This window comes from Paenibacillus sp. DCT19, from assembly GCF_003268635.1.
GTDB lineage: Bacteria > Bacillota > Bacilli > Paenibacillales > Paenibacillaceae > Paenibacillus.
Window position 1 is genome coordinate 1,163,527 of sequence record NZ_CP029639.1, and the last position, 230,686, is coordinate 1,394,212.

Consider the following 230,686-nt stretch of genomic DNA (forward strand, 5'->3'; position numbering starts at 1 on the left):
TGTTGAGTTGGAGGCGTGTGTATGTACGTTGGGTGTTCCAGCTTGCGGTATTTAGTTTATTCATGACGACTGTATTGATGGAGGGCGTTGAATTTGCATTTCGATCCGATGTGCTGACCGCAATCATAATCATGTTATTCGTTCGCTTGTTTCTCCCAGGACGAGAGATTGCACCTATGGCTCGTGAATGGTCAAGATCACTGCATCGCTGGCGTAGGAAGTATAAAAAAGGAATACCTACGGAACGGCTCGGAGAAGCAGCGGAGTCGCTAGAACGAGTGTTGCAGACCGCTCTTGTACTACGAATTGGCTCACGTTGTAGCCGAAAAACGGATTGGACTCACCTCCAGAATCAATTCGAACCGGAGATTAGACAGATGCTGCAGAAGGAGCAGAAGAAATCATCCAGGGCGGCGGTATCTAAGAACATATCGGCAACGCCTTTGCTCCTGCTGGTTCTATCTCTCCGGGGAGAATATCGTCCATTGTTGGCTGCCGAATATCCATACGAACGTCTGAACTATAAGGTTGGTTTATTCGAACATGGTACCCAAAAAAGAAATAGAAAAGCTAACTATCACAAAACGAGTGGTGCAAGCAGCAGTGGTACCTATACATCTTCATATGATAACGATAGCTCGTATAGCTCAGGGAGCGACAGCGGAGGTAGTGATTCGGGTGGAGGCGGCGATTAGTCTCTGCGCTTCGCGCATTTATGAATTCGATGAAGTGAAGAAAATGTACAGAACAACAGGTAAGATCAGGATGACCAGACCTAAGATTAAGGCGATCAAAATACTTTTTTTGTTTAGCATAATGGATTCTCCTGTAAAGTGATTTATTCCATAATAGTATAATTGTAACATATATTATAATGTGGAAATGGATATTTCATCTGTTGAAGGGGAAGATGGGGGATGAGCTTCTGAATCACTTCCATGAACCAAAGGAAATTCTTCAATATGTTGAGAATGGACAAGACAAAGAGGAAGAGAAAGAATCGATGTACCCCCAGTTAATAAGTTGATAATTCGGGAGTTTCATTGCTTTCCAAGAGAGGATATGTAATATGAAAAAATGGTTCGTACTCGTTGTAGCGCTAATGCTTCTAATTTCCGGTTGTGGTCAGAATGATAAAGAGAAGGCCATCGATTATTTGGTGAACGGTCAAACGAATGATGTCTCGGTGATCGTGTTCTCTAACCAAGATTCTGATCGTGAATTCGTCGAAGATTTGCTGAAGAAAATACAAGATGTTAATACAAGCGTAAGGGCAGACAAACCGATTCAGCATATTAACTTCTATGATGTTAGTGTGGAGCAGAAGTTTGATTATGCCAAAATATTTGATCTCAGCACCTATCCGGTCATACTTGTATTTGAGAAAAATGAAATCGTGTTGAAGGCAACGACCCCTGATGAAATTGTTCAGTACTTTGAGGGGAAATAAGAAGTTACACGAGTCACTAATCGTTCAGTAAGTATTCGTTCTGTTAGAGACAGTAAAACTAATAAGCCGTATAACCACTTGCTATGATCCATAGCTGGTGCGTTAACGGCTCTTTTTTTGCTACTATGCTTTACCTTCCTCGTGTAACTGGCGCAAAAATTTCTTGATGTTCTCGGGAGCGCGGATAATCCCGTAGATTTTCACTTTACCAAATGCAGCTTGGGCTAATTCTAGCGATACATCCTTCGAAACAATCAATCCACCAATGACTTTGATACTAAGCTTGGCACCGTTCCGCAAAACGTCTTCCAATCGTTCGCGATCAAAATCCATAATTCCCATCACGTAATAATACTCTTCTCTGAACTGCTTCAGATCAGCTGCGTGACTATCCAATTGGTTACGAATTGCTATACGAATCAGATCGGTACGATTCGTATAATACCCTTGATCTACCAGAAGGTCGATCTGCCCCAAATCAACAGGCCCGAGGTTAATGCTGACTTTCTCTAAGTCTGCCATTCTATCATCTCCATTAAGAGAACGTTCGATTCTCCAATATTTAGCGGCGCTCTTCGTTATGTGTGCATGTACATCTTATGTGTATTAATTAAGTCATCGTCCTCTTCATATTCATTGAATTTAGCTGTGTTGTCAAGGAAAGGTGAAATAATGCATATTGAAATATTTGGAATTGTATAATAATATATACTCCAATGAGAATCCCAATGGATTCCAAATGGATTCTATGCGGATTCTCGACTAGTTATAATCCAAAATGAGAAAGGTGGATCATATGAAACCAAAACACACGATTTGGCGTTTAATGCGTTATTCTCTACAGTACAAGAGTAGCTACGTTATCCTATTTTTCACGATGATTCTGGGTATAGGGCTGGATCTGGGGATGGCTTGGTATCTGAACCAAGTAACGAATGCAGCCATTGCGGAAGGTCAGGTTTTATGGAAGTCCCTTGCCTTAACTGGTGTCATTATTCTTCTGCTTAATGTGATTAACAGCTATGTCGATACATACTTCAAGACCAGAGTATCCTCCAAGATCCGTAACCGCATTCGTCTGGATACATTGAAAAAACTACTTCGTTTGCCTGAGTCACACTATAACGAGAATCATTCAGGTGAGCTGCTGAGCCGTATGACCAGTGATAACCAAGCCATTGGCCGTGCATGCACAGATACGATTATTGATCTCGTTCGCAGTCCGTTACTTGCCATCTTAGCCTTTGTCTATCTGTTAACGATCCAGTGGCAACTAGCCTTAATCTGTGTAATCATCGGTCCCATGACCGTACTAATCGGTGCATTATATGGGAAATCCCTCAGGAGAAATTCACAGGAACTCCAGACCGGTGTCGGGAAAATGACATCTCTTCTGCAGGAGATCTTCGGCTCAAGTATTGTATTCAAAACCTTCGGTTTAGAGAAAAAATTGTTCGGCAGATTCCATAAGAGCAGTGAGGACATCAGTCGCTTGGAGGTTGAAGGCGGGCGTATTCATGCTTCGCTGTCCGCTACAGCCATCGCGGTAGGACATTTTTCTTTTATCATTACATTCGTTATGGGCGCTCTCTTTGTGTCGAATGGTTCAATGACGATTGGTGGATTAATCGCATTTATCCAGCTCCTGAATCACCTGACTTGGCCGTTCACAGGCATGGCATCACTCTGGGAGATTTACAACAAGCCCTTGGGGCGGCGGATCGTATTTTCAAATTAATGGATCAGAAGCATGAGTATACAGAGTTGCCTGAGCAGACGATTAATCAGCAACCTGCGTATTTGGAGGTAGATCATCTCACATTTGCCTATAACCCGAGTCATCCCGTATTACATCAGATTTCATTTGCTGTGCAGCCAGGGCAAGTAACTGCAATTGTAGGCTCTAGTGGCGGAGGAAAGTCGACGATCTTTAAGTTGTTGTTAGGGCTATTCCAGCAAAATGAAGGTCAGATTCGAATCAATCATACGGATACGCAGTCAATGAAACTGGAGGAATTGCGAAGTTACTTTGCTCTTGTTCCTCAGGATAACATCCTATACAGTGGCACGGTTCGCGAGAATATCGCAAATGGCAATCTGAATGCCACGGAGGACGAGATCAGGTCTTCGGCACAGGATGCCAATGCGCTTGATTTTATTTTGGAACTGCCAGATGGATTCGAGACAGATATCGGTGAGGGGGGAACCTTTTTATCAGGGGGACAGAAGCAGAGGATCGCCATTGCTAGGGCACTTCTCCGGAATGCTCCAATCCTTCTATTAGATGAAGCAACGGCTGCTCTGGATCGGAAGTCGGAAAGCTTAGTGCAGGGAGCGTTGGAGAGATTAATGGTCGGGCGAACGACAATCATCATTGCTCACCGGTTATCGACAATCCAGAATGCAGACGAAATCATCGTATTAGATCAGGGAAGAATTGTGGATCGTGGCAGTCATGAGCAGCTTCTGGCGGCTGGAGGACTGTACCAGGAGTTAGTTCACAAAGGCAATCAGACAGATATCATCGTAGATCTTAATGTGGGTGGAGTGAGTAACGCATAAGATGCATAGTGACCGATACGGAAGGAAATGGTAGGATGATGCTATATGAACTTCGGATATCAGGGAGGCAATTTAGCAGATGAGTGAACTGAAACTACACGATGACACGTTGAGGGAGATAATAACGAAGGCGAAGGACTTTTTCAAAGCAGAGATTGTACCTAGTCATCAAAAGAATACGGAGAAACTTCGGAGATTAAAAGAATTCAATCTGAATCCTTTTCTGGATAAGTATAAAGCAAGCTTTCTAACAGGGAAGGATGATCCGGAGAGTATCGCCAGAGCCTTAGTATATCCTCGTGTGTTGGGGACATCCATTAATACTATTTTTGGAGATCGGCTTCAGAAGTTCTGTAGTGAAGTGTTGGAAGGGTTCGCCTCGACTACATCGGGTATTGATATTGAATTCATAGATAAAGTGGATGGACGGAAGAAATACTGCCAGATCAAAGCCGGACCCAATACGATCAATAAAGATGATATTGAGACGATCAAAGGTCATTTCAAAGCCGTAAAGAACCTTGCTCGAACCAATAAATTGAATGTAGGTACGGAGGATTTGATCGTAGGTGTATTCTACGGTACTCGGGAGGATCTAAGTAATCATTACAAAGTTATCGATGCTGAGTATCCGGTCATTATTGGGGAGGAATTCTGGTATCGGCTAACGGGTGAAGCGGATTTCTATCAGAGAATTACCGATGCTATCGGGGATGTCGCTTCTGAAGTCGATAGCTCTGAATTAATAGAAGATGTGATTCGCTCCTTGGCGAAGGAGATTGAAGAGACATTGAAACCGAAGAAAATATTGACTGAGATTTAAGAAGAGATTTAAGGTGAGTATCAACTCTAGTATAATCCTAGTAGAAGATGAAAATGCTGATTGTTACCTATACCATGTGTTAAACGAAATATGGAGTGGAACGAGTTTTCTTGCAGTAGCTAGTCGTGTTTGGATAAAAGATCGAAGTGAGGAGTCCAGTACCACCTTCGCGCATACCAAAAGGGGATGTCCCATAAGTCATGAACATGACGAGAGACATCCCCTTTATTATCTTGATGTAATGAACCTGACGCACGGCTATTTGCCCCTATTTTCCGGGATCTGAGATCTAACGAATCACAGAGGCGTTATTGCGCCGATTCAGCTGGTTTTTTAGGTTTCGGCACCGTTGTGTGACGGAATAGCGTTACTGAGGTTCGTAACATTTTGCTAAACGTAGCTAATCCGCTGTTTAAGGTGTGTTAGGTTCGTTAGCGCTAGGAGCGAAGCGGAGTTCCTTTTGAGAGGGCTCCTCATCTATTGTACTATTTTATTTATTGCATCTGATTCAATACATTAACGATGGACAAGCCTACTGCCTTCGCCATGTTCACTGGAACGGCATTACCGATCTGTTTATAGGCATTGTTCATGGAGCAATCGAACACCCAGTCATCAGGGAAGCTTTGAATTCTAGCATATTCTCTAACGTTGAATGGTCTAGTTTCGTCAGGATGACAGCGCTCCGTCTGTTTCTGAGCTGGGGAACACGTTAGTGTGAGTGAAGGCTCATCCCAGGATAATCTGCGAGCCATGCCTGTTCTGCCTCCACCAGAGTAATAACTTTTGCCCATATACTGCATCGCAATGTTGTCAGGTAAATCTCTCCAGTATCCACCAGGAGGTACGAGATCAAGGACTGTGCGTTTAGATTCAGGGTACTTTGCACCTTCGGATTCAGGAACGTTCTGCAGCACATCTTTCAAGGTCAACTGGTAACCGTAGGGTTGAGGAAGTTCATATTTCAGATCATATTGATCAACGAGATCATTCCGAATACCGATCATGACAATGCGTTCTCTTTTCTGAGCGACATCATAATCCAGCGCACGTAAGACTTTCCATGTTACGGTGTAGCCGATCTCAGAGAATACTTTGAGCATAAGTGCGAACGTTCTGCCTTCATCGTGACTAATGAGTCCACGTACATTTTCCGCTAAGAAGGTCTTCGGTAGAAGCTGCTTGAGGAGCTGCGCATAATAATAGAACATCGTGCCGCGTGCATCGGATAAGCCCATTTTCTTACCTGCATAACTGAACGCCTGACAAGGGTATCCTCCAGACAACAGATCGAGTTCTCCAATCCCAATGTCTTTTACAAAGTTCTTAATACCTTGCTCTGTAACCTCGATAATATCCTTCTCGATGACGTTCCAATCTGGTCGATTCTTTCTCAGCGTCTTACAAGCATATTTATCAAACTCCACCAGACCTTTGGATTCAAAACCCGCCTGTTCCAGCCCCAGCGCCAGCCCGCCGGCACCTGCGAACAATTCGATGGCGGAGTATTTCCTATTAGCGGTGATATTGTGAATATCAATGAAGTCTTGACCCTCAAAGTCATCCACATTCACTTCTAAATCCTCATCGTGGGATTGTTCCACTAGCGTATCCGCTTCAAAGGGGAATTCAATCTGCTCGGACATTAGAATCTCTTCGAGTTCCACATCCAAAACTTCACACAAACGCATCGCGTTCGTTTTAATCGGGTTAAAGTTCGGCGAAAGCAACATCGAAAGCTGGTTCTTACTGATGCCTAACTGATCGGCTAATTCCTTCTGCGTGCTAATGCCGTGTTTATTCATATGTTGTCTTACTTTTTCTTTACTGAGTGTATACAATCGATAACCCTCCAATAGAGTTAAAAAAATATTTAACTTTAATAGGGTTATTATATTGGAGCGAACCGGGATAGTCAATGAAATGATAGAACATTCGTTTGGTTGTTCAACTTAGAAACTAAGGTCAACAGGGAGGTTTACACGGGTCACTCCGATGACAGAATAACCTTCAGATCGCTGTTACCCCAGATTTCTTTGATTCCCTTTTACAAAGGGTGAAATCCGGGGATAAGCTTAAGCTTCCGATGTAGCTTTATTTCAGAAAGCTTTCAGGCGACCGCTCCGCTTCTTCTGGTTATTTTTGACCCCAACGTTGATGTGTAAATGTTACATGTTGAACAGATTCATAATTTGAACTGGGAGGTGGGGAGTAGATGAGGGGCATGTAAGGGAGCAACAGGGCAGTGTATCTATCAGTGTACTCTCTTACTAATCGTTGTCCGATTTTCGGATATGATTTTCTTACCTGTGGCGAACTCGAGCAGACCAATCAGCAAGAACACAATTAAGAAGTACCATGATTTAGAGAAATCTGGGATGAAAGCGAGTAAGGATTGAATCACAACAAAGAGACTATCTGCCATGAGACAGATGCCAAAAGCTACGCCTGCTTGAGCACGTTTCCTCAAAAAGGATAGAAACCCGGTTAACACTGCTGCTACTGCAAGAATGACTGAGGGAAGGTACCACAATGTGCTTAATTGCTGATTGTAGAAGGCAAAATAATCGTCCTTAATGAAGTGCATCAGGTCATTATATCCTCTACTAACCACCAAGATCATGACAATAATTTTTGCGAAGAGCCAATCATTCTTCATAGGTATGTACCTCTGCATTAGTTATAATGTTGAGCTGTCTATATTATGCAATGGACTTTAATTAGCGTAACATATGGTGTACAGAGAAACTACCGTTATCCATACATTTTGTTAAAATAATACAAATGGACTAGGGGTTTATAATTCTACTTTGTCAGTGATAAGCATTAGGATGAGTATCTGATGGAGATGCATGGATCAACCCTCAGGAACAGATTGACAACGTATACGCACCTCCGTCATCGGAATAGACATACTCAGGTTGTTCGATAGAGCGATATATTTGGGTGCCTTTGGGTAATATAGATGCCATGCCAGACTGGAAGGTTTTGTTCTGTTCATAACTGGAAGTAATACTTCCATAGGGTGCAGTTCGCACAGAGCTGAATTGTTCTTCATTAATTGTCTCGATTTTCTTATACAGGATCGACTCCATTATAAATATGTCATTGCTCTGATCCTCTTTCATAATAGTGCGAGCCATTTCTTTAGTAGCGCTAGTCTCTGTTGTGCAGCCGATCATAACTAATAGGGTAGAGGATATTATGAGAGAATAAAATACTCTGATTAGCATCTGGAGCCCTCCTTTTTAAAATTAAGTAACACATCTGTTTCGGATCTTCCGGCATAGATCGAGAGATAGACAGGATTTTTCAGTAATTTAAAGTGGAAATAAGTGGATTTATGTTAGATAATGATTTTAGGCACATTAATCTTTCTACAGTCCTCTATTTGTTTACTAGAAACACGAGTAATACTGTACATATTAATTGAATGGAGTCAAAGAAGAAATCTTTATCATTATGAGTTGTTAATTGAAATTATAGGTTGTGATGCGAATACGAAGAATGAGAGCAGAATTGAAACGAGAAGATTACTACTCACAATAGCAAAAAGACTTAGATTATTTCTAGTTAGTAGATTAGATTTACCTACAATATTTGAGAAACAGGGAGATTATTAATGAATGAAATTATTTGGTTTGTAATTGGCATTTTAGCTCTATCAGTTATTGCTGGACTACTGCAACCTTCTAAGAAGAAAAAAGGAAGAAGGTCTGGTACCCGAAAGAAACAAGTTCCAAAAAAAGCAGTGAATAGTGGGTTTAATCGAGCCTCTCCTACATGCAGAGCTGACGAAGTAATTCTAACATTGCCATTAGATAAAATGACCGGGGCAGAATTTGAGCGGTTACTTACACTCTATTTTAGGGACAATGGCTATACAGTAAAAGAAGTTGGCGTTGGTGGTAGAGACGGTGGGGTTGATCTAGTTATTACAGATAAGCGTGGTGAAAAAACAGCGGTTCAAGCAAAATGTTATGCAGATCATAACAAGGTTCAAGTGATGACTGTTCGTGAATTGGTAGGTGCTAAGAGAAATCATGACTGTATTTTGTCACTACTTATAACCACCTCAGATCTTACGGGTCCAGCTAGAAAAGAAGCAGATCAATTCAAAGTGGATTATTGGCACGGTGGTTTAGTAGACAGCAAGCTGCGAAGCTGGGGGAAATGGAATCCTTCCAATAAAAAAGCGAAGGCTGTTTCGGTGAGAAAAGAACAACCTTCATCTAAAACAGTATCTTCTATACAGTGTAGCTGTGGTGCTCCAATGATCAAACGTAAAAATAAGGCAGGAGCTGCATTTTGGGGCTGTAGTAATTTTCCGAATTGTCGTAAAACGAAAGCTATCTGAGTATGTCAAATTGACGGAAAAACAAAGGCAAAGCAACCAGTTAAACAGTTGCTTTGCCTTATTTATGATTTGTTCTGTCACTCTTTAATATCTCTTTTAGAATGTTTCTAGATAATTGAATATTATCTAAAGATGCATCTCTCAACATGTCCACTACTTCTTGAATCATAATATCCGTCTCAGTTAAATCAATTTCATCATTCACATAAGCAAAAAGTTGAGAAACATTAACGTCCAAAGCTTCTGCAATTTTGCCAAGATTAATTAAAGAAACATTTTTCTCTCCACGTTCAACTTGTCCAATGTATGTAAAATGGAATCCGCCTCTTTCTCCCAGTGCCTCCTGCGATAGTCCCTTATCTTTCCTTAAAACCTTAATTCGTGCACCGACTAATTTTAGAATTTTTCTATCTTCCACACTATGCACCCCCTATATGTAAAAGTGTAGACAAGATTTTAGGGGGTAAACACAACCATTTAAATCGTATAATTTGTAAAAATTATATCTTTGAGTATTCAATTCAATGTATAATATTGGTATTAACTCTTTGGAGGGATGACAATGGCAAGAAATTGGTTCACCACCGAAGCACATTGTAATCACCAAGTAGATTTTACTCCACGTTCTCAAGACAGTGATAGCTTCATCCTGTCGAAATCACAAGGTATCCCGGAGTATCATACAATACTTACTACCACTGTGGATTATCACCAACTTGCTCAGCATCACCTGAAGCTTGCTGTTATCATGCGTAATCACAATCAGTTCACGACCTGTCTAATCCTCTGTGATTGGGCGCTTATTTCAATGGTTAAGGCATTATATATCCATAGGTATCAAACCGTGCATCCACTTAAGGAACTTACGATGAATGAAATTTTACCTTTAGTGCATACGGACACAGAATCAGGACTAGATATCGCACTATTTATCGGTACGATGCAACATATGTCCTCATTAGAGGAGTGCCCGCAGAATCAGTCATTAAAGCCAAACAACATTGAGAAGCTTCTACAACGAACGGAAGAAATAATAGAGGAGTTAAACAACCGATTGAAGCATGTTCCACCCGATTTGCGATAAAATTGTTTTTTAAAATTTGTTTTTCTGATGTTTGGTTCATTTAATAGGGATGGGACCAGAGAATTATATGTGATGTAATAAAGTTTTTTGAAAGAACAAAAATTCAGGAACATGGGCGGATGTATACAATGTAAACTTCTGCTAACATAGTGAAATCCTATTTTTTGATGGCGGAGAATGATATGAGTACAATTAAAGTAACACCAGAACAACTACTGCATGTATCTAAACAGATTGAGCAGGGTAGGCAGCAGTTGGAAAGTATCCGCAATGACCTAACTGCACGAATTGGGTTTATTGAATCTCAATGGTCGGGAGCAACACAGGAACGATTTTTCTATGATTTTCAGCAGTCCCGTCCTGTATTGGATCGAGCACTGGAAAGTATGGTAAAGTCCTCTCAGAACCTCGGCACCATTGCCGAGAGGTTTCAACAGGCAGACCAGGAACAAGTGAGCTTGGGAGCAATTGCTGGACAGATTGCTACAAATCTAAATATGAACCAGGGTACAGGGAATCCAGAAGAGCGACGAAGGATGGTTTGGAATTCTTTGTTTGGAGCTTACATGCCTGCCAGTGAAGCGGAAGATGGAATGCCAGGACAAAAGGAATTTATTGAGTACTGGGAGAATGGTGGCTCCTATGAGGAAATGAAGGGTGGCCCGAAACAACCAGAGTCTAGTGGTGGGGATTATCTTGATGAACAGTCAAATGCATTTAAGGCAGGTTATCATCCCACAACTGGAGAGCCCATACCTGCATGGCAGGCAACGATTTCTATCGCAGGTCTGCAATTCAGCAAAATCGCGCTAGCTTTTACAGGGTTGTATAATAGAGGGTATAAGGTTCCAAAAGAGGGTTTAGGATTTCCGAAAGGTATGATCGGTGCGAGATTCACAGTGAGTAATGAAAGAATTCACCACGCTTCAGTTGGAGATTTTAATTCAAATAACAGATTGATTAACGGTGGTCATGGTCAAGATAATATTAATTACTTAATTAAAAATAAGGTTCCGTTTAACATCACTAAAGAATATCCAAATGGTGTGCGAGTTGGTAACATTCCAAACCACAAAAACAAAGCAAAGCGAAGCGGAGAGAACCAAGCTTGGTTTCCCAAGGATTGGACAGTAGAAGATATTAAAAAGTCAGGTGAGTATGTAGCAAATCTTCCAAACAACAGAGTTAAAGGTGATGGAGAATGGATGTTTGGAAATTATAAAAATGTCAGAGTAGGAGTCATAAAGAACGATGGTCAGATCGGGACGATTACTCCAGATAACTCAAGGCAACCATGAGGAGATTAAGCATGGCAGACTATAGTGAAAAGTTGATTTTATTAGTAGAAAAGAGAACAAAACTACATCCCGATGATCCTGGGATTCAGATGATTTGGCATGAGATGGTAGATATTTTGAAGGAGAATGAGCAAAGGACGATTGCATTTTTCAATCAATGTGAAGAAAAAGATTTATATTGGCTAAGCGAGATATTTGAGGATTTATCTTCTGAGTTACAAAGTCGATCATTTATAGATTGTCTCCTTCAACTGCAAGAGAAGTACCCTAACTTGGATATGGAGCAGGATATTGAATATGCTATTCAATCAATTCAGGAATGAATACTAACATTGTTGACCATGGATAACTTGGCAGATGAACGTATTGCCCGGATGCAACATGCGTCCGGGATTTAATTATGACATTCTTTATTGCAATCGGGTGTAAGGCGAGGGATTGGGTGTATCGTTAAAGACTCTTTTCTTGATTCTAAACAAGAACCATTAAATTTTGCGATTTTCAAATTTAAATTTTTTTTTGTAGTAGGAGAGATTCTCTTGGCACAAAGTGCGATTCGTTATGCTCAGCGTATACGTTATATACAGGATGCTCAGTTGGGCACGGTAATACAGAGCCTTTTCAAAATTGTAGATCAAAATACAACTAAACTTTCCACCGAAAGTGAGTGGTTATTCAAAGCAATAAGCGAATGGTGGAGTGATTTTGAAGATATGCCACCAGGGCTAAAAGATGTTGAGTTAGACAAATGGTTGACAGTTGCAAGTCGTAAAGAACTTTTTATAGGCTTGTTAAGCGAGGCCTATAAACAATGCGATGAAAATTTAAAGGGTGAAATATTTAAAGTTATTGAGCTACTACAAGATTAATCTAGCAACATGAACATAAGAAGGGATATAGACGCTGAGTTTAACTTAATGGAGTGAGATAATGAGAGTACAGCTCAAAGATACAATAACATTACAAACTAATTTATCATTAGATCGAAGATATTTTGTATATGAAATAGAGTCTACACCTTCAGGAAATACGTATTACAGGATCGAAAATGATGCTAAGCAGGTTGTTCCGTATGATTCGGCTTTATTAAATGTAGTTTCAGATAAGCTTTATGGTGACTGGACTGACTTAAAGAAACCTTATCAATCATCTGCCAAAGTACCTAGAGAGATAGCTTATATAACATTTTGGGAAGAGTTCTATAATGATGATCCTAAAGCTCTACGAGCATTTAGTAAAGTTAAAGCTAGATTGTATCTCGAAGAATTAGAGGAGTCCGAAATCAAAGATATTTTGGAAAGTAACAACGAAGATGAAATTTACTTTGTGTTAAATACTCTAATCAGTGTAAAGAGTGACACGTTTACTAACGAAATAATTCAGTTGGCTCAAACGAAACTGATAGAAAACAACTATCCTGAGGATGATGTGTTGACAGCTGCATTCCAGTATTTGAGTTTATTTCAAGAAGAACATATCAATGAATTTTTTATACACTACTTGACTAATATTGAACTTGGAAATGATAAATTAACAGAAATCGTGAACAATTACTTTGCTTCATAGCAGAAATGGAAAGTGAATATGGGTAAATATGTATCTATTAGAGGTTGGTTAGAGTGTGATGAGAGCACGATTAATGAAGTGAAAAAGATACGGGATGACTTCACGGCCAATTACAATGAAGGTTTGATGGAAAAAGATAAATTAGAATTGTACCAGTCGGGTTGGACATTCCCGGAGAAACAAATTAATTGGACAGCTTATGTATTTTACGGGGCAGATATCAGAGAGTATCATCTTGATTTTATGAAGAAACAACTTTCTGCAATGGCTGGTATTCAAGATATATCTGGGTATTTTTTGATAGATGATCATGATGGAGATTATCATTTGTGCTGGCAAATATGCGAGAATAAAATTATTGAAAGTGATCAGCAGAATATCGTGTTTAACAAATAAATATGATTATGATTGAAAGCCCATTTCTACTCCTGTACGAGTAGCCATGGGTTCTATTTTTATTTCCTCGACTTAATCCACCACTTTACAAAAATCACCCCATCCCTCTCCAGGCCAATGGTATAATGGCAAAAAGGGAGATTCTGGCGTCAGGTTCGAAGTTTCTAACAGCAGAAAGGATGTTATGCCATATGCCTACATATAACAAGTTAGTACGGGACAAGATTCCACACATCATTACATCTAGCGGGAAAGAATGCCGTACACGTATTCTTGATCCTGAGGAATATAAGCAAGAACTGAGAACGAAATTGCGCGAAGAAGCGGACGAATATGCAGAGGCTGGTAACGATCAAGATGCACTCGAAGAGTTAGCAGATATGCTGGAAGTGATCCGCGCATTGGCTGAAGTGCATGGGGCGAATGTCGCACAACTGGACAAGCTGCGGGCAGATAAGGCAGAGGCACGTGGTGGATTCCAAGAACGGGTGTATCTAATCGATGTCGACGAAGCTTAACGTTAAACTCATCACGGATAACTTGGCAGATGAACTCATTGCCCGGATGCAGCATGCGTCCGGGATTTATATTATGACATCCTTTATTATGCAGTCGGGTGTAAGGCTGCTTGCACCACATTTGAAAAGCGCAGTTGAACGTGGTGCCGAGGTGAGAATGCTAGCTGGAGACTACCTATACATCACTCAACCCGAAGGGCTACAGGCATTATGTGATGTAGATGAACGGATTGAGGTACGACTATGGCGGAGTATGGGAACGTCTTTTCACCCCAAGGCTTATTTGTTTGACTATGATAACGGGGAAGGGCTGCTGATTGTAGGCTCGTCCAACTTTTCGCTCTCTGCACTTAAGACAGGCTATGAATGGAATCTAGCAATGAATGCTGAGGCTGAACCGTATACATTTCAGATGGCACTGGATAAATTCATGCAGAGTTTCTATCATGAAACAACCTTACCTGTTAACTCGGATTCTATCTCTCTGTACGAAGGAGAGTACCGTAAATATCATCAAAAAAATCCTGAACTAATTCAGCGGATTACCGAGCTAGAGGAAGCAGAGTTTGGGAATCGACTACCAGAGGATGCGGAGGAAACGACGGCCGAATTATCTTCGGAGATCATTGAACCGAGAGCCGCACAATCAGCAGCTTTGGAAGCACTCGAAGGCATTGTGGAAGAGCAGTATGATAAGGCGATGGTTGTGATGGCGACAGGACTTGGTAAAACGTATCTGGCTGGCTTCTTTGCTCGTCGCTTTAAAAGGGTACTGTTCATTGCGCATCGGGAAGAGATTCTCTTCCAGGCGAAAAAGTCTTTTGCACGCATCATGCCAGAACGTAGCTTCGGCATCTATAACGGTCAGTATAAAGATGGAGAGGCAGATTGTGTATTTGCTTCGATCTATACGCTTAGTTTACAGAGACATCGGGATGTGTTCGCAACAGATGCATTCGATCTCATTGTCGTAGATGAGTTTCATCATGCGGCTGCAAAGTCGTATATGTCTGTCATTAATCACTTTCAGCCCCAGTTCCTACTTGGCATTACGGCTACGCCAGATCGACTGGATGGTAAGGATGTATACGCCCTGTGTGATGGGAACGTAGCGTACCAAATGCATTTTATTGATGCGATTCGGCGAGGCTGGCTTGCCCCATTCCAGTATTACGGTGTATTTGATGACACGGATTATTCGCAGATTCGCTGGATGGGCACGAAATATGATGAAGAACAGCTCATGGCAGCACAGTTACATGAGGAGCATGTGGAGAAAATTTATTCGGCATGGCTTCAGCATAAGCAGACACGTACGATTGGCTTCTGCTCCTCCATTCGTCAGGCAGATTATCTGGCTGCGTATTTTCGCAGTCAGGGAGTGAAGGTGCTGAGTCTACATTCGCGTACATCGGAGATGTCTCGTGAAGAAGCCATTCAGCGGCTTGATGAGGCAGAACTGGAGATTATTCTAACGGTGGATCTGTTCAACGAAGGTACCGATATCCCGCGTGTGGATACGTTGTTGTTCGCGCGTCCAACCGAATCTCTTACGGTGTTCACCCAACAGTTAGGACGTGGTCTTCGGTTAGCGGAAGGTAAATCTCATTGTGTCATCATTGATCTAATCGGGAATTATCGGAATGCGGATATCAAGCTGAGTTTACTGGATATGCGTGACCATGACGAAACAGGTGGGAAAAGAAACGCTCCTTCTGTGCCTGAGGTTCCCGCTAACTGTGCTATTCATCTGGATACCCAGGTAATAAACCTGCTACAGGAGTTAAGCCGAAAGAGGATGCCTCGTCGAGAGAAACTGCATCAGGATTTTCTGGATGTGAAGAGAGAATTAGGACGTATTCCGACATATCTGGAGCTACATCTGATGGGACGTTCCAAAAGCATTGGGTATCGAAGCGACTTTGGATCGTATATTGGTTTTCTATACTGGGCAGAGTTACTGTCAGCGTATGAGAGCGAAGTTTATATTCGTCAGGAAGCATGGCTGCGAGATGTGGAGAAGACCATCATGAACAAAAGCTATAAGATGGTTGTGCTACTCTACATGCTGGAACGTGGAGAGGATCACTGGATGGAGCCAGCAACACCAAGCGAGATGGCGAGCTTTTTCCATACATACCTGACGGAGAAAGCATATCGGAAACGCAAAGACTTTTCGGATAAAGGTAAGCTAAAACTTTGGGACTGGAATGAGAAGACGGCATCTGAGATTGAAAAGTTGATTATCGACATGCCGATGTCTATGTGGAGCGGAGCGAAGGGCAGTATGACTCGTTTCGTGGACGGAGTGTTTTCACTGAATGTACAAGTGCAGGATGCAGAGGAACGATCACTGTTATATCGTTGGACGAAGGAGATTGGTCTGTACAGATTGCATGCGTATTTTGAGCGGGGAATTCTAGTATAAAAGCTTAAGGATAGAAAAAAATCCTATCTAGAATGTAATTGAATATACCAACTAGAATGATCTAAACAAAAACCAGACTACTCACACGGTTCAATGACATGTAGTCTGGTTTCTATTTTTTTGATTTTCTTGAGCTCCATAGCGTGTAGACATACTGTACTTGTATCTCATTCGGAACTAACCTCTTCCTCGCTCTTTCGTTTATCAATAAAATCTCCAGGTCCGCCTTCTGACTTGATTTCCAAGGATGGAAGATAAAATGATAATGAAACCCATGTTTGAGGGTCATCTTTAACATGTCCATTTAATACAATGGTGGATGACATAGGTACTTTAATTTGATAATCAGTGATTTTAACATCTACATCATAATACTTTTCGAAGTATTCTTGTCCAATAGGAATGGCCTTTTCATATAATTCCTGTCTGTCAGCTTTAGAGAGGCTACTGCAACCAGTTATAATAACTATAACTCCGAAAGTTAACAATATTGAACGAATGCTCTTGATCATGTACTCACCTCTCTTCCATTTATCCAATAGCTATAAAAACTTGACTGCAAGGGGATATTACCTTTATTGAATCCTTTTTTTTATAAAATCCTCTGGGCCTTTAGCTGATCGTATTTCCATAGATGGAATATCTAATGATAGAGATATATTGATCGTTTGATCGTTTTTTACATAACCATAGAGGAACATAGTAGAAGAGTTAGGTAAGTTAATGTCATAGTCCGTAAATATGATTTCTACATCATAATACTTTTTGAAGTATTTTTGTCCAATAGGAACAGCTTTTTTGTAAAATGTTCTAGCTTCTTTGTCAGAAAGTCCCCCACAGCCAGTTACAATAGTGACCGTATATAAAGTCAGTAATACTAAAGAAAAATATTTAAGCAATCTAATATTTCTATTTCCTACAGGAATTTGAGTTGGATATCTCATTTGGAATTAACTTCTGCCTCTCTCTTTCGTTTTTCTATGAACTCCCCAGGTCCCCCAGCTGTTTCAATTTCTAAAGAGGGGAGATAGAACGAAAGGGAGATTTTAGTTTGTGGATCACCTTTAGGATAACCTTTCAAAACCATAGTCGAAGACATAGGGATATTGATATAAAATTCAGTGAATTCCACTTCAACATCATAATACTTCTTAAAGTATTCTTGTCCAATAGGAACAGCTCTTTGATAATAATCTTGCTCTTCTTTATCACTTAAACCTCCACAACCAGTAAGTATAGTGATTAAAATAATAAAAATTAAGCCGCTACGGATAGAGGTAATCATTTGAAATCACGTCCTTTATTGGAAAAAAATAATTACTAAGGTATACTATACTTCAAAAAGAAGGTTATATGAATGGTAAATTATATTACAGAAAAAACGTATCACTTTATATCTAATAGGGTTTACACACCAAATTTAGAATTAGGTGAGCAGTACGATGATGAAATCCCAGGCTGGAAAATTGTAAAACCTAACGCTACATTACATGATAGCAATACAGGTTTCGACGCTGAGGTTTTCCACAATGAAAATACCAATCAGATCATTATAGGGTATAGGGGTACAGAACCTGATGGTCGTCCCTTTAGGGAAAGGTACCTTGATATTGAAACAGATGTATTGGACGTTGTCTTAGGAAGAGCGAAACAACTGGAGAAGAAATATAACGAACATCTGAGTAGGACAGAAGAGCTTCCCAGCAAGTATGATAATAGTTTAATCAACGAAGGGTATAAGAATACACAATTTTATCAGGCAGAAGAACTGTATAGAACGGTGAAGAATGAATACCCTACTGCTGATATAACGACTACAGGACATTCATTGGGCGGTGGATTAGCTGAGTATGTAGCAGCAAGAAATGACCTGTCGGCGGTTACATATGATCCTGCGGATATATTACCAGTATTGTCGGATGATATTATCAAGCGAATTGATAACGGAGACTTCAAAGACAAAATCTATTCTATATCTCATCCTGGGGACGTTGTTAGCTCGGGTGTTTTGAGTTCTCGTAAAACAGTAGGAACTGGACTCTTTATTGATAGAACTTATAAAGAGGCAAATAGAAGAATCTACATACCTATTCCGAAATCGAACGAGGATAGCAAATATAATATTATTCAAAGTTTGCTGGGTTTAGAGCCAAAATATTATATACCCATAAGCATTCCATTTCTGCACCAAAATCCATTTAGTAAATTTATGAACTCATTTGGGAATGAAAAAACCCATGATCTGAACTATTTTCAATTTGACGAGCATGGCTTTATTAAGAATAAGTTGTTCTCAACTACAGATGGACAACCTGTGAATGGGAATATACGGTTTGATACTTATCTAAAATCTATGGTTGCGCAAGATAATATGAAACAAGTCTTTGAACAACTTTTTCATAAATATGGCTCCAAGATGGGAACATACGGACAGTATGCCGCAGCAACGACTGGAGTAACTATACAATTATCTGTTGAGAACCTTAAAGCGGCTGGACAGAAGATGGAGCATCATGTACAGGAATTTCAGGCGAGCTTGCCAACGGCAATCAATTCAATTCTGCGTTTAGTAGAGACGAGTCAAAGTCGATCTTTAGAGCCGATTGTGGAGCGCTTGAGACAGGATTTGCAACAATTTAGTAGATGGTATGAAGACGAAGCACGCCTTATTGCACAATATATTAATAAAAAAGCAGAAGATTTTAGGGTTGCTGACGAGGGCTAACAAGGAGGTATAGAGATGTCAGGAAGAATTTTAGTTGAATTGCATGACTTGATGCAGGCTGAGAAAGATCTGACGCACTTAATGAATCTCTTAAAGGCAAACAAAGCGCATATCCAATCTATTGGGGAAAGTGTAGGAGATTGGAGGGGAGAAGCAGCAGAAGAGCTAAAAAAGAGAATGGAGCATTTTTTGACTGTTTTGACAAGAAAAATAGCTGAATTTGAACATCAACAAATTGATCTAGCCAAATATAATTTTCGCATGGAAGAAGCAGATCGTGCTGGACGCTAATCTAAAATCATAGTTGAGGAACATTAGCAGCACTGATGACGTCTGAAAGAAGAATATATCCGATCAACTATACGAAAGGATGACGCTCCAATGAAAAAGGTGGTTATGTTCATCGCTGCGCTGTGCGTAGTCACGGTGGCGGGGGCTTTATATGCTTCGTCAGGGAAAGTAAGCGCAGCGGCTCCAGCGTATACGTTAACCGTGAATGGAAAACCGATGCAAGTAAGTAAGTCTGAGCTGATGCCTTACGAGCAAAAAGGAACCGTCTTGGTGCCATTACGCGCTACGGCAGAAGCACTGGGCTACAGAGTCCACTGGGTAGCTGCTGAGAAAGCTGTATCTGTCGAAGACAGCATACAGTCAGCCCTGGTGAAGAACGGCAGTACCCAAGTGAAGTTTACAGGCAAGCTGAAAATCATCAACTTGAGTCAGAATATGGAGCTACCGGTTCCTGCACAGACTAAGAAAGGCACGATGTATGTGCCAGCTTCGTTCTTCGAAACTTTCTTCAATGAAGTTGTGGTGAAAGAAGGCAACGTTTCGATCTCGGCTCAGATGTCGTCGATTCAATAAATTGACGTCTGTACTAGCTCTACCACAGAAAGACCTTTAATGACTTGCAGCCTCTATAGGGAGGCGAGTCGTAAAGGTCTTTTGTCGTTATATATACAAAGAATTCCTTACTTACACGTGGCTCGGTTCGTCGCCTTCTCCTTGCACATAAACCATAATAGCCTGGTACAAAAAACTCAAAAAATCCTCGTTGCCAAACTGCTCAAAGTATAGGGCATATCGACGATCTGTCGTATAAGTCTCTGCGATACAGACCAGAATCTCAGGATCACAGACCATAAAGGATTCAAGCTGCTTTTTCCATTGATCTATCAGTTGTTGCACCTCCGTAGAAGCGGGAGAGTGATCCTGATGTTTCACCAATTCATGAAATACGGTCTCCATGTTCACAGAGAACTGTTGGTAGGCTTTTTGCTGATCTTGTGCGGATAGTCTGTTCATATTGGCTTCGAATTCCTGATATTTAGAGGTGTCCCCATAGACGAACTTCGCCTCAGATTCATACTGTTCTTGAATGGTCATGATGGGAGAATCGTCAAACAGTTGAAGTTGAGAGATATCCGTTCCATTCACAACTTCGTCCAGCTGGTCGATGATCGTTTCTAGCTTTTGTTTTCGTTGAACGAGTGAACCGCGATGCTCTTTTAAAATTCCTTTTTGTTCATCTTTGGATCGTTTCATCATCGTTGCAATGTCTTTCAATGAAAAATTCATTTCTTTGAACAGAAGAATCGTTTGCAGATTCCCCAGTGCTTCCTGATCATATAACCGATAGCCATTGGCTTCGATTTTGCTCGGTTTCAACAGATCTGTTTTATCATAATAGTGCAACGCGCGCTTGGTTACGCCGGTGATCTGCATGATGTCTTTAATGGTGAAATAGGGTGTCTTCATTCCAAAAGTCCTTTGTTTCAGCAAGAATAGTACTTGCCGGAGTAATGGTGGCTTTCATAATGGATGAGCCTGTTTGGTTCAGATAATATTTGATCAAGTGGTAGCCACAGGCATAGCCAGCAGCATAGGGCATTCCTACGGGACTGAAATTTTGCAATTTCGCCAGTTCATCGCCATATAAATACGGATTAATCTGGTCGAATCCAGTCACGTTAAGTTGATCCTTCATGTTAGGTTTAATGATGGAGTTCAATGTTTCCATGCTTGTTTTGGTTACCCAGGGGCCTAATAACTCTTCTCCATACAAGAATGTAGCAAAGCTTTCAGCAAGTCCCTCACTGACAATCATTTCTCCCAGCGTAATCTGTGGGTTCCACTGGATATATTGATATCTTACGTTATGATTGCATTCATGAGCTAACACAGATTGAATTCGAGGTAGAGTATAGCTATTGGGGATGAGGTTCGCAATAATATACCCCGGAATGCCACCATCTCCGCTAATTCCTTCGTTCATCGTAAGGGAAAGACTATTCTTGTCACCTAATAAAATCGTGTACAGATATTCAGAGACAGATAACGTAATCCCGCTCTCCCTAAAGGTAGATAGACTCCTAGTAACGGCTTCATGACACTTTTGCCAAAATGCTTCAGACGAAATCGCTGCTAACGGCTCGCAGATCTCAGCGGTTATATCCTCAGGGGAGATATTCATGAAATTATTCATCATAATAACATCAAACCCATGTGGCTCACTCGCGCGAAATGGGATCTGCTGAATGTTCCATTTGTTCATAAAAGGCTCCATCATAAGTTGCCGGTACAGCTCTAACTTTTTATCAGGTGCGGCTTCCATTATCGTGTTATAAATCTGATCTGAACGCAAAGCGGTAATCTGCATTAGTCATCTCTCCTTTTGGATAAGCTAGAGCTTATTATCAAGGATAACCTTACGTTACAGTCAAGGATGGATTATTAGCTTGTTGAGATATGTTCGTGTATGGCAAAAAAACCTCTGATCTACTCACGATTCCGGAGTTCATAATCAAAGGCTTCTAACCTATTCCAGTTTACCGCGCACGGCACGATTACGGCTTGAACGCATGCTGCCCCATAATTGATACAAAAATAGTGCGGTGAGCACACTCGCTGGTAATAGAAGGGGCTGAAACAAATTACCTATCGCTAAGGCGGAGAATTGAGAGACGATATAACCGGCAACTCCAATAGTGGCGATTAGTACGGTGTTCCAAATAAGGAAAGACTTTAGCGTCGAGCCCAATCGCCGAGAGAGGTATACACTAAAAATGAATGCACAACCGAATAACGCATAGAATACCACTTCGGTTGTCGTTGACCAAGTACCTACCAGTTGAATGGGAATGATATCTTCCTGCGATAACTGACTTGAGGAGAGCCAGTACTGAGCCTGATCTAGGCGGTACTGCTCTATCCAGATATATGCACCGTAGACGAACGCCATTAGAATGAGATAAACCAGGGATAAGAAGGAAACTCCCTTTGGAGTGGTTTTGCTTGTTTTCATCATTTCGTTGAACGACCTCCTATAATGACTTCAACGTTCCTCAGACTAGAGAGTACATTGTCACCAAAAATGGATATCCTTGTAGTATAATTCATCTCGAACTGAATCGAAACCATAAATTGTATATTCAGAGATGAAGTTGTCTTATATGAGCTCGTCAAAAATAGAAGGTGGTGAGCTAACCTTATGAGTAAACGTATACTGCATTTAGTTCTTTTATCCATTGGTATGACTATACTACTCACTTTTGTCGAGGATAATAATTCTCCAGCGAATGAGCGTGGGAGGTTGAATGAAACTTCTCTATCCGAGCTACATACACAACGAAATAAGCAAACACTTTCCTCTGTTCCTGACCGTATCGAGTTGTATGAAGAGATGGAAACCCTCATGTTGCAGGTCGAAGATATTCCTATATATAAGGACTACCTAACCGAATCAGAGAATGTGGCGTTGGAGATTGAACGTACTCAGTTCGTGAAGATCCAGTCAGATTCCTCTGATTTGACCCACGCTCTGTTGCAGTATGGCTGTGGTACTAAAGCATGTTCTACCCTTTTGCTGGAGACAAATGGGATACAGAGCCGAAGCATGATCATGCCTTATGGTACATTTCAAGATTATAAACAATCTCCTGATCAAAACCGGCTGTTACTGCGTTATGCGTACGATGAGGGTGGTAGTGTAAAAAGACAGATTATTGTGGCAGTAGATCTAAATTCTATGCAAGTCATTCCTTATGCATCGGATTCTCTTGAGAATGAATACATGTTGAACCCAACTTGGCCGATATTATCGTATCAATGGCTAGATGAGAGTAGGTTTAGTTTGAAGACAGCCGAGATTAGCGCGAGTGATTGGGATGCTTTACAGCAATGGTTTTCCTCTACAGATCGTAAAGTAAAGCGGGTGGAGATCCAATTAGAAAATACTGCTTTCAAAAAACGCTTACAAAATTTCAATTCTGCCCTACCTTTTCGTCTCGGAAGCTGAGATAATGGGGAAGGCTAAATCAATGAGGACATTTAGGCTATATCAGAGATAGCGGTTACTACACCGCTTACATATGAAATGGGAGGAATAGAGATGACCACACAGGTAACAGAACTCATTCAATCAAAACAGGGACAGGCATTGCTCGCGCAAATGTACGGGCCACAGCATGTCGAAGAGCAGGGTGCTCGTTATGTGAAGCTGGATGCTTCATTCCGTGAGCACTTTGGTGAGCAGGAGCAAGTTCAATTGTTCAGCTCCCCGGGACGTAGCGAAATTGGTGGTAACCATACAGATCATAACCATGGTAAAGTTTTGGCGGGTAGCATCACGCTTGACACCATTGCGGTAGCTGTACCGACAGACGATAATGTGATTACGTTTTATTCCGAAGGATACGACAAACAGTATGTTATCGATCTCGCCAACTTGAAGCCGAACGTGGAGGATGACGGTACAACTGGACTGATCCGTGGTATCGCTGCTGGACTCGTGGAATTGGGACACAACATCGGTGGATTCAAGGCAGACATCTCTAGTAACGTATTTGCGGCTTCTGGTGTGAGTTCTTCTGCATCCTTTGAGATGCTGATCAGCGCGATCCTGAACCATTTCTACAATGATGGTAAATTGGATGTGGTGACGCTGGCGAAGATTGGACAATATGCGGAAAATCACTTCTGGAATAAACCGTCCGGTCTTCTGGATCAGATGGCTTGTGCCTACGGTGGACTGATTTCCATCGATTTTGCCAATCCGGCTGAACCTGTGATTGAGCCTGTGGAATGGAACTTCCAAGAAAACGGATACTCCTTGGTCATCGTGAACACGGGTGGTAACCATGCGGATCTCACCGAAGACTATGCTTCGGTGCCGAACGAGATGAAAGCAGTCGCACAGGCGCTTGGTAAGGAGTATGTTCGTGAAATTACGGAAGAAGATATCTATGCGAAGCTGCCAGCGATCCGCGAAGCGGCTGGAGATCGTGCGGTACTGCGTGCACTTCATTTCTTGTCCGAGAACCAGCGTGTAGATGGACAGGTGCAGGCACTGCGTGATGGACGTTTTGCTGATTTCCTGTCTCTGATTACGGCATCCGGTAACTCATCATGGAAATGGCTCCAGAACGTATATCAGAGCGGAGCTTCCCGTGCACAGGAAATTTCGGTGGCTCTCGCGCTGACAGAGAACTACCTCAGCAAGCTCGGCGATGGCGCATGTCGTGTACACGGCGGTGGATTCGCTGGCGTAATTCTGGCGATTGTACCAAACGAGAAAGCAGAAGAATACATGAACTGGATGCGTGGTATGCTGGATACACCAGTAATCGTGGTTAACGTACGTCAGCATGGCTCCATCTGCCTGAATGCGGAATTGAACAAGGCTTAAGAGAGCATTTGTCATTAATATAAAAAGCAGCGATACACCTGAACATCACTGTTCAGTGTGTACGCTGCTTTTTTGTGTAGGCCAATAAAGTGGATTTAGTCCTCATACATTGAGTTAAGAGGTTGGATATCATCTGGTACTGAGCCTGTTTTGACTTCATACGTATCATAGTCGACCATTGCAAATATTTCTTGAGATTTATTCCCTTTAACATGCCCCGTCAGTGATATCGTATGGGACAAGTCAGACGGAATGAATCGGTGGCCTGTAAACTCCACATCAATTCCATAAGTTTCTTTGAAATAGATTAGGCTGGCGATTTCAGCTTTGGGATCGTAATTGTAGTCTCTTTGTTATTTTTAACATGTCCACTCAAACTGATATTGGGACTCAGATCCTTTGGCATGAATTTATGCTCAGTAAATTCCACTTCAGTATCATAGTGATCAATAAAATATTGATACCCCACTTGAGAGGCTTCTTCAATAACCTTGTGTTGATTGGGAATTGAATTGCATCCTCCCAATATGAAGATGAAGAATAACAAAGTGATTGATATAAATTGAATATTTTTTATAAAAATATCTTCAACCTCCCATATATGTGAAATGAATACTTAATAATATACGTTAACTTTTTAACTCAGTAAACAGCAGTTCATAGGTGTGAAGCATGTCTGCATTCGAGCCATTAGTTTGCCTATGGTCGATGACTTCAGGATAATACACACAACGATACTCATGCAGGCAGCGGTTCTTTGACCAATCCAGGGTCATGACAGAACCGCTGTTTGTGATGTCCTTGATTAGATCGGTTAGATAGTCGATTGAACCTGCATGTGATATGCTCAAGGAGATATATTGCATCAGGGATTGCTGTGGATGTGCATGTTGAGAATCTCTTCAACAGTACTTGATACATAGATAATTACCCGTTGCCTGCGTGCAGGTGGCGGGTCTTTTAGATATAACTTTGGATTGCAGATCAGCGTGGAAGGAGAAGTGAAATAGAATGTTGTCTACGTTATATGAATGTCAGGAGGTTTGTAAAGTAGCTGATGCTGGAACGGTATTTCCGATTCGTCTGCATGTGTCCAATCCTACGTTGGTGATTCCCTTATCTGGAATTCGCCTTTGTGCGGATGAGCACAATTACACGCTAGGGAGTGGGAAATGTATTTTTCTTCAGTCCATGTCTGACGAACTTAAGTTAGAGACCATTGAGCTGGAAGCGATGCATTCCGTATATATCATTTCGTTTCAGCGTTATCAGCTTGTGGAGCAGACGGGAGACAATGTTCAATATCAGCTCAGTGATGAGCAATTGCCGGAGAATGGCAGGGTGATGAAGTTTGCTCGGCATCTACAGGGTAGTCTCCAGGAGCTGGTAGAGCGTGTGATGCATGCGGCCAACCCTAAGCGTAATCCTCAAGTGAATCTAATGTTAAATGAATTACTTCAACAGGTGTTTATTCATTGGGATGATGCAGAGGGGAACTATGTGCGGGAACGATCCATCAAGCAAGTGTGCACCTATATGCAGCACAATCTGGACACCAATCTGACCCGGTTACAGCTTGCACAGATGTCGGGATTTAATCCAAGTTATTTCTCGTCCTTGTTTCGTAAGGAAACAGGGTGGAGCTTCGGGGATTACCTCAATCGTCTTCGTCTGGACGAGGCCAAACGTCTCTTACTCACCACATCTGATTCACTCCAGACGATTGCGCTTAGGACAGGCTTTTCGGATAGTTCATACCTGAGCAAAACCTTCAAAAAACATGTGCATATCACGCCAGGAGCTTTTCGTAGCTTGCAGCAGACGAAGCAGATTGCAGCTTTGCAGTTTGTAGGAGCATTACTTGCAATCGGCATCACACCCATTCTGACCACAAATGAAGTATATGATTCATCCGAGCTGATTCATGATGAGCTGCAACAAACGGTCGTTACTGACAATGCCAAGTTGATTGAACAAATGAGAGAAGTGCGTCCTGAGCTTATTTTAGCGCCAACGTATTTTTATCATTTTCCAGATGTGCTGATAGCGTTAGAAGAAATTGCTCCGGTAGTTACGCTCGAATGGGGGAAGCTGGATAAGATCGAAGAGGTGGAGAAGGTTGGAGCATTGTTCGCTAGAGAACAAGCATCTCGGGAGTGGCTCTCTCAGTACCAATCCAACGTGAATGAGACACGTCGTTTATTGAGAAGTGTTATTTTGCCACAACACACAGTGGGCATCTATGAACTGAATTACGATCAGCGATGGTTGATTCCGCATACGAAGGTGCGTTCCGCCTACAATCTATATCAGGCTTTGCAATGTGCTGCCCCTGATCGGATTCAGAAGGAGGTATTGGACAAGGACAGACCGTTATTTATTCAAGAAGAAGAAATGATATCGTATGCTGCAGATTATATGTTGGTCATTATACCTACTTCCCCTCATGAGAATGGGCTTGAGAAGTTAACTTCCAGACAGGTGTGGCAGCGATTGATTACAGAGCTGGGATGTCGTGTATATCCTCTGGTGCTGAATGAATTCTGGATGGATGATGGGCTGTCACTGGATAAACAACTGGAAAAGATACGACATGCGTTACTTTCTACGAGTGAATCCAACGATTGTACAGGCATGAAACCCGACCATAACACATCGACGATCCGTTAATCTGGTCGTTATAATAATGATTGTTATAGAGAATGATAATCATTATTAATTGGAGGGTGTTATGCAGACACAGAAAAGAGGTTTACATATTTTCAAAATTGTTATACTCATGATGCTAGTCTTGATGCTCGCTGCTTGCGGTTCTACAACGAATACAGCAGCGACGGAGCAGGGAACTGAGGCGGATACAAGCACGGTGACAGCGAGTGGAGAACAGACAGATGGAGAAGCCAACAGCTCCGAAGAAGCTGGCAAGGAAACACATATCATCGATACGCCGAATGGAAAGTTGGAGTTACCTGTTCATCCGCAGCGGATTGTCGTAGATGGCTATCTGCCCAACATGCTGGCACTTGGGATCAAGCCGGTAGGTGCAACGAGATGGGAATTGGAGAACAAAGTCATCCAGGATCAGATTAAGGGCATTGCCGATATTGGTGAACGTTCGCTTGAGAGCATTCTGGAGCTGGAACCAGACCTCATTATTACTTGGGTAAATCCGGCAGCAGATGCTCAGATCATTGAGCAGTATGAGAAGATCGCGCCAACGCTTGTTATACCGTATAACCATTTTCCGGATATCCATGAGAATATGCGCTATTTCGGAAGTGTTTTTGACAAAGAAGCGGAAGCTGAAGAATGGCTTACAGGTCTAGATCAGGTTGCTGCGGATGCACGTGAACAGATTAGTCCTTATATCACGCCAGAAGATACATTTGCTTTGATGGGAGTGTTTGTTGCTGATAAAAACTTTTATGTCTACGGTAACGGTGGCTACCGGGGTGGCGAAGCGATCTACACACATCTTCAGCTGAACCCACCAGAGAAGCAGCGTAATGAGATTATCGGCAAAGAAACGAACAGACAGATCTCATACGAGGTCGTTGGCGAGTATGCTGGCGATTATATTTTCCTGGATCAAGGGGAGATGCTTCCAGAAGTATGGGGCAGTAACGAAGGTGTATGGAAGACACTAGATGCGGTTAAAAATAATCGAGTATTCCAACTCGATCCAGACTTGTTCTGGGTAATGATCCGATCTCATTAAAACTACAGATTCAAGAGATTGCGAAGATGATTGTGGAACGAGAGCAATCCAAATAAACGCTAACGAAGAGCAGCCTGGACAATATGTCCGGGCTTTTTTTGATAATAGAATGTATAAGTTTTCACCGGAGCTGAACCATTCGATAATCGCAAGAGAAACGAGTATATTTTCCAAATTTAGGTTGTGTGACCTGAGTAAAAAAGGTAAACTTTCCTTTCAAAGGATTTAGGCAATTGCAGCTTAAGATAGAAGCATATACACCGCGTTCAGCATATCGCATCCATTTTACAATCGTGATAAGGAGAGTGAGTTTCTTGTCTATTTCGACACCGATTCTGCAAAACATAAATATGATCGGAATCATTTTGTTGCTAGTGGGTAACGCGTTTTATTTGATGCATCTTCGTAAGGTCAGAAGAGAAAGAGCGTTAACAATGAGGGAGTCGTTGCTGGTTGTTGTGGCGCAAGCAGGTTATTTATTGTGGGCAGGGAGCCATTTGCTTGAGATGCTATCTACTTAAGTGGAGTTTAATATGTAGAAAAAAAGCAAACTTCCTCCACTTTAGAAGTGTTGATGAAGTAGGGTCTATGAGTAAATGTGATAGATGGCATCGTCGTGTTATAGAAAGGCTGGCTAGTTTTGTGTTTATTTTCAATACGAGGGGAGAAAACGCAGAATGAGTACAAACACCTCATGGGATCAAGAAGAGGAACGGATGTACAACGAGCTGAGGGATATGCTGGATGAGGTTGAGGGACAGGAGCAACGTAAAAAGAGGTTGAATCGTATGATCAAACACCTCATGGGATCAAGAAGAGGAACGGATGTACAACGAGCTGAGGGATATGCTGGATGAGGTTGAGGGACAGGAGCAACGTAAAAAGAGGTTGAATCGTATGATCAAACAGCTCCGGAACGCCAGATGGCGGAAGAAAGTTCTGAACATGGATAATCTTCCTTTCTCCAATCTGAGACCTGCGCAACTGGGAATTATGATTACGACTGGAGCACTTACTCCTATTGTATTGTTTTGCATTTTTATATGGGTATCGCTATGGGTTGAATGATGTCATTATTAAGAGAGCAACCGGTCGCAGGGAAAGAAACTTTCCGAGCTAACGATTGCTCTGATTAGATGATCTGCTTGGTGATTTGGAAATAGGTTAATGTGATACTTGGCTATGGTCTGTATCTTGAGACTGGATATAGTTTTGCATATATTGGTGATATTCACGGAAGCTGCCGATGTGATGCAGGGCATCTGATTTGGAAGCAGATTGAAGCTTGATCTTCCCATCACTAGGATGGTCTTTCATCTGGGCTACCACGGACTTGGAGCCTTGAATGTCAATCGACATTTCTTGAATTCGTTGTAAAAGTGCCGGATGTCCGCCATATTGAAGCATCTCAGCAAGGGGTCTCATTTCTTCCAGTTTCTGACTGGAGCGTTCAAGTGTCGTCATCACTTTATCCCCATCGGTACTTGCACTCAGGGAAACCATGCGATGAATATGGTCTTTTTCCATCCGCTCCAAGGCTTCTAGGTGAGATGCTTCCAGTCGTTTGGGATCACCGAAGCCTTGAGATTGAACGGTGTCATTAGTCTCGGCGGTATGATTATTACTTCCGTTCCCGCATCCCCATAATAGGGACGAGCATGTAAGAATTGCTCCGACGGCAACGATACTTTTTAAACGCATATTGTCACTCCTTCAACATTTTCCTGAAGGTAGTATGAGCTATAAGAATGAAAATAATCCCTTTTTATTTTAATTTTAGAAGATGTTCAAAAAGACCGCTTTTTTGAACTCATACTTTTATTAGAGACAATCAAGGAGACATCATGAACATATATACGAATCCGATTTGGAAATGGGCAATTACCATTCTGTATCCGATATTTTGGTTTAGCGTTATGACTTGGGGATCGCCAATGAATTCCTGGTTTATGACCATACTTATACTTATTCTGTTTTGCATGGCATGGGCAGGTGTGAAGGAAATGCTTATCTCGACAGGGCTGACCTGGCTCGTTGCCATTCCATGCTGGTGGTTTTGGGTCGCGCGTCCAGATCCATCTGCCACTGCTGCCAATTTTGCCGCGCATGTATGGATCATTCTTGTTATCTATCTGTGCGTCGTCTTTTTGCCTCAGTTGCTTATTCTTACAACACGAATGCGGGTGATGCTGTATTATTCCAAATGAACAGGGTAGGTCAGCCGTTACTAACTATATAGAGCACACATCTGGGGAGGACTACGATTGAAGAAACAGATCTTGAATAACAAAGAAACGAGTCATACATATATTGTTGTATTTACCTTCTTATACGGTATGACGTTGCTAGCATGGCCTTTCGTTGCATTTGCTATTGGTATGTCTCTTGGGGCACCAACGCCAGTAGAATTTCAAGTTGCATCGGATTGGATAGGTAAAATTGTAGTCTCATATCCAATAAGTGTGATCGGGGCTATCATCGGAGGATGGGCTTCATATCGATCTGAACGGTATATCTTTCCTTATTGGATGATGCAATTGCCTCTATTGTGGATTATTGCATTCTTTACTGTTCAGAGATTTGGAAAGTATCTACACTTTTTGGGTTAACGAGGGGAGACGCACATGACTCATATGAGAAAGCGTGGAATACGAATAGGTTTAGGAGTGTTCGTTGCAGCGCTAGTTAGTGCGATGTTATTGCTACTATTAAATACATACGGATTTTCCAGAGATTTGGACACCATGCTTAATGAATTTAACATCCAGCCTGAACAAGTGAAGGTCGTGGCAGATATTGATTCCAGAACCCAACTCATTTTTTATGATAACTATGCTACAGAGGGACTTTCCCTTGCCTTTGCACAGCAGAAACGATGGTCCTCTGAGTTAAGGTTAACTGGATGTTCTCTCTATGACGACCCTAGCGAAAGGGTAAATACCCGAATCTCTGCATTAAAGTGGTCGGATACGGACTATAACACCATCCTGTATGGAAAAATTCATGATCCGGACATTACACAGTTAAAAGTGAGCTATGATACAGCCTCTGCCTCAACTCTAATTGAAGCGAACATTGCCCCTTTAGCGAATGAGGACAGGCTCTGGTACGTTATCCTTACAAAACCTTTAACAGATGTGAAATTAAACATGGTTGGTTTAAACGAAAATGGAGATACAATCTATACGTATGGAGATGCCGAGATCTAGAAAGAGCATATAAGTAGATTCAAGCGAGCACCACTCTGAGCTGAATCATCAGCATGTATGTTCCAACTTTATAGCTCCATCTATATAAATGTTTATTTTTTAGTATTTTTCATAGAAAGCTGCAATCGAGATGGACGAACCCGTCTGAAAGGATTAACATGAAACGTATCACTATCCTTGAGATAGCACTAGACAGCACTAGAAGAAATAGAGATCGTTAAGGGAGGAAACCTACGATGGCAATATCTAAGGTACCAGGAGAAGTACATGTTGGCTTTATTGGAACAGGTGTGATGGGCAAAAGCATGGCAGGGCATATCCAACAAGCAGGCTATCCGTTACATGTCTATACCCGAACTGCAGCCAAAGCAGAAGCTTTGGTAAAGGAAGGTGCGGTATGGCATGATTCACCTGCCAAACTCGCGGCTGCCTGTGATGTAGTTATCACCATGGTTGGATATCCGAAAGACGTGGAAGAAATCTATCTCGGTGAGGACGGACTAGTAGCCAATGCCAAACCAGGCTCCTACTTGATCGATATGACTACATCTAGCCCATTGCTGGCTGCTCGGATCTATGAAGCGGCTGAAGCGAAAGGGCTGCATGCTCTGGATGCACCTGTATCAGGCGGCGACATTGGCGCTCGTGATGGTAAGCTCTCCATTATGGTTGGTGGATCTGCGGAGGCGTTTGAGGCTGTACGTCCTCTGTTGGAACAAATGGGTACAAATATCGTACTGCAAGGCAAAGCGGGAGCTGGTCAACATACTAAAATGTGCAACCAGATTGCGATTGCTTCTGGCATGATGGGTGTATGCGAAGCACTCGCCTACGCGAAGACTTCGGGATTGGACGCGGAGAGTGTGCTGAAGAGCATTGCCACCGGTGCAGCCGGCAGCTGGTCGCTTAGTAATCTCGGACCGCGGATGATCGCTGGCGATTTCGAGCCAGGATTCTATGTGAAACATTTTATTAAAGACATGGGAATTGCCTTAGAATCAGCGAAAGCCATGGGCATGAAGACACCAGGGTTAGCACTGGCAGAGTCGCTGTATCAAGAAATTGCCCAGAATGGATTCGACGAGAAAGGTACGCAAGTCCTCTACACATATTATCTTCAAGCATAGTTACGATGATGACAAAGGTCGTGTGTTCTTTTTTCTTCCGATTGGAGAAAGGCACACGGTCTTTTTTCATTCTCCCTTATATTTATGCGTCTAAAGTCACAGTATTGGTTAAATATCCAAGTATAATGGAAGTGAAACTTGAATTTTTGGCGTATATCCCTTTAATTCTCCTGCATTTTATCCGACATAAGTAATAGAAGTTTACATAATCAAGTTCATCATCCTCCAATGGATATTGTTCCGCTTCCCGCAAAGAACCGTAAACCTACACTAAATAGAACGGAGCTTGCCCATGTTTAAAAAAATTATGTCTCTGTTCAAGTCACAGCCAGAGCTAGCCAATTCGATTACTGCTTCAGCTCCTCCGATGTCTGCAACAATCCCAAGTCGGACACGGACGGCTCGTAGTCGTCGCAAAACGGAAGGGGACTGGCCCGTGCAACCAGTGGAACCAAGCACGGCGGAGCAGTTGTACCGTCTCCCCTCAGCGTACAAATGTTTGCATGATTTACTTGTAACTAATCCCAAATCCCGCTCAGGTTACTCACAGATTGATCATGTGGTCATCGGGCCAAGGGGATCTTCGTCATTGAGACTCGTAATTTAACCACAGGAGAGATTCGTGGGGAAGAAGAGAGGCCAATTGGACGGTTAGCAGCAGCCGAATTAAGATGTACAATCCGTTAATGCAGCATCGTGGACATGTAGAGGCGATTCAGGCACATCTTGGAGATTACAAAAGGGTTCGCCTCATCTCCATGGTGACATTCACCAATCGCTGCCGAATTAGCGTTGATCCTGCTGTACGCTATGTTCAATCGGATGAACTGATCATCTATGATCATGAACTCGTAGAGACGATTCTGCGCAAGACAGAGAGACTTGAGTCAGAGGTCCCGGAGACGGTGTACAAGGAGCAGGACATTCAAGCCATCTTCGAGATGTTGTCCTCCGCGAATTCGACAGATCCTCAGATTCGAGCAGAGCACATGGAGAAGGCGAAAGGCATCAAGTAGATTCAAGCCAGCTGTGTAAGTTGTACAAGTAACAAGTGATTGACCTTAATTCAATCGGTTTTCATGAACACCGTTATCTTCTAATAGATGACGGTGTTTTTTTATTTTTCGGCGCGATATGGGTAGGGAGTTGAAGACCCACATGGCACAGGTATATCGACGTATACACCCAAGATTTAACTTATGCTAAAATACAAACCATATGTAATTGTGAACTATGCATGTTATGTGAATCAAATTCGCGCGCTATGTAATTAATCCATACGAATGGATTATGTTCGGAAGTTCTATTCATTCCTTCATGTACAGGTTAATGAATCTCAGAGACAATCACAAGATAAGGGGAAGATCACACAATGAGTTGGAATCGTTCAATTAAAATGTTCGTTGCACTGTTTAGCTTGGCGGCTGTGTTGACCGCCTGTGGCGGAGGAGCTAAGGAAGCGAAGACGACGGAGCCGACCGAGGACTCCTCTCAAGTAACGGCGGCAACGGAAAAGCCAGCAGATCAGACAGCAGCTAGTTCGGATGCCGACACTTCATCTGATTCCAACACAAGCGAGACAGAGTCTTCGGTAAAAGAGGGACAGATCGGTCTTGATTCAACGATGGATGAACTCGTTGAGAAGTATGCGGACAACGTAGGCTATATCCGCATTCCGTTAGATGACCATCCGGTGCGCCGTGTGAGTGAGAAAGATTCCAAGAACGTGAACATTGCCAACTACAGTGATGCTGTAGTTGATGTGAATACGGGCAGACCTATTCATACAGATTCACAGCCATTAATTGATGATGCATTTCCTTTTTTCACAACCGTTCAAGCACCGAATGAATCCTATATAACATGGGAGGAAGCGACCAATCTGGAGCGTGCTATGGTTAAGACGCTGTTTATCGCTCGAGAAGGTCTGTTAATTACTGAGGAGGCGATGAATAACAAGGATTACAGCAATGCATCCTTCGTTAATACATTGCGTTTCTTCCAACAGTCCTCCGAGTTTGAGTCGATGGCACCTGTTGCACAAACGACTGATGATATCACACTGACCACGTTGTATGACAAGGCTCGTACATCATGGGCCAAGCTAGCGGAGATCGACCCAGCGCAGGATGAAGCAGCGTTTGCCGAAGTGTACAAGACAGCGAGAACGGATGCAAACAATGCGATGGGATTCCTTAATGTCCTGTTGTCCACGAACAAGGAAGAGCGAATCAAAGAAATTTACGGGGAATAATGAGAGCTCGGTCCAGAGCTAAGCTGGTTCGCGCAATTTCCACCACACTATTTTAGTATTCAACGGATTCAACGGATACAAATGCGTTCAAACTCTGATTGCCGCTTCTGTGGTTGTCAGAGTTTTTCTGTTTTTTCGCAAAGGGGTATGATATGTTTTTACAAGAAACTGGTAAGGAAGTAAGAGTGAGGTGCGTGTGTGTGAATTGGTGGGATGAAATTTGTAAACGCTTTAAATTCAGAACGAAACTCATTTTGTTTTTGTCGGCGGCCACGGTAGTCATCTCAGGAATTACGGGGTTAATCACCTATCGCATACATATCGACCTTTTTAATGAAGAAGTGAGTCGCCAGTACAGCCTTACCGCAGAGCAGATTCTTGCACGTCTAGATTCCCGGGTCAATGATATGTACAAAGTCACCGATTATATCACCCTGAATCCCTCCGTCAAAAATGCCATTAAGGCACAAGAAGCAGGCATCTCCTCCTATGATCAGATGAAGCTGGAAGATGAATTAGATGATCAGTTATACCAGGTACGATTGGATGCACCTGAGATTATGGGTCTCCGTATTTATGATTTGAAAGAAAATGTGTTTAATCTCGGAGCCTTTGCGGGTTCATTTCAACAGATGAATCCCTCCTATCTGGCAGAGATGGTTCATAGATTAGAAGGAACAGGCGGTGAATATGTTTGGAATCGTCTGGCATCGGATGCATTTATACAAGAAGAGAAGACCAATTGGATCTTAGCAGGACGATTAATGCGCTCTGTTGATCTGGAGACGTATGGTGTGATGTTAATACTGTTTAACACCTCGCTGTTTGAATCGTATCTCAAAGATCTGCGGCTAAATGATGAAGTTGCGGTGTATCTATTCGACACCAATGGTGAGCTTCTATATGCCTTTCATAATCAAGATGCTGATCCACCGCCCTTGAAGGAGTTGAGTATAGGGGCAACCGAGATTAGGGATGAACAGGGCACGACGCATTTGTATACCAAACAAACCTCAGACAAGGCTAATTTCACCTTGGTCAGCAAAGTATCACTAGCTCAGATTCAGAATAAAGGCAAGATCATCGTAAAAGTCGCCGTCTTCTCTGCGGTTGCTAGCATAGTATGCTCCTGGCTTATTATCACAATTATTAGTGGTAGGTTGTTGCGTCCGCTGGCGAGTATAGTCAATGCGATGAAAAGAGTGCGTGATGGACAGTTCAATACACGGGTACAGATTGAGACCCGGGATGAGCTAGGTTTCATCGGTGAACGATTCAATGCGATGGCTTCCCGGATTGACACACTGATCCATGAAGTGTACGAGCGGGAACTCAGTGAGAAAGAAGCGGAGCTCAAAGCCATTCAAGCACAACTGAACCCTCATTTCTTGTATAACACACTCACTATGTTTTTCTGGAAATTCTATATGCTTGGTGACGAGAAATCAGCCCGCCTGGTCACTGCCTTGTCCGAAATGCTGCAATATACGCTTGAACCTGTACAGCGATTAACGACCTTACAAGACGAGATGAACCAGATCGAACATTACTTGCAGATCCAGCAAGCACGTTACCAGGAAGCGTTGTCGATTGAAATTTCCGTTCCTTCAGAATTGCTCCGTTGCCAGGTGATTCGCTTGCTGCTTCAACCGATCGTGGAGAATGTGTTTGTTCATGCCTTTGCAGACAAGAGAGATAACCGTCATCTGCATATTCGTTGCTCACACCAAGATGGACAGGAAGCGGTACCAGACATGCTTATCATAGAAGTCTCAGATAATGGCTGCGGCATGAGCACATCGGTGATGGAACGCATTATGGAACCTATGGCACCTGCGGATGAGGAGCGTCAACATATAGGGATGCAGAGCGTTCTTCGAAGAATTGAGCTCATTCATGGCGATCCCTATGGTGTGCAGATCGAGTCGAAGGTAAATGAAGGCACTCTTGTACGGCTTCGCTTACCTTATCAGATAGGTGAAAATTCCCGTTCGGAACATTCAGATAACAGAGAGGAGTAGGTTCTGTGAATGGACGTTTGCTTGTGGTGGATGATGAAACGTTATTTCGTCAAGGACTGATCCATCTGATTCGGAATAATCCCCTTGGCTGGGAAGTTGTTGGGGAAGCGGCAGATGGAGAAGAAGCGATACAAGTCGTAGACCATTGCACACCTGATCTGATTATTACGGATATCAACATGCCTATAATGGACGGTCTGGACTTGGCTGAACGTATACACGAGAGTGGACGCGACATCATGATTATTATTTTGACAGGGTATCGTGAATTCGAATATGCGCAGCGCGCTATCCGTTACGGAGCGATTGAATTTCTACTGAAGCCGTTCTCCCTCGACGAAGCATGTCAGGTGCTACGTAAGGCACATGAACGATATCGCCAGAGACAGTCCGACAATCGAATCAGGGCACAATACAGTCAGGTTGACCGAACCGAAAGACTGAAAGAGGAACTGAACTCGCTATTGCTCCACCATCAATTCGCAGCGATCATTCAACGCATAGATGGACTCTTGGAAGAAGCGTCCCAAATGACTTTGCCACGAGCCAAAGAAGAGGTACATATGCTGATGAAGGTGATGACTGAATTGCTGGCACAGCAGCTTCAACTCCAGGAATCAGGTGGCACGGAACAATTTGGTGCAGAGCCATTGCTGTGGGTTCATAACGTACCGGAAGTCATCGCCTGGGCTCGATCTAAGAGTGAAGAGTGGTTGGATATGCTGAGAAGGTTAACTCAGGAACATCAGGATCATGTAATCACGCGAGTGATGCAGTATGTGGAGATGAATTATTCCAGAAGTTGCACGCTGCAATCAGTCTCCACGCATGTTCATGTGACACCCAACTATCTAAGTCATTTGTTCAAAAAAGAGACGGGACAAGGCTTTAGTCAATATGTTAGCAGGCGCCGAATTGAGAAAGCCAAATTGCTGCTTCACCGTACGCGGCAGAGCATGGCGGAGATCGCGGAACAAACCGGGTTCGATAATTCCAGTTATTTCACGACGGTATTCAAACAAATGACAGGTGTCTCGCCCCGGGAATACCGCAAGCAAACAGGTGAACATGTGAACAGGTAGACAGGTATATTAACGCAATTCCTCACAAGTAGCTGCCAATGTACAGTCTGTTTATTATCTAATGTATATCATTTCATACGCAGTTCGTTTTCCATAGCAACTTAATATCAGGGATGGCCCCACGATGGCATGTGGGGTTATTTTTGTGTAGAAATTTAAAAAAGAATCGTTAAATATCAAATGTTTACGCTTTCATTTTTATCTAAAATACAACTATAGTACATCAGCAGTAGCAGAAGGGAGTGATGCAAATGAAGGGGGAACTGACCGCAGGTTCACCATCTGGTTTCCAACCACCTGACAATGAAATGAAGCAGCGGATTCGCCAGCAACGGTTGCGAAGATTCAAGATGAATATTCCGTTAATCGTAATGTTTGTTCCAGTAATTTTGTTTTATCTGACCTTTCGTTATGCACCCATCGGGGGATTGGTCATGGCGTTCAAGGATTACAATTTTTACGACGGTTTATGGAACAGTCCGTGGGTCGGTTTGCAGCATTTTCAGACACTATTCAGTGATCCGCGTACGGTGGAGATTATACGTAACACGTTATTTCTCAGTTTATTAAGTATCATCATTGGATTTCCGATCCCGATTATTCTAGCTATTATGCTGAATGAAGTACGGAATATGGCTTTCAAGCGGACGGTGCAGACGGTGGTCTATATGCCGCATTTCTTCTCCTGGGTCATTATTGCGATGATGATCATGACGGTATTCTCCTTGGAGAATGGAATCGTGAACCGTTGGGTCGAAGCCTGGACGGGAGAACCTTATCCGTTTATGTATAACAAGGGTTCATGGATTGCGGTATTTGTTGGATCCGGCATCTGGAAGGACATGGGGTTCAATGCCATCATATTTCTCGCAGCGTTAACAACCATTGATCCGAGTCAGTATGAGGCTGCGCAGATGGATGGAGCCAGCAAGCTGCGTCAGATCTGGCATGTAACTCTTCCAGGGATACGTCCCACGATTATTCTGTTGCTTATATTGTCGATGGGTCGAGTTATGGAGGTTGGATTCGACCAGGTGTATATGCTCCAGAACTCTAATGTCAACGAGGTGGCGGATGTAATTAGTACATACATCTATCGTACAGGTCTTCAGGGGGCGCAGTTCAGTCTGACAACAGCCATGGGACTATTTGAATCCTTGGTCGCATTTATCCTTATATTCAGCGCGAACTCAATTGCACGTCGATTTAACGAAGGCTTGTGGTAAGGAGGGAGATCAGAACAGCATGAGGAAAACCAGAGGAGAAAAAGTATTTTATCTGATGAATTATGTCTTGTTATCATTGGTGGCGATTAGCTGTATTCTGCCCCTGCTGAATATCATCGCCCTGTCATTCAGTGATGCAAGAGCTGTTGTATCCGGTGAAGTGGGGCTGTGGCCCGTCGATTTTACCTGGTTCTCCTATCATAGTCTGATTACGGGGACGCCGATTCTGAATGCATTTTGGAACAGTGTGGAGATAACCTTAATCGGTACTGGGCTAAGCATGGCCGTAACGATTATGGCGGCTTATCCGCTGTCACGTAGACACTTTTATCACAGACGATTTTTTACGATGGCGATGGTGTTTACGATGATTTTTAACGGTGGACTCATTCCAACGTATCTAGTTGTGCAGAATCTCGGTCTCGTGAACAGTTATGGCGCACTCTGGTTACCGGGTCTTGTGAGTACGTATAACATGTTGATCATGCGATCTTATTTTGAAAATCTACCAGGGGAAGTGGACGAGGCTGCACGCATCGACGGTTGTGGAGAGCTTGGGCTCTTGTTCCGAATCGTGCTGCCGTTATCCAAACCATTGCTGGCGACGATTGCTCTCTTTTATGGCGTAGGCTATTGGAACTCATTCATGAGCGTAATGATTTATATCAATGATACGTCGAAATACAACATGACCGTACTAGTCCAAAACATGATTATGTCCAATCTGAATGTACAGGATTTTACCGATCCAACGATGATTTCGAACCTGACTCCAGAAGGCATTCGAGCAGCGGCTGTCATCGTGATGGTCATACCTATTCTGGCGGTATATCCGTTCTTGCAGAAGTACTTTGTCAAAGGGGTCATGCTTGGCTCAATTAAAGGGTAAGGCAGGCTGTCGGTCACATCGCATCAGTTCATAATATAGGGAGAAAGAGGGTCTTATCTATGGCGTTAACGATGAAGGCATGGATGAAGTCGAGTCTCGTTCTGGGGTTAATTGGCGGGTTATTGGCTGGATGTACTGGGGGAAGCTCAGGTGAACAGGCTGAAGGGGAGAACAGCAGGGGAAATATCACGTCAACGATTTATGATCGGGGAGCCGTCCCTAGCGGTATGGGTACGATTGAAGATAATATGTGGTCGAAGTGGATTAATGAGAATGGCCCGGCAAATGTAAAATATACAGCAGTTCCCCGCTGGGAATCACAATCCAAGCTGAATGTATTATTTGCTTCTGGTAGCGCGCCCGATCTTATCTTTGAATTCGGTACACCGATCCGAAATACACTGTTTAATCAGAAACAGTTGATGCCGCTAGATGACCTGATCGAGAACTCCAGTGTGGAATACAAGGCACTGATGGAGAAATATCCGCAGCTTAAGAAAGCGGGCATCAAAAGTGATGGCAAATTATACGAAGTGGGTCGTATGAATGAGGTTTTTCCACTGACGAGCTTTTTCATTCGTGAAGATTGGCTGGAGAAGCTGAATCTGGAGGTGCCGACTAATGAGGAAGAGATGCTGGCGGTTGCCAAGGCGTTTACAGAAAATGACCCTGACGGCAACGGAGTCAACGACACCTACGGTATAGGTGGATTTCAGTTCGGCGATACGGCAGGTCTGTTCCGGTATATGTATAATGCGAACTTTGTGAACATGGAGGACGGGGAGGTTGTGGTTGGCCCTAACCATTTGAAGGAAGCAACTTCATTCAAACGTGCGCTATATGAAGCAGGTGTAGTGGATAAAGATTTTCTGACCGATAAGGATGGAGCGAAGGCGAAGCAAGATTTCTTGAATGGCAAAATCGGCATGTATGCCGCTATGACTTCCGATTATACGGGGTTTGCAGCCAAGGAACTGGATACATTAATGCAGAATGTTCCAGAGGCAAAATTGAAGGTTATCCCGTTACCATCTACGTCGGTAGGACAGTATACGATGGTGTGGAACAATCCAGTTCAGATGACCGCAGCCATCAATGCTCGTACCAAAAATCCCGAAGCAGCTATGCAGTATATTGATTTTCTAACCAAAACAGAAAACGGTCGCACCTTCAAAAACGGATTTGAAGGCACACATTATACATTGAACGATCAAGGTTGTCCGCGCATCTCGGATCAGGAGAAATACAAGCAGGAGATAAGCTGGGCAGGCGATTATGCGATGCTGTACAGTCGCTTAGAGGAAGGTAAGTGCGGTTATACCGAAATGCTGTTCAGTGAAGAGATTCCATCGCAGAAGGAAGGACTACGTCTCTTCAAGGAAGCGCGGGAGGTCTATATGACGGATCTTCCTGTGGGAGAAGGTGTTACCCATTCGGAGCATATGCCGCAGTTACCGAAGGAACTTCAAGTGAAGTTTACAAATGTGAGCACAGCCATCAATGATATTTATACCCGTTCCATAATTGGTGGCAGCAAATATACGGTTGAGCAGGCTGCTATCGATGCACAGAAGCAGTGGGAACAGGGAGGCGGCTCAGAGATCGAAGCGTGGTACAAGGACTGGTGGAGCAAGGAGAAGGATAACGTATTAGTATGGGAAGATTTCTATGAAATCTATGAACAGCAACAGGCGGACTTTGAGAAATCAGAGTGAAATTATTGCTTTGAACAAAGTATATCTGGAGGGGCTAGATTACAGTGAAAAGCACTGGTCTACTTCAAATCAAAAGAACCAGGACATGATGTCCTGGTTCTTTTGATTTGAAGGTTAGCTCTAAACTAAAGGGATGGTAGGATGGAAGTATTAGGTTAGGATCATCAGATATAGACAGATGAACCTTTCAGTCTGCTGATACTCAGGGGAGATGAATGGTCTGAATATGATCGGTGTGCATAATTAAAGAAGTCCCTTCCGCTTCTACAAGTGTAAGCAAATGACCGTTTGTACTCTTCAGTAATCCTGCATGGTACGGCTTGGAATCAAGGTTGATAATTACAAGTTCACCTATCATTTTATGCAGTTGCTGATCGAATGTACGGGAGAGTGGCATGGACGAGGGCTGAATAGGGAAATGTTGCTGACTAAGAGAGTATGGTGTGCTGTTGGTAGGGGATGGAATGATATACTTCAGATGATTGATTGAAACGTATAGAGAAGAGTGATATAAGGGAGAGTAGAACATAAAATAGTCATTCATAATGTTCGTAATATAACCATGCAGTGTTCGTCCTGCGATCGATATCTCGCTGAATCGTCCACGGGCGTTCATCAGCATTTTTCGATACGAAATGTTGTCGTGGTCAATCTCGGGGTCAGGCTTCGGAATAACCGCACTTAAATCTGAGTTGTTGGCATGCATGGTTTGAACATGATGAAGTGGAATATAGATAAAACGATGGTTTTCATAGACTACAATCAGATCCTGACCTACATCAATAATCTCTCCTTGAATTGGAAGTTTACAGCCAGCCAGTTCCAATTCAATTGATTTACCCAGCCAATGCGTAACGAGTTCCACAGTATTCCTCCTCTCAATAGATTATAGATGTCCAAATAAATAATGAAATTAGGCTAACAATTAGACTGATGGGTACCACAATGATAGTAACTTTCATATACTGTTTCCAGGAGACTCGAATATGATGGGTCTTTAATATATACATCCAAATTAATGTTGCTAAGGTACCTATTGGTGTCAGCAAGGCTCCGATATCACTTCCCAGAATATTTGCAAGATACGCAAGATGCAGTTGAGATTCACTCAGTTGAAGATCAGTAACGGCAAAGGTTCCAATCATGACAGAAGGCAAATTGTTGAACAGATTGGAAAGCAGAGTGAGCATTAGCCCTGACACAGCGATAATACTGGCATTTCCTCCTTCTATCATAGGTTTCATCCACTGAATAATGGATGCTGTCATTCCTGCTCGGTGAAGACTATCCACAATAACATAAATGCTGAAGGCAAAGAGTAGAATGTGCCAAGGTGTTTGTGTTATCACATCTTTGAGTCCAGTACGGGTACGGTACCAACGCACAATGAGCATGAGAATAACACCGGTGAGTGCGACAACTTCCATGCGTATACCGACTTGCTCAGCTAGAAAGTATCCTGCTCGGATAAATACAACGATGCCTATACAGACACGGAACAGCCACCAGTCTACTTTATTCTCCGTTTCATCGGTCTGTAGTGGATGATATCCTGAACCTGATGAAGATTGCAGGGATACAGGGAAGTGATGAATGACTTTGGGAATACTCCTGCGAAAATAATAGAATAAAAGTACGGTCATCACTATGATCGCAAGCATAGAAGGCACAAACATCATCTGAGTATACGTATTCAGATTTAAGCCTACCATTTGCAGAGCAATCAGATTAGCTAGATTACTAAGGCCAATTGGCGCACTTGAAGCCGTAGCGATGAGCGCACCGGAGATCAGGTAGGGCAACTGTTGATGCATTTTCAAACGAAGGATGAAACAGATTCGAATAATAATCGGAGTTGTAATTAGAATACTGCCATCATTATTGAAGAAGATGGTCATGAGAAAACAAAGTAATAGAACTAGCCAGAACAATCGAAAGCCAGAACCTCTCGCTTTCTCAATCATATTCAAGGCGATCCAGCGAAAAAAACCGATGCTATCCAGGATAATTGACATTACAATGGTAGAGAGAATCGTTACGGCTGCACCAGATACGATTCCAAAGATTCCAACAATATGAGCATAGCTGCTCACTCCAGTTAAAATAAGAAGAAGGGCGCCAAGTGAGGTGGGGATGGATTCATTTAATCCACCAGGACGCCACATCAGGAAAATGACAGTGATGATAAATACCCCAAAGGTTAACCACATCTGGTAGTCCGACATTTACTGTGATTCACCTCCCAGGGGGAGAAGTCCGGACGAAGCTTGGAGTAGATGTTCATGGGATGGAGTGGTAGGTCTTCCGGGCGCAACGATCCAGTAAAAAGGCACACCAATTAAGACTAATGCAATGAAGATCAACATGATAATTCCCCCCTTTAAGCTAGTAGATAACTTAAGAGATTAGTTTAGTTTGTTTAATTCTTTTTACCGCCAGATTTGTTGCCACGGGATTTGTTCCCGCCTGACTTGTTGCCATGGGCGTGGTTCTCTTGAACCCGTTGTCCCTGAGAGCGATTGCCTTGATTGCTTCGCGACTTGTTGCCATTGGATTTGTTCCCGCCTGACTTGTTGCCATGGGCTTGGTTCTCTTGAACCCGCTGTCCTTGGGAGCGATTGCCTTGATTGCTCCGAGACTTGTTGCCACTGGATTTATTCCCGCCAGACTTATTACTCTGGGCTTGATTTCCTTGGGAACGATTTCCACGGGACTGGTTGCCTTGAGCCGCCTGATTACCTTGAGCGGCTTGGTTTCCTTGACTTGTATTGTTATTGTTGTTGCCGCCACCACGTATGACGGATACAGATTTCACATGTTGTATCGGAATACGAACAATCTCCTGATTTTTCAAAGTTATGATCAATTGGTTCTGGTTGGCATCAGCCAGAATACCTTCGACTTTCTCAGGTCCTCCACGGTTGATCTGGACACGGCGGAAGCGGAGTGCCTGCATAACGCCCAGAAACGTGTTGGCGGGAATAGGGTTACCCATGGCTGTACTTCTGTTCCCACCGGAACGACCTGTATCTGTTATGCTTTTGACATGTGTTTCATTAACGTAGACGATCCCTTCTTTACATTTTATTGCCATATAGTCCCAGCGTACGTCCGTCAGTGTACCTTGTACTGAATCAGGTCCTCCCCGGTTAACCTTAATTTCTCTTCCCAACAAACCTCTCATTCCTTCACCATTCATAGACATTGTGTTTTACCCCTTCCATGATATAAGTTCAGATGGACAAAAATGGTGGATGTGATCGTGATCCCTTCCATTTGTCATTCGTGTCTGTCTGTAGTTTAAGCATATGTGACATGCTTCTTGGAGGGACTAGCCGGGAATCTATTTTTATACTATTTTGGCTATAATCTATGAAATTGAATGTATACTTATAGATTAATATCACCTCTAACTTCACAGTCTTAGATGTGATGCTGGAGGTGAAGCTGGAGGTAATACATACAGGACTATGCATTCGCCCGTACGATTTTCTGTTTTTCTGCATAGGATGAGATAAAGACCTACGGGCGAATCTCACAGGTACTCGAAAGGCGGATGGAAATGGCTTTACCTGTCTACCATATCAGCTTGTCTACAACCGAATATCAACAGTTAACCTCCAATATATGGTCAGATACGTTTGTGAACAGCACGATGAAGATGGATGGCAAGCAGATTCCGATCCGGATTCGTTACCGAGGGGGCATACACGCGGTTATGCCAAAAAATCATTTGAGATTCGCACTGCTAGCCGAACGTATCACTTTAATGCAGAGTACGATGATCCTTCGCTCATTCGCAATGCGCTTTCTTTTCGCTTTTTTGAGTCGATCCGGGTGCCTGCTCCATCTACCAAGCACTGCGTTTTATACTTGAACGGACAGCTTCTGGGAGTATACCTAAGAATCGAAGGTGTAAAATCCTTCTTTTTTCGCCAACGGAAAATTCCCGTACGTAGTATCTTTTACGCGGTGAATGACCATGCTGGTTTTACATTAAATTCGGATTCCTCTTCAACAAGCACCAATCTATTATCCGGATACAGCTTAATTCGGGGCAAAGATGTGGATCGCACAAGGTTAAGTACCTTTGTTCGACAGTTGAACACAAAGTCCAGACTGGAATTGTATCGTTTTTTACAGACAAGGGTGGATACGGACAACTATTTGCGCTGGTTAAGTGGAGCTGTGCTTACTGGGAACTTTGACGGATTTCATCAAAATTACACATGGTATGAGAAAATCAAAAGCGGGAAATATGGTATCTTACCTTGGGATTATGAGGGTACTTGGGGGAGGAACTGTTATGGAACGCGAGTTGACTCCAATCTTGTTCGTATTCAAGGCTATAACAAACTTACCGGACGACTGCTGGCATTCCGCAGTTTCCGTCAACAATACAAGAAACTGATGCAGCAACACCTATCGAGTGTTTTTACAGAGCAGAAAATTATGCCCATCGTGAATCGACTACACCATGAAATTTTCGAAGAAGTCGAGCAAGATCCTTATATGAAATGGCCTATGGATGTGTTTGCTGATGAACCCGAGAGAATTCGTACCTACGTGGCAGAACGGCGGGAATATCTCCATGAGAAGCTACATCAGTTGTGAGCATACGAACCGCTTGGGAAGGGCATACCTTCCTTTTTTTGCGTTAAAAAAGAGGGGAAGACTATTTCTTGCAGAAAAGTAGGGTAATAAGAATAGAAGCAGGATTGTAAAATACGTTATAATAACCATATATGTACATAGGAAATGATTACATAGTGGGCAAAGTGGAGAAAACAACATGTCTAATGGAGGCTCTGAACTGAATAGGATAGCGGTTTAGAGCGCTCCGAGCCGGAGGAATACTTATGATCAAGCTGTTGTACTATTTGAAGAAGTACCGAGTTGCCGCCATTGCTGCCCTGGTCATGATGTTGATTGAGCTTGCAGTGGAGCTGGCTCAGCCGTATCTCATCTCGAAGATTATCGATAACGGCATACAGGAAGGGAATCTGTCCGTCGTCTGGTTTTGGGGCGGAGTGCTCGTGGCGAGTGCGGTTGTGGCTTTTGCTGCCGGGATTGCCAGTTCGTTTTTTGCATCCCATGCGAGCTTAGGATTCGGATACGATCTGCGGGAGAAGCTGTATGATAAAGTGCAAGCGTTCTCTTACGCCGTTTTCAATCGTTTCGCCACCTCATCGCTCATTACCCGCTTAACAGGGGACGTTACCCAGGTTCAGGATACCGTCTTCATGAGTCTACGCTTCATGACGCGTGTGCCTCTGGTCGTGATTGGTAGCATGATTATGGCCGTAGTTGTTAATCCGCGATTGGGTCTGCTGCTGGTCGTTATGGTGCCTGTGTTGCTTGTTGTCGTGGTCTGGATGATCAAAAAGGCAGCGCTGCTGTTCCGCAATGTGCAGCGCAGATTGGATGCCGTCAACGGAGTCATCCAGGAGAATCTGACAGGCATTCGGCTGATCCGTGTCTTCGTGCGGATGGGCCATGAGATTGAACGCTTTGCCGGCTTCAGCGGCAAGCTGATGAAAGGCACGATCTCCGCGCTACGCTTAACGGAGACGACGATGCCGTTCATGCTGCTCATGATGAACGGTTGCATTATCGCTGTGTTATGGTTCGGGCGAGCAGATATTAACTCGGGCAGTGCAACTGTGGGTGAAGTGGTTGCTGTCATTAACTACCTGCTTCGTACCATTGGGGCAATGTCTGCACTATCGTGGATTCTCGTGACATTCTCCCGAGCAAGCGCTTCAGCACAGCGGCTGAATGAAGTCTTTGAAACGGAGGACGATTCAGAGTCGGCTCAGAAGTCAGCGAATTCATTTTCTACAGAATCAGGACAGTCTGCATCAGCAGCAGAACAAGGAATATCCATGTTGACTCCAAAACAACAGTCAATACAAGGTGCGGTTGAGTTTAAGAATGTTGGCTTTCACTATCCGAACAGTGATATTACGGTACTTGAAAATATCTCGTTCTCTGCTCGCCAAGGTGAGCGCATTGCCATTATGGGAGCGACAGGCTCAGGCAAGTCTTCACTTGTACAGTTAATTCCAAGACTATACACGGAGGACACGGGTCAGATCCGGATTGATGGTACCAACGCAGAACGTTTGGATACCTCGTTGCTGCGTGGGGCAATCGGTTATGTTCCACAGGAGGTTGTCCTATTCACGGGGTCTGTCCGTGATAATATCGCTTGGGGCAGAGAGGATGCTACGCTCGCTGAGATTCAAGAAGCCGCCAAGCGTGCTCAGATTCATGAAACGATTGAGAAATTGCCGAATGGTTATGATACACAGTTAGGTCAACGCGGCGTTAACCTGTCGGGTGGACAGAAGCAACGTTTATCCATTGCAAGGGCACTAATTCGTCGTCCAAGTATTCTGATTTTGGATGACAGTACAAGTGCACTGGATGTGGCAACAGAAGCAAGGTTATTGGATGCACTGGAGGAGCTATCGTGCACAACCTTTATCATTACACAGAAGATTAGCTCCACAACCTCGGCCGATCTAATTCTGCTGCTGGATGATGGGCGTCTAATCGGGCAAGGTAAACATGAAGATCTGATGGATTCATCGGAATTGTACCGTCGCATCTATCAATCACAATATGGGGAGGGCACGCCGCATGTTCAAAGCATTCATTGAACCCTTCCGTCAACCGCCACCACCGCTTGATCCTGCAACGCTCAAAGGCGGCGGCTCTAAGCCGAAGGCAAGGGCGAAGAATTGGTCAGGTACATTGGGGCGGATCTGGACGTATCTTGCACGCCGCAAAGTGAAGCTCTCACTGGTGCTACTGATGGTATTTGCAAGCTCAGCACTTGCGTTGCTCGGGCCATATATGGTGGGCGTCGCAGTGGATAGCTTTATGGATGGAGAATCAACCAGCGCTAGTTGGACCAGGTTCCTGCTTGGACTGGTTGCGGTGTATGTACTGTTCTCCCTGACATCTTGGCTGCAAAATATATGGATGATCGAAATCGCACAGGAGACGGTATATCGTATGCGGTATGACCTGTTCTCCCACCTGCACAAATTGCCCATTCCATTCTTCGGCAAACGTCAGCAAGGTGAGATTATGAGTCGGGTTACGAATGATATCGAGAATGTTAGCGGTACATTGAACAGCTCGGCCATTCAGATTTTTTCAAGTATATTAACACTACTGGGAACGTTTGGTGTCATGCTCTGGCTGAGTCCACTGCTGACCTTGCTTACGTTTATCGTCGTGCCGCTTATGGCTCTTGGCATGCGCTGGATTACGCGTCGAACAGGGCCACTTTTCAAGGAGCGGCAGCGTAATCTGGGTGAACTGAATGGATATATTGAAGAGACGTTATCTGGTCAGCGGATCATTAAAGCATTTTCACAAGAGGAACGGGTCATTCGTGGGTTTGAGGAGCGAAATACTCGAATCCGGATTTCCGGCTTCTGGGCGCAGACCATCTCGGGTTTTATACCGAAGCTGATGAACGGACTCAACAACCTGAGCTTCGCCATTGTAGCAGGGATCGGCGGTATTCTGGCGATTCAAGGTACGGTTACTGTGGGGATCATCATCATTTTCGTCGAATATGCTCGTCAATTCACACGTCCGCTGAACGATCTAGCGAATCAGTGGAATACGTTATTGTCGGCTATAGCCGGAGCGGAGCGTGTATTTGAAGTGCTGGATGAAGATGAAGAAGCGAAGGATGAGGGTGCAGCGGTATCGCTTGAGAAGGTGGAGGGAGCGGTACGTTTTGACCGGGTTTCCTTTGGATACGATGAAGGTCGTAACATTTTGCATGAGATTAGTTTTGAGGCGAAGCCGGGAGAGATGATTGCGTTAGTAGGCCCAACTGGGGCAGGCAAAACCACGCTAATTCAGCTATTGTCCCGCTTCTATGATCCAACGGCGGGTACGCTGACAGTGGATGAACGGGATCTCACAACCATTCGCCGAGAGAATCTGCGTTCTCATATGGCATTTGTTCTTCAGGATTCATTCCTGTTTCAAGGGACGATTCGGGAAAATATTCGCTTCGGCCGTCTGGATGCATCAGACGAAGAGGTGGAGATTGCCTCCAAACTAGCCAATGCGCATTCCTTTATTACGCGAATGAAGGGTGGTTATGACAAAGTGCTCCAGGCCGATGGCAGCGGCATCAGTCAAGGACAGAAGCAACTGCTTGCCATCGCACGTGCGATTCTGGCCGACCCATCCATTCTTGTACTTGATGAGGCGACAAGTAGTATTGATACCGTTACAGAGATCAAAATTCAGGAAGGGCTGCAACGTCTGATGCAGGGGCGTACCAGCTTTGTCATTGCTCACAGGCTGAACACAATCCGCCAAGCAGACCGGATTCTAGTGCTGAAGGATGGACATCTGCTGGAACAAGGCTCGCATGACGTCTTGCTGGAGCAAGGCGGCTTCTACAGCGAGCTGTATTACAGTCAGTTACGCAAGAAAGCACAGTAATAGCTGGGTGAGTCATGGGCATTCTCGGATACGTCTCCTTGGTACCACAGGAGCTCAACGGGATGACTCATGATTACAGTAAGTGCAACCGAATGAAGGGATATACAGAAACGGACATCTATATGGGTGTCCGTTTTTCTTTATGGATCGTATGGACGTATTTGTTTAATTGATTGTTTTATTACCTAACACACGCATGCTCATATGATTAATGAATTAATACGATGCTTGACAGCAAAACGGAGTGGATGTATATTTAGCTCACGAACACTTAGATATCTAACTTTAAGATGTTATACAAAGGGGAGGAGAGTTCTCTTGCGGAAAGATACGCCATATTCGGATCTATTTCAAACGATTGGAATCAAGATCAAACGCAAAGCCGATGATCAAGTGAACGAGTTAGGGCTTAATGCTCAACAAGGTCGAATCATCGGATATATCTATGAACATCAGGATAACGGGTTGATTCAGAAAAACCTAGCTGAGACATTCAACCGGCGGGATGCAACGATTACGAGTATGCTGAAAGGCTTGGAGAAGAACGGGTATATTGAGCGGAAGATTCCTTCAGATAATGAGCGACAGAAGAACTTATACGTCTTGCCTAAGGGCGAGCAAGTCATTCAAGATGTAACCCAGATGTTTGCCAAAGTTGAGCACGAGATTGTGGCAAGTTTGACCGAGGAAGAACAGGCAACATTGATGCAGTTATTGACCAAGGTTAATCAGAACCTCTAAGAGGGCTGATGTACTGAGCAGGATTAACTGCTCATATTCAAATAGTTAGAATTCGAACAGTTTAGGTTCTATTGGTCAATGTGCCAACGTTGGTTGGTAACACTTGAGTATCTTTTTTGCTGTAAAACTTAGAAGTCTAATTGTTATAATTAAAAGAGAGGCGGAATTCCTTTGAAAGAAAAACATTCAAACTCCTATTATCTGAGCACAGCTCCTGTCCACAAGTCTATTATGCATCTGTCTATTCCTATGATGTTAGGCATGTCAGCGGGAACGCTGTACAACCTCATCAATGCCTTTTTCATTGGTCTAGTACATGATACAGGCATGTTCAGTGCGATTACCCTCGGCTTACCAATCTTCACTGTGTTGATGGCATTTGGCAATATGTTTGGAGTCGGTGGCGGCACCTTCATTACGCGTCTAACGGCTAAGGGTGAAGCGGAGAAGGCGAAGAAAGTTGCAGGTTACTCGCTTTACTTCAGCTTAGCTGCTGGTATATTCATTGCCCTTATCTCTTGGTTGTTCATCACCCCGATTGTTCATGGACTTGGCGCCAATCAGGCTGTATATGCATACACGAGTCAGTACGCCATTACGTTATTGGCAGGTGGAGCGATTGTCATTGTGAACTTTGCGCTGGAACAGTTGGTTCGGTCAGAAGGTGCATCGAAGGAATCGATGTATGGTATGTTCATTAGCATTGTTGCCAGCATTTTATTGGATGTACTATTTATTCTTATCTTCGATTGGCATGTATTTGGTGCTGCGCTGTCCATCGTACTAGCGAATGCTTGCTCAGCAGCCTATTATATCTGGTATTTATCATATCGCAGTGAGAATCTGAGAGGCTTCTTAAAGCACTGGAAGCTGAACCTGCAGGATCAGTTAGAGGTATATAAGATTGGCGTATCCGAACTGCTGCAAACGTCATTCCTGATCGTATCGACTCTGCTGTTGAACCACTATGCAATGACATTTGGTGATCATATTGTCGCTGGCTTCGGTATTGCGCTACGGATTGTGCAGTTGCCTGAGTTTCTAACGATGGGGGTTTTCATGGGGATTATTCCGCTCGTGGCGCATAATTTTGCAAGTGGAAATTTTGCTCGATTAAAAACTACGTATAAACAAGCTACGCTATATATTACGGGGATTGCGGTAATTTTTATTGGCATCGTCTATGTGTTCAAGGAACAAGTCATTCGCCTGTTCTCATCCGATGCATCGGTGCTTGAGGCTGGAACTGCTATCCTGATCGCGATGCTGATCTCTGCCTTGTTCACCGGTCTTACTGGACTGTTTACCGGTATTTTCAAAGCTGCAGGAGAGGGGATTCCAACGAATGTGATGGCAATCTGCCAAGGAACCTTGTTCATTCCAGTGATCATTATTTTCCATCAGTACTTTGGTCTTACAGGCGTGATCTGGTCTATGACCGTAACTGAAATCATCACAAGTGTGCTTGGGCTAATCCTGTTTGTATTCCACTACAGACGTATTAGTCAAAAAAACAATCAGCTTGTAGTGAATGCTTAAACTTAGCTTAGGCTGGATATTAGAGCAGGATGGAGGGAGAAATTCACTCTGATCCTGCTTTTTCTATTGTTCAATCCTCATTTGTATAGGGATTGCATGCTGTCAACATTTATTCTAAACCAACAAACATTTCACAGGGTAAATATGGAAGTCGTAACCATGACGTTATGTCACAAAGTGGATATAATAGGGCTTATTCACAAAGCTCTTATACTCGTATAGGGAAAGCTAGGTTATGGAGGTCGTCTGGAAAATTGAAAAACTCAACAATTGCAACATGGCTTTTTTTATTTAATGGCTTGTACTTATTAACACTATTAGCGTATCCCATTGTGCTGATGATGAGTGTATTTATGTTTGATGCTCCGACTTCATATGACTATGCATCGAACTATGCTGCCGTTTCTTTACTGATCTCTTATCCAATTGCTGTGCTAGGATCACTATCTTGTTGGGGATTCTACCATAAAGGGAAGTACAAGTGGGCTATCGCTATGGCTAACCTGTTGTTGGTATGGATTGCGTTGTTTATACTCGTGCTCATTGTGAACAGTATTTTACCTTTTTAGAAGTCCAGGCGAATGACTGGCCGATCATAAAATAAAATAGCCTATGAGAGATTCTTAATCGAGAACCTTTCATAGGCTATATTTATTTGGTAGAGGTTTTCTAACCTCTGTCCTAGTTCATAACCTTCCAATTATTCGCAGGCTGCACCGTCAACGGCTGATGTCTACGAATGTAATCCTCCACCAATGTCGCCATATCCGTGGCGCCTTCATGCAGCACCTTTTTACCTGGATACATGGCATAATCGCCTCCCCCAGCAGCACGGTAGCTATTCATCACCACAGAATATGTGCTATCCATGGCAATCGGTATGCCATTACGCTCTAGCTTCACCACTCGACTACCTACAGGCTGAGAGATATCAAGCTCGTATTCGATGCCTGCCCACATATCATAATTGTAATGCTGTGGTTTAGGTTCGATGTAGGCCGGGTTAACGATAACCTTTCCTGAGGAATCCAGTTCGAAGTAGCGTGCGCTTTGCTCCAACGCCTCTCGAATATCCTCACCATTCAGCTCTAATACGGTAAGCGTGTTAGGATAGATGAAATTCGATAACACATCCCGAACCGTGATCTGACTTTCGAATCCGCGAGCTTCTTCACTAAGCATGGCCGTATTCGAGAGCTGTGCTCCTGTTGCTTCCATCTGTACCTGATGCACAAAATCAATGAATGGATGAGCTTGAAGCCGGAGCGTTGTCGCATCGGAAATCGACAAGTCACCAGATACCTCACCAATCGGTTGATCTAACCAGGCTTGAGCCTGAGTCTCCAGTTCATCCGTAAGTCTCATGACCACGGCATCGGGTTCAAGCTCATGCTGTTCATCCAAGCGCAGAAGCTTAGCTTGTTTATCTGTAATTTGCCATGCTCCATCTGAATTTTGCTGTAACTGAACCGATACATGTCCTATGCCGCTTCCACTGAATCCAGGCTGAATGACGGTTACACCATGGATTTCGGTAGCGAGCTGGCGATGCTGATGTCCTGTAAGAAGTACATCAATCCCTTCAATATCTCGACAGATTGCATACCCTTGATTCTCTCCAGTTAACCGTTCAGCTGGTTCCCCGGTCTCTAGATCACTTTCGAATCCACCATGATAACTAACCACAAGAACATCTGGCTTCTCCACTTCGCGAATGTAATTAACCCATGCACGGATGGTCTCTAACGCATCAAGGAAATGCAATCCTTCAATATTTTTGGGATGCTCCCAGTTCGGGATATAGTGTGTAGTTGCACCTAATAAAGCAATTTTGGCACCCGCAGACAATGTCTTAATTAGATACGGAGGACCAAATGCAGGAATGCCAGCTTCCAATGGTGCGACGGGATGCGTCCCTTCTTCGGAGTCTGTTCCATAAGAATGAATCACAATGGAGTCGTCCCCATACGTCATGTAGCTTGGTTGATCTCCTTCAGTATCTTGCTCGCTTTCTAGTAATCTTTCATGATCTTCTTGCGGACGAGTCCGCACAATGTTAGCCGATAACCATGGGAAGGTGGAGCCTTGAACGGCTCCAGAGAGCAGCTCCTGCCCATAATTGAACTCGTGATTTCCCATGACTGCCGCATCATAGCCGAGTTCATTCAACACGGTAATGAACGGATGAATATCATGTTTGGATACGTTGGCAGCCGCGTAGGAGGCCAGGGGAGAGCCTTGCAGCAAGTCGCCATTATCCACCAGCAGCAGTTCAGGCGAGCGTTCACGTTCCTTCCGAATGAGTGTAGCTAGCATAGCAAGCCCGGCTGGGCGATAGGCATTGGTGTTGTAATAAATCGGACGGATGGCTCCGTGCAGATCACTGGTGAACAAAATATCGAAGGTTGTCGTCGGTTGAGTAGGCTTCATTTTTACAATCTCCTCTAATATATAAGTTTATATATATGGAATGACCCAAAAAAATGGAACGATAGAAAGAATGGAAGAAAGAGATGCATGCCTGATATTCGTGCCTTTTCCATGCTTTTCTTCTCCAATTCTCATCCATAATGAGCCTATTCTAACAGATGAAATCGTCCCTGACAGCATGACAAGAAACTTTACAAAACTCCAAATTTCGTTTCACATGGCGCAAATATTTGCCAATTATAGTAGATAAGTATTGAAAAATAGAAACTCTTTGGAGGGTGTTCGCTTGAAGAAGTCCGCTTTATTTTTACCATTGTTGATTTTGGTTCTGTTTCTGAGTGCTTGTGGGTCTAATGCTACGACAGGTTCGTCTAACGGGGCTGATACGAGTTCTAACGCATCTGGTGCATCTACTGATACGGCAGAAACAGAAAAAGAAGCCGAAGGTTATGTACCAACAGAACTAACGGTTCAATTCGTTCCTTCCCAGAATGCAGACACGCTTGAAGCCAAAGCAAAGCCGCTGGAAAAGCTGCTTGGTGACAAATTGGGTATTCCGGTAAAAGTCAGCGTATCCACAGACTACAACACAATTATTGAAGCAATGGCTTCCAACAAAGTAGACGTAGGTTTCCTGCCTCCAACAGCATATGTGCTGGCTAAAGAAAAAGGCGCAGCTCAAGTTATTTTGCAAGCTCAACGTTTTGGCGTAAATGATGAGACAGGTGCTCCAACAGAGGAATTGGCTGATTCTTATAAATCGATGTTTATCGTGAAGAAAGATTCACCGATCCAAACGATTGAAGATCTCAAAGGTAAGAAAATTGCTTACCAAAACGTAACGTCTTCCGCTGGTTATGTATGGCCGGCAGGTTTGTTGCTCGACAATGGCATTGACCCATTGAAAGATGTAACTCCTGTAACATTGAAAGGTCATGACCAAGGTGTTATTGCTGTACTGAACGGTGACGTTGATGCAGCAGCGATTTTCCAAGATGCTCGTAACACTGTAGCTAAAGATTACCCAACGGTATTTGAAGATACACGTGTACTGGCGTTCACTGAGCCAATTCCTAACGATACCATTGCTGTTCGTACAGATATGAATGCAGATTGGACTGCGAAGATCAAACAAGCTTTCATCGATATCGGTAAAGACACAGAGGGTCACCAAATCATTAAAGAGATCTACACACATGAAGGTTATGTAGAGTCTGATGATAGTAAGTTCGAGATCGTTCGTCAGTATGGCGAAAAAGTAAAAGGCGAGTAATTGTAGCTTAGAAGTGCTACAACTCTAGAAGTCGTTTTACAATCTTGTTGCTTCACGTATCTCTCTTGATGGGACTAGCTATATCGGTTCAGAGTGGTCAGGCCAGTTCAGCGTGCTCTACGCTGCGCTGGCTTGTGCCATTATAGCAAGGCTTCGATCGGTATGATCATTACAAATGAAAGAAGGATTATTGCGATGATTGAGCTTCATAACGTCACCAAAACGTATGCAAACGGCACAAAAGGCCTGGATAATATTAATCTGAAGTTTGAACAAGGCGAATTTATTGCGGTCGTTGGTCTGTCTGGGGCAGGTAAATCAACCCTCCTACGTTCCATTAATCGACTGCACGATATTAGTGAAGGTGAGATTAAGATCAACGGAAGTTCGATTACAAAGGCACAAGGCAAACGCCTACGTATGATCAGACGTGACATCGGCATGATCTTCCAGAGTTTTAACCTAGTTAAACGCTCCAGTGTACTCCGTAATGTGCTCTGTGGACGTGTCGGATATCATTCCACGATGCGTACCATCCTGGGTCGTTTTCCTAAAGAGGATGTTGAATTGGCGTTCACCGCATTGGAACGGGTTAACATCTCAGAGAAAGCTTACTCCCGTGCAGATCAGTTGTCTGGTGGACAACAGCAGCGTGTGGCGATTGCTCGTGTACTTGCCCAAGAAGCTAAAATCATTCTGGCCGATGAGCCGGTGGCATCACTAGATCCACTTACAACAAAGCAGGTTATGGATGATCTGAAACACATTAATCAGGAGCTAGGCATTACAACCATCGTCAATCTGCACTTTATCGACCTGGCAAGAGAGTATGCGACCCGGATCGTGGGATTGCGGGCAGGTAAAGTTGTATTCGACGGTCCGGTGGAAGAGGCAACGGATGAGCGATTTGCCGAGATTTACGGCAGACCGATTCTAGCTGATGAATTACTGGACAAGCAGGCTGTGCATGAGCAGGGAGAAGTTCTGGTATGAAGGGGCAGACCAATGTTTCACTTCAGAATTCAGGCAAGCCAGGCATAGGCAAGGAACCTGGTTCCAGCCCGAGTCAGGTCGTTAATCGTCCCAAACCACCTGGCCGAACGAAGCATCTGCTCACGCTAGTCATTATTTTGCTTCTTCTCTGGGCGAGCGCGAAGCAGACCGATGCTAGCTTCACGGAGCTGTTTGAAGGCTTGCCGAACATGTGGGATCTGCTAAAAGAAATGTTTCCACCCCGGTGGAGTTACTTTGATAATATCGTTCAAGGCATGCTGGAAACCATTCGTATGGCGTTGATTGGTACAACCATTGGTGCCATCATTGCCATTCCGGTGGCGATTATCTGTGCGGGTAACCTGATGCCTAGCCGCTGGATTTACTATCCGGCACGTTTTGTACTTAACCTGATTCGGACAGTACCCGATCTGTTGCTTGCTGCTTTGTTTGTTGCAGTGTTTGGTCTAGGGCCAATTCCGGGTATCCTGGCACTGGCTGTATTCTCTGTAGGTCTAATTGCCAAGCTCACCTATGAGACGCTGGAAACGATTGATCGAGGGCCGCTGGAAGCAATGACGGCTGTCGGTATGAACCGTATTCAGCTCATTGTGTATGGCGTTGTCCCACAACTTGCCGCTCAATTCACATCCTATGTGTTGTATGCCTTTGAGATTAATGTACGTGCTGCAGCCATTTTGGGATTGGTGGGAGCCGGAGGGATTGGACTTTATTATGAAGCTACACTGGGATTCCTGGAGTATGACAAAACCAGCGTAATCATTCTATTTACCCTTGCTATTGTCCTGATTATCGATTATGTAAGTACTAAGCTGCGGGAGAAATTGCTATGATGAAAAATGAAACAAGCCGCATCCGGCCGAAACCACGGAAGAACCCGCTTCGCTGGGTTATTGTTATCCTGCTGATTCTGGTGTATGCCTGGGCTCTTGCCGGTGTACCGTTTACCGGATTTAAGGAAACCGCTGGACAGATTATGAAGGCGATAATAGCTGGTATATTCTCACCAGATTGGGACTTTGTTTATCTGCCTGAAGGAGAAGATTTGCTGCGTGGATTGCTGGATACACTCGCCATCTCCGTACTGGGTACGGTGATCTCTGCTGTATTGTGTATTCCGTTTGCCTTCTGGTCTGCACGTAACATGAGTGGGCATCGCTCAATCTCAGGCGCAGGTAAAATGGTACTTAGCTTCATTCGTACGTTTCCTGAGATCATCATGGCATTGATGTTTATCAAGGCTGTAGGCCCTGGATCGTTCGCAGGGGTACTTGCCCTTGGTTTACACTCCATCGGTATGCTCGGCAAATTGTACGCGGATGAAGTTGAAAATATCGACTATGGCCCGTCGGAAGCGTTGCTCGCGTCTGGAGCCAACCGCATGCAGCAGTTGTGGTTTGCAATTCTGCCGCAAGTTATGCCTGGATTCTTGAACTATACCTTGTATCGCTTCGAGATCAATGTACGGTCTGCGACGATCCTGGGTGTCATTGGAGCCGGGGGGATTGGTACGCCGTTGATCTTTGCACTGAGTACCCGGAACTGGCCGCGTGTAGGTATTATCCTGCTAGGCATTATTGTGATGATTACGATCATTGACTTGATCTCGGGGTATATTCGGAAGAAGCTGGTGTAATGAGGAGAAGATTATTAAGTGCTAGTATGGATACAGCGCTTAGTGGTCTTCTTTTTTTGTTAGTATCTAGGAGTTTGTGTTCATTTTATTATGCAAATTGTGGTATGATTTCTTAATAAATACATGTTTGAAAAGGATGGTTCTGATTCACACCATTTTAGTAAGGGTTTCACTTGGAGGCCACGGAGCTTTCAATTACGAAGAGAATGTGAATATTCAAGGGAAGATGAGAGGGAATTAATGAGAATCGCAACCATTATAATCATACTTTTGCTGACATTCGTTCTAGGAGATACAGAGCAGAATCATCAGATCGATCCTGACGACTTTCTGCATCAATTCCAAACCTCGCTTGAAGAGCAGGGGCTGGAGGTTGAGGTCATGGAGCCTTCATCCAGTGTGGATATGCAAGGCTTAGTTCCTTATCAATTCAGCATTTCTCATGATGGGGAGGACAGTGATACGGTATTTGTTTTTTTCACGGATTCTATCGAACAAGCAAGGCAAGCGCTGGTGAAAGCAAACTTTACCATCTCGCTCATAACCAAGGTCGGTGACTATACCAAAGATAATGTCATTATTATTCAATTCGCACATGACGGTAACCTGGATAAGTATCGTTCTCAGATTTACACAGCGATATCTAGTGATGAAGAGTGAATAAAGAATAAAGAAGAAAGAAGGTGAAACACATGGAGACATTTACTATCGTCTGGATTGTGTTCGTAATAGCCATATTACTATATCGAATGATTTTTCAGAAGTTTAAGGAGCATAACAGAGAGAATATCGGACTTAGTGGAATCCTGATTATTTTCACGTGGAGTAACTATTCCTCAATACAGATGAACCAAATCGTATTCTTTGCTATTATTGCCATCGCTGCGTATTCTGCTGTAGTGAACGGCATGCTGTTAACCAGAAAGATCAATGAGCCGGAGCGCTTGTCATAAACAAATGAATTGACGAATTAACGAAATAATGAATACATGTAAAAAAAACCGAATCCAGGTAGCTCAACATGGGGATTGACCCCATCCAGGCTACTCTTGGTTTCGGTTTTTTGGTTTGTTTTATTAGCTTGCCAATGGCAGAGCTGCTTTGGTGACTTGAACCGTAATGGTCTCAGTGCTTGTTACACCTGCTGCGTTGATCAGTTCCGCACGGTAGGTGTACGTTCCGTTGGCACGGCCAGACAGATCGGTTACAGCACGCTGAGATGCTGGTGTTGCAGCCTTCAATTCCTGTGTATCGATAAGTACATCATTTTCATAAAGGCGGTATTCTGTAGCATTTGTACCCCACCAGAGATTCATCGTTACGCTGTAAATGCCATCGCCGTCCCAGTTATCTTGGGAAAGCGTAGCTTTACCTGGTGCCGCATTGGTTACTTGTACCGTCAGCTCGTCACTACGTGTAGTGCCTTTGCTATTGGTCAGCTCGGCTACATACGTATATGTGCCATTGGCTTTGTCAGTGATCGCTGTTTTGGTTGATTGCGCTTGTGGTGTAGCTTCAGTTAACTTTTGAGTGTCAACGAGTACGCCGTTCTCATACAATTTGTATTCCGAACCATTGTCGCCCCACCACAGATTCATCGTAACGTTATAAGAACCGCCGAACAGCCCTGTTGTATAGCCATTATCGGAAGAAAGCACCGGTTTACCCGGTGCTCCCACAGCTGGAGTGGAAGGCACTTCGCCTCCACCTTGTTCTTCGGCAGCAACAAAATCGTTCAAGCTTCTAGGCTTCAGTTGATATACATCTCTGAAAATAGCCGATACACCTGTGATATCAATCTTGTCACCCGCAGCATAAGGGAAGGAAGTTTCAGTTACACCTGTACGTGTATCCACGCGCACATGTGTAGTTGTTCCGTCAGCAGCCACTGCATCGAATTCAAATGATCCAGCAGGCGTAGCGCTAATGATATTTTGAACCGTTACATCTTTCAGCTGTACGAGTTGACCTTGGTTAGCGTCATTAATGGCAGTAACGAGAGCCGGAGCGGGAACAGAGGCAGTACCCGTCTTCTCAATAGCTACAACATCGGTAAGCTCGAACTCGCTGTTATAGATCGTTGTTGGTGCAGTAACTTTCACTTTGTCGCCAACTTGGAACCCACTAGTGTGTTGGAATACATAGATTCCAGCTGTCTCATCTTGAAGATAGAAGGCTTGTCCGCCAAATGCACCCGGCTGTGTTGTAACTACACCTTCAATGGTTACCGTTGAGCCCACTGCTTTGGTACGAGCTTCAGCAACCGTTATTGTTGCTGGGATTGGTCCTTCTTCCTCTGGAAGTGGAACGGCTGGTACATTACCTACAGTCACTGCATTTGTGATCAAGTTGCTGCCGTTCAAGCGTAGACGCAAGCTTGCATTGCCGTTTGTACCTGGTTTGATGCGAACGTTGAGGTCTTTGATTGCACGACCTTTGCTGTCAGAAGTTACGCTAAATGCAGAACTATAGCCGTACGATGTCGGCCATGTGCCGCTGTCATTTTGAATCATAGCTACTTGGGTTCCACCAGTCAGATAGATCCCTGCGCTATAGCCTGATACCGTTGTATTTGGAGGCATGTTCTCTACTACAACACGCACCTGGAAGTCTTCTGCATTAGGAAGTGTATCCTGTTTCACGAAGCTATAGGAAGCATTCGCACTGGATGCAGGTCCGCCGTAAGATCCAGCTTTGAACGTGGAACGATCATACCACTTGTACCCAGCAGCAGGTGCCGCCCAAGGTTCAGCTTGTGGCTCTGTAGAAGCCGCTGGTTCTTCGAATGGCAACAGGGCAGTAGCGTTATCCAGCTCCAGTCCAGCCACTTCTGTCAGACTAGTATAGTTTTCTTGCGTCGCGAGCCAGTTCACTGTGTTCACGAGCAATACAGCATCGTCAGCTTCTTTGAAGCCGTCATAGGTAGTTTTGCGTGTGCCTGTCTCTTCACGCAAGTATTTAGGCGATGCGTCTTCCACTGGGGAAGAGTCACCGATGAAGGCAGCTTTACCTGCACCCAGCTTGGATACAGCGACGTAAGGACCTTCTTCAATGCCACCACCGTTGTAGACACCTTGGTCAACAGCGTTGTTCCATTTAGCATTGGTTTTTGGCAGATACACGATACCCTTCGCAAGCGTTGGATCTGTGATTGCCAGCGTGGAACCCGCATGCATAGCTACGGATGATACACCTTCCGTGATGCCAAAGGCTTGGTCAGCCGGAACGATAATGTTTGCGTCAATATCGCCTAATGCGTTGTAGCGGAAACGGATACCGAAGTTTTCGGACAACCAGTCTGTGCTCGTTACATTCTGCATAGCCTCGGAGTTACGTTCCTCCGTGCTCATGCCTTTGGTTGGATCTTCGAACGCCCCACGGCGATAACCGTTAATGGCTTCTGAACCGTCCCAGCGGTTTTTGTTACGATCGGCATTGTAATGATCTCCGATGAAGAAGATGCTGCCGCCTTGCTCAACATATTGTTTCATTGCTGCTTGTTCCGAAGTTTTGAAAGGAATCTGAGGTTCTGCAATAACGAATACGTTATACTCTTTCAGATCCTCATAGGTAAATGGGGTTGTCTTGCGCAGTTCTCTTACATAATATCCATCATTCGCTAACGCATTTCCGAAGTCGGAGAAACCTCCATCAATCACCCAATCTGCAGCTCCAGCTGTCTGACCGTGTGAGTTGTCGAACAATACCTTTTTGCCAGCATTTTCGTTAACGACCTTCGCCTGAATGAATGGTGCCGGATCTGTCGGCCCTTCCGCATGTACCGAAGCATCTCCGTTCCATAATCCAATCTGAAGCGGCAAAGCCATGGACAATGCCAGGAGTGATTTTAACCAAACTCCCCGCAAACCTGTCAATTTACCCAACCAAATCCCTCCCAAATATTAGTTGATTCATAAGTTCGTCCATATTCTACCACACCAAAATCTAACATAGTCATATCAAATTGTAAAAATTAACTCGATATTTGTAAAATTGGGTATTATGACATATTCATATAGGTCTTAGGTGTGTATAATCACTTCTGCGTGTGATACAATATGTTCATTTTGCATAGTAAAAAAGCCATCTCTTAAGAGATGACTTTGGCTCGAATTCGATTGACCGCATGGAAGACAGAGGATTTAATCATGCCTTCACTGCGGTTGACCAGCTCTGCCGTTTCTTTAATGGAATATCCATGGATCAGGCGCAGCTCTAATATTTTACGATGCTCGGTATTGTTAATATGGGAGACAAGATCGTTTACACCTTCATTGATTTCAAGATTTGGTGTGTCTACATGGTGTGTGGGAACCTCTAGTCGGCTGTCACGTCGCAATGTGCGAGTACGTCTGCGGAAGCTATCCATCGCTAGATTACGAGCAATACGCTTGAGATAGTAGAGAAGTCGATCCTCAGGTATGGGATCCGTAACCTTCATGAGTCGAATGAAGCACTCCTGAGCCAGATCCTCGGCATCCTGCGGTTGTTTGACGATACGTGATAGATACCTTGTGATTTCTGATTTATAGTTGACGTAAGCGTCATTTATCTGTGTGTTGTTCATATGATGTGAATCCCCCTTGGATACAGATCAAGCTTGATTCCGGTCTGGTTCATCTTGCTTATGATGCAAGTATATCGGGCGGTTGTTTCCAAACCGTTCAGAGTTGTATCGGAGTTGTAACATTTCTTGCATTCCTCTGTTCAAGGAGCCAATTTGCGATACAAAATATAGGCAACAGAAGAAATTCATAGAGCAGGGAGATTACGAGAGGATCATGAGACAAAAAGAGATTTTGATTATTGAGGACGAAGAATCCATTCGAGATATTTTATCGTATTCATTACGCAAAGAAGGATTTGAGATAAAGGAAGCGGCTACGGGACGGGAAGGTCTGGATTTGCTTCGTCATTCGAAGCCGGATCTGATTCTGCTGGATCTGATGCTTCCGGATATGAGCGGGTTTGATGTGTGCAGACAGCTATCTGTGAATTCCAAAATTCCTGTAATCATGATTACCGCGAAGTCCGATATGTTAGATAAGGTGCTCGGCATGGAGCTTGGAGCAGATGATTATATTACCAAACCATTTGATATCCGTGAGGTTGTTGCACGCATTCGTGCTATCTTTCGCCGGATCGACCTAATTAGTGAAACACTGGAGAATCAGTCTTATGAGGTTGTACGGCTAGGTAGGCATATCGAGATCCGCAAGGATGAGCGCGAAGTGTGGAAGGACGGGGAACGTGCAGGCCTAACGAATAAAGAATACGATCTGCTATTATTTCTGGTGAACCATCACCGCAAGGTGCATACACGCTCCGAGTTGTTGGACAAGGTGTGGGGGTTTGAATTCGCTGGAGATACCCGAACGGTAGACATTCATGTACAACGAATCCGCAAGAAGCTCGATAGCGGAGCACAAGGGATATCGATGATTGAAACGGTATTTGGCGTAGGATACAAGTTGAATATTCAGGTGCAGACATGAAGTGGACGATTCAGTTCAAAATGGTCGTGTTATTTTCAGCAATTGTGTTCATCGGATTCTCTGCTCTCTTGATTCTCTCAAGCAAGGTAGCCGAGGAGAACATGTACCGAGAAGTGCATGATGATATCGTTCAGTCGAAAAAAAATCTGGATATTGCCCTGAATCAGTATTTCCTGATTCATAATAAACGAATGAGCAAAGATACGCTCGAAGCTGGAAGCCGCGAGCTTACAGAGCAGATCGGTTCAGCCGTTGGCGGGAAGATTACGGTCTACCGTCCTGATGCATCGTTATATAGCGCGGCTAACAGCGGCGTTAACGTTGCTAAACGGACTGACATTCCTGATGTTGAGCAGGCTATGCAGTCTAAGATTGCATATACGACCGAGGTGGAGCAAGGTCAAGTTACCGCAAGTTTATCTTTTCCCATTCAATCAGGTCAGCAAGTGATTGGCATTGTGCAATTGGAGAAAGATTATACCGATCTGTATAAGCGGAACCTCCGGTTCCAGAATACGATCAAGTTATTTGCAGCAGTTATTTTCGTATTTATATTTATCGCATCGATCTTTATTTCCCGGAAAATCACCCAACCGATCCGTGTACTGACGAAACGGTCTGCTGAAGTAGCGCAAGGAAGTCTCCATGCAGATATTCAGATTACAACGAAGGATGAGATTGGTGAACTGGCCTCAAGCTTTACGGTCATGATTGACCGGGTTCGAGAGCAGATCGATGTCATTGAGCGAGAACGGGACGAAGTGAAACAAGTGCAGGCACGAAGCAAAGTTTTTTTTGATAATGTAACGCATGAATTAAAAACGCCCCTAACGACGATTCTGGGATACGCCCAGATCTTACGGGATAATGGATTTACGGATCAAGCCTTTTTCGATAAAGGCATGAACTATATCATCAATGAAAGCCGCCGTCTCAATACAATGGTTGCCGATATTCTGGAGGTTTCTGTATCATCAGCAGTCATTCAAGCGTATCGGTTCGAGCGTATCGAAGTATCCGATATTATTCGCGAAGCTTGCGAGGACATGTCCATTAAGGCAGGCAAGTACAACATTGGTATCCACTATGAACTGGAGGAAGAACTTTATCTTCACGGGGATCGTGACAAGCTGAAGGAGGTATTTCTCAACGTTCTGGATAATTCGGTGAAGTACAGCGATGTGAATTCGATTATTGAGGTGCACTCCTCTCGTGTAGGCGACAGTATCGATATTGTCATTCGCGATCAAGGAGAGGGGATTGGTGCGGAAGCACTCCAGTATGTATTTGAACCCTTCTATCAGGATAAAGGCATTACTCGCACGGAGAAAGGAAGCGCCGGACTAGGATTATCGATTGTGAAAAACATCGTTGAGCGTCATGGGGGAACAGTAGAGATGAAAAGCATCATACATGAAGGCACACAAGTTCATATCCGTCTTCCGGGGGAAAGCAACGCATGAGGCCTTCAGGATTTTGGCGTAATCAGCGTGACAGATTGATGCTGTCCGGGCTGTTGATCGTATTTGCCTGTGGCATCTTCGGTATTGGCAGTCTGTTCAGTATTGGGAACCTTAAGCCCAGAACGGTAATTCTGCCGAGTGAGCAATTCAATAGCGCCTTGGCACCGCCTCCAAGCAGTACAATTCAGATTGAATCCGCTACGAAGATTCCGAATGAATTTGGGATTTATGATTTTGACGTGGTGGATCGTAATACGATGGTGGTTAATGGTCCGGAGAAGTCCTATACTGGCTTGAAATTGTCTCTCTTATCTCTGGATGATAATAAGGTGAAGGATATTGGCAGCAATACCGACTATGGCGTTTTCCTAAGTCCAGACCGGAAGAAGCTAGTCTATTCACAGTACCGTTCAGGTCAGGTTCAGCGCACTACATTTGGCTATGATCTGAGTACTGGGGAGCGTAGCAAGTTTGGACAGGATAACTCGTACTACAGAATGTTTGTGGGAAACAGCACCTATATTGGTCAGGATGAGCTTGCCTTTAGCCAGATGAATATGAGTACAGGTAAGGCTCGTGTGATATACACTCATCAGGAACTGATGTCCGTGCTCAAGGATGCGAGTGATGTGAAGAATGCAAGTGACACGTTTATCGTGATGGATGTGTTTGAAGTGAGTCCGGATTTGAAGCAAGCCTATATCCTCGTTATGCTCAAAGACAGCTTCGCCATCTATCGTATTTCTCTTGAAGATGATCATGAAGTAACCATGGTTATGAAAATGAAAGACATTCAGCAATTCAGGTTGTTGAAGAATGGGGATATGATTGTCCAAGGTGAGGACAACAACGTGCAGGGATTGTATCGGTATAGCGCGGAGCAAGGGCAATTGCACCTGTTGTTAAAGGGGACGTATTGGAACTTCGATCTGGATGCAGATGAATCTCGCCTAGCCTACGTCATTCCGATGGATAATCAGAACAATGAAGTGCACATCGCTTATCTGAATGACAATGAATTAAGCTCTGATACGGTAATCTACCGTAATATTGAGAACTTTATGAAGCTGAAGTGGAATGAAGATGAATTATTTGTTGTAGGTAGCTCGTTAGACAAAAGTGAGTTATATCGGTTTAGCTTCCGGGCTTGGTAGTGTTAAGGGGAATTTGTATGGCCTTGTTCTGCACAATGGTGGTTGTAGCCATTCTGCGGACAAGGTCTTTTTTGTGCCACATTTTACAACTTAGATACATCTATGGACGGTTAAGATACATCTCCACTCTATAATTTAGAGGAAGTTCAATAAGTCGCTGCTATATGAATTAAACGAAATATTTGCACGATAACGGAGAGGACAGAAATAACATGGAGAAGCGGAGCGTTCGCCTGAAAGCTTTCTACAAGAAAGCTACATCGGAAGCATAAGCTATCTCCGGATTTTCCCTTTGAAAAAGGGAATCAAAAAAATCTGGGGATAAGAGCGATCGGAAAGTTATTCTGTCATCGGAGTGGCAAGTGTAAATATTCTTTAGTTCAACTTATACGGTACTGAAAACCGAATTTTTGAACATTTAATTTATTTCTTAAGCTATACATAATCAGCAGCTTGAAAGGAAGACAAGAAGGAATGCTACGAGTTGAACATTTATCCCACTCGTTCCGCAACGCACAAGGAAGTGTGCCGGTGCTTCAAGATATTAATCTGACGATTGGGAAAGGCAAGATGGTTGCTCTGCTGGGCAGCTCAGGTTCAGGAAAGTCTACGCTACTTAATCTAATGGCTGGGCTGATGAAGCCCGATCAAGGGAAAATACTAATTGCTGATCAGGATATCGTTCGCTTCAGCGAGAATCGTCTGGCGGAGTTCCGTCGCAGCCATATCGGTTTTATTTTTCAATCATATGAGCTGTTGTCCAATCTTACGATTCGGGAAAATGTAGAGCTGCCGCTGGTGTTTATGGGCGTGAGTCCCTCTAAGCGTAAGGTCAAAGCGCTACAGTTGCTGGAGCAGGTGGGGTTAGGTGAGAAGGTTAATCTGTTCCCCTCCCAATTATCTGGTGGTCAACAACAACGGGTCAGTATTGCACGTTCACTCATCACCGAGCCATCGGTTATTTTCGCGGATGAACCTACAGGAAATCTGGATACGGAGACCGAGGAAGAGATTATTGCGATTTTGCAGAAGCTTAATCGGGAGATGAATACAACTTTTGTCATTGTGACGCATGAAGCAGAGGTCGCTGAGCAGATGCAGGTTGTACTTACCCTACATAAGGGTGTGCTGGTTGAAGAGACTGCACTAGAAGCTTGAGGTAGAGGAGAGAAATTGTGAGATTACTGGATGTATTACGTATGGCCTGGGGACAGATCATTCGTAGGAAAATGGTAACGCTGCTCTGCATGATCGGACTGTCCATTGGATCGGCGGCAATGATTATCGCCCTTAGTGTAGGACAATCCGTACAGACCTTTAGCGAGCAAACGTTAAATGCCAATTATAAGATGGATGAGATTACGATTTCGCCTAATGAAGGGATTCGTACCGGCAGCGGTAGTGGAGGGCAGAAGTCCAATTTTGAACGGGGAGCTCTGACCTTAGAGAAGATTGAGATTATTCAAAGACTTCCGCATGTGGTTGCTGTCGCACCGATGTTGAAGCTGGACACATTAGAAATGGTTCTGCCAGACGGACGCAGCACTTATGTTGAAGTCATTGGAACGGAGCTTGAAGCACTGCGAGGATTCGGATACACCTACTCGCAAGGACGCGGCGCAGAGGATGGACGAATCGCGGTGACGAGTTATGGGGCTGCGTTTGGATTGGTGGATCCCAAGGTAACTCAGAAGTTAATCGAACAATTGAATGCCGATCCGTATAATAACGATCTCTTGCAGCAGTTCACGGAGATGTCAGCGAAGCAAGATCAATTAGTACAGCAGCGGGTTCAGTTTCGCTATGAAGATTATACAAATCCAGGCAAAACCAAACTGAGCGGCTCTGTGACCGTGTCTGGAGAATTGACGAAGCCTTCTAATATGGATGATTTTACTGCCCAAAATGATAAAAAAGTATATTTGCCGCTGGATACCGTTCGTGCGTTACAGGATGAGCTAGGCATACAACAGGCAGATCGTTCGGCTGCAAAGCGTCTTAACTCAGCTCTAGTCAAGGTGGAGAATAAGCGCTATGTCTCTCAGGTTGAGGAACAGATCAAAAAACTGACATTAAATACACAGAGTAATCTGTTTCAAGAGGAAGCCATGTCGAGTCAGCTAGCGATGTATCAAAAGGCAGCTATGGGCATTGGTGGATTCATTATGCTGTTGGCTTCCCTATCCATTATTGTAGCTATGATCATGTCTACGCATCAACGGCGCAAACAGATCGGTGTCATGAAGGTGCTCGGTGCAAATCTATGGCAGATTCGCAACATGTTTATCACTGAAGCGGCGATGCTTGGCCTGATGGGCGGCGTGGCTGGTGTAGGCATTGCCTATGCTGCGCTGGGTGGGGTGAATAGTTTGCTGGCAAGCCAGATGGCAGATCAACAGAACGGGCCAATGACGGTCATTATTGAGCAGTCTGCTCTGCCGCTCGGCATTGTTTTTGCTGTGCTGGTTGGGGTTGTTTCCGGTATCTATCCGGCCATTAGCGCATCCCGAACGAACGCACTGAGCGTAATCAAGTCGATGTAATACAGAGCTTGCATAAGGAGAGAGAAACTCCCCAAACTTTATCAGCGAAAGGGAATATGGGCACATGAAGAAATGGATTAAAATCATCATCACAATCGTACTATTAGCAGGCGTTGGCTACTGGTTATATGAGAAGTACAAGCCTAAGCCGGAGTTACCAGTAGAGATTCCGCCGCCAATTACATTTGATGTGACACAGGAAACAATGACGCAAACCATTCAGGTAAAAGGAAAATCCGTATACACCGACCAGACGGATGTATTCTCTCCATACGCTTCGAGCATCAAGCAATGGCATGTGAAAAGTGGAGATCAGGTAAAGAAGGGAGATATTCTGTTCACATTAGATACGACAGCGCAACAAACAGAAGTTCAGCAACTGGAAAGCGATCTGGAAAAAGCTCGGTTAGATTATGAACTCAATCAGGTTAGCGTTGAGCAAGCAGGGATGACGGAAGCGCTTGGTGTAACCGAGGAAGAACGCAAGAAGGCTTTTGTTGAACGGGAGGGCAAACGACTGACCAACGAGTTGAATCAGAAAGCATTAGTTCTCAAGGAGCAGGAGATACAGAAAAAGAAAGATGTGATGAGCAAAGCCGTTGTCTACGCTTCCGCGTCTGGTATATTCCAGATGAATGACGAGGACAGCAAAACACGTGCAGTGACAGAGGGACAAGTGATCGGGTCCATTACGAACACCAGCAAACTGAAGTTTATGACGATTGTTGGAGAAGAAGAGATGTTCAGGCTCAAGGTCGGGATGCCCGTTCAGGTACGAATGACCGCACAGAAAGATCTCAAATTCACAGGTAAGGTGAGTAAGGTGTCCAAATTTGCACGAAAGAGCACGGATACGGATCTCAAACAAGCTTCCCAATTCGATGTGGTCATTGATCTGAAGCCAGACGCAAAAATGTTTGGTGGGGTAAGTCTTGAGGGAGATATTGAGACAACGCGCAAAGACAAAGCCACAGTTGTATCCAGTATAGCCATCATGCGTGATCAGACGGAGCCTTATGTGTTACTCGACAAAGGAAATGGACAGACCGAGCCACTGACGATTAAAGCCGGGATGGAGTCAGGTGATAAAACAGAGGTGCTTAGCGGTCTGAAACCGGGAGATGTTGTAGTCATCCCTTAGAAAAATTTGCTTCCTATTAGACAGAGAAGTGTTCCAATGAGAGGTTCATTGTGGCAAAATAGGCCATGATGAGCCTTTTATTGGCTCTGGGAAAGGGATTCTCGAATTCCTGCCAAATTATTGGAAAAAAAATATAAATAATTTTAGTTAATTCAATTTACAGTAATATTTACATGTCGTATAATCGAGCTATGAGGAGGTGAACACGCGATGGGAGGTTTGCAGGCGAAGAGCCTTTTTTTAAAACCTCTAGAAGTAAGCGCTTACTAAAATGAAGTAGGCACGTTCGTTCGTCTGTTCGTCACACCATTTCATCTTCGTTTCTGTTACACACATTCAATCAACATCACCCACATGATTACCGCATGGTTCGACCCCACACATCCTTAGTTACCCACAATTCCAGTCATTCCGACCTACGACAAGCTCCGGTGTTTAAGTGTATGGTTCTGTTGTCAGTATGTTCTTCGTTCCTTGGCTATTGTCTTGGTTATAGTTCAACATGAATGAATCCCGCATGGAGGTGTTATTTCCGCTCATCCGAACGTTCTCTACGTGCTATGCATCATGCTAACACAGAGGATCAGAAAATGAGTATAAACCAAATCTAACTAAAGGAAAGGTGGAACTATGAAGACTAAATTGAAAGCTAAATCGAGAGGTAAGAACGCGCTGCGCAAAGGTGTAAAACAAATGCTGGCAGCTACGCTGCTTGCGGCGGGTATATTCCCTGGGATGTCTTCGGGTATAGCTCAGGCGGCAGAGGCGCGTGTGGACAACCCGTTTGTTGGAGCGACGGCTTATCTGAATCAGGATTATTCCGCTCTTGTGGATACATCTATTGCGCTCACCAATGATGCAACGCTAAAAGCGAAGATGGAAACCGTCAAATCATATCCAACCGCTGTCTGGATCGACCGCATTGCTGCCATCTATGGTGGTACGGATAATGCGGGGCGCAAAAGCATCGAGCAGCATCTGGATGCAGTCCTTGCGCAGAAGCAACCTGGCGTACCTATAACGGCGTCTTTTGTTATCTATAACCTGCCAGGCCGGGATTGTCATGCCCTTGCATCTAACGGAGAACTTCCCCTAACACAGGCTGCACTACAGACATATAAGACGGATTACATTGATGTCATTGCAGACATCTTCGCAGATCCGAAATATCAGGATATTCGTATTGTTGCGATCATTGAACCGGATAGCCTGCCGAACCTAGTAACGAACCTGAGTACACCAGCCTGTGCTCAAGCGAGCTCAACCGGTATCTATGAAGATGGCATCAAATATGCGCTGGACAAGCTGCATGCCGTTCCAAACGTATACAATTATCTGGATATCGGGCACTCTGGCTGGCTTGGATGGGATACCAATCGTGCACCTGCCATTGCACTGTACACTAGTGTAGTGCAGGATACGGCAGCAGGTCTGCAAAGTGCCGATGGTTTTATTACGAATACAGCCAATACAACACCTCTGAATGAGCCAAATCTGCCTAATCCGGATCTGAACATTGGTGGACAACCGATTCGCTCCTCCAGTTTCTATGAATGGAACCCGTACTTTGATGAGACGGACTTCACTGCAGCGCTCTATTCTGGATTCGTTCAAGCAGGATGGCCGACCAGTACAGGCTTCCTCATTGATACCAGCCGTAACGGATGGGGCGGGGTGAACCGTCCAACATCGGCTACAGGCAGCAATATCAACGACTACGTGAATTCTGGACGGATCGATCGTCGTGATCACCGAGGCAACTGGTGTAATAACAGTGGCGCAGGTATAGGGGAAGCACCTAAAGCTGCTCCAGGTCCGGCGCATCTGGATGCGTATGTATGGGTGAAACCTCCAGGTGAATCGGATGGCTCCAGCTCCGAAATTCCGAATAATGAAGGCAAAGGCTTCGACCGGATGTGTGATCCTACCTTCATCACGCGGGATGGCGTATTAACAGGTGCATTACCTAATGCTCCAGTCTCGGGTCACTGGTTCCATGATCAATTCGTAACCTTGGTGAAAAATTCATTCCCTGTTCTGCCTGCAAGTAATGGTGGAGGCAACCCTCCGGGAGGTGGCGACACAGCTCCGGCAGCCCCATCCGCATTGACTGCTTCTGCGGGTAATGCTCAGGTGTCATTGACTTGGACTGCTTCTGCAGGTGCAACGAGTTATAGTGTGAAGCGTGCGCTAAGTCCTTCCGGACCGTTCACTACCATTGCAGCAAATGTAAGTGGAACGTCATTCAACAATACCGGTTTGATCAACGGCACAACGTATTATTATGTTGTCACCGCCAAGAATGCAGTAGGTGAAAGTGTTAATTCTACGACAGCCACAGCTACTCCGATAGCGGGTGTGACAACGCCAGCAGCACCGACAGCATTAACTGCAATGGCAGGCAACGCACAGGTTAACCTGACATGGACGGCCTCGGCAGGAGCGACAAGCTACAATGTGAAACGCGCAACAAGTGTAGCAGGTCCATTCACTACCATTGCGGCCAATGTGAGCGGAACCTCGTTCACCAACACAGGGCTGACGAATGGCACAACGTATCATTATGTAGTAACGGCTGTGAATACAGCAGGTGAAAGTGTTAACTCTGCTGCTGCTTCTGCTACACCTCAGAGTGTAGTTGTGCCAACGAGTGACCTCGTATTGCAGTATCGTGCAGGGGATACTAACGCAACAGATAGCCAGATCAAGCCATATTTTAATATCAAAAACGTGGGTACAACCGCTGTGAACTTGAGTGATCTGAAGATCCGTTATTACTTCTCAAAAGAGGGCACAGCCGCGATGGATTCCGCGATTGACTGGGCACAGGTCGGTGCGTCCAACATTCAACGCACCTTCACGGATTCCTACGTGGAGCTCAGCTTCACATCAGGAGCTGGAAGCATCCAGCCTGGCGGACAATCCGGAGAGATTCAGCTTCGGATGTATAAGACGGATTGGTCGAGCTTTGACGAGTCTAACGATTATTCCTATGATCCAACCAAAACATCGTATCAGGATTGGAGCAAGGTAACGCTCTATCAAGGTGGAAACCTGGTATGGGGAATCGAGCCATAAAAGGTTTTTCAAAAAAGAAACAAATCTTTTTGAACACGAATTGTAAGCGATAATTGAATCACAGTAACCGCAATTCTCCGAGTGGTGGAGGATTGCGGTTTTTACTATGTCATACTGGAACGGTTCATTCATATGTCGAGCTGATTGGTAACAAACACTGAATATTAATCATTTTCAACGGATAATTACCTATGGTGGAAACGGGAGGATGTCTATAATAGTACCCGATGGCAGGATCTTACTGCTCCTGACTGCTGAGATCGAAGGGGGACAGTGCTGAATTAAGTCAGATAAGGGCTAGGTTGATCCGATTTATTGTAAGCGCAATCATTTCTTTGGCGTCACTATTCTGTCTTAAGGAGAGTGAAGGTGGATGAACTCAGAAACAACAACGCAGGTGCAACAGAGATCGGCTTCTCGGCAGTATGGTAACCGTAAAAGAACGGGAATGCCACTTGCGGCAAAAGTGCTCTCTTCTGCACTTAGTGTAGCGTTACTCTTTGCTGGAACAGCTGGAATTGGTGGAGCAACCGCCGCAGCTAACGGAGAGGTAGGGCTGCAATCCAGTAAGGGAGGCGGGCATGTGAAAGACATTCAATTGGAATATCTGGATCGCGGACTTGTGGCGGCGTCGACTTCAGAAGGTGTCTTTCTCAGTTGGCGTTTGCTTGGAGATGAAGCTACTGGTTACAGTGACCAAGGACTGACCGGTACTAATTTCAACGTCTATCGGGATGGGAAGAAAATCGCTACAGTTACGGACAGCACCAATTATGTAGATAAATCAGGCAAAGCTTCCTCTCGTTATGAAGTTGCTGCAGTGAATGCGAAAGGCAAAGAAAGCAAACGCAGTTCATCGGTCAAACCTTGGGCGAATGGTTATGTTGATCTACCTTTGCAAAAACCAGCTGATGGCGTTACTCCTGCTGGAGAAAAATACACGTACTCGGCGAATGATATGAGCGTTGGCGATGTAGACGGGGACGGGCAGTATGAGTTTTTTGTGAAATGGGACCCTTCCAACTCCAAGGATGTATCCCAAAAAGGCTATACAGGTAATACTTACGTAGATTGTTACACGCTCGATGGACAGTTGTTATATCGAATCGACCTCGGGGTTAACATCCGTTCAGGTGCCCATTATACACAAATGCTGGTTTATGATTTTGATGGGGATGGCAAGGCTGAATTGATGTTCAAGACGGCACCAGGTACCAAAATCGTGAAGTATAACAAAAAAGGAAAAGTAACGTCCGAGAAATATATTACGTTACCCAAAGAGGATCGCAAAGCAGGATATTCTCATGAGGATGACTACCGCATGAGTGCAACGGACTACTACAATCATGTTGTAGATATGTTCAAGAACTGGCACAAGCACGAAGAAGTGGTCAAAGGCAACTGGCCTGCTACGCTGGAAGAAGCATTTGGTATAGAGAAAAAGTATAACTATCCGCTCTCTGAAGCCGATGCGAAGAGTCTGGCTGACTACTTCATTGATGTATATGCGCCAAGCCGTAGTGACCGCAATGAGCTGCGCAAATTTGAAGGATTCGTAGTGGATGGACCCGAGTATGTAACGGTGTTCGAAGGGAAATCGGGCAAGGAGCTGGAAACGATCCCTTATGAACCGGAACGTCACGATGATGGTCTGATGTGGGGAGATTATGCGATGAACCGCATCGAACCGGCAAACCGTGTAGACCGCTTCCTGGCAGGTGTGGCGTATCTGGATGGGAAGAAGCCATCCGCGATCTTCGCGCGTGGGTATTATACCCGCACCACAATGGTTGCTTATAACTGGGATGGCAAGAAGCTCAAACGTGAGTGGAAGGTAGATAGCGGCTGGACGCCAATGAAAAATCCATTCAATGATGGACCTCATGGCGTAGATGGTACAGATCCAACGTATGGTGAAATAACAACACAAGGTGCACACTATTTCAGTGTGGCTGATGTGGATGGAGACGGCAAACAAGAGATTGTATACGGCTCTGTTACGATAGATCATGACGGTAGCGTGCTGTATAACTCGAAGGATGTCATGCCTGCTGAAAGTGCAGCGCCAGGAACGATAGCGCGATTGGGACACGGCGATGCTCTACATGTAGCAGATATTGACCCGGATCGTCCAGGGCTTGAGATCTTCATGGTGCATGAAGGTGGGCCATGGGCTCCGTATGGATACTCTCTGCGTGATGCGAAGACTGGTGAAGTGATCTACGGTGGCTACACTGGTAAAGACACAGGACGCGGAATGATTGGAGATGTTGATCCAACTCGCCGTGGACTGGAGACGTGGGCAGTAGGATTGTGGACAGCCCAAGGTGAGAAAATAAGTGATACAGCACCAGGTACGAATATGAACATTCGCTGGGCTGGAGATATGACGACACAGATCGTGGATGGCGCTATTGATGTCACACCTACCATCAAGGATTGGAACCGGGGTACGTTGCTAACCGCAACAGGGACGCTGACCAATAACTACACCAAAGGTACACCTGGTCTCGTAGCAGATATTTTCGGGGATTGGCGAGAAGAGATGCTGGTGAGAACAGCGGACAGCTCTGCAATCCGCATCTACTTGAGCACCGAGGAGACGGATCGGAAGCTGTACACGCTCATGCATGATCCGATGTATCGTGTAGGTATTGCTGGACAGAACAGCGGGTACAACCAGCCTTCCTATCCATCCTTCTATATGGCTTCGGATATAGACTGGTCAAAAGTACCACTGCCTAAATTCCATACGGGTAAGGGCGGTAAGTAAGCTGAACCACAAGTGAATCCGGATTGATGGTAGTAGCATTGGAGAAGGCTCTGACAGAGTCCTGTGGTTAAACACATGGGACAGTCAGAGCTTTTTCTTTCTTATGATCAGGTTAAGGTTAATATGATTAGGTGAGTCAGTCATTACAAGTTTTTGTTTTACACGGAGGAAGTGACTTGATGCTAGGATGAATGACAAGATTGCTGTTCAATTCTTCTGCTCTTGCCCACGAACATCAGAATGTAAATGCTGCACAGAGGCGAGATCCTTAAGTACAACCTGTCCCTGCTCATATGCGAGTGTAGTGATGGAGCATTCGGGGATGAGTGTATGTTGTACAGCAACGAAATCAGGAACCCATGCGTGAAGCTCTTGCGTGGGCAGGGTGTGAACGAGGAAATCCGTAATTAACCCGCCATGGGTGACAAGGATATAATGGTCAGTCGTAGTCTGCTCAGATCCAGACAGCGCTAACTCAGATAGAAAATGGGATAAACGTTCCCCAGCCTGTCTGGCTGAGTCGCCAACTGGTGGGATATAGTCAGGTTCACGCGTACAACGATTCCACATCTCGACGAATTGTTCGAAGGTCTGGTCAGGGGCATCTCCCCAATTAGCACGCTCACGGAGTCGTTGATCCTTCTCTACAGGAATTGCATTAATAAGACTGATGTGACTAGCCGTATCTATTGCTCTTCGAAGAGGGCTGGAGAAGATACGGGCATTCGGCAATTTTTTGAAATATTCCGCGGTCTGTTCAGCTTGAACCGTTCCTTTCTCCGTTAGTCCGACATCTCCTATATGCTGTTCCTTGATTCCATGTCTAACAAGATAAATCATCATGCTCATGATCATAGACCTCCTGGATAATTTAAATATGGAGTTACTTTTTCTCATTGAAGAGTAGTTTTTGCACCTATCTAATTAGATTATCATCTAATTAAACAATATTATATCAGTTTTTTAATTAAGCTACATAGATTGAACTAGACATTTACACTTTACGGTGAGGACAGAAAAAACCTGAAAAAGCGGAGCGTTTGCCTGAAAGCTTTCTGAAAGAAAGCTACATCGGAAGCACAAGCTATCCCCGGATTTTCCCCTTTGGAAAAGGGAATTCGAAAAATCTGGGGATAACAGCGATTGGAAGGTTGTTCTGTCATCGGAGTGGACTGTGTAAATATTTGTAGTTCAATTTATATAGGTAGTTTAATTTACACAAAGTCTATTGGTACAATAGTAGAAGTGAGGATTACTGCAGCGAGGAAGGTGTGCAGAATGAACCAAGAGCAAGACGTACCTATGACAGGCAGTTTGTTTCAGGAGCAATTACGAAGCGAGAACTGTGAACCTCGTTTCTACGCCTATTATTACAAGCAGTGGAATAACTACCGGATGAACTATCATGATCATGATTCTACAGAAATTATGTACATTATCTCGGGAATGTGTCGTGTCGATGTGCAGATGCCAGATGGGAGCGAGGAGCAGACTTTGTTGAAAAAAGGTCAGTTCATCCTGATCGATGCCGGTGTCCCGCACCGCTTGTTAGTCGAGGATGGTGCTGCCTGCCGCATGCTGAACGTTGAATTTGGCTTTGCCATCTCCGCATCGTCGGCCTCGGTTCAACCTTCTATTCGCCACTTGGCAATGGAGGAAGAAGAGGTGCAGCAATTCCTTCAGCATGCTTGTGCCTATCTGGTACTGCCTGACCCCGAAGAGGTCTATTACATTATGAAAAGCCTCGTATTAGAGCTGGATCAGCGCGGATTATCAGAGCAAGGCCGAAGCTTCCAGCCGATCGGGGTGATTCCTCAGGAAGAACGGTGGGAGCATCGAGAGGCACGAAATTTAAAAGCCTTGGATCAAGGCATTCTGGTGCGTACCCTATTTATTCAACTGTTGATTCGTGTGGCGCGTCTGCGTGGGGAGATGAGTCGGAGTGCCTCGGATCAGACGGAGCTGTATGTGAAACGAACGGTGGAATTTATGCATCAGAACATGGATCGTAGCATTCAGATGAAGGATATTGCGGCGGCTGTGAATTTACATCCAGGGTATTTGCATCGTATTTTCCGTCAGCACACGCAGCGAACACCAACGGATTATCTGACGATGCTTCGGATGGAGAAGGCTAAGATGCTACTGCAACAGACCGATATTCCTATATCCGAAATATCCGATTATGTCGGGGTAGGGAGCCGGCAATATTTTCATATGTTATTCAAAAAGTATACATCACTTACTCCCGTAGCCTTTCGTTCTTCGAAAGACCGTCATGTCAGTCACTACCCAATACATTCAATGGAAGAATAAAGCGACATGCAGAGCTTGCGGACAATCTTCAAAGGTTAGGATTTTTGACAATCTCAACCTGAAACAAGTCATGATTTTGATAACGCTTCCTTCACCTCCGTTGTTACAATGATTTCACGAAGTACATCCATATGAGATGAGATCATGACCGAAGCACAAATTTCGGATCACGGGGAGGAATTAGCAATGTCTTTTAAAGTGGCATTTATCGGTGCGGGAAGTATTGGGTTTACGCGAGGGCTGTTGCGCGATCTGTTAACTGTTCCAGAGTTCCGCGATATTGAGATCGCGTTCTGTGATATTAATCAGCATAACCTGGATATGGTTACAGAGCTATGTCAACGGGACATTCGTGAGAATGGACTGAATATTACAATCCAGCCAACGACAGATCGCAGAGAAGCGCTCAAGGATGCAAAGTATGTGCTCTGCACCATTCGTGTAGGTGGACTGGAAGCTTTTGCAACCGATGTGGATATCCCGCTTAAATATGGCGTTGACCAATGTGTAGGCGATACGCTCTGTGCGGGTGGCATCATGTATGGGCAACGTGGGATCGCCGAAATGCTGGACATATGTAAGGATATTCGCGAGCACAGTGCACCAGATGTATTGCTCTTGAACTACTCCAACCCGATGGCGATGTTAACTTGGGCATGTAATAAGTATGGCGGCGTGCGTACAATTGGATTGTGTCATGGTGTGCAGCACGGGCATCATCAGATTGCGGAAGCATTTGGACTACAAAAGAGTGAAGTCGATATTATCTGTGCCGGAATTAATCATCAGACTTGGTACATTCAGGCCTCTCATGAGGGACGGGATCTCACGGGTGATCTGCTTGAAGCCTTCGAGAAGCATCCAGAGTTTAGCCGTACGGAGAAAGTGCGAATTGATATGTTACGCCGGTTTGGCTACTATAGCACGGAATCGAATGGTCATCTTAGCGAGTATGTGCCTTGGTATCGCAAGCGTCCTGAAGAGATCACAGACTGGATTGATCTAGGTAACTGGATTAATGGTGAGACTGGCGGATACTTACGTGTATGTACAGAGGGAAGAAACTGGTTTGAGACAGATTTCCCGAACTGGATGAAGGATGAGCCGATGCGGTTTGTTCCAGAAAAGCGTGGGGAGGAACATGGTTCCTATATTATCGAAGGACTTGAGACAGGGCGGGTGTATCGTGGACACTTTAACACCGTGAATAATGGAATTATCTCCAACTTGCCAGATGATGCGATAATCGAAGCTCCGGGGTATGTGGATCGTAATGGAATTTCAATGCCGCATGTAGGTGATCTTCCACTCGGGCCAGCAGCTGTATGTAATGTGAGCATTTCAGTCCAACGGCTTGCCGTTGAGGCGGCTGTCCATGGAGATGACACGTTGCTCCGCCAAGCCTTCATGATGGACCCGCTCGTCGGTGCGGTATGTAATCCGAAGGAAATCTGGCAAATGGTTGATGAAATGCTGGTTGCTCAGGCACAATGGCTGCCGCAGTATGGAGAAGCGATTGCTGCCGCTGAAGCGAGACTGGCTGCGGGTAATCTCATTCCAACGAAGGAATATGAAGGTGCTGCGCGTCTTAAGGTGAAGACGGTGGAAGAAATGCAGCAGGATCGGGATGCGGCGAACAAAAATGCAGGTGAGTCCGACAAAGGGAAAGATCGTGAGAAAGTACAACAATAGTGTAGGCGTCGGATAAGGGATTCAGCCGAAAAAAGTGGAGGCTTACAAAGTTTGTTTCCTTCGGAGACAATGTAGTTGCTCACGTAGGTTTGCCTACTCTCCACTACTTCATTTCAAGTTGCATCCTATCTTCTCGGTACTGAGAACCACCATTTTTTGAATAAACACTTCTAGTTTTAAATAGTGATGTGCTCCAGTTTCCGTGCTGGTGTGTATCACTATTTTTTTATTTTCGATGTTTATTATGATAGACATATTACCTTTACAGACATAGTAATATGTCTTATATTATACCCAGGTTAAGGAAAGTCGGTGAGTCGGTCAGATGCAAGAGCAAACCATTAATAGTGATTTGATTCGAGGAAATATTGATCCCATGATTCTGAGTGTGCTTCTGGCGACAGATCATTATGGGTACGGCATTATTAAGGAAATCTACCGCAAGAGTGGGGAACGGTTCGAATTGAAAGAACCAACGCTCTATTCTAGCTTGAAGCGGTTGGAGTTGAATGGATATGTAGAATCGTACTGGGGAGAACAGACGCAGGGCGGTAGACGCAAATATTATCGAGTCACTTCGGAGGGTCGGATAGCCTATGAGAGACAGCTTCAGGACTGGCAAGCAGCCAAGACGTTAATTGATAGCATGATCATTATATCTAGAGCAGAGGGAGATGAAGGAGAGACATGAATCTCGAAGAACGTATTTCAAGGCATATGGAACGACTGTTTGAACATGCGCAGGATACAACAGCGAACAGAGAGTTGAAGGAGGAGATACATAGCAACCTTACAGCCCGAGTGGAGGATTATATCGATCAGGGAATGAGTGAGAAACAAGCTTTTGAGAAGGCTATTCAGCATATTGCGGGTCTGGATCAGATTATGAGTGATCAACATCAGGTACAACGATTCCCTTATTGGACTGCGGTATTGCAGTCTGCATTGATCTACTGTTTGATCGCGTGGATCATTACTATTCCGATGAGAGTTCTGATGGAGGGTAAGATCGTCAACTTTTGGCTTATGATTGCAAGTGCACTTGTGGGAGGGGCATATCTGTTATATATGTTGGGCAATCGAGAACGTCAACGGAATGCAGAAGCGACGACTGTCATTCGATCAACAACATTAAGGAAGATGACGCGCATCGTCTGGTGGATGTGGGGTGCATTAATCTTGATTATGTGGGGCACGCAGGCTGCATTAAGATTCGGAAGTAACATCTGGTATAGTCGCCCTGTTCAGGTGGAGGGGCCTTATCAATTTGCTGTACTAGTTATTGCTTTTGTGATCCCTTTACTGACGATTATCGTGCCGTTGATTGTGCAGAAGGCAGGACGTTTAGTAAGGGAATTTGAGGTGGGTGAGATCAGAGGATGAGGAAGAATCGTTGGATCATTGTGTTAGTGCTCGTCGGACTCGTAGCTCTTACCGTGGTTGAAGGGATTATTAATCCTAGAATAGAAGCGAAGCAGCAGGCTTATGCTGCCGAGCAGCAGAACCCTTTAACCCACGATTTTACCGCCTTACAGAAATATCGGAGTGCATACATGGGAGACTTCTCTAATCTGAGCCATCTGAATCAGGGTTTACCTTTGGCTGAATATTTGAATGGTTATCAGCTATATCCCGATACATTTACGGCGGAAGTGAAGTACAGTTTACGTTCGGATGAGTTGCAGGAGGAAGAACTGAAGCGGATGCTTGTGTACAATGCAACTGCCAATTTTGTACTGATTGATAATTTGGAGCACATCGTGTACCAGTTGGAGGATACGCGGTATTCTTTAAGTCGAGAGGCTACAAAACAATGGGCTGGACTTGAATTAGATGCGCTTCAGATCACAGATGAGTGGGATTCACATGTACGTAATCAGCTCGTGTCAACTGAGCAAGTGAAGGTTGCTTTTTCACAAATTATTGACAATTAAGCGGTATGAATTGAACGGAAATGGACAACATGCTCGACTCTTCTCCCATGCTATGTTATTATAAGTCTCTGATAACGTGGTAACGAACTAAAGCGTTTGGCTTGGTTTATAGACATGGAGGGGTAAGAGAGATGAGAAAAAAAGCGATTTTACTATTATTCATCAGTATATGTATGATTATTGTGGCTGGATGCTCCAGTTCCGGAAGCAAGGACGATAACACCATTATTGTGGGAATTGATGATAAGTTTGCACCGATGGGGTTCCGGGATGAACAGAATGAAATTGTTGGCTTCGATATTGATTATGCGCGGGCAGCAGCGGAGAAAATGGGTAAAGAGGTTACTTTCCAGCCGATTGACTGGTCTTCCAAAGAGTTGGAGCTGAACAGTGGTCGGATCGATATGATCTGGAACGGATACACGATTACGGATGAGCGTAAAGAGAAAGTGCTGTTTACGAAGCCGTATCTTGAAAATAGTCAGGTTGTCATTACGCTTGCAGATTCACCTATTACCAAGCTAAATGAACTGGACGGTAAAAACGTAGGTTTGCAGGCATTGTCTTCTGCGGCAGATGCACTGGCGGCAAGTCCACTGAACGACAAAGTAAAAGCTTCCGAGTTCAAAGATAACGTACTGGCTCTGACAGATCTGAAAACGACTCGTCTTGACGCGGTCATTATCGATGAGGTTGTTGCTAGGTACTACATGGCGAAGGAAGAGGGAACTTATAAACTACTGGATGAGTCCCTTGCTCCAGAGCAATATGGTATTGGTATCAAAAAAGGAAATGAGGCCTTGCTGAACGATCTGCAAAAAGCGCTTGATGAGCTGAATGCGGATGGCACAGCAGCTGAAATCTCAACCAAATGGTTGGGTGAAGATAAGGTTTTGAAATAGACAGGCGATTGCCTGACATACCGATGTGAATGGAGCTGGCTTGTCCAGAATGTTCGCTACCATAATGACCCGTATTCCACGATGGAGCCTATGAAGCTGCCGAGGAGTGCGGGGTTAACAGATTAGAGGAGACATATTCATGAGTTGGGATTATATATTAACGGTGATGAAGCCTATGCTTGAAGGGGCTCAGACGACGATTTTGATGTTTTTATTGGCAATTGCTCTATCTGTACCGCTTGGTTTTGGTATCACTTTACTGATGCGTAGCCGGTTTAAACCACTTGCTTGGATTGCACATACTTACGTCTATGTGATGCGTGGAACACCACTATTGCTGCAAATTTTGTTCTTCTGCTTCGGTCTTCCGCTGTTGCCAGTTATCGGAGAATATCTAGTGTTTGATCGTCTCGTTGCAGCGGCGATGGCATTTGTGCTGAATTATGCAGCATACTTTGCAGAGATCTTCCGAGGTGGCTTGCTCTCCATTGACAAGGGACAACATGAGGCGGCTAAGGTACTTGGACTATCCAAGAGACAGACGATGGTGAAGGTTATTATTCCACAGATGATCCGCGTGGTGTTACCTGCAACAGCGAACGAGTCAATTACGTTGATCAAGGATACGGCGTTGTTATATGCTGTAGCTGTGCGTGAACTGCTGTATTATTCCCAAGCTGCAGTGAACAGGGATGGTCAGTTGACTCCGTTTGTTATTGCTGCAGTGATGTATCTGCTTATGACGCTTGTGCTTACCTTGCTATTTAAGGCATTGGAGAAGCGTTTCTCGTTCGAGTAATAGCTGAACTAGACGGATATTTACACCTGTTACTTCAATAACAGATCAATCTTCTGACATGGTGTCGGAATGAATTTTCAAATTATTTAATCAAAGGACTGTGTATGGATGACACATATAATAGAAGTAACTCAGTTAAAAAAATCATTTGGTGCACTGGATGTGCTCAAACAGGTGTCGTTTAACGTTGCACCAGGCGAAGTCATCGCTGTCATTGGCCCGTCTGGTTCGGGTAAAAGTACGATGCTGCGCAGCCTTATTCATCTCGAAGAGATTACGGGAGGCACAGTTCGCATTCAGGGGCAGAAGCTGGCGGAGAACGGAAGTTATGCAAATGCAGCGGAGATCCGGAAGATCACTGACCGGATGGGTATGGTATTCCAGCATTTTAACCTGTTCCCCCATCTGACTGTGCGAGCGAACCTGGAACTGGCTCCGAAGACGTTGAAAAAAGAAAGCGCAGCAGTTATTCGGCAGCGTAGCCTGGAATTGCTCGGCAAAGTAGGACTGTCTGACAAGGCGGATGCTTATCCAGCGAATCTGTCTGGAGGGCAGAAGCAGCGGGTGGCGATTGCTCGTGCCTTGATGATGCAGCCGGATATTCTGCTCTTCGATGAGCCGACATCCGCACTTGATCCAGAGCTAACAGGTGAGGTGCTCCGTGTAATTAAGCAGTTAGCACAGGAGAACATAACCATGATGATCGTGACCCATGAGATGAGCTTCGCCCGTGAGGTAGCGGATCGCGTGTTCTTCATGGACAACGGAGAAATTGCCGAGGCCGGCCCACCAGAACAGATCTTTGGCGCGCCGAAACTGGAGCGTACACGGACGTTTTTACAACGAGTAGAGGTGGAAGGGTAATTAAAAATATGAACACGTAATGAGGTATTTCAAGATACTGTCGTTACGTGTTTTTTTGTTGCTTTACACCGTGTGAAATGCATGGATTTAAATTGCAATGATATGGAGGAGGTAAATTAAACCAGTTGTCGAATGAAGTAGTATTACATCTAGGGAGAGATTAGGTATGCGATATGATTCAGATGTGTTGATTATTGATGAAGTATTTGATTTGGATCCTGAAGAGTTCCAGAGTGTAATCCGTTCAATTAAATATTCTATGAGAGTAGGAGATACTTTTTTTATCATGACTCCATATACTCATGAAACCTACTATGTAGAGGCGATCGAAGAATATGACGACCATTGGATTATTATTTACAATGGAGGAAGACGAGTACCTGAAAAGAACGTATTTCCTCTATTCTCAGTTGGTTCTTTAATTAGTATGTTGTCGTACGACCACGATTTTGATCTTCGAACTGCTGGACGTAAATGGATTGTAATATTCGATCATTGCCATGAGTACGCATCAGATGAGGATGAGCTTCTTGTTTCGTTCTTATGGTATGTACTTAAAGATTTATGTGTACGAGGTTTTATCAGCCGCGAAGAATGAAGTTAAAATCGCTAATTGCGAGACATATGAAAAAAGCCTCTTCAGCCTATTTGGTAATTAGAGGCCTTTCTATGTTTTCTCACTTAAGAAATATATCCGTCAAACAGCCATTCTCCTTCAGACGAACGGACAAAAGAAAACTCATATGCGGCATGTCCTTCTGAACCCTCTGAATAATTGTAATGGGCTACGAAGAGCATAAAATGACCTGAATCCGTCTGATCGTAACCTCTGAATTCTAACTCATCCCACGCTAATCCGCTAATGAAGTTGACCTCATAAGAATGACTTTCCTTTGCAATGATGAATTGCTTGTTATCCTGAGATATTTCCACGTTTGGTGAAGAAATGGACTTCATGTATGCAGTATCCCCTGACTCCATGGCAGCAATGAGCTTGAATGTCATATTCAACGTTTCTCTTAGATTATTTCTAATCTCCTCACTATTTACATCTACCTGAAGTTGATTGATCTGTTCCTGAAGTTGTTGGTTTTTCTCTTCAAGTTCCTTGATCGTTTGCGCCTGATCCTGGTTCTGCTCCGCTTGCTGCAACGTATCGACAGGTGCTTCAGATGAGGTACAACCCGCCATCAAACCAATTATGGATATCAATATAAGAGCAATTTTGTACATCATATACCTCCCATTCCTTAAGTTAGAATAACATATTTTTACTATTGATACAGGCTTGATTTATTGAAAAGCGGGAGAGTTTACACTAAAGAAATTCATCTATTATGCGTCGTCACTAAACGTCAATGTCGGTACGTAGTTACGTCAATTAATCTATTCCATACAGGACTTTAGATGTGTTTGTAGTCTAATACTTCATTTAACTGCCATTTAGACCGATATACACCTAGGATAAACAGTAGTTGGAATTTAAAGAAAGGATTATAAAATATGCAAACCTTAGATAAGAGAAAGATCATACGAGGAACCGTAATATCATTCCTATTGGTAACCATAGTGTTTGGTGCCTTTCTTGTAATTGGGCTCATTAACAACAAGAAACTTGCAGAAGGATTCATCAACTTGAAGGATCTAGAACCAGAAACAATATCTGCTGGAGATTACGTTGAGATCGAGTTTGAACGAATCCATCCTGTGTTTGCAGAGTTCTACATGCAAAGAGAGGGAGATAAATCCCAAATGAACAAGCATTATTTTTATCTGTACCCGTACAAAGGAAAAGGGCTTGTGGTTAAAGTGTTGTGGCCTGATACGAAAAGATATGATTCATTGGCACAGACATCGAATAATGGTGAAAACGCAATAAACTTTCCAATTGTGAGCAATGGCAAGATCGAAAGTATGGATCCTGAATTGGTCAAATATGCTAACGAATACATGGAGGAATACGCTAGCAAGTCTGTTGGGACGGCTAATATGGAGAAAGAGATTTGGCCTTACATGGTGAATCTGAACATTCCATCAGGGCTCACTGAGGATCAGTCAGAGCAGATGTATACGATGTTTGCTGGAATCTATCTAGGAATTTTGGCGCTAATTGGCCTGATTATGATTGGAAGATTGTCACAGCTGAAGCACCAACAACGCAAGCTTTAATCAAGATTTATACATATTGTTGATTTTAGAATCGTAAAATAAATACATCTAATGCTCGAAAGCCTATAAGGTTTTAAACTTAGAATTATTTAGTGCAAAGTAATCATTCACTGATATTAACTTTCTTACATAAAAACACATATTGGATTTTCGCATAATCCAGTATAATGATAATACTTCATGAATAGGGAGGATTTACCTTTGGATTACCGACAGAATGATGTGGATCAGAATTATAATCAGAATCAGAATCAACACCCGAACTATAATGATCCACTACCACCGTTTCCGCCTTATCCACCATATATGGCACCGAAGACGAACGGCAAATCAATCGCAGCACTTGTGTTGGGGATATTGTCGATTATGCTTCCATATATCGGATTTATCATCGGAATCGTAGCTATTATTTTTGCAGCACTCTCGCTTAAAGAAATCAAGGTTCGCATGGAACAGGGGAAAGGGTTAGCGATTGCTGGCCTGGTTTGTGGAATTGTAGGCACACTGATTTATGCACTGATCATTTTGTTTATTATCGTAGCAGTTGTCCTCTATGGGGATGCGTACTCATCTACGTATTCACTCACGTATCTGTTCTAAGCAGATATTTCAGGCTACGTGCATACCACCTGAAGTCGGAGCATGTAGTGTGATTTTATAGGGTTAATCATTAGACGGTCTGTAAGGTATGTAGTTACCTGAGGATCGTCTTTTCTGTTATGCATTTTGGTAGCCGCAAAAATAAAGAAGATACATAGCGCATAATCAACACCGCATCGTCCCAACAAAAAAAGCAAGGCAGATATCTGGCAACCACCTTCGCTCATAAGTCGAAGAGAATGCATCAATGATATCCGCCTTGCTAGTTATCTTTTCATTTTATATATGAAGTGCTGCTTCACCTTGAACGACTTCGCTTTTCTCAGCACGATGCACCATGAAGTAGGTGAATGAACCTGCCAATCCTACAATGGCAAAGATCAACAGAAGACCGATCTGATCCCATGCGACATCGAATTGGCCACTTGAAATTACCGCTTTATATCCAGTCACACTGTAGGTCATCGGCAACCATGGGTTGAATACTCTTAGCCAGTTCGGGATAAGTTCCAGTGGGAACGTACCTGCACTTGTCGTCAATTGGAAGATCAGCATTAGAATAGCCAGGAAGCGTCCTGGATTCTCAAGCCATGTCACGAGAGCCTGGATAATGTACATGAAGCTGAGGCTGGTGACGAAGCTGAATAAGAGAAACAGTGGAACGCTTTTCACCTCAAGCCCCAGTCCTGACAGAACGAGCCACGAGGCGAGCAAAGATTGAATAGCGCTCATTAACGTAAAAGCTAACGTTCGACTCACAAAACGATTCCAACCACTCGCATCTGTGACTGAGCTATTGCGCGTAGGTACAACTAATGTTGCAATCAAAGCTCCCACGAATAAACCTAAGGAAAGGAAATAAGGGGAGAACCCTGTTCCATAGTTAGGTACCTCGTTATGCTTCTGTTCTTCGACTTGAACAGGTTCAGCATACATGGATACAAGTTCATCCGTCTTTTGTACACTGGACGTCTCTTCCGCAGCATCAAGCAGTTTGCTCGCAAGTTCTCCTGATCCATCGGTTAACTGCGTTGTACCATCCTGCAATTGGGCTGCGCCTGCATCCAGCTGTCTGGAGCCGTCTGCGATCGTAGTGATGCCGCCTGAAAATTCATTCATGCCAGCCACTAATTTGTCTGAACCAGTATTCAGTTGATCTGCGCCTACGGCAAGTTTGGCTCCGCCCGCAGCGGCTTCAGATAATTTGGCATTGAACTGTTGTAAGCCTCCAGCTAATTGCTCCTGTCCAGCAGAGAGCTGGGAAGCACCTTGAAGCAATTGTTGTTCACCTTGTACAAGCTGTGTGCTGCCTTGATGTAATTGCTGTTGAGCTGCTTGTAGGTTCTGGCTACCCGTGACCAATTGTTGTCCACCTTGAACTAATTGTTCACTACCCGCAGCAACCGCCTGACTTGCAACAAGCAATTGCTGTACGGCCGGATTACTGGCGAGCTCTGGGCTTGCCGCTGTTAACTGAGCTAATCCTTGTGCAACAGCTTGAGCTCCTTCGCTTACTTTGCTGCTACCATCAACAGAAGCCTGAATACCTGCGGTTAACTTCGCACTGCCTTCTTCGGATGCAGCGAGACCAGCCTCCAGTTTAGTAGCACCATCATGAGCAGATTGGATACCTGCTTGTAGTTGCTGACCTCCAGCTTGAGCTTGTGTGGCTCCGTTCTCCAGCTTCTGACCAGCAGCGGCCAGTTGGGAGAGTCCACTGGATAGAGAGTTTGCGCCTTGATGAAGTGTGCCGATACCATCTGCGAGTGTACCTGTACCGTCTTGCAGGGTTGCTGCGCCAGCTTGCAGTTGATCTGTGCCGTCCACGAGTTTGGACAGGTTTTGTTTTAATTTGCCAGCTCCATCATTCAGCTTCGCTGAGCCCTCATTGAGCTTGCTCGCACCATCGCCTGCGTCAGATAGACCACTGGATATCGTTGCTACCTGATCTAGCAGTGTTTCGGTGTAGGATTCAGTGACCTTAGCAGATACCTTTGCCTTAATCTGTTTGACTGCGGTACCGCCTATCTGCCCTGCCAAGAAGTTGTAACCTTCATTAGGCTCGTATATAAGCTCTGCTGGTGTAGGATGGTCATCCATTAGCGTTGTTGCTTTTGCGGAAAAGTCCTCGGGAATCACAATCGTCATATAATACGTATTGTCATTCATGCCTTGATCCGCTTGCTCACGACTTACAAACTCCCAGCGGAAATCATCACTTTTTCTCAATTCATCGACGAGATTATTGCCGACTTCTAAGGTTTGGTCATTAAATGTAGCACCTTGGTCGTTATTGACCACAGCTACAGGAAGCTCATTCATTTTGCCATAAGGATCCCAGAATGCATTGAGGAACATGCCGCTGTACAGCACCGGAATAAACAGCACCACGAGGATTGGAATGAATACTTTGGGTTTCTTGAAGGATGATTTTATATCTTGGAAAAATACTTGTATGGATCTCATTATGCGCTCTCTCCCCATTATCACACTATCGTTATTATTTCTATATTGTTCTGTATGGCGTGGAGCCAGTCTCTAGGTTGGGGATAGTCCGCTTTGGAGAAACTGACTCACAAATGACTGTATCTGAGCCTTGTGTAAGGCTGGATTCGTTTTGTTCCAATCGGAGGTTAAGGTGACATACAATTTCAGGAGCACAAAAGAGACGATTTTGGGATTGTCTTGGCGAATCTGTTTCAGCTCCATAGCTCTCGTAACCTGACGCTCCATATATTCAAGAATGGCTGACTCTACCTTTTGTAAACCCTCCTTCGCTTGTGGTGTGCCGAACTCATTGACCTCTTGAAACAACTTGATTAACAATTCATGCTTCTGCCTGTACTCCAGTAGGGCATCCATGCTCTGGTGCACATTGTCGAGAAAAGATTGATCGTCTTGCACGGTCTCTTCCGTGATGTGTTTCATGTCTCTTATGATGGAGCGTAGAATCTCCCTGAACAGTTCTTCTTTGTTATCGAAAAAGGTGTAGATCGTGCCTTTGCCTACATTCGCAATGCGGGCGACTTGTTCCATCGTTGTGGCCTTGTAACCAAATAAGGCAAACGATCGTTCTGCCGAATTCATAATTTGCTGCCTTCGATCCATAGCAGCCATAGGTTATGCATCTCCTTTATGATGTGGGATGGTGATTATAGTAGTGAATCCTGTTCAATATGACTGATTTACTATTTTGGTCAATTGGTCGTTAACAAATGTATCACCTTCCTGGGGAGGAGAAAGTGATCTATATCATATTTTTAATAAATGTTTTGAGTTATGGAAGTGACGTGTTTGGAAAAAAGAGCTGAAATCTTGCTTATCTTAGATTTTGATTATATGGATTATTTTGTATGGTAAAATAGCTATAATCTATAAATAGTGAACAGAGCGAGATTGAGATCAATCATTTCATATATGAGGGTGAATAGAGTGAGAAAAGTAGCTAGTATTCTAGTGTTGTTGTGCCTTGCTACCGGAATGGCGGCGTGCAATGACTTGAACAGAGAGGCCAGCTCGTCAGAAGATCAAAGTAAGGAGAATGTAGAAATAGAAACAGTAGCCGCACATCAGGAGACTGAGTCGGAGGACAGTGAGACCAATTTTGAACAAGGTGTATTTATTGATTGGGAGCAGGAGCATGATCCTCTTCTTAATGATGAGATCCAAGAGGTATTGAAAGAAGCTCTAGACGCTAACGTGAGATCGGATCAGGCTGCCTTTCGGAGTTTGTTCTTAGATCCAGAAGCAGCTGATCGGCATTGGGGACAATTCGGAGGCAACGTAAGATATACGGAGATTGGGCAAGTTTCTGAGGACACAACGAAGAACCACATTCTTGTAGGTGTGCTCGGTGAAATAATGAGGGATACCAACGATATAGAGGAATATGGGATTACGTATTATTTTGCAGAAGACGAAGGTGGAAAGTGGGGCTTGGTAGCCGTTGATTGATTGTAGATTAATGCAGGGTGACGGGGTGAAAGGTATTAAAACAAACACAACACCTTCGAAGGAATTAACGCGCTACATTAGGGAATTTGAAAAAAAGGTAATATGAGTTATTTTCTCTTGTTCAAGTTTCTATTACATATTATGATGGAGTAGGTCTTTTGGATTAGAGTGTAATATGAGGTAGGTATTTAGTCTTTTGTTGAAAGGAAGGTATGAGTAGATTTAGATTTGTTTGAGTGAGAGAGTGTGTGCTCAATAAGCATGATAGATTAGATAAAACGAATTATATAGTTAGATTGCATACCTAGAATGAACATAAATACATAGAGGTGGTTACAACCATGAGATTTAGGAAGTTTATTTATATTGTCCTATCCTTTCAGCTTATCTTGGGCAATCTGTTATTTTTGGGGGAAGATGCATCGCGAGCCTATGCAACATCTGAATCTGTTGAAACAACTGAGACTACTTCTACACCAACGGCTACTGAAAGTGACGAAACGACGAAGTCATATTTGCCGAAACCTAATGTAACGGTAACCACAACGGATGACTCCATAACGGTAACATGGGATGAGATTCCTGGAGCCACCAAATATGCTGTAACTGTCGGTAGAGATGCTGTACTGGATAAAAATATAAGAACATATACAATAACAAGGGCAGTACCAGATAGAACATATAGGATCACGGTTCTTGGCTATGATGGTGAAAAGTATGGAGAAGAATCGCTATTATTTGTTAGATTGAAGGGACCTGCGCCGGTTTACGATGATGCGGGTAGAATTGATTTTACAGGGAAACTTTCAGGTGAGTTAGATCAAGTTATAAAAGATGGGTTCACTTATGTAAACTGGGGTCTTGTTGATGCTAGTAGTATTGGTTTGTTCTACAAACTAAATGGAATTGACCAGGCAGAAGTATACGTCAATGATATGAAGAATACAGAATTGACAAGTAAATTGAGTTCAAGTGCTCGCATTAGTGGTCTGAAACCAGGAGAGAAAAATGTGATCAGATTAAATTGGATAAGTATTGAAAATCCTACTCAAACGGATTCATTAGAGTTTATTATCACTCCTCCGGCTCTCAATGCATATATGTTAGGTGAGTCCAAGGCGGCGTTTGGATCAGTCGTTGATCTTAAGCAATACGGTAAATGGTACCTCGTGGATAATCAAACCTTAATCTCTCAAAATACAGTTCCAAAATATATCGATATACAAGGTGAGGCTGCTGGATGGAGAGTAGACATGTCCTCCAAGTTCGCAGATAGCGTGGGCTATGAATTAAATCAAATAAAAGAAGATAAGCAGTCTCCATTTGAGAGGCAATGGTGGATAGTAAATGCATTCGATAATGGTGAGTATGTTCAAGGTTATTCGTCATCTGTAGGACTTGTTACGAAGGAAGACCTAGAAAAGTATACAGGAATTGTTTTGAGTGACTCTAGTCATCCGAATCGGATGGTTACCAGCCTTGCTTTTTCCAATCCTAATACGTATGGTGATTCATATGGAAAATCGGGGAATACAGGTCCAGTTTTTACGGAGGATGCATCCGAGGCAGATACGTTTTTGAATAGCCACATTAAGTCTGCCGCTGCAGGAACCTTACAAAACTTCAAATTCAAAGCGACGGTAAAAAATAATGTGGAATTTAAAGGACAGGGCACCCCTGAAGATCCTTACGTTATTCCGACACTAGCTGATGGGGAACCTGTAATCACGAAACTAGATAGTCCTAGATACTCCCAGTCGAGTGCTGTGGGTAATAATGCGATCCGGTTGCAGTGGCATGCAGTGGAAGGTGCTGAACAATATATTCTCAAGCGTGGCTCTGAAATTCTATATGAGGGCCCGCTTTTAGAATATGTGCATGAAGGCGTGAATTTTAATTCAATCACCAAGTATACATTAGTAGCTCGCAAAGGCGAAATTTACAGTGAAGAATCGAAATTTACAATCGGAATTAGAAATTATATTCCATATCCACCGGATTTCCGAGCTGAAGCACTGGATTCCAGCAAAGTTAGACTGACGTGGAGTAAGGCAGACTATGCAGCTGAGTATGTGATTACCCGTAATGATCTGCCTTTGGCGGTGACCAAGTCAACCTCATACGAGGATGGGAATGTGACACCTGACACAACTTACATTTATAAAGTGATTGGCCGGGACGGAGACAACGAAGGGCCGCCTGCAGTTAAAAGTGTGAAGATTCCTAAGGTGACTGAGGACGTGGCACCGAAAGGTCAGATTAACATCAGAGTCAATCGAGTGTACGATAATAGAGTGGACCTGCAATGGAATCTGGTAGAGGGGGCAACCCAGTATGAGATCTACCAGGATCAAGTGAACAAAGTATGGTCAGGTCATTCTAATACGATGATTGCGTACACGCTCCAGCCAGGCAGAACATATACATATCGGGTTGTAGCGAGCAACAAATATGGAAAAATTGAATCGAGCACAATTGAAGTACAGACGGCAGGCATACCTCAATCGATGAATGTCGCGCCGATGAATGCGTCAAACGCAACAATTGCTTTTGAGTATCAACCTATTGAAGGAGCCGTTCATTACGTTGAACGTAATCCACAGACCAAATACACCCCTCTAGGAAACGGTCTTTATCGTAAGACTTATGTCAATACGGCTACTGGAGAAACCCGTGATGAGGGAATCGTGGCTACTGTGAATGGTAAGCTGCAATTTAGCGAAGTTGGCGTCGAGAGAAGTAAATACTATGAGTATAATATCATTGCTGTGCGCGTCAGACCTGATGGATCAGAGGAGGTTATTGGCAAACAGACAGTTGCTGTAACAACTCCTGCAGATGGCACTGGCGCTACCGTCTATGGATATAATTATCCTGTTCTTCCGTACCCCTATGTTAATTATAACCCGACCCCAAGTGTAACTACTGGCAAGAACGACAGTGTTACCATTAATACAGAGGTCATACCTTCCAATGAAGGCAACAAAGGGTTGGTTAATGTTGTATTTACGGATATAGATCGGAGTTATGCCAAGGATGCGATTAATTCCTTAGCGCAAAAAGGGATTGTAAGAGGCTATTTCGATGGTACATTTGGTGGACAGCAAAAGGTGACAAGAGCCGAATTTGCAATCTTTTTGCAAAGAGCTTTTGGATATAACTCCGTGATTCCTTATGTTAATGAGTTTACTGACGTGCATTCAGATGCTTGGTATTATTCGGAGATTGCACCAGCATTACAGCAAGGAATTCTTCAAGGCTTCCAAGATAGGACACTTAAACCCAATGCCTATATCACAAGAGAACAAGCAGCGAGTATGATTGCCAATGTGATGAAAAAGGAGGGCTATGTCCTATCATCCTTCACGCCATATGAAGATCAAAAGTCGATCTCCGAATGGGCAAGAAGCAGCATTGGTCTTGTGGCTCAGGAGTCGGTGATGAAAGGATATCCGGATCAACGGTTCTTGCCCAAAAATGAATTAACACGCCAAGAGTCAGCCATGATGATCTATAACCTGATGAAGCGTAACAATGATCTGTAATATGTAACTGTATAAATCAATAGCTATCAGCATCAAGAACTGTGTAACATGTAGCCTTGCCTACAATAACACCACGCTAAAAACCCAAAAAAACCAAGACGGGAAGAGGAATACTTGCCCATCTTGGTTTTTTTCTATTACGTACCTTAACCTATTCCAAATAAAAAACGGCTGAACAGCATTTCTGCTATTCAGCCGCATTCTTTAACTCGCTCGCACTTTGAAGAACGAGATCAACTCTTGCAATTGCTCAGATACCGCTGACAGTTCATCAGAAGCGGTAACGATGGAAGCCATGGAGGATTCTTGCTCCTCGATGGATTGCTCGATCTGTTTACTGCTGCTAGCCGCTCTGCTGACACTTGAAGATAATTCATCGGCAGTAGCAGACATTTCTTGTGTGCTTGCTGATATTTCCTCGGTAGAGCTGGAGATATCTTGGATTTGGTTCGCCACTTTATTCGTTGCTGTAAGAATGTTCTCGAAGAACACGCCTGTCTCTTGCGTTACCTCTAAGCCTTTCTTCACTTCCTGAGAGCCAAGTTGCATCGACTCGGAGGATTGAACGATATCCTGTTGAATCTCTTCGATCAGTTGACGTATTTGTTTGGCGGATTCTTGGGATTGTTCTGCCAGGTTACGAACTTCTCCAGCCACGACGGCGAAGCCTCGGCCTTCCTCGCCTGCACGAGCCGCTTCAATGGAAGCGTTGAGCGCGAGTAGATTCGTTTGTCCAGCAATTTCCGTGATCATATTGACAATGTTGCTAATCTGATTCGAGTTATTCTCCAGTGATTGAATCGACTCGGACGTATTCTCGACCGCTCCCGCGATGAGGCGCATCTGCTCAACGACCTGTTGCATCACTTCATTACCCGCACTGGAGCGTTGCTCCATACTTAATGCTTGATCCGCTGCGTCAGATGAACTGCTGGCGATCGTCTGAATAACGGTGGACATCTCCGTCATGGCACGCGCACTTTCAACTGTAGCTTGATCCTGGGAGCGAAGTCCACTGGAGATATCCTTCATATGGTTACTGATGCTTTGAATATTTTCATTATTTTTCTCAGAGATATGAAGTAGTTTCTTGGATGAATTCGACAGGTGATGCGATGTATTCTGTACCTTGTACATCGTATCGTTGATTCGTTGAATCATGGTATTAAATTTCATATTGATAACACCGAGATCGTCGCGTCCTACTTGAATCGTTACATCCAGGTTACCTGTACTCACTTCCTCAATACCGTGCATGAGGCTACGGATCGGGGCGAGTGTTCTCTTCAGCAGAATGAACTGCAGGATCATGAATAGAAGCAGGAAACCAACCAAACATATGGAACCGTACAACAGCAGTTCATTCAGACCTTTAGGCACTGCACTTGCATCTACATCGAAATAAAGAGCAGCGTACATGGAACCATCAGCGTTTTTGATTGGATAGATCAAGGTTGTCCAAGTGCCATACTCATCCGTGTAGAAATCACTGAACGCAGGCTCCCCGTCCACTTTCATTTGTTCCAGCACCACAACGTTATTTTGGGGCAGTGGGTACATATCGCCTGCCGCAAGATTGCTTTCCTCAAAAGGCTGTACCAGGTTCGTAGGGACAGCAATAATGGATGTTCCGTCTCCGCCCTCAAGTTCCGAACCGAAAATATAAGCCTGAGCGATGTTTGGATAGAATTCGTGAATGGAATCAAGATAGGCTTTCATTTCCTGCTGGGCAGGGCCTGTGTAGCTTTTCTCATTCATGGCTTCATTTACTTTGGCTGTGTCCAGATCGACATACCATTTCTCGGTAATAACAGTTGCTTGATCATGCAGTTGTTCAACGAGAATATTCTTTTGTAGCTGATACGCGGCAGTAATGAGGATGATACCAATCAACACAATACTACCGAATGAGATGACTAGATTTTTGGCAAAGAAAGGCATGGTACTCCAACGAAGCTTGTTTAACAAGGTGGTTCACTCCTTAGATGATGTTAAAAGATGTGTGGCCTGGACGTAGTGCTACGTATGTATGTTCAGGTCATTATTAAAGGAAGTTAAATTTCTAATCCAAGTTTCTTCGGTTTCTTTCATCTGTTGATTCTATTTAATTGCTACAGATCCGTTCTATTTGTGTATCACTTATCTCATGCGCAGGACCTCCATATAAGTTCTATACCTGTGATATATCGTAATATAGCCATATTTATGTTAGGTTTTGAAGTTTAATTAGTTCTTAAGAACTGGTTCTTAGGTAATATTTTGCGTTTTTTTCATCTTTTTTCTTGTACGACCATGAAAAATTCATCGGTATACATATCATTGAATGATGCATCTGTTTCACGATTTAAGATTCACTAAAGGTTCGTCCTCTACGATGGTTTCATAAGCCACAGTTGCTTAACAGAAAATCAAGAAGGAGGAATCATTATTTTGAATCATTTATTACGGAAAGTTGCAGTGACAGCCTTGTCTGTGACGATGGTTACGTCATCTTTTGCATGGGTTGGAGGGCATCAGGCATACGCCGCAGAGAATACAGCTACAACTTCAAGTGCAGGCGTGACCCAAGCATACGAGTCTCTGTTCCAAACAGATAATATTATTGATGTGAAGATTACAATTGACGATGCAGACTGGCAAAGCATGCTTGAGAGCCCGATGGATAAGGATTATAAACAGGTTAGCGTGGAAGTGGATGGGAACAAGCTGGATAACGTAGGTTTCTCGACAAAAGGCAATATGACGTTACGTTCAGTCGCTTCCATGGAGGATTCTGACCGTTACAGCTTCAGATTGAAATTCGACAAGTATGACAAAACACAAACCTTGCTCGGTCTAGATAAAATGGTTCTGAATAACAACTATACGGATCCTTCGTATATGCGTGAGATTCTCCATTACGAAGCACTACGCAGCATTGGCATGGATGTGCCGATGACAAACTATGTCAACCTCTATGTTAACGGTGAACTGGTTGGTTTCTATACAGGTGTTGAGGCTGTAGATGACAGCTATCTGGAGCGTAACTATGGGGAGGATTACGAAGACGGTGTCCTCTACGACACCGAGGAGAAGAGCTACCTTCAGTATGAGGAAGATGGCGAATACAGTACACTTTCCAAGGACTTAGGCTCTGATAAAGACAAAACAAAGCTTAAAAATTTCATTCAAACATTGAATGAGATGCCAGAAGGCGAAAAAGGCGATATCGAGAGTGTACTGGACGTTGATTCTGCACTTCAATATATTGCAGGCAATACCGTATTAGGCAACTATGACAGCTATAACGGAGACAAGGGACATAACTATATGCTTTATAGTGATGCTAATGGCAAATTTACGGTTGTGCCGTGGGATTTCAATATGTCCTTTAATGGATATTCGGCTGGTGGCGGAGGTCGCGGGACAGCGACAACTGGCTCAACCACGACGAATACGAACGCAACAAATGTATCCGTAGACGAACCTGTGCTCGGCATTAGCATGGCAAATGTACCTATGATCAATAACTTGCTTGCCGTGCCAGAGTATAAGGAAAAATATTTGACCTATGTCAACGAGCTGACAGACTATTTGGAAGGTATTCAAGATCGGATTACAGAGCTTGCAGCTGAGATTCGTCCTTATGTGGAAGCAGATCCAACAAAATTCTATACAACAGAGCAATTTGAATCCAATATTGTTTACTCGGCCAATGGTGATACAGGAAGTGGTATGGGTGGTGGAATGACACCGCCAGAAGGCTTCGAAGGCATGACTCCACCTGAAGGCATGGAAGGTATGACCCCGCCGGAAGGAATGAAGGGTATGACACCGCCAGATGGTACCACACCGCCGACACGACCTAGCGGTACAGCAGATGGTGATGGAACAACAGACTCAACAGCCAATACAGGTGACAACTCGACTGAACCAGGTGGTAACTTTGGTGGAGGTCAGGGCATGGGCTCTATGGCATCGGGATCGTTAACTACGTTTGCACTAAACCGTCTAGCGAACTTGCAGGAACAACTGGGACGCGAAGTGACACCTTTGCCAGAGACAGACGAACAACAGAATAATGCAACCTCGACCGGAACAACGGAACAAGAGGCCATCTCGGTTACCCTGGACGGACAAGCCGTGACATTCCCAGATCAAGAGCCGCTCGAAGTTAGTGGACGGGTGATGGTGCCTGTGAATGCAATCTTTGAAGCAATCGGAGCAGAGGTGGCCTGGAATCCAACAGCGAAGACAGTAACCGCGGTTTTGAATGACCAGACGTTTGTCCTGAAGATTGGCAGCAGTACAGCAACTGTTAATGGTACATCAGTGGAAATTGATGGCTCAGCCATCATTAAGAACAGTCGTACACTTGTACCTGTGCGCTTCATCTCCGAAGCTTTGGGGTTGAAGGTAGACTGGGATCAATCAACGGCAACCGTTAAGATTACGAATCAATGATGATATGGGATGCTTTACGAGTAACTTTACTTTGAATTTCATAATCCAAACATAAAAGCATGGAGGATTCGATGATTTCATCGGATCCTTTTTGTGTGCAATGAGTGGAAAAATATGTTCTTTGGAGGATTGAAAAAGGACTTATGACCTACTTTTTAGACGTCGTATTTCCCTCGTTAGAGGTTCTTTTTACACATTTAAGTAGATTGAGTAATAGATTTGATTTTATTGAGCAATTTTTGTGATAAATATCACTGAAATATTATACACATTGCTATTATTCCTGCCGATAACTCTATATGTGATCAGTCGAATTTGAACTTTTCACATTGTAATTCATAACAATTACTTAGGGAAATGGGTGGCGTACATACATGCGAAGCATGAGTATTGGTACTAAAATTAGTTTAATTGTGATCGGCATTTTTATTCTTTTTTCCTCCGCTGTGGCAGTAAGCGTAATCATGGAAATGAGGCAGGGAATTACGACATTTGCTACAGAGAAGGCAAAACGGGATTTGCAGATGGCGAATCATATCATTACATACAAGTATCCAGGCGAATGGGCGATTAAGGATGGACAACTGTTCAAGGGCGAAGTAACGATGGAAGGGAACTTTGATCTTGTAGATGAGCTTGGCGAAGCCTCTGGAGATACCGTTACCATTTTCAGAGGAGATGAACGGGTTGCCACCAACGTGATGGTGGATGGCGAGCGTGCGGTGGGTACGAAGGTATCGGAACAGGTCGCACAAGCTGTTTTACAACAAGGAGAGCGGTATTACGGGGAAGCTGTTGTTGTAGGACAAACCTATCAGACAGCGTATGAGCCGATTCGTAATCAAGCGGGAGAGATTATTGGCATACTCTATGTGGGTGCCTCACAATCCTTGATTGATGTCATTATTTCATCCTTTCTGAAGACCTTCGCCATCGTATGTATTGTTGCGATGCTAATCGCGATCACTGTCATCATCTGGTACGTCCGTCGGGTCAGAATGCGAATTGGGCGAGTATCAACCGCGATCAAGTTGGCTGGAACGGGCGATTTTACACAGTCGATTGAGGATCATGTGCAGGACGAGATTGGTCAGCTCAGCACCGGATATAACGAGATGCGAAGCAGCTTGAAGCTAATCATTCAGGGTGGGCTACAGGCGGCAGAGAAAGCCGAGCATTCGACTGGGCAATTATTGACGATTGCTGAGCGAACAACGACGGAGTCCGAGCAGATATCATCTTCTGTTGAACAGGTGGCACGCGGTGCAGAGAGCCAAATGATCAGTACGGAAGAAAATCTGCAAGCGATGGAAGAAGTGGCTGTGGGTGTTCAACGGATGGCGGATAAAGCTTCAAATGTCTCAGAGTCAGCAATCTATTCACGCAAGCAGGCCGAGACTGGTGGCGAGACTGTCCATATGACGGTAGAGCAGATGTCAGCCATTCACACTTCAGTTCAGGCAACGGATGAGATCATGCGTATGTTGGAAGCGAAGTCAGCTCAGATTAGTCAGATGGCTTCTACGATTCATGAGGTCGCTAGGCAAACGAATCTACTCGCGCTTAACGCTTCCATTGAAGCAGCTCGAGCTGGGGAACATGGCAGAGGTTTTGCTGTCGTATCTTCAGAAGTACGTAAGCTGGCAGAACAGGCCGGAGATTCTTCGGAAAAGATTGATGAATTGGTGCAAGGCATGGAACAGGATATGCTGCTCTCCATCACAGCTCTATCCAAGGTCAAGGATGAAGTGCAGGAAGGAATTCGCCTGACACGGGAGACTGAGCTCAATTTCAGTCAGATTCGAGATACGAATGAACAGATCGCCGCAGAGATTGAAGAAATGGCTGCTACAAGTGAAGAGATGTCCGCAGGTGTAGAGCAGGTTGTGGCATCCGTTCATGAGATTGCGCGTCATGCGCAGACAGCGAGCGCCAACTCACAACAGGCAGCAGGTTCTGTTCAGGAACAGCTTCAGTCCGTGGAGCAGATTAAATCCTCCGCAGCCGTCCTGTCGGATATATCAACAGAGCTCCAGACATCCTTGAGTCCGTTCAAGATCTAATGCAGGTTACTATGAAATAGATAGTAGATATTAACGAGTAGATTACAAAGACCCTGACCGCTTTGAGCGAATCAGGGTCTTTTTCTTATCAAGCCCGTTTTAGCGATTAGGTAGTTGTGTTTGGTGTACAGATGTGGAAGAAGTAGGCAGGGCGGGCGAATGTTCTTTCATTGGCTGCTGGGTAGGCTGCTTGTCAGCGTAGAAATGGAGAATATCATCTACCGTTGAAAATACAATTGAATCATCTTTCGATTTAGGTTGGTTAGTTGGGATAAAAACCTCGTTTCTTAAGGTGGGTATTACCTTATAAGTTATATACATTTCAATATATGATACGTGTTCTGCTCATGAAACTTTACGATCTGGTGAATAAACAAAAGCTGCCTTGTACAAGGCAGCTTGATTATAATTAAAGTTTAGTAACGTTCTCAGCTTGTGGTCCACGATTACCTTGAGTTACTTCGAATTGGACGCGTTGCCCTTCATCCAATGATTTGTAACCGTCAGCTTGAATTGCACTGAAATGAACGAATACGTCTGTTCCTTCTTCAGTTTCAATAAAGCCAAATCCTTTTTCCGCATTGAACCATTTAACTGTACCTGTTTGCATGTAATTCCTCCACAAAATATAATTTTAACCGATCATCGTCAAGCGTGTTCAAAACAATCGATTAACACCAGTATACCATGTTTGATAATATAATCAAATATTTGGTTGTTTTTCTAATTGTTTGTTCACCGATCAAACGAAAAGAATCTCCAATTTCCTTCCGTCTCCTTCACTATAAAAGAAAGCGGTTACATTTGCAAATTATTATTGTATATTATGATGGCAACCTTGATGTATTACGACATATACATTATTGCTTGGACATATGATCGGCTTAATAAAAGGAGGAATCGGCAGTGTATCGGGTATTGCTGGTGGATGATGAAGAGGACGTACGCGAAGGATTAGTGGTCGAAGTGGATTGGGAAGCGCTCGATCTGCGCATTGTTGGTTTGGCTGAGAATGGACGAGAAGCGCTGGAGATGGCGGAACGGGTAGAACCGGATATTGTGGTCACGGATATCAGTATGCCATTTATGGATGGGCTTGAGCTTGCACGAAGGTTGCGGGAGCGTAATCCGCTGGTGAAAGTCGTTATTTTGACCGGATACGATGAATTCGATTATGCCAGGCAGGCGGTCTCCATCAGTGTGGATGAATATTTGCTGAAGCCTTTCTCAGCTGGGCACCTTATGGAGCTGTTAACTCGGTTGCGTGCACAAATGGCTGCTGAGGTGGCTGAACGTGAGGATGTGCAGCATCTGCGGGAGCATTATTATACAAGCTTACCTTTACTACAAGCAGATCTGTTGGCAACCCTGCTTCACCGTCAGAAGTCTCCCGTCTATATTCATGGAAAAGCGAAGCAGTGCGGTTTGAACTTCGATGGACAGCGATACGGTGTGTCTGTGCTTGCACTGCATATGGACGGAGATCGCAGAGGCATGGGGCAGTCTTGGGGCGAATCGAGCGATGCGGAATTGAAGCAATTCGCTGCATTGAATATTGCGCAGGAGATATGGGGAGAGCACAGTGCAGGTCATGCATTTATTCATCAGGAAACGGTTGTACTGCTGTTCGTGGATCGCTGGGATGGAGCGGATGGGGAGAAACGACAACAGATGGCACTTCAGAGTGTGCTGCGGAGCATTAACCATTATCTGCGCATTCCTGCCACAGTTGGCTCAGGTGCATTGGTGAGCACCATTACCGAGGTGAAGCATGCCTATGAGGATGCACTGCTTGCCCTCGATTATCGGCTTGTACCCGGCACGGATTCATTGATATATATTGCCGATGTGGAACGTCAGGCGGCTGGTAAACTGCGCTTTGATGAGTTGAAACAGCAGACGTTGACACGCTGCCTCAAGGCAGGAACTGAAGCAGAACTGGTCGAGGCATTGGAGATCATTTTCCGGGAAATTACGGTGGAGCATGGGCGAAGTGACATCCAATTGTACCTGATCGAGGTGCTGACTGCGGTCTGGAAGGCCGCACAGGCATCCGGGGAGTCGATGGAGGATATCTTCGGAGCAGGCTTTCAGCTATATGCGGAACTGTTCCGACTACCGGGTTTAACTGAGGCGCAGGGCAAAGTTAAAGAAGTCTGTATGCTAGTACAGCAGCGTATTGCGAGTGGTCGGCAGCATGTGTACAAAGATATCGTCGAACAGGCACTAGCCTATACGAAGGAGCATTACGCTGATCCAGAACTGTCGATCCAAAAGGTGTGTGGGCATCTGCACATTAGCTCGGGATATTTTTGCGGTATTTTCAAAAAGGAAGTACAGCTTACATTTCTTCAATATGTGATGCAGATTCGTATGGAAGCCGCAAAGGAAATGCTGCGCGGCTCCGAACTGAAGGCGTTCCAGATTGCGGAGCGGGTTGGATTTGCTGAACCTAATTATTTCAGCTTTTGTTTTAAGAAACATACGGGGATCTCGCCGAAAGAATATCGCAAACAGACGGCACTTCAGATTCGGGAGGGATCGCCGCAATGAGGTTCTTCACCGGCTGGATTAGCGGGCTCACGGGCTGGTGTAAGAATCGGCTCCGTTCATCTAAAGTCAGCAGTATCCGGTTTATCATCACATGGTCATTTTCCGTCTTTATCGTTCTTGTACTCACCATAATGGCGATGCTCCTGCATGATAAATTCTCTCAAGCTGCGGAGCGGAGTGCAGAGCTGACAACCAGGCAAATTGTAGATCAGGTCAGCTACAGTCTGGAGGATTATGTGCGTAGTATGTCCCATCTGTATCGGGCGATTGAGGAGCATATGCTGCGGGACGGAACGTGGGAAGGAGACCAGGTGGATAAGCAGCTTGATACACTGCTGAGCAGTCGAGAGGATATCATCTCGATTACATTGCTTGACGCGGAAGGACATTTACTTAAAAATAGACCGTCTGCCCGGCTCAAACCGAGTGCGCATGTCACACAACAGGGGTGGTTTCAATCCGCATTGCGGGTGCCAGATCACCTTAGTTTCTCATTGCCTCATATTCAGAATATGTATGATGGTCCCTACAAATGGGTTGTATCTATGAGCAAAGGCATTACCGTAAGGCAGAATGGTCAAGATCGGCAAGTGATTTTGCTCGTGGACATTAATTTTAAGCAAATGGATGAGCTAAGCCGCCGTGTAAGTCTCGGTCAACGTGGATATGTCTACATCATTGACGAGAGTGCTGGCAATATCGTGTATCATCCGCAGCAACAACTCATGTACATGGGGCTCAAACGTGAAAATATTGAACAGGCCTTGGTTGCTACGGGTAGTTATGAGGATGAGTCGGAAGGACAGAAACGGCTGAATACGGTGAAGTCCGTTGCCAATATCGGTTGGAAAATCGTTGGTGTCGCTTATCTGGATGAGATGTTAACCACCCGTCAAGAAGTCAACGGTTATTTGATAAGGGTGCTTATCGTTGTACTGGTGCTGGTAATTATCGTATCCCTCATTCTGTCCTCCAGCCTGACTCGTCCCATTCGCCGAATGGAACGAAAAATGAAGGCAGTGGAACGGGGCGACTTCAGCGTAGAGCTTCCCATCGAAGGGCCGCTTGAGGTGGAGCGCTTATCGCGGCGATTCAATCTCATGGTCAACAAAATTCGGGCATTGATGAATGAAATTATTCATGAGCAGGAGCAGAAGCGACGGTATGAGCTTGAGGCATTGCAGGCGCAGATTAATCCTCATTTCCTATACAACACTTTAAATTCAGTCGTGCGTATGGTGGGTATGAGCCGTAATGAAGAAGTGGTTACGATGATCACTTCACTCTCGCGTCTGTTTCGCATTAGTCTCAGCCAGGGCAAAACGATTATCACGGTTCGCGAGGAGCTGGAGCATGCACATCATTATTTGACGATCCAACAGATGCGCTTCAAGCACAAATTCAGATTCAACATGGAAGCCGATGAGGAGACGTTGGACTGCTTGACACTGAAGCTGGTATTACAGCCTTTAATTGAGAATGCAATCGTGCACGGCATTGAGTATGACATGGATGAGGGCAGATCGAGATCCGGGTGTATCAAGAAGAAGCCAATCTCGTATTGCGTATTACGGACAACGGCGTAGGCATGACGGAAGAGCAGGTAGCCAGTTTGTTAAATGGCAATGTAATCGTAAAAAGCGGAGCAGGTTCAGGTGTGGCTGTTCGCAATGTGCATGATCGAATTCAGCTCTATTATGGGGATGCTTATGGTCTGGAATTTGCAAGTGAGCTGGAGGAGGGTACGACAGTATGGATCCGTATTCCGATTCAGTACAAGCGTGAACGAAGCGAGGGGAAGCAATAGAATGAACAAGTTAATTAAGTTCAAGTGGGCTGTCTCTATCCCGATATTCCGCAGTGTAGGGCTCTCCATCACATGCTGTACCTTACTGTTATGTATGGCTTGTAGCATTGCAGGAGAGCCTTCGGCTGGCATTTCGCATCGTATCGCATTAATTACGCCAGCAGGAACGGGTGAACTGGCTGAAGCCATTCGACTAGGTGCAGAAGCTGCCGCCAAAGAACAAGGAGCTGACCTGGTTACAGTGGAGGCTTTCGGTAATGGATCTGTTTCTCGCACACGAGATGGATCTGGTGCAGGACTCCTTTTAAGAAAAAATGAAAGAGATCGACAATGGATTAATCTTCCTCAGCGTGAGCAGGCTCAGGTGGATGCGGCTGCACAGGCATTACAACAGGGGGCGACTGCTCTATTGGTTGATCCACTTAGTGAGGAGACGCTGAGTAACATCCTGCACCTGGCTCAAACGAAAAGCCCAACAGGGAACATTGCCCCTGTCATTGTTCTGAATGATGAGTTTCCTGTGAAAGGCATCACCAGTGTCATCTCCATGGATAACCTGGAAGCTGGGCGGAAAGCGGGGCATGCCATGGCAGAATTGCTCGGAGCCAAGGGAAAGGTGGCTTTACTGGGGCCTGACCTTATGAATCCAGGTTTGGTTCACCGCGAGCAGGGCGTGAAGGAAGCACTGACCGAGTATCCTGACATGGAGATTGTCCCTTATTCAGTGTGCAGTAATCGGGAGGTCTGCTGGCAAGTGACGAAGCAGGTAATGGATCAGAGCCAGGTGGACGGCATAATAACGCTTCAGGAATCTGCGTCCCTTGGGGCAGCGGACGAATTGAATCGCCGTAAGCGCATTGGAAGCATCAAACTTGTTGGATTCGGAAGTGAGCAGCAGCAACTGGAACAACTGCAAGAAGGCGTTATCCAGCAATTGATCGTGCAGAATGGATTCAGCGCAGGCTATCTAGGTGTGAATCAGGCAGTTGCACGCCTGAATAGTAACCATGTAGAGCCAAGGGTGACATTGGAAACGAAGCTGGTGAGCACAGATAATATGTTCTGGATGGATAATCAGAAGCTGCTCTTTCCTTTTGTACAATGAGGTGGTTATCCGGGGGTTACAGCAATCGGAAGCTTGTCCTGATATCGAAGTGGCAAGTGTAAATATACTTTAGTTTTTTATCTATATAAGTTGAACTGCTTATTTACACTTTAACGGAGAGGACAGAAATAACCTAGAAAAGCGGAGCGTTCGCCTTTATCACCGGATTTTTCCCTTTGAAGAAGGGAGTTCAGAAAATCTGGGGATAACAGCGATTGGAAGGTTATTCTGTCATCGGAGTGGACTGTGTAAATAAATAGTTCTTCGAACTGAGGAAGATTTCGATAAAACAGGTGAAGATATTGTATTCGAATTTATTGTAAACCCTTTCATAATAAAGACATCGGTGAAGCCGAATGAACTTGGGGGAGGTCATTAGGATATGAAAAAAACTTGGATGACATTGCTGTTAACGGCATGTATGGTAGCTGCGGCGGGCTGTAGCAGTGGTGGAGACAGTGCGGGTGGGAGTACAGGAACGGACACGGGTGGTCAATCGACATCGGCTACGGATACCCCTAAGATCGGGGTAGCGATCTACAAATTCGATGATACATTCATGACCGGTGTACGGAATTCAATGACAGCTGCTGCTGAGGGGAAGGCGACACTGGATATTGTCGATAGCCAGAATGCACAGCCAACCCAGAACGAGAAAGTCGATCTGTTTGTATCCAAAAAGTATAATGCCATGGCGGTTAACCCGGTCGATCGAACTGCTGCGGGAGTTATTATTGACAAAGCCAAAGCGGCTAGCATCCCAGTGGTATTCCTGAACCGGGAACCCGTTGCGGAGGATATGAACAAGTGGGATAAGGTGTACTACGTAGGCGCGAAGGCTGAGGAATCCGGTACAATCTCGGGTCAACTCATCGTGGACTACTGGAAGGCTCATCCGGAGGCAGACAAGAACGGAGATGGCAAACTGCAATACGTCATGCTGAAAGGCGAGCCAGGCCATCAGGATGCGGAGCTTAGAACCAAATATTCCGTCCAAGCCATTCAAGATGCTGGAATTGAAGTGGAAGCCTTAGCAGAGGATACGGCGATGTGGGATCGGGTCAAAGGACAGGAGAAAATGCAGGCATTCCTTGCCTCCCATGGAGACAAAATCGAAGCGGTATTAGCTAATAACGATGATATGGCGCTTGGGGCGATTGAAGCGTTGAAGGCGGCTGGATATTTCAAAGACGGCAAAACGATGCCGGTGGTTGGTGTGGATGCTACAGCACCAGCGATTCAGGCGCTTCAAGATGGCACGATGCTGGGTACAGTGCTGAATGATGCCAAGAATCAGGGTGCCGCGACGGTGGCGCTGGCCACGGTTTTGGCGAAGGGAGAAACACCTACGAAGGATAACACCGGCTATGATATCACGGATGGCAAGTACGTCTGGATTGCCTACAAAAAAATTACGAAAGACAACATTGCCGACGCCCAATAAACAACAGCAGACATAGGGACGTCCGCCCGAGCGGTGAGGGCGTCCTTTTTTCTGACGGCGTAAGGAAGGGGAGATGAAGGATGGAATCACCTTACCTATTGGAGATGGAGGGAATATCTAAGGCATTTCCGGGTGTGCAGGCATTAAGTCAGGTTACTTTGAAAGTGAAGCCGGGAACAGTTCATGCGCTTATGGGGGAAAATGGGGCTGGTAAGTCCACCTTGATGAAATGTTTGTTTGGCATGTACCGTCCAGATGAAGGGCGCATCCGAATCGAGGGGAATGAGGTCGAGATTCCAAGCTCCAAGGCTGCACTGCAGCAGGGTATCTCGATGATTCATCAGGAATTGAACCCAGTTCCCCATCGACCGGTCATGGAGAATATCTGGCTAGGACGATTCCCCATGAGTGGATTATTCGTCAACGAGAAACGGATGTATAGCGAAACATTGACGTTATTCGAGGATCTGAATCTGGACATTGATCCGAAGGTGAATGCAGGAACACTATCTGTATCCAAAATTCAATCCATGGAAATTGCCAAGGCGGTTTCTTTTCATTCAAAAGTGATTGTTATGGATGAACCAACATCCTCCCTGACGGGCAAGGAAGTGGAGCAACTCTTCGCAATCATTAACGAACTGCGCAGCCGGGGTGTATCGATCATCTACATTTCACACAAAATGGAGGAGATTCTGACCATATCCGATGAAGTCACCATTATGCGTGACGGGTTCGTCGTTGGAACATGGAATGCAGAGGATCTAACGACAGACCTGATCATCACCCGGATGGTGGGGCGAGATCTAAGCGAACGCTTCCCTGAACGAACGAATGTACCTGGAGACGTTATCTTGAAGGCAGAGGCTCTAACATCCAGCCAGCCGAACTCTTTCCGAGATGTATCGTTTGAGCTGAGAAAAGGGGAAGTGCTCGGTGTTGGTGGACTTGTGGGGGCACAACGAACGGAGCTGATCGAGTCCTTATTCGGACTCCGTACACTTCGCTCAGGTACGATCTCCATTCATGGAAGTAAAGTGAAGATCAACTCACCTGCAGCAGCTAAACGTCACAATATTGCATTGCTGACCGAGGAACGAAGAGTGACTGGGATTTTCCCTGTGTTATCCGTGTATGAAAATACGATCATTGCTAGCCTTAGCCGGTACCGTAATCGGATTGGATTGCTTGATGAGGCCAAAGGACGAGAGGTGGCTCGTGAGCAAACAGAGAAGTTCAGAACTAAAACCCCTTCAGTTAACACCCTAATTAGAAACCTTTCAGGTGGAAATCAACAAAAGGTGCTACTTGCCCGCTGGCTTCTGACCGATCCCGAAATTTTGCTCTTGGATGAACCTACTCGTGGCATCGACGTAGGTGCCAAATTCGAGATATACACGATTATTACGGAACTGGCTCGTCAGGGCAAAAGCATCATTATGATCAGCTCAGAAATGCCTGAACTACTGGGGATGTCGGATCGCATTATGGTCATGAGTGAAGGACGGCTAACGGGGATCGTAGACGGAGCGGAAGCAACGGAGCAGGATATTATGCGACTGGCCGCGCAGCAGCGAATGGCCTAGTCAGGAGGGGAACACATGAACACGCAGGTCGTCAATCAGGTGAAGCAATATGTAGCGCAGCGCGCGATCTTCATCGTACTCATTCTACTGGTCATTGGCATCGCGATAGCTGATCCGAATTTCCTTGCATTCTCTACTTTGCGGGATATATTACAGCAATCCTCTACGCGAGCGATCATAGCACTTGGAGCTGCTTTTATACTAATCACTGGCGGTGTCGATCTGTCCGCGGGTCGCGTCGTAGGTCTAACGGCTGTTGTCTCGGCCTCGATGTTGCAGATAGACGAATATGCCAATCGCTTCTTTCCCGATCTTGTGCAACTGTGGGTAGCGATACCGATTTTTGTGGGCATTTTAGCTGGTTTAGCTGTTGGCTTGGTCAATGGAATCATTGTTGCCAAATTGCATGTTCCTCCATTTATTGCGACATTAGGTACGATGGTTGCTGTATATGGATTGAACTCGATCTATTTCGACACCGAGCCTAACCAATCTCAACCGATCGGTGGTCTGAGACCAGATTTCACAGTCATTGGTTCAGGCTACATTGATCTCGGCGGTGGATATTCAATTCCTTTTATCGTGTTAATTGCTATTTTTGTTGCACTCATCTGCTGGGTTGTCTTCAACAAGACACGTCTCGGGAAAAATATGTATGCGATTGGCGGCAACATTCAGGCGGCACATGTATCTGGTATTCATGTCGCGCGTAATCTAGTCGTATTATATGCCATTGCGGGAGCACTGTATGGTCTAGGCGGCGTGTTGGAAGCGGCACGTACAGGCGGGGCAACGAACAATTACGGTAATATGTATGAGCTGGATGCGATTGCTGCATGTGTTGTTGGTGGGGTGTCTACAGCCGGAGGAATCGGTACGGTGCCTGGGGTTATGGCTGGTGTATTGATCTTCGGGGTCATTAACTATGGTCTGACCTTTATTGGGGTAAGTCCATACTGGCAGTTAATTATCAAAGGTTTGATCATCGTAGCAGCCGTTGCTTTTGATATTCGTAAGTATATGGCTAAAAAATAAAATCATAATCACCGTAGAAGCCAGCTCCTAACAATAATAGGGTGCTGGCTTCTTGATTAGCTCATCTACCGAATAGGATCCATATTACCCCGTATAGGGGAAGATCAGCGCGCTGAATATGAGCATAAATGAACCGATCCTGTAGGCTAATTTTGCGCCATAGTTCATATGGAACTTTCGTGCAATAATCACTGTGGCTGCCCAGAAGACAATTGCAGCAACAAAGGTAAGGTGAATCCCCTGTTGACCGTTGCTGTAGATCGGCCAGTTAAAATAATCGAATAGGTAATGGCTGAATTGGAATTGTTCGTTACCCCATTGGAAATTAAAGGCGAAACCCATAGCTAGCACAAGCAGAGCCAGTGTACCTATACCTATTGGTTTGCGTCGTTGTTCCATATAGTACCTCCTTAATTAAGAATTAATATTCCAAATTAATCCATTAATGTATTATAACATATTACGTTCGCTACGAGTTGGGAAAATAAATAGAATCATGTTGAATTTAGAAATACCTCCATTAATCGACAACATCAGCTCACGGCAATCGATATAATATATGCAAATAGGATTGTTCACTACCCGTTCTTACGCAAATGTCTAGTTCATTCGATATGGATAAGGATATGTGTAATAGGCCAAAGGGGGCGAGGCTGTTTGCTAAGTTACACGATGAAAATGATTGTTTTTCCACTGGGAAGCCTGTTGATCATTGTATCCTCTCATCTACTGGATCGTACCTCTTATCTGATGTTAGCCATAGGCTCAGGTGTGCTATTTGTAGCGAGTGTCCTGGCCGAGAGACGTTATCCTGTTTTGAGAAAGGTACACTGGATCTTCCTCGGGGTATTTCATTATTTAACAGAGCTGAACTGGTGCAATATGCTGTATTACATGCTCATTATGTCTCTAATTCAAAATAAACAGCGTGTAACACAGACATTACCCATTTCCCTCTTTCTCATTTTGCAATACACTGTCATTCGGCTCTCGTATGTGCCAATTGATACGTATACGTTACTGGTATCTTTGTTTGACATGATTACAGCAGTTGTCATCATCTTTTTGTACCATACCTTAATCAATAGTGAAGCTGAGAAGCGCAGGCTTAGGGAGAAAAATCAATTCTTAACCCTCCATGATCCGTTAACGGGGTTACTGAATTATGAAGGCTATTTGGGAGTGATCAAACAAGTCGTGGAGGAGCGTCGTTCCTTTACGTTGATTCTTCTAAGCATTCAGAACTTCAGCGGCTTTAACCAGGAAGTCGAAGCGAACTGGTGTACAGTGATCAAAGACACAGGAGATCGCATACGGGAACGCTTTGTAGATGCCTACGGTATATCTCGTTATGCAGGTGATCGATTTGCGATTATACTTCCGGAAATAAAGGATGTGGATGAACAAATGGTGTCGCTATTGTCCGAGAAATTACAGGGTTTACAAGTGGTATACAGCGCATCAACATACCCCACAGAAGCCGCGTCACATCAGCAATTAATGACGATCGCTGAAGACCGACTACTCCGGCAACAACGTAGCAAATGGCTCAAAAATGAAGAAGAGACTTTCCGTTCCGAAAGGTTGCGATCGGTCGGTGAACTGGCTGCAGGCATGGCACATGAAATTCGTAACCCACTGACAGCTATCCGTGGCTTCTTACAGCTATCTAAAGGACAAGCATTCAATATTGCTCCATGGTATGAAGTAATCATGGGAGAAGTGACCCGGGTGACGGATCTCACCGCTGAATTTCTGCAATTTTCTAAACCGCAGGCGAATCATATGAAACCAGAACAGCTGGCTCATTGTTTGGAGCGGGTGATGTCACTAACCGAATCAGATGCTGTATCACGCGGACATCGAATCACGCTTGAGATGACGGAGCAGCCTGTGGTTGTGAACATGGATCGGGACAAAATCGTACAGGTGTTGATTAACCTGATACGTAATGCGTTTGAAGCGATGACTGATCCGGGAGAGGTACATATCGATCTTATACATGATGGAGATCGAGCGCTCATCTCGATTACGGATACAGGGAGCGGTATTTCAGCACAGACGATCTCCAAAATATTTAACCCATTCTATACGACGAAGGAAGAAGGAACAGGGCTGGGTTTAGCTCTATGTCAGAAAATTGTGCAGGATCATCAAGGGAAAATTATTGTAAAAAGCATAGAGGGAAGCGGTTCGACATTTACGTTATACTTCCCGCTCGTTGCTTGAAACTGAAATACGCCGCAGCATCCTTGGAGAAGGAATGTTACGGCGTGTTTGCTGTTGTATTTCAGAGGTAAAGTCACTATTGTCACTATTAGTGCGTGTTCAAGAAGGTCGGTTTTCAGTACCGAGAAAATGGGACTTTTTGAACAACCTCTATTAGCTGAGTTGTCCCTGATGTAACTGATAATAGAAGCCTTGTTGCCGCATCAGCTGCTCGTGATTACCTCGCTCAGTGATTTCGCCTGCGTCAATGACAAGAATCTGGTCAGCTTCACGAATCGTGCTGAGCCTGTGGGCGATGACGAAGCTCGTTCGACCTTTCATCAGCGTCCGCATCGCTTGTTGAATATGCATTTCCGTCCGTGTATCTATACTACTCGTTGCTTCATCAAGAATGAGAATGGCGGGATCGGCCAAAATCGCTCTCGCGATCGTTAATAATTGGCGTTGACCTTGGCTTAGGTTGCTGCCACCAGCAATAATTGGTGTGTCGTAGCCTTGCGGCAACTTGCGAATGAACGAGTGAGCATTGGCTAGCTCGGCCGCCTGCCGAATCTGCTCTATTGTTACATCCGGCTTACCGTAAGCAATATTGTCCCGGATGGTGCCTGAGAATAGGTAAGCATCCTGTAGCACAATGCCAAGCTCACGCCGCAGGGGATCTTTTTCCAATTCAGCAATGTCACAATCATCAATGGTGATGCGTCCTCCTGTAATATCGTAGAAGCGTGGCAGCAGATTAATAATCGTTGTTTTACCTGCACCAGTTGGGCCAACCAGAGCAATCATCTCGCCTGGCTGTGCGGTAAAGCTGACATCTTTGAGGATAGGTCTTTCGGGTGTATATCCGAAGGATACATGTTCGAATACAACTTTGCCCCGAATCTGATCCAGTTGTTTTTTCTGCTCCTCCACGTACTCGCTCGGTGTATCGATAATATGAAACACACGCTCGGCACCAGCAATCGCGGCTTGAATCAAATTGTACTGGTTCGCCAGATCATTAATCGGGCGTTCAATCTGGCGGGAATAGGCAAGGAAACTTACAATGAGACCAATGGACGTCAGATTATGATACGCCATCCAGCCTCCAACGGCAGCCAGAATAGCGAAGCCGATATTGTTCATCACGTTCATGGTAGGGCCAACTAATCCTGACACACTCTGAGCCTGCGTACTGGATACGCGTAGTTTCTCATTCAGTCCGACAAAATGTTTATGAGCCTCACCTTGACGATTATAGGCAGTAACGACCTTTTGCCCGGCAATCGTCTCTTGTGCATAACCATTCAGTTCACCGAGTAACTTCTGCTGTGCTGTGAAATGCTTTCGCGTTTTGGAAGCGATCAGCCGTGTGGCAATCGTAATTAACGGCACAGTAACTAAGCTTAGAAGGGTGAGCCGCACATCCAGGGCAAGCATGATGGATAATGAGCCAACGAGCAGAATGGCACTCGACATCAATTGGGTCACACTTTGGTTCAGTGTGGTGGATACGTTATCGATATCATTGGTGGCACGGCTCATCAGATCGCCGCTCTGATTTTTATCGAAAAAGCTGATTGGAAGCTGCTGCAGGCGAGAGAAGAGGTCTTGGCGTAGATCCTTCACCGTAAGCTGAGACACACCAATCATAACGAAGGATTGAGCCCACATCATGAGGGAGCCCAGTACATACACGGCCAGTAACAAAAGGCATTCCTTCAGCAGCCCCTCCGTTATTCTGGGGACAATATGTTCATTCACTGCTCGGCCGAGCAGGTAAGGACCAGCAAGATTTAACAACGTACCAAGGGCGGTCAAGACCAGAGCGGCAATGACGCCTGCTCGATGTTGTCCCATATAGGACCAAACCCGGAGAATGGCGTGTTTTGCATTGTTCGCGCGTACCTTGGGTACTGGCCCTCTGCCTGGTGGTCCCATTCTGCCACCGATTGGAGGCAAGGCAGTTGACTGATTGGAGGACGAGATAGATTTAGCCAAATTGAACATCCTCCTTCCGCTGTTGTGAATCATAGATTGACTGGTAGAGCGGCGAATGTGCCATGAGTTGATCATGTGTGCCGCTAGCTACAATGCGCCCTTCTTCAAGTACATAGATACAATCAGCATCCTGTACGGAAGAGATGCGTTGGGCAATCAATATCGTGGTGCTGTCTTTCATCAACGTGTGTAATGCCTTCTGTATGCTCGCTTCAGTTCGAAGATCTACAGCGCTTGTGCTGTCATCCAAGATGAGAACCTCCGGTTGCATAAGAAGTGCACGTGCAATTGAAATCCGCTGTTTCTGACCACCCGAGAGGTTGACGCCTCGTTGTCCAAGCTCGGTGTCATAACCGTCCTTCAGGTTCATAATAAATTCATGTGCAGCCGCTGCTTGCGCAGCTTGACGAATCTCTTCCTCTGTTGCATGGGGTTTGCCGTAACCGATATTGTCCCGAATGCTTCCACTAAACAGGATGGATTCCTGTAAGACGATGGAGACGCGGCTGCGAAGATCATGCAGATCCCATTGCTTGACGTTCATCCCATTGACGAGGACTTCGCCTTGTGAGGCATCATATAATCGGGGAATTAACTGTACTAGTGAGGTTTTGCCTGAGCCGGTAGAGCCGAGTAAAGCTACTTTTTCCCCTGGTTTAGCTGTAAAGGTGATTCCAGTCAATGCAGGCTCTCCGTCATACCGGAAGGAAACGTCTCTGAATTCCACCTGTCCGGAACTACGGCGATTCATATGGCTTAATGTTGTACTTTCACCAACAATAGATCTGCCAGATTGAATATCCGGCTGCGTGTGGAGCACCTCGTTGATCCGAGCAGCAGACACCTTGGCACGAGAGAAGCTCATCATCATCATGCCGATCGAGGTAAGTGATGAGAGTACAACCGTTACATAGTTAATAAAAGCAATCAGATCCCCGGCAGCGATGCTACCTCCGACCACCTGATAACCGCCAAACCATAATACCGCTACGATGGTTGCATTCAGCATGAGGCTTAGAACAGGAGCATTCAAAGTTACGATGCGCCATGCCTTCACCGCTGTTTCGGTATAATCTTGATTGGATTGCTTGAAGCGTGAACGCTCCAGGTTCGCACGGGCAAATGCTTTGACGACACGAATCCCGGCAAGATTCTCCTGCAGAACAGCATTAACCTTGTCTAATTTATCCTGAACACTTGCGAACAATGGATACGAGGCTCGGATGAGCACATATAGCAAAATAAATAGAACCGGCATCGTCAAGATCAGAATGAACGCCAGCTTAACACTAATCGTAAAAGCCATAATGACACTTCCGATGATCAGCATCGGTGAGCGGATAAACATCCGTAGAAGCATCTGTACAAAGGTCTGCATCTGTGTAATATCACTCGTAAGCCGAGTGATTAGAGAGCCCTCACGGAACGTATCCAGATTGCGGAAGGAGAAGGTCTGAATATGATCAAACAACTCCTGGCGCAGATCAGTACCATATCCAACGGCAGCTTTACTGGAAAATAACGTGCAACCCGCTCCTCCAACCCAGCCGATTAGCGCAAATAAAAGCATAAATAATCCTGTCCGTATAATGTGGGACAGGTCTCCTGCAAGCACCCCATCATCAACGATGCTTGACATTAGCTTGGGCTGAAGTAGATCCATGGCGACCTCAAGCACCATGAGCAGCGGGGCGAGGATAGCGGCTGACTTATAAGGAGTTAGAAATCGTTTTAATGACCACAATCGGAAAATCACCTCATCTCATATTGCATTTCATGCTGCATGATTTGTAGAACTAGTAACTACATTAGGTATCGCGCAAATTCTGCACCATACGCTGCGCGAGCGTGGACATCATCTGTGATTCTTCAGGGGTGAAGCCTTTCTGAGCCTGTTCCTCCAGCTCTTGAAATACCTCCCTTAAATCATGCAGTGCAGTGCGCCCCAGATCCGTGAGGTACACGCGTAGACTCCGCTGATCATTAGGATCGGGTTCCCGTCTTACATAGCCGGATGTTTCCATCCTCTTCAGCATCACGGTTACGGTAGCCGGTGTGCGCCGAAGCTGTTCAGCTAGATGTTTCTGAGTCTGTCCGTCTTCCCGTTCCAACTGAAATAGAAGGGAGGCTGACCCGGATACAGCTCAGGGTGGTTAACAAGTTTCTCATGAATTTTGTAACGCTGGAGCTTCACTAGTTCGGATAACTGTCCCATTAGACGTTCAGTACGTGCTGGATTCATACGTTTCCATCCTTTTAGAGGTCGTTCAAAAAGCCCACTTTTGAACACGAATATTTAGTTAGTTGACTAACTAAATGATAAGTTTGATTTGACATAAGGTCAAGGGATTTCCGTTTTCATTAGAGATGCTCATCATAGTGACGTCAGCATCCATCAACATTCAGTTTAGATAAAATTAGAAGAGCGATTCTGGTTATGCAATTAGGCATGGGAAATATTGACTTGAACGAGATCGATATGTTAAGTTGTTATTATCTTTTTGTTAATAACAAAATGTTAATAACAAACCGGAATGGTTTTTTCAATATAAAACATGGGGTTCTTCAGGTGGACGGTTCAAGAGATGATGACCAAAAGCATGACCAAAAGCATGATCAAATGAGTGAGCAACAGTTTCTAGCAACCTATAACGTGGGGGATTACGAGCGTCCCTCGGTCACCGTTGATATGCTTGTATTTACGATTCGTAATGAGACACAGTCCAACTATCGTAAACTTGCCGAGCCTGCACTTCAGCTTTTGATGATTCGACGAGGAGGGCATCCCTACCTAGGGCAGTGGGCACTCCCAGGAGGGTTTGTATCCATGGATGAGTCTCTGGAAGAAGCGGCGCGCAGGGAGCTATACACAGAGACCGGGGTAGACAACATTTATTTGGAACAGCTATACACATGGGGCGATGTCCACCGAGATCCGCGCACACGTGTCATCAGTTGTTCCTACATGGCGTTAGTAGATAGCAGTGAGCTAGAGCTTGCAGCTGGTGATGATGCGAGCGAAGCAGACTGGTTTCGCATGGAACAGCGGTTAGTGGAGGAGAAGCGTCATATCCACGAGCATAGGCGAGTAACCGAGCGCCGAATTGAGTTGATTTTGACGAATGGAATTGAGCAACTATCGGCCGTGATTGAAACCAAGGAGTCGATTGAATGGCGAGTGCGAAGTAATAGCATGCGGGTGATGGAAGCGCAGGGGATTGCCTTTGACCATGCCAAGATTATTTTGTATGCGCTGGAGCGTCTGCGTTCGAAGGTTGAGTATACAGACATAGCATTTAATCTCATGCCAGATACGTTTACACTGACAGCACTGCAGAAAGTATACGAAATTATCGGTGGCAAAAAGCTGCTGGCGGCTGCTTTTCGACGTAAGATCGCGGACTGGGTCGTAGAGACGGGGGAATATGCAGGCAGTGCAGGACATCGCCCATCCCGCTTATATCGATTGAATCCTGATCGACCTGCAACGTAAGGATACGGAAAATAACGCTATAGAGGTTGTTCCTTAAGTCCGTTTTGGAATACGAGATTTAGGTAGAGAAAGGAGGAGATCACATTGGAAAAGTTTACATTTTTCTGGCGCACAGCATCGCCCTTTTCGCAATGGCATCCCGCAGATTTTGCAGTGAATGGTGTATCTTATACCAGCGCGGAGCAATACATGATGCACCAGAAAGCACTATTGTTCGGAGATCAGGCTATTGCAGATAAAATACTGAAGTCAAGCTCCGCATCTGTGCAAAAAAAACTGGGCAGACAGGTTGCTAACTTCAACCAGACAGTCTGGGAAGCGGAGTGCAAGCGCATCGTTTATGAGGGTAATGAAGCGAAATTCACGCAGAATAACGATCTACTGGAAGCATTACTGGCTACTCGCGGCACGACCCTTGTTGAAGCAAGCCCGGATGACCGAATCTGGGGAGTCGGCTTAGCGGAAGAAGACCCACGAATTCGGAATCGCAGAACATGGAGAGGGACGAACTGGTTAGGCGAGATTCTTACCCAGTTGAGAGAAAACATAGAAAGTCGAAGTGATAAACATGAGTGAACATAAACAGAACCAGATCAGCAGCCCAAAGAATCTTAGTCAACAAGGTCACAACCGAACGAACAGAACGACTCCTAACAGAACGACTCATAACCAACCGACGAATCAACGCGCAAGCAGATCTCGGATTGCCCACGAAACGTTAGCTATTCTCGAACAGGGAAGCTATGTCAATTCATATGACCGGAACGTAAGGATCGATGAGGATGTGCAATATGCCATCCAGCATTCAGTGTTATACCGACCAACAGAGCTGCAAACGTTTAAGGATCAGCTGAATCAGTCGGCTCTATCAGCTAAACCATCCAGTACGATCATTGAAGTTACGGGAGAAACAACACTTGCGGCTGCTGCACGTCTAGTGACGGATGAGCAGCTGAAAGATGTCGTCTGCCTAAACTTTGCCTCTGCCAAAAATCCAGGCGGCGGATTTCTTGGGGAAGTCAGGCACAGGAGGAAAGTCTGGCGCGTGCAACAGGGCTGTACCCGTGCATTGCGCAGATGACAGAGATGTACGAACATAATCGGAAACTGCGAACCTGTCTATATTCGGATCATATGATTTATTCGCCTGAGGTTCCAGTGATTCGTGATGATCAAGATCGATTATTGGTTAAGCCGTATTGTGCAGCCTTCATTACCGCTCCAGCGGTCAATGCCGGTGTTGTGAGAGCGCGAGAAGAAGCTGACGATCAGATGATTGAGTCAGTCATGAAGCAACGAATTCGGTACATTTTGCACGTAGCAATCGCACATGGACACCGAACCATTGTACTAGGTGCATTTGGATGTGGCGTATTTCAGAATGATCCGGTGCAGGTTGCGAAGTTTTTCCATGATGTCCTGATACATGAACATTATCGAGAGGCATTCGAACGTATCGTATTTGCAGTTTTCGATCGAACCAAAGATCAGTCGACATTGAATGCATTTCAGCAGCGTTTCACTGGAGCATAACTTATTAATTGGGAGGAAGTAATCAGTATGGAGTTTAGAGAGATACAGCAGGATTTATTTTCCATGGATGAAGATTATTCGCTAGCTCACTGTATTTCGGCCGATGCCCGTATGGGTGCAGGGATTGCGGTACAGTTTAGAGAACGATTCGGACTTGAGGTACTGCAGGAGCAAGCGAAGCAAGAACCTCTTGAGATCGGGACATGTTATCCGGTAGGACGAACTTTGAATTTGGTCACCAAGGCGAAGTTCTCGAATAAGCCGACATATCAGTCTTTTACCCGTGCAGTTGAATCTATGCATGACGTATGTGTGGCTCAAGGAATTGGCAAGCTAGCTATGCCGCAGATTGGATGTGGGCTGGATCGATTGAAGTGGGAGAAGGTACGGACAATCCTTCAGGATACCTTTGCTGAGACGGATATTGAGATTGTTGTGTGTACGCTATGATCACTTTATGATCCGGAATCGGAGGCTACATCATATCGTTTTTTTGAGGGGAAATGAAAATTTTATCTGCCAGAAAAATAAAAATAAAAATAAAAATAAAAATAAAAACAAAAACAAAAAAACCTCGCTAACGCAGGCGGAGTTCCGTTCTGATTCGAACTTCTTCCGTGCGTAGCAGAGGTTTTTCAATTTACGTTATAGAGGTTGTTCAAAAAGTCCGCTTTTGATTACGATGGATGCCTGAAGGCATCTCAGCATCGAAGATGAAATTCAGCCGAAATGTCCGTTGCTCACGTAGTTTTGCCTACGCTCCGCTACTCCATTTCTATCTTCATTCCATCTTGTCGGTACTGAAAACCGACCTTTTTGAACACGCACTTATAGATATGTGTGTTCCATTAACATTATTTACTTGAGAACATTTCCTTAGCTTCATCCAGCGCCATCTGGTTCCCCAGTGCGGAGTAGTCGAGCCAAGGCTGGGCTTTGATAGGGTAGACATGATTTGCTTTTACCGCTTTTAGCCCTTGCCAGATCGGATTATTCTGCAATTCTGTATACATATTCTCCGCGTCTGCATCCGAATTAACTACGACAAATATGGCATCCGCATCGAAGTCTGGCAACACCTCACGAGAAATGACTTGATAAGGTTTAGAGGAATCAAGGTCTTTAATTCCATTGGCTGGAGTTAATCCCAGATCATCGTATAGAATTGGCCCCATCGGACGTTTGGTACTGAATACACGTAATTCTTTAGCTGTCACTCGAATAGCCATAACGGTACCATCGCCGATCTTATCATGAATTAACGATTTTACGTCTTCTGTCTCTGTCGCATAATTCTGAATGAATTGCTCTGCTTCTTTTTCCCGATTTACGAGCTTGCCAATCGCTTTGAGGTTATCGCGCCATGTCCCGTCGTCCAAGTTAAATACATGTACAGGAGCGATTTTCTCGAACTTCGCAATATCATCACCTGAGTACTCCTCATCAAGGTAAATGACGTCCGGTTTCAAAGCAAGCAACGCTTCCATGTCAGGGTCTTTGACTGGTCCGAGTGGTGTGGTGTCCTTCAGGCGGTCAGCCACGTGAGACAAGAACGCTTTGGCTTCCCCGCCAATAACAGAACCTACGGGTGTAATACCTAGAGCGAGCAGATTGTTGGTTAAGTGAATGGACATCGATGCGATTCGCTGATCGCCAGTTGCCGCATTATTATCCTGCTGTTCCGCAGACGTATCTGTAGAGGAACCAGAAGTAGAAGCAGATGAAGATGAATTGCTGGCAGTCCCACAGGCGGCAAGCACGAGTATTAGACAGACGCTAATGAGGAGCATCATATTTTTCTTTAACATGGGTAATCACATTCTCCTTGGACATCTCATAGATGCATAATAGTTTGAAGTAACAACATTGGATATAGCAACAGCAGTTATTCTTCTTGAATTGAACTAATAGGCTAATTCAACTCGGGATGTAACAGTGTAGTACCATCCAGTAGGTTATTTGGTCCGTACCAAAAGATACAGAAAGTAGGGCGCGCCAATAGCCGCGACGACAATGCCAGCGGGTATAGCATTAGGCTGAAAGATAGTCCGCCCTATCGTATCGGCAGCAACAAGAATGACCATGCCGATCAGCCCAGCAGCCGGGATCAGATGTCTGTGCATCGGGCCGACAAGTCTGCGAGCCAGGTGAGGTGCAGCAAGCCCGATGAAACCAATGCCCCCAGCCATAGACACACTGACCGAAGATAGAGCGACTGTACATAAGAGCAGCAGTATGCGCTGGGATCGAACAGCTGTACCGATACCCGTGGCTGCGGCATCTCCAAGACCGAAGGCGTCAAGTGTCTTGGATCGACTCCAGATATAAGGAATGCATAGAACAACCCATGGAAGCAGAGCCTGCACATGCACCCAGTCACGTCCCCAGACACTTCCCGCTAGCCAGCGAGCAGCAAAGGAATACGTATCCTCATCCAAGCGAAGGGAAAGGTACAACGTTAAAGCATGAAAGCCAGCCGCAACGGCGATCCCAACAAGAATGAGCTTTATGGGAGAAACACCATTATGGCGATCATAGGCTAACAGCATAATGATAAGCGCGGCTACTATGCCTCCGGCAAAAGTAAACAATGGAATGAACAGGGCGGCCGGGCTGTCCATGGAATGTGACAAGCTTACGAATACCATTAATCCCAGTGCTGCTCCCGCATGCAATCCAAGTATGCCTGGATCGGCTAAAGGATTGCGTGTAATTCCTTGTAAAGCGGCTCCTGAGATGCCAAGTCCGGCTCCAGCTAGAACGGTAACTAAGATACGCGGCAGACGATAATCAAATAACACAATGTGATCATCCGAGCTACCATTGCCTAGCAAGGTTTGCAGTACAGCCATTGGAGACATCCGAATCGTGCCTGTGTTCAAACTGATGATGATAACAGCACAGGCGATGCAGAGCAGTGTGACACTAACGACAATGGAACGGGTTCTACGCGTCCTGGCTTGTGCATTCATCTTATTCATCCTATAGGGCTCTCCTTTCTTTACGAGCCAGATAGAGGAAGAACGGTACCCCGACAAAGGCAACCATGATTCCTACCGCTAGTTCCTCGGGTGGATTTACAATCCGAGACCCAAGATCCGCTAGAACGAGCAGAATCGCGCCGAGCAACGAAGACATCGGGATAATTAGCCGATAGTCTACCCCGACAAGCTTGCGGGAAATATGAGGGATGACCAGTCCGACGAATCCAATAGAGCCAACAGCAGATACCGAAACACCGGCTAACACAACGACTACAGTTAAAGCCAGTAATCTGGTCCAGCGAATGTTAATGCCGAGTCCTTGTGCAACTTCCTCGCCTAGTGACATTAGCGAGATCCGCCGAGCAAGAGGCATCGTGAGAATGAGCGTAATGAGCAATACAGGAGCGATCATCTTCAAATGCCGCCACTCCATTCCCCCAAACCCACCCGCATACCAAAACGCCAGATCTTGGCTTAAGTCAAAATAAATCGCGATACCTGAACTAAGAGAACTAAGCATCGCGGCGACAACGGCGCCTGCAACGGTCAGACGAATGGAAGACAACCCCCAGGTGCCGCTGAACCTAGCACAAAAATAAAACATGTGCTAAGCACCGCACCCACAAAAGATAGTCCCATCAGAGAAGCGTAGGGTAAACCTGGCCATAGCGCGAAGCTGAGTGCCACCATAAACGTTGCCCCAGCATTGATTCCCAGCACACCTGTATCTGCTAACGGATTGCGAGTAATGCCTTGCATTAATGCGCCAGCAACGGCAAAAGCTGCACCCACAACAGCAGCGCCAATCACCCGGGGAAGCCGAAGCTCATGAATAATCTGATGAGAGGTTAGGGCTGGGTTATACTGAAATACTGCAGACCATACCGTCTCAAGTGATAGAAATTTGGCACCCAGCGAAATGGAGACAAATAGACTTATGAGCAGAACCGAGATGGCTGACAGAAACAATAAGCTCACTGTCACGGTTGATTTTCGTTGATTGGTGGGACGATGTGGCAGCCCAGAGTGTTGAATTCAGTTCACTTCCTTTGTTGCGTCAGCATGGTGTTGCTGATGTTATTGATTATCATTATCAATTAGAGATCATTATAAAATCTTAATTTAGCCTCGTACATGGGATAAATTAAGATTTTGGAGATGGACATTTTTTAGGGCATGTCCTAGATTACCTAAATGGAGTTTGGCTCGTCAACAGATGAACCGCTTCTTCGAGCTGGATGTTGATGGAATAGGGAGCGTATACGACCCAAGATTGCCAATCGATGACATGCACACGTCCATTTTTGACTGCGGGATATTGGTTCCATAGAGGATCACTGGCTAATTGATGAAGCAAGGCGGATCGTTCCTTCATCGATGAAACAGCTATAATCAGTATGTCTGCTTCCAAACCATCCCATTCGCCTGGTGTAATCGGCAGCCAATTGAATCCCACACCTGGAGATTTTCCAGCAAGCTCTGCTTGAATACGTTCAGGTGGAAGCAGCTGAAGACTGCGATAAAAGACATGCCCAAAATTACGGGTACTGTACATACGCGTTCCTTTTGCCGTCATGGTACATACAGCCACCGTAGCTTGTCCGATGGATTCACGAACCTTCTTACGGGCTCGTTCTACTTTGCGCTCGTGTCGTTCCAGCCAGTCGTTGGCAGCTTGTGTACGATCCACAAGTGTCGCAATTCGGTCCAGATGGCCGAAGAGATCTGTCTCATTCCAAGGAATTGTGATAATGGGAGCTATATCACCTATGTGCTCCATGGCCTTGGCGTATGCATTATCCTTGGTCAGAATGAGATCTGGATTCACATCAAGGAACGCTTCACGACCTTGTTCCCATGGTTCATAAGCATGGAACGGAAGTGTGAGAGACTTTGGCAGATGTGGTAAGTGACCTTGAATCTGAGCCGCACAAGGGGTTATCCCTAACGTCATGAGATGATCTGTATATGGATAGGAGAGGGACACGATGTTTCGGTGTACCTGCTTCGAATAGGCTGTTGGTGCATATCCAGAATGGTTTCTGAATCGACGGCTGAAGTAGAATTCATCACGATATCCAACCTGACGAGCGATATCACGAATTCTAAGGTCAGAGGTGATCAGCAATTCCTTTGCGCGATTCATCCGTAGATGAGTTATATATTCAATTGGATTTTTGTGCATCCGGGTTTTGAAAAGCTGGGAGTAATACGAGGGATGCATGTTGGCAAGTTCAGCAAGTTGTTCTAGCTTAATTTCGTACATATAGTTGCCCTGCATGTACTTCATCGTGCTCTGCAACCATGACTTTGATTCATCATCTGCTTCTGTAAGAAGTGGCTTCTCTTGCGGCCATAACATATGTAATAGTTCAGTTATAAGCATTTGCTTTTTCAAGAGGGTAAGCCCGTATTCAACCGTGAGTTGTGATGCAATGCGTTGTATGCCGTAGTAAGGCCCTTGAATCCAGCCGGTAAACGGATACTCAAGCTCACGCTCGTAAATTCGTCGCTCGTTTGTTTTCTCGGTTGCCCGAAACAGATCATACGTAATGATATATAGTTCAGCTTCTTGATCTGAATCGCTGACTAGCTCCAGGGTCATACCTGGCTTGCCAAGAAAAGCTGATTTGCGCATAACCGGGGTAGAATGCCCGTCTGCTACAAGTGTTCCCGTAAATTTATGCATATATATAAAGGTATGGTGGGGGAGCGATGAGCTGTTCCACCTCCATGCTTGATGGGTTGCAATCCGCTCAGCTTGACCCAGCTCAAGGAGCGCATCCGCAAGAAATGGTTGCAAATCGCTTTGAATGGAGCGAACGGATTCAATGGCATGATCCTGCTGGGAGGATTGCTTGCCTTGAGCCGCAGTGGACTCGCTGTATGACAGATTCATTTCGCCTGGGTTCGTACTCAATATGTAACCTCCTTCCATAACATAGTGATCGTGTTGAGCATTTACAAAAACGTAGTCGCTTATCGGTGGTGAATCATGGTCGACACGTGAACATACTTAATATGATGCTGGTAATAGCCACTGAACTTGTAAAGGCAAATACGATCAGGATGGTATGAGTCCGTCCATTTCATCCGTGATCTGTTGATAATCTTAGCAAAAATAAGGTGGAATTGAAATGTGAGCGAGCCCCTTCAGACAGATCTTATTAGATATCCTGACGTGAGAATGAAACCATGTTCTGACGTAACGGATTCTTTTTGGTAAAATAAAGGAGAGTTAACGTTTCCATTGCATGAAAAAGGTCAATGTATACCGAATAGAGTAATAGGGAGGCTTTCATATGACAGGAGTTGCTGGAACGGACAAAGTGAAGTGGGGCATTATGGGCACGGGCTGGATCGCATCGCAATTTGCGAAGGATCTGAATCATGCGGGCAATGCTGTGAAGGCGGCAGTGGGTTCCCGGACGCAGGAAAGCGCGGATTCGTTTGCGGCGGAATACGGATTCGAACGTAGCTATGGCACCTACCAAGAGATGCTGCAAGATCCGGAGCTGGATATCATTTATGTCGCTACACCGCATCCATTTCATAAGGAGAATGTGCTTGCTTGTCTGGAGGCCGGGAAAGCCGTGCTGTGCGAGAAGCCTTTTACCATGAATGGTCGTCAGCTAGAACAGCTGGTTGAGACAGCGCGTGAGAACAAGCTTTTTCTAATGGAGGGCATGTGGACACGTTTTCTCCCACCGATTGTGCAGGCTAGACAATGGATTGCGGAGGGACGAATTGGAGAAGTACGCTTGGTAAAAGCAGACTTTGGATTCCGCATTGGCTGGGAGCCAGAGGGCAGATTGCTTAATCCAGAACTTGGCGGTGGAGCACTGCTTGATGCAGGGGTGTACCCTATTTCATTCGCTTCCATGATCTTTGGCGAGCAGCCACAGCATGTGTGGAGTACCGCGAACATTGGAGAGACAGGTGTTGATGAACAATTCTCTGTATTGCTGTCTTATTCTGAGGGACGTTCAGCCTCACTGCATGGAGCTATTCGTTTGAACCTAAGCAATGAAGCAGTCATCTATGGTACAGAAGGATACATCCGGTTACCGTTCTTCCTCGCAGGGAAGGAAGCATATCTGCATGTAAATGGACAAGATGAGCCTGAGAAATTCACCGATGAACGTACAAGCATTGGCTATGCGTTTGAAGCAGAAGAAGCAGGACGTTGCATCTTGGAAGGTAAAACGGAAAGTTCAACCATTCCGCTGGATGAGTCCTTGGAAATTATGAAACTGATGGATACGATTCGTGCGCAGTGGGGACTGCGTTATAAGTTTGAGTAATGGTTGATGTTGAACGAACCGAAAACGTTTCGAACCAGATAGATAGCGTATAACGAGTAGGAGTGAAGGCATCATGCTGAAAATTTTAATTTCTGGATTTGAACCTTTTGGCGGCGATGCGGTGAATCCCACGTCTGAATTGATGGAAGCTCTTACACAGGAAAAGGTGGAGGGTGCAGTGCTGAAGACGGTGCTGCTGCCTGTACACTTCGACGAATGTGCTGATCTTCTGATCGCAGAGATGCAGGCGTATAAGCCGGATGTGGTGATTGCTTGTGGTCTGGCAAAAGGCAGAACAGCCATTACACCGGAACGCATTGCTGTAAACGTTAAGGATATTCCGCCAAGCTCTTACGCTGATAATCAGGGACAGCGTCCTGTGGATGAGCTGATTCGTGAAGGCAGCCCAGATGGGTTGTTTTCTACCCTGCCGATCCGTTCTATGGTGAATGACCTAACCGCAGCAGGCATCCCGGCAGCTGTATCCAACACGGCAGGAACTTATATTTGTAACAACACGATGTATCGTGTGCTGGATTGGATTCGTCTGGAACAGCTGCCGATTTGTGCTGGATTCGTTCATTTCCCTGCTTCAACGGAGATGGCTGTGCTGCAGCCTGCTGTTCCTTCTTTGCCGATAGGAATGATGTTGGACGGGTTAAGGGTGATGATCCGTACCGTGGTGCACACTGCAAAAGGATAATGAGTTCTGGTTTAAGATGACTCTGATTGAGGCAGCTAAAGGTATGATGGACATGGATTCGCATAAAGCATAAAAGAAAGGTTCCCAATTCCACGTTAGGACGTGAGAATTGGGAACCTTTTTTGCTAAGTGGGTACAGGATATTCTGTACACAGTCAAATAAATTTAATTCATGATGAACTTCAGCGAGCTTGGAGACATTCTCTAGATCCGCAGTAGACTTAGGTCGAATTCAGGTACAAGCCCTTCCTTCATCGCTCTTCCCAGCAATGCGGTTATTGCACCATATCCATCATCGCCAAGGTTGGCACTGAACTCATTCACATACAGATCAATATGCTGTGCAGCTACATCAGGGTCCATTTCCTGCGCATGTTCCATCACATAGGCTCTGGATTCATCCGGGTGTGCCCAAGCGTACTCCACCGAGGCGCGAGCCCATCCAGCCAGTGCTTGAGCGTCCAGATCACGACGAGCGATGATCGCTCCGAGTGGAATAGGCAGACCTGTATCCTCTTCCCACCAATTGCCGAGATCGGTCATTAGTTTAAGATCATAGTTTTGATAAGTGAAGCGCGCTTCATGAATGACCAATCCTGCATCAATGAGGCCGTCGCGTACAGCAGGCATAATCTGATCAAATGGCATCACAACGATCTCACCGACACCACCGGGAACGTTCTGTGCAGCCCAGAGTCGGAATAACATATATGCGGTTGAGCGTTCGCTAGGTACAGCAACTCGTCGTCCTGAGAGATATGCCGGATCTGTCGTACCACTTGCCGTTAACACAAGCGGGCCACAACCTCTGCCGAGTGCACCGCCTGCAGGCAGCAACGCATACTTATCCAGCACATATGGCAAAGCGGCATAAGAGATTTTCATAACATCCGGGATCTCGGGGCCAATAGGGCTCGCAGCGAGACCATTGGTAATGTCGATATCGGCGTAGCGAACATCCAGCTCAGGTGCTCCTGGAATTAGACCATGCACCCATGCGTGAAAGATAAACGTGTCATTGGGACACGGGGAAAATGCAATTTTCATGATGTAAGTACCTCCCGTAAAATGGAACTTGCCGCCTGGAGTGCAATTAGTGCATCCTTGATGCGCCAAGCGTCGCGGTCGCGTGGACCGACCGCGTTAGATATGCCACGCAGTTCGAGTGCAGGCACACCGAACTGCTGAGCAGCCGTTGCTACGCCGAAGCCTTCCATGCCTTCGGCGGCGGCATCCGGCACGCGGCGCAGTAGCTCCGCGGCCGTCTCGGCTGTTCCGGTCGCCGTGGACACGGTGACCGCAGTGCCTCCGCTGACAGCGTGCCCAGCCCGCTTCAGCGCATCGCGCAGGCGGACGGCAAACGCTGCGTCCGCCGCAACCCGGGACGAGCCGAATCCGAGCTCGTCCACAGAGAGGAAGCCGTCTGGCGCTTGCGAGCCCAGATCGGCAGCAACCATGGCGTCGGCTACCACGAGGGAGCCGACGTCCGCCACGCCGGGGAAGCCGCCGCCGATGCCGGCACTGACCACCAGCGTGTACGCTGAGGTCAGGCCGGTTCCGGCAAGCAGCCCCGGCGCTGTTGATGCGGCAGATGCCTGCGCCGCATCGGGTTGCTCTGGCGCGGTGGCACCTTGCGCCAGAGCAGGGGCTACGGCAGCCGCAGCCGGTGGCGGCGCCGTCGCAAGATCAGGCGCCGTGGCAACCGCCGGCGCCTTCAAACGGCTTGCAGCCGCGGCCGCTAAGGCGAGCGCTGCAGCCGTTCCTGCCGCTGCGGAGGCTGGGCCGACACCCGCAGCGATCACGTCAAACATATCCGCGGCCTTATCACCCAGTCCGCGAAGGACAGCTTCTTTTTCCGCATCTACGGCAGTTACAATTAATACACGCGGAGTTCGAGATGCAGCAGGAACATTCATATGTTCTGTATCGTTTAATGCTGAATTAAGCTCATTCATTCAAGTCTTCTCCCTTGTGAAGTGTTGAATATGTCATATGTCTATCTTAACGGAAGGGTGAAGGGCAGGACAAGCTTAGAGGTTCTTGATACCTCGTAACGAAGCATCCTTGAAAATAAAGTTATATGTCATTACATCCATAACATCGTATCGTGACTAGGATTATATGTCAAAAATAAATGTTGACAAGGTGTATTAACTGTATTAATAATGATAGTACAGTTGATACACCTTGTTATCGTTACATCACATTATTCTGTTAGAAAGGAGGTGCGGGATGTTCGAATTGGATGTGCGCAGCCGTAAGGCGATCTATGAACAACTAGTAGACAAAATCAAAGAAATGATCGTATACGGTGTTCTCCAACCAGATGAGCAGCTTCCTTCCGTTCGCACCCTATCCGCGCAACTGACGGTGAATCCCAACACCATTCAGAAGGCATACCGGGAACTGGAACGAGAAGGTTACATCTACTCATTACAGGGAAAAGGGAGCTTCGTATCATCTTCCGTGGAACATCCGAATGCAGCCATGAGAGATGAGATTAGAGCAGCTCTGGTGAAGCTGATTGCAGAGGCTTCGTATTCCGGTTTAACCAAAGCCGACATGATGATTTTATTTCAGGAAGCGATGGCCCGTATAGAAAAGGGGGAGCCGAATGATTGAGCTGAAGCAGGTCGTCAAAACATTTCAACAGGAAAAAGCAGTAGACGGCGTCACGATGCAGGTACATAAAGGATCAATCTACGGGTTGCTCGGTTCCAACGGAGCAGGCAAAACGTCGTTGCTCAAAATGATCGCAGGCATTTATCGTCAGGACAGTGGCACAGTTCGCATTGATGGCACTGAAATTGTAGAGAATTTAGACTTGAAGGGTCGCACCATTTTTATGGCAGATGCACCTTATTTTTTCCCGCAGTCTTCCATTCATCAAATGGCTAACTTCTATCGGTCTGTGTATCCACGCTGGAACGAGGAACGATTCGTGCAACTGGGCAACGTATTTAAGCTCGATATGAAACGTAAGCTTCATCGCATGTCCAAAGGCATGCGCCGTCAGGCGGCTGTATGGCTGGGCTTGAGCTGTATGCCTGAAGTGTTGCTGATGGATGAGCCGATTGATGGCCTCGATCCCGTTATGAGACAACAGATCAAAAACCTGCTGTTTCAGGAGGCGGCCGATCGTCAAGTCACGATTATCATTTCCTCCCATAATCTCAGAGAAATTGAAGATCTGTGTGACCACGTAGCTATTATGCATAAAGGCCGAATCATTGTAGAGAAGGATCTGGATGACCTGAAGGCAGATACACACAAAATTCAAGTCGCGTTTCGTCATCCTGATCATGCCCAAGCGATAGAGGAACATATCGACATTCTGCATGAAGAGAAGCGGGGCAGTGTATCGCTATTCATCGTCAAAGGCAATCGTGAGACGGTGACACAGCGGTTCCAGTCACAAGATCCTTATCTGCTGGACGTACTACCACTGACGCTGGAAGAGATATTTATCTATGAAATGGAGGATGCAGGGTATGACATTCAGCCGATTATACTTTAACCGAGGCATCCTGTTCCAAAATTTCAGGCAGCATGGGTGGCTAGGCATTTTGTTTCTGATTGTATTGTTATTTTCCCTCCCACTGCCAATCGGTACGGAGTATCGGGAAGTACCATACGAGATTACAAGTTTGTTCCAGACGAATGGGCAGATGCACCTCTTGCTTGCGCTCGCATTTCCAGTTGCAATAGGGCTCTTTCTATTCCGTTATATGCAATCTGGAGCATCCTCGGATGTATATCATAGTTTGCCGCTTAAACGTAAACATCTATTAACTGCTCATTTGTTCACCGGATTTATGTTAATTCTCATTCCGATCTGGCTGACAACCGCAATTACTGGTTGGGTATGGGGTGTACTGGACGAACCGGCCTACATCTTCACAGGTGATGCGATTTGGATGTGGGGACTCAGCATGAGTATCTATTCGATGTTTATGTTCATGTTGACTGTGGCTGTCGGCATGTGTATAGGTCAATCGATCCTGCAAGGGCTCACGGTGTATGCACTCATTTTGTTACCGTTGGTGTTCTGGGGAGGATATGAACTTCACTTACAACAGCATCTATTGGGATTTCCTTATAATCAAGTGGGTAGTGTTCGTACCGATATATCATTGATTACGCGAATGGACTCCATCAGTTCGGGTACAATCCTGTGGCCAGAGCTTGTGATATATGCGGCACTTACCGTAGTGTTTATCGCGTTATCATATGTTATCTATGCGATAAGAAAAGTCGAGTCGGCTACTGAGGCGGTTACGTTCAGCGTGGTCAAACCGATATTCCGATTTGGCTTCATGTTTACTATTGTGATGATCGGTGGAGTCTACTTCACCAGGATTGCTCCACGAGAGTCTCCAGAGTGGGGAATCATCGGTTATGTCGTGGGAGCGATCGTTGGTTATATTGGTGCCGAAATGTTGATTCGCAAGACGTGGTTAATATGGAATGCCAAGCTTTTACCTCAGATGGCACTGTACGGAATCGTGGCAGGGTTGATTCTGTATGTCCCTGTTTCGGACTGGAACGGTTATGCCGCAAGAGTGCCGGCGAAGGAAGACGTTGTGCAAGTTAAGCTTGGTGGAGATGAACGTGTGTATCACAACGGGATCATGGTGAAGGCGGATGACAGTAAGCTTTATTCGAATAACCCGGAATTTATTGATGCTATCCTTGCACTTCATCATAAGATCGTAGATTCCGATCTGGATCTATTAGGCAACTTGAATTATATGCAATGGGATGATAGCGAGGTTATTTTCGTGAACTATGAGCTGGCTAACGGTAAAATAATGAAACGAAGATATCAGATTCCTCAGTCGGAGTTCACCCAGGAATTGTCGGTGCTGAGGGAGATAAAGGATTACAAGGCTATCCAATACAGGACGTACAAACTGGATGAGGATGTATTGAGCATTGGCATCCGGTCGTACTTGAGTGGGGCGCGTAAAACATACATTAGCAATCCACAGCATATTCGTGATTTTCTAGACCTGTTGAAGCAGGATATTTTGGATCAGACGTATGAAGAACAGACGTCACCGTGGGAGTCATGGGCTAATGCCGAGATTAATCAGGAGTCAAATTTAGACCCTAATCTTCCACGAACGATGTGGAATTATGAAATCAAGGCTAGTTACGATCGTGTGTTGACGTGGTTGAAGCAGCAAGAGTTGTATGATCAGCTCAATGTATCAGTAGATGATATTGTGTCAGCACAGTTCGTGAAGCAAGAGTTCGATGGCATGGGTAATGGAAGAAGTATCTATGCTGAATCAGAGTACGTTGATGCGAATCTAGGTGGACATAAACAGGTGGCTACGAAAAATAAAGACATTATTAGCGATCTGCTCAAGCGTCAACGAACCGGCTTTTATGCCAAGGAAGCAGTCACTGTTTATCAGATCAAACTCAACACGGTGAGTGGCGAGAACATCTATATGATGCTAAAAGAGGAAGATTTGACTGAAGCGATGCAAGCTATACTCGTTGATCTGTAGACAGTGACGGGGATCTGAAGGGGAAGGGTTCTCCCCAAGGCTAGTGCTTTGCGTTCAATCTGACTTGACCAGACAGAAATGATGGAATATATTAGAAAAAGGGTTGGGTTCGAGAATGAATGGTATCATTCGCCCGAACCCAGAGAACGGCTGATGTGGGAAGCACCCGCAGGAATAGGCAGATTGCCTATCTTGCGGGTGCTTTTTTGTCGTTTCAGCCGTTTCATACCAGGCATATATCGGTTGAACGTCATACTTTTTCATTCAACTTATATAGCCAGATCACATAGAAAGGAGTTCATTATGTAATGATGCATAGTTTCAAGTCGGAGAGAACGAAGGGGAGAAGGCAGTGCACGAAGAAAGGCACGAACCGAGGTCAAGGCTGAAGAGGGAAGTTAGATACCAACCAAGACAAGGATCAAAGGAAGAACTAAAGGAAGAACTAAAGGAAGAACTAAAGCAAGAACTAAAGCAAGAACTAAAGCAAGAACTAAAGCAAGAACTAAAGCGCGAAGCTATGTACGCACCCAGGCAAATACCAAAGAGCAAAGCTAGGCACGGAGTAAATCATGAAGCAAGTTATGGAGTAAGTCATCGAGCGATGGACAAGGTGCCTGGTGAAACGATGGACAAGCTCCCACAGGGAGCAATCGCAGACATAAGCACTGCTGGTCGTCCGGAGACAAAGCGGATAACTTTCCTGCGTTTACTTGTCCCACTAGTAATTTTGTTTAGCTTGATCCTAAACCTCAGCTTGCCTGCAACAACCGAGGCGGCAGGGATTGAACTGGGGGTCACTGCACAGAAGGCCTGGAACGATGTATTAAACAAAGCAGATCGCCAGACAAAAGCATCCTTGCAGCGAGCCTATGAGAATGTGGGGAGCTTGGAAGGACAGGGGAAGACGTGGGAGCAAAAAACGAAAGCACTCCATACGTCCAACATGGCAGAGCTCAAACGACTGCAGGCGAGCATACGGCAGACTGATGAGAAGAAGATATCGTCGTTAACGCAGTCTTTGGAACGTACCCAAGCTCGATACGAACCGTTATTTGCCCTTTACACCGCGGTAAATAAACAGCTGGATGCAGCCCGAGCGACGAAGAACAAGGAATGGACAGCGGTTGTTCGTGCCCAAGCAGATACATTGAAGCCAGCTGTGCAACTGGCTAGGGAAGAAATCCGAATGAAGAAAAGCGAGCTTGCTGAAGCGCGTAAACGGAAAAATACAGAAATCAAACGTTTGCGCAGTATGTTATCAGGTGCTGATTCGGTAAAAAGGCAAATTCAAACAGCCAAAAAACAAGTTTCGCTAACAAAAGAACGTTACTCAAATGCACTGAAACAATTCAAGCAGAGTCTCAAGCAAACCCAACCTTCACGTGTGCTAAGTTCATTGAATCAACTTGTCTCGGCGACAGAGAAGTGGACAAGTACGAAACAGCATGTGTACACGTTAGAGGAGAAGGTAAGCAATCACTATACTAAAGTCAATCAAGAATTGGCGAAAAGGAAGTAAGCATCATCAGGTGGAGTTGAGATGAAAACCAAAATAGCCATCTTCTTCTCCGCAAGCAGAGAGAGGATGGCTATAATTAAAGTTCATTTAGATCTTCAACATTTACAAGTAGTAGCATTCATAGGATTAACAAAAGCAGTACTGCTAGCTCGACTTATTATTTCTATCGCTACGATTCTGTTATCCTAAGATGATTGACTTCAATAAATTAAAGTCCGAATTACAAACTTATAGCGACACTTGGCTAAGCGAATTGATCCAAGTCGTTAGTCTACGCATCGCTTCTTCAACCGTAACGCGTGGACATGCAACGTTCATTCGCATAAATCCAGTACCCTCTGTACCGAAGAAAATACCATCGTTAAGGGCAATCTTTGCCTCGTTCAGTAAAGCACTGTTTAGCTCTTCTTGATTAATGTCCAGTTTACTAAAGTCAAGCCATAACAGATACGTTGCGTCTGGCAGAAATACCCCGAGTTGAGGGATATGCTCTGCCGCATATTGCTGTACATATTCCATATTTCCGCGGACATATGCGAGACACTCATCCAACCAGTCTGCACCACCTCTATATGCTGCTTCGGTAGCTGTTGCGCCTAAAGTACTGATGCTGGACAGTCCCATCATTTTGACTCCCTGCATAAATGATTCTCGTAGCTTGGCATTTGGAATAATGATATTGGATGTGCAGAGCCCCGGAATGTTGAAGGTTTTGCTTGGCGCTGTACAGATGATGCTTTGCTGAGCAATCGCATCTGAGATGAGAGATAACGGTGTGTGAGTACCTGGCTGATGGACCAGATCGGCATGAATCTCATCGGAAACAATCAGTACATCATATCTAACACATAGAGCAACTAGTTCTTCCAACTCATGGCGACTCCATACCGTTCCTAATGGATTATGGGGACTGCATAGAATCAGCATTTTGACCCGACCTGTCTGGAAGCAGGATTCGAGATGTTCTAGATCCATCGTATAGTGACCATTCGTTCCTTTTAATGGATTAGTCATAAGCTCTCGGTCTTGTCCACGTACGACTTCATAGAAGGGAGCATATACGGGCGTTTGAATAACGACTGCATCACCTGGTGCGGTGAATCGTTGCACAGCAATGCTTAACGCTGGCACGATACCAGGAGTAAACACGATCCATTCCTTCTGGATGCTCCAGTGGTGTCTGCGCTCCATCCATCCTACCACGGCCTCATGATATGAATCCGTACGCACGGTATAACCGAAGACGCCATGTTCCACACGGGATTGCAGCGCCTGAATTACCGATGGCGGGGCAGCAAAATCCATGTCGGCTACCCACATCGGCAGTGCCTCGGTAACACCGAAAATTTCCTCTAGTGCGTCCCATTTTTCCGACCCTGTTTCAAGACGATGAATTGACTCAGCAAAGTTATATTTGTTCATTAACATGTTCCCCCTTTTAGTTCCGTTCAGTTCGACCACATTCGACAGATTATTATCTAATAAAATAAGTTTTTCTGCAACTTGAACTCATGCATTACATGGTGGGTCAGTATTGCACGACATGGGCGTTACTCCGCGGAGGAAAACACATAGTAATTAGGGAGTGTCTGAAAACCCCGAAGGACGCAGATTTTGCCAAATTTTCGTTCCAAGCCAGGGAGTTTTCCGCAGGCGTGCCGGGGTACGTCAAGGGAAAGTGACGCAGCAGGGGGCGAAAAGGGAGTAAAAGAAGCACTTCAGCGAGTTTTCAGACACGACCTAGTATGACCATGGTTATAGTTGCTAATTCGGGACTTTTATCATGGTACATGTTTGCCTAGCGAGGGGCTATATATTGTTAGAAAAGACTATTTTAATACTCCCGGAGACCTGTTTTAGTGATAAATGGGTTCACAAGCTGTGATCAGATGGTATTATGATTCCATTCTTTGGTTTAACAACGTATTAACATCAACCAATGCTATGTAATTGGTAATGGCATCAATATACTCATTGAGGAGGTTTCGCAGGATGAAGAGTAAAAAATGGATCGTTACAGCCGGGGTACTTGGCATGGTGCTGACTGGTTCAGCGGGAGTGTATGCAGGTACTCAATTAGAAACAATCAAAGCATACCTGAATCATGGCTTAGCTATTGAGGTGAACGGGCAGAAGTTCACGCCAACAGGAGAGCAGGGAAAGAAGCTGGCTCCGATTACTTATCAAGGCAGTACATACCTACCGGTACGCTCTATAGCAGAGGCATTGAACACAGAAGTTAAGTATGATTCACAGAGCAACAAGGTAAGCATTGGTTCAGCTAGTTCATCTGGTGCGCCAACTACAGGAAACAATGGGACTACAGCTCCGTCAACAGGAACCAATACACAGGCTCAAGGTGTGAAATCTAAATACCTGCCGGCTGATTTCCCATTGCCTAAAGATGCGAAGACCATCTCCCTTGTGGAGAACGTGATGGATGGTAAGAAAAAGGTGAGTCTGACCTATAGCACAAAAGAGACACTAACTGTCCTTGGAGCATCATATCGGGACTACTATGAGACCAAAAATCTTACGCAAAACATCCAAGACTTAGGTGCTGACGATTTCAGCATCGTGGGACGTGCGGATGGAAAATTTGCTGTAACGATCACCGGCTCACCCTCCAACATTAACGAGGGGGATAATGAGGTAACGGTAGTGTGGGGAGAAGAGTAGAGTAAGTAGAGAATCGTCGGAAGCAGTCTAGACCACGGGATGTTCCCTTTGGAGATGGGAGTCCAAAATAATGGGGACCACAGCCATTGTGTTCGTTAGTGTTAACCCGGAGTGCTTGAATACTGCCAACATCGAAAAACCACGTGGAGGTCATCACACAGATGACTTCACGTGGTTTTTTGGTGAGGGTATTTTTTACAGGTAGCATCACTCGTTGCTCGGTTCCGAACTTACGATTTAGAGGTGCTCGTTAAACCAACCCGCAATATGCTCAAGCCGGCGGACTCTCAGATGTGGATGTCCTCCTCTGGACAATTCATGATTAGCACCCGGGAAACGAACGAGACGTGTCGTCTGTCGACGTCGCTTCAAGGCAATATATAATTGTTCAGCTTGTTCGATCGGGCATCGTAAATCCTGCTCTCCATGCAGAATAAGTAGTGGGGTTGTTACATTGCCTACATAGGCTAGTGGAGAGTGCTTCCATAATTTCTCTGTATCATCCCAAGCGTTGCCGCCAATCTGATCCTCTGTGAAGAAATATCCGATGTCGCTGACGCCGTAGAAAGAGAGCCAGTTGGATATGGAGCGTTGTGTGACGGCGGCTTTGAAACGGTCGGTATGTCCAACAATCCAGTTGGTCATAAAGCCACCATAACTGCCACCGGTAACACCTAGGCGAGTCTCGTCGATAAAGTCATATTGACCAAGGGCATAATCAACAGCTTCCATCAGATCACGGTAATCACCGCCGCCATAATCTCCACGGCAGGCATTCACGAATTGTTGTCCGTAACCAAGCCCTCCACGAGGGTTAAGATACAATACAGCATACCCTTGTGCGGCAAGGATCTGGAATTCATGCATGAAGGTAAAGCCATACATCATATGTGGTCCACCATGGATTTCAAGAATCGTTGGGATTTTGACCCCATCGACCACTCCCTGTGGTTTAATAATCCATCCTTGTAGCCGGAGGCCATCCGAAGAGTCAAACCAGAATGTTTCTGGTGAACTAAGTTGGATCTGTTCGGTCAACTGTGGGTTACTATGTGTGAGCTGAATAGGCTGAGCTTCGATGGCATCCGGTTCAGGATAGAGAAAGAGATCCCCCGGACTCAACACATCAGCCACGGCTGCAACAATCTGTCCATCTGTAAGTTCAACGAATTGATAGAATTCTTTTTCGGCCGGTAAAATATAACCTGACTCGCCGCCATCTCTTGCAAATTTGGCAATCCGAACACTGCCCTCGATCGTTACGAGGCAAAGGATTGACGAACCGTCACGGCTGAATACAGGCCCCGTAGTAATTAAATGGGAGCGCATATCCCCAACGAGACTGTGGCTACACTGCACATCCCAATCTGAATTAAGACACGCTAGCTCACCGCCCGCGTGGGGGAGTGAATATAATTTGATAAGCGTAGCATTGTGATAGGAACGGTCACTGGCGAGTAGTGCAATGGATTGTCCATCCGGTGCATACGTAAGACGGTAGAATGAATATCCTTCCGGCGTCAGTTGCTCGATCGCTGTTCCGTCAGGTTTGGCGCGATATACATGGTTGGTTAGACTGTAATCGTTATGATCTTCGCCTTCTTCTGGCATCTGGGTAATCCAAGCGATGCTAGATCCATCCGGTGACCATGCATACTCTCCAACATCGTAGTGGCCTGAGGTTATCTGCGTAGCTTCTCCACCTTCAAGCGGGATATAGAATAGATGGTTGCGTCTGCCGTTCCATAATCCACCTTGATCTGATTTCATCCGAATGCGATCCACAATATGCTCTTGCAGCAATTTGTTTTCTACGGAATCTTCTATGTCCTTATCGTCCTCAGCTTGCTCATCCACGGAGGATTTAACGAGCAAGGCTTGTCCGTCTGGTGACCAGAGCATCGAACTAACCCCATGCTTTAGATGACTTAACATTCTAGCCTCTCCACCATCGGATGCAATGAGCCAAACTTGGGTCTTCCCATCCTGTTCCCGTAAAAAGGCAAGCTGTGATCCATCCGGCGACCAGGCAGGAGAATGATCCTTCTCCCCTGAAGTAAAGGGACGATCTTGGTGGCTCACGAGATCCAAAAGTCTCAGGTGGGATGAATAACCATCTCGGCTGTCATTCGTTTTTCGATTCACATACACCAGTTGTCTGCCTTGAGGAGATGGTGTTGGATCGTTGACCCAAGTGATCTGAAAGAGGTCTTCCGAAGTAATGCCACGTAAACTATTCATTCTATGTCCTCCCACCCTAATTTGAATGTATTTTCCTAACCTTTCCATTAATATTAACGGAAACGATAGAGCAGGACAACGTCCATAAGCCATTGAAGTTCACTTATTTTCGATTATTCGTCGGTATAAAGGAATTGTCAGAATTGTGACGAATTCTACTGTTGAATAGTCACGAAATTGACAAAAAAGTACTGCTTCTCCGTTTAGATAGACCTGAATACGTTTAATTAACAATGCTATTTATGCCACTTAATATAGATATATTCCTATGAGACCAACTATTTTTTTGTCGCAATGAAGGGGGAAGACCGCATTGTCCACATCCTATGAACAACAACACGTAGAATACCCTAGCCGAAAACGCCTGGCGTGGCTTACAGTAGGGTCAGCGATTTTCATTGCAGCCGGTTTATTCTTAATTCTTAGTAATTCAAAGGATTCTGGTGCTTCTACGATTTCATGTGTGGTTGGTATCGTTTCTATTTTGTTTTTTGGCTGTTGCCTCTGTTACATTCTGATGAAAATGATCAAGAAAGAGCCTTCATTTGTGGTGGATGAGGAGGGCTTTGTGGATTCATCCTCCTATACTTCAGGTGGTTCCATTGCCTGGACAGATGTAGAGAATATTTTTATGTATGAGCTTATGGGACAACCTATGATTGGCGTTAAGCTGTGGGATGAGAAGGCCTTTCTAGATCGCCAGACGGGTATCAAACGCAAACTAATGACCGTGAATACGAATATGGTGGATGCCACGATAAGCATAGCGCAGAGTAGTCTCACATTACCGTTAGATCAATTATATGTGATGATGGTGGGACGCTGGAAACGGGCCAATACGTCCGTTGCCAATCAACAACCGCCTGAACGAATTTAGATCATAATTCACAACGTAATCTGATGGGAGGTAATACGAATGATTCAGGATCAGATCGCTCGTACAGTTCAACTGCCAGATGGAACAACCTTGCCTGCAATTGGTCAAGGCACATGGTATATGGGTGAAAAGCATTCGAGCCGTACAAAGGAAGTTAGAGCCTTGCGAGATGGAATTGAACTTGGCATGACCCTGATCGATACCGCAGAGATGTACGCAGAAGGCGGGGCAGAAGAGGTGACGGGTGAAGCAATCGAGGGTTGTCGTGATGATGTGTTCCTGGTGTCGAAAGTGTATCCGCATCATGCAGATCGGCAGCAGATGATTACAGCTTGCGAGAACAGCCTCCGGCGTCTAGGTACAGATCGGATAGACCTCTATTTGCTGCATTGGCGAGGAAGGGTTCCACTTGAAGAGACCGTCGAGGCGATGGAGCAACTGAAGCAAGCTGGCAAGATTCTGCGCTGGGGTGTATCTAATCTGGATACAGACGATATGCAGGAGTTATGGAACGTACCGGGCGGTAAACATTGTGCCGTAAATCAAGTGCTGTACCATGCTGCATCACGAGGCATTGAATATGATCTCTTACCATGGTTACGAGAACGGCACGTTCCTGTGATGGCGTATTGTCCTCTTGCCCAAGGAGGCAGATTGCGTAAAGAATTACTTGAACATCCAGTCATCCAAGAGATTGCAGAAGCACGTAATGTAACAACTTCCCAGATTGCACTATCATGGGTTATCCGTGAAGGGGACGTTATTGCGATACCCAAAGCAGTCCAGCTAGAGCATGTGGCGGATAACGCCGCAGCGATGAATCTTGTATTGACACCAGAGGAAGAGGCACGGCTGAATGAGGTGTTCCCTGCACCACAACGGAAGGTTCCTTTGGACATCGTTTAATTGTTGTTACACCAAGATTGATATTTAGATATATCCGTGAATAGCTAGACGCATTAAGAAGTAGCTACGAGTACCTTAGTTACAGGAAGAGTAGATCGTTTAGATCTGCTCTTTTTTTTGTTTTTTCCCTAATCATAACAACCTAAAAAGATAGGCTTTACAATATCAGAACACTAGTGTACTATGTAACTAACACACCAACACAGAAAGGGGCGAGAGCTTTGTGAGTATGGAATTTGATAATAATTTACCAATCTATATACAGATCATGCAGTACATCAAGAAGCAGATTGTGACCGGAACACTGCAAGCTGGAGATAAGATTCCTTCGGTACGTGAACTAGCGGCTGAACTACAGATTAATCCCAACACGGTACAACGCACGTTCCAAGAGCTGGAACGAGAAGAAGTGGTGGAAACGAGACGTGGGCTTGGAAGATATGTGACAAGTGAGGAGTCGAAGATTATGACGATCAAAAAAGAAATGGCTGGAGAATTACTGGAGCGCTTCCTGACAGGTATGCAAGAACTCGGTATTGAGGAGCAGGACATTGTCTCGATTGTGGCAGATGCCGTTGCCGAAGGACAATCACAACAGAATCATCCGGCTGGGAAGGGAGGCACGCAGCATGACTAACATTTTGGAGTTGAACCAGATTAGTAAGTCCTACGGCAAGAAGAAGGCGTTGCAAGACGTTACGTTTGAGATTGCTCCGGGTCGAATTGTTGGATTACTTGGCAGCAACGGTAGTGGCAAGAGCACCTTGATGAAGCTGATTGCTGGATTGCTGCATCCGAGCAGTGGTTCCATTCAGGTCGCCGGCATATCGGTTGGGCTGGATACCAAGTCACTTGTCTCCTTTATGCCAGATCAGCCATTAACGGAGAGCTGGATGAAGGTACGGGATGCAATCGCCTATTACCGTGATTTCTATGCTGACTTTGATCAAGAAAAGGCACGAGAAATGCTTGATTTTATGAAGCTCGCAGAGGGGGAACGTGTTAAAAATCTCTCGAAAGGCATGAATGAAAGACTACAGCTAACACTGGCTCTATCACGTAAGGCGCGTCTATATCTATTAGATGAACCAATTGGGGGAGTTGACCCTGTCGCTCGCGGCAAAATTCTGGATGCCATCGTCAAATTCTATGATGAAGACAGCAGCCTTATTATTTCAACGCACTTATTAAATGATATTGAACGGATCTTTGACGAAGTCATTTTTATTCGAGAAGGCACAGTGGTACTGCGGGAAGAAGTGGAGACACTGCGTTTGCAAACTGGTAAAAGTGTGGATGAGATGTTCAAGGAGGTCTATGCCGAATGATGACATTACTGAAATATGACTTTAAAAGAAACTGGAACACCTTATTAGCTAGTCTAGTGACTCTGATTATTCTGCAGATTGCAGTAGCGCCATTTTTACCAAATGGTGGAGAAGTCATTCTCGCTATTGTCTCCTATACAGCGGTAGGTATAGCAACCTTTGTCAAAATGATCAAGACGTATTGGTCTAACATTCGTGCCTATAATCGTCGTCTCGTTCCTGTGTCAGGGTTGTCCCATGTATTATCCCCACTGCTCTTTGGGGCGATATGTGGATTGGTGTTGGCGGCGATTGGTACGATTCACCTTTTGATCTATGATTCTTTGAACTCAAAGATCGATATCATGTACTTTATCAACATGAGTGGAATGGACTTTTCAAGTATTATGGCCGTTATTCTACTTGGTCTTTGGGTGATCTTGTTTATGTCAGTCATCATTTTTCTCTGCATTTCGATTGCAGGCAGCTTCCGCTGGATATCGGGACCATGGATTGGGCTTGTTGCTTATTTCATCATTACCTCAGTCCTTAGCTGGGTTGAGAATGTTATTTTCCAAGGTGTAGTTAGCCCACTGCAAATATTTAACTTTACGGAGGAAAGCACTGGAATAACGTTCACCTCTAATGGACCTGTATGGGGAAATGTGATGTGGGGAAGTACGATTTTTGAAGTCATTGTAGCCATCGGATGTGTGGCCTTAACGGTGTATCTGAATAATAAAAAAGTTGAAGTATAGTCATAAGTAACATGTGATATGTAATAGATAATGTTCTGTCGTTGCTCCTAGAGCAGACAGAACATTTTTAATTTGAAGCCGCCTCTGCCTCTTTTATAAATTGTCCTTCGTAATCAGAAGAGGACTTTTTGAACAACCTCTATAACGTAAATAGATTAATTACGATATAATGGTAGATTAAGTATAGGTTTGTAAGGAGGAGGGGTTCTGTGGAGCTATACTTCAGGGATAATTTTTTCAACGCTGGTTATACGGAAATTATGAATCAAGACCAAGAACAGGTAGGGCATTTGGATCTGAAAAGTGCCTTTGGATCATCGATCGATGTATTTGCCCCGTCAGGCTTAATCTGTAGCGGCAAGTTCCGTATGTTAACGAACCGATGGGATGTAACTTCTGCGGATGGGAATCATTGGGGTGTACTCAGGGCAAGACTTAGCTTCTTCAGTAAAAAGTATGAATATGATGCTGGGCCTCGTGGTGTATATGAAGTGTCCGCACCGGCTTTTTCACAGGAGTATGATATCACCGGTATGGGTGGCAGAACAGTGGCCAACTTCAGACGAACAAGCGGGTGGTTCAGCTCAGGCGCCTTTGTGCTTCACAATGAGTCAGAACAGCTCGATTCGTATGAGCTGATCGCTGTGGTGATGGGTGTACATGCGATTAATAAGCGACGGAATTCGGCTGCGAGCAGTACGTAGGAAAATAAAGCTGGTATCGCATGATGTCTATTGAATAATGCGTAACACCAACTATCCAAAACTAAACATCGCATATCATGTTTCACCTATAAGCGCATGGGCGATGTATCGTACAACAAGCCTGGACGAAGTGTCCAGGCTTGTTGTTGCAGGGACGTATATATCAAGCGTTCAATCACAAAATCAGAGCATTTTCCTTATGGATTATAGCTTACGTAGGCTTCTAAAGTGAGCTTTTTGTGCTGAGAATGTCATATCATTACCTCGACTTAAGAAATGCCTGTAGTATTCCCTTCATCATACTGGGTGTGCTGAGACTCTGATTCACCCTCGGCATCAGATTCCGCATAACGCGCCAGCACCTTAGAGGCCGTCTCCGCCATACGCTTGCGGAGCGATGCATTGTCGGTGATCCGAACTCTTTTCCCCAGAAAGCGCATTTTGGATAGAACATAATCCATTTCTCCCCGTGGAATCGTGAGTATAATCCGATAGGTTTGTTCGCCTTCATCATAGTCGACCTGCTTCTCGAAGCAGGAGAATGCGTACAAGATCCGCGACAGCTCCTGATTATATTCAGGCAACACTTCAATAGTAACAGTTGTCTTTCGGTGTTCAGTTAATGCGGTAATCTTGTGTGCGTACTTGGAAGCGAGAGCTGCTTCAATGGGTTCGGCTTCTACGGCAATGATACTGTGAAGCTTGGTAGCCATGAGCTTGTGAAAGCGCGGGGCATACCAGAGCACGTACCATTCTTTTTTGACCATAGAGTATTCCAGCTTATATGGAAACCCAAATTGGTCATTGCTGATTCGTCCATTGCGGACACGTCCAGTTAAGCGAAACCCCTGATGATGTAATATCATCTGCCTTAAGGTTTGGAGAAGTGGATGGGAGACGCTATTCTCTACACTCTTGGCTTTTTCCGTCAGATCGTCCTGAAGGTTCAGGTCCTGCTCTGGTTCCAACATCTCCTGCAGTTTCTTGAGGGTCGATGGACGTAACGCCTCGAACGCCGCCGGATGCTTCAACATCAACCGCAGCCAAGCGCGCTCTTGCGATGTCCAGGTGAATAGCCCCGTTTCATTCAGTCTCGTCATGATCTGGTAGTTGAACATCTTCTCGAACAGGTTCATAGTACTGAGCAATCTCCTTCCATTCCTTAATCATCTCTTGGCGTAGCCTGCGGGGAGCAAGCACTTCACAGCTAGAGCCAAAACTCCGCAGCCATGGTTTGATCTCAGTTGTACCGTTCACACGAATCTCATAGAGGAAAGTATCATTACTTTCAGGCGTGATCGTACCCCATTGCCCTTGTAGCTTCACACGATCCAATATGAAGTTGCGCTGACCATCGGTGGGGTGGAAGAATCGTGCTTGCACAGTAACCGTATTTCCGGTATCCACCAGCCAGCTGTAACGGCTAAGATTCGCCCATTGTTTTTTCAATTGATTCATGTATGATTCATTCGCCGCGTCTTGCTCTTCGATCTGTGTAATGCCCTCCATTCGAAATTTCACAAAACCACGACGTCCTTGATATCCGACAACATACCAACGTCCATATTGATGGTCATAGACGACCTCCAGGGGAAGGATGCGGTTCAGACGCCCCTCAGCTTCTCGTTCAAATAATGGATTCGTGTTCTGTGAGCTGTAGCTGGATGGCTTCTTAGGAGAGTAATAGATAAACTGAACCCATTTCCGCTGCCGAATTGCACCAAGCAATGGGTATAAATGCGCTTCGTCCAAGATGCGTGAGTAGTAATGGTATTTATAGATGAAAGGTTCGGTAGCTTCTTCTTGCGGATAACTTAGGGCAATCGCCTTTTTGAGACTATCCCGCAGTAAATATCCTTGAACAGAAGGAACTTGAGTGTTCGCCATAATATCCACAAAATCATATAGTTCCAGTTGTTCCTCAGCCGTGAGCTTAGTCAGGACATCCTGTTGCAGAAGATATCGGTAGGGCCTGCCACCAGGTTCCTTGTGGATGACACCAACCTCCTCCAGATATTTGAGATCCGAACGAATCGTTTTCTCATCAGGCAATGCCATATCCTCAGGCAGGTCTTCACAGCAGGCATCCAGCAGTTCCATAGCGGTAAGGGGTGTTTGCTGAAGCGCGTGTAAAAGAAGGACAAGCCGCTTAACCTCCGTCTCTTTCATCGACTTGGCGCGAAACAGGAAGAGCAGCATAGGCTCTGCCGACTCACCATATTGGAAGCGAGCCAGGTCATTCATTTCTTTGCCTGGTTCTGAATCTGTGCGTTGTTCTGAGACAGTCTGCATAATCTCTTTTAATCGCCGTGTTGTCTTATCGAAGGTATGTATTGAAATGCCGAGTCGCTCGGCATATTGCTTACGATTATATGCACCACTTGTTAGGGATAACATACGAAGAAACTGAATTTCTTTGTCAAAGCTCTCTTTTGCCATGATACTCACTCCTTGTTAGCCTACCCCTTATTGTAACAGGAACATAGGTAGTTTTCATTTTAGATGTGTCTGTCGCCATACTTTCACCATGTTCCTGACGTACAGAAAGAGGCATAATCAAACCATAGGTTTGACCAGACAATGACACGATAGCAGATAGGATAACAAACCCGTGGTGAATCGGGAGCTATACATCGTATTAGCTATACAGCGTATTCGCCAAAGGAGGGAAAAGGCAATGAACGTAATTAGTGAAGAAATGCGATCTATGATTCATCAGCAATTGGAGCAGATTGAGCGGGAAGAGCAGGTTCAGATCCTTTATGCTTGCGAGTCAGGCAGTCGTGCTTGGGGTTTCCCCTCACAGGATAGTGATTATGATGTGCGCTTTATCTATGTAAGACCGCTGGAATGGTATCTCTCCATTGAAGAGGGACGAGATGTGATTGAACGACCAATCAATGATCAGCTTGACATTAACGGCTGGGACTTGCGTAAGGCGCTAAAGTTATTCCGTAAATCGAATCCCCCGCTGCTGGAGTGGTTGCAATCACCGATCCAGTACTTAGAGAAGTCTAGTATAGCAGGACAGATTCGTGCACAGTCGCCACTAACGTTCTCGCCTAAATCTTGTATGTATCACTATCTGAACATGGCAAAAGGAAATTTCCGGGATTATTTGCAGGGGCATCAGGTGAAGATTAAGAAGTATTTCTATGTCCTACGTCCGCTGCTTGCCTGTGGCTGGATTGAACGATATGGGACAATGCCGCCAATGGAATTTGAACGATTAGTTGAAGAGCTGATTCCTGCGTCAGATCCTTTATCTATAGAGATCCATGAACTGCTGCGCCGTAAAAAGGCAGGAGATGAGCTTGATATGGAGCCTCAGTTGCCTGCCATTCAAGCATTTTTGACAGAACAGATCGAGCACTACGAACAGACAGCCTCGCAGATGGCAAGAGAGGATGCTGTCCAGATTCAGGAACTGGATCGTATCTTCCGTTTGGCACTGCAAGAAGTATGGTGAATAGATTAAAGAGCCAGATAACCGACTTTATGACAACCTCTTTATGAACACCCACTTATAGAACGGATTAGTGAAGGAGGAAGCATCCATGCACCTTATTATACAAGCAAGTGGGGCAGACGCTGCGGTGGTGTCTCATTTGCTCGCGAAGAACCCGGGCAATATATACGATCGGACAGACAAAGGCGTACGCGTCAGAATGGTCTATACCCGTGCAACGTCTAGTGAGACAGAAGTGTTAATTCATGCAGAGCCTGATCCAGTAGATCTGGTGAGAGGTAGCCCTGACGGTTATGATATCACGCAATATATCAATGATCGGGAATTCGTGACAAGCAGTCTATTCTGCTCCTACATACGTTCAGCACTTGGCACAGCCTTGAATGGTAAACCGAAGGAAGAGTATGCGAAATGGGTGGATCATCCTTTTGACCTACAATTATCTTTTGGGCCGGTCGCTTCGGACTTACCTGATCGCGTGGTGGAAGAGTTATTTTCCCACTTAGGGTACGCTGTTACTTTGGAGCGAGAAGAGCTATCCTACTCCTTCGATCTGAAGAAGAAAAGCAGTGTAAGACGCATCATTCTTCGTGGTCAGGAGACCGTGCAAAATGCACTGCGCCAGTTATTTCTATTGATTCCGGTATTGGATAACTATAAGCACTATTTCATCAGCGAGGATGAGATTGATAAAATTAAACGTTACGGTGATGGCTGGCTGGAGACCCATCCGCACAAGGAACTTATCGTTAGACGTACCTTACGATTCGCCGAACTTATCAGGAAATATGAGTCGAAGGAAGGCACATTGTCTATACCAGACAACAAGCTGCTCAGCGCAGAAGAAGTGGAAGAGGGTAGAGATTCATTAGCTAAGGCATCCATAGATCGCTCAACTGAAGTGCCAAGAGGTGTACAAACCAGTGTACAAACAGATGTGATAACAGATGACCCACCCGTAAGACTAAATGAGTTACGATACCGTGCGATTACAGAGGTGGTTGCTCGTTTGCCGCACAGACAGAGAATCGTAGACATGGGTGCTGGAGAAGGGAAGCTATCGGCAAGGCTGGCCACCATTGCAGGCGTAGAGTCAATTTTGGCAGTAGAGCCCTCTGGTCAATCACGTCTTCGTGCGATGGAACGATTTGCGAAGCTGGAGGGTCGTCATGGTGTCGTTGCGATGCCAGAGCCGATCATCGGATCACTCTTTTATTTTGATGAACAGTTGCAGCATCAGGATGTCATGATTCTGTGCGAAGTCATTGAGCATATTGAGGCGTACCGCCTAGATGGAATTATGAGTACACTGCTTCAGGAATATCAGCCAGAAGTTTTGATCGTGACCACACCGAACAAGGAATACAATGAGGTCTATGCGATGGAGCAGGAGAGCTTCCGTCACCACGATCATCGTTTCGAGTGGACACGTAATGAACTGGCTGAACGATGTGCGGAATGGTCCGCAGATACGAATTACACCTATACGATCCAAGGCATTGGTGAACATGTAGAGGGTTACGGACAGCCGACACAGATGATTATTTTTGAGCGCAGAGAGGAGGGGCAACAATGAGCGAGGATAAGAAGCAGGTAACATCAAGAGCAGGGGAAGAATCTAATCAGCAGCTTCACGAAGCATCTCGCACAGATCGAAAAAAGAGGGAGATCAAGCTGCCACATGCGGGAATTGTGGTACTCGTCGGGCCGTCCAACAGTGGCAAAACGACATTGCTGGATCGTTTAGCGAGTGAAGGCGTCATAAGGCGGACAGAAGCGGTCTCGTCAGATCAGTTCCGAATGCTAGTGGGCGATGAAGAATATATGGAGTGGAAGAACCGTCCACGTAGCGAGGCGGATGTGTTATATGCCGAATATCAGCAGGTATCCGCGAAGGCGTTTGAGGCGATGGAAGCTATCGTAAGTACGCGTTGCCGTCTGAATAAGCTGACATGGATTGATGCGACGCATCTATATCCGGAGGACCGAGAGCGTCTTGTTCATTTGGCAAGAAAAGCACACGTGCCTGTGATCGCCATCGTACTTGATATTCCGGAGAAGGAGTTGTTGGAACGGGACAGCCAGCGGGAGTATCCGCGTGGACGGCAAAGGGTGAAGCAGCAGGTACAACAATTTAAGCGCTCATTACGCTCTATTCGTGAAGAAGGATTCGATGCAAATTATATCCTGAAACAGCCGGATGAGATCACGTTTGTTCGGGGAACGAACCCATTTCTGCTGGATATGGGATCAGGAGTGGACATCATCGGAGATATTCACGGCTGCTATGAAGAGATGATGGAATTAATCATCAAGTTGGGATATGTGAAAGGTGAGACCGGGCTGTACCTGCACCCAGACGGACGTAAGCTAGTTTCGGTTGGGGATGTATCGAGTCGCGGGCCTGAATCTCTCAAGTGTTTGTTATTCTGGCAACAGCATTGCGCTGCAGGGCTTGCTTATATGATTGATAGCAATCATGGTTGGAAAATTGCACGTTATCTGGATGGCCGCGATGTCACGCTTAGTCATGGAGATGAGCTTGTTGAGGCAGAGCTGATTCAACTGGAACAGGCTCAAGGTACAGATCTGGCACAGCGAGTGCGAGCAGAATTGCGAGACTTTTTGCTCGAAGCTCCGTCACATCTGGTGTTTACCCAGAACGGAGTGCGGCAGGTGGTCGTTGCCCATGCAGGGATACGGGATCATTTTATAGGGAAACAATCCAAGCGCATTCAAGATTACTGCCGATATGGTGATGTAGGAGGGACAGATGTGGAGGGTCGTCCTATCCGCAAAGATTGGTATGTTGACCATACTTCTGGCGAGTGCATCGTCTGGGGGCATGACCCTCGCCCATATCCTACGATTGTGAACGACACCGTCAACATTGACCAAGGTGTGGTATTTGGAGGTATGCTGACCGCTTGGCGAATGCCTGAGCGGGAATCAGTTAGTGTACCTGCCCGGAAGGATTATGCCGAGGATCGCAATAGCCCATTAGTACGTTGGGAAAGAAAACGTTTGTCGCCGCCGAACTTACGTAAATTCAAGGAAGGGTTCACTGTACAAACGAATTCGCGGATGGATGTAACGATACACGGCGAGGTTGCCCAAACGGCGATTGATACGTTCTCCCATTTTACCGTGCCTCTTGAAGAGCTAGTATACATTCCACCAACGATGAGTCCACCGCCCGTAGCTTCTTCGGTAGAAGGTTATCTGGAGCATCCGCAGGATGCGTTCCAGTATTATCGCTCACAAGGCGTTACCCGTATGGTTGCTGAGAAAAAACATATGGGAAGCCGCGCCATACTGCTGATTTTCCGTGATGAGCAGGTAGCGCGGCAACGAGTAGGTCGACCGATGCTCGGGAACATCGTGACTCGTACAGGCAGATCCTTTTTTGATCCATCAAAAGAGCAATTGGTATTGTCCAGACTACATGCAGACTTGAGCGCAGATGGTTATTTTGAGCGGCATCAAACTGAATTTGTATTGCTTGACGCCGAGATTGTACCATGGAACCTGAAGGCAAGGGAGCTAATCGCTTCACAGTATGCGCATGTGTCCGAGTCGTCTCTTATGGATCGTAACATCATGGTGGATAAACTTCGTGAAGCGGAGAAGGCGGGGCGTGATGTAACCGAATGGTTACAGGAGACTGAGCTTAAACTTGCAAATGCCCAGACATTTCGCGATGTATTCCAGTACTATTGCTGGGATGTAAATGATATTGGTGACATTCGGATTGCCCCGTTCCATACGTTGGCACACAGCACGGGTACATTCTGGGAGCAGACGCATGAATGGCATATGGAGCAGAATCGTGAGTTTGCCCGAATCTCCCCATTGATGATGGAAACAGAATACCGTATCATCGCTGACGAGAAAGATGAGGCAGACATTATTCGCTGGTGGGATGAAATGACCGCAGAGGGTCACGAAGGGATCGTTATCAAACCGGAGACGTTCCGCACCTGGAACGGAAACAAAATGATTCAGCCTGCCATCAAAGTTAGAGGACGCGCATATTTGCACATCATCTATGGTATGGATTACCTTGCGCCTGAGAATTTATCACGTCTTCGGAAACGAAAAACGTCCAAAAAAGAAAGACATGCCCTCATGGAAAGTGCGTTGGGAATGGAGGGGATCGAGCGCTTCGTACGCGGCGAATCGGTGGAGCGGATTCATGAATGTGTGCTCGCCACATTATCCCTCGAATCGGATCGAATTGATCCACGATTATAGAACTAGATTATTGAGTACGTGATTATAGAGTGCGATTGTAGAGCTTAGATGAATCGGATAGCCTCATACACTAGGTTGAGTATCTGGGATTATTCGTAATTTAAATCCAAATAAAGTAATGTGATTTGAATGTTTTCATTCAAGTTACATTGCTTTTTTCTTTTTTTTCAGAGGCGCAAACCGTTGGTACTGAACTCTTTTGGCTTGTTTGAGGCAGTAGTAAGTTAGAGGGCCGCCTAATTATTTCCTCTGAGAATTCCGATAATATGGAGGAATGTATTTTATTGTGAATGACTCAGAAAGGAAGCGGAGACCTTGTTCAAAAGGGTAGAGAGTGAAGTGGAACTAGCCATGTTCAACGGAATATGGACAACTGTCTGGACAGAAAAAGGATTCGAGCTTGAATTTTCAGAGGAAATTCTGGAAAGATACGTGGTGATTACGGAGGAAGGATACTATGTGGGTACAACGGAGATCAAGCCGTATTCGGAGGATAGCCCCATTAATGAAATTGGACCATTCCACACGCATCCCATGATTCAAGAGAACCTGAAAAAGGTTGCAGAGATTGATAAAATGGCGGTTTTGTCGAGCTTCCGGGGGCAATATATTGCCGAATTGTTATCAGCCATTGTTCATTACGCGGAGAAGAACGGTTTGACCTATTTTGTCATGTTGCTTGAACCTACGTTGATGCGAGCTTTGCGAATCTCATATCATCTACCGATTAATAAGGTTGCGGGAAGGGTGTTTTATAAGGGCGAAGACGTTATTCCCTCGATTGTGGATGTGAGAGATGTATATATGCATAAGGAACGGTATTCGTGGATTATTCATTCGGAATCGGATTCAGCCTTGGTCTCCAAGGGACTACAATTGTCCCGGCATACTTAATTTATAAGATCTTACATAGGTTATTCATTGTATTTTGATGGGAATACTTTACAGGGGGAAGAAACATTATGGCTAAGGGAGCTCTGACAGAGCTAGACAAACGTAACCGTCTATTCATCAAAATTTTGTGGATCATGCTTGCGTTTAGTATCGTTACCGATATTATGATTGGACTCGGCATGAACATTATTTTGATGCTTGTGGGTATAGGAGGTACGTCATGTGCAGTGGCTACATTCATGACATACAAGCGAATCTGGGTAACATCGATTAAATATTTTATCGCTTGTATTGTGACATTGATTGTTGTCATGCTAATCGTATTCGATCCGAATCCGGTAATAAGCACATATTTCTTAGTTTATGTAAACTTGGCCATTATGGCACTGTATGCAGATTATAAAACGATCATATTTACAGGAGTTCTCGGTGCTGGAGTGAGCACGTATATCTTTATGATACCGGAGTATGGAGATCAACTGTTTGCAGGGGATTCGCTCCTGTACTTGTATCTATATCTTGGGTTTGCGACAGCTGCATTAGCTTTTGGTGCGAACTTCAGTCAGCGATTACAGAAGCAGGTTAACGAGAGACAGCAGGAGACACTGGAGGCCAAGAAGGTTGCGGATCATCTCCTTGAACAGTTGAAGACATCCGTTCTAACGCTGGATCAGTTCAGTAACAATCAGCAAGAGGGTGTGCGTACAACAGGAGAGATCAGCAAGGAAGTCACACTCAGCTTCACGGAGATGACATCGTCCATTGAAGCACAGACGGGTAGTGTCATGAGAGTAAACGAGACAACGCAGACGATCAATCAGACTGTAAGTACATTGCTCGATGGCACACGCGAGCTACAGAATTATGCAGCAGAGAACACCAGACTTACAGAGCAGAGCAGCACTCAGATGGGCGTGTTATCTGCTGACGTTGAGAATGTACATCAGATGATGGGCAGTACAGTAGAGATGATGCAAAAGCTTAACAGTGATAATGAACGAATTAGTTCCATCGTAAGTGTCATTCAGGAGCTTGCGGAACAAACAAACCTACTCGCATTGAATGCAGCGATTGAAGCCGCGCGAGCAGGTGAGCATGGCAGAGGGTTTGCCGTTGTATCCGATGAGGTACGCAAGCTAGCAGATAGCTCAAGAAAAGCGGCGGCTGAGATCGATGGCATTCTATCCAATATTCGCTCGCAAATTAGTGGACTACATGGACAGGTTGTTCATGGGCAAACTGCTGTAGCCACCAGCAGGACGGTCTCACAGGAAGTGAGCGATCTTATTGAGCAGATCCATGAGAATATGGAGCGGATGAAGGAGCACACCGATCGTGTAGGCGAATCGTCGAACCATCTGCATGTGCAGCAGAATGATATGGTAGACAGTATGGCTCACATTGCGGGGATTACGCAGGAGAATATGGCTTCTGTAGAGGACATGCATCAAAATATGCGAACGCAGGATTCCAAAATGACAGACATGATTAGCGACTATGCTAAATTAGATCAGTTGATTACAAGTATGAAGAAACTGGTTGCTGCTTCATAATCAAGAGAGAGGCCTAAAGGGCCTCTCTTTTGTTGTTGGAAAAATGGGAGTTTTGGATCAATATAACTAACCTAAGCCCTATATCCATTCCTTCCAATCTGGGTAATAATTATAGATGTAGTTCAAAGTAAAGCTATTTGATTCCGAGGGATGTCTACGGCATCTTTTTGAACATGCATGATGAATTTGTAGCATTGGAATCTCACTACGTAACGATAGGGGTAACCTGTATGGCGTCAATGATTCTACTGGTGAAACAGACGGAGGACGATGAAAAGGTTATTTATCGATTCGGACCGAATGAGCGGAAGATGGGACTCATTGAGATGAACAAGGTTAAGGAAAGCGTGAAGGAACTGGAGCCTGTTCAGGTGGACGGCATAAGTTCAAGTTTTTACTTCAATCGAGCCGCTCAGCGATTGGTGCGATGTTTGTTCAGAGAAGGCGGTAAGTTCCCAGAGCGAACATCGTTTGAATCATAGTCCGTCTTGGATCTTCTAGTAAGAAGGCTGAGCAGACCATTGGCATAGCATGAAGCACCAACTGAATAGGTGTAACATAGAAGAAGTCCAAGCGCAACGGAGAATAGTTGCACTTGGACTTCTTTGTGTTGGAATTGGTTTAAGGATGGGGCACAGGAGCTGCGAAGCGATCGATCCATGCCCGTAATTGTTTACGAAAGGACGCTCTGGAATGTTGGGTAATCTCGATGCTGGCATCACTTTCGCTATTAACGTTATCATTGGAAATGCTCCAGAAGCCTTGTTCAGTATGAAGCATAAGCAGAGCTTGATCTGGCAAAGGGATCTCAGTTTGGTCGCTGGTATAACGAATAATACTAAGGTTATCTACTTGACGACCAGACGCTTCAAAGGACTCATACCAACGCGTAAGTAACTCATGCGATTCCGTGGGAATTTCCCAATCATTCATGAGGGTATCTAACGCAGTGTGGTTATCCTCGTTCGTAAGTACATTCCATTGTTCCTCGGTTAGCTTGAATGGAGTGGGCTGTTCAATGAATGGCTCCTGTTGTCCTGTGTAGAACCGGAATAGCTCTTCCTCCCATTCCTGCGGTTCTGTCCAAGTGAACAGGTGAACACGTTGATCCACGGCTAAGTGATATAAGTATGTATCGTTGTTATCTGTACCTTGGTGGATGGTTAATACCTTTTCTTGCTCAATGCTGTCGGAGTAGGCACGAATCATCCCGCGGCTTTGGGCAAAATGCATCAGCATCTTCAGAAACTCTGGCTCGATCTCAATCTCCGTTTCTTCCATACGTACGATGAGCCCTTTGGATAGTAGGCTGTGAGAGGCTGCTCTCAGAACAAGTTCCCAGTGCTGTTCAGATAATTCGCCATACATTGGTTTGAGAAGCCCGGCGGCAATGTCTTCTGCGCCAAGCGTGGCGAGTGCAAATCCGAATTCTTCGATAGATAGGGTAACTAGAGGTTTAGCCATGAGTTTAATCGCCTTCTTTCGATTAGATGAGTGTGTAGGGAATGTGTGATGAGAAACATGCGTGCGTGACTACTTTCGGTTTTTGTTTTTTGGAGAGATGCCAGTTAGTTAGTTCTCTATCTTACGATGTTTATTATGAGACCAAGCTGTACGTAATTTCTTTGCACCATCTGTAAATTGTTGATTCGTTAGAAGATGATAAGTAGACATGTCGACATGGGATCGATCTAAAAGAGTGAAGCGGTATAACCTAGGCACGGGTTGCGCTAAATTGTTAATTTTATCTCCAATAACTTCAATTCGCTTGATGTCAGACCAGGGAATAGATCTACCATTTTTAGCTGTCACGCAATACTGATCGAACGAGATAAGAGTTGTACTCGAAAAGAGAAAAAAGGTCAGTTTATAAAAAGCGGGAAAAACATACCAAATGGATGAGGCAAATATAAAAACGTAGAAGATAGGGCGAAACCAACCAAACGGTATATTTTTAAGATCCCAAATCATAATGCTTCCTAAAATCATGATGATTATAGTGCCGATAACCCTTCCTAGGACTACTGAACGACTGAATTTGATAGATTCCATGGATTGCTGATCACTCACTCCCCTTTATCAAGTTGTAAATTCAGCAGAACCATAAACCCAAACCATCTCGTGTTTATTAATTTTTCTATTTCGATTTACGTTCATTCCAGGTTTTGCGAAGCATTTTAAGAATGTCGTTCTCCTGATGTTTCAGTAGACTGTACGTATAGATTTTATGACGCTGTCCGCTGTGCATTTTCAAGTCATAGTAGGATGGGGTAGGTTGAATCCATTTGTTGATTCCCGGCGCAACCAATTGAATCGTTTGAATCTCCTTCCAAGGGAGGTGTTCTCCAGATTCGGTCTTAATACCAGACTCGTCAAAGCCAAACAATACATTGGAGCCAAATGCTCTAATGATGTTCCACACGAATAGCCGTCCAATAAACCAAAAGCTTAAGAAGGCGGCACTACTAAAATAAAAGGTTTGTAGAGGACTGTTCTCCCCAAAGATCACGTCACCAATCAAGACAAATCCAGCAATAATAAATAGAGCAGAAATTAATGCATGACGTATAGCAAATTTACGTTGGTATGTAACGTACTGCATGGATACCCCCTAAAGATTATTTGAAGAGTTTACTAACCCACCGAATTCCTTTTTCCGCCGCTGAGGCGATATGTTTACCGGCGTAACTACCAATAGCTCCGCCTACGTAAGCTCCAACTGCTGTTCCTGCTGGTCCTGCAAATGATAATAAGGTTCCACCGACGATTGCGCCAGCTCCCGCAGAGGCAGACTTAATTACAACATTTGATGCGGACACCGCAAGATCTGTTTTGGTTAGAGTACCATCCTTAAACTTGGAAACCGTTTTGACGCCTTCATCCCACACATTCAGTCCAACGTTAATAGGGAACAGCTTTTTGCTGATCATTTTAGGAATTTGAGAGGTTTTCATGCCATATTGGCCTTTAGTTACGCCAGCGATAACATTTCGGGTCCATTGACCAAAGCTGTTGGCTTTACTGAAACCGAGCCCGATATCGCCAACCTTTAGCTTGCCTGCCAATTTATCAAAACCCTTCAGTCCTTTCATGACCAGACCCGGGTTGCGGAATTGCTTATCTAGTTTACGTGCCATGTTACTTAAGAAGGAATTACCCTTACCCTTAACCCATGGAGCATTATGCACTTTAGCACGAGTAGGGTTGCGAGGATCTACCTTAAAATTAACCGATTTGGAAAGCACCATGGATGTAGCCATGGCAGAATACATAGCCGTACCAAACAGTCCCACGTTACCGTGGATCCCACTGATCTTATCCCAAGATTTACTTCCTTGATCATACAGGTCCGATAACGTTGTTTTAACATCTTTGCCAGAGGGAGATTGACCACCATTTGCCTGCACACCTGCTCCTTGGGACTGATCCGCTTGGGCGAAACGAGTGGCAATTGTATTCAGCTCTGTGCCGATGGAAGATACCGAAGTGGAGAAGTTCGCCATTTGCCGATGTGCCACTTGAAAATTCTGAAAGAAACGCTCCTGCGTAATTCCGGACCATTGACTCTGTAATGAACTAATATGTCTGCTCAGGTTGCTAATCATATTTCTGCTTTGTTCCGAAGCTTGCGCAAATTGGTTGGAGATATCCTGAAGCTTCTCAGGAGGGACAACAATTCTTGTCACGACATTCACCTCGCGAAAAAAATAATGAAGAAATTCTACATATGTATATATGAAAACAGCTCAACTCTAAGGGATAATTACCCAATAATTTTAATGGTCAAAACGTGCTTTCGCAACGGATAAGAGGCATTTGACGCGCAAAACAGTTCTATGGTCAGGCTAAATGAGGAGTCGTGCTAAGACTTTATTCCTGCAACCGGGACGAATGAAGGTGAAGAATGAAAAAAGTCCCCAACCATCTTAAAGAGGTTGGGGACTTAGAAGTTTAATATGACTACTACTTAATATTCGTTAGTTCAATTTTATATAGCTTCTCGCTTCAGAATGTTTTGGCATAAGAGATGAGAGCAGTAATGGTAATAATGTTGAGCAAGGTTGAGATGAGTACCGTTTGAGCAGCGAAATCAGGCTCATTGTCATACTCCTCGGCTAGAATTGATGCATTCACCCCGGTCGGCATACCAGAAGCAATGATAAGTGCCTGCGCGGCAATACCTTGCATACCTAATAGCAATACGATGGAGATCCCAATGGCTGGGCCAATCAGCAACCGTAGAAATGTGCTAATATACACATCAAGGCGATATAACCGAATCGGATATTTCACAATTTGAGCACCCAGTGTCAACAAAGCAACAGCGACCATACTTTGCTGCGCATAGGTTAGCGGCATAGATAAGAAGGTTGGTAGCGGCACATTCCACATATGAAGCAAGATACCGAGCAATAGCGCGTAAGGCACAGGCATTTTTAGAAAACCAATAATCACAGCGCGGTAATTCCCCTTAAGCTTGGCGCCTTGAATGGAGAGTACCCCATAAGTAAAGGTCAGCAAAGCCTGCAACGACATAACGAGCGCTTGAATCGATGAGGCAAGTGGGTCGCCACGGAACACAAGCGCATTAATCGGTAATCCGTAATTGCCTGCATTGTCGAGCATGATACTGTTATTAAAAGCAGCCTTCATACCTTTGCTCATCCGAAGCGTACGTGCCGTAACAGAACCGATAATATAGAGGATAACGACATAAATCGCATAGAATAGCGTGACCGTACCGAGTAATTCACCCGACATATCCGAATGATACATGCTCATAAAGACAGCGGCCGGGGTAATACAATAGAAATTAATTTTGGCGAGGGTGTACAAGTCTAGCTTGAACACCTTTTGCATCCAAGACCCGACGGCAATTAAGAGAAAGACGGGCAGGACGACTTCAAGTATGATGTCTGCAATCATCTGTTCAACTTCCTTTTTCATGAAAATTTCAGCCTATTTCGAAAAACCTTCAATCATTATAGCACTAAAAGGAGCGTGTACGTCCTATGATTCCAGATCATTTAGAACCAGGTTTATCCATTCTGTTTATCGGATTTAATCCAAGTATCACGTCCGGCGAGACAGGCCATCATTATGCATACAAAGGCAATCGCTTCTGGCGTATCCTCGAACGTTCCGGTTTGACGCCGCGTTTATACCAAACTGAAGAGGATGGGGAGCTACTGAAGTTAGGATATGGATTTACGAATATTGTCGCGCGACCAACAAGAGGTGTAGAAGATATTACACGTGAAGAGTATGCCGAGGGACGGGAGATTCTAAAGCAAAAATTAGAGCAATACCGCCCAGACATCGCTTGTTTCGTCGGCAAAGGGGTATATACCCAATATAGCAAACGCACCAAAGTAGAGTGGGGATTCCAAGATGATCCAGTTGTTCCGGAGATTCATGAATTTGTAGCTCCTTCGTCCAGTGGTCTGGTACGGATGTCGATGGATGAGATTGTGGGAATCTACGCGCAGCTCAGTGATTTTATATCGGAGAAGAAGTAAATACACCTTATGCAGGATTCGCTTATCCGGCTTCTACCGGAACGAGCGAATTCTTTTTTTTGGATGAAGTGAGAAGTTTCGGGAAGTCACACCGTCTATATAGTACAGAACCATGCATGGAAGCTGTAGAGAAGGGGGATTACATGGCACAGCAGCTACAGGAGGAGGAACTCATTGAACGCATTATTGGGGGAGAGAAACAACTGTTTGCCGTCCTTGTGGATCGATATAAAAATAAAGTCTTCGGCATTATGCGCGGAATGGGTGCAAGTCATCAGGATGCACAAGATCTAGCTCAGGATACGTTTATTCGCATCTATCGATATTTGCCAACAAGGCGAGCGGGGAGTAGCTTCTCTTCGTGGGTGTACACCATCGCAGTGAATCGAATGCGGGATTTTCTACGGGAAAAGAAACCGGTGATGACGGCTGTAGACAACGGTCTAGAGCGCAGTCATGACAATACACCAGAACAACAAGTGCTGCACAAGGAGATGCAGCGTGAGATATATCGTCAAATGGACGAGCTACCTGAGGCATATCGGCTTGTCCTATTGTTGAAATATACAAATGAGCTGAGCTATGAAGAAATCGCAGAGATTACTGGCATGAGCCCAGGGCAAGTGCGTAATGCCCTCCACCGAGGCAAAAAATCACTTAAGAAAAAGCTGGAACGTAGAGGAGGGTTAGCGACATATGAAGCCTATTCTAAATGAGGAAGAACGGTTGCTGGAGCAGCATTTGTTCCGGGAAGAACCAGACGCTGATTTTACGCTGGAAGTGATGCAGAAGCTGGAAGATGTATCCATGGTGAGCGGAGAAGATGAGCTACAGCCGACGAAAGCCAGCAAAAAGATATGGTTCCGTCGAACCGGGATGGCTGCCGCTGTAATTCTTCTGCTTGGGGAGCATGGTTCGCTTGGGAACAGAACGTGGTGCCTACAAAGCCAGGCGTGAGCGCAGTGAATCCGCCACTTCCGAATATCCCTGTTCCAGAAAGCTTGAGGTATTTCAATCTAACTGATGATTACAAGCGTCTACAGCCACTAGGTCTATACGTTAATCCGCAGATTGAGATTGAGAATGAGGGCTACACGCTCAAGATCCATCATATGCTGGTGGATCGTTCGCAGATTGTGATGACGATAGAACAAATAGCCCCGGACGGGACAAATGCATACCTTGTTACCCCATACTCAGGCAATATTCATATTACAGATGAAAATGGGCATCAAGTCGCCACAATTGTAAAAGAAACCAACCTTTACCGAGCCGGTTTTCAGAGATGGGTATTTCAACTGAATGATGACATCCCCGATCAAGTGGTTGTACGAGGGAACTGGGGCATTTAACTGCAGAAGAATACACTATTGGGGTGAATAAGCCATCTGAAAAGAAAACGATCGACTGGAGCTTTCAATTTAATTTGGATATGACCAAGGCCAAAGCGTTATCTATCCAAACACCACTGAAGGACACGTATACAACGCCAGAAGGTTTACAGATCGGATTAACTCAAATGATCCGAACGCCAAATGGAATTCGTCTGGATCTCGATGTGAGCCTGAGTGACGAGTTGCAAGCTAAAGTCGAGGCAGGATGGGACGAGGAGCTGGAAATTTTGTATCATCTGGAGATTCCTGATACGAAGGAATATCGTATTTTTAACGGCAGTAGGTCAGGTGCGCGGCAAGCTAAATTCCAAGTGAAAGACCTCAGCCAGCTAAGTGGTACAGAGGGGCATATCCAATTATCCGAGGTGTGGGATCCTGCATATGTAACGCTGGATGCGAAGCATATTCGCTTTGTGCTGGATGGCTACACGATACCTGTGAAACAAGAGACATTAATGGAGATTGATTTGAATCAGCTCTACAGAAAGCCTGTCAAAATTAAGCAAGAAGGTGCTGAGTACACTATTCATGGCTATAGCTTTGATCCTGTCGAAGAGGCATATGTTCTGGAGAAGGACAACAAGGACACGGAAGAAAATGAACTTGTGCTTAAAGCAAGCTCTATTCAAACGGGCAAACATACTCGGGAAGATTGGTTGATCGTGGATGATGTAGGGAATGAGCATATAATTGAAGGTGTAGGAACTGAGATTAGAGTAAATGAAAAGGGACAGAGCATAACGGACGATTGGAAGTTTATGGTTCGGGATTATGATCGAAGCAAGGGTTCAAAATTCACACTAAAACGAACAATTTACAAACAAGACTTTGACGATGTTGATTGGGCAGTGGATTTACCGTCTTACAGAAGTTTGCCTTGGCAGCAATGAGGAGGGGTCTGTAGAACTCAATGTTCTCGTGTTCTGGAACATCTCAAATTTATGAGAAATTTGAATGAAAATCTCTTGTTGATTTTCAAGAGGAGAAGCGAAGCGATCGGGAAGTTATTCTGTCATCGAAGTGCCAAGTGTAAACTATTCTTTAGTTCAATTTATATGGATTAGAGCTATCTCTATAAATACACACAGGGGATGTCCCACAAGTCATGAATATGACGAGGGACATCCCCTTTAGCATTATTATAATGTAATGAACCTGACACAAGCTATTCGCGTCCATCTAGCGTGAGATTCCATAGGTTTAGCCTACGAACAATCACTACACTAACTTCAGATGATCCCCAATCAGCACTTTCTGACCTGTGCGGGCACTTTCGAGAGATGCAAGCACCATTGCCATACTGTACTGATTATCGCTACAGTTTGTTTCGGGAAGGCGGCCAGCCTCTAGCGCAGAGAACATATCCTCAAGACAGCCATGATGCCCGGTTTTCTCCATCACAGGCAACGTTCCTTCGATTCGTTCATGGGGCTGCAAGAACGATAGTTTGCCATCAGCCTCCCGCTGTTCCGCCGCAACGACCTCCGCATAGATTGCGTCATGACCATCCCAGATGGCAGTGCCTTTCTCCCCAGTAACACGCCACGACGCTTCCCATGAAGTAGGTGAACCTTCAGCGCACCAAGAACCGCGATAGTTGAATATCGAACCATCCGACATTTCAAATATACAGATTGCCATCGCATTGCCTGTATACCAGGAGCCAGGAGGATTGAACTCATGACAATAAACGGATACGGGGTTCGCCCCCATAATTAATCTAGCTTGATCGAAGGTATGTATGGACATATCCAGTAACAGCGGACTATCCATTACGTCACGAAATCCACCGAAGTGAGGACCGAGGAAGAAATCAGCTCCTGCATACCCAACTTTACCAATATGCCCATCTTCTATCAGTTGCCGATAGGCACGAATACGTGGATCGAAGCGGCGATTCTGCATGACGGCTTGAATACGCCCCGTGCTTCGTGAAGTTTGCACGATGTCTTCACATTCAGCGAATGATTCAGCCAGTGGTTTCTCGCCAAACACATGGCAGCCCTCTTGTAACGCAGCCATAGATATACCGTAGTGGCTAGCTGGAATCGTTACATCGAATACAATCGTTGCATCGGTCGCCCGGATGGCATCACGAATATCGGTGAACGTTGGACAGGTGAGACCATGTCTAGCCGCAAGTGCTGCTGCCACAGGCTCGTATAGATCGACAAGCCCTACAATCTCTGTGTTCGGTCTAGCCAGTGCGTAATCCACCCAAGTGTTGGACATGGCACCACAGCCGGCGATAACGACCCGATGGTGTTGAGTCACCTTATCATCTCCTCTTGCTTCTCATGTGCTTCATTGATGTTTGATCTGTGCATCGGCTATCTTCTCAGACACGTCAGACACAACACTCCTGCTGCCTAGACTGGATTCGGTACAAAATCCCCGCCACGACATTGCTTCAGATAACGAAGGGCATGCACCTGTCCTGTCATCTCTAATTCGTCCTTGTAGACCGGATCATGCCAGCCTTCAATATCAATCGTGCCCTGGTATCCATGCTGCCGCAGAATGGTGATAATATCCGACCAATTGCTATCCCGAAGCCCGGTGTGCGATGCCATACAAATTCATGCGGCCCATGCACGCCATGCTCCTTCACAATATCCCAAGCGATGGTGGCGTCTTTACCATGCACATGGAACACTTTAGGTGCCCATTTACGCAGTTGAGGAATTGGATCAATCAGGCTGACCATCTGGTGGCATGGCTCCCATTCTAGTCCGATATTGTCCTCTGGTACAGCGTTGAACATCATTTCCCATGCGGTTGGATTGTGGGCAATATTCCAATCGCCAGTCTGCCAGTTTCCACCCATATCACAGTTCTCAAATGCGATGCGTACACCGCGTTCTGCCGCTCGGCGTGTTAACTCTCCAAACACCTCTTTGAATTTAGGAATCGATTGATCGATAGGTTGATCAGTCAGTCGTCCTGTGAATCCCGAGACGATATCTGCGCCGAACAGATGGGCATGATCGATAGCTCGCTCCCAGCTAGCCAGTGTATCTGCGTTATTGCCAGCCCCGGTAAGTGGATTACCGAATACGCTAAGCGCGGAAATGACAACATTATTTTCGTCTACAATCTCGCGAACACGTTTGGCTGTTTCCGTTAAATCCAAGTCTCCTGTCGTCTGCCAGAAGGTCAGATTGAATGATTCGAAGCCGTGCTGCATAATCTGTGGGATGACGCGAACAGCGTCTCCTCCACCTACCAGGGTACCTATACGCAATGGATTATTCATCGTTGTAATTCACTCCAATATTGGCTTATAGTAACTTCATGACACACTCATTATATCCGGGCATCTGCCAGATAGCTCTATACAATCTTGTGCAATATTAGTCCGATCTTGTGGGGAAGGAGCCATTGGCGATGTTAGACCTGAAAGCGCTTCACGAAAATACAAGAATTGACCATAAGTCACATCCATTTCAACTGTTTGAAAATCGTTTCAGGCAAATGAAAGCTGGCGAATGTATTTTATATTTGCATTGGCATAAGCACTTTGAACTTATTATGATGCGAAAGGGCAGTGTCCTTTTTCATATCGATAGTAAACCTTACGCTGCGGAAGCAGGCGAGCTCATTGTCATTCCAGGTGGGGCGCTACATGTTGGATATGCCGCTCAAGAAGGGGATGTGGAATACGACTCGGTTGTGGTGAATCCAGCCTTATTTCATGATTTTATGCATGATCAAGTTCATATCGAGTACGTTGCTCCCTATCTAGAGGGAGAGTGAGGTTCCCGGTAAAACCTGCTGACCAAGACGATATCTGTCTCACGTATTATGCATTGATGCATGAAGCGATTGAAGAGATGTCCTTACGGCCTCCGGCTTATCAGCTTGTGGTGAAATCTAAGTTGCATGCTCTATTCACGATGCTTGCCCGTACATTTCTGCCACAGCAACGATCAGAGCGGAGCACGAGGTCCTATTTTCCCAATCGAGAACGATTCAAGCAATTGATTGAACAGGTTGAGGCAACACCGACATCCAAAATCTCAGTGACTGAAGCGGCGAGCCAAGTTGGGCTGAATGCATATCATTTCTGCAAAATGTTCAAAAAACTAACCGGCCGTACATTCGTGGAATATGTAAATGGATGCAAAATGACAGAAGCGGAGCGGCTGCTGCGTGAGAGCAGTCTAACGATTACGGAGATTGCCGCTAGAGTGGGCTGCGAGAACGCCAATTATTTTACTAAATTATATAAAAAACATAAGGGAATGACCCCGTCACAAGGGCGGTTAGAGAAAGAACGTTAGGTGCTCTAGAGTTGATTAAAGGATGAATTGAGGTATTGAGGTGTAACTGAGGAATAGTGATGGGTATTCATTACTCTAGCCTGTGAAAAGAAAGAAAAAAACGGACGCTCGCACCAATCTGCGAATGCCCGTTGGAATCGTGTAATAAGACTACTTCATAAATCGGGAGAACAGCCGGTTGGCTTTTCTGGAGAGGTCGTCCAGCTTGATGTTGGCTTGATCCAATTGGTTGTATCCCCATTTGATCGTTTGCAGCATGCGTGGAGACAGTGGCGTTCCCTTAATCCTTGGATAGATATTGTGATATGCCCAGACAAGGTGTTCCCAGCGATGATCGTTACCGTCCTGAATGTATTCAGATACGTCCAGAACTTTGCCACGTCCATTCTGGAGCAACACATTTTTCAAATGAATGTCCCGCGGATTTAGCCCACGACTGCGGACAGCCTCGCGAGCTGCATCCACATCGAGCATCACTTGCTCGGGACGGGGATTCCCTTCTCCAGACATTCCAGCAGTGTGTCCCCAGGCTCGTAACTAATAACGAGAATATTCCTGCCGCTGCCGTAATAGGTGGGGAAATAAGGTAAACCTTTGAGCTGCTCATATACTTCTTTTTCGTTTTGTAACTTGTCCAGGGCATGATCCGAGTACATTTTGAAGGCGTATTGTGGCAGTCCCTCATACGTAAATACGGCGGCATCTGTACCTGTACCGATGCAGTGCAAGCCGTGCACTTGGCCAATGATGTCTACAAGCTCATTCCGGTCGCTTCCGATGACTTGGATCTGTTGTAACGCTTCTTCTGCCTGGAACCAATCCGGTCGATTCATGGGTGGTGCCTCCTTTAAGGATATACCTCTAATCCTCATTCAAATGAATACATCTCATCTTGTGCTCAGCATGATGATATTATATAAACGATACGGATATCATCGGAAACGGTTGCGGGTATAAGAAAAAAACGGAAAGACGCGCTAAAACGGAAATGATGTAACTAGTGCGGCAGCAGATTAAATGTTGTAGGATTAGAATGCTAGCGAGTTTAACGTTTAGGTTTCGTTATGCTCACCATTTTAGCTCTGCTGCGGCACGAGTAGCATGAAATGAGCTCGAACCTATATCTTACGAACATGAGACACGCTATTTCGCAGATATGGCACTTACCTGGTATTTAGCGAACTCAGGACACCTTATTGTAATCAGAAGGAGTAAATCAGGACACTTTATCCAGCTTTTTCGTGAAATAAGGATGCTGAGCTTCGTTACAATTTCAATATGGCTCAAATACAGGTGATAAGCTCGCCTGAGTTCGTTAGGACATGTCTGAAAACTCGCTGAAGAGTAAGTCTTATACCTGCGTTCGGCCCCTGCTACGTCACTTTCCCTTGACTCTGGCACGCCTGCGGGAAACTTCATGGCTTAGAACAAAAATCGGCAAAATAGGGGGCCTTCGGATTTTCAGACACGGGTATGATGAAATGAAATCATTTATCGTATCTATTCCCAAGTTTGCTCATAATCAAAAGTGGACTTTTTGAACAATCAAATAAAGGGGTCTTGTACAAATCGCACACTATCTACACAATGTACACAATCCTGTTATACAGAAAGGCAGAATAACTTATGGCACAATACCCTCAGTGGTCTTACTCGCAGTCGCGGGCAAGCATGTTCGATGAGTGCCTGCGCAAATATTATTATCATTATTACGGAGCGCATAACGGCTGGAAGACGGAAACAGCGGACGAGATGCAGGTGCGGTTATACCGCTTGAAGCAGTTAAGCAATCTATATTTGGTATTTGGTGATCTAGCCCACCGGATGTGTGAGTCTGCTGTACGCAGCAGAGAGGAAGGCAAGGATAAACCGCGTGAACATTTTCTGGAACAGATGATGCGCAAGTTGCTCAATCAGGCCTATGTGGAATCCATGGATCAAGATCAGTGGCGACAAGATCCGAAGAATCGTGTGATGTTATCCGAAATGTATTATGGTGACGATACGTTGGACGACCGAATTGCTACAATTAAGGAACGTGTCTCTGCTTGTGTTAGTAATCTCTATCAGACGCTGACGTGGGAGGACTTGTCACGTGCAAGTACAACGATTCTGGAAATAGAGAAATGGGATACGATGTTGCTGCACGACACCCGCGTATATGTGAAGATGGACTTGCTGTACCGCCGTCGTAATGGCAACATTGTCATTGTAGATTGGAAGACAGGCAAAGAGGATGATTTCTCCGATCAGCTGATGTTGTACGCATCCTATGTCAAGGAGCATTACCAAGTTCCATTAGAGCAGATTGAGCTAAGAGTGGAATACCTTTTGACCGGGACACACAAGCAGTACACGGCAACAGAAGAGGATATAGCAAAAGTGGAAGAGAACGTTGGTCGTTATATTGAAGAGATGCGATCTTGTGTCGCGGATGAATACTATAATCGTCCGAAGGACGTCTCGTATTTTACACCGATGCCTTCGCATCGTGCCTGCCGGGATTGCAATTTCCGAGAGGTGTGCAGTGAGCGTGCTGTTTAAGCGGAGGAACGAACCTAAGACATGTATGCGTGGAATATTGCAAAAATAAAACTAGAAGCGCCAGACTGGTCAATCCTACCCAGACTGGCGCTTCTATTACGTTCCCCAGGCTGAATGAGGGCGCCTGGGGAACGGTAATGGTGAAGATCATCTAACCGCCACGGATTCCCTCCGTGAGCTGTCATGTCTTACTGGACAGTGGCTGCATTCTCCAGCGCCTGTCCTGCAGGGACATAGGCATGCCCGAGATCCCGGGCAACAGCCTCATACGTGATATGTCCATTCAGCGCATTAACCGCGCTGCGAATGGACGAACTACCGCGAATCGCTGCGGCTGCACCGTGGCTTGCGAGTTGCAGTGCATAAGGCATGGTGGCGTTAGTGAGGGCCACCGTCGATGTACGCGGCACTGCACCAGGCATGTTGGCGACCGCGTAATGCACGACTCCATGCTTTACATAGGTTGGATTATCATGGGTTGTAATATGATCAATGGTCTCGACAATTCCGCCCTGATCAATCGCGACATCTACAATGACCGAGCCCGGTGACATCGTCGTAACCATCTGCTCGCTGACCAAGGTAGGTGCTTTGGCACCAGGGATCAGCACCGCACAGATGAGCAGATCAGCTGATGCTACCGCTGCTGCGATGTTGGATGGACTCGATACCAGCGTATGGATCTGGTTGCCGAAGATATCATCCAACTGGCGCAGTCGATTCAAGTTCAAGTCTAGGATAGTCACGTCAGCTCCAAGTCCGATGGCAATTTTGGCGGCATTGGTTCCAACCGTTCCTCCGCCTATAATGACCACTTTACCGCGACTAACGCCAGGTACACCGGATAACAGAATGCCTTTGCCGCCCTCGGTTTTTTCTAGAAGCTGGGCTCCGATCTGGGCCGACATACGCCCGGCTACTTCACTCATCGGTGTAAGCAGGGGGAGTGATCCGTTTACTTCCAGCGTTTCATATGCAATAGCGGTCACCTGACGTTCAATTAGAGCTTTGGCCAGAGCAGGCTCTGCCGCAAGATGAAGGTAGGTGAAGAGGATGAGCCCAGGTCTGAAGTAGTCGTACTCGCTTGGAAGAGGCTCCTTCACCTTCATAATCATATCGGATTCTGCCCAGATCGATGCGGCTTGCTCTCGTATTTCTCCACCAGCCACAACATATTCTTGGTCTGTGAAGCCACTTCCAAGTCCAGCACCCTGTTCAATCATCACTTGGTGACCGGCTCTGACGAAATCAGCGGTTCCAGCAGGGGTTATTGCAACACGGTTTTCATTGTTTTTGATTTCTTTGGGAATTCCGATTCTCATCACCATGCACCTCGTCCATTTATTGGTTGTTAGCTTATACTACAAGTTTATGACTTGGGTCGTCGTTTTGCACCTTGCTTAATGTCTATGTTTTTCAAGAAAACATCAACATAATGTCGAGAAAGTCTATTCAGGACATTTGTCTTTCGATTATAATGTAAGAAAAAATGACATATAGGAGAGCCGATATTGAGAAATGATCGTGTGTTTACGATAAAGGAAATGTTGGATCGTCCTGTTTTTGACAGAGCAAGGCTTGCGGCAGGTCAAGAGGGATTGTCTCGGCAGGTTGGATGGGTTCATGTGCTGGAGATTACCAATGTTTCTCCATTTGTAAGCCCTCATGATCTTATTTTATCCACTGGACTATGGCTTCAATCGGCAGAAGGTCGTGAGGAATACCTGTTGCAGTTGATTCGGAGTGAGGCGGCAGGGCTATGCGTGGAATTTGGTACATCTATCTACAGCATTCCTGAACAATTAATTGAACTGGCTGACCGACATCAGTTTCCGTTGATTGTATTTGAACAGCCAGTTCGTTTCGTCGAGATTACTCAAGACATCCATTCACTACTCATTAACCACCAACACCAATTACTCAAAAGTTTGGAATCGTACTCTCGGAAGCTTCAGCAGCTAACACTGCAAAGTACGGATATGTCCACAGTCATGAGCCTATTGCATAACTATGCGACTAAACCGGTTGTATATATTTCCTCAATGGAGCCTGGGAGCTTCGTTCCGGATCTGCCACCTGAGTCTGAACAGGCCATCTATACGTGGTATGAGCAGGAGGTGGAGCATCTGGATCTGAATGATTCTGAACCCGAATTATGGTTCCATCTGGATGAGGACAATGTGCTGCTCTGCCATCCGGTTGTCTGTTTCGGTCAAGTGTTCTCTGCAGTAGGTATGCTTGTCCATCCAACGGCACCCGTGGAGTATCTCAAGCTGTTGCTGGATTACACAGCCAAAGCTGCAGCAACGCTCACCTTGCGTTCCCAGTTCTTGGAGGAGAAGATGGTGCGGAACCAAAATGAGCTGATCCAGGATTTGATGAATGGAAACATTCATCAAGAGGAACAGGCTCAGACTCGGATGGGGTTACGTCTGCTGGTGAAGGGACAGTATTGGTTCGCGGGAGGAGTAATGGAGATTGAGCATCAAAGGAAGGGAACAGGTCGGGAACGAATGGAAGCAAACCATCAGGATATCCTCGTACTTCTTCGCTCTCTGCTCAAAAAGAATAATTTAACGAGTTTAATTATGCTTAAGAATAATCAGGTATACTTGTGCTGTGCCAAGGAAGAGAATAACGTGTCCACGCGTGACCAGCTGTTTCGAGCGCTTGAAGGCATTGTTGAGGATGTTAAACAATTTGCGAGTCGTAATCTGAAGCAAGTCGCAATCCATGTCGGTTTTGGCAAGTTAAGAAGCCGCTTGACCGAAATGCATGGTAGTCTCCAAGAAGCCTATCAGGTCATTGAAATATCGCGAACGGTGGATCAGATGGAACATGTTCATTTCTACGAACGTATGGGTATATATCAAATGTTAAAAGCTTTGCCTCAATCCTTCCTGCAACCATTCGTCAATGATCACCTAGGCGTGCTGATTGAGCATGATCGGGCATATCATCTCCGGCTTGTCGTAACGCTTGATGCGTACCTTCGTAGTTTTGGTTCTAAGCGGGATGCTGCTGCCCGATTATTTATTCATCGACAGACATTGTACAACAGGCTGGAGAAGTTAGAGGAGCTACTCGGTTCGGATTTTATGGATCAAGGGAGAAGAATCTGTCTGGAGATGGCGCTTCTCGCCCATGCAATGATAGAGGATGAACAGCTTCACCATCGCTAGAACCTAAGATATAAGCTTAGGGAGTGTTCATTCGTTTGATTCCAAGCGATGGTTTAGCATTTTTTGCTGATGCGATATGTGTGTTGCATTTCTGTAGTCAGAAAGGGCTTGTTAAGTATCATACGACGTCCGCGCTTTAATTTCGGTTGATTGGTGATAGAAGCAAGGGATAGGAAGGGGGGCGCCACTAAACGATAGGGGGATGAAGCGCGTTTGGCTTCCAAAGCCTCTGTCTTGGAGGAAAAAGTCCTCATTTGGCGAATCCATTCGTTTAATCGCTCTGGATTGATTCCGATTTGCTCGCTCAGATTATAGATATCGAGATTTTTTCTCACACAAATCCGCCTTTCCATGAATTTCGAGAAGTATAGATGATGAAAGGGAAGCATGAAATTCGAAATCAGTTGATCAGTGGAATGCATTCATCAATACGTTGTTAAACGTTTACATGTCTGTTACGAAGTCTCTTCTATAATTTGGCTTTTATCGAGATTTTATCATTTTATACTTGATTATGCGTCTCAATATAGTCTCAATTTGATTGAAAAATAAAGTATATTGAAAGTACTAGTACTAGTACGGAGGATATAGATGGGAAACAGTGGTGAATCACGATACGATAGTTATTTCGGTCAGGGCAAACGATTTGTTGGACGAATTCGAGAATTGAATATGTTGAATCATTGGTTTGCAGATTCGGTAGCGCCCCTTACTATCTTTTCGATAACAGGAATGGGGGGCATTGGCAAATCCTCCTTGCTCTCGGAGATGATGGCTGTATCTCGTAATCAGGGGGCAACCGCGATCTGGATGGATGGTCGATTCTGTGGCTCGACCCCTTCGGTTTTCCTGGATTATCTATCTTCTGCTGTAGGACTGGAGATGATGGAGAGTGGAGAGAATCATCCGCCATTAACTCATTTGCGCGCTGCCTCTGCTCGGAATCGATACGTTATTGCGGTGGATAATTATGAGGAGCTGGTTTTGCTGGAAAGCTGGTTCCTTGAGGTGTTTGTTAACAAAATCCCGGCTAACGGTGTACTTATTATTTTGGCATCAAGACCAGAGCCTGCTTCAGCTTGGCGGATACATCCTCGTTTACAACAATATTTGGTTCAGATGCCGCTGCAGCATTTCACAGATGAAGAGGTTACGAATTACATTGCAGGTGTGGGCACGTTGAACCGCCATATGGCAGGCAAGATCGCTCGTATGACGGATGGTCATCCACTTGGTCTTGCACTGGCGGTGGAAGCAGCGGATCAACATTGCAATATACAACTGACGGAATGGGCTGAACTATCACATATGGTCAGTGCCCGTCTGCTACATGAATTGACATTGCCTAGTTTGCAACCAATGGTAGAGGTATTAACCTTGCTGGAGACTGCGAATCAAGAATTGTTATCCTCTGTACTGCAAACAGAAGTGACGCTACAGGAATACCAGGTTCTGAAACGCATGTCGTTTATTCGTTCTGATCAGAGTGGTGTGGTCTTACATGATCTAGCTCGACTGCATCTGTTACGGGATTTTCGTCAACGAGAACCACAACGACTGCAAGCTATGCGTGTCCGCATTGCAGGTATTCTGAAACCGTTGCATGAAAAAGCAGAGCCGCATGAGCGCTATCAAATCACGAGAAAAATGCTGTTATTATGCCAAGAGTCTATGCTGCAGCACCGAAAATACGCAGATGTTTCTGCTGACTCCCTGTTCTCGCCAATGGAGGCGATGAGGATGGAGGATATGCCGGCACTCCAGCAGTTGTTGTGGCAATGGTGCCAATATAGCGTAGAACCGTGGCAAGCACCGCTATATCGTGATTTTCTGGACGAATTGGCACGCCGATACCCAGAAGGCATTGTGGTCATGCGGGATAAGAGCGGTGAGCCCACTGCGATGTTCATTACTGTTTTTGTACACCGGGAGAGCAGTGAGATTCTACTTAAATATTTCCCCAATGAAATGCAAGAGTGTTTTACGCCAGAGGAACTGAAGTGTGACCCGGATCAGGCAGATACGCATTATGCGGTTTTGGTTGCGGCCAGAGATGATGTACCCGGTTATAAGCGTGAGGAGCTCGTCGGTTATATGGCGTTGGATCGTTTATCGTTACTAGGGGATGGTTCTAGAGTGATGCTTGTGGCCACCAATCCGAATTTGAAGCTTTTTCTGCAAAGTATTGGTTTTCAGATGAGGAAAACACGTACACGTGTGTGTGACTTGTATGATGAGCAAGCTGATGTACTGGAATTGGATCTGCGCAAAGAAAAATTCGGGGATTGGGTCATGTCTTTGCTGAATACAGAGACTTTGGCTAACGGTACCTCCCATACAACGGCGGTAAAGGAACGAACGTCGTGGACGGAAACAGATGTCCGCAAAATGCTGTCGTTATTGCATTCTCCTGGAGAATTACAACTGTATGCGGAGCGAATGAACGGTATGGAGAATGGCATCCAGTTTCAGATGTATGTGCTGGATTTGCTTGAGGGAAGGACACATGGGATCTGTCAGCAGGATCAGATGTTGCTGTATGCTGCCTACTGGACACATGCTGGCAATCCAACTGCCGCTGCACAGGTATGTTCCATGAGTCGAGCGACCTTTTATCGCCATCTACGAGCCGCCCTGAAGCGGTTAGCGCGGGTGTTATAAGTCAGGATTCGCGTGTGTTAGTGATGGATCGATGAGTAGTTAAAAAAATGAATAGATGGATAGCTGAAGAAATGAATGCATGAAAAAAGTGGATGAATACATGCAAAAAGACACGCAGTAGAGGGTGGTTGAACCGTTACTGCGTGTTTGGTGTGGGCACTCATTTCGTTCTATCGAACTCAATGGTTCAGGATTGAACTAGCGAAATGTTGTCTAGTAATGCCATTCGCACCGCGCCGAGGGTCTATAGGCCAAGTCGCTTCATTCGATTATACAGCGTCGCTCTTGAGATGCCGAGCTGACGAGCGAGTGTGCGTTTGTTTCCCCCGGCATCTTGTAGATATTGGAGTAACAGCTGTGACTCAAATGCATCAAGCCGATCCTGATAGGAAGAGGTAGAAGGATCATCCAACAATCCCATCGTCTCCGAATGAGTTTCATCAGTAGCATGAAGCCCGCTAACTTGTGTCTCTGAGTGAACCACACCTGAACTTGCATATGAATTAAGAGACAACTGCTGCTGAGTGTTGATCTGTTCTTGGTTCATGGATACAAGTAGTGATTCGGGTAGATATTCTGCCTTTACCTCGCCATCCGTAGTGAGAATGGTCATTCGCTCAATGACATTCCTTAATTCCCTTACGTTACCCGGCCAGTCATATTCGAATAACAGCTTGAACACAGCGGGAGGTACGAGTTCGATATGCCGGCTATATAACAAAGAAAACTCCTGCAGAAAGGTCTGTGTTAATTCGTAGATGTCTTCCTTCCGTAGACGCAGTGGGGAATGATGAGATTAATGACATTCAGCCGGTAGTAGAGATCCTCTCTAAACTGGCCGCGTGCGATCATATCCATTAAATTCTGATTGGTTGCTGCAACGATCCGGCAATTTGCCTGCTTGATGCGTGTTCCACCTACGGCGAAATAGCTCTTCTCCTGCAATACACGGAGTAGCTTAACTTGTAGCTCCAAGGGCATCTCGCCGATCTCGTCAAGAAATAACGTTCCGCCTTCCGCAAGCTCGATTTTTCCCTTTTTGCCCTTCGGATCAGCCCCGGAGAAGGCTCCCTTCTCATAGCCGAACAATTCACTTTCGAACAAAGAGGCAGGAATAGCACCACAGTTTATGGCGACAAAAGGTGCAGTTTGTGGTTCGCGTAGATCATGAATGGCTTTGGCGAATAGCTCTTTACCTGTACCGCTCTCCCGAGAATGAGCACAGTAGCTGAAGTGGTACTAATTTTACGGATGGTCTCCAGACATTGTTTGATGACTGGGCTGCTGCCTTTGATTTTGGCAAAGGGATCTACATCCGGACGCAGCCTTGCGACAGCTTTTTCCAGATGTTGAACCTTAGAAGTCATATGCAGCAATTCCTGATGAAGTCGGATTTCAGTTGTTATATCCACTTCGGCTGCGACCGCTCCAACAATTTGGCCATCCAGATACACAGGACGTGCATTGATTAAAGCGAATAGATCAGGTCTCGGTTGATGCTGTTTACGATATACGGTTTCACCGGTGTAGAGTGTTTTGAGTGATTGAAGTCGGTCGAGTGGAAAAAAGTCTGCAGCAGGCTGGCCGATGATCTCCTCTCGATGGATGGAAAATACATGCTCCGCATCGGATGTCCAGTAAGCTACTTTGGCCTCTTCATTAATTAAAGTTAATGCTGTACCTGCCGTTTCCAGTGTAGTTTCGAAGTAGGCTTCCAGAAGGCGATGGGCGTGATACATCTCTTGCAGCAGATCGGCCGCGGTGATATAACCGAGAATTTGCTCTGCTTCGTCTTGAATTAATACATATGGACTGGAATAGAAGAGAGGCAGACAGGTTGCAAGCTCGGTTGATGGTAAAATGATTGGTACAGGTATTCGTTTATGGGATGGAGCCTTATCGGATTCGGACGTTTGGGGCATCCATGAATATCCTAACGTATCGCGAAAAAAGACAGGCTCCTGAGAGGTTTCACGGTGAGTTGGTTGTGAAGCTAGTCGATGAGTGTACTCCATCATGGTCTCGCCCTGAATGATAAGTTCAGTGCGTAATAAGGACATCAGATTGGGAAGTAAATGTTTCAATGCGATCACCTCAATTAGAACATTGCGTTATTTAAAAGGAAATAGGTGTAGTCCTTCTATAACAAATGGATAGGACACCCATAATGTTAAACATATTATAGCTTTCCAAATGCTGTATGTATATATTTTTTGACATCAAATGTATAGGTATGGAAGAATTCGAGCGTGAAGTATATAAAACACATAAAGTATGCGTTTACAAAATGGTGAGAATTGTGGAATTACTGATATGACGTAGTTCACGCAATTCAAAAGTTATATACAAGTTATAATATGTGACATCATATCGCTTTGGATTTAGATCATTCATGAATGTGTTTAGGTTGGATTTACATGAGGTTGTCGGGAGGTGTCTAATTATTCGTACACTTCAATTTGGGGATGTTAAATTTTTAGACATTGTTGGTGGGTCACAAGAAACAAGCCAACCTTGAGAGATACAGGCTGGCTTGAGATGGAAGTGAGCATATATTATCTGAACATATTTTTGACAACCATCCAGAGGTTAGCCGGTTTCTCCGCCAATCGACGAGTATAGTAAGGGTACCACATTGTTCCATAGGGAACGTAACAACGAATCCGATATCCCTCTTGTGCTAATCGCTCTTGCTCACTCATACGTAAGCCATACAGCATCTGAAATTCATACGCATCTGGCGAGATTCCTCGATCTTTAGCGTATTGCTTCGTCCATGAGATGATGTGATCATCATGTGATGCAACTGCGGTATAGACACCTTGGTCGAGATGATGCCGAATCATCAATTTGAACTGTTCAATGACTTCCGAAGCATTTTGATAGGCCACCGTAGCGGGTTCTTTATAAGCTCCTTTGACAAGGCGAAGTCGAATTCCTTCCCGAATCATATCCCGCGTGTCTTCTACGGTTCGATGCAAATACGCTTGCAGCACGGTACCTGTGTTCACCAGTCCTTCACCATGCAGCCGGCGAACGATATCCAGCGTCGCTTGGGTAAACGGACTATCTTCCATATCAATTCGCACAAAAAGGTCATGTAATTTCGCCTGCGCGGCCACTGCTCGAATATTTTCATACCCTTCTTCGGGGTCAAGGGCAAGCCCCATCTGTGTGGGTTTAAGCGATACATTTGAATCTGCTTGCTCGCGAGCAATACCATCGAGCAGTCGTAGATATTCATCCCGATACAATGCCGCTTCGCTCAAACGAGTAATCCCTTCTCCGAGATGATCCAGGGTTGCCATGATGCCTTTATTGTTGAGTATGCGAATCTCTTCAAGGGCTTCCTCCAGTGTATTGCCAGCAATAAATTTCCCGGCGAGTTTTTTCCCATATTTTACAGATAGGTTCTCCACAGTTTTGTTGCCTGCAACAGTTAGCAGCGTTTTGCGGTACATTTCCGTTCCAATACTCATCTTGCTTCCTCCTTATGAATCATGCTTCTGATACCAACATATCCAGCAAGAATCATGCCAATCTGTAGCGTTGGACGTATGCATCACCAATGAAATCTGTAAACCATCTAAATTTCACAAAAAACTACAAAAATATTCCTACCTTAACCGGAGTTGGCACGGATCTTGCTACATATATTTGGGTGAGACCCAGCCAGCGAATCTATATCACATCCTGAAGGAGGAATTATTTTTATGAATATCCCTTTTGTGAACGAACCCTTTACGTCCTTTGCTAACCCGGTCAACCAAGAGGCTTTTGAGAAAGCACTTCGTCAGGTGGAATCGGAGTTAGGACAACAATATTCTATGATCATAGGCGGGCAAAAGGTAACCAGCTCCCGCACATTAACCTCTGTGAATCCCGCCAATAAAGAACAGGTCATTGGCACGATCTATCAAGCCGATCAGGAGCTGGCAGAGCAAGCGATCCAAACTGCGGCAGAGACATTCCGTTCATGGAAGCATACCGACCCGAATGAACGGGCACGATTGCTGTACAAAGCAGCAGCGATTATGCGTCGCCGGAAGCATGAATTCTCTGCTTGGCTTGTATACGAGTCGGGGAAGACGTGGCCAGAAGCGGATGCAGATACAGCGGAAGCGATTGATTTTATGGAATTTTACGCTCGTGATATGCAGCGGCTGAGTCAGCCTCAGCCACTGACACGAATTGCTGGTGAGGATAATGAGTTAACCTATATTCCGCTCGGCGTAGGGATTGTCATTCCACCATGGAATTTCCCACTCGCCATTATGGCTGGCATGACATCGGCAGCGCTTGTTGCGGGCAACACCGTTGTATTGAAGCCGGCTAGCACAACGCCAGTGATTGCGGCTAAATTCATGGAACTGCTGGCTGAGGCAGGTTTGCCGGACGGAGTCGTCAATTATTTGCCAGGGCCAGGCAGTGAAGTCGGTGATTATCTGGTGGATCATGCATTGACCCGGTTCATTAGCTTCACAGGCTCCAGGGATGTCGGACTGCGGATTAATGAGCGTGCAGCCCGCACGGCACCAGGTCAGAAGTGGATTAAACGGGTAATTGCCGAGATGGGCGGTAAAGACTCCATTGTGGTGGACAATGACAGTGATCTGGAGCTTGCAGCAGAATCCATTACCGCATCGGCATTTGGTTTCTCGGGACAGAAGTGTTCTGCGTGCTCCCGTGCCATTATTCATAAGGATGTATATGATGAAGTATTGCAAAAAGTGATTGAGCGCACAAAGCAGTTGTCGATGGGAAGTCCGCTCGAAGTAGGTAGCCAGGTTGGACCTGTTATTGATGACAAGGCGTATGCCAAAATTAATGAATACATTGAAATAGGCAAGAGCGAAGGAAGATTGGTACTGGGTGGTGGAACAGGTAACGCAGAAGGTTACTTTATCGAACCAACCATTATTGCGGATGTTGATCCACAGGCTCGTATTGCGCAGGAAGAGATTTTTGGTCCTGTGCTTGCCTTTATTAAGGCGGAAGACTTCCAGGATGCTTTGGAGATTGCCAACAATACCGATTATGGTCTGACCGGTGCGGTAATTTCACGGAATCGTGAGCATTTGCAGCAAGCTAGACAGGAGTTTTTTGCAGGTAATTTGTATTTTAACCGGAAATGTACTGGCGCGTTGGTAGGTACGCATCCTTTTGGCGGATTCAATATGTCGGGTACAGATTCCAAAGCAGGCGGAAGAGACTACCTATTGCTGTTTACCCAAGCGAAGCTGGTGTCGGAGAAATATTAAACACGCGCTAAGTTTTAGCTTCATACGCTAACTAAGATTAGGGATGTCCTTAAAGTTTAATTAAGAGCACACGCCCTAGATTGTTGTGTTATGATGTGCTCAAAATATGTACTCAATGTGTGCTCAACATGTATATGTTCGTGCTTCGATACAAGTTCTCAGACTGCCGCTAAGGAGGGAGACGGATGCTTGGAATGCAGTTGGTGCAGGAGCAGCGTGTACGGCTGACCATGACACCAGAGATGAAACAATCCATTCATGTATTGACGTTGTCCAGCCAGGATTTGGCTCGTTATCTTCAGGATGCAGCAGCAGACAATCCCGTTCTAGAGATTGAAGAAACCACGGCACGAGTAGCTCGGCTCCCTGCGCGGCAGAATCATGGTAGAGGAGGCTCCTTGTACGATCCGTTTCTCCGGATCAAAGGGGCTGAACCTACGCTTGAACAGTGGCTGGCGTCACAGATTCGTGTACTTGCACTGCCTTCACAGCGGAGAGCAATTGCTATTTATTTGGCTGGCTGTGTTAGTGAAGATGGTTACCTCACAGTTGATCTCACCGAAGTGACTTCGTTAATCGGCATATCCATGAATGAGGCGATGGCAGGACTGGATGTACTGCAATCGCTCGAACCAGCGGGTGTTGGCGCACGTAGTTTATGCGAGTGCTTGCTCTTGCAGATGAAGCGTGACCCAGCGGCTGCTCCTTTTGCGGAACAGATGGTGGAAGCAGGGCTGGAAGCGTTAGTTCCTTTCCATCCAGGCCGAGCAGGTGCACGGTTAGCGATCACTTCTCAACAAGCGCAGAAGGCTTATGATTACATTTCGAGTTTGAAGCCTAAGCCTTGTCGATCTATCGGCTCCAAGGAATCCCCACACTACATCATTCCCGATGTGGCTGTAGCTGTTCGAAACGGAGTGACTTGTATTCGACTGTGCTCAGCAGGTATCCCGCGAGTATCAATTAACGAAGAATACGCTCATTGGTTCAGAGATCCTTCTACGGATGAGTCTTGGCTGGCACGTACAGCAGAAGCTAGGGCGATCATTCGAAGTGTATACTTACGGCGGGGCACATTAATGCGTGTGGTGGCAGCGGTACTGGAGGAGCAGGAGCGGTTTATGTCTGAGGGACCGTCTGGATTAAAACCCCTGAGCATGGCGGCCGTTGCTGACAAGATCGGCATGCATGAGTCAACCGTAAGTCGTGCCGTCCACGGGAAGTATGTTCAAACGCCGCATGGTGTATTGGAATTGAAGGCCTTCTTCACTTCAGGCATTGCAACAACACAGGGAGACCAGATGTCGGCATCTGCAGTAAAGTTGAGGTTAAAAGCATTGATTGCTACGGAACGTGCGGATCGCCCGTTCTCCGACAGTGCCTTAGCCACATTGCTGCAAAAGGAAGGCATCATCCTTTCGCGTAGAACGGTCGCTAAGTACAGGGAAGAGCTTCAAATCTTATCCTCGCTTGAACGCAAGCGGTGGGGATAAACAAGCAACAGACATTATTACAGTGATCTGTTGTCTCTAACTGAATTATAACGATAAACAGCCCCCATAAACCGAGTATTATCGGTCTAGAGGGGCTGTTATTTTTTTGTTTTGTTATGTGTGCTGTGTCTGGATGGTGGTTCGTTATAACGGTTATAGCGAAAAAGCGAATTATTGCTCCATATTAAGCAGGAAACGCTCGCCAGCAATACCTGGCGTCGTCATCTGTTCTGGATGCAAAATTTCCTCAAGCTCTTCTGGTGTCAACAGACCACGCTCCAGAATGATTTCCTGCAGAGAAGCACCTGTCTTCAATGCCTCTTTCACGATTGAAGCGGCCACATCATAACCGAGATGTGGATTGAGAGCTGTGATGACACTGAAGCTCTGCTTCATAATGATTTCACAACGCTCCCGGTTTGCTTCCATCTCTTCGACGGCATAGCGGGTAAATACGTCGATACCATTATTCATGATTTTCAACGATTGTAACAAGTTAAACGCAATGACAGGACCCATGACGTTCAGTTCGAATTGACCTGCTTCACAAGCCATACAGATGGTATGGTCATTACCCATGACTTGGAAGGATACCTGGTTAATGACTTCCGCCATAACAGGATTCACTTTACCCGGCATAATGGATGAGCCTGGTTGACGCGGTGGTAGGCGCAATTCATTGAAGCCTGCACGCGGACCTGAAGCCATCATACGAATGTCGTTACAGATTTTGGAGAGATTCACTGCACATACTTTTAGCGCAGCGGACAGTTCCATGTAAGCATCTGTATTCTGAGTCGCATCTACGAGATCCTCTGCCGTTTGCAGCTTCAATCCCGTAATATCTGCCAGATGCTCTGTAACCTTAACGATGTATTCGGGCTTGGCATTCAGACCCGTACCTACAGCTGTAGCACCAAGGTTGATGGTCAACAGACGGCGATTAGCAAAATCGAGACGTTCCATGTCACGACCAAGCACCCGTGCATATGCGCCGAATTCTTGTCCAAGTCGAATGGGCACCGCATCCTGAAGGTGGGTACGTCCTACTTTGACGACATCGTCGAATTCCTGCTCCTTCTTACGGAAGGCATCCTGCAGTCGTTGCATCGTTTTCAGCAAGGTTTCCGACAGGTGATATGCTGCGATACGAAGGGCTGTAGGAATGACATCGTTCGTGGATTGGGACATATTCACATGATTGTTGGGATTACAGTGGAAGTAGTCTCCTTTGTTCTGCAGCAGTAGCTCCAGCCCACGATTGGCAAGAATTTCGTTCATATTCATATTCATGGAGGTGCCTGCACCACCTTGAATGGAGTCTACAATAAAATGATCAATATGATGGCCCTTCATCATTTCTTCAGCGGCCATGATGATGACATCGCCGATTTTGCGTGGCAGCATTTTGAGTTCCATATTCGTGACTGCCGCTGCTTTCTTAACAGCAGCCAGAGCCGTGATTAGTTCGCGGTGCACGGGAACGCCGGTAATGGGGAAGTTTTCTACTGCCCGTACCGTCTGTATTCCGTAGTACGCATAGTCAGGAATTTCTTTTTCACCGATAAAGTCTTTCTCAGTCCTTGTGGACATTTCGTTCGCCTCCAGTGGCATCCAAAAATAGGTCAACTCTGGCATAGCCAAAGCGCACTCAGTATATCATTTAAGCAAAATGGATGCCAAGCTAAATCATTTGACCCTAAATTCCGATAAATAATTTAAATTAGATATATTACCCGACGTTGAAGCCACCATGAGATGATTTTATTGTTATTAAAATTCGATACGGACGGATGTAACTGTTTTGTGCACGGAGTTGAAGGGGGAATCATTCATCTTATAAATTATGCGCTATAAGGTTGAGAAGGTATTCATAATAGCGTTTTCAGTGATGAATATCACATGTATTTTGGAAAAGTATTGGTAAAATAGGAAAAAAGGACTATGAGGTGCGAAGATGAAATGGACTTTAGGCGCAAAGACAGTCGCAGGTCTGGTATTGATTTCAATTATTACATATGGAACTAGCGGCTTTTTTATATTTTTTCTCCAGGATTGGTTCTCATTTGACATCCCAAGCTGGTTATACATTTCAATCGTTCTGGTGATGGGGGTTTGCTGGAACGGGATCCTCGGTTATTTTGCATCACGGTGGCTAACCCGTCCAATCGTACGTCTGGCCAAAGCGGCTCAGCAAGTTTCATCGGGCGACCTGACTACGGAGATTCCACAGCGTCGTACCGCTGATGAGCTTACGGTTCTGTACGATGCATTTCGGGCGATGGTGACGAATCTACGTGGTATTGTGAATGATATTGCGGATAGCACACGGACAACTTCGCAGAATGCCCAGTCCCTGAGTGAAGCCATTACCCAGGCAGCTGAGCAGATTGAGATGATGTCAGATGCAGTAGATCACATTGCTGTCGGCGTAGAGGAGCAGAAAGTGACATCACAGCATTCATTAGTGACTGCCGACGAGATGCTTGGTGATTTTCAACGGATGCAGAATCAGTCCATGGGCATGGCTGAAATGTCCGGGCAGATGGAACGTTCGGTAGAGCATACGAAGCAGACTTTCTCTTCCTTGATGAAAGGGATGGACGAGCTGGCTGTATCGCATAACCGTTCTCGTGACATTATGGTTCTGCTTGAGAAGGAAGCTTCGGATATTGAAGCAATCACACAATCCGTTAAGAATATTGCAGAAGAGACGGGACTGCTTGCCCTTAATGCATCCATAGAGGCTGCACGGGCAGGGGAAGATGGCGCCGGATTCGCTGTCGTTGCACAGCAGATTCGCAAACTCGCAGACGAGAGTAAAGATTCCGTACATCGGATCAATGAGTTAATTAGCCGAGTTCAGCAGCGGATCAGAGACACGGCCCAATTGATTCATGAACAGCATGGGCTTGTCGTGAATGAATCCCAGCGGACGATTAATGTAGATCAGACGTTGCAGGAATTGACGGGATCTGTGGAAGTGTTCATGAAAGGTGCGCACGACATCGGCCTCAAAATTGCAGATCAGACGGGGCGCGTAGAACTGACACATGGTCATGTGAAGCAAATTCAAGGTAAGGCAGGCTCATTCTCGGATGAAGCCAAACGGATTATGAGTGCAGCACATGAAGAAACAGCGATTATGGAGGAGATCTCCTCTTCTGCTGAAGAGCTAAGACAACTAACGGATCGTTTGATGGACAAGACCAAAGCATTCCGGATGCAGCCTTGAGCTGTGTCTGGAGTGTTTTTTTTACTTTATTTTCTAATAATATCACTGGAATTTTGCTTATATTGGTTAAACCCGAACGTTCTTTCGCAAAATGAAAAGTTTGTAAAGATATTTTTATTAAACATTAACAAAAACGCAACGCTTGGGCGATAAATGACGGTATAATAGTCATATTCCATGAAATAAGAAGGAGCCCAGTATATTGAAAACGACTTGGACAGGTATCCTGCTGATGATTATTTTGGCGGTAGCTACAATTAGTACAACTTCCGCTGCCAAAACAACCAATGTACAACAAAAACAGCTTAACATAGATGAGCAATCCAGCCAGGCCGAAGCGGTCGTGGCTTCTGATATTGAAACAACAAAGGAACATGCAATGAGCCTGGACACATCTGCTCCAATCAACAAGGAATATGTGTCGGTAGCTCCCGAAAATGATGCCATTCGATTATACCCGATGCAAGTGGAGGGTTCTGGATATATATAAAGGCTTAGTGCTTGAAGCAAATGGTAAAACTCGCGAGTTCAGTGATTGGACAGCAGAGGGTGGAAGCAACAAACCGGAAATACATGAGATTGATCTGAACGGTGATGGGCAAAAAGAGATTGTTGTTATGTTTACGCAAGGTCATGGAACGGGAATTTATTTAGGTCAGGCATACATTATTCATCCTGAAACGTTGGAAGTCATGAAGATGCAGTCGTTAGAAGATATTGTGAAGCAGCATGTGGAATCAAACATTGATGTTACGGCAGGTCAGGTGGGCATTGACGTGTCCATTGATGGGGTTAAGGGTGATCCCATTCGATTACAGGAAGACACGGAAGGAATGCAGTACTACGATAAACTTCTGTTTGGTGATGTCATTTATTATGGTTTGGAGAACGGACAGCTGGTTGTATCCGTATCGGGCGCCTACGGTTTTGCCGTGTATGGCGGTGAATTGAAGTTCGCTTATGGCTATGAGGATGGCGAGTGGAAAGCCGTGAACGTGCATTATACGAATGAAGAATATGAAGATGGATATGAAGAGTCATTTGATTAAGTGGTGTAACAGAAGATTCGCGTGAACGGGTATATATAATATGAGCTATGCGAACAGTGGGGCTGAAAAAAAACCAGTAGGTTCAGCCTCATTTTGTGCTGTCTAAAAACAAACAAGACATAAAAAAAATACCAGATAATTGTAATAAATGAATTGACATTTTCACTTTAGTGATTTAAATGTATAAAGGACAACTCATTTCTCAGGGAGGGATTAGTAGTGAAGAAGAAGGTTGTACTTGGATTGATGGTAGGCACACTAACGTTAGGGATCGGTACAGGAGCATTGGCAGCAACAGGACTGGAGCCAATCAAAGCATATCTCAACAGTAAGATTACGCTGAAGTTAAATGGGGAAACCGTGACAGCGAAGGACGCTAACGGTAAGAACGTATTGCCAATTACCTATAACGGAACGACGTATTTGCCGGTTCGTGCGGTGGGTACACTGCTTGGAACTGAAATATCATATGACGGGGCAACTTCTTCCGTCCTGATCGGTGGAACAAATGGGTCCACGCCAGTAACGGACAATAAATTAACATTAAGCTCTTTGGGAACATCGGTGCTCGGATCTATTGCATGGCATACCAAAGATCCTGCGGAGACCTCATACAAAGGCAAGGATTACAAAGACGTGTATCTGCATAATGATCCTTCGACACAGGGAAGCGATATTCAGATTAACACGGGCAAAAAGTATACATCCCTTCATGTGGAGCTGGCAGCTCTCCAAGGCAATCAGAAGATTCAGGTTGTTGACCAAGATCGCACTGTCCTGAAAACAGTGAATATTACGCCAGAAGACGGCTTGATAAGTCTGGACGTGGATGTTAAAGGCACAGAGGCTGTCTATGTCGAGATCGTAGCTGAAGATCCGGGTTCAGCGCTGTTTGTACCGCTCACAACATCTTATCTAACGAAGTAAAATGGAACATTTGCATGGGTGTACCAACTAAGCTGACTTCATAAAAAAAACGATTATTCACGATGCATCCCCGCTTTCTATTTAGAGGATGCATCATCGTGATAATCGTTTTTTTTTGCAGAAAGCAGTATGATGTGAATGCTGTTCGTCTCTTTTAACGAATCACAGTATCCAGCGGTTTGAGTTGTGCTTCAATCTCTTTGCGGCGGCCTTCCAAGAATGGCGGCAGGGCTAGAGATTCACCGAGAAATTCAAGTTCTTCGTCTGTATCGAAACCAGGGCCGTCCGTGGCAAGCTCGAACAGAATGCCATTGGCTTCTCGGAAATACAGGGAACGGAAGTAGAAGCGATCTACAAAACCTGAGTTCGGGAATTTGAAGTTACTTACACGGTCTACCCATTGTTTCAGTTCCTCTTCGTTGTCTACGCGGAAGGCAACATGGTGAACACTTCCGCGACCAGGACGTTCGATCGGCAAGTCGTTTCGTTCTTCGACATGCACCTCAGTACCGCTTCCGCCGTCACCGGATTCAAAGACCAGAATGTCGGGCTGGCCTGCGACCAGAGCAGGGTATGAACCTTTAGAGCGGAAGCCGAGCAGATCCGTAAGAACAGGGGTTGTCAGCGACGCATCTTGAACTGTCAGATGAATTGGGCCAAGACCAATAATACCGAATTCAGCAGGCACTGGGCTTCGATCCCACGGTTTCCCACCAGGGACACCTGTATTGTGTTCATCTGAAACCAGAATCAAACGCTGGTTCTCAAAATCGGTAAAGGAAAGGGTCAAGCGGCCACCCCGCTCCGTAATTTCACCGTGAGGTACTTCATACTCATCGAAACGTTGTAGCCAGTACGTGAGTGCTGCGTCGTTAGGAACACGTAGGGATGTCGCTGAGATGCTATTCACGCCTTCGCGTGTCTCACCAGCCATCGGAATCTCGAAGAACGTAAGCTCTGTGCCAGGATTCCCTTTTTCGTCCCCATAGAACAGGTGGTATACAGATACGTCATCCTGATTGACCGTCTTTTTGATAAGGCGAAGACCCAAGACATTGGTATAGAACTGATAATTATTCGCTGCGCGTGCAGTTAAAGCAGATACGTGGTGAAGTCCTTTGATTAACATATGAATTCCTCCTAAGTAGTGTGGATGTAATACAGTGCTCGGTGTTATAGATGAAAATGGTTTGTCGTTTTATTTTATCGTGAATTAATTTAAGTTACTAACTTTTAGTTTGTTTTGTTCTTGGATTTATCTTAACATAAAGATAATGACAAAGCAACAGGTAAGTTGATGACGGGTATTCATCTTATTGTCAGCCCCTATGAACTGGAAAAGAGATAATGGACAATCGGATAGAACGATGGCAAAATGAAAAATATCCCAGGATGATCTTCGTTCATTCAGGAGTGAAAGGAGAGACGTATGGCATTTCCCTCATGGCTCGACCCGTATGATGCTGAACCCTTTATCTTTTTTTCCAAATCTCATCTGTGGGCAATGGCATATATAGCTGTTGGACTCTTACTAGTATATCTATTTCGAAATACATTCATAGCAACGTCGGATCGCACAAGGCGGAACATACGTATTTCTCTAGCTCTGTTCATGTTCGGTTGTGAGATTGCGCTGCAGGCCTGGTACATCTATGGAGGTGTGTGGAGCCTGCAAACCTCGTTACCCCTTGAATTGTGCAGTCTTTCGTTACTGCTGTCTGGCGTTGTATTATTAACTCGCAGTCGCTTGTTGCATAGTGCGCTGCTCTTTGCTGGTATTGCAGGAGCTCTTATGGCGATTGTGACACCGAATTTGGGATATGGCTATCCGCATTTTCGTTTTATTCAATTTTTTACTGCACATGCCTGTATTATTCTTGCTTTACTCTACATGACTTGGGTTGAGCAGCTTCGTCCAACCTGGCGATCTGTTGTCGCTTCGATGGTATTCGTTAATGTGGCGGCATTGGTTGTATATATAATGGATGTGATCCTTGACGCGAATTATATGTTTCTTCGACACAAGCCTGATACTGCTTCAGTGCTTGATCTGTTAGGACCGTATCCTGTCTATATTATAGGGGAAGAGATTCTTGCTCTGGTGATGTTCTCGCTGATGTATGGTTTATTCTTTGCCATTCCTGAGCGAGTAAGAAGCCGGATGAAGAGAGGTAAAGGTACGACAATCTGAGAAGCAGCATGATATATGTATAACATAATCCCGTAGCAACCTGTCACAGGTGCTAGCGGGATTATTAAGTTTGCGATTAGAACACCCTCTTTTAGCGCGTGTTCAAAAAGGGTGGTTTTCAGTACCGAGAAGATGGGATGAAGATAGAAATGGAGTAGCGGAGCGTAGGCAAACCTACGTGAGCAACGGACATTTCGGCTGAATTCCATCTTCGATGCTGAGATGCTGCTCGCGCATCCTTCGTAATCAAAAGCGAACTTTTTGAACAACCTCTTTTAGCCGCGTAGCAGGGATTCTGCTCCATCGACATAGATGCGCGTACCTGTTACATGGGAAGACTCATCCGAAGCGAGGAAGAGCACTACGTTGGCTACCTGCTTAGAAGTACCGGCTTCATCCTTTAATGGATGCTCATGCCCCTCAGGAAACTCGACAGGAATCTGAACTTCCTTGAGGTCATCGGAGGGATAGGTGTTATCGTCAATATTGGTATCAATGGCTCCCGGACAGACTGCGTTTACACGGATTTTATATTGTGCCAGTTCGAGTGCGGCCATTTTCGTAAATGCGGTTTGACCTGCTTTGCTGGAAGCGTATGCAGAAAAGCCGATATTGGAGAAGACCCGATTACCATTGATTGAACTTGTGATGATCATGCTACCGCCACGTTCCTTCATGTGAGGGATCGCATATTTAATCGTTGCAAAGGTACCACGCATATTGATCTCCATGGTCTGATCCCAGTCCTCGATTTCCATCGTTTCGATGGGTGCCATCGATCCATTAATACCTGCATTGGCAAAGACGATATCCAGTTGGCCTGCAGTTTCTGCAACCTGATTGATAGCTTGCTGCACCTGGTCTGGCTTGGATATATCACATTCGATAACGTGTGCTTCACCACCGACGCGTTCAATGGAGCTTTTTGTTTCTTCCGCATTCTCAGGTGTCCGATCGAGCATATACACTTTAGCGCCATGCTCGGCAAACCGGATGGCAGTCGCTTGGCCTATACCTGATCCACCTCCTGTAACAATGGCTACTTTACCTGCTAAACGTTGTTCAGTCATCCTGATCCCTCCGTTTATAATAGAGATGCATATTAAGTATCTTCTCTACTTCTACATACCCGACCCATAGCTGATGAATCAGAAGAGGGAAACGCTTCGGCGCCGTAGCTCGTTATACAGGAATAAGATATGCGATATGAATTTCTCCAAATTAAAAAGACCCGGAACCGCAGTGCGATTCCAAGTCTGTGCGTAGGATTGTAGACCAGTAAAGTCGTAATCGATCTGGCTTAAACGCATCAATGAAAGCAACTTACTTATTTATGCTTCTTCCAGTCGAGAGAACTGTTGTTTAACAAATATTCAAAATCATTATCCCGGCGCTTCTGCTCTGCCTTACGCGCTTCGTCTGCCTTGATGCGCTCTTGCTCTTTGCGCTCAGCTTCTGCGGCTTTGGCTTCATCTGCCTGAGCCTTTAACTTCTCAAGCACATCACTGCTGAGCAGATCCTTCAGGGTTGTTGGTTTATCCTGAGCTGCCTTGGGAGCAGGTGTGTGTTTTTTCGATTTGGCCATCATAAAATCTCCTTTCATGCGGTAAATCAGGTTCCCTGTAATAATCAGTAGTCATAGTATATCAGGTTACCAAGTCCCAATCCATGAATATGCGGAAGAAAAGCAGGAAATGAATACTCTTGTGACGAATGAAAATGGGTATCAATTCATATGATAATACCGATACTGCGACTATCCCCTGAGAAAGGAGTCGTTGTTCGTGGAAATGAATCGGAGTTTATTGAAAGGGCTTGCATGGGGCATTGCCTTTAGCTGCCCACTGTGGATTGCCATCATCGGTTGGTTGCGATTGTTAGGTGGGCTTCTTTGAATGAAGCAGCGCAAGAGATGAGTGCATTTTATGATATTATTTATGCAAGCGCTACCAATAGTTAAAGCTCTGCCTTGCGATCTTCGCATAGGGCAGAGCTTTTGTTTGTTTATGGCTGAAACACTTCCGAAGGAAACAAACTTCATAAGTATTTACTTCGTTCATCTGAATTCCCTATTGGACGCTGAGATGCTGCCCTATTCGATGGAATTAAGGCATTTTCACCGGTTCTGGAAACTCCAGCCCGTGCGTGTCCACCGTTACTTTTTTCATCACTTGGTTAGTAAGAGGTTTATCTTGGTCATCACGTTCCTGAGCTGCAATCGCGTCAACGACTTCCATACCTTCTGTCACTTTGCCAAACGAAGCGTAGGCGTTATCCAAATGCTCCGCGTCTGCCAGCATAATGAAAAATTGTGATCCCGCTGAATCCAATGCGTTGCTCCGTGCCATAGAGATGACTCCACGTGTGTGCAACAGGGTGTTTTTGTGACCGTTCGATGTAAATTCACCTTTAATGCTATAACCTGGGCCACCTCTACCATTACCGTCTGGGTCGCCACCTTGAATCATGAAGCCTGGAATGACACGGTGAAAGATCGTGCCGTCGTAGAAGCCTTTGTTCGCGAGTGAAATAAAGTTATTCACCGTATTCGGAGCGACGTCCGGGTATAGCTCAATAACGATTTTTTGCCCATCTTCCATTTCAATGGTAGCGACAGGGTTAGGGCCTTCAGGCTCTACTGGAGCCGGTGCAGCACTATTGGTAGGTCGCCCGCAACCGCTAATTACAATAAGCAGTAACGCCATAATCAGCGATGCGGCTATTGATTTTTTTCGACGATTAATCATGAACAAGTTCCCCCTTGGTTCTTCTGCTATCGTAGTATTAACTCTCTGATTACGATAAGATAATCCATCAACTATCATACCTGTTTTCTATACTCTATAGCAATCTATGACACCCTTTATTCCTTATAGAGGATGTTCAAAAAGTCCGCTTTTGATTACGCAGGATGCCTAAAGGCATCATCAACGTCGAATATGGAATTCAGCCGAAATGTCCGTTGCTCACGTAGTTTTGCCTACGCTCCGCTACTCCATTTCTATCTTCATCCCATCTTCTCGGTACTGAAAACCGACCTTTTTGAACACGCACTTATAGTGATTTTCACAAATGTACTTATAGGGATGGTCTTCAATAAAGTATGGGTGTAAAATAAGGAAAATGCTTCCTCAGACAGGGACGTACGGGTCTGTTCCGTTCGCTCCAATACACGGCAGTCCCGGCGTCATTGATGGAAAGGGCGTGCGGGGAATATGAACTTCTCGTGGAAGCGTAATCTGGCGATTTTGTGGATCGGTGTATTTTTTTGCAGTACGGCATACTCTATATCTATTCCGTTCCTCCCGCTGTTTCTGAGCAGCGATCTCGGTGTTCAGAATCATTTGGAGTTGTGGTCAGGCCTTGCATTTGGCATTACCTTTCTGGCGAGTGCGCTGGTGTCTCCGTTCTGGGGATCGCTAGCGGACAAATACGGACGAAAGCCGATGCTGATTCGGTCAGGATACAGCCTTGCGGTATTGTATTTGATTAATTATTTTGTGCAAGATCCATATTCTCTCATTGTGGTGCGTTTGTTCCAAGGGTTGCTGGCTGGCTTCGTTCCGGCAGCAATTGCTCTCGTAGGTACTAATACACCCGAAGAAAAGACAGGCTATGCCCTTGGAGTAATGTCCACGGCAGGGGCTACTGGTGGAATTATTGGACCTTTAATCGGCGGAATCGTCAGTCATTACTATGGTAACCGCAGTGCTTTCTTATTTTCCGCGATTGTTGTCCTGGTCTCGGCACTAATCGCAACGTTCTGGGTAAGGGAAGAGAATTTTAATCGGAATAAACCACGCTCCCATGTGATGGATGATATTCGAGAAGCCAGAGCAAATCGTGTGTTTATTACAGTGCTCGGCATGATGGGCATATGTACTTTCTCGGTTATGATCTTAGAGCCTTTGCTGACGGTATACGTTATGGAGATGGGCATTCAGCCAGATCGAGCCTCGTTAAGCTCAGGGATTATTTTCTCTGCGGTGGGTGTGGCTACAGTTATTATGGCACCTCGATGGGGCAAAATCGGTTCACGAATCGGATTCGGCAAAGTGTTAATCATCGGATTGGTTGGCGGTGCTGTGGGTAATTTGTTGCAATTCTTCACAACAGGTTATATCGGTTTTGGCATACTTCGGTTTGTCTATGGACTGTTCTTCGCAGCGGTCTTCCCGGCGATCAATGCCATGATTGTACAAGTGACGGATTCGAGCTTTCGGGGCAGAGCGTTCAGCCTCAATCAGTCTGCTGCTCAGATTGGCACAATGGCGGGACCGATCATTGGGGTATTCTCGGTGGCTGGCTACCGATTCGCTGGATCTTTATCATTAATGGTGTCGCGTTGTTAGTGACCGCCATCGTTGCTAAGTGGTCTGGTCTGGAACATAAGCTGGCAGGTGCGAGTCAAGCTCCAACGAAAGGTAAAACGTAATGATACTGTAAGAGACAGAATGAGTGATGACAAAGGGGCACTGCATGCGGGATGTAGTTCCCCTTTGTTTCTCATCAACAGGGCAGATCTTCCTTGCTGTACGTCAAGAAACCCCTTCCAATGAAAGAAGAGGTTTCAACTATAATAAGATACTTTTATTTGTATAACATTAGCTATCAATTAGAAGCATCCTTCGAATTTGCTCTTTCTTTAGGAATGGCATGCTCCACTGCATCACGCTGTTCTTCATCCTCAAGTGCATCTGGGAATGAGTCTTCCGTGAACAGTCCGAAGTCTGGATCAATATCTCGTTCCGTAACCAGATTATCCGGTTCTGGTTTAGGTCGAGTGTGCTCGTCCTTCATGAGTCTCAGCCTCCTTCAATTCAGATATGAAGCTCAGTTGCGCAAGAGGATCAATCATTGCTTGCAATTATCGCCCTGGAAGGATATCATCCTGAGGTTTGGCATTTGCGCCAAAACCATTCAACAAATCTGTGCCATGAAGTGCATCTGGATCAGGTGCAGCTGGGTCGACAGGGCTATCCGGCTGAACAAGGTCAGCATCTGGAACGGATTCCAGCGAAGGTTCTGCTGTTCTGGACTCCAGTTCTTGCTCCCCATCCGTCGTTGCAGCTACGGGATATGCTTCTGAATCTTCTTCTATTTCGATCCGCCTGCCGGAAACTTCATCAAATGTATCCATGTCTCCGACAGGAACCTCAGTCTCTGGCGGAATATCCCGTGACCTTTGATAACGATCGAAGTAACGGTCGCTTTCTCCATTGCTGATTGGTTTATCTGACATGCCTAGCAACTCCCTTCAGTCCTATTTATTCATTTAAGTTTGGAACGTAATCTGTGATCGTGTGTGTGAAGTCATCTTACTTCGTAGTTACCCAAAGGGTGGGTATTGTAATCTTACTCGCACACCTATATTGTCCCCCTCAGGCTCTTTGAGTATGAATGAGTAATTTAGAATTTAGGAAATACATATTTGACCAGAAAGTACAGAAAACCGAAGAAAATTAGAACATATGCTGCATATTTAATAAATGTGGCTGCAACCATACTAGAATCTGATTTTTGCTGGATATCTTTGTGCTCAACCTGAACCGTTTTATGTGGCTCATTCATTCGAATCATCTCCTCATGGATGTTTGGTTTACTTTGAGGAACCATTACACCAGGGAGGTCGGATTGAATCGCAAGTGCCGTTTTTACAGCATTTCTTGATTTGACTATGGTATGATGGAGTATGAACACATAGGAGGGATACCCCTTGGAATGGTACACACTTGGTCATATGATTACGCGTATTCGCATTGGACAAAAGGCTTCTACACCAGGATTTTCCCGTACGGTGATTCGTCGCCCGGATGGTTTGTTCTGGGTTGGCGGAATATGGGCTGGACAAGTCGTGCAGCTGAGAGATTTTTTGTTCTCGGACATTTGGACCATATACGAGGATGAGGATACGGAGCAGTGGTTAGCGTTTCGAGACTCGTATGAACGCAAGGAACGAGAGATGATAGTGAACCAGTTTGAAGATTTGCGAGACTAGAATAGCGGTTTTAATTGATTTCTTAACAGTTAATTGGAAAAAAATATAAACTTAAACTAAAATGTGATTTTTCATTTAAATTTAGAAGGTGACACGTGAAACCTTGGCGAAAATAGATGGTAGAGTTAACGGGGACAAGGTAACGGAGAAAATAAGAACTTTGAGGTGCTGTGAATGAAAAATGTGCCCAAAGCTATCATCGTCTTATGGATTGGTTTATTGTTTCTCCTGTACTGGCCTTTAGAGGTTCGTGCCGCGGCTATACAAGAGAACGAGGAACCTGTTCCGATCATGACGTGGGAAGTCAAGTGGGGGAATATACACGATCGGGGATTTATAAGTGAAGCGAAGCATCAGGATGAAGTGTGGGAACGGCAAGGGGTAGAGAAATTAGAGAATAGTATGATTAATCCGCCTGCCGGATCACTTTGGACTCGTTTGACCATTCCTTCGATACAAGAGGATTATTATGCAATTCGGTTCGAGAATATCAAAGGTCAGCATATTGTCATTTACTTGGAAGACCAGAAGATATATGAGAACTATCATTATAATTACGATAGCAATGCAGTGTTATTGCCGTTGAAGATGGAGAATTCTAATCAGCAGCTGTATGTGTGGGCCGAGAATACGGACGGTCGAATGGGTATTTATGGAACGGTAGAGGTAGGGCCATACAGCATCCTGCAGGAAGAGTTCATGCGCAGCGGCTTATTGGATGTGATATTGGGGGCAACGTTCCTATTCACAGCCCTTGCAATGTTAAGCTGCACCTTCTTTCTCGGCAAATTTTATACCGGATTATGGACTTCATTAATCATTGTCATAAGCTCTGTAGGCATCATGATTATTACGTACTCGCCATTTCTGTACACGTTCTACAAGGTACATGGGGATTTGTATTCCGTCTTATTTGATCTGTCTATGTTAGCAGGCATGCCTGCATTATGTTATTTCTTTGAACAAGTTACTGGAAGTGGGCCTTATCAAATCTTCACCAAACTACGCAAATTTCAACTCATGTACTCTATGGTTGCGATCCTGGCGTTAATTCTATATTTTGTTTCTAGCGGTGAATGGGATCTGTTCTATGTGCTGCTGGTTCAAAAGGGAAGCGGCATAATTCTCGTCATTTTATTGACTTTATTAATGATTGGTACAGTTGCCAAGGCGCTTCAGCGAAATCGGGAAGGGATATTACTTGCGGCAGGTTATGGGACATTTGCGCTGGTCAGCATTGCAGAATTAGTATTCTATTATCAACGTAATGGGATGTATCAGCTGTTCTGGTGGAAGTGGGCCATCGTTGTATTCATCGTATCGCTTATTGCGATTCTCGGTAATCGATTCGCGGAGAAACATGCAGAAGTCATTGAATATTCCAGGGAATTGGAGTTGTTTAATAACGAATTGCAGCGCTCTGAGAAGATGGAGATTATTAGTGAACTTGCTGCTTCTGTGGCTCACGAGGTTCGGAATCCACTACAGGTTACGAGAGGGTTTCTACAGCTCATGACAGAGCAGGAGGATAATAAAAACAAAGGTTATGTGCGGATTGCGCTGGAAGAGCTTGATCGGGCATCAGGGATCATAACGGACTTTCTCACATTTGCCAAACCGGAGTTTGATCATATCATCTCTCTGAATATTGCAGATGAATTCAATCATATTGAAGGCATTCTCGTGCCGATGGCTAATCTGGAGGGTGGTAAGATTACAACAGATATTCCTCCAGATTTATGGATTAGAGGCAATTCTTCTAAATTCAAACAAGCCTTTATTAATATTATTAAAAATAGCATTGAGGCTCTGCAAGGAAGCGGTCAGATTGATATTTGGGCATATGCTCAGGATGGCACCGTCAAAGTTCACGTGCGGGATAACGGGGAGGGAATGGACGAGGAAGCATTAGTTCGTCTTGGAGAACCTTACTTCTCGAATAAAATCAAAGGCACGGGGCTTGGCATGATGGTGACATTCAGAATTGTGGAAGCCATGCATGGTGAAATAATGTTTACAAGCACCAAAGGGGTAGGAACAGAAGCCGTTGTAACTTTTGCCGAGTTCGTCGAGTGACGAACCGGTAGAAGGATGCAGCGGCTCTTTTGGCTGTAGTTTTTTATCTGGTCATGCAAACATTTATCGAATGATGCAAAATCTTGGAATAAAAAAGCAAGGATTAGGTTCACACTAGAGAAAACGAACCTTGACATAGGAAAGGCGGTACAGAAATGAATTTCAGATGGAAAACATGGTTGGCTAGCGGGATCTTAGCTATATTCGTAGTAGCCTCCAATGGAAATATGGTGTCTGCTCACACGTTCTCCGAACAGAATAGCACGCCGAAGGAGGACTCATCCTCCACGTCTACCGAGAATAAACTCCCTTGCATTCAAGCAGGACATGGGCTGTTTATGATTGGCGAGACAGCAGATCTACTGGGGATTGGCCTTCGAGACCTGAAGGAGCAGATGGAGCTTGGCAAAACGTTGTCTCAGATTGCAAAGGAAAGAAAAGGTCTAAGCGAGGAGCAGTTGCTTCAGAAGTTGAAGCCTTCTCTTACGAAACGCTTGGATCAAGCAACAGCCGATGGCTGTTTGACAAAGGAACAAGCCGCTGCTGCCAAGGCAAGTATGGATGAGAAGTTGAAGAAGGTTATCAACACGCCACTGAGGGAGTTACGACGGGAATTCGCAGGTCATGGAAGAAAACATGCTGCACTGAATCAGAAGACAATTGCGAAGTTTATCGGCATTACTCCGGATCAGCTTGAAGAGCAGCTACGGCAGGGAAAGTCACTCGCCCAGATTGCCGAAGCTCATGGCATTAGTGAAACACAACTGATCAACAAGATGAAAGAGGAATTGACGGGTGATCTGAAACGTTTGGTTCATCGAAAAGGAGGAGCACATGCTGCTCCGCATAAGCATGCCCCGGGACATCCGGCTGCGACTGAACCAGAATAAGAATGATCTCAAGAGATAGATCAGGGCATCCATGTTATTCAGTGGATGCCCTGATCAATGTATAAGCAAGTTTTTATAAGACTAACATTCCATAAAGCATCTGAAATATGAACATCATTGGCGAGTCACCGAACGTCATGGTCAGCTAACGCTTGCTGCTTAGTTGATAGGGTTGTGCTGTATCCTGCTTTTTGCTTCGAAAATGATTCGTCATTGCTACGCACAGTTGAATTGGGACGTTTCCGCCGTTGCAATCCAACGGTAAACCGGGAGCCGGGCAACTTGGATAGACCCCAGCTGATCGCAAGTGAGATCGACACGGTCACCAGGAAGGAAAGCAGCGTGACAGGTAAATGCCAGCCAGTTAGCAACAATGGTCTAGTCATGTAGGCAATGCAATAGATAATTAAGGCGTGTACCAAGTATCCGCCGAACGAATAACGGCCAATCCACGTAAAGAGCCGCTGGAAGCGGGTATTTTTGTTACGTAGAAACACAAGAAATCCATATAACATAAGCATCTGCGCCATAATAATGACAAACGTTGTTGGCTTCAGATAGGTGGAAATATTCAGATTCACAACATCCCCAGAACCTCTAAGCACATCGTAACCAAGCCAGATATACATACCGATGAAGAGACATACCAACCAAGGTAACGCCCGCACCGTCCACTGCCTCCAATGTTCTATGCCCCAGGCGCATACAGCTCCAAGTAAGAAATAAAACCAATACATCACCCAGGAGAAAGAACGGTACTCCAGCAACGTTGACCAAGGCGGAGAGAGAGTCGCCGTCCAGCCTGCCATATCATAATAGGACCATTTCATCAGCCATGTGTATAATGCTGCCGCAATCAGAACAAGTGCGATAATAGATTGTGTTCCCGTCAATCTAGTCATTTTACCAATCTTCCTCTGTACGAACTGAGCACTTCGAAGGAACAGTGGGAACAATACGTAGAACTGGAACACCATAAGCACAAACCAGAGATGGTATCCCGTCTGAGGAATGAACAGCTCATGGATGAAGCTTCGCACATCAAGTGTACCTGATTGCCAGAATTCAGGCGTGAAGATACGGATGGCGAGCCAATAAATGAGGGTCCACAGCACAAAGGGCACATAAATATCCCCAAACCGTTTACGGATAAAACGTGGGTAGTCGGGCTTCTTATGACTGTGATGATAAAATAACAGCACGCCAGACAGAAATACAAATGTAGGTGTACCAAAACGAGTCAAATGATAAATCATCGTTAACATAATGGAGTCCGGCTGTGCAATATCTGCGCGATAGATATATTCCGCTATATTGTGTTGCATGACGATGGCAAGAAACGCCATACCTCGCAGCTGTGTCCATTCTTCAATACGCGGTTTGCTCATATGTCATCGCCTCCTTACCACTAAACATTCACCTCTAAGGGTACCTTTTGAACATTAAGAGGGCATTAAATGGCGAGAATTGGATAAAAAAAAGATGGCAGATCGCCACCTTAACGGAATGTGTATGCTAATTGAGTTCTTTATCTTGCTCTGGATTCGCTGCATTATCCGCTGTGGTTTCTGCATCTTGTGCGAATAGGTCTTGAATATAGGTTTGGAGCTTAGCTTCATTCACACCAAGTACCTGAGCGGAGCCTACAAGCTCATTCGTCAGTAATTTGTTTGGAGGAATCTGCTGTTTGTCAATTTCATTGGCATTGATGTCGAAGCCGAGTGCTGCCAGTTTGAGCATCTGGGTTGGACTGAGATCTGTCTCGATATAAGGAGCGACCGCTTCCAGAATGTCTGGCATCTTGAAGAGTGAAGTAGTGCTCTGCATCTTCTTGGCAAGCTCCGTCATGAAGATCCGCTGACGCTCTGTTCGAGTGAAATCGGAGGTTGCGTCATGTCTGAAACGGACATATTGGAGGGCTGTTTTCCCATCCATATGCTGTAACCCTTTTTTTAAGTCGATGTCATACATATGCTTGTCTGCTTTGCTGGTATAATACATGTCTTTCTCCACGTCGATATCCAGACCGCCGACAGCGTCTACAAGAGCCATAAAGCCAGTGAAGTCCGTGTAAACGTAATGCTGAATCGGAATGCCGAGCAAGTTGCTGACCGTCTCCTTCGTCAGTTCGGCACCGCCGTATGAGAAGGCGGCATTTAATCTGCTTTTGCCATGTCCAGGAATGCTGACGTAGGTGTCCCGCAGAACAGAGAAGAGATGCGCCTTCTTCGTGACAGGATCGATCGAAGCGATCATAACCGAGTCTGAACGCCCCGCATCATCTCCTCTGGAGTCTCCCCCGAGTAATAAGATGTTGACGCGTTCTTTGCCATCCCATTTGGGAATCGTTGTGGTTGGTGTTTCGTTCGTTTCTGTGTCGGATGAGGATTCGGATGAAGAGCCTGCTGCTGTCGAGATACTATTAGCAAAATGTACGATAGAATATCCGTAGTATACAATGACGCCTGTAACCATGAGCGCCAAGGTCAGGGCTGTCCCCATAACCATTTCTTGTGCATAATCTTCACCTTTCTTAACATTTGTATCATAACCCAACTCATTTTAACAAAAAGTAAGGCAAATGTCCTGTTTGATTTCGAAAGTTCGGTTGAATTGCAGTTTGTTTGACAAATAGTTAGTGTATATTTAATATGTAAAAAATAATCTAGGTTTATGTAATGGGGGTATTAAGCTTCGAATATGAATCAATCTATTTTTAATTGGATTAATCAGTTCGCGGATCGCATTCCGCTGCTTGACTGGTTTATGATTACCTCGGCTGAGTATGCCGTATGGGTCATGATTGCTCTGCTTGTTCTGGTATGGTTTGTTGGGGATGACCACAAGCAGCGCATCGTGTTCTATGCGTGCGTGTCTTCTATAGTGGCACTTGTGTTAGCAAAATGGGGCATTTCACCTGTCGTAGGCCATCCTAGGCCTTTTATGGAAGGTGCTGTGAACCAGCTCGTTCCGCATGTGCCTGATCCATCTTTTCCAAGTAAGCATGCATCCTTTGTATTTGCGCTTGCTGCGGCATCATTTTTCATTGCACGGCGCTTCGGATATTGGATGTTATTACTCGCTGTGCTAACAGGTGTATCACGCGTCTATGTTGGAGTGCATTACCCAGGAGATATTGTAGGTGGATTCATTCTGGGAAGTCTAGTCAGTGTTATACTGATTGTAACACGTCAATATACGAAGTCGGTTCCTGACTTTTTCATTCAGATTCATCGACGTATTTTTCGCTAATTCATCCGTTTAAGAAATTTACTTCAACTATAGTAAAAGCAATAATAATAAGAGCCTCATTTTTTGGCGTTGCCAGGAAAATGAGGTTTTTTGAGCTGTGAATTTTCAAACATATTCTGAGCATTTTCCAAAACGATTGTAAATTTTTCATTGTTAAATGAAATTTGTGAAAGTTGGATGGCATATATCTACAATTTACGACGAAATCTGTCGATATAGTATTGATATGTACAATGCTAAGGAGTGGGAACGATGAAGAACACGTGGGGAAACGTGGCGGGGAAATTCAGGTTAACGATTCGTATGAAATTATTACTTGGTTTTGCAATCGTGGTGGCATTGCTTGCCTTTGTAAGTGTCTATTCGGCGATGCAGATCAAGGATATGTCGAACAAGGCAAATGCCATTGATGAGACATGGATGCCTAGTGTAAGTCTCCTAGGTATGATGAATGGTGATGTATCCGATGTGGAGCGCCTTGCTCTGGCGGTGATTGTGGAAACGAGCCAAGAGGAGATTACCAAGCTCAATGAATCTATGCAGTTTCTCTTAAACAAGATCGAGGGTGAGCGTAAACAGCTGGTTGAGCTGATTGGTAACAATGAAGAAGCCATGAAGCTATACAATGAGAGCTTTAGTCCAAACTACGATGGCTATTTGGAAAAGATGCCTGCATTCATTGAGTTCGGCAAAGATAACAATTATGGTGAGGCAAGTAGACTTCATAGTGAAGCATATCCGCTATGGTACACAGCTAATGACACGATTGCCAAGTTAATTGATATCGGCAATACAGGATCAGACGCTGCTACGAATTCATCGGTTGAATCGGCCGAAAGAGCCTTCTTGATTATTGTGGTGCTGAGTATTACAGCAATATTGCTCGCATTGTTTATTGCATTCTTTATCTCAATTATCATCTCCAGACCAATTCAAAAAATGAATGCAGCAGCGATGCTTATTGCGAACGGAGATCTGACAGGAGAGAGAATTGTTCTTAAGAACAAGGATGAGCTGGGAACACTTGCAGAATCCTTCAACGTCATGACAGGTAATTTGCGCAATATGATTCAATCTGTATCTATGACATCACAGCAGGTAGCAGCTTCATCGGAAGAATTGCTGGCTAGTGCGGAGCAAAATACAAGTGCGTCCAAACAAATCTCGGAAACGGTGGAAGAGCTGGCGGTAGGTACATCCGATCAGGTAAGCATCGTTAAGCGTTCCTCCCAGGCGATGAGCGAGATGGCACTTGGTTCAGAACAAATTGCAGAGCTTGCTCAAAGTGTATCTGTATCGGCAGTTGATGCAGCTAATCAGTCTTCTGAAGGAAACATGATTATCAAACAGGCTGTAGAACAAATGGGTTCTGTACGTAATTCCATTGCCTCCTTATCGTCACTCGTTACAGGATTGGGAGAGCGTTCTACAGAGATTGGTAATATCACCGAGGTTATCAACAATATTGCTCGTCAAACGAACCTGCTTGCATTGAATGCAGCGATTGAAGCAGCTCGTGCAGGTGAGCATGGCAAAGGCTTCGCTGTCGTTGCTGGTGAAGTGCGTAAGCTGGCAGAAGAATCTTCGATCTCTGCACAGCGAATTACTGACCTGGTGCAATTGATTCAAAATGATACAGGACATGCGGTAGAAGCAGTAAAAGTGAACAGCAGCGAAACCGAAGCTGGAATCGAGATGGTAACTGCAGCAGGCCAAGCCTTCGAACAGATCTCAGATGCGGTGAACAAGGTAGCGGGTGAGATTCAGGAAGTATCCGCAGGCTCGGAAGAAATGTCAGCGAGTACGAATGAAGTCGTGGGATATGTAGACCAAATCTCCAACATTGCTGAGGAAGCTGCGGGTGGAGCACATAACGTATCTGCCGCAACGGAGGAGCAGTTAGCTTCCATGGAAGAGATTGCATCATCAGCGAGTTCATTGTCCCAAATGGCAGAGGAACTCCAAGAACAGATCAATAAATTCAAGGTATAGTCTACGCCAACATTTCGCTGCTTATTGGAAGGAGCATTGCGAGAATGTAGTGGGCTTACAGTAATGCTAAGTATGTTAGAAGTCGTTATCTGATGGGATATATTCCGTTAGATAACGACTTCTTTGGTATTGGTGCAAATAGAAGCTGAATATGTCACAACAATGTTATTTTAGAAGTCACCAATGCTTATATTGCAAGTTAGACAAAAGACTATAATGGAAATTAATGGTGGAATTAACAGGGAGTCACACCATAGAGAGGAGCGGGTTTGAATCGTTTTACACTAGGCATTATGCAAGAGAATTGATGAAGAGGAGATGAATGATTGGACATGAAACGAAGCTGGTGGAGGCGAATCGCGATCATTGCGTTGTCGGCAGGACTACTGGCAGGGAGTTTACCGGTGGGTACAGGATTGATAGGTAAGGCGGATGCGGCCGCTGGCACTCACAATTATGCAGAAGCTCTACAGAAAGCCATCTATTTCTATGAAACTCAGCGATCAGGTAAACTACCGGCGAATAATCGAGTGGAATGGCGGGGAGATTCGGGGCTACGTGATGGAGCTGATGTTGGTGTTGATCTGACAGGTGGATGGTACGATGCTGGAGATCATGTGAAATTTGGCTTACCGATGGCTTATTCGGCTACGATGCTGGCTTGGTCTGTAGTGGAATATCGCGACGGTTACGAGAATGCGGGACAACTGGAAGAGATTAAGGAGAATATTAAGTGGGCTACAGACTATTTTATGAAAGCGCATACGAAACCCAGTGAATTATGGGGACAAGTTGGAGCAGGGAATACGGATCATGCTTGGTGGGGGCCAGCAGAAGTGATGCAGATGAATCGCCCATCATTCAAGATTGACGCTTCTTGCCCGGGTAGTGATCTCGCAGGAGAGACGGCAGCGGCGCTTGCGGCAGCTTCCATTGTATTTGCAGACGATGATCCTGACTATTCGGCGAAGCTGCTTCGACATGCGAAGGAGCTGTATAACTTCGCAGATACGTACCGTGGTAAATACTCGGACTGTATCACGGACGCACAGACCTTTTATAATTCATGGTCAGGATATTACGATGAGCTGGCATGGGGTGGAGCGTGGCTTTATTTAGCAACAAATGATAGCGCTTACTTGTCCAAAGCAATTGCTGCTACCGACCAATGGGCTTCCGGAGGTTCTACCACTTGGCCTTATACCTGGACGCAGGGATGGGATAACAAAAACTATGGTGCACAGATTCTGCTGGCCCGCATCACTTCCAGCTTGAACATGCCAGAGGCGACAAGGTTTATTCAGTCGACGGAGCGCAATCTGGATTATTGGTCAGTCGGTACGAATGGGAACAGAGTGAGGTATACACCAGGAGGTCTCGCCTGGTTGGATCAGTGGGGTTCGCTCCGCTATGCAGCGAATGCATCCTTTATTGCTTTTGTTTATTCGGATTGGGTCAGTGATCCTGTGAAAAAAGCGAGATATCAGGATTTTGCTGTTTCACAAATGAACTACATCTTAGGGGACAATCCACGCCAGAGCAGTTATGTGGTTGGTTATGGGCAGAATGCTCCGCAGCACCCACATCATCGCACAGCTCACGGTTCATGGGCTAATAGCGAAGGTATCCCGGCGAGCCACCGTCATATTTTGTATGGCGCCATGGTTGGAGGCCCGAATGCATCGGATCAATACACGGATGATATTGGGGACTACGTTAGTAACGAGGTTGCAACGGATTATAACGCAGGATTCACCGGAGCACTTGCGAAGATGAATCTATTGTTTGGTCAGGGGCATCAGCCGCTTGCAAACTTTCCCGCACCTGAAGTAAAGGGAGATGAATTGTTCGTTGAGGCAGCCATTAAGGCATCCGGTTCAAACTATACGGAGATTAGAGCAATGCTGAACAATCGCTCAGCCTGGCCTGCCCGGATGGGGATAAACTCTCATTTAAATACTTCCTTGATCTAAGTGAGGTCTATGCGGCAGGACGTACAGTCTCGGATGTCAATGTCACTGCGTCTTATGCGGAAGGTGCAACGATCTCACAACCTGTAGTCGTAGATGCAAACCAGCATATTTATGCAATTACCGCTGACTTCAGTGGAACCAAAATCTATCCTGGTGGAGAGGGGCACTATCGAAAAGAAATACAATTCCGCATTTCCGGCCCTCAAGGGGCATGGAATCCGAGTAATGACCACTCCTTTCAGAATTTAGGTACTGGAAATGTGGCGAAGAGTGTTTATCTACCAGTCTATGATGCTGGTGTACGTGTATATGGTCAGGAGCCGGGAATAGCTCCTGTAACGGTGCCAAGTGCACCTGCTAACGTGCAGGCTGCAGCAGAAAGCGCGCAAGTAGCGCTCAACTGGACGGCAGTGCCGGGCGCCACATCCTACTCGGTGAAGCGTTCTGAGACAGCAGGTGGAACGTACACCTCTGTAGCCACCGGGATCAACGGGTTAACACATACAGATAACGGCTTAGCGAACGGAACAACCTATTATTATGTCGTTACTGCGGTGAACTCTGCAGGAGAATCAGGAAACTCAGTTCAAGTTTCGGCAACACCTCGGGCTGCTTCAGTCGTACCTGGTGCATTAACGCTAACTGGAACGGCGGGTAACGCTCAAACGATACTATCTTGGACATCATCCACTGGAGCCGCAAGTTATAAGGTACAGCGTGCGATCGTAGGAGGAGCCTACACGGATGTAGCAACAGGTGTAACTGCGCTTACCTATACCGATGCAACGGCACTGAATGGGACGACATACAGCTATCGCATTGTGGCTGTTAACGCAGCGGGACAGACGTTGTCCAATGTTGTGACGCTGACACCAAGTGCGCCGCCAGCAACGACGGGTACATTGGAAATTCAGTATCGGAGCACGGGATCTGGAGCGTCCAGTAATGCAGTGACGCCACAATTCAATGTGAAGAATACGGGAACTCAGGCGCTTGATCTGAGTACAGTGAAGCTGCGTTATTATTTTACGAAGGATGGTTCAGCGGATCTGAGCTTCTGGTGTGACTATGCACAGGTGGGCGCTGCCAATATTGAAGGTCGATTTGTAAACGTGAATCCGGCGAAGGGAACCGCAGACATCTATCTAGAGATCGGTTTTAAATCCGGTGCAGGCAGTCTAGCTCCTGGGGCGGAGACAGGTGTCATTCAGGCACGCTTCTCCAAGACCAACTGGAGCAATTTTGATCAGAGTAATGACTACTCTTATGATGCAACGAAGACAGCTTTTACCGCATGGAGTCAAGTGACTGGGTATCAGGGCAGCACACAAGTGTGGGGAATTGAACCATAGTGACCTAAGGAGCCGCCGTATATTCCAAGCGTAATGGATTGTAATCCTCACAACAGCATGGGTAGACCAACAGTGAGTTCAATTAAACTTTCTACACGAGAACGGAGAGGACAGTATATAACTTTTATTCTACTAATTTAGGGAGGTAAGTATATGTTGAAATCAGCCGCGAAGAAAAGTTTGACGGCCATGCTGGCAGGAACGATGATGTTGACCGGATATACCGGATTGTGGGCGGGGCCAGGTCAGGCACATGCTGCGGATTCAGCGATTGAGCTTCAAGCAGAGAGTATGAATGAACAGCGGTTTCTGCAATTGTATGATCAATTGAAAGACCCGGCGAATGGGTATTTTTCACCAGAGGGTATTCCTTATCATTCCATTGAAACGTTGCTGAGCGAAGCGCCTGATTATGGACATATGACAACTTCGGAAGCGTACAGCTACTGGTTATGGCTGGAGACGATGTACGGTCACTACACGGGTGATTGGTCGAAACTCGAAGCAGCTTGGGACAACATGGAGAAATACATTATCCCAGTCAATGAAGGTGATGGCAAGGAAGAGCAGCCTACGATGAGTTATTATAATCCGAATAGCCCAGCCACGTACGCTGCGGAAAAACCGTTCCCGGATCAGTATCCTTCAGCAATTAATGGACAATATGCGGCAGGCAAAGATCCGCTCGATGCCGAGCTTAAGGCTTCATATGGCAATAACCAGACTTATCTGATGCACTGGCTGCTCGATGTAGATAATTGGTATGGTTACGGGAATTTGCTGAATCCATCACACACGGCTGCTTATGTGAATACGTTCCAGCGTGGTGAACAAGAGTCTGTATGGGAGGCGATCCCACATCCATCGCAAGATAATAAAACATTTGGCAAAGCCAATGAAGGCTTCATGAGTCTGTTCACAAAAGAAAATCAGGCACCTGCAGCCCAGTGGCGCTATACCAATGCAACCGATGCTGATGCGCGTGCGGTACAAGTGCTGTATTGGGCCAAGGAGATGGGGTATACCAATACGAAGTATCTGGATAAAGCGAAGAAGATGGGGGACTATCTGCGGTATGGTATGCATGATAAGTACTTCCAGAAGATCGGTAGTGCGAAGAACGGGACACCGACTCCGGGTACAGGTAAGGATTCCAATATGTATCTGATGGCGTGGTACACCTCATGGGGAGGTGGCTTAGGGCAAGGTGGGGAATGGGCATGGCGCATTGGAGCGAGCCATACGCACCAGGCTTATCAGAATCCGGTTGCAGCCTATGCGTTGTCCGATCCGGCTGGCGGCTTGATTCCGAAATCGGCTACAGCGAAGGACGACTGGAATGCATCCTTGAAGCGTCAACTGGAGTTCTACACTTGGCTGCAATCGCATGAAGGTGCCATTGGTGGAGGGGCAACTAACAGTTTGGATGGCTCCTACAAAGCTTATCCGGCAGGGGTGAGCACATTTTACGATATGGCATATCAGGAAGCACCCGTATATCGTGACCCAGACTCCAACACATGGTTTGGATTCCAGGCTTGGTCGCTCGAACGTGTGGCGGAGATGTACTATATTCTTGCCGAAAGTGGCGATTTGAGCTCCGAGAACTTCCAAATGGCCAAAAAAGTCATTACCAAATGGATTGATTGGACGAAGGATTATGTATTTGTGGATGAACGGCCGGTAACGGATGCTCAAGGTTATTACCTGAATGCAGCCGGTCAGCGCGTACTTGGTGGAACCAATGTGCAAGTAGCGACAACACCAGCTCCAGGAGAGTTCTGGATTCCAGGTGGTCAGGAGTGGCAGGGTCAACCTGATAAATGGAATGGATTCAGCTCCTTTACAGAGAATCCGAATTTCCATGTTGTCACGAAAGATCCAGCACAGGATACAGGTGTATTGGGTAGTTATATCAAGGCGCTTACCTTCTTCGCAGCAGGTACTCAGGCAGAGGAAGGTGTGTTAAGTGCTGATGGGCAGGAAGCCAAGGATCTCGCTGAGAAGCTGCTGGACACAGCATGGGACTATAATGACGGCGTGGGAATTGTAACGGAAGAAGTGCGTAAGGATTATTTCCGCTTCTTCGCCAAAGAAATCTACATTCCTGCGAACTGGACGGGAACGTTTGGTCAAGGGAATACCATTCCTGGAACAGCAGGCATTCCTTCTGATCCAGCGAAAGGCGGAAATGGTGTGTACATCGGGTACTCCGATCTTCGCCCAGCCATCAAGCAAGACCCAGCATGGGCATACTTGGATAACTTGTACAAAACGTCATATAATCCAACAACGAAAACATGGGAAAAAGGTGCACCAACCTTCACATACCACCGTTTCTGGTCACAGGTTGATATGGCGACCGCATACGGCGAATATGATCGACTTCTTGGAGATGCTGAGACTCCAGCGGTTGAAGTGCCAGCAGCACCTGCTGGTGTAACCGCGACAGGGGATAGTGAACAAGTCGTGTTGAAATGGAACACAGCTCCAGGTGCAGCTTCATACACAGTAAAGCGTGCTGAAGTAGATGGCGGGCCGTACACTTCGGTTGCAACAGGAGTCACAGGCACAACCTTTACAGATGTGGGTCTGACCAATGGCATAACCTATTATTACACCGTCACGGCGGTCAATGCTGTAGGTGAATCTACACCATCTTTACAGGTATCCGCAACGCCACAAGCGGGCGTAGTTGTACCAGATGTACTGACGCTCACAGGCACGGCGGGCAATGCACAGACGGCATTAACATGGACCGCATCCACAGGGGCGGACAGTTATACTGTACAGCGTTCTGTTAATGGAGCACCGTACACGGACGTGGCGGCCAATATAACAGAGTTGACGTACACGGATAGCACGGTAGTCAACGGAACAACGTACAGCTACCGGATCGCAGCCGTGAATGCCAGCGGACAGACATTATCGAACGTGGTGGCATTGACGCCTACAGCGCCTCCTGCTACAACGGGAAGTATAGAGGTGCAATATCGTAACGGGAGTTCCGCAGCTTCAAGCAATGCCATTACACCACAGTTTAACGTGAAGAACACAGGCACAACCGAAGTAGATCTGAGCAAGGTGAAGCTGCGGTATTACTTCACGAAGGATAGTGCATCAGATCTGAGCTTCTGGTGTGATTATGCTCAGATTGGTAGCAGCAATGTGGAGGCACACTTTGTCACAGTAGATCCAGCGACAGGAACGGCAGACACGTATCTGGAGATTGGATTCAAAGCCGGAGCAGGAACCTTGGCAGCAGGTGCTGAGACAGGGGTCATCCAAGGTCGCTTCTCGAAGACCAACTGGAGCAATTTTGATCAGACGAATGATTACTCATTTGATGCAACGAAGACTGCGTTTGGCGCTTGGAGCAAAGTGACTGCTTATCAAGATGGTGTGAAGGTATGGGGAATTGAGCCTTAATCGAGGCGAGCCAAATGATAGTGCAATGAAAAAGCGAGGCCGGGGAGCAATCCCCGGTTTATTCGTTTTTACGTTCACGGATACCCAGATTGATATTGAATTAAACATATTTATGTATAATTGTGGGTATTTATAGCTTTTATTGGTGTAGTAATGTTTTCCACTTATGGAATAAGGTTAACTTTGAGTAGTTCTTAAGAACTACTACTTGGATGGGCTAAAGTATACACGTACTTATTAAGATAAAGTGTGTGACACCAAATGGTTACAATAATTTAACCTTTGTGGAATGCGACGTATTGAAGCCGTTTTTTGCGTTTATGGTATGTGTACCCCTGATTCTTATTGCTCAAATTGCATGATTCGAATACAGGACTTTGGTCTGATGATCGTTATGGAAAGCCCGTTTACAATGGGGCAAGCCCGGGAGAAGCAAGCCAGGTTAAAATTCTGTAACATCAGGGGGAACACGACATCATGAACTGGAAAAGCAAAATGATTACTGCAACACTAACAGCAACGATGCTGATGGGAAGTCTGACGACAGGAGCACTTACAGCACCGGTATCAGCGGCTGCGGTTCAAAATTCGAAATTAGAAGTTATCTGGGGCGTTAACATGCGTACTTCAGCATCTTCGAGTGCAAAAGTGGTTCGCATGGTACCAAAAGGTGAGCAAATCACTGTACTTGGGCAGTCTGGATCAAGCTGGTACAAAGTACAAGATGCTAACAATCGCACAGGGTACATATCTTCTTCATCTAAATATACAAAAGCTGTGAGCGGAAGTGCGAACACGTCGACTTCTGGCAACAGCGCATCGAATACCAACCAAGCGGCAGTCGAGAAAGTGATCGCTGCAGGTATGAAGTATTGGGGTACTCCGTATGAGTTCGGAGCAAGTCGTAATAGTACGGCTACCTTTGATTGCTCCAGCTTCATCCGCCAAGCTTTCATTGATGCACTTGGAATCAAGCTGCCAGCCGACTCTCGCCAGCAAGGTGCTTATGTTAAAGCAAAAGGCACTGTTCAGACCAATTGGAAAAATCTAAAACGCGGCGATCTGATGTATTTCATGTCTTATAAAGGGACTAAATCGTCCTCTTATGCGGGTGTGAACAAGTCCACAGCAAGAATTACGCACACCGGTATTTATCTAGGTGACGGTAAAGTATTGCATACGTATTCCAACGCTGGTGGCGGTGTAACAATCAGTGATATCGCAGGTAAGCATTGGGAATATCGCTTCTTGTTCGGTGGAAGTGCACTGTAAGAGAGAAGCAGCATTTCTTAGAAGGTCAATTCCAATGCTGAGATGCTTCAGATATTCATCGTAACCAGAATCGGACTTTTAAATAACATATCTTTACAAGTGAGACTAACAAATAACCTGCTATCTACGCCACAAAGGGTAGACGGTAGGTTATTTGTTGTAATTTCTATCCTAATTCACTCCTGATAATAGAGACGGAACAGGATATCCTGATTATAGTTTCCGAATCCTTCACCATACAAGGTCATACCCCCGACATGCTGCGCGTCTTCTTCAACCGATAAACGCAACGTCCACTGATTACGCTCCACTGGAATGTCCGAAAGCTTCACGTCAGACAAACGCTGTCCGTCGATAAATGTCCCTCATCGGTGATCCGCAGCACTTTTAACATGCCATATTGATTGACACTCTCGCTCCACCATTCAGGGGTGAACACACCGCGTCCGTTGCCCGAATCACCGGGACTTGTCCATTCCCCGAGTCTGATCCCATTCAGCGTAAATGTAATATCAGAGGGCCAGTTTGGATTGACGGACGGAGCTTCTGAACCGATCTCCAGAGACAGCTCAATTGCGTTAATCTGTTGCCCGGATAAAATGTAGTTTGGAATTTTATATTCCACAAATCCTCGCCCCATCCAGAGAATTAAAGCATGCATCCGCTCTGGGTCTAAAAAGTAGCGCGGATCATCGTACTGACCGATCACATGAGTAGAGGTAGCTAATCCACAGGTTGGATATACGTCAAAATGAGTGTAATGTCCAACTGGAATCGCAACCTCATGAACTTTATTGGATGAGCCGGTGTCCTGGGGCATAGAGATTCCAATCCAGTCCACCGCTAAACTGTTCATTTTATGGGTACCGCCGTCTTTGCGGACCATCTTCGATTGAATAATGCCTACGTCCTGAAGTTTGCGAACATGCATCGTTACAATAGCACTGCTGAGACCAAGCGAAGCAGCGATATCTTTGACGTTCATGGGGGTGTCCGCGACGAGGCGGATAATTTGCAGACGAACTTCACTGGCTAGCGCCTCATAGAGGGGCAGCCATTCTGCATCGGTAGTTGCTCTAATCACATGTGTTCCTCCAAGCCATAAATTATAGAATTAAGTTAAACATAAATCCAAAGGAAAGAGTAACATTTTTCGAAATTCGGGTTGAAATTATTGTTATAATCGATTTTAATATAAATATAAACGTTTATCCATACATTTTGAATTAATTTTAATATTAATCTTAAGGAGTGTTACCTCAATGGAAAAAGCGAAAATGACGGTGGACAAAGATTTTAAAATTGGTGAAGTTGATAAGCGCTTATACGGATCTTTTATTGAGCACTTAGGACGCGCTGTATACGGTGGAATTTACGAACCAGGACATTCTTCAGCGAATGAGCAAGGTTTCCGTACCGATGTACTAGAAATGGTGAAAGAGCTGCAGGTACCGATTGTACGTTATCCAGGGGGGAATTTTGTATCCGGTTACAACTGGGAAGATTCCGTTGGACCCGTGTCTGAACGCAAGCGTAGATTGGAACTGGCATGGAGAACGATCGAGACGAATGAATTTGGTTTCAACGAATTCGTAGACTGGACGAAGCAGGCGAATTCCGAAGTGATGATGGCGGTCAATCTGGGAACAAGAGGAGCAGATGCTGCGCGTAATATCGTTGAGTATAGCAACCATCCAGAAGGTTCGTATTATAGTGATCTTCGGATCAAGCATGGATACAAAGAGCCGCATGCGGTCAAAACATGGTGCCTAGGTAACGAGATGGACGGCCCGTGGCAAATTGGTCACAAAACGGCTGAGGAGTATGGACGTGCTGCTGTAGAAGCGGCAAAAGTGATGAAGTGGACGGATCCAACAATCGAGCTGGTGGCTTGCGGAAGCTCTAGCTTGAACATGGCAACGTTCCCGGATTGGGAAGCAACGGTGCTGGATCATACATATGATCACGTTGAGTACCTTTCCCTTCACCAATACTATGGCAATCAGGAGAATGATACGCCGACATTCCTTGCTCGTTCGCTTGAAATGGATCGTTTCATCGACACGGTGAAGGCAACTTGTGATTATATCAAAGCGAAGAAACGCAGCAAGAAGACGATGTATCTCTCCTTTGACGAATGGAACGTATGGTATCACTCCCATGAAAATGATTCGAAAATGGATCCATGGCAGATTGCTCCGCCACAACTGGAGGATATTTATAACCATGAGGATGCACTTCTCGTAGGCTGTATGCTGATCAGCATGCTCAAACATGCGGATCGGGTCAAAATGGCATGTTTGGCACAGCTCGTTAACGTGATCGCGCCAATTATGACAGATACAGGCGGGGGTTCATGGAGACAGACCATCTTCTATCCGTTCATGCACGCTTCCGTGTACGGGCGTGGAACAGCATTGGTGCCATTGATTCAATCTCCGAAATATGACACTAAACAAATTACGGATGTTCCTTATCTGGAAGGGATTGCGGTGCATAACGAAGAGCGCGGAGAGGTGACTGTGTTTGCAGTGAACCGTCATCTGGAAGAATCTCTTCCGCTTGAAGTGGATTTGCGTAGCTTCGGGAAGTGCACCTTGATCGAGCATATCGTGCTGGAGAATGATGATCTCAAAGCGACCAATACCCTAGCACAGCCAAACCGTGTTGTTCCGCATAACCGCGGGGGAGCAGAGGTATCGGAAACGTTGATTACAGCAAGTCTTGCCAAAGCATCTTGGAACGTGATTCGATTGAAAGTTCAGTAAGGGCAAAGGTATAAACGGGATGGCATAAAGCACAGTTAACTCTTGTGGTTAATTAAATCCTCGAGAGGGGAATAAGAGGAATATCGGCGTGTGGGTGTCTTCCTTGAATCCCCGCTTGCTCAGCCGCATGGCTGAGATCGTCAAATGCCACCTTCATTACACCGCGCACTAAGAGAAGAATATGATTCGAATCAAAAAGCTGGTTGCGATGAACTCGCATCCAGCTTTTTTTTTGTATTGTATCGTTATAGACAGCTATAGGCCGAAGAAGATCGAACGATGATGGAGAAGGTGTAGTGGGATAATCCGCAAGGTTGCATGTAAGGTAAGATGTAGGTATCAACGAAACAGGCTAGTAAGTAGTAGGCGCAGGATTCATTGAAATTTTTGATTAGCTGAGATCTGCTAGATAGCGTGTGCTGAGTTCGTTAACTCAAGCCTCAAGTCTCAAAACTCAAAACTCTCACCATCACGCGGAATGAGTACCTGACCATCCAACTGCTCAGATGCCAGGTGGCTGGCGAGATCGGCGCGGGATACTACACAATGGTTAATGGCGTCCATATGCACAGCGATCACATGAGCGGATGGCGCATGTTGCTTCACAGCAACAACGTCATGCTCGTCCATCGTAATGGGATCCCCCTCGTTGAAGCGCGCGCCCCCGGCATTCACGACAATAACGTCTGGTGTATATCGACGAATCGCCTCAGCAGGCTCCTCGCACCAGATGGTATCCCCGGCAATATACGTGACGGGTTCACCATCTGCTTCGAGGACGAAGCCGGATACGTTGCCCATACGTTTGCCAATCTCACCAGTACCATGATGACCGGAGGTACGAGCGAATCGTACTGAATGATGCTCATGTTTATCCTCCACAGCAGTGACAATGGTGAATCCGGCATTGATGAATACATGCTCATCTCCAGGCTGGCATAACAGAGGAATATCTTTGCGGAGCTGCTTGGCGGCTGCTTCATCCCAATGATCTGGATGGGTGTGGGTGACGATCAACAGATCGGGATGAAGATAATCAGTTTCGGTTTCCGGCAGGCTCACTCTCGGGTTACGTAACTCATTCGGTGTATTTGAAAATGCGGGCATGGACTCAGCATCCATCAACATCGGATCAACCAGGATGTTCAGACCTCCATATTCCAGCCACAGTGTAGCATTGCGGATCAATTGAATTTTCATTATATTTGCACTCCTTCGGGTTGTTGAATAGTATTATCCTATATGTTATACAACCCCATTAACGTCGTACATAACCTGATGAACGGAAATAGATCGAACTCATTTCAAGATGAAAGGATTGCTACAGCCAGATGAATGAAACGATAGATGACACAGACCTGCATATTTTGCAGATCCTCATTAAGGATGCCAAACGTTCTAACAAAGAAATCGGAGAAGACGTTCACCTGACTGGACAGGCCGTAGGCGCGAGAGTACGCAAGATGCAGGATCTGGGCGTGATAGAAGGATACACAATCAAATGGAACCCGGAGCGCCTTGGCCTCGGACTTCAGGCATTTGTTACGGTATTCTTGAACTCCGGCGATCGCCACACCGCTTTTCGGGCATTTATTGCTACGCGTGAAGATATCGTTGAAGTGCATCGTATTAGCGGGGAAGGTTGTTACCTGATGCGTGTTCGCACCGGAACGACAGAACAATTGAACCATTTACTTGAGGAACTTTTACCCTATGGAAACTATAGGATGAACTTGTCTCTCCATGTGGAGAAATGAAGTTGCGGCAGACTACCCTTGTCATGGAAGTGAGGCACCGCGTGGCGGGAGCTGCACACGCGATGTGTAGGTCATAACGATGACGTATACTCATCTTCCCGCGGATGCTTATCACGTAATGTTTGCTGAAGCAGGTTGATCGCTTGATCTCGATCCTTTTTGCTAAGTAAATGATCTGTTGCAACGTGGTGTCGTGTGCCATCATTTAGGAATAGTACGATCATCGGTGAAGATGACAAGATCCACTTGCTAAAGTGATACGAGGACAATTCAATTTTGCGAATCTGATCCCAACGGATATGTCGCTTGCCGCACAGGATGGCTTCATCATTCCAAGACAATAACACAGGTGGCTGCTTGATGAATCGAGCTCCGAACATCAGGCATAACGGGCCGATGAACCATATGCCCAGAACCGCTGCGACTGAGTAATATAATGTTTCCAGTTTGCTAGATAGCCCATCGTATATAAACCACAACAGTAGAATGCATAGGATGATGAACAATAGACACAGTGTTCCCTTCCAGAGAGCTGTGAATCGTCGGTACCGAATGTGCTGTATATTCGAAGTAGGTGTTGATTCCATGTTCAATTCAATCCTCCTTTATGACCATCATATAACGAAATATGCCGCTCTGCGAGGCAGGCGGCATATTTATTATTCGTTTATCCCGAGACAGCTGTAGTATCTTCTCCAGCTTCTCGAGCATGTTTATACAGATCCGCATATACGCCTTTAGCGGCGATCAGCTTCTGATGTGAGCCTTCCTCGACAATCTCGCCATTCTCCATGACGAGAATTCGATCAGCGTGCATGACCGTGGAGAGTCGATGTGCAATGACAATTGTTGTGCGTCCCTGAGATACAGTTTCCAGAGCTTGCTGTACCAGTTGCTCGGTATGGGAGTCTAGATTAGCCGTTGCTTCATCCAAGATGAGCACACGAGGTTCAAATACCACAATTCTTGCAAACGATATGAGCTGTCGCTGTCCAGCCGACAATCCGCTTCCTCGTTCAGATAGACGTGTATCATATCCTTCAGGCAAACGCTCAATCATCGCTGCTGCCCCGACAAAACGGCAGGCTTCCATTGCCTTTTCCCGAGAAATATCCTCGCGGAACATACGCACATTATCGATAATCGTTCCCGAGAACAGAAAGGGCTCCTGCTGAATCAAACCAACGATTCGATGAAGATTGGCTTGGGGATTCGCCGAATATCTGTACCATCAATCTCAATACGACCTGCCTGAACATCATAGAAGCGATTCAGTAGAGAGATCAGTGTACTTTTGCCTGCTCCCGTTGTGCCCACAATGCCAACCATTTCGCCTGGATACAAGTGCAGATTCAAATGCTCTATTAATGGACGATCTGGTCGGTATCCGAACGAAACATCATTAAAATCAACCTGACCCATTACGTGCTGTGGCTCAAGTGTGTGAGCATCTTGCAGCTTGGGATCAGCGACCTCTGGGCGGGTACTTAGAATTTTCCAGATGCGATCCATGGATACCGTAGTGGATTGGAACGTGTTCCATTGCATCGTAATCTGGTTGATCGGCTGAAAGAACTGGCGAATATAGCTGATAAAGGCATAGAGCACACCTACCTGCAATGACTCCCCAAGAACTGCGCGACCTCCCAGCCAAACCATCATGACCAGTGCGGCATTGCCCAGAATATCAAATGTACGGTTGAAGATGACATTGGAACGAGCCTGAGTAATATTGGCTTCTAGATGATCCTGGTTTTTCTCCGAAAACCGCTTCTTCTGTTCTTCTTCCTGATGAAAAGCTTGAATAAGGAACATGCCGGACAAGTTCTCTGCAGTAAAAGCGATCAGACGAGAGAGACGTGTGCGTGCGTTCTGATAAGCCTTTCGTAGTCTACTCCGAAATAACACGGCAACGATAGCGATAATTGGTAACACAAGGAGTGAATATCCTGCCAGTACCGGGTCTAGTTGGAACATGAAAAAGATAATGAGAACAAGCATCATGCCATCTCGAATCAGACTAAGCAGCACTTGGGTGAAGAAACTGCTGATCGTTTCTGTATCACTGGATACATTTGTAACCAGGCTACCGATATGAAATCGATCAAAAAATGACATCGACATTTTGGAGATATGCCGGAATAGGTCTTTGCGAATGCGAGAGACGATGTTCTGACCGACATGCTGCAACAGATTATTTTGTACATAAGTAAAAACAAAGCTAATAACGGCTAAGCCTAGATAGATGGCTGCAAGTTGAACCAGAAATGCAACACTTGTTTGGCCTATCGCAAGGTGGTCATCAATCGCGATTTTGACTAGATAAGGCTGAAGTAAATCAGCAGAAATGCCGAGCAGTGAGCACAAAAAGATTCCCAGAAAGGTAAGTCTATGCGGTTTGGCATATGCCATCATAGCTTTGAAGGAAGTGCGCTTACTCTGATCTGGCTCCGTTACTGTTTTTGTCGTTAGTGTTGCGGTATCTGCCTCAGGTTTATGGTCACTCAAGATGTAATCCCTCCTCCTGCAAACGATACGTTGCGGCATACAACCCATTCGCCGCCATCAACTGGGAGTGAGTGCCTTGTTCTGCGATACGCCCCTGGTCAAGCACAATGATGTCATCTGCATGACGAACCGCGCTAATTCGATGCGAAATAATCAATGTTGTTTTGCCCTTACCGATCTCACGCAAGCTTCGAAGAATGCCGCTTTCGGTAACAGCATCCACAGCACTCATACTGTCGTCGAGAATGAGCAACTGGGCTTTCTTAATTAATCCCCGAGCCAAGCTGGTACGTTGCCGCTGTCCACCAGATAGGGTAAGTCCGCGTTCGCCGAGTAGCGTATCAAAGCGGTCTGGAAAACGTATGATGTTATCATAAATCATCGCTTGCTTCGCGCTGTGTTCTACCGTACCGAGCGATGCATTACGGTCACTGAAGGCAATATTGTCTCGAATGGTGGTGCTAAATAAGAATCCGTCTTGTGGTACGTAGGCAATGCGGGATCGCAGGCTCTCCAGTGATATAGCTCGAATGTCCGTACCATTCATGCGAATCGTGCCCTCCGGAGGTTCGTATGTACGCAATAACAGCTTGACCAAGGTGCTCTTGCCTGAACCCGTTCTGCCTACGATGCCGACTGTACGACCTGCACGAATGTTCAGTCGAATATTACTGAGTGAAGGAGAAGAACTTCCTGGGTACGTAAAAGTCAGATGATTAATGGTGATGTCATTCACTTCATGAAGTGGCTGAGCGCCTGAACATTCTTGCACATCGGGCACCTCCAGAAGCAGATCGTTAACTCTCTCCAGGGAAGCTCCTGAGCGTTGCATGGTATTGATCACATTACCAATCTGCTGCAGCGGCCCCATAATAATACGCAAATATAATGTGAGTGCTACAAAACTGCCGAGCGTAATGGAATTCTGCATCGTTAATATGCCGCCAACGAGCAGAGACACAACGAGTGAAATGGCACCCAGTAGCGGAAGTAGCGCCTGAAACAGGGAAGAGAGGCGTACTAAGCGCAGTTGTTTGGCTTTGATTGTGTCAACGGTTGTGCCAAATCTTGTCTGTGCAACATCTTCAATCGCAAACGTTTTGGTAACACGGATACCACCTAGCTGTTCTTCTGCAGCTTCGGTCATACTCGCTAGAGCCTCCTGTACGTCGCGAGAACGCTTACGAATGCGCGGGCCAAAAAATACGACCAGAAATGGGATGGCTAACAGCGGAATCACGCTGATTAGAATTAGGCTCAAGGGAATTCCACTAAGCAGCATCATGACAACGCAGGACAACAACAGGAATGTTGCATTTGTCATCAATGTCACGCCATTCGAGATGGCTTCACGTACTGACGTGACGTCGTTCATTACATAGCTGAGCAGCTTGCCATTACCTTGCTTGGAAAAATAGTACTCGCTCAGTTCGGAAAATTTGCTAAATATTTGCTCACGTGTCATGAATTCAAACCGACGGCCAAGCTTCATAATCATGAATTGTCCTGTACCAAACAGTAAATTATAAGCGATGGCAATAGCCAGTAGGGAGAGGCTGTACTGAACGACGGTGTCCATCTGAATTTTATGTTGCATTAACTGATCCGTGAAGCTGCCCAGAATTCGGGGTAAAGATGCCTGACCTACATTGGAGGCAATGATTAGAAGGATCGCGACCAGATATACAGGCCAATTGGCAATGACATAGCCTCGTAATAATCCTGTCTTGGACATAAGATAGGTTCTCCTTTGTATCAGATAAGAATTGAATTCGGAAGCGAAGTCAGCAAAAGGGCCGACACCTGATATTAGCGCGCCGTGCCCTCTTACTGTATGCAATCCGGTTTGTAATTTATCCGTCATTCGGTCGATTTCTCTATACTTATTTTTGCTCTATTCTGTATGAATGTCAACGAAGCAAACAAGCATGGCCTCAGGAAAAAGGGGCTACATAGAGCGGATTTAAAACGAATACGGAAAGGATTGAGGGAAGTTGTGTCTCTATCATTATTCATCCTAATGTCGATTTAGTGAAACATTTTTGAAGAGTATCCCGTCTGTAGGATTGAACAGGTAAAAAATAGGGTTTACTAATCATAGGAGGTGCCAAGGCATGAAACATAAAAAAGGATTGGCGGCAACGCTTGCACTATGCGTGTCATTAACGGCAGGAGGTGCTTCGGTACTCGCTTTTTCAGATGTGAAGGATGAAGGGCAAAAAACAGTGGTGGATACGTTGAAATCGAAAGGCATCGTGAACGGTGTGACCTCAGATCTATTCCGTCCAGATCAGGCATTGTCAGAGCCACAAGGTGTGCAGTTGATTGTAAAGGCATTTGGTTTGAAAAATGAATATGCTGCTGCTTCTGCGGCTCAAAATAAAATTAGTCCAGACACATGGTATGCTGATGCTGTACAGGCTGCAACGCAGAATGGTCTGTCCATTCCGGTGGAGTTGAATCCGCAAGGGGAGATGACGCGTGAACAGTTTGTCATTTTACTCCACGAAGGTATTAACACAACGGGTAACTATCCAGTGATCATGAAGTATAATCTTGTTAATGACGAAGATAAAATTGGTAAGGACGCCAAATCTGCAGTCCAGAACCTGCTGAATATGAACATCATTGAACTGGATAAGGACGGTAACTTCCGTCCAGATCAGTCGCTTACCCGTATGGAGGCTGCAAGCATGATCTTCAATGCTCTTGAATTTGTGGATTCACATGGGGATGATGGTTCGTCTGAACCCGCTCCAACCGATCCGGGCGAGGGTCAAAAAGGGATCGTACCAAGTGTAACAACGACGAAGGTCGATGATAAAACAACTAAAGTTAAGCTGACGGCTGAAATGCCGCATCCTGGCTATGGCTTGAAGATTGATGATGTGAAGCTGGAGAAGGATGGTCGTGCGATCGTGCACTACACCATTGTTCAGCCTGATCCTGACATGATGTATCCAATGGTTATTACGAACGTAACTGCTGAAACAGATATTCCGACAGGTTATACAGCAGAAGCACAGCCATCAGGTAAATAAAAACAGAATGATTACTATTCTTTAGTTCAACTTGGTTGAATGAGGAACTAAAAATGAAGCAATTGTTGAAGCTGCTGTCTGTATTATACAGGCGGCAGCTTTTGTTTTGTTCATTTTGTGTTAATTGTACTGTGAAACTTATCTTTCCATCTATGTTATGATCTTTATATATTCAAAAGTTTGAATGAAGGGGTATAACGTATGAATCAGAGCATACAACAGTTTAAATCGGATTTTTTCAAAGCCTTGGCTCATCCTATGCGGATTCAGATTCTGGAGTTGCTGAGCGAAGGAGCGAAGAACGTCAACGAGCTGCAAAGTATCCTGGGATCAGAAGGTTCCGCCGTTTCCCAACAGCTGGCTGTATTACGTAGTAAAAATGTTGTGCAGGGTCTGAAAGAGGGGACTACGGTCATATACTCTCTTCGGGATCCTTTGATCAAAGATTTACTGGAGGTTGCCAAACAGATTTTTGACAATCATTTGGTGGATGCCATTTCGATGCTGGAAGATATCCGCAAAGAAACATAAACGTGTTAGGGGAAGTTTTCAGACACGTCTTAAACAAGAGGAACCTGAAGTTGAAGTAAGTTCGGGAACTTCTTGTTTTTCTGCATGTAATCCATGTCTCAGGTGTGAGCATTACGATTGACAGCGTGCTCGCAGCGGCGTAGTCTTCTTATTATATTCAAATATTCAAATATATAAAGAAAAGAAGGTTAAGTCAGATGAAATGGATGGGGAGATATACAGGCTATAATAGATCTTCTTTTCGCAAGGATCTGTTATCGGGACTAATTGTAGGTATTATTGCAATTCCACTTGGTATGGCATTTGCTATCGCTTCCGGAGTCAAACCGGAGTATGGCTTGTACACAACAGTGATCGCAGGGATTCTTATTTCGTTGCTGGGTGGATCTAAGTTCCAGATTGGCGGGCCAACCGGGGCATTTATCCCGATCCTCTTCGCGATTGTGATGCAGTATGGATATGAAAATTTATTGATTGCTGGAATCATGGCCGGATTAATGCTTGTACTAATGGGGTTGTTTAAACTTGGGGCGTTAATCAAGTTCATCCCACGACCCGTGACTATTGGATTTACGGCGGGTATTGCCGTCATTATTTTCAGTGGGCAGATTGCTAATTTTCTGGGACTGCGCGGGATTGAGAAACATGAAGATTTTTGGTCTAATATGAAAGAAATCGGGATGCATATTTCAACTGTTAATATATATAGTTTGCTGACAGCAGGCAGTTGTCTAGCTGTTATTCTGCTTGTGCCGAGATTTGCGCCGAAGGTGCCTGCGTCACTGGTTGGTCTGGTTCTATCGACAGTAGTTGCAGCGTTGTTTTTTGAAGGGCAGGTGACTACGATTGGATCGTCCTTTGGTGCGATACCAAGCGCCTTGCCTCAATTTCATGTGCCTGAGATGACTTGGGAGCGAATCGTAAACTTGCTGCAACCCGCTTTTGTCATCGCCATGTTGGGCGGAATCGAATCGTTGTTGTCTGCTGTTGTTGCCGATGGCATGACCGGAAGTCGACATAACAGCAATCGAGAGCTTATTGGGCAAGGGATTGCTAATATGGTGACGCCATTATTTGGTGGTATTCCTGCAACTGGCGCGATTGCACGTACGGCAACGAATATTAAGTCTGGAGCTGTGTCACCATTATCTGGGGTTATTCATGGCGTAGTAGTCCTACTGGTAATTGTTATGTTCGCACCCTATGCTTCCCATATTCCACTTGCCAGTATGGCTCCAGTCCTGATGATGGTTGCCTGGAATATGAGTGAACGGAGATCGTTCATGCATGTCATGAAAACCAAAACGAGTGATTCGCTCGTTCTGCTCATTACCTTTTTATTGACCGTATTTACAAGTTTAACGACGGCTGTAGAGGTTGGGTTGATTATGGCTGTCCTTTTATTTGTTAAACGGATGAGTGAGATGTTGAAGGTTGCCAAAGTGCTACCTGATCCCAATCATAAACATGAGAAAGTCATGGACTACATGGTTCGCGAAGGGCATGATTGTCCACAGATAAACCTGTATACGATTGAAGGGCCATTATTCTTTGGTGCAGCAGATCGATTTGAGAAGTCGGTCATGGATTCGATTCATCGGCGACCAGGTATTTTGCTGTTGCGCATGGGCAAGGTGCCCTTTATGGATACGACAGGTGAATCCAATCTGGCTCATGTTGTTAAACATATGGAGAGATCTAGGGGAATGGTTTTACTTTCCGGTATTCAGGCGCAACCATTGGAGATGCTGAAGAAAACAGGCTTGATAGAACGGATTAATCCTGATCATATGTTTGAGCACACGGGTGAAGCCATTAATTATGCATTAGCGCATTTGGATATTCAGAAATGTAAGGGATGCAAACATTTTGCCTTTCGTGAATGTGCTGCATTATCAGGCGCTGGAACCGATTCAGAACGTATAAGTATGCTGAAATCAGGAAAGCGAGTCAGCGCCAATAGCCCCGTGTAATCCACTGAAGCTAGAGGGAGCTATGGCATGTTGAAGCTGCTGTCTGTATTGTACAGACGGCAGCTTTTTTGAAATGAAATTGTGCACTTGAGTAACAAATCTAACGGATATTATACTTCCTCCAATGGCTCATAATCGAACCAATCAAACTGTGCAGGTGAACCATTTCCTGATGGACTAGTAGCATACATCGCAGCGATAACTCCTGTGAAACCGCCTGCTATTTCGGTGGAGAGCAGATGTGTCTCACCTGAGCCAACCTCCAGTTCTGGAGATGAATTTTGCTGAATGGAGAAAAGGAATTGGTCTGACTGTGTGTGAATCTTTAAGATTACTGGGCCAGCTTCACAAGCTACCCATTGCTCGGTTTTTAGGGAGCCAACGGTGCGTCGAAGTAGGATCTTTTTCTGTCCGTTCACCTGTTTGATCGCCAGATCGTAATGATATTTGGGATTCATATACAGGGTTAAGCCGGCTTCTTCACCGTCCTCCTGTGGTTCAAATGTTAGTTCAGTTGCGATACGGGATGTAAAATGTGTCAACCTTCGACCAACAAAAGCCGGATTACTTACATCATCCAGGGAAACGGAGGTTCCACGCAGCACGAGCTGACCCGGCTGTTCTTCTAACGACCAGCTTGCCGGTGTAGGGTTACGCAAGAACATCCATTCCAAACCAAGTGTCGGTTCGTCAAAATGGTCCCGCACGCTTGGTGTTGTCCATTGGACTTGAGGTAGCTCGGGCGCATCCATAACTGGCTTGATATTTCCGTTGTCTCCAATGATTGGCCAGCCTTCATCCGTCCAAGTCACAGGTGCGAGAAATGTTTCTCGTCCCAGGTGATGGCGCATCGGATAAGAAGGAGGACGAATGCCAAGACAGACAGCCCACCATGAACCATCTTGAGCTTGAACCAGATCTGCGTGTCCAGCGGCATGGATGCTGCTCTTCATACTGCGATTCGATAGAATTGGGTTGTGAGGACATGCATCAAACGGTCCGTATGGGTTCGTGCTCCGTGCGATAGTTTCCATATGACCGTATTCGGTGCCACCTTCGGCAATCATGAGATAATACAGATCGTTAATTTTGTACAAATGGGGCGCCTCTGGGGCAGCTCCGCCTGTTCCGCGCCAGATGAGTCGGCTATCTGTAAGCTGCTTCCCGGTAGTGATATCGATCTCGCATTGATATATTCCTTCACCTTCATCACCATTTTGAGCGGACTGGAAATAGACACGACCATCATCATCAAAGAGTAGAGAAGGATCTATGCCCCCTGTGCGACAAAAATCGGATCAGACCATGAACCTGCTGGATCTTGGGTGCGCACAATCAAGTTTCCGCCCGCGCCGATATTGGTCGTTGTCATGTAGAACCAGCCCTCATGGTAACGGATGGTCGGTGCATATATACCGCCGGAAACCCACGCTTTACTTAGCGGGAGCTGTGTTAACGAGGTTAGACAATGTCCAATTTGTTGCCAGTGCACGAGATCCTTGCTATGGAAAATAGGCACACCCGGAGAGTATTCAAACGTACTTGTTACCAGATAATAATCTTCGTTTACACGGCAGATACTCGGATCGGGGTAAAAACCTGAAATCACCGGGTTCGTATATTTCGTCATGTTAGGCTCCTATTCATATGAGAGTTAGAGATAAATTGCGGCACATTGGCGAATCTGAGCTACCGTCTGGCTTGAATGTCTCATTCGCATGCCTTGTTATATAGGGAGAGTATAGCGGTTACAACTGCCCTTTACCTTGATTTTTCGGACGTGGAATAGCATGATATAGACATACGAGCCTAACATTGTTCGGAGGGAATGCTTTTGAGTAATGCATATCTGAGATGGTTTACGTCAGATAAGGAGTTCCCGTTTTTCATTCAATATGGTGGGCATGAGACAGATATGGAGCTTCACAATCATATGGATTTCACGGAGCTTGTAATTGTCTTGAATGGTCATGCGACCCATGTTGTGAATAACGAGGAGTTTTTTATCAAAAAGGGAAATGTATTTGTCATCAATGGCGAGACACATCATGCGTATATCGACCCTCATGATTTTAAAATATGTAATATTATGTTCAGACCTGACATGCTCTCATCAACCGGACCTGATCTGAGGAGATCGAATGGATTTCAAGCGTTGTTTGTGTTGGAACCGTTTTATCGTCATATCCACTCGTTTCCGAGTGTGCTCTCCTTGCCTATTTCTAGTCTGGAATATATTGAAGCTCTGATTTCGTTCATGGTTGAGGAATATGAGACGAAGCAGCAAGGATACCAAACGATGCTGATTGCACGTCTCACGGAGATGGCGGTATATCTGTCGAGGCAGTATGATACGCAGGAGAAGGGCGGTAGGGGCAATAATCTGATGCACCTGGCCAATGCCATTTCCTATATTGAAGATCAGTATTTGAAGCCATTATCGCTGGAGGATATTGCGGGGAAATCAAACATATCGATTAGGCATCTCAATCGGATCTTTCGCTCCTATTATCAGATGACGCCTATCTCATATGTGCATAAGCTGCGTCTGGAAAAGGCATGTCATCTACTGAAAAATAGCAATCTATCCATTACCCAAATCTCGTATGATTGTGGATTTAATGATAGCAATTATTTTACTCGTCAGTTTAAGAAAGCCTATGGCATGTCGCCCAAGAATTACAGGCTGAATCTGAACTGATTAATTAAGAGGATCTCCCATATCGTGCGTGTTCAAAAGCGAATTTCTGAACAACCTCGTATCGGAGATCCTCTTTTTATATTTTCGTTATATTGGTGGAGTGTTCATCGTTATAATCTAAGAGTCGTCCATGATCATGCCACTGACCGTACATCTGATTTGCCTCTGTGTGAGTTATCAATTTGTCCAATCTGTGCTGGAATAATGCTGGTTGATGCTTCACGCTTTGGATCGTGTCGATGCGAACCCGCTGGTAGAGAGCCGGAAATGCCAGGAAATTAGCATAGATCATCGGATTATCTTTGAGTCTTCGTTCAATCACATCATCAATGATGAAAGCATTGGGATCCATCACTGGTAGAACCTTTCTACCTTCGTCATGCATGAGTCCCAGCGTTTCAAGGCGGCGAACCCGTTCTTTGTTTAGTTCAGTCCACGAGCTTTGTTTGCTCCGAGGGATAAGCGTTGCATTAGCTGGTTCTCGGATATCTTTTTCTTTATTCCATCAATCCAGCCATAACATAGGGACTCTTCTACGGCATCTAAGTATAACAATGTATCGGGGCTTGGTCTGAGACTAATGGTTACCCAGCAACACTTTTGAGTTCTTCCATGCACATGTAACCAAGCTCTTAATTCTTCTCTTGATGTAACAGCCAAATAATTATTGATTTCCATAGTTTATTCTATCATCTAAGCTGTAGCAGGCTTCGTATACCAGAAGAGGCTGTAGTCATTCATAATAGAGGCATGACCTAACTGACGCAGCATTGTAGAAATATTCCCTCGGTGGTACGTTCCGTGATTAATCAGGTGAAAGATGATCTCCGCAAGGCTGGTATTTCGAATTCCCGCGAATGGATTATCCAGCAGAATCGTGTGTTCCAGATCGATGTGATCTTGAAACCACGCTGTATATTGTTGTGATAATTCTGCAAATCGCTTGCTATAGTCCTCTATAGAATCGTATATCTCTTCATTGCGTGGCATGCACATTTGTAGAGCTTCGGGCATACTGACACCTGTTAGTACCAGATACCACATTTGATCAACAGCATACATATGACTTAGTGCATGAGCGAGGGTGGGAAATGAACTATTCACCTCCTGATGTAATACGCTGTCTGGTAATTCTTGAATTCTCCCCAGAATGGTGTGTGTAGCCCAAGTGTGATACTGATACATTTCTTGCGGATGGTTCATGCGATCATCTCCTTAGAATTAGCGGTAAGGTGCAACTAACTTACTGAGATGATTATAAAAAAAGAAGTATGACAACAGCGTGTCATACTTCTTCAATGTGTTTTTTTGTATGGCTTCAGTGCGTTCTGAAGCTCTTCCTTCAGGATATCTCGCAGTTCGGCGGGTTCAAGTACTTCAGCGCCACTACCTAAACTTAACAGGAACGAGCATAACCAACGGGCTTTCAATGGCTGATGAACTGCGATTCGCATCGTCATGCTTCCATCATCATGAAATTGTTTATCCGCTTGTTGAAAGTGATCCATGGCTTCCGCGAGGGCTTCCGGATTAACCTTGAACACCACTTCTGTGGTCTGGTTTTGCGGGGAGTCATCCCGCTTAATCGTTGGTTCAATACTGTCCGAATGCGGTTGGAAAGTGTCAGAGCTTAAGCTCACGTTCATCATCCGAGAGAGTCGGAACTCCCGATAATCTTGACGTGTCAGGCAGAATCCATATACGTACCAATTGCGATATTTGAAGTGCAGTTTTACGGGTTCCATTCGACGGGTTGTTCGTTCATTCTTGGTATTAATGTAATCGAACTGGATAATCCGATATTCGGTGATTCCTGCTCGGAGATATGGCAGGGCATCAGGTTCCGTTCGACGTGTCTCCAGATCGATGGATAAATTGGAGATTTGATGCTCCGAACCAATCGTTTGCAGTCGCTCAATCGTTCCCTGTACTCGTCCATCATCAAAGACAGTGGAGAGACTGCTGAGTACTGTAATGAGGGAATTTACATCGTATGAGCCGAGTAAGCTTTTGTCCATTTTATATCCATCAATAATGCCATACCCGCCTTTAAGTCCTTGATGAGAGACGACGGGGAAGCCGGCTGCACAGATGACATCAATGTCTCGATAGATGGTTCTTGGAGAAACGTGAAACTCTTCCGCTAGTGTAGAAGCCGACAACACTTCATGGTTCAAGAGCTTGAATATGATCGAGATTAAACGTTCCAATTTCATCATGTATCCCCGCCCAGTATCCCATTTTGTTATTGCAGGCCATATTATATCACAGTGTTATGAACGAGAAGAGATCTGTCTTCTCATGACTTCAAGGTAAGTCACTAATTGCTGATGCGCATGCTTAACTTAGCTACAACGTGAGATGAAAATAACAAAAAAAGAGTGCAGATACGCACTCTTTATAAACCGCAAAATGTTTATGCTTAGCAGGATAAGCAGTGAAGCTAAGTCATGATGTTAAGTAGTAAATTCAGGCTGTAAAGCCCAGCACTGATATGAAGAAATTTTGGTAATCTTCTTATCAATGTAAGGTAAGATTGTACTAATCTTCTTGTACATTGTAGAGCACACGGGCGAGTAGACCTTGACCATAGTTGCCGAAATGTTTGCCAAAGATCGTGAGTCCCCGTTTGTTGACAGGCTCTTCTGTTACCGCAATCCGGAAGAGGATATCGCTTTTGTAGTCCAGACTAATATCATCCAGCGTAACATCCGAAATGCGACAGCCGTCGATATAGCTACCTTCCTGCGTGATGCGGATCAGCTTCAGCATACCGTACTGATTAAGGTGAGGAGGCCACCAGTCTGGATTGAACGTTCCGCGTGTATTGCCGAAGTCACCTGGACTCGTCCAGCAGCCAATCTCGATACCGTTGATGTAAAAGTAAATATCCGAAGGGTAGTTATCGCAATAGCCAGGTGATTCCGAACCAAGCTCCATAGAGAGTTGAATCTCACTAAACGACTGATTCGGTTTCAGATAATTAGGAATGCGATACTCCAAATAACCTTCCGCAAGCCAAATCATCTCCGCATCAATGCGTAATGGATCTGCGAAATAACGTGGGTCATCGAATTCCCCAACGATACTGTCCCGCGTCGCAAGTCCACAAGTAGGAGCAGCTTGATAATCACTGTAATGTCCCACTTGAATCTCTACCTCATAACGGTTGCTAATCTCCTGCGAACGCAGATCCACCATCAGCTTCTCCTCATTGAGATAGCAAATTTTCTGGATTCCGTGCTTGCCGACAGCGGTGTTTATTTCGATTAAACCGCTCTCCTCCAGCTTTTTGATATGCATCGTAATTGCTCCATTGCTAAGTCCCAGCTTGGTTGCAAGATCATTGAGATTAAGGCTCTGGTTCTTCGCCAGTAGTTCAATGATCTGTATCCGAATCTCCGAACTGAGGGCTTTGAAGATGTTCACACCCGACTTCAGATCCTTAATATAAATCATATGTGTTGGTCCTTTCCCCGTTCACTGTTAGATAGGTTATTCAAAAAGTCAGCTTTTGATTACGAAGGATGTCTGAGGACATCTCAGCGTCGAATATGGAATTCAGCCGAAATATCCGTTGCTCACGTAGCTTGTTCTACGCTCCGCTACTCTATTTCTATCTTCATCCCATCTTCTAGGTACTGAAAATCATCCTTTTTGAACACGTACTGTTAGATAGGTTAGTGCACATTTCTATATTTTATTTTAGATAAGTATAAATGATTATAAGATAGATGGGAAGGGCAGAGACAGGAAGCCTTTCTTCTTTATTATCGTACGATTCATTATCAAAATGAAGGCGTGTTTCTCAAATTA

General features: G+C 45.2%; 200 protein-coding genes and 9 pseudogenes (1 of these 209 cut by a window edge). 134 read left to right on the plus strand and 75 right to left on the minus strand.

Features of this window, described 5'->3' with window-relative positions; translation table 11 throughout:
• Together DMB88_RS05075 and DMB88_RS05080 are read left to right on the plus strand one after the other, a co-directional pair.
• On the plus strand, positions 1–695 hold the final stretch of the coding sequence (locus DMB88_RS05075) for a hypothetical protein (RefSeq protein WP_128100463.1). 697 nt of this gene lie to the left of the window's left edge; the window shows 695 of its 1,392 coding nt (coding positions 698–1,392); its start codon lies off the left edge, out of view; its stop codon occupies positions 693–695.
• A 374-nt stretch (positions 696–1,069) separates the two neighbouring features.
• Positions 1,070–1,450, plus strand: a complete 381-nt coding sequence (locus tag DMB88_RS05080) for a hypothetical protein (protein WP_128100464.1) — start codon at positions 1,070–1,072, stop codon at positions 1,448–1,450.
• Between the two features lie 123 nt (positions 1,451–1,573).
• Here the strand turns inward: DMB88_RS05080 and DMB88_RS05085 are convergent, their stop codons facing one another.
• Positions 1,574–1,972 (minus strand): CopG family transcriptional regulator, encoded by a 399-nt coding sequence (locus DMB88_RS05085; protein ID WP_128100465.1) that lies wholly within the window; start codon positions 1,970–1,972, stop codon positions 1,574–1,576.
• A gap of 274 nt (positions 1,973–2,246) precedes the next feature.
• On the opposite strand from DMB88_RS05085, the gene DMB88_RS05090 reads away from it, so the two are divergent.
• The 3 genes from DMB88_RS05090 (at position 2,247) to DMB88_RS05100 (ending at position 4,835) form a co-directional block, all read left to right on the plus strand.
• Positions 2,247–3,188, plus strand: coding sequence for an ABC transporter transmembrane domain-containing protein (locus tag DMB88_RS05090; RefSeq protein ID WP_164848612.1), 942 nt, complete (start codon positions 2,247–2,249; stop codon positions 3,186–3,188).
• Entirely contained in the window at positions 3,188–4,012 is an 825-nt protein-coding gene (locus DMB88_RS05095) for an ABC transporter ATP-binding protein (RefSeq protein ID WP_128100467.1), read from the plus strand. Before DMB88_RS05090 ends, DMB88_RS05095 begins: the two co-directional genes overlap by 1 nt.
• A 79-nt stretch (positions 4,013–4,091) precedes the next feature.
• The gene (locus tag DMB88_RS05100) at positions 4,092–4,835 is read left to right on the plus strand and encodes a PmeII family type II restriction endonuclease (protein ID WP_128100468.1); all 744 of its coding nucleotides are present in this window, start codon (positions 4,092–4,094) and stop codon (positions 4,833–4,835) included.
• A gap of 494 nt (positions 4,836–5,329) precedes the next feature.
• Here the strand turns inward: DMB88_RS05100 and dcm are convergent, their stop codons facing one another.
• From dcm to DMB88_RS05115, 3 genes are all read right to left on the minus strand, one after another.
• Positions 5,330–6,676 (minus strand): DNA cytosine methyltransferase, encoded by a 1,347-nt coding sequence (gene dcm, locus DMB88_RS05105; RefSeq protein ID WP_254438464.1) that lies wholly within the window; start codon positions 6,674–6,676, stop codon positions 5,330–5,332.
• 413 nt (positions 6,677–7,089) lie between these two features.
• A complete protein-coding gene (locus tag DMB88_RS05110; RefSeq protein WP_128100469.1) occupies positions 7,090–7,494 on the minus strand; it encodes a hypothetical protein in 405 nt (134 codons plus the stop codon).
• A gap of 205 nt (positions 7,495–7,699) precedes the next feature.
• A complete protein-coding gene (locus DMB88_RS05115) occupies positions 7,700–8,068 on the minus strand; it encodes a hypothetical protein (RefSeq protein ID WP_128100470.1) in 369 nt (122 codons plus the stop codon).
• 389 nt (positions 8,069–8,457) lie between these two features.
• Here DMB88_RS05115 and DMB88_RS05120 point away from each other — a divergent pair, with 389 nt between their 5' ends.
• Positions 8,458–9,192: a restriction endonuclease gene (locus tag DMB88_RS05120; RefSeq protein ID WP_128100471.1), complete on the plus strand. Its 735-nt coding sequence runs from the start codon at positions 8,458–8,460 to the stop codon at positions 9,190–9,192.
• 58 nt (positions 9,193–9,250) lie between these two features.
• On the opposite strand, the gene DMB88_RS05125 is transcribed toward DMB88_RS05120, so the two are convergent.
• Entirely contained in the window at positions 9,251–9,610 is a 360-nt protein-coding gene (locus DMB88_RS05125) for a helix-turn-helix domain-containing protein (RefSeq protein WP_128100472.1), read from the minus strand.
• A 144-nt stretch (positions 9,611–9,754) separates the two neighbouring features.
• Here DMB88_RS05125 and DMB88_RS05130 point away from each other — a divergent pair, with 144 nt between their 5' ends.
• From DMB88_RS05130 to DMB88_RS05165, 8 genes are all read left to right on the plus strand, one after another.
• Positions 9,755–10,276 carry a hypothetical protein gene (locus tag DMB88_RS05130; protein ID WP_128100473.1) on the plus strand — a complete coding sequence of 174 codons (522 nt, stop codon included), beginning with the start codon at positions 9,755–9,757 and terminating at the stop codon, positions 10,274–10,276.
• 182 nt (positions 10,277–10,458) lie between these two features.
• Positions 10,459–11,574, plus strand: coding sequence for a WXG100 family type VII secretion target (locus tag DMB88_RS05135; protein ID WP_164848613.1), 1,116 nt, complete (start codon positions 10,459–10,461; stop codon positions 11,572–11,574).
• 11 nt (positions 11,575–11,585) lie between these two features.
• A complete protein-coding gene (locus DMB88_RS05140; protein ID WP_128100475.1) occupies positions 11,586–11,897 on the plus strand; it encodes a hypothetical protein in 312 nt (103 codons plus the stop codon).
• 216 nt (positions 11,898–12,113) lie between these two features.
• Positions 12,114–12,443 (plus strand): hypothetical protein, encoded by a 330-nt coding sequence (locus DMB88_RS05145; protein WP_128100476.1) that lies wholly within the window; start codon positions 12,114–12,116, stop codon positions 12,441–12,443.
• A gap of 61 nt (positions 12,444–12,504) precedes the next feature.
• Positions 12,505–13,140: a hypothetical protein gene (locus tag DMB88_RS05150; RefSeq protein WP_128100477.1), complete on the plus strand. Its 636-nt coding sequence runs from the start codon at positions 12,505–12,507 to the stop codon at positions 13,138–13,140.
• 12 nt (positions 13,141–13,152) lie between these two features.
• On the plus strand, positions 13,153–13,536 hold the full coding sequence (locus tag DMB88_RS05155) for a hypothetical protein (protein ID WP_128100478.1): 384 nt from the start codon (positions 13,153–13,155) through the stop codon (positions 13,534–13,536).
• 191 nt (positions 13,537–13,727) lie between these two features.
• On the plus strand, positions 13,728–14,054 hold the full coding sequence (locus DMB88_RS05160) for a nucleoside triphosphate pyrophosphohydrolase (protein ID WP_128100479.1): 327 nt from the start codon (positions 13,728–13,730) through the stop codon (positions 14,052–14,054).
• The gene (locus DMB88_RS05165) at positions 14,038–16,482 is read left to right on the plus strand and encodes a DEAD/DEAH box helicase family protein (RefSeq protein ID WP_128100480.1); all 2,445 of its coding nucleotides are present in this window, start codon (positions 14,038–14,040) and stop codon (positions 16,480–16,482) included. The genes DMB88_RS05160 and DMB88_RS05165 overlap by 17 nt, the downstream gene beginning before the upstream one ends.
• A gap of 167 nt (positions 16,483–16,649) precedes the next feature.
• Here the strand turns inward: DMB88_RS05165 and DMB88_RS05170 are convergent, their stop codons facing one another.
• From DMB88_RS05170 to DMB88_RS05180, 3 genes are all read right to left on the minus strand, one after another.
• The gene (locus DMB88_RS05170; protein ID WP_128100481.1) at positions 16,650–16,994 is read right to left on the minus strand and encodes a hypothetical protein; all 345 of its coding nucleotides are present in this window, start codon (positions 16,992–16,994) and stop codon (positions 16,650–16,652) included.
• Positions 16,995–17,057: 63 nt separating this feature from the next.
• Positions 17,058–17,426, minus strand: coding sequence for a hypothetical protein (locus DMB88_RS05175; RefSeq protein ID WP_128100482.1), 369 nt, complete (start codon positions 17,424–17,426; stop codon positions 17,058–17,060).
• Entirely contained in the window at positions 17,423–17,767 is a 345-nt protein-coding gene (locus DMB88_RS05180) for a hypothetical protein (protein WP_128100483.1), read from the minus strand. Before DMB88_RS05180 ends, DMB88_RS05175 begins: the two co-directional genes overlap by 4 nt.
• A gap of 72 nt (positions 17,768–17,839) precedes the next feature.
• On the opposite strand from DMB88_RS05180, the gene DMB88_RS05185 reads away from it, so the two are divergent.
• From DMB88_RS05185 to DMB88_RS05195, 3 genes are all read left to right on the plus strand, one after another.
• Positions 17,840–19,207: a lipase family protein gene (locus tag DMB88_RS05185; protein ID WP_128100484.1), complete on the plus strand. Its 1,368-nt coding sequence runs from the start codon at positions 17,840–17,842 to the stop codon at positions 19,205–19,207.
• Positions 19,208–19,222: 15 nt separating this feature from the next.
• Entirely contained in the window at positions 19,223–19,498 is a 276-nt protein-coding gene (locus DMB88_RS05190; protein WP_128100485.1) for a hypothetical protein, read from the plus strand.
• A 90-nt stretch (positions 19,499–19,588) separates the two neighbouring features.
• Positions 19,589–20,071 carry a copper amine oxidase N-terminal domain-containing protein gene (locus tag DMB88_RS05195; protein WP_128100486.1) on the plus strand — a complete coding sequence of 161 codons (483 nt, stop codon included), beginning with the start codon at positions 19,589–19,591 and terminating at the stop codon, positions 20,069–20,071.
• Positions 20,072–20,182: 111 nt separating this feature from the next.
• Here the strand turns inward: DMB88_RS05195 and DMB88_RS05200 are convergent, their stop codons facing one another.
• The 3 genes from DMB88_RS05200 to DMB88_RS05210 form a co-directional block, all read right to left on the minus strand.
• Complete coding sequence (locus DMB88_RS05200; protein ID WP_128100487.1) at positions 20,183–20,965, minus strand: MerR family transcriptional regulator; 783 nt, start codon at positions 20,963–20,965, stop codon at positions 20,183–20,185.
• On the minus strand, positions 20,940–21,866 hold the full coding sequence (locus DMB88_RS05205; RefSeq protein ID WP_128100488.1) for a DUF2268 domain-containing putative Zn-dependent protease: 927 nt from the start codon (positions 21,864–21,866) through the stop codon (positions 20,940–20,942). The genes DMB88_RS05200 and DMB88_RS05205 overlap by 26 nt, the downstream gene beginning before the upstream one ends.
• Before the next feature lie 159 nt (positions 21,867–22,025).
• Positions 22,026–22,514, minus strand: a complete 489-nt coding sequence (locus tag DMB88_RS05210) for a hypothetical protein (protein ID WP_128100489.1) — start codon at positions 22,512–22,514, stop codon at positions 22,026–22,028.
• 183 nt (positions 22,515–22,697) lie between these two features.
• Between DMB88_RS05210 and DMB88_RS05215 the strand changes: the two genes are divergently transcribed.
• Positions 22,698–23,504, plus strand: coding sequence for a hypothetical protein (locus DMB88_RS05215; protein ID WP_128100490.1), 807 nt, complete (start codon positions 22,698–22,700; stop codon positions 23,502–23,504).
• A gap of 93 nt (positions 23,505–23,597) precedes the next feature.
• On the plus strand, positions 23,598–24,893 hold the full coding sequence (locus tag DMB88_RS05220; RefSeq protein ID WP_128100491.1) for a galactokinase: 1,296 nt from the start codon (positions 23,598–23,600) through the stop codon (positions 24,891–24,893).
• Between the two features lie 629 nt (positions 24,894–25,522).
• On the opposite strand, the gene DMB88_RS05225 is transcribed toward DMB88_RS05220, so the two are convergent.
• Positions 25,523–25,744 (minus strand): hypothetical protein, encoded by a 222-nt coding sequence (locus tag DMB88_RS05225; protein WP_128100492.1) that lies wholly within the window; start codon positions 25,742–25,744, stop codon positions 25,523–25,525.
• A gap of 160 nt (positions 25,745–25,904) precedes the next feature.
• Here DMB88_RS05225 and DMB88_RS05230 point away from each other — a divergent pair, with 160 nt between their 5' ends.
• From DMB88_RS05230 to DMB88_RS05250, 5 genes are all read left to right on the plus strand, one after another.
• The gene (locus DMB88_RS05230; protein WP_128100493.1) at positions 25,905–27,563 is read left to right on the plus strand and encodes a helix-turn-helix domain-containing protein; all 1,659 of its coding nucleotides are present in this window, start codon (positions 25,905–25,907) and stop codon (positions 27,561–27,563) included.
• Between the two features lie 61 nt (positions 27,564–27,624).
• A complete protein-coding gene (locus DMB88_RS05235; protein WP_128100494.1) occupies positions 27,625–28,611 on the plus strand; it encodes an ABC transporter substrate-binding protein in 987 nt (328 codons plus the stop codon).
• A 314-nt stretch (positions 28,612–28,925) separates the two neighbouring features.
• Positions 28,926–29,132, plus strand: a complete 207-nt coding sequence (locus DMB88_RS05240; RefSeq protein ID WP_254438465.1) for a hypothetical protein — start codon at positions 28,926–28,928, stop codon at positions 29,130–29,132.
• A gap of 156 nt (positions 29,133–29,288) precedes the next feature.
• Positions 29,289–29,468 (plus strand): hypothetical protein, encoded by a 180-nt coding sequence (locus DMB88_RS05245; protein ID WP_128100495.1) that lies wholly within the window; start codon positions 29,289–29,291, stop codon positions 29,466–29,468.
• Positions 29,437–29,679, plus strand: a complete 243-nt coding sequence (locus DMB88_RS05250; RefSeq protein ID WP_128100496.1) for a hypothetical protein — start codon at positions 29,437–29,439, stop codon at positions 29,677–29,679. The genes DMB88_RS05245 and DMB88_RS05250 overlap by 32 nt, the downstream gene beginning before the upstream one ends.
• Before the next feature lie 96 nt (positions 29,680–29,775).
• On the opposite strand, the gene DMB88_RS05255 is transcribed toward DMB88_RS05250, so the two are convergent.
• Complete coding sequence (locus DMB88_RS05255; protein ID WP_128100497.1) at positions 29,776–30,312, minus strand: hypothetical protein; 537 nt, start codon at positions 30,310–30,312, stop codon at positions 29,776–29,778.
• A gap of 143 nt (positions 30,313–30,455) precedes the next feature.
• Between DMB88_RS05255 and DMB88_RS05260 the strand changes: the two genes are divergently transcribed.
• From DMB88_RS05260 to DMB88_RS05310, 12 genes are all read left to right on the plus strand, one after another.
• Entirely contained in the window at positions 30,456–30,818 is a 363-nt protein-coding gene (locus DMB88_RS05260; RefSeq protein ID WP_128100498.1) for a hypothetical protein, read from the plus strand.
• Positions 30,819–30,875: 57 nt separating this feature from the next.
• Entirely contained in the window at positions 30,876–31,220 is a 345-nt protein-coding gene (locus tag DMB88_RS05265; protein WP_128100499.1) for a hypothetical protein, read from the plus strand.
• A 15-nt stretch (positions 31,221–31,235) separates the two neighbouring features.
• Positions 31,236–31,820: a hypothetical protein gene (locus DMB88_RS05270; protein ID WP_128100500.1), complete on the plus strand. Its 585-nt coding sequence runs from the start codon at positions 31,236–31,238 to the stop codon at positions 31,818–31,820.
• 236 nt (positions 31,821–32,056) lie between these two features.
• Complete coding sequence (locus DMB88_RS05275; RefSeq protein ID WP_128100501.1) at positions 32,057–32,947, plus strand: NAD(P)-dependent oxidoreductase; 891 nt, start codon at positions 32,057–32,059, stop codon at positions 32,945–32,947.
• Between the two features lie 292 nt (positions 32,948–33,239).
• Positions 33,240–33,554: a nuclease-related domain-containing protein gene (locus DMB88_RS30840; RefSeq protein ID WP_254438466.1), complete on the plus strand. Its 315-nt coding sequence runs from the start codon at positions 33,240–33,242 to the stop codon at positions 33,552–33,554.
• A gap of 64 nt (positions 33,555–33,618) precedes the next feature.
• Positions 33,619–33,963, plus strand: a complete 345-nt coding sequence (locus DMB88_RS30845; protein ID WP_254438467.1) for a hypothetical protein — start codon at positions 33,619–33,621, stop codon at positions 33,961–33,963.
• Positions 33,964–34,319: 356 nt separating this feature from the next.
• Positions 34,320–35,201, plus strand: a complete 882-nt coding sequence (locus tag DMB88_RS05285; RefSeq protein WP_128100502.1) for a hypothetical protein — start codon at positions 34,320–34,322, stop codon at positions 35,199–35,201.
• A 200-nt stretch (positions 35,202–35,401) separates the two neighbouring features.
• Positions 35,402–37,222: a cache domain-containing sensor histidine kinase gene (locus DMB88_RS05290; protein WP_164848614.1), complete on the plus strand. Its 1,821-nt coding sequence runs from the start codon at positions 35,402–35,404 to the stop codon at positions 37,220–37,222.
• Positions 37,223–37,227: 5 nt separating this feature from the next.
• Positions 37,228–38,304, plus strand: a complete 1,077-nt coding sequence (locus DMB88_RS05295; protein ID WP_128100504.1) for a response regulator — start codon at positions 37,228–37,230, stop codon at positions 38,302–38,304.
• Positions 38,305–38,612: 308 nt separating this feature from the next.
• On the plus strand, positions 38,613–39,530 hold the full coding sequence (locus DMB88_RS05300) for an ABC transporter permease (protein ID WP_251383754.1): 918 nt from the start codon (positions 38,613–38,615) through the stop codon (positions 39,528–39,530).
• Positions 39,531–39,549: 19 nt separating this feature from the next.
• Positions 39,550–40,419 carry a carbohydrate ABC transporter permease gene (locus DMB88_RS05305; RefSeq protein WP_128100506.1) on the plus strand — a complete coding sequence of 290 codons (870 nt, stop codon included), beginning with the start codon at positions 39,550–39,552 and terminating at the stop codon, positions 40,417–40,419.
• Positions 40,420–40,478: 59 nt separating this feature from the next.
• On the plus strand, positions 40,479–42,134 hold the full coding sequence (locus DMB88_RS05310) for an extracellular solute-binding protein (protein WP_128100507.1): 1,656 nt from the start codon (positions 40,479–40,481) through the stop codon (positions 42,132–42,134).
• Between the two features lie 202 nt (positions 42,135–42,336).
• Here DMB88_RS05310 and DMB88_RS05315 read toward each other — a convergent pair whose 3' ends face one another.
• The 4 genes from DMB88_RS05315 to DMB88_RS05325 are packed head-to-tail and all read right to left on the minus strand — an operon-like array spanning position 42,337 to position 45,339.
• Positions 42,337–42,999: a DUF2642 domain-containing protein gene (locus tag DMB88_RS05315; RefSeq protein WP_128100508.1), complete on the minus strand. Its 663-nt coding sequence runs from the start codon at positions 42,997–42,999 to the stop codon at positions 42,337–42,339.
• A 13-nt stretch (positions 43,000–43,012) separates the two neighbouring features.
• On the minus strand, positions 43,013–44,359 hold the full coding sequence (locus DMB88_RS05320; RefSeq protein WP_128100509.1) for an arsenic transporter: 1,347 nt from the start codon (positions 44,357–44,359) through the stop codon (positions 43,013–43,015).
• Complete coding sequence (locus tag DMB88_RS30140) at positions 44,360–44,500, minus strand: hypothetical protein (RefSeq protein ID WP_164848615.1); 141 nt, start codon at positions 44,498–44,500, stop codon at positions 44,360–44,362. It abuts the gene before it with no gap.
• A 53-nt stretch (positions 44,501–44,553) separates the two neighbouring features.
• On the minus strand, positions 44,554–45,339 hold the full coding sequence (locus DMB88_RS05325; RefSeq protein WP_128100510.1) for a hypothetical protein: 786 nt from the start codon (positions 45,337–45,339) through the stop codon (positions 44,554–44,556).
• A 422-nt stretch (positions 45,340–45,761) separates the two neighbouring features.
• On the opposite strand from DMB88_RS05325, the gene DMB88_RS05330 reads away from it, so the two are divergent.
• From DMB88_RS05330 to DMB88_RS05355, 6 genes are all read left to right on the plus strand, one after another.
• Positions 45,762–46,748 carry a CotH kinase family protein gene (locus DMB88_RS05330; protein ID WP_254438468.1) on the plus strand — a complete coding sequence of 329 codons (987 nt, stop codon included), beginning with the start codon at positions 45,762–45,764 and terminating at the stop codon, positions 46,746–46,748.
• A gap of 245 nt (positions 46,749–46,993) precedes the next feature.
• Entirely contained in the window at positions 46,994–48,799 is a 1,806-nt protein-coding gene (locus DMB88_RS05335) for an ABC transporter ATP-binding protein (protein WP_128100511.1), read from the plus strand.
• Positions 48,780–50,618 (plus strand): ABC transporter ATP-binding protein, encoded by a 1,839-nt coding sequence (locus DMB88_RS05340; RefSeq protein WP_128100512.1) that lies wholly within the window; start codon positions 48,780–48,782, stop codon positions 50,616–50,618. The genes DMB88_RS05335 and DMB88_RS05340 overlap by 20 nt, the downstream gene beginning before the upstream one ends.
• Positions 50,619–50,936: 318 nt before the next feature.
• On the plus strand, positions 50,937–51,359 hold the full coding sequence (locus tag DMB88_RS05345) for a MarR family winged helix-turn-helix transcriptional regulator (RefSeq protein WP_251383589.1): 423 nt from the start codon (positions 50,937–50,939) through the stop codon (positions 51,357–51,359).
• 231 nt (positions 51,360–51,590) lie between these two features.
• Positions 51,591–52,898, plus strand: coding sequence for an MATE family efflux transporter (locus tag DMB88_RS05350; RefSeq protein WP_174715330.1), 1,308 nt, complete (start codon positions 51,591–51,593; stop codon positions 52,896–52,898).
• A 254-nt stretch (positions 52,899–53,152) separates the two neighbouring features.
• Positions 53,153–53,467, plus strand: coding sequence for a hypothetical protein (locus tag DMB88_RS05355; RefSeq protein ID WP_128100515.1), 315 nt, complete (start codon positions 53,153–53,155; stop codon positions 53,465–53,467).
• Positions 53,468–53,579: 112 nt separating this feature from the next.
• On the opposite strand, the gene DMB88_RS05360 is transcribed toward DMB88_RS05355, so the two are convergent.
• Positions 53,580–55,328, minus strand: coding sequence for a bifunctional metallophosphatase/5'-nucleotidase (locus DMB88_RS05360; protein ID WP_128100516.1), 1,749 nt, complete (start codon positions 55,326–55,328; stop codon positions 53,580–53,582).
• A 286-nt stretch (positions 55,329–55,614) separates the two neighbouring features.
• On the opposite strand from DMB88_RS05360, the gene DMB88_RS05365 reads away from it, so the two are divergent.
• The 6 genes from DMB88_RS05365 (at position 55,615) to DMB88_RS05390 (ending at position 60,204) form a co-directional block, all read left to right on the plus strand.
• Positions 55,615–56,601 (plus strand): phosphate/phosphite/phosphonate ABC transporter substrate-binding protein, encoded by a 987-nt coding sequence (locus tag DMB88_RS05365; RefSeq protein ID WP_128100517.1) that lies wholly within the window; start codon positions 55,615–55,617, stop codon positions 56,599–56,601.
• Between the two features lie 195 nt (positions 56,602–56,796).
• On the plus strand, positions 56,797–57,594 hold the full coding sequence (gene phnC, locus DMB88_RS05370; protein ID WP_128100518.1) for a phosphonate ABC transporter ATP-binding protein: 798 nt from the start codon (positions 56,797–56,799) through the stop codon (positions 57,592–57,594).
• Complete coding sequence (gene phnE / locus DMB88_RS05375) at positions 57,591–58,448, plus strand: phosphonate ABC transporter, permease protein PhnE (protein ID WP_128100519.1); 858 nt, start codon at positions 57,591–57,593, stop codon at positions 58,446–58,448. Before phnC ends, phnE (DMB88_RS05375) begins: the two co-directional genes overlap by 4 nt.
• The gene (gene phnE / locus DMB88_RS05380; RefSeq protein WP_128100520.1) at positions 58,445–59,251 is read left to right on the plus strand and encodes a phosphonate ABC transporter, permease protein PhnE; all 807 of its coding nucleotides are present in this window, start codon (positions 58,445–58,447) and stop codon (positions 59,249–59,251) included. The genes phnE (DMB88_RS05375) and phnE (DMB88_RS05380) overlap by 4 nt, the downstream gene beginning before the upstream one ends.
• A 240-nt stretch (positions 59,252–59,491) precedes the next feature.
• The gene (locus DMB88_RS05385; protein ID WP_128100521.1) at positions 59,492–59,911 is read left to right on the plus strand and encodes a hypothetical protein; all 420 of its coding nucleotides are present in this window, start codon (positions 59,492–59,494) and stop codon (positions 59,909–59,911) included.
• Positions 59,912–59,943: 32 nt separating this feature from the next.
• A complete protein-coding gene (locus DMB88_RS05390) occupies positions 59,944–60,204 on the plus strand; it encodes a hypothetical protein (protein ID WP_128100522.1) in 261 nt (86 codons plus the stop codon).
• Positions 60,205–60,327: 123 nt separating this feature from the next.
• Here the strand turns inward: DMB88_RS05390 and DMB88_RS05395 are convergent, their stop codons facing one another.
• Positions 60,328–63,078 (minus strand): chitinase N-terminal domain-containing protein, encoded by a 2,751-nt coding sequence (locus DMB88_RS05395; RefSeq protein WP_254438615.1) that lies wholly within the window; start codon positions 63,076–63,078, stop codon positions 60,328–60,330.
• Between the two features lie 263 nt (positions 63,079–63,341).
• Positions 63,342–63,818, minus strand: coding sequence for an RNA polymerase sigma factor (locus tag DMB88_RS05400; RefSeq protein WP_128100524.1), 477 nt, complete (start codon positions 63,816–63,818; stop codon positions 63,342–63,344).
• Between the two features lie 214 nt (positions 63,819–64,032).
• Here DMB88_RS05400 and DMB88_RS05405 point away from each other — a divergent pair, with 214 nt between their 5' ends.
• The 8 genes from DMB88_RS05405 to DMB88_RS05440 all read left to right on the plus strand — a co-directional run bounded on the left by DMB88_RS05405 (position 64,033) and on the right by DMB88_RS05440 (position 76,898).
• A complete protein-coding gene (locus DMB88_RS05405) occupies positions 64,033–64,746 on the plus strand; it encodes a response regulator transcription factor (protein ID WP_128100525.1) in 714 nt (237 codons plus the stop codon).
• Complete coding sequence (locus tag DMB88_RS05410) at positions 64,743–66,209, plus strand: sensor histidine kinase (protein ID WP_128100526.1); 1,467 nt, start codon at positions 64,743–64,745, stop codon at positions 66,207–66,209. Before DMB88_RS05405 ends, DMB88_RS05410 begins: the two co-directional genes overlap by 4 nt.
• Positions 66,206–67,363 carry a hypothetical protein gene (locus tag DMB88_RS05415; protein ID WP_128100527.1) on the plus strand — a complete coding sequence of 386 codons (1,158 nt, stop codon included), beginning with the start codon at positions 66,206–66,208 and terminating at the stop codon, positions 67,361–67,363. Before DMB88_RS05410 ends, DMB88_RS05415 begins: the two co-directional genes overlap by 4 nt.
• A 474-nt stretch (positions 67,364–67,837) precedes the next feature.
• Positions 67,838–68,521 carry an ABC transporter ATP-binding protein gene (locus tag DMB88_RS05420; RefSeq protein WP_128100528.1) on the plus strand — a complete coding sequence of 228 codons (684 nt, stop codon included), beginning with the start codon at positions 67,838–67,840 and terminating at the stop codon, positions 68,519–68,521.
• A gap of 17 nt (positions 68,522–68,538) precedes the next feature.
• Positions 68,539–69,906 carry an ABC transporter permease gene (locus DMB88_RS05425; protein ID WP_128100529.1) on the plus strand — a complete coding sequence of 456 codons (1,368 nt, stop codon included), beginning with the start codon at positions 68,539–68,541 and terminating at the stop codon, positions 69,904–69,906.
• A gap of 64 nt (positions 69,907–69,970) precedes the next feature.
• Positions 69,971–71,047: an efflux RND transporter periplasmic adaptor subunit gene (locus tag DMB88_RS05430; RefSeq protein WP_128100530.1), complete on the plus strand. Its 1,077-nt coding sequence runs from the start codon at positions 69,971–69,973 to the stop codon at positions 71,045–71,047.
• A gap of 630 nt (positions 71,048–71,677) precedes the next feature.
• Positions 71,678–74,125, plus strand: a complete 2,448-nt coding sequence (locus DMB88_RS05435; RefSeq protein WP_128100531.1) for a glycoside hydrolase family 6 protein — start codon at positions 71,678–71,680, stop codon at positions 74,123–74,125.
• A 448-nt stretch (positions 74,126–74,573) separates the two neighbouring features.
• Entirely contained in the window at positions 74,574–76,898 is a 2,325-nt protein-coding gene (locus DMB88_RS05440; RefSeq protein ID WP_128104324.1) for a rhamnogalacturonan lyase, read from the plus strand.
• A gap of 207 nt (positions 76,899–77,105) precedes the next feature.
• On the opposite strand, the gene DMB88_RS05445 is transcribed toward DMB88_RS05440, so the two are convergent.
• A complete protein-coding gene (locus DMB88_RS05445) occupies positions 77,106–77,747 on the minus strand; it encodes a histidine phosphatase family protein (protein ID WP_128100532.1) in 642 nt (213 codons plus the stop codon).
• 453 nt (positions 77,748–78,200) lie between these two features.
• On the opposite strand from DMB88_RS05445, the gene DMB88_RS05450 reads away from it, so the two are divergent.
• From DMB88_RS05450 to DMB88_RS05490, 9 genes are all read left to right on the plus strand, one after another.
• A complete protein-coding gene (locus DMB88_RS05450; protein WP_128104325.1) occupies positions 78,201–79,214 on the plus strand; it encodes an AraC family transcriptional regulator in 1,014 nt (337 codons plus the stop codon).
• Positions 79,215–79,400: 186 nt separating this feature from the next.
• Positions 79,401–80,906: an alpha-glucosidase/alpha-galactosidase gene (locus tag DMB88_RS05455; protein ID WP_128100533.1), complete on the plus strand. Its 1,506-nt coding sequence runs from the start codon at positions 79,401–79,403 to the stop codon at positions 80,904–80,906.
• 325 nt (positions 80,907–81,231) lie between these two features.
• On the plus strand, positions 81,232–81,597 hold the full coding sequence (locus DMB88_RS05460) for a PadR family transcriptional regulator (protein WP_128100534.1): 366 nt from the start codon (positions 81,232–81,234) through the stop codon (positions 81,595–81,597).
• Positions 81,594–82,289, plus strand: a complete 696-nt coding sequence (locus tag DMB88_RS05465; protein WP_128100535.1) for a permease prefix domain 1-containing protein — start codon at positions 81,594–81,596, stop codon at positions 82,287–82,289. The genes DMB88_RS05460 and DMB88_RS05465 overlap by 4 nt, the downstream gene beginning before the upstream one ends.
• A complete protein-coding gene (locus DMB88_RS05470; RefSeq protein WP_128100536.1) occupies positions 82,286–82,840 on the plus strand; it encodes a DUF4825 domain-containing protein in 555 nt (184 codons plus the stop codon). The genes DMB88_RS05465 and DMB88_RS05470 overlap by 4 nt, the downstream gene beginning before the upstream one ends.
• A 131-nt stretch (positions 82,841–82,971) precedes the next feature.
• Positions 82,972–83,742, plus strand: a complete 771-nt coding sequence (locus DMB88_RS05475; RefSeq protein WP_128100537.1) for an amino acid ABC transporter substrate-binding protein — start codon at positions 82,972–82,974, stop codon at positions 83,740–83,742.
• Between the two features lie 139 nt (positions 83,743–83,881).
• Positions 83,882–84,541: an amino acid ABC transporter permease gene (locus DMB88_RS05480; RefSeq protein WP_128100538.1), complete on the plus strand. Its 660-nt coding sequence runs from the start codon at positions 83,882–83,884 to the stop codon at positions 84,539–84,541.
• 108 nt (positions 84,542–84,649) lie between these two features.
• Entirely contained in the window at positions 84,650–85,405 is a 756-nt protein-coding gene (locus DMB88_RS05485; protein ID WP_128100539.1) for an amino acid ABC transporter ATP-binding protein, read from the plus strand.
• Positions 85,406–85,571: 166 nt separating this feature from the next.
• Positions 85,572–86,003, plus strand: a complete 432-nt coding sequence (locus DMB88_RS05490) for a P-loop NTPase family protein (protein ID WP_128100540.1) — start codon at positions 85,572–85,574, stop codon at positions 86,001–86,003.
• Positions 86,004–86,086: 83 nt separating this feature from the next.
• Here DMB88_RS05490 and DMB88_RS05495 read toward each other — a convergent pair whose 3' ends face one another.
• Positions 86,087–86,641, minus strand: coding sequence for a hypothetical protein (locus tag DMB88_RS05495; protein WP_128100541.1), 555 nt, complete (start codon positions 86,639–86,641; stop codon positions 86,087–86,089).
• Between the two features lie 267 nt (positions 86,642–86,908).
• On the opposite strand from DMB88_RS05495, the gene DMB88_RS05500 reads away from it, so the two are divergent.
• Together DMB88_RS05500 and DMB88_RS05505 are read left to right on the plus strand one after the other, a co-directional pair.
• Positions 86,909–87,574, plus strand: coding sequence for a DUF6709 family protein (locus DMB88_RS05500; RefSeq protein WP_353056301.1), 666 nt, complete (start codon positions 86,909–86,911; stop codon positions 87,572–87,574).
• A gap of 306 nt (positions 87,575–87,880) precedes the next feature.
• On the plus strand, positions 87,881–88,174 hold the full coding sequence (locus tag DMB88_RS05505) for a DUF4190 domain-containing protein (protein WP_128104326.1): 294 nt from the start codon (positions 87,881–87,883) through the stop codon (positions 88,172–88,174).
• Between the two features lie 279 nt (positions 88,175–88,453).
• On the opposite strand, the gene DMB88_RS05510 is transcribed toward DMB88_RS05505, so the two are convergent.
• Both DMB88_RS05510 and DMB88_RS05515 read right to left on the minus strand, forming a co-directional pair.
• Complete coding sequence (locus tag DMB88_RS05510) at positions 88,454–90,640, minus strand: YhgE/Pip domain-containing protein (RefSeq protein ID WP_128100543.1); 2,187 nt, start codon at positions 90,638–90,640, stop codon at positions 88,454–88,456.
• 72 nt (positions 90,641–90,712) lie between these two features.
• Entirely contained in the window at positions 90,713–91,291 is a 579-nt protein-coding gene (locus DMB88_RS05515) for a TetR/AcrR family transcriptional regulator (RefSeq protein WP_128100544.1), read from the minus strand.
• Positions 91,292–91,606: 315 nt separating this feature from the next.
• Here DMB88_RS05515 and DMB88_RS05520 point away from each other — a divergent pair, with 315 nt between their 5' ends.
• The gene (locus DMB88_RS05520) at positions 91,607–92,128 is read left to right on the plus strand and encodes a hypothetical protein (protein WP_128100545.1); all 522 of its coding nucleotides are present in this window, start codon (positions 91,607–91,609) and stop codon (positions 92,126–92,128) included.
• A 341-nt stretch (positions 92,129–92,469) separates the two neighbouring features.
• The gene (locus DMB88_RS05525) at positions 92,470–95,673 is read left to right on the plus strand and encodes an S-layer homology domain-containing protein (RefSeq protein WP_128100546.1); all 3,204 of its coding nucleotides are present in this window, start codon (positions 92,470–92,472) and stop codon (positions 95,671–95,673) included.
• Between the two features lie 204 nt (positions 95,674–95,877).
• Here DMB88_RS05525 and DMB88_RS05530 read toward each other — a convergent pair whose 3' ends face one another.
• The gene (locus DMB88_RS05530; protein WP_128104327.1) at positions 95,878–97,614 is read right to left on the minus strand and encodes a methyl-accepting chemotaxis protein; all 1,737 of its coding nucleotides are present in this window, start codon (positions 97,612–97,614) and stop codon (positions 95,878–95,880) included.
• Between the two features lie 489 nt (positions 97,615–98,103).
• Here DMB88_RS05530 and DMB88_RS05535 point away from each other — a divergent pair, with 489 nt between their 5' ends.
• Positions 98,104–100,116 carry a CotH kinase family protein gene (locus tag DMB88_RS05535; protein WP_128100547.1) on the plus strand — a complete coding sequence of 671 codons (2,013 nt, stop codon included), beginning with the start codon at positions 98,104–98,106 and terminating at the stop codon, positions 100,114–100,116.
• A gap of 374 nt (positions 100,117–100,490) precedes the next feature.
• Positions 100,491–102,179: a methyl-accepting chemotaxis protein gene (locus DMB88_RS05540; RefSeq protein ID WP_128100548.1), complete on the plus strand. Its 1,689-nt coding sequence runs from the start codon at positions 100,491–100,493 to the stop codon at positions 102,177–102,179.
• A gap of 409 nt (positions 102,180–102,588) precedes the next feature.
• On the opposite strand, the gene DMB88_RS05545 is transcribed toward DMB88_RS05540, so the two are convergent.
• Complete coding sequence (locus DMB88_RS05545; RefSeq protein WP_128100549.1) at positions 102,589–102,789, minus strand: cold-shock protein; 201 nt, start codon at positions 102,787–102,789, stop codon at positions 102,589–102,591.
• A gap of 296 nt (positions 102,790–103,085) precedes the next feature.
• Between DMB88_RS05545 and DMB88_RS05550 the strand changes: the two genes are divergently transcribed.
• The 7 genes from DMB88_RS05550 to mglC all read left to right on the plus strand — a co-directional run bounded on the left by DMB88_RS05550 (position 103,086) and on the right by mglC (position 111,709).
• Complete coding sequence (locus tag DMB88_RS05550; protein WP_128100550.1) at positions 103,086–104,732, plus strand: response regulator transcription factor; 1,647 nt, start codon at positions 103,086–103,088, stop codon at positions 104,730–104,732.
• On the plus strand, positions 104,729–106,318 hold the full coding sequence (locus tag DMB88_RS05555; protein ID WP_254438469.1) for a cache domain-containing sensor histidine kinase: 1,590 nt from the start codon (positions 104,729–104,731) through the stop codon (positions 106,316–106,318). Before DMB88_RS05550 ends, DMB88_RS05555 begins: the two co-directional genes overlap by 4 nt.
• Positions 106,294–106,539 carry a sensor histidine kinase gene (locus tag DMB88_RS30850; protein ID WP_254438470.1) on the plus strand — a complete coding sequence of 82 codons (246 nt, stop codon included), beginning with the start codon at positions 106,294–106,296 and terminating at the stop codon, positions 106,537–106,539. The genes DMB88_RS05555 and DMB88_RS30850 overlap by 25 nt, the downstream gene beginning before the upstream one ends.
• A 1-nt stretch (position 106,540) precedes the next feature.
• Positions 106,541–107,644, plus strand: a complete 1,104-nt coding sequence (locus DMB88_RS05560; RefSeq protein WP_164848616.1) for a substrate-binding domain-containing protein — start codon at positions 106,541–106,543, stop codon at positions 107,642–107,644.
• Positions 107,645–108,026: 382 nt separating this feature from the next.
• Positions 108,027–109,088 carry a galactose ABC transporter substrate-binding protein gene (locus DMB88_RS05565; protein ID WP_128100552.1) on the plus strand — a complete coding sequence of 354 codons (1,062 nt, stop codon included), beginning with the start codon at positions 108,027–108,029 and terminating at the stop codon, positions 109,086–109,088.
• A gap of 80 nt (positions 109,089–109,168) precedes the next feature.
• Positions 109,169–110,674 (plus strand): sugar ABC transporter ATP-binding protein, encoded by a 1,506-nt coding sequence (locus tag DMB88_RS05570; protein WP_128100553.1) that lies wholly within the window; start codon positions 109,169–109,171, stop codon positions 110,672–110,674.
• Between the two features lie 15 nt (positions 110,675–110,689).
• On the plus strand, positions 110,690–111,709 hold the full coding sequence (gene mglC / locus DMB88_RS05575; protein WP_128100554.1) for a galactose/methyl galactoside ABC transporter permease MglC: 1,020 nt from the start codon (positions 110,690–110,692) through the stop codon (positions 111,707–111,709).
• An 84-nt stretch (positions 111,710–111,793) separates the two neighbouring features.
• On the opposite strand, the gene DMB88_RS05580 is transcribed toward mglC, so the two are convergent.
• Positions 111,794–112,108: a hypothetical protein gene (locus DMB88_RS05580; RefSeq protein ID WP_128100555.1), complete on the minus strand. Its 315-nt coding sequence runs from the start codon at positions 112,106–112,108 to the stop codon at positions 111,794–111,796.
• A 258-nt stretch (positions 112,109–112,366) separates the two neighbouring features.
• Between DMB88_RS05580 and DMB88_RS05585 the strand changes: the two genes are divergently transcribed.
• Positions 112,367–113,938, plus strand: coding sequence for an ATP-binding protein (locus DMB88_RS05585; protein WP_254438471.1), 1,572 nt, complete (start codon positions 112,367–112,369; stop codon positions 113,936–113,938).
• Between the two features lie 153 nt (positions 113,939–114,091).
• Here DMB88_RS05585 and DMB88_RS05590 read toward each other — a convergent pair whose 3' ends face one another.
• The 4 genes from DMB88_RS05590 to DMB88_RS30145 form a co-directional block, all read right to left on the minus strand.
• Positions 114,092–115,858 carry an ABC transporter ATP-binding protein gene (locus DMB88_RS05590; RefSeq protein WP_174715332.1) on the minus strand — a complete coding sequence of 589 codons (1,767 nt, stop codon included), beginning with the start codon at positions 115,856–115,858 and terminating at the stop codon, positions 114,092–114,094.
• A gap of 52 nt (positions 115,859–115,910) precedes the next feature.
• A complete protein-coding gene (locus tag DMB88_RS05595) occupies positions 115,911–117,662 on the minus strand; it encodes an ABC transporter ATP-binding protein (RefSeq protein ID WP_128100557.1) in 1,752 nt (583 codons plus the stop codon).
• A 64-nt stretch (positions 117,663–117,726) separates the two neighbouring features.
• Positions 117,727–118,029, minus strand: coding sequence for a MarR family winged helix-turn-helix transcriptional regulator (locus DMB88_RS05600; RefSeq protein WP_128100558.1), 303 nt, complete (start codon positions 118,027–118,029; stop codon positions 117,727–117,729).
• A complete protein-coding gene (locus tag DMB88_RS30145) occupies positions 117,993–118,160 on the minus strand; it encodes a hypothetical protein (RefSeq protein ID WP_164848617.1) in 168 nt (55 codons plus the stop codon). The genes DMB88_RS05600 and DMB88_RS30145 overlap by 37 nt, the downstream gene beginning before the upstream one ends.
• A 378-nt stretch (positions 118,161–118,538) precedes the next feature.
• Between DMB88_RS30145 and DMB88_RS05605 the strand changes: the two genes are divergently transcribed.
• The 4 genes and pseudogenes from DMB88_RS05605 to DMB88_RS05620 all read left to right on the plus strand — a co-directional run bounded on the left by DMB88_RS05605 (position 118,539) and on the right by DMB88_RS05620 (position 121,394).
• The gene (locus DMB88_RS05605) at positions 118,539–119,411 is read left to right on the plus strand and encodes an NUDIX hydrolase (RefSeq protein WP_128104329.1); all 873 of its coding nucleotides are present in this window, start codon (positions 118,539–118,541) and stop codon (positions 119,409–119,411) included.
• 84 nt (positions 119,412–119,495) lie between these two features.
• Positions 119,496–119,987 carry a riboflavin biosynthesis intermediates N-glycosidase gene (locus DMB88_RS05610; RefSeq protein WP_128100559.1) on the plus strand — a complete coding sequence of 164 codons (492 nt, stop codon included), beginning with the start codon at positions 119,496–119,498 and terminating at the stop codon, positions 119,985–119,987.
• Positions 119,980–120,944, plus strand: a pseudogene (locus DMB88_RS05615) (TIGR02452 family protein). The gene DMB88_RS05610 and the pseudogene DMB88_RS05615 overlap by 8 nt, the downstream one beginning before the upstream one ends.
• 27 nt (positions 120,945–120,971) lie before the next feature.
• Positions 120,972–121,394: a macro domain-containing protein gene (locus DMB88_RS05620; protein ID WP_128100560.1), complete on the plus strand. Its 423-nt coding sequence runs from the start codon at positions 120,972–120,974 to the stop codon at positions 121,392–121,394.
• A 404-nt stretch (positions 121,395–121,798) separates the two neighbouring features.
• Here DMB88_RS05620 and DMB88_RS05625 read toward each other — a convergent pair whose 3' ends face one another.
• The 4 genes and pseudogenes from DMB88_RS05625 to DMB88_RS05640 form a co-directional block, all read right to left on the minus strand.
• Entirely contained in the window at positions 121,799–122,752 is a 954-nt protein-coding gene (locus DMB88_RS05625; RefSeq protein ID WP_128100561.1) for an iron-hydroxamate ABC transporter substrate-binding protein, read from the minus strand.
• Positions 122,753–122,899: 147 nt separating this feature from the next.
• The gene (locus tag DMB88_RS05630) at positions 122,900–123,916 is read right to left on the minus strand and encodes a FecCD family ABC transporter permease (RefSeq protein WP_128104330.1); all 1,017 of its coding nucleotides are present in this window, start codon (positions 123,914–123,916) and stop codon (positions 122,900–122,902) included.
• Between the two features lie 10 nt (positions 123,917–123,926).
• Positions 123,927–124,948: pseudogene (locus DMB88_RS05635) on the minus strand (FecCD family ABC transporter permease).
• Between the two features lie 166 nt (positions 124,949–125,114).
• Complete coding sequence (locus DMB88_RS05640) at positions 125,115–126,848, minus strand: helix-turn-helix domain-containing protein (protein ID WP_164848618.1); 1,734 nt, start codon at positions 126,846–126,848, stop codon at positions 125,115–125,117.
• A 382-nt stretch (positions 126,849–127,230) separates the two neighbouring features.
• On the opposite strand from DMB88_RS05640, the gene DMB88_RS05645 reads away from it, so the two are divergent.
• Together DMB88_RS05645 and DMB88_RS05650 are read left to right on the plus strand one after the other, a co-directional pair.
• Positions 127,231–128,232 carry a Gfo/Idh/MocA family protein gene (locus DMB88_RS05645; protein WP_128100563.1) on the plus strand — a complete coding sequence of 334 codons (1,002 nt, stop codon included), beginning with the start codon at positions 127,231–127,233 and terminating at the stop codon, positions 128,230–128,232.
• Between the two features lie 73 nt (positions 128,233–128,305).
• Positions 128,306–128,935, plus strand: coding sequence for a pyroglutamyl-peptidase I (locus tag DMB88_RS05650; protein WP_128100564.1), 630 nt, complete (start codon positions 128,306–128,308; stop codon positions 128,933–128,935).
• Between the two features lie 204 nt (positions 128,936–129,139).
• Here the strand turns inward: DMB88_RS05650 and DMB88_RS05655 are convergent, their stop codons facing one another.
• Both DMB88_RS05655 and DMB88_RS05660 read right to left on the minus strand, forming a co-directional pair.
• Positions 129,140–129,982, minus strand: a complete 843-nt coding sequence (locus DMB88_RS05655) for a 1,4-dihydroxy-6-naphtoate synthase (protein ID WP_128100565.1) — start codon at positions 129,980–129,982, stop codon at positions 129,140–129,142.
• Positions 129,979–130,851 carry a futalosine hydrolase gene (locus DMB88_RS05660; RefSeq protein WP_254438616.1) on the minus strand — a complete coding sequence of 291 codons (873 nt, stop codon included), beginning with the start codon at positions 130,849–130,851 and terminating at the stop codon, positions 129,979–129,981. The genes DMB88_RS05655 and DMB88_RS05660 overlap by 4 nt, the downstream gene beginning before the upstream one ends.
• 316 nt (positions 130,852–131,167) lie before the next feature.
• Between DMB88_RS05660 and DMB88_RS05665 the strand changes: the two genes are divergently transcribed.
• From DMB88_RS05665 to DMB88_RS05680, 4 genes are all read left to right on the plus strand, one after another.
• Positions 131,168–131,557, plus strand: a complete 390-nt coding sequence (locus DMB88_RS05665; RefSeq protein ID WP_128100567.1) for a GntR family transcriptional regulator — start codon at positions 131,168–131,170, stop codon at positions 131,555–131,557.
• A complete protein-coding gene (locus tag DMB88_RS05670) occupies positions 131,550–132,452 on the plus strand; it encodes an ABC transporter ATP-binding protein (protein ID WP_128100568.1) in 903 nt (300 codons plus the stop codon). The genes DMB88_RS05665 and DMB88_RS05670 overlap by 8 nt, the downstream gene beginning before the upstream one ends.
• A complete protein-coding gene (locus DMB88_RS05675) occupies positions 132,427–134,454 on the plus strand; it encodes a hypothetical protein (RefSeq protein ID WP_128100569.1) in 2,028 nt (675 codons plus the stop codon). The genes DMB88_RS05670 and DMB88_RS05675 overlap by 26 nt, the downstream gene beginning before the upstream one ends.
• Positions 134,455–135,058: 604 nt before the next feature.
• Positions 135,059–135,976, plus strand: coding sequence for a hypothetical protein (locus DMB88_RS05680; RefSeq protein ID WP_128100570.1), 918 nt, complete (start codon positions 135,059–135,061; stop codon positions 135,974–135,976).
• A gap of 228 nt (positions 135,977–136,204) precedes the next feature.
• Here the strand turns inward: DMB88_RS05680 and DMB88_RS05685 are convergent, their stop codons facing one another.
• On the minus strand, positions 136,205–137,398 hold the full coding sequence (locus DMB88_RS05685) for a MalY/PatB family protein (protein WP_128100571.1): 1,194 nt from the start codon (positions 137,396–137,398) through the stop codon (positions 136,205–136,207).
• Positions 137,399–137,968: 570 nt separating this feature from the next.
• On the opposite strand from DMB88_RS05685, the gene DMB88_RS05690 reads away from it, so the two are divergent.
• Positions 137,969–138,655 (plus strand): stalk domain-containing protein, encoded by a 687-nt coding sequence (locus tag DMB88_RS05690; RefSeq protein ID WP_164848619.1) that lies wholly within the window; start codon positions 137,969–137,971, stop codon positions 138,653–138,655.
• A 237-nt stretch (positions 138,656–138,892) separates the two neighbouring features.
• Here the strand turns inward: DMB88_RS05690 and DMB88_RS05695 are convergent, their stop codons facing one another.
• Entirely contained in the window at positions 138,893–140,896 is a 2,004-nt protein-coding gene (locus tag DMB88_RS05695; protein ID WP_128100573.1) for a S9 family peptidase, read from the minus strand.
• Positions 140,897–141,209: 313 nt separating this feature from the next.
• Between DMB88_RS05695 and DMB88_RS05700 the strand changes: the two genes are divergently transcribed.
• The 6 genes from DMB88_RS05700 to DMB88_RS05725 all read left to right on the plus strand — a co-directional run bounded on the left by DMB88_RS05700 (position 141,210) and on the right by DMB88_RS05725 (position 145,448).
• Positions 141,210–141,773, plus strand: coding sequence for an STM3941 family protein (locus DMB88_RS05700; RefSeq protein WP_128100574.1), 564 nt, complete (start codon positions 141,210–141,212; stop codon positions 141,771–141,773).
• Positions 141,774–141,812: 39 nt separating this feature from the next.
• Positions 141,813–142,679, plus strand: a complete 867-nt coding sequence (locus DMB88_RS05705) for an aldo/keto reductase (RefSeq protein ID WP_128100575.1) — start codon at positions 141,813–141,815, stop codon at positions 142,677–142,679.
• A 223-nt stretch (positions 142,680–142,902) separates the two neighbouring features.
• Positions 142,903–143,316, plus strand: a complete 414-nt coding sequence (locus DMB88_RS05710; RefSeq protein ID WP_128100576.1) for a GntR family transcriptional regulator — start codon at positions 142,903–142,905, stop codon at positions 143,314–143,316.
• The gene (locus DMB88_RS05715) at positions 143,309–144,007 is read left to right on the plus strand and encodes an ABC transporter ATP-binding protein (RefSeq protein WP_128100577.1); all 699 of its coding nucleotides are present in this window, start codon (positions 143,309–143,311) and stop codon (positions 144,005–144,007) included. Before DMB88_RS05710 ends, DMB88_RS05715 begins: the two co-directional genes overlap by 8 nt.
• Positions 144,004–144,744, plus strand: a complete 741-nt coding sequence (locus DMB88_RS05720; RefSeq protein ID WP_128100578.1) for a hypothetical protein — start codon at positions 144,004–144,006, stop codon at positions 144,742–144,744. The genes DMB88_RS05715 and DMB88_RS05720 overlap by 4 nt, the downstream gene beginning before the upstream one ends.
• Positions 144,745–144,953: 209 nt before the next feature.
• A complete protein-coding gene (locus DMB88_RS05725) occupies positions 144,954–145,448 on the plus strand; it encodes an LURP-one-related/scramblase family protein (protein ID WP_128100579.1) in 495 nt (164 codons plus the stop codon).
• A 269-nt stretch (positions 145,449–145,717) separates the two neighbouring features.
• Here DMB88_RS05725 and DMB88_RS05730 read toward each other — a convergent pair whose 3' ends face one another.
• Both DMB88_RS05730 and DMB88_RS05735 read right to left on the minus strand, forming a co-directional pair.
• Positions 145,718–146,584: a WYL domain-containing protein gene (locus DMB88_RS05730; RefSeq protein WP_128100580.1), complete on the minus strand. Its 867-nt coding sequence runs from the start codon at positions 146,582–146,584 to the stop codon at positions 145,718–145,720.
• A complete protein-coding gene (locus DMB88_RS05735; protein ID WP_128100581.1) occupies positions 146,532–147,887 on the minus strand; it encodes a helix-turn-helix transcriptional regulator in 1,356 nt (451 codons plus the stop codon). The genes DMB88_RS05730 and DMB88_RS05735 overlap by 53 nt, the downstream gene beginning before the upstream one ends.
• A 238-nt stretch (positions 147,888–148,125) precedes the next feature.
• Here DMB88_RS05735 and DMB88_RS05740 point away from each other — a divergent pair, with 238 nt between their 5' ends.
• From DMB88_RS05740 to DMB88_RS05765, 6 genes are all read left to right on the plus strand, one after another.
• Positions 148,126–148,917: a nucleotidyltransferase domain-containing protein gene (locus DMB88_RS05740; RefSeq protein WP_128100582.1), complete on the plus strand. Its 792-nt coding sequence runs from the start codon at positions 148,126–148,128 to the stop codon at positions 148,915–148,917.
• 88 nt (positions 148,918–149,005) lie between these two features.
• Positions 149,006–150,493, plus strand: a complete 1,488-nt coding sequence (locus DMB88_RS05745; RefSeq protein ID WP_128100583.1) for a methyltransferase domain-containing protein — start codon at positions 149,006–149,008, stop codon at positions 150,491–150,493.
• Positions 150,490–153,171, plus strand: a complete 2,682-nt coding sequence (locus DMB88_RS05750) for a polynucleotide kinase-phosphatase (RefSeq protein WP_128100584.1) — start codon at positions 150,490–150,492, stop codon at positions 153,169–153,171. Before DMB88_RS05745 ends, DMB88_RS05750 begins: the two co-directional genes overlap by 4 nt.
• Before the next feature lie 315 nt (positions 153,172–153,486).
• Positions 153,487–154,065 carry a GNAT family N-acetyltransferase gene (locus DMB88_RS05755; protein WP_128100585.1) on the plus strand — a complete coding sequence of 193 codons (579 nt, stop codon included), beginning with the start codon at positions 153,487–153,489 and terminating at the stop codon, positions 154,063–154,065.
• 68 nt (positions 154,066–154,133) lie between these two features.
• Positions 154,134–155,618, plus strand: coding sequence for a methyl-accepting chemotaxis protein (locus DMB88_RS05760; RefSeq protein ID WP_128100586.1), 1,485 nt, complete (start codon positions 154,134–154,136; stop codon positions 155,616–155,618).
• A 230-nt stretch (positions 155,619–155,848) separates the two neighbouring features.
• Positions 155,849–156,100: an RNA-binding protein gene (locus tag DMB88_RS05765; RefSeq protein ID WP_128100587.1), complete on the plus strand. Its 252-nt coding sequence runs from the start codon at positions 155,849–155,851 to the stop codon at positions 156,098–156,100.
• 139 nt (positions 156,101–156,239) lie between these two features.
• On the opposite strand, the gene DMB88_RS05770 is transcribed toward DMB88_RS05765, so the two are convergent.
• The 5 genes from DMB88_RS05770 to DMB88_RS05790 form a co-directional block, all read right to left on the minus strand.
• On the minus strand, positions 156,240–157,082 hold the full coding sequence (locus tag DMB88_RS05770; protein WP_128100588.1) for a hypothetical protein: 843 nt from the start codon (positions 157,080–157,082) through the stop codon (positions 156,240–156,242).
• A gap of 108 nt (positions 157,083–157,190) precedes the next feature.
• A complete protein-coding gene (locus tag DMB88_RS05775) occupies positions 157,191–157,688 on the minus strand; it encodes a hypothetical protein (RefSeq protein ID WP_128100589.1) in 498 nt (165 codons plus the stop codon).
• A 67-nt stretch (positions 157,689–157,755) separates the two neighbouring features.
• On the minus strand, positions 157,756–158,220 hold the full coding sequence (locus DMB88_RS05780; RefSeq protein ID WP_128100590.1) for a hypothetical protein: 465 nt from the start codon (positions 158,218–158,220) through the stop codon (positions 157,756–157,758).
• A 16-nt stretch (positions 158,221–158,236) separates the two neighbouring features.
• Positions 158,237–159,304 carry a WXG100 family type VII secretion target gene (locus tag DMB88_RS05785; protein WP_128100591.1) on the minus strand — a complete coding sequence of 356 codons (1,068 nt, stop codon included), beginning with the start codon at positions 159,302–159,304 and terminating at the stop codon, positions 158,237–158,239.
• 319 nt (positions 159,305–159,623) lie between these two features.
• Positions 159,624–160,544, minus strand: coding sequence for an AEC family transporter (locus tag DMB88_RS05790; RefSeq protein ID WP_128104331.1), 921 nt, complete (start codon positions 160,542–160,544; stop codon positions 159,624–159,626).
• 86 nt (positions 160,545–160,630) lie between these two features.
• Here DMB88_RS05790 and DMB88_RS05795 point away from each other — a divergent pair, with 86 nt between their 5' ends.
• The 5 genes from DMB88_RS05795 to DMB88_RS05815 all read left to right on the plus strand — a co-directional run bounded on the left by DMB88_RS05795 (position 160,631) and on the right by DMB88_RS05815 (position 163,421).
• Positions 160,631–161,137, plus strand: a complete 507-nt coding sequence (locus tag DMB88_RS05795; protein WP_128100592.1) for a mismatch-specific DNA-glycosylase — start codon at positions 160,631–160,633, stop codon at positions 161,135–161,137.
• A gap of 143 nt (positions 161,138–161,280) precedes the next feature.
• Positions 161,281–161,853, plus strand: coding sequence for an RNA polymerase sigma factor (locus DMB88_RS05800; RefSeq protein ID WP_056693936.1), 573 nt, complete (start codon positions 161,281–161,283; stop codon positions 161,851–161,853).
• Entirely contained in the window at positions 161,834–162,094 is a 261-nt protein-coding gene (locus DMB88_RS05805) for a hypothetical protein (RefSeq protein WP_128100593.1), read from the plus strand. Before DMB88_RS05800 ends, DMB88_RS05805 begins: the two co-directional genes overlap by 20 nt.
• The gene (locus DMB88_RS05810) at positions 162,073–162,489 is read left to right on the plus strand and encodes a hypothetical protein (RefSeq protein ID WP_128100594.1); all 417 of its coding nucleotides are present in this window, start codon (positions 162,073–162,075) and stop codon (positions 162,487–162,489) included. The genes DMB88_RS05805 and DMB88_RS05810 overlap by 22 nt, the downstream gene beginning before the upstream one ends.
• Before the next feature lie 23 nt (positions 162,490–162,512).
• Positions 162,513–163,421 (plus strand): hypothetical protein, encoded by a 909-nt coding sequence (locus tag DMB88_RS05815; protein ID WP_128100595.1) that lies wholly within the window; start codon positions 162,513–162,515, stop codon positions 163,419–163,421.
• 328 nt (positions 163,422–163,749) lie between these two features.
• On the opposite strand, the gene DMB88_RS05820 is transcribed toward DMB88_RS05815, so the two are convergent.
• Entirely contained in the window at positions 163,750–164,805 is a 1,056-nt protein-coding gene (locus tag DMB88_RS05820) for a Gfo/Idh/MocA family protein (protein WP_128100596.1), read from the minus strand.
• 172 nt (positions 164,806–164,977) lie between these two features.
• On the minus strand, positions 164,978–165,787 hold the full coding sequence (locus DMB88_RS05825; protein ID WP_254438472.1) for a sugar phosphate isomerase/epimerase family protein: 810 nt from the start codon (positions 165,785–165,787) through the stop codon (positions 164,978–164,980).
• 131 nt (positions 165,788–165,918) lie between these two features.
• Between DMB88_RS05825 and DMB88_RS30855 the strand changes: the two genes are divergently transcribed.
• Together DMB88_RS30855 and DMB88_RS30860 are read left to right on the plus strand one after the other, a co-directional pair.
• Positions 165,919–166,287, plus strand: coding sequence for an AraC family ligand binding domain-containing protein (locus tag DMB88_RS30855; protein ID WP_254438473.1), 369 nt, complete (start codon positions 165,919–165,921; stop codon positions 166,285–166,287).
• Positions 166,284–166,814, plus strand: coding sequence for a helix-turn-helix transcriptional regulator (locus DMB88_RS30860; RefSeq protein WP_254438474.1), 531 nt, complete (start codon positions 166,284–166,286; stop codon positions 166,812–166,814). The genes DMB88_RS30855 and DMB88_RS30860 overlap by 4 nt, the downstream gene beginning before the upstream one ends.
• A gap of 150 nt (positions 166,815–166,964) precedes the next feature.
• On the opposite strand, the pseudogene DMB88_RS05835 reads toward DMB88_RS30860, so the two are convergent.
• A pseudogene (locus DMB88_RS05835) lies at positions 166,965–167,647 on the minus strand (serine/threonine protein kinase).
• 793 nt (positions 167,648–168,440) lie between these two features.
• On the opposite strand from DMB88_RS05835, the gene DMB88_RS05840 reads away from it, so the two are divergent.
• Positions 168,441–169,358, plus strand: coding sequence for a PD-(D/E)XK nuclease family protein (locus DMB88_RS05840; protein WP_128100597.1), 918 nt, complete (start codon positions 168,441–168,443; stop codon positions 169,356–169,358).
• Between the two features lie 188 nt (positions 169,359–169,546).
• Here the strand turns inward: DMB88_RS05840 and ald are convergent, their stop codons facing one another.
• Positions 169,547–170,680 (minus strand): alanine dehydrogenase, encoded by a 1,134-nt coding sequence (ald, locus tag DMB88_RS05845; protein WP_128100598.1) that lies wholly within the window; start codon positions 170,678–170,680, stop codon positions 169,547–169,549.
• 189 nt (positions 170,681–170,869) lie between these two features.
• Here ald and DMB88_RS05850 point away from each other — a divergent pair, with 189 nt between their 5' ends.
• Complete coding sequence (locus DMB88_RS05850) at positions 170,870–172,540, plus strand: PucR family transcriptional regulator (protein ID WP_128100599.1); 1,671 nt, start codon at positions 170,870–170,872, stop codon at positions 172,538–172,540.
• A gap of 53 nt (positions 172,541–172,593) precedes the next feature.
• Here DMB88_RS05850 and DMB88_RS05855 read toward each other — a convergent pair whose 3' ends face one another.
• Positions 172,594–172,875, minus strand: a complete 282-nt coding sequence (locus tag DMB88_RS05855; RefSeq protein ID WP_128100600.1) for a hypothetical protein — start codon at positions 172,873–172,875, stop codon at positions 172,594–172,596.
• A 256-nt stretch (positions 172,876–173,131) separates the two neighbouring features.
• Between DMB88_RS05855 and DMB88_RS05860 the strand changes: the two genes are divergently transcribed.
• On the plus strand, positions 173,132–175,201 hold the full coding sequence (locus DMB88_RS05860) for an nSTAND1 domain-containing NTPase (protein ID WP_128100601.1): 2,070 nt from the start codon (positions 173,132–173,134) through the stop codon (positions 175,199–175,201).
• Positions 175,202–175,445: 244 nt separating this feature from the next.
• Here the strand turns inward: DMB88_RS05860 and DMB88_RS30865 are convergent, their stop codons facing one another.
• The 4 genes from DMB88_RS30865 to DMB88_RS05870 all read right to left on the minus strand — a co-directional run bounded on the left by DMB88_RS30865 (position 175,446) and on the right by DMB88_RS05870 (position 178,680).
• Positions 175,446–175,922 (minus strand): AAA-type ATPase lid domain-containing protein, encoded by a 477-nt coding sequence (locus DMB88_RS30865; RefSeq protein WP_254438475.1) that lies wholly within the window; start codon positions 175,920–175,922, stop codon positions 175,446–175,448.
• A gap of 26 nt (positions 175,923–175,948) precedes the next feature.
• Positions 175,949–176,374: a sigma 54-interacting transcriptional regulator gene (locus DMB88_RS30870; protein WP_254438617.1), complete on the minus strand. Its 426-nt coding sequence runs from the start codon at positions 176,372–176,374 to the stop codon at positions 175,949–175,951.
• Complete coding sequence (locus tag DMB88_RS30875) at positions 176,329–177,285, minus strand: PAS domain S-box protein (protein WP_254438476.1); 957 nt, start codon at positions 177,283–177,285, stop codon at positions 176,329–176,331. The genes DMB88_RS30870 and DMB88_RS30875 overlap by 46 nt, the downstream gene beginning before the upstream one ends.
• 471 nt (positions 177,286–177,756) lie before the next feature.
• Positions 177,757–178,680 carry a proline dehydrogenase family protein gene (locus DMB88_RS05870; RefSeq protein ID WP_128100602.1) on the minus strand — a complete coding sequence of 308 codons (924 nt, stop codon included), beginning with the start codon at positions 178,678–178,680 and terminating at the stop codon, positions 177,757–177,759.
• Between the two features lie 234 nt (positions 178,681–178,914).
• Between DMB88_RS05870 and pruA the strand changes: the two genes are divergently transcribed.
• Positions 178,915–180,462, plus strand: a complete 1,548-nt coding sequence (gene pruA, locus DMB88_RS05875) for an L-glutamate gamma-semialdehyde dehydrogenase (RefSeq protein WP_128100603.1) — start codon at positions 178,915–178,917, stop codon at positions 180,460–180,462.
• A gap of 185 nt (positions 180,463–180,647) precedes the next feature.
• Positions 180,648–181,955, plus strand: coding sequence for an RNA polymerase factor sigma-54 (rpoN, locus tag DMB88_RS05880; protein WP_128100604.1), 1,308 nt, complete (start codon positions 180,648–180,650; stop codon positions 181,953–181,955).
• 171 nt (positions 181,956–182,126) lie between these two features.
• On the opposite strand, the gene DMB88_RS05885 is transcribed toward rpoN, so the two are convergent.
• The gene (locus tag DMB88_RS05885; protein WP_254438477.1) at positions 182,127–183,548 is read right to left on the minus strand and encodes an aspartate ammonia-lyase; all 1,422 of its coding nucleotides are present in this window, start codon (positions 183,546–183,548) and stop codon (positions 182,127–182,129) included.
• A gap of 364 nt (positions 183,549–183,912) precedes the next feature.
• On the opposite strand from DMB88_RS05885, the gene DMB88_RS05890 reads away from it, so the two are divergent.
• From DMB88_RS05890 to DMB88_RS05905, 4 genes are all read left to right on the plus strand, one after another.
• On the plus strand, positions 183,913–185,190 hold the full coding sequence (locus tag DMB88_RS05890; protein WP_128100605.1) for a methyl-accepting chemotaxis protein: 1,278 nt from the start codon (positions 183,913–183,915) through the stop codon (positions 185,188–185,190).
• A gap of 202 nt (positions 185,191–185,392) precedes the next feature.
• A complete protein-coding gene (locus DMB88_RS05895) occupies positions 185,393–185,680 on the plus strand; it encodes a hypothetical protein (protein ID WP_128100606.1) in 288 nt (95 codons plus the stop codon).
• A 7-nt stretch (positions 185,681–185,687) separates the two neighbouring features.
• Positions 185,688–186,239 carry a hypothetical protein gene (locus DMB88_RS05900; RefSeq protein WP_128100607.1) on the plus strand — a complete coding sequence of 184 codons (552 nt, stop codon included), beginning with the start codon at positions 185,688–185,690 and terminating at the stop codon, positions 186,237–186,239.
• A gap of 219 nt (positions 186,240–186,458) precedes the next feature.
• Complete coding sequence (locus tag DMB88_RS05905; RefSeq protein WP_128100608.1) at positions 186,459–187,166, plus strand: stalk domain-containing protein; 708 nt, start codon at positions 186,459–186,461, stop codon at positions 187,164–187,166.
• 154 nt (positions 187,167–187,320) lie between these two features.
• Here the strand turns inward: DMB88_RS05905 and DMB88_RS05910 are convergent, their stop codons facing one another.
• The gene (locus tag DMB88_RS05910) at positions 187,321–188,295 is read right to left on the minus strand and encodes a ring-cleaving dioxygenase (protein WP_128100609.1); all 975 of its coding nucleotides are present in this window, start codon (positions 188,293–188,295) and stop codon (positions 187,321–187,323) included.
• A gap of 300 nt (positions 188,296–188,595) precedes the next feature.
• Between DMB88_RS05910 and DMB88_RS05915 the strand changes: the two genes are divergently transcribed.
• Positions 188,596–189,357, plus strand: a complete 762-nt coding sequence (locus tag DMB88_RS05915) for a YwaF family protein (protein ID WP_128100610.1) — start codon at positions 188,596–188,598, stop codon at positions 189,355–189,357.
• Positions 189,358–189,632: 275 nt separating this feature from the next.
• Here the strand turns inward: DMB88_RS05915 and DMB88_RS05920 are convergent, their stop codons facing one another.
• The 3 genes from DMB88_RS05920 to DMB88_RS05930 form a co-directional block, all read right to left on the minus strand.
• Complete coding sequence (locus DMB88_RS05920) at positions 189,633–190,427, minus strand: SDR family oxidoreductase (RefSeq protein WP_128100611.1); 795 nt, start codon at positions 190,425–190,427, stop codon at positions 189,633–189,635.
• A gap of 257 nt (positions 190,428–190,684) precedes the next feature.
• Positions 190,685–190,942: a YqkE family protein gene (locus tag DMB88_RS05925; RefSeq protein WP_128104333.1), complete on the minus strand. Its 258-nt coding sequence runs from the start codon at positions 190,940–190,942 to the stop codon at positions 190,685–190,687.
• Positions 190,943–191,462: 520 nt separating this feature from the next.
• A complete protein-coding gene (locus DMB88_RS05930; RefSeq protein WP_128100612.1) occupies positions 191,463–192,104 on the minus strand; it encodes a peptidylprolyl isomerase in 642 nt (213 codons plus the stop codon).
• A gap of 468 nt (positions 192,105–192,572) precedes the next feature.
• On the opposite strand from DMB88_RS05930, the pseudogene DMB88_RS05935 reads away from it, so the two are divergent.
• A pseudogene (locus tag DMB88_RS05935) lies at positions 192,573–193,792 on the plus strand (MFS transporter).
• A gap of 176 nt (positions 193,793–193,968) precedes the next feature.
• Here the strand turns inward: DMB88_RS05935 and DMB88_RS05940 are convergent.
• The 3 genes from DMB88_RS05940 to DMB88_RS30150 form a co-directional block, all read right to left on the minus strand.
• Positions 193,969–194,157 (minus strand): hypothetical protein, encoded by a 189-nt coding sequence (locus tag DMB88_RS05940; RefSeq protein WP_128100613.1) that lies wholly within the window; start codon positions 194,155–194,157, stop codon positions 193,969–193,971.
• Between the two features lie 67 nt (positions 194,158–194,224).
• The gene (locus DMB88_RS05945; protein WP_128100614.1) at positions 194,225–194,599 is read right to left on the minus strand and encodes a hypothetical protein; all 375 of its coding nucleotides are present in this window, start codon (positions 194,597–194,599) and stop codon (positions 194,225–194,227) included.
• Between the two features lie 167 nt (positions 194,600–194,766).
• Complete coding sequence (locus tag DMB88_RS30150) at positions 194,767–194,928, minus strand: hypothetical protein (protein ID WP_164848620.1); 162 nt, start codon at positions 194,926–194,928, stop codon at positions 194,767–194,769.
• A 145-nt stretch (positions 194,929–195,073) separates the two neighbouring features.
• On the opposite strand from DMB88_RS30150, the gene DMB88_RS05950 reads away from it, so the two are divergent.
• The 3 genes from DMB88_RS05950 (at position 195,074) to DMB88_RS05960 (ending at position 198,321) form a co-directional block, all read left to right on the plus strand.
• Positions 195,074–195,355, plus strand: a complete 282-nt coding sequence (locus DMB88_RS05950) for a hypothetical protein (protein WP_128100615.1) — start codon at positions 195,074–195,076, stop codon at positions 195,353–195,355.
• Between the two features lie 174 nt (positions 195,356–195,529).
• Entirely contained in the window at positions 195,530–197,431 is a 1,902-nt protein-coding gene (locus tag DMB88_RS05955) for a sensor histidine kinase (RefSeq protein WP_128100616.1), read from the plus strand.
• A gap of 155 nt (positions 197,432–197,586) precedes the next feature.
• Positions 197,587–198,321 (plus strand): hypothetical protein, encoded by a 735-nt coding sequence (locus DMB88_RS05960; RefSeq protein ID WP_128100617.1) that lies wholly within the window; start codon positions 197,587–197,589, stop codon positions 198,319–198,321.
• A gap of 125 nt (positions 198,322–198,446) precedes the next feature.
• On the opposite strand, the gene DMB88_RS05965 is transcribed toward DMB88_RS05960, so the two are convergent.
• Both DMB88_RS05965 and DMB88_RS05970 read right to left on the minus strand, forming a co-directional pair.
• Entirely contained in the window at positions 198,447–199,709 is a 1,263-nt protein-coding gene (locus DMB88_RS05965; protein WP_128100618.1) for an acyltransferase, read from the minus strand.
• A 127-nt stretch (positions 199,710–199,836) separates the two neighbouring features.
• Positions 199,837–200,823 (minus strand): LCP family protein, encoded by a 987-nt coding sequence (locus tag DMB88_RS05970; protein ID WP_254438478.1) that lies wholly within the window; start codon positions 200,821–200,823, stop codon positions 199,837–199,839.
• A 198-nt stretch (positions 200,824–201,021) separates the two neighbouring features.
• On the opposite strand from DMB88_RS05970, the gene DMB88_RS05975 reads away from it, so the two are divergent.
• From DMB88_RS05975 to DMB88_RS05995, 5 genes and pseudogenes are all read left to right on the plus strand, one after another.
• On the plus strand, positions 201,022–201,573 hold the full coding sequence (locus DMB88_RS05975; RefSeq protein WP_128100619.1) for an undecaprenyl-diphosphatase: 552 nt from the start codon (positions 201,022–201,024) through the stop codon (positions 201,571–201,573).
• A 252-nt stretch (positions 201,574–201,825) separates the two neighbouring features.
• The gene (locus tag DMB88_RS05980) at positions 201,826–203,565 is read left to right on the plus strand and encodes a methyl-accepting chemotaxis protein (protein WP_128100620.1); all 1,740 of its coding nucleotides are present in this window, start codon (positions 201,826–201,828) and stop codon (positions 203,563–203,565) included.
• Between the two features lie 332 nt (positions 203,566–203,897).
• Positions 203,898–206,890, plus strand: a pseudogene (locus tag DMB88_RS05985) (glycoside hydrolase family 9 protein).
• Between the two features lie 153 nt (positions 206,891–207,043).
• Positions 207,044–210,319: a glycoside hydrolase family 48 protein gene (locus DMB88_RS05990; RefSeq protein WP_128100621.1), complete on the plus strand. Its 3,276-nt coding sequence runs from the start codon at positions 207,044–207,046 to the stop codon at positions 210,317–210,319.
• A 477-nt stretch (positions 210,320–210,796) separates the two neighbouring features.
• Positions 210,797–211,591 (plus strand): C40 family peptidase, encoded by a 795-nt coding sequence (locus DMB88_RS05995; protein ID WP_128100622.1) that lies wholly within the window; start codon positions 210,797–210,799, stop codon positions 211,589–211,591.
• 176 nt (positions 211,592–211,767) lie between these two features.
• On the opposite strand, the pseudogene DMB88_RS06000 reads toward DMB88_RS05995, so the two are convergent.
• Positions 211,768–212,675 (minus strand): annotated as a pseudogene (locus tag DMB88_RS06000) (ArsR/SmtB family transcription factor).
• A gap of 178 nt (positions 212,676–212,853) precedes the next feature.
• Between DMB88_RS06000 and DMB88_RS06005 the strand changes: the two are divergent.
• Positions 212,854–214,359 (plus strand): arabinosylfuranosidase ArfA, encoded by a 1,506-nt coding sequence (locus tag DMB88_RS06005; protein WP_128100623.1) that lies wholly within the window; start codon positions 212,854–212,856, stop codon positions 214,357–214,359.
• A 447-nt stretch (positions 214,360–214,806) separates the two neighbouring features.
• Here DMB88_RS06005 and DMB88_RS06010 read toward each other — a convergent pair whose 3' ends face one another.
• Positions 214,807–215,559 carry an MBL fold metallo-hydrolase gene (locus tag DMB88_RS06010; protein ID WP_128100624.1) on the minus strand — a complete coding sequence of 251 codons (753 nt, stop codon included), beginning with the start codon at positions 215,557–215,559 and terminating at the stop codon, positions 214,807–214,809.
• A 131-nt stretch (positions 215,560–215,690) separates the two neighbouring features.
• On the opposite strand from DMB88_RS06010, the gene DMB88_RS06015 reads away from it, so the two are divergent.
• Positions 215,691–216,116 carry an Lrp/AsnC family transcriptional regulator gene (locus tag DMB88_RS06015; protein WP_128100625.1) on the plus strand — a complete coding sequence of 142 codons (426 nt, stop codon included), beginning with the start codon at positions 215,691–215,693 and terminating at the stop codon, positions 216,114–216,116.
• A 71-nt stretch (positions 216,117–216,187) separates the two neighbouring features.
• Here DMB88_RS06015 and DMB88_RS06020 read toward each other — a convergent pair whose 3' ends face one another.
• The 3 genes and pseudogenes from DMB88_RS06020 to DMB88_RS06030 form a co-directional block, all read right to left on the minus strand.
• Positions 216,188–216,703: a hypothetical protein gene (locus tag DMB88_RS06020; RefSeq protein ID WP_128100626.1), complete on the minus strand. Its 516-nt coding sequence runs from the start codon at positions 216,701–216,703 to the stop codon at positions 216,188–216,190.
• Positions 216,704–216,783: 80 nt separating this feature from the next.
• Positions 216,784–218,531, minus strand: a pseudogene (locus DMB88_RS06025) (ABC transporter ATP-binding protein).
• 85 nt (positions 218,532–218,616) lie between these two features.
• Positions 218,617–220,359: an ABC transporter ATP-binding protein gene (locus DMB88_RS06030; protein ID WP_128100627.1), complete on the minus strand. Its 1,743-nt coding sequence runs from the start codon at positions 220,357–220,359 to the stop codon at positions 218,617–218,619.
• A 379-nt stretch (positions 220,360–220,738) separates the two neighbouring features.
• On the opposite strand from DMB88_RS06030, the gene DMB88_RS06035 reads away from it, so the two are divergent.
• The 3 genes from DMB88_RS06035 to DMB88_RS06045 all read left to right on the plus strand — a co-directional run bounded on the left by DMB88_RS06035 (position 220,739) and on the right by DMB88_RS06045 (position 224,169).
• Positions 220,739–221,665, plus strand: a complete 927-nt coding sequence (locus DMB88_RS06035) for an S-layer homology domain-containing protein (RefSeq protein ID WP_128100628.1) — start codon at positions 220,739–220,741, stop codon at positions 221,663–221,665.
• Between the two features lie 201 nt (positions 221,666–221,866).
• Entirely contained in the window at positions 221,867–222,196 is a 330-nt protein-coding gene (locus DMB88_RS06040) for an ArsR/SmtB family transcription factor (RefSeq protein WP_056694052.1), read from the plus strand.
• A gap of 197 nt (positions 222,197–222,393) precedes the next feature.
• Entirely contained in the window at positions 222,394–224,169 is a 1,776-nt protein-coding gene (locus tag DMB88_RS06045) for a SulP family inorganic anion transporter (protein WP_254438479.1), read from the plus strand.
• Positions 224,170–224,279: 110 nt separating this feature from the next.
• Here the strand turns inward: DMB88_RS06045 and DMB88_RS06050 are convergent.
• A pseudogene (locus DMB88_RS06050) lies at positions 224,280–225,799 on the minus strand (glycoside hydrolase family 43 protein).
• 204 nt (positions 225,800–226,003) lie between these two features.
• Here DMB88_RS06050 and DMB88_RS06055 point away from each other — a divergent pair.
• Positions 226,004–226,870, plus strand: a complete 867-nt coding sequence (locus tag DMB88_RS06055) for a helix-turn-helix domain-containing protein (RefSeq protein ID WP_128100629.1) — start codon at positions 226,004–226,006, stop codon at positions 226,868–226,870.
• Between the two features lie 76 nt (positions 226,871–226,946).
• Here DMB88_RS06055 and DMB88_RS06060 read toward each other — a convergent pair.
• From DMB88_RS06060 to DMB88_RS06075, 4 genes and pseudogenes are all read right to left on the minus strand, one after another.
• A pseudogene (locus tag DMB88_RS06060) lies at positions 226,947–227,548 on the minus strand (YdeI family protein).
• 15 nt (positions 227,549–227,563) lie between these two features.
• On the minus strand, positions 227,564–228,073 hold the full coding sequence (locus DMB88_RS06065) for a DinB family protein (RefSeq protein ID WP_128100630.1): 510 nt from the start codon (positions 228,071–228,073) through the stop codon (positions 227,564–227,566).
• A 92-nt stretch (positions 228,074–228,165) separates the two neighbouring features.
• Positions 228,166–229,086 carry a helix-turn-helix transcriptional regulator gene (locus DMB88_RS06070; RefSeq protein ID WP_128104335.1) on the minus strand — a complete coding sequence of 307 codons (921 nt, stop codon included), beginning with the start codon at positions 229,084–229,086 and terminating at the stop codon, positions 228,166–228,168.
• A 325-nt stretch (positions 229,087–229,411) separates the two neighbouring features.
• Entirely contained in the window at positions 229,412–230,329 is a 918-nt protein-coding gene (locus tag DMB88_RS06075) for an ArsR/SmtB family transcription factor (protein WP_128100631.1), read from the minus strand.
• Positions 230,330–230,686: the final 357 nt, after the last annotated feature.

Excerpts from the sequence above, each read along its gene's own strand:
- DMB88_RS05080 (WP_128100464.1), top strand. The coding sequence starts at position 1,070 with ATGAAAAAATGGTTCGTACTCGTTGTAGCGCTAATGCTTCTAATTTCC.
- DMB88_RS05085 (WP_128100465.1), bottom strand. The coding sequence starts at position 1,972 with ATGGCAGACTTAGAGAAAGTCAGCATTAACCTCGGGCCTGTTGATTTG.
- DMB88_RS05090 (WP_164848612.1), top strand. The coding sequence starts at position 2,247 with ATGAAACCAAAACACACGATTTGGCGTTTAATGCGTTATTCTCTACAG.
- DMB88_RS05095 (WP_128100467.1), top strand. The coding sequence starts at position 3,188 with ATGGATCAGAAGCATGAGTATACAGAGTTGCCTGAGCAGACGATTAAT.
- DMB88_RS05100 (WP_128100468.1), top strand. The coding sequence starts at position 4,092 with ATGAGTGAACTGAAACTACACGATGACACGTTGAGGGAGATAATAACG.
- DMB88_RS05110 (WP_128100469.1), bottom strand. The coding sequence starts at position 7,494 with ATGAAGAATGATTGGCTCTTCGCAAAAATTATTGTCATGATCTTGGTG.
- DMB88_RS05115 (WP_128100470.1), bottom strand. The coding sequence starts at position 8,068 with ATGCTAATCAGAGTATTTTATTCTCTCATAATATCCTCTACCCTATTA.
- DMB88_RS05120 (WP_128100471.1), top strand. The coding sequence starts at position 8,458 with ATGAATGAAATTATTTGGTTTGTAATTGGCATTTTAGCTCTATCAGTT.
- DMB88_RS05130 (WP_128100473.1), top strand. The coding sequence starts at position 9,755 with ATGGCAAGAAATTGGTTCACCACCGAAGCACATTGTAATCACCAAGTA.
- DMB88_RS05135 (WP_164848613.1), top strand. The coding sequence starts at position 10,459 with ATGAGTACAATTAAAGTAACACCAGAACAACTACTGCATGTATCTAAA.
- DMB88_RS05140 (WP_128100475.1), top strand. The coding sequence starts at position 11,586 with ATGGCAGACTATAGTGAAAAGTTGATTTTATTAGTAGAAAAGAGAACA.
- DMB88_RS05150 (WP_128100477.1), top strand. The coding sequence starts at position 12,505 with ATGAGAGTACAGCTCAAAGATACAATAACATTACAAACTAATTTATCA.
- DMB88_RS05160 (WP_128100479.1), top strand. The coding sequence starts at position 13,728 with ATGCCTACATATAACAAGTTAGTACGGGACAAGATTCCACACATCATT.
- DMB88_RS05165 (WP_128100480.1), top strand. The coding sequence starts at position 14,038 with ATGTCGACGAAGCTTAACGTTAAACTCATCACGGATAACTTGGCAGAT.
- DMB88_RS05170 (WP_128100481.1), bottom strand. The coding sequence starts at position 16,994 with ATGATCAAGAGCATTCGTTCAATATTGTTAACTTTCGGAGTTATAGTT.
- DMB88_RS05175 (WP_128100482.1), bottom strand. The coding sequence starts at position 17,426 with ATGAGATATCCAACTCAAATTCCTGTAGGAAATAGAAATATTAGATTG.
- DMB88_RS05180 (WP_128100483.1), bottom strand. The coding sequence starts at position 17,767 with ATGATTACCTCTATCCGTAGCGGCTTAATTTTTATTATTTTAATCACT.
- DMB88_RS05185 (WP_128100484.1), top strand. The coding sequence starts at position 17,840 with ATGGTAAATTATATTACAGAAAAAACGTATCACTTTATATCTAATAGG.
- DMB88_RS05190 (WP_128100485.1), top strand. The coding sequence starts at position 19,223 with ATGTCAGGAAGAATTTTAGTTGAATTGCATGACTTGATGCAGGCTGAG.
- DMB88_RS05195 (WP_128100486.1), top strand. The coding sequence starts at position 19,589 with ATGAAAAAGGTGGTTATGTTCATCGCTGCGCTGTGCGTAGTCACGGTG.
- DMB88_RS05200 (WP_128100487.1), bottom strand. The coding sequence starts at position 20,965 with ATGAAGACACCCTATTTCACCATTAAAGACATCATGCAGATCACCGGC.
- DMB88_RS05205 (WP_128100488.1), bottom strand. The coding sequence starts at position 21,866 with ATGCAGATTACCGCTTTGCGTTCAGATCAGATTTATAACACGATAATG.
- DMB88_RS05210 (WP_128100489.1), bottom strand. The coding sequence starts at position 22,514 with ATGATGAAAACAAGCAAAACCACTCCAAAGGGAGTTTCCTTCTTATCC.
- DMB88_RS05215 (WP_128100490.1), top strand. The coding sequence starts at position 22,698 with ATGAGTAAACGTATACTGCATTTAGTTCTTTTATCCATTGGTATGACT.
- DMB88_RS05220 (WP_128100491.1), top strand. The coding sequence starts at position 23,598 with ATGACCACACAGGTAACAGAACTCATTCAATCAAAACAGGGACAGGCA.
- DMB88_RS05230 (WP_128100493.1), top strand. The coding sequence starts at position 25,905 with ATGTTGTCTACGTTATATGAATGTCAGGAGGTTTGTAAAGTAGCTGAT.
- DMB88_RS05235 (WP_128100494.1), top strand. The coding sequence starts at position 27,625 with ATGCAGACACAGAAAAGAGGTTTACATATTTTCAAAATTGTTATACTC.
- DMB88_RS05245 (WP_128100495.1), top strand. The coding sequence starts at position 29,289 with ATGAGTACAAACACCTCATGGGATCAAGAAGAGGAACGGATGTACAAC.
- DMB88_RS05250 (WP_128100496.1), top strand. The coding sequence starts at position 29,437 with ATGTACAACGAGCTGAGGGATATGCTGGATGAGGTTGAGGGACAGGAG.
- DMB88_RS05255 (WP_128100497.1), bottom strand. The coding sequence starts at position 30,312 with ATGCGTTTAAAAAGTATCGTTGCCGTCGGAGCAATTCTTACATGCTCG.
- DMB88_RS05260 (WP_128100498.1), top strand. The coding sequence starts at position 30,456 with ATGAACATATATACGAATCCGATTTGGAAATGGGCAATTACCATTCTG.
- DMB88_RS05270 (WP_128100500.1), top strand. The coding sequence starts at position 31,236 with ATGACTCATATGAGAAAGCGTGGAATACGAATAGGTTTAGGAGTGTTC.
- DMB88_RS05275 (WP_128100501.1), top strand. The coding sequence starts at position 32,057 with ATGGCAATATCTAAGGTACCAGGAGAAGTACATGTTGGCTTTATTGGA.
- DMB88_RS30840 (WP_254438466.1), top strand. The coding sequence starts at position 33,240 with ATGTTTAAAAAAATTATGTCTCTGTTCAAGTCACAGCCAGAGCTAGCC.
- DMB88_RS30845 (WP_254438467.1), top strand. The coding sequence starts at position 33,619 with ATGTACAATCCGTTAATGCAGCATCGTGGACATGTAGAGGCGATTCAG.
- DMB88_RS05285 (WP_128100502.1), top strand. The coding sequence starts at position 34,320 with ATGAGTTGGAATCGTTCAATTAAAATGTTCGTTGCACTGTTTAGCTTG.
- DMB88_RS05300 (WP_251383754.1), top strand. The coding sequence starts at position 38,613 with ATGAAGCAGCGGATTCGCCAGCAACGGTTGCGAAGATTCAAGATGAAT.
- DMB88_RS05305 (WP_128100506.1), top strand. The coding sequence starts at position 39,550 with ATGAGGAAAACCAGAGGAGAAAAAGTATTTTATCTGATGAATTATGTC.
- DMB88_RS05310 (WP_128100507.1), top strand. The coding sequence starts at position 40,479 with ATGGCGTTAACGATGAAGGCATGGATGAAGTCGAGTCTCGTTCTGGGG.
- DMB88_RS05320 (WP_128100509.1), bottom strand. The coding sequence starts at position 44,359 with ATGTCGGACTACCAGATGTGGTTAACCTTTGGGGTATTTATCATCACT.
- DMB88_RS30140 (WP_164848615.1), bottom strand. The coding sequence starts at position 44,500 with ATGTTGATCTTCATTGCATTAGTCTTAATTGGTGTGCCTTTTTACTGG.
- DMB88_RS05325 (WP_128100510.1), bottom strand. The coding sequence starts at position 45,339 with ATGTCTATGAATGGTGAAGGAATGAGAGGTTTGTTGGGAAGAGAAATT.
- DMB88_RS05330 (WP_254438468.1), top strand. The coding sequence starts at position 45,762 with ATGGTCAGATACGTTTGTGAACAGCACGATGAAGATGGATGGCAAGCA.
- DMB88_RS05335 (WP_128100511.1), top strand. The coding sequence starts at position 46,994 with ATGATCAAGCTGTTGTACTATTTGAAGAAGTACCGAGTTGCCGCCATT.
- DMB88_RS05340 (WP_128100512.1), top strand. The coding sequence starts at position 48,780 with ATGTTCAAAGCATTCATTGAACCCTTCCGTCAACCGCCACCACCGCTT.
- DMB88_RS05350 (WP_174715330.1), top strand. The coding sequence starts at position 51,591 with ATGCATCTGTCTATTCCTATGATGTTAGGCATGTCAGCGGGAACGCTG.
- DMB88_RS05360 (WP_128100516.1), bottom strand. The coding sequence starts at position 55,328 with ATGAAGCCTACTCAACCGACGACAACCTTCGATATTTTGTTCACCAGT.
- phnC (WP_128100518.1), top strand. The coding sequence starts at position 56,797 with ATGATTGAGCTTCATAACGTCACCAAAACGTATGCAAACGGCACAAAA.
- phnE (WP_128100519.1), top strand. The coding sequence starts at position 57,591 with ATGAAGGGGCAGACCAATGTTTCACTTCAGAATTCAGGCAAGCCAGGC.
- phnE (WP_128100520.1), top strand. The coding sequence starts at position 58,445 with ATGATGAAAAATGAAACAAGCCGCATCCGGCCGAAACCACGGAAGAAC.
- DMB88_RS05385 (WP_128100521.1), top strand. The coding sequence starts at position 59,492 with ATGAGAATCGCAACCATTATAATCATACTTTTGCTGACATTCGTTCTA.
- DMB88_RS05390 (WP_128100522.1), top strand. The coding sequence starts at position 59,944 with ATGGAGACATTTACTATCGTCTGGATTGTGTTCGTAATAGCCATATTA.
- DMB88_RS05395 (WP_254438615.1), bottom strand. The coding sequence starts at position 63,078 with ATGGCTTTGCCGCTTCAGATTGGATTATGGAACGGAGATGCTTCGGTA.
- DMB88_RS05400 (WP_128100524.1), bottom strand. The coding sequence starts at position 63,818 with ATGAACAACACACAGATAAATGACGCTTACGTCAACTATAAATCAGAA.
- DMB88_RS05405 (WP_128100525.1), top strand. The coding sequence starts at position 64,033 with ATGAGACAAAAAGAGATTTTGATTATTGAGGACGAAGAATCCATTCGA.
- DMB88_RS05410 (WP_128100526.1), top strand. The coding sequence starts at position 64,743 with ATGAAGTGGACGATTCAGTTCAAAATGGTCGTGTTATTTTCAGCAATT.
- DMB88_RS05415 (WP_128100527.1), top strand. The coding sequence starts at position 66,206 with ATGAGGCCTTCAGGATTTTGGCGTAATCAGCGTGACAGATTGATGCTG.
- DMB88_RS05420 (WP_128100528.1), top strand. The coding sequence starts at position 67,838 with ATGCTACGAGTTGAACATTTATCCCACTCGTTCCGCAACGCACAAGGA.
- DMB88_RS05430 (WP_128100530.1), top strand. The coding sequence starts at position 69,971 with ATGAAGAAATGGATTAAAATCATCATCACAATCGTACTATTAGCAGGC.
- DMB88_RS05435 (WP_128100531.1), top strand. The coding sequence starts at position 71,678 with ATGAAGACTAAATTGAAAGCTAAATCGAGAGGTAAGAACGCGCTGCGC.
- DMB88_RS05440 (WP_128104324.1), top strand. The coding sequence starts at position 74,574 with ATGCCACTTGCGGCAAAAGTGCTCTCTTCTGCACTTAGTGTAGCGTTA.
- DMB88_RS05445 (WP_128100532.1), bottom strand. The coding sequence starts at position 77,747 with ATGAGCATGATGATTTATCTTGTTAGACATGGAATCAAGGAACAGCAT.
- DMB88_RS05450 (WP_128104325.1), top strand. The coding sequence starts at position 78,201 with ATGACAGGCAGTTTGTTTCAGGAGCAATTACGAAGCGAGAACTGTGAA.
- DMB88_RS05455 (WP_128100533.1), top strand. The coding sequence starts at position 79,401 with ATGTCTTTTAAAGTGGCATTTATCGGTGCGGGAAGTATTGGGTTTACG.
- DMB88_RS05460 (WP_128100534.1), top strand. The coding sequence starts at position 81,232 with ATGCAAGAGCAAACCATTAATAGTGATTTGATTCGAGGAAATATTGAT.
- DMB88_RS05465 (WP_128100535.1), top strand. The coding sequence starts at position 81,594 with ATGAATCTCGAAGAACGTATTTCAAGGCATATGGAACGACTGTTTGAA.
- DMB88_RS05470 (WP_128100536.1), top strand. The coding sequence starts at position 82,286 with ATGAGGAAGAATCGTTGGATCATTGTGTTAGTGCTCGTCGGACTCGTA.
- DMB88_RS05475 (WP_128100537.1), top strand. The coding sequence starts at position 82,972 with ATGAGAAAAAAAGCGATTTTACTATTATTCATCAGTATATGTATGATT.
- DMB88_RS05480 (WP_128100538.1), top strand. The coding sequence starts at position 83,882 with ATGAGTTGGGATTATATATTAACGGTGATGAAGCCTATGCTTGAAGGG.
- DMB88_RS05485 (WP_128100539.1), top strand. The coding sequence starts at position 84,650 with ATGACACATATAATAGAAGTAACTCAGTTAAAAAAATCATTTGGTGCA.
- DMB88_RS05490 (WP_128100540.1), top strand. The coding sequence starts at position 85,572 with ATGCGATATGATTCAGATGTGTTGATTATTGATGAAGTATTTGATTTG.
- DMB88_RS05495 (WP_128100541.1), bottom strand. The coding sequence starts at position 86,641 with ATGATGTACAAAATTGCTCTTATATTGATATCCATAATTGGTTTGATG.
- DMB88_RS05500 (WP_353056301.1), top strand. The coding sequence starts at position 86,909 with ATGCAAACCTTAGATAAGAGAAAGATCATACGAGGAACCGTAATATCA.
- DMB88_RS05505 (WP_128104326.1), top strand. The coding sequence starts at position 87,881 with ATGGCACCGAAGACGAACGGCAAATCAATCGCAGCACTTGTGTTGGGG.
- DMB88_RS05510 (WP_128100543.1), bottom strand. The coding sequence starts at position 90,640 with ATGAGATCCATACAAGTATTTTTCCAAGATATAAAATCATCCTTCAAG.
- DMB88_RS05515 (WP_128100544.1), bottom strand. The coding sequence starts at position 91,291 with ATGGCTGCTATGGATCGAAGGCAGCAAATTATGAATTCGGCAGAACGA.
- DMB88_RS05525 (WP_128100546.1), top strand. The coding sequence starts at position 92,470 with ATGAGATTTAGGAAGTTTATTTATATTGTCCTATCCTTTCAGCTTATC.
- DMB88_RS05530 (WP_128104327.1), bottom strand. The coding sequence starts at position 97,614 with ATGCCTTTCTTTGCCAAAAATCTAGTCATCTCATTCGGTAGTATTGTG.
- DMB88_RS05540 (WP_128100548.1), top strand. The coding sequence starts at position 100,491 with ATGCGAAGCATGAGTATTGGTACTAAAATTAGTTTAATTGTGATCGGC.
- DMB88_RS05545 (WP_128100549.1), bottom strand. The coding sequence starts at position 102,789 with ATGCAAACAGGTACAGTTAAATGGTTCAATGCGGAAAAAGGATTTGGC.
- DMB88_RS05555 (WP_254438469.1), top strand. The coding sequence starts at position 104,729 with ATGAGGTTCTTCACCGGCTGGATTAGCGGGCTCACGGGCTGGTGTAAG.
- DMB88_RS05560 (WP_164848616.1), top strand. The coding sequence starts at position 106,541 with ATGAACAAGTTAATTAAGTTCAAGTGGGCTGTCTCTATCCCGATATTC.
- DMB88_RS05565 (WP_128100552.1), top strand. The coding sequence starts at position 108,027 with ATGAAAAAAACTTGGATGACATTGCTGTTAACGGCATGTATGGTAGCT.
- DMB88_RS05570 (WP_128100553.1), top strand. The coding sequence starts at position 109,169 with ATGGAATCACCTTACCTATTGGAGATGGAGGGAATATCTAAGGCATTT.
- mglC (WP_128100554.1), top strand. The coding sequence starts at position 110,690 with ATGAACACGCAGGTCGTCAATCAGGTGAAGCAATATGTAGCGCAGCGC.
- DMB88_RS05580 (WP_128100555.1), bottom strand. The coding sequence starts at position 112,108 with ATGGAACAACGACGCAAACCAATAGGTATAGGTACACTGGCTCTGCTT.
- DMB88_RS05590 (WP_174715332.1), bottom strand. The coding sequence starts at position 115,858 with ATGGGACCACCAGGCAGAGGGCCAGTACCCAAGGTACGCGCGAACAAT.
- DMB88_RS30145 (WP_164848617.1), bottom strand. The coding sequence starts at position 118,160 with ATGAATCCAGCACGTACTGAACGTCTAATGGGACAGTTATCCGAACTA.
- DMB88_RS05605 (WP_128104329.1), top strand. The coding sequence starts at position 118,539 with ATGAGTGAGCAACAGTTTCTAGCAACCTATAACGTGGGGGATTACGAG.
- DMB88_RS05620 (WP_128100560.1), top strand. The coding sequence starts at position 120,972 with ATGGAGTTTAGAGAGATACAGCAGGATTTATTTTCCATGGATGAAGAT.
- DMB88_RS05625 (WP_128100561.1), bottom strand. The coding sequence starts at position 122,752 with ATGTTAAAGAAAAATATGATGCTCCTCATTAGCGTCTGTCTAATACTC.
- DMB88_RS05630 (WP_128104330.1), bottom strand. The coding sequence starts at position 123,916 with ATGAATGCACAAGCCAGGACGCGTAGAACCCGTTCCATTGTCGTTAGT.
- DMB88_RS05645 (WP_128100563.1), top strand. The coding sequence starts at position 127,231 with ATGACAGGAGTTGCTGGAACGGACAAAGTGAAGTGGGGCATTATGGGC.
- DMB88_RS05650 (WP_128100564.1), top strand. The coding sequence starts at position 128,306 with ATGCTGAAAATTTTAATTTCTGGATTTGAACCTTTTGGCGGCGATGCG.
- DMB88_RS05655 (WP_128100565.1), bottom strand. The coding sequence starts at position 129,982 with ATGAAAATTGCATTTTCCCCGTGTCCCAATGACACGTTTATCTTTCAC.
- DMB88_RS05660 (WP_254438616.1), bottom strand. The coding sequence starts at position 130,851 with ATGAATGTTCCTGCTGCATCTCGAACTCCGCGTGTATTAATTGTAACT.
- DMB88_RS05665 (WP_128100567.1), top strand. The coding sequence starts at position 131,168 with ATGTTCGAATTGGATGTGCGCAGCCGTAAGGCGATCTATGAACAACTA.
- DMB88_RS05670 (WP_128100568.1), top strand. The coding sequence starts at position 131,550 with ATGATTGAGCTGAAGCAGGTCGTCAAAACATTTCAACAGGAAAAAGCA.
- DMB88_RS05675 (WP_128100569.1), top strand. The coding sequence starts at position 132,427 with ATGACATTCAGCCGATTATACTTTAACCGAGGCATCCTGTTCCAAAAT.
- DMB88_RS05680 (WP_128100570.1), top strand. The coding sequence starts at position 135,059 with ATGGACAAGGTGCCTGGTGAAACGATGGACAAGCTCCCACAGGGAGCA.
- DMB88_RS05685 (WP_128100571.1), bottom strand. The coding sequence starts at position 137,398 with ATGAACAAATATAACTTTGCTGAGTCAATTCATCGTCTTGAAACAGGG.
- DMB88_RS05690 (WP_164848619.1), top strand. The coding sequence starts at position 137,969 with ATGAAGAGTAAAAAATGGATCGTTACAGCCGGGGTACTTGGCATGGTG.
- DMB88_RS05695 (WP_128100573.1), bottom strand. The coding sequence starts at position 140,896 with ATGAATAGTTTACGTGGCATTACTTCGGAAGACCTCTTTCAGATCACT.
- DMB88_RS05705 (WP_128100575.1), top strand. The coding sequence starts at position 141,813 with ATGATTCAGGATCAGATCGCTCGTACAGTTCAACTGCCAGATGGAACA.
- DMB88_RS05715 (WP_128100577.1), top strand. The coding sequence starts at position 143,309 with ATGACTAACATTTTGGAGTTGAACCAGATTAGTAAGTCCTACGGCAAG.
- DMB88_RS05720 (WP_128100578.1), top strand. The coding sequence starts at position 144,004 with ATGATGACATTACTGAAATATGACTTTAAAAGAAACTGGAACACCTTA.
- DMB88_RS05730 (WP_128100580.1), bottom strand. The coding sequence starts at position 146,584 with ATGAACCTGTTCGAGAAGATGTTCAACTACCAGATCATGACGAGACTG.
- DMB88_RS05735 (WP_128100581.1), bottom strand. The coding sequence starts at position 147,887 with ATGGCAAAAGAGAGCTTTGACAAAGAAATTCAGTTTCTTCGTATGTTA.
- DMB88_RS05740 (WP_128100582.1), top strand. The coding sequence starts at position 148,126 with ATGAACGTAATTAGTGAAGAAATGCGATCTATGATTCATCAGCAATTG.
- DMB88_RS05745 (WP_128100583.1), top strand. The coding sequence starts at position 149,006 with ATGCACCTTATTATACAAGCAAGTGGGGCAGACGCTGCGGTGGTGTCT.
- DMB88_RS05750 (WP_128100584.1), top strand. The coding sequence starts at position 150,490 with ATGAGCGAGGATAAGAAGCAGGTAACATCAAGAGCAGGGGAAGAATCT.
- DMB88_RS05760 (WP_128100586.1), top strand. The coding sequence starts at position 154,134 with ATGGCTAAGGGAGCTCTGACAGAGCTAGACAAACGTAACCGTCTATTC.
- DMB88_RS05765 (WP_128100587.1), top strand. The coding sequence starts at position 155,849 with ATGGCGTCAATGATTCTACTGGTGAAACAGACGGAGGACGATGAAAAG.
- DMB88_RS05770 (WP_128100588.1), bottom strand. The coding sequence starts at position 157,082 with ATGGCTAAACCTCTAGTTACCCTATCTATCGAAGAATTCGGATTTGCA.
- DMB88_RS05780 (WP_128100590.1), bottom strand. The coding sequence starts at position 158,220 with ATGCAGTACGTTACATACCAACGTAAATTTGCTATACGTCATGCATTA.
- DMB88_RS05790 (WP_128104331.1), bottom strand. The coding sequence starts at position 160,544 with ATGATTGCAGACATCATACTTGAAGTCGTCCTGCCCGTCTTTCTCTTA.
- DMB88_RS05795 (WP_128100592.1), top strand. The coding sequence starts at position 160,631 with ATGATTCCAGATCATTTAGAACCAGGTTTATCCATTCTGTTTATCGGA.
- DMB88_RS05800 (WP_056693936.1), top strand. The coding sequence starts at position 161,281 with ATGGCACAGCAGCTACAGGAGGAGGAACTCATTGAACGCATTATTGGG.
- DMB88_RS05805 (WP_128100593.1), top strand. The coding sequence starts at position 161,834 with ATGAAGCCTATTCTAAATGAGGAAGAACGGTTGCTGGAGCAGCATTTG.
- DMB88_RS05825 (WP_254438472.1), bottom strand. The coding sequence starts at position 165,787 with ATGAATAATCCATTGCGTATAGGTACCCTGGTAGGTGGAGGAGACGCT.
- DMB88_RS30855 (WP_254438473.1), top strand. The coding sequence starts at position 165,919 with ATGTTAGACCTGAAAGCGCTTCACGAAAATACAAGAATTGACCATAAG.
- DMB88_RS05840 (WP_128100597.1), top strand. The coding sequence starts at position 168,441 with ATGGCACAATACCCTCAGTGGTCTTACTCGCAGTCGCGGGCAAGCATG.
- ald (WP_128100598.1), bottom strand. The coding sequence starts at position 170,680 with ATGAGAATCGGAATTCCCAAAGAAATCAAAAACAATGAAAACCGTGTT.
- DMB88_RS05860 (WP_128100601.1), top strand. The coding sequence starts at position 173,132 with ATGGGAAACAGTGGTGAATCACGATACGATAGTTATTTCGGTCAGGGC.
- DMB88_RS05870 (WP_128100602.1), bottom strand. The coding sequence starts at position 178,680 with ATGAGTATTGGAACGGAAATGTACCGCAAAACGCTGCTAACTGTTGCA.
- pruA (WP_128100603.1), top strand. The coding sequence starts at position 178,915 with ATGAATATCCCTTTTGTGAACGAACCCTTTACGTCCTTTGCTAACCCG.
- rpoN (WP_128100604.1), top strand. The coding sequence starts at position 180,648 with ATGCTTGGAATGCAGTTGGTGCAGGAGCAGCGTGTACGGCTGACCATG.
- DMB88_RS05885 (WP_254438477.1), bottom strand. The coding sequence starts at position 183,548 with ATGTCCACAAGGACTGAGAAAGACTTTATCGGTGAAAAAGAAATTCCT.
- DMB88_RS05890 (WP_128100605.1), top strand. The coding sequence starts at position 183,913 with ATGAAATGGACTTTAGGCGCAAAGACAGTCGCAGGTCTGGTATTGATT.
- DMB88_RS05910 (WP_128100609.1), bottom strand. The coding sequence starts at position 188,295 with ATGTTAATCAAAGGACTTCACCACGTATCTGCTTTAACTGCACGCGCA.
- DMB88_RS05915 (WP_128100610.1), top strand. The coding sequence starts at position 188,596 with ATGGCATTTCCCTCATGGCTCGACCCGTATGATGCTGAACCCTTTATC.
- DMB88_RS05920 (WP_128100611.1), bottom strand. The coding sequence starts at position 190,427 with ATGACTGAACAACGTTTAGCAGGTAAAGTAGCCATTGTTACAGGAGGT.
- DMB88_RS05925 (WP_128104333.1), bottom strand. The coding sequence starts at position 190,942 with ATGGCCAAATCGAAAAAACACACACCTGCTCCCAAGGCAGCTCAGGAT.
- DMB88_RS05930 (WP_128100612.1), bottom strand. The coding sequence starts at position 192,104 with ATGATTAATCGTCGAAAAAAATCAATAGCCGCATCGCTGATTATGGCG.
- DMB88_RS05940 (WP_128100613.1), bottom strand. The coding sequence starts at position 194,157 with ATGAAGGACGAGCACACTCGACCTAAACCAGAACCGGATAATCTGGTT.
- DMB88_RS05945 (WP_128100614.1), bottom strand. The coding sequence starts at position 194,599 with ATGTCAGATAAACCAATCAGCAATGGAGAAAGCGACCGTTACTTCGAT.
- DMB88_RS30150 (WP_164848620.1), bottom strand. The coding sequence starts at position 194,928 with ATGAATGAGCCACATAAAACGGTTCAGGTTGAGCACAAAGATATCCAG.
- DMB88_RS05955 (WP_128100616.1), top strand. The coding sequence starts at position 195,530 with ATGAAAAATGTGCCCAAAGCTATCATCGTCTTATGGATTGGTTTATTG.
- DMB88_RS05960 (WP_128100617.1), top strand. The coding sequence starts at position 197,587 with ATGAATTTCAGATGGAAAACATGGTTGGCTAGCGGGATCTTAGCTATA.
- DMB88_RS05965 (WP_128100618.1), bottom strand. The coding sequence starts at position 199,709 with ATGAGCAAACCGCGTATTGAAGAATGGACACAGCTGCGAGGTATGGCG.
- DMB88_RS05970 (WP_254438478.1), bottom strand. The coding sequence starts at position 200,823 with ATGGGGACAGCCCTGACCTTGGCGCTCATGGTTACAGGCGTCATTGTA.
- DMB88_RS05975 (WP_128100619.1), top strand. The coding sequence starts at position 201,022 with ATGAATCAATCTATTTTTAATTGGATTAATCAGTTCGCGGATCGCATT.
- DMB88_RS05980 (WP_128100620.1), top strand. The coding sequence starts at position 201,826 with ATGAAGAACACGTGGGGAAACGTGGCGGGGAAATTCAGGTTAACGATT.
- DMB88_RS05990 (WP_128100621.1), top strand. The coding sequence starts at position 207,044 with ATGTTGAAATCAGCCGCGAAGAAAAGTTTGACGGCCATGCTGGCAGGA.
- DMB88_RS05995 (WP_128100622.1), top strand. The coding sequence starts at position 210,797 with ATGAACTGGAAAAGCAAAATGATTACTGCAACACTAACAGCAACGATG.
- DMB88_RS06005 (WP_128100623.1), top strand. The coding sequence starts at position 212,854 with ATGGAAAAAGCGAAAATGACGGTGGACAAAGATTTTAAAATTGGTGAA.
- DMB88_RS06010 (WP_128100624.1), bottom strand. The coding sequence starts at position 215,559 with ATGAAAATTCAATTGATCCGCAATGCTACACTGTGGCTGGAATATGGA.
- DMB88_RS06015 (WP_128100625.1), top strand. The coding sequence starts at position 215,691 with ATGAATGAAACGATAGATGACACAGACCTGCATATTTTGCAGATCCTC.
- DMB88_RS06020 (WP_128100626.1), bottom strand. The coding sequence starts at position 216,703 with ATGGAATCAACACCTACTTCGAATATACAGCACATTCGGTACCGACGA.
- DMB88_RS06030 (WP_128100627.1), bottom strand. The coding sequence starts at position 220,359 with ATGTCCAAGACAGGATTATTACGAGGCTATGTCATTGCCAATTGGCCT.
- DMB88_RS06035 (WP_128100628.1), top strand. The coding sequence starts at position 220,739 with ATGAAACATAAAAAAGGATTGGCGGCAACGCTTGCACTATGCGTGTCA.
- DMB88_RS06040 (WP_056694052.1), top strand. The coding sequence starts at position 221,867 with ATGAATCAGAGCATACAACAGTTTAAATCGGATTTTTTCAAAGCCTTG.
- DMB88_RS06045 (WP_254438479.1), top strand. The coding sequence starts at position 222,394 with ATGAAATGGATGGGGAGATATACAGGCTATAATAGATCTTCTTTTCGC.
- DMB88_RS06065 (WP_128100630.1), bottom strand. The coding sequence starts at position 228,073 with ATGAACCATCCGCAAGAAATGTATCAGTATCACACTTGGGCTACACAC.
- DMB88_RS06070 (WP_128104335.1), bottom strand. The coding sequence starts at position 229,086 with ATGAAATTGGAACGTTTAATCTCGATCATATTCAAGCTCTTGAACCAT.
- DMB88_RS06075 (WP_128100631.1), bottom strand. The coding sequence starts at position 230,329 with ATGATTTATATTAAGGATCTGAAGTCGGGTGTGAACATCTTCAAAGCC.